Origin of the sequence: Paenibacillus sacheonensis (assembly GCF_009909195.1) — a bacterium.
GTDB lineage: Bacteria > Bacillota > Bacilli > Paenibacillales > Paenibacillaceae > Paenibacillus_Z > Paenibacillus_Z sacheonensis.
This window is the reverse complement of sequence record NZ_JAAAMU010000011.1, coordinates 2,501-215,665: the sequence shown is the minus strand read 5'-3', so window position 1 is coordinate 215,665 and position 213,165 is coordinate 2,501. Positions and strand designations below refer to the sequence as shown.

Here is a 213,165-nt window from a genome sequence, read left to right as displayed (position 1 = left end):
GCGGAGGGGAACCACGCGTACCCATCCCGAACACGACCGTTAAGCCCTCCAGCGCCGATGGTACTTGGACCGCAGGGTCCTGGGAGAGTAGGACGTTGCCAAGCACGATGAACCGACTGCAACTTGCAGTCGGTTTTTTGTTGTTTATTTTACCCTACGCATTTGTTTATTTCATCCAATGCTGGAGACAACTCCTTCACAACTCTAACCAATCGAGTGAACATACTACTGTTAATGTAGGTCGATGGGAGTTGATCACGAGGATGCTAAACTATGCAAAAAGTGTGCTGTTGTGCATGACGGCCATCTTAGGGATGACGAGCTGCAGCGGACAAACCCATAAGAACGATCCGGGCTTGCCGCCCTTACCGTCTCAACCGCTGACGAATTCATCGAAGTCGCTGCGGATTCACTCCATACAGACAAACCGCAAACCAACCGAAATCACCAAATTTCGTATCACAAACGGATATGAAGCCAATCAAAGTCGATATGAAAGTCGCTCCCGGCCTGCGATTCAGGCGGAGTCGCAACCTCAGCGTACAACACCGCTCCGATCGTTATCCAACCATAAACAGCCAGTAAGAGGGATTTATGTGTCCGGCTGGGTGGCAGGCAGCGAGAATAGACTTAACCATCTCATTCAACTCGTGGATAAGACGGACCTGAACGCGATGGTCATCGACGTCAAGAACGATTATGGACAATTAACGTATCGCTCTTCTCTAAAAGCAGTGAAAGCCATTGGAGCGGACAGGCATGTAGCGATTAGAGACATAGGGAGCTTAATACGTAAGCTGAAAGCGAAGCACATCTATGTGATCGGCAGAATCGTGACCTTCAAGGATCCGCTCTATGCGAAGCAGTATCCGTCCATGGCGCTTCAGCGGAAGAGCGGCGGCGTATGGCGCGATGCTCAGGGGAAGGCATGGCTGGACCCTTTCCAACAGCAAGTGAGAACGTATAATACGGCAATCGCGGCAGAGGCGGCTTCGAACGGATTCGATGAAATTCAATTTGATTATGTTCGATTCCCGGACAATGGCGGCAGAGTCGACCGGGAAGTGCGATATTCCGATACGCATGGAAAAAACAAGTCACAAGTTATCGCGGCTTTCCTGGGGGATGCGCGCCGTCAGATTCATGGCAGAGGCGCGCGAGTTTCCGCGGATGTATTTGGACTCGTGACTTCTTCGACAAACGATATGGGAATCGGGCAGTCCTGGCGTTCGATCTCGAGCGCTGTAGACGTGATTTCGCCCATGACCTACCCTTCTCATTATTCGACGGGGATGTATGGCGTTCGACAGCCCGATCTGAGTCCCTACGCCATTATCCATCACGCCATGACTGATGCGATGCATCGGAACGCCGTGATGAAGAGCAGCGGCACGACGACGGCCGCGGTCCGCCCATGGCTGCAAAGCTTTACCGCTAAATGGGTCCATCCTCATCAGACGTATGGAGCGGAACAGGTGAATAAACAAGTTCAGGCTGCGCGCGAGCTTGGCGTACGGGAATTTTTGCTGTGGAGCTCCAATTGCAAATACGATTATCGTTCGTCGTTTTGACATCATTCCCCGGCAGGTACATCCTTGACAGCCCACTACCCCTCTGCTACTATTTCAATAATATACGCGGCTCCTGTTCAAAACAGCGTTTTTTCAAGTTCGAACCAGGCACGCAAAGCGTTTGAGGAGGAACAAATCCGTGTGGGAAAATAAATTTGCCAAAGAAGGTTTAACCTTCGATGACGTACTGCTCGTTCCGCGAAAGTCGGAAGTACTGCCTAGGGAAGTTGATGTATCGGTCACGCTCAGCAAGTCGGTCAAGCTGAATATTCCGCTCATCAGCGCGGGCATGGATACGGTCACTGAAGCCAAGCTGGCCATTGCCATGGCACGCGAAGGCGGGATCGGCATTATTCATAAAAATATGTCCATCGCTCAACAGGCGGAAGAGGTAGACCGTGTTAAGCGTTCGGAAAGCGGCGTTATTACGAATCCGTTCTCGCTAACGGCTGAGCATCATGTCTACGACGCAGAAGAGTTGATGGGCAAATATCGCATCTCCGGCGTTCCTGTCGTTGACGGCAATCAGAAGCTGGTCGGTATAATTACGAACCGCGACCTTCGGTTCATACATGACTACTCCATGAAGATCAGCGAAGTCATGACGAAGGACAACCTTGTTACGGCACCTGTGGGCACTACGCTTCGGGAAGCGGAAGTCGTGCTGCAGAAGCATAAAATCGAGAAGCTGCCTTTGGTCGATGAGACGAACACGCTGAAGGGCCTCATTACCATTAAGGATATCGAGAAAGCAATTCAATTCCCGAACGCCGCCAAAGACCCGCAAGGCCGACTGCTCTGCGGCGCTGCCGTAGGCATCGCCAAAGATACGCCGGAGCGCGCGGAAGCGCTCGTTCAAGCAGGCGTAGACGTGCTTGTCATCGATACGGCGCACGGACATCAGAAGAACGTCATCGAGATGGTTCGCCTATTGCGCCGGAATTATCCGGATCTGACGCTGGTCGCAGGCAATGTCGCTACCGGCGAAGGCACGCGCGAGTTGATCGAGGCCGGGGCTTCCGTAATTAAAGTCGGCATGGGCCCGGGTTCGATTTGTACGACGCGTATCATTGCAGGGATTGGCGTTCCTCAGATCACGGCGATTTACGATTGCGCATCCGTTGCGCGGGAATACAATATTCCGATCATCGCAGACGGAGGCATCAAATACTCCGGCGATGTAACGAAAGCAATTGCATCCGGCGCGAGCGTAATTATGATCGGCAGCCTGTTTGCCGGTACGGAAGAGAGCCCGGGCGAGTCGGAGATTTACCAAGGCCGGCGCTTCAAAGTTTACCGCGGCATGGGCTCTCTTGGCGCCATGAAAGAAGGCAGCAAAGACCGTTACTTCCAAGAGAACGAGAACAAGCTCGTTCCGGAAGGGATCGAAGGCCGCGTTGCTTACAAAGGTCCTTTGGCGGATACGGTACATCAGTTGATCGGCGGACTGCGTTCCGGCATGGGCTATTGCGGCGCGCGGAACATTGACGAGCTGAAGAATGATACGCAGTTTGTGCGCATCACGAATGCGGGCCTGCGCGAAAGCCATCCGCATGATGTTCAAATTACGAAAGAAGCGCCGAACTACTCGCTCTAACAGCGTCATACCGTCCGTTAAGAGTCGGGAATGTCAGCTGTATATGGCAGTAAAAAGCAGACAGACAGGAAGATGGCGGATTTCGCCGTTTTCCTGTCTTTCTTTTATGTAGAAGGTTCTTTGTGTTACAATACTAGAGTATTTTATTGCTATGTTTTAATAGAAGAGGAGAGAAGACGTTGAAACGGAAGAAGGGACGGGTACGTTTTGTACCTACCATTTGCGCGACTGTCATTGCGATGATGCTTACGACGAATCTCGGTTCTCATGCTGCTCATGCAGACAAGGTAGAAGTGACGCCGAACCCGCTCGGAGTAGAGGCGCGTTCAGCGATTCTTATAGATGCCGATACGGGACAAATACTCTATGCCGTAAATGCGGATAAAGCTTATCCGCCGGCGAGCATGACCAAACTGATGACGGAATACTTGGTGCTTGAAGAGATCACGGCTAAACGTTTGAGCTTGACCGATATGGTCACGGCGTCGAAAGAAGCAGCGTCGATTCCGCCGGACGGTTCCCAAATTTATTTGGCCGAAGGCGATCAGCATTCGGTAAAAGACTTGTATATGGCGATGGCCGTTCAATCCGCGAATGACGCTACGATTGCGCTTGCCGACCGGATCGGCGGCACGGAGCAAGGGTTCGTCGAGAAGATGAACGAGACGGCGAAGGCGCTCGGCCTCAATTCGGCGCATTTTACGAGCGCTACGGGCCTTGCGGACGACACGGTCATCTCCGCCAGCGACTTGGCCAGATTCGCCAGCATTTTGATCAAAAAGCACCCCGAGTTCCTCGAGTTCTCCAGTACCCCGAGTTATAAGTTCCGCGAACGGGACAAAACGGCGATGGTCAACTTGAACTGGATGCTCGAAACGAACAAGAGCATTCCGAACTTTAAGCAATTTGCCTACCCAGGCGTTGACGGCATGAAAACCGGTTATATCGGCTCTGCAGGTTACTGCTTCACCGGTACGGCGAAGCAAGGCGACCTGCGTCTGATATCGGTCGTCATGGATACGGCCTCGAAATCGTCCCGTTTCGTGCAAACCGCCAAGCTGTTCGACTATGGTTTCGACAATTTTGAGAAAAAGACGATCGTCGCGCCGAAATCGGTTGTAGAATCGAACAAGACGGTCAAGATTAAGAAGGGCACGTCCAAGCAGGTGCCGATCGTGACGGCATCCGACGTTACCCTCCTCGTGAAAAAGAATACGACGCCTACCGTTACGGTAAACAACGTCAAGCTAAAATCGGACGGAGAACTTGTTGCTCCGATCGCGAGTGGAACGGTCGTCGGTACGGCAACCTATTCGTACAAGGATCCGGATACAGGCAAGACATTGGACAAAACCGTTAATCTGGTCACCTCCGAGGACGTTAAGAAGGCCAGCTGGTGGCGGTTGATGTTCCGTGGTTTGGGTGGTTTCATCTCCAGCCTGTTTAAAGGCATCGTGGATTTATTTTAGGCAGGACTGAGCGGGAAGACAGGCAGCCATTTTCCAATGAGAATGGATGTTGTCGAATGTTCGAGTATGCTGTAAAATAAATGGTTAGAGCTAGTCCGGATAACGGAGATCAGCATATAAACTCAGCATGCTTCCGAAGCGAGTATTCTGTTCGCAGAAGCGAAGGCAAGGAGGCATGCAGAGACTTTTAGGAGGATTCACGTCATGGAAACAGGAACTTCGCGCGTAAAACGCGGTATGGCTGAAATGCAAAAAGGCGGCGTCATCATGGACGTCATGAATGCCGAGCAAGCAAAAATCGCCGAAGCGGCAGGCGCAACGGCCGTTATGGCCCTTGAGCGTGTACCTTCCGATATTCGTGCGGCCGGCGGCGTAGCCCGTATGGCTGATCCGACGATTCTGGAAGAAGTCATGAAGGTCGTGTCGATTCCCGTTATGGCGAAAGCACGTATCGGTCATTATGTAGAAGCTCGCGTACTGGAAGCGCTGGGCGCGGACTATATCGACGAGAGCGAAGTGCTCACGCCTGCCGATGAAGTATTCCATATCTCGAAACGCGATTTCACGGTTCCGTTCGTGTGCGGTGCGAAAGACCTCGGCGAGGCGCTCCGTCGCATTCAAGAAGGCGCGGCAATGCTTCGTACGAAAGGCGAGCCGGGAACAGGCAACATCGTTGAGGCTGTTCGTCATATGCGTCTGATCACGGGCCAAATCCGTAAAGTACAAAACCTCTCCAAGGACGAGCTGTACCATGAAGCGAAAAACCTTGGCGTGCCGTACGACCTCCTTCTGGACGTGCATGAAACAGGCAAGCTGCCTGTCGTTAACTTCGCAGCCGGCGGCGTAGCGACGCCATCCGATGCGGCATTGATGATGCACTTGGGCGCCGACGGCGTTTTCGTGGGTTCGGGTATCTTCAAATCCGAATATCCAGAACGTTTCGCTCGCGCAATCGTTGAAGCGACGACGCACTACACGGATTACAAGCTGATTGCGGAAGTATCCAAGAACTTGGGTACGCCGATGAAAGGCATTGAGATTTCGAAGCTGGCGCCTTCCGAGCGCATGCAGGACCGCGGCTTCTAAGAACGGAAAGAAGGCGGGAAAGCGATGAAGATAGGCGTATTGGCGCTGCAGGGCGCCGTTGCGGAACATATACGCAGCATAGAAGCTGCCGGCGGACAGGGCGTTGCCGTGAAGCGTATCGAAGAGCTTCAAGGGTTAGACGGTCTGATCATCCCCGGCGGCGAAAGCACAACGATCGGCAAGCTGATGCGCAAGTATGGGTTTATCGATGCAATCCGCGAGTTCTCTCGGCAGGGCAAACCGATTTTCGGCACATGCGCCGGCTTGATCGTACTTGCTGATCGTATCGACGGCCAAGAAGACGCTCATCTGCAGCTAATGGATATGAAGGTTGCACGCAATGCGTTCGGACGTCAGCGCGAAAGCTTCGAGACGGACCTGGCCATTAAAGGCATCGAAGAGCCGGTTCGCGCGGTATTCATCCGCGCGCCGCTCATTATGGAAGTATCGCCGAACGTCGACGTACTCTCGACCTATAACGGCGAGATCGTGACCGCGCGGCAAGGGCATCTGCTGGCCTCGTCGTACCACCCGGAGCTGACGGACGATTATCGTCTGCACGCGTATTTCCTGGACATGGCGAAGGAAGCGGCTGCTGCAAAAGAACAATAACGGCCGGAGACTGCGGGAGCGCAGTCTTTTTGCCGTAATGGCGGTTTTGACAGCTGTCCGTTAGGGTTGAACTAGGGACAGTTTGGCGCATGCGCCACTTTGGATACACTACTAGAATAGCCATGAGAAGAAGATGAGAGGGGATACCCACCGTGCTTGACGTAAAACTGCTACGGAACGAGTTTGCCAAAGTAGAGCAAGCGCTCGCGAATCGCGGAAAGCCGCTTGACCTGATTGCCAATTTCCCGGCGCTGGACGGCAAATGGCGCGATATGCTGCAGGAGACCGAGCAGCTGAAGAACCGTCGCAACATCGTGTCGCAGGAAGTGGCAAAGCTGAAAAAAAGCGGCGGCGACGCTGAAGCGCTGATCGTAGAGATGCGCGAGGTCGGCGACCGGATCAAGGTACTGGACGAGGAGATTCGGGCGGTGGAAGCGGAGACCGCGGAACTGATGCTCTCCATTCCTAATGTACCGAACGAAAGCGTGCCTGTCGGCGCATCCGAAGAGGATAACGTTGAAATTCGCCGTCATGGCGAGGTGCCGTCGTTCGCTTTCGAAACGAAGGCCCACTACGAGCTTGCGCAGGAACTGAATATCCTGGATTTCGAACGGGCGGCTAAAGTAACGGGCTCGCGTTTTGTGTTCTATCGCGGCCTCGGCGCGCGTCTGGAGCGGGCACTCATCAATTTCATGATGGATCTACATAGCGACCAGCATGGATACGAGGAAATTCTTCCTCCGTATATCGTCAATCGCGACAGCTTGGTCGGCACGGGGCAGCTGCCTAAGTTCGAAGAGGATCTGTTCAAGCTGGCGGATACGGAGTATTACCTGATTCCGACGGCTGAAGTGCCGGTTACGAACATCCACCGGGAAGAAATTCTCTCGGCCGACGAGCTGCCGAAGAACTTCGTCGCCTACAGCGCATGCTTCCGTTCTGAAGCCGGCTCCGCGGGCCGAGACACGCGCGGGCTGATCCGCCAGCATCAGTTCAACAAGATCGAGCTGGTGAAGCTGGTGAAACCGGAGGACTCGTACGACGAGCTGGAGAAGCTTACGGCGAACGCTGAGAAGGTACTGCAGCTTCTAGGCCTTCCTTACCGCGTCCTGACGCTCTGTACGGGCGATATGGGCTTTACGTCGGCGAAGACGTACGATCTCGAGGTTTGGATTCCAAGCGGCAATTCGTACCGCGAAATCTCGTCCTGCTCGAACTTCGAGGATTTCCAAGCACGCCGCGCGAACATCAAATATCGTCCCGAAGCGAAGGGCAAACCGGAATTCGTGCATACGCTGAATGGGTCCGGACTTGCCGTCGGACGAACGGTTGCGGCAATTCTTGAGAATTACCAGCAAGCGGACGGCACGGTTATCGTACCGGAAGCACTTCGTCCGTATATGGGCGGCCTGGAAGTCATCGCTCCACGCTAGGGCTTTCGCTTAGAACCGAAGGCCGCAGATGCAAGTCGGGCGGGATGATTTCAGAGTTGCGTTAACAAATTGGCCTATGGTACAATACGTCCTGTGACCTTAAACAAGGTTCATCATGGATGGAGAGATACCGAAGCGGTCATAACGGGGCGGTCTTGAAAACCGTTAGGGTGCAAGCCCACGTGGGTTCGAATCCCACTCTCTCCGCCACCTATACCTAACAACTGACAGCGCTCAGGCGAATAACATTCGCTTGGGCGCTTTTTGCTATTCTGTATGTGTTCCTGCCTGCCGAGCCCGCATAAAACAAAGCCCGGAGCCGCATATTATCCGCATGGAGGTGGGAAATCAAATGAGCAAACGCGACGAGTTGACCATCAATCAGCAGGAGCTGGCCGAAGCATGGCAGCGTACGCTGCCCGAAACCATACAGAATGCGGATCGAGCCGAAGTGAAGGCCGACGAAGCCGATTCCAAGTCGCTGCGCGTGACCATTCAGACGGCAGGCCACCAAATGTATAGCTTTGATTTTAAAGTCACTTATGTAGACAGCCGCGAGATCCGAACGACACTGATCGACGTCGAGAAGGACGGCCGCTCGGTCGACGAACGTACCGATATCATCCAACAGCTGATCGAGGATTATACGCGGCATATCCATGAATGCGCGCAGGCGCTTCAAGAGCTGACGCATGCATAAAGCGCTCAATATTGCGCTGATCGCCTAGCATAGAGAGGAGCACGCGAACTGTGTCGAAAGCGAAGGGAACCGCCGACAAAAATTTAAGCAACGTCGTCGAAGATCTGGACCAAAATCCGGTCAACAGCCATCAGGCTCAGCAGCTGCAGCAGGATACGAACGATCGCCGCCATCAGGATGCGTTGAATCATGACGAGCCGACGGACCTGCATCACTCTCGCAGCTAAACAAGCCGGCCCACGATTGTATGAGTATGATAAAGGAGATGAACGCGATGGGTAAGCCGAAGAGCGTACCGGTTCAAAACCCTTACGAAGGAAACGGTCAGCCGTCCAGGTCCCGTAAGGATTCTTCTCAGCCCCAGGAGCCGCTGTCCGGTTCGAAGAAGACGAAGCAAGCGAATCACGTCGACCATCATAACCCGCAAGGGTAAAGCTCTCATCTCTCTTCAGAGCCCGTCTGCGCCTGTTATAATCGGCGTGGGCGGGCTTTTCCGTGCGCGATCGTCTGTTCATACCCGATTTGGATAGGGTAAAATAAAAGATGCGCACGAGGAGAGGGGCAATGATGCATGAAAGCATGTAGACGCGGCACGATAACGCTGCTCATCGCGGCGATGGCGGCGGCAACGGGCTGCAGCTCGTCCGACTCACCGAGGGAAGTCTGGCTAGATGCGATAGCAACAACGAGCAAGGCGGATTCCTATACATACTCCGGCTCTTTTACGATTCATGATATTCGGCTGCCACAGCCTGCCGGAGACTTGTCCAATCGGGATGCGGCCCTCATAATGGCGCTGCCGATTCTACTTAAAGGCGCCGTCATTCAAGTTCACGGAGCGGTTCAGAAGGACCCGCAGCGTGCCGAGTTGCTCTTGGATGCAACGCTTGGAACAGGCGACGTCAAATTGAGCATGAAGCTTCCGATCCTCGTGACGGAGGATAAGATCTATATGAAAGTCCCTCAAATACCCGGCGTGGCAGTACCCGCTGCCGTGGCTGACCGCTTCATCGTCATTGATGCCAAGAAGCTGGCGGAAGAGCAGGGCGGTGGAAATGTGCTGGACGGCGAAGCCCCGGAGCTGGTGAAGGGTGCTCTCACGTCTTTCTTCGGCGGCTTGGACGACACGTATTACAGCGAACCCGCGGCTGCCGATGTGAAGAATTTGCCGACAGGCTACGAAGCCGATCGGTATGTGCGGGTGAAGACCGATGAATCGCATTCGGACGCACTGCTGAAGGTCATTGCAGAGAACGCCATTCCGAAGGTAGTCGATTTGCTGCTTGGAAACGAAGCCTACATGAAGTCGTTTGGACTCACCAAGGAAAAACTGCAAGCATCCAAGAACGAGCTCAGCGCGGCGAAGCTGCAGGAGCAGTACACGATCAAGGCGCTCGAGCTGACCGGCGGCATAAAGGATGACTATGTAACGTTCGAGGCCGGGAAATTGCAGCTGGATACGGGCGATGCCAATGGGATGCAGGTAGATATTCAGTTCATGCTTTCCCAAGATGCGTTCAATAAGAAGGTTTCGTTTGAGGTGGAGCTTCCCAAGGATGCCGTTCCTGCTGAACAATGGCTGCCCTGAGCGAGGTTAAACAAAGATAAGACGCGGGAATTAAACCCTGATTGAGCCGCAATAAAGGCCAAGAACCACCTGCGAGGGTGGTTCTTTAGCTTATCTTGCGCCCAATTAGTCGGTGACCAGCATGCCGCTGAAGTTCTCCGGACCGACACGGACCGTGAGTAATACGTTCGAGCTGACAAAGGCCGTATACGTTAAGAGCGGTGTCAAAGGTGGATTGTAGTCGTCGGCGGTAAAGGCGATAACTTGCGGTGCGAGCAGGGATAAGTCAAATGTTGCCGTAGCCGTATAAACCAGGTGATCCGTCGGAAGCGTACCTCTTACAACGGTGATTGTTATGCCGGCAAGGGCCAAAGGCAGCTGAACGGACATCGTTCCTTGCAAGCTAACCCGAGGATTGGCTCCCGCGCCTTCCGTGTTCAGACCGATTTGTCCGAAAAGCACCGGCGCGTTAATAACAAGAATAGGAACCGCAATCGAGTTGGCATAGCTGGCATTTTGCGAGGTTCTTGCATCTATAAGTTTTCCCATTCTACTACACCTCCTTTCACAGTACTACTCTATACTATGTAGGAAACGGTAGATTGTGAGTTTCATAGAAAAGACAAGCTCCTGCGGATGCCGCAGCGCAGGGACTTCGGGGTCACATGTGATTGGCCCTTCTGAAACTGAGGAGGGGACGGGATATTATATCGAGAAGCGTAAGGGGGATCGGATCGCTGGGGGTCTTGTCTGACTGGTCTTAGAAAAAACAAAAAAACCTTGCCATGACAAGGTTTGTGTTTGCATAGATGGCGCGCCCGATACGATTCGAACGTACGACCTGCAGTTTAGGAAACTGTCGCTCTATCCTGCTGAGCTACGGGCGCGCGGCAAGGATAATAATAGCATGAAGAACAAGAGCGGCGCAACTTCCTTGGGGGAAGAATCAGATCGAATTTCCATAGCGACTCGTCCGCCGGAGAATATCGTTGGAGCAGTCCTGAATGGTAGAACATGTCCCGCCAGTTCGCATAACAGCGTAATAGATCTTAAGACCGATGAAATTAGTCCTGTTTTAGATGATCTTGTTGAATCGTGTCGATATATTCACTGAATTAACCAGCATATTGTCGACAAGATTTTACAAAAATAACAACCCTAAGCGTATATAATGAAGATGTTACTATTTGTAACCAACTGAAGATGTTGCGATAGGAGCTGTCCCGCGGGCGTCATGAACGACAAAACTACACTACTCCACGAATTACAGGTGCTTCGCACGAAGCTGTTTGAAATGGCCGAAGCACGAGGAAGTCTCACTGACCCTGAGGTACTGGCCCTTAGCGAAGAGGCCGATCAGCTGATCGTTATGCTTCAACATATGCAGAAGGAAGAACGTCTCGGAGGTGCCGCTAAGCACGCCCTCGCAAACGACGGAAAAACTGGGTAAGCAAATCCGCACATTCTTGCTGCAGCAGGCCCCCAACGAGCTCGGTCTCATGGTTGAAGCGTGGCTCCTGCAGTAAATTCATTAATGTACCGGCACAGCCGGCCTTCGGGTCGATCGTGCCGTACACCACTTTTCGAATACGGCTCTGGACAAGCGCTCCCGCGCACATCGGACAGGGTTCAAGCGTGACATATAACGTACAGTCCAGCAGGCGCCAAGCTTCCAAATGCCGGCTGGCCTCCCGAATCGCGATCATCTCCGCATGGGCGGTAGGATCCAAATTCGTTTCCCGCAAGTTATATCCCCTGCCAATAATCTCTCCGTTCTTCACAATGACTGCACCGATCGGTACCTCCCCGATGGCCTCCGCTTTCTTGGCTTCCTCGATGGCAGCCTGCATCCAAACGAAATCCTCTTCTCGGAAGTAGTCCGTTTCGCTCATGAATAATCCTCCTTTATGCCTGGCCAAGTATAGAGCCAATAGCCTATACATCTATCTCGCCTGTCGATAATTCTCGAATTGTGCTACGAACAAATATTCGTTGTTAACAGCTTGTGGATGAAAATGTGCATAAGTCGATGTTATACACAGATTTACTAACAAATTATTAAGTGGCCATGTGAATATTGGGATAAACCTGTGAATAACTTTTCTAATATTCCTCTGCTTATCTTAGAATGACAAGGATAGAAGTTTTTCCCACATTTATGTTATGATCCAACTAGGTGTCCACTAGCTCGATAAAAGGGTGTGTCGCATATTGTCAGTAAAGATTAAGCTGTCTCTTATGATTTCGCTGATCGTATTCGTCCTGCTCTTGCTCAATGTCATTTTGAACGAATATTCCACCGGGGTCAATCTGAGATCGGACGTCGAACGGAATATGACGACCATCACGCATCAGATCGCCGCGGACGTGAAGCAAAATACGAGCGAGAACGAATTCGTGCAGACCGTTTTAGCCGACAATCTGAAGATGGCCTCTTACTCCGCGTCCGAACAGCTTCCTCATCAAATCAGCGAGATCACGAGCAAGCAGCTGGCACTGGTTGCCTCCCGCATCGGCGTATCCCGTCTATCCGTCATGAAGAAAAGCGGCACCGGTTATATGATCGCGATGTCTACCGAGCCCAGCGAGACTGGGAAAATCAGTGCGACATGGCCGCTGCGGAATTTAGTCGTGCGCGACGAAACGGACAAGGATTATCAGTTCTGGACAAGTCCGAGCGAACGTTCGGTTACGGAGACGTCCGTCCTCTTGGGGCAGGAATCGTTCTATACCGACAATAAAATCAATTATATTATTCGCTGTTACATGGATAGCAGCGCGCTGATCGATTATCAGAAGATGGCGCATACGACGGCCTTTCTAGACGATATGAAAGCCAGCAACCCGACGATCCTGGAAATTACGGGCTTCAATCCGGGTTTATATCGAAGCAATTCCGTCGTGAATATCCCGTCCATTATCAGCAGCAAGGAGCTCGCGGACCTGCCGATTCCATTCGGTACCTACGACTACGGCAGCGTTGACGAAGACGTGAACAGCGTCCAGGAAGCCTGGAGAGGGAAACGGGTATTCCGCTATACGACGGTTCATCATCGGGAAGTGATCAAAAGCTTTATTCTTATACGCGACCCGAAGCCTTACGTCGTCGGACTTGTGCTCGATAAGAAACCGCTCATGCGGCTGATGGACGAACAGCGTACGAATCAGCTGTATATCTCCGCTGCGCTCCTATTCATCGTTATTATTTGCAGCTATTGGCTGTCTCATATCTTGCTCCGTCCCGTTCGCATGATTCTGTGGAAGGTCAACGAGTTGTCCTTCGGACGGTTCGACAGCTCGATCGTCGTCAGGCGCAAGGACGAGCTGGGGCAGTTGGCGCAGCGCGTGAATGCGATGTCCAAGAATCTCGGCATTTACATGACGAAGCTGAAGATGGCGTTCGAGGAAAATCGTTCGATGAAAGAGTATCTGGAATCCTTCATCAATCATACGACGGACGCGATTCATGTCGTGGGCCTGGATGGCCGCATCATGCAGGTCAACCGCGCCTTCGAGCAGTTGTTCGGCTATACGACGGAGGAAGCGGTGGGAAACGTGCTACCGCTGGTGCCGGAGCATCTGCGGGATGAAGAGCAGCAGACGATGGAGCTGTTGAAATCGGGGAAGCCGCTGCCGGCCCGAGAGACAACGCGGCTCACGAAGAACGGGGAATGGATAGCGGTCAGCGTGACGACTTCGCCGATCCGAGATAAGCTGGGCAGCATTCATGCCATTGCCAGCATTACGCGAGATATGACCAGCCGGAACAAAATGGACGAGCTGCTGCGCAGATCGGAGAAGCTGACGACCGTCGGCCAGCTGGCTGCCGGCGTCGCCCATGAGATTCGCAACCCGCTGACGACGCTGCGCGGCTTCCTCCAGCTGCAGCTGCAGACGTCGAAGCTGAATACGCGGCATGTCGATCTGATGCTGTCCGAACTGGACCGCATCAATCTGATCGTCGGCGAATTCTTGATCTTGGCCAAGCCGCAGGCTACAAGGTTCGAGGTGAAGGACATCCGGTTTACGCTGGGGGACGTTATCTCGCTCCTCGACAGTCAGGCGCATCTGTGCAATGTGGTGTTCGCGACTGATTTCGGCCAGGAAGAATGCCGAATCTCCTGCGAGGAGAACCAACTCAAGCAAGTGTTCATCAACGTGCTCAAGAATGCGATGGAAGCGATGCCGCAAGGGGGTCAGATTACGATTCAGGTTCATCGTCAGGAACGGCAGATCTGCATCTCGATCGCGGACGAAGGCATCGGCATATCGGAGGAGAAGATCGCCAAGCTGGGCGATCCGTTCTACACGGACAAGGATGCAGGGACAGGGCTGGGCATCATGGTCAGTCAGCGGATTATACAGAGCCACCAGGGAACCTTCGAAATCAAAAGCAAAGTGGGCGAGGGTACGACGGTCCTCATTACAATCCCGTTGTATAGAGCGGATAATTCCGAGAGCTAGCAAGCAGGGATTCGCGGTTTCATGTACAATACATACAGGAGAGGTGAGGAGATGCCGCGTACGGAAGGTTATCGCGCGCTTCTAGCAGGAGCGACCGGCCTGGTCGGGTTCCAACTGCTTCGGCAGCTGCTGCAGGACGAGCGCTGCAGGTCGCTGACGGTACTCGCGCGACGGCCGCTGCCTCTCTTGCCGGGAGACGAAGCTTCCAGCGGGAAGCTTCGCGTCATATCGGCGGATTTTGACCATATGGAAGAGGCGCTGGCGGATGTTCAGGCCGACGTGGTCTTCTGCGCGCTCGGAACGACGATCAGGAAAGCAGGTTCACAGGAGGCGTTCCGCCAAGTAGACTTGGGCTATCCCGTGGCGCTCGGGGAATGGGCGAAGGCGCACGGCGCCGGGAAGATGATCGCGATCTCCGCGATGGGCGCGAATGCACGATCGGCCGTGTTCTATAATCGGGTCAAGGGCGAGATGGAAGCGCAGTTAAGCGCAATCGGATTGCGCGCGCTGCAAATTGTCCGCCCCTCGCTGCTGCTCGGGAAGCGGGAGGAATTCCGCCTAGGCGAACGCGCGGCGATCATGCTCAGCCCGCTGCTCCGGCTGCTGATGCAGGGATCGCTGCGCAAATATCGGCCGGTACGTGCCGAGGATGTGGCTGCTTTCATGCGCGAAGCCGCGGCATTGCCGCCGGATCGACTTGCGCCGGTCGTCCAAATTTATGATAATCACGCAATAACGACAAGTCAGTCGATATGAGTTTAAGGCACCATATGCGGGGTGAATAAGTCAGTTGAGGATTAACAAGTTTATTAGCGAAACGGGCTACTGCTCCAGACGAGAGGCAGATAAGCTCGTGGAGAACGGGAAGGTCACGATCAACGGCGTCGTAGCCGAACTCGGCAGCCAGGCAGAGCTCGGCGATGACGTACGCGTGGATGGCAGACCGATCGGGGAGCAGAAGGGCCATGTGTATATCGCGCTGAACAAGCCCGTCGGCATCACGAGCACGACAGAGGCTCAGGTGGCAGGAAATATTGTCGATTACGTGGGGCATGAAGAACGGATTTTTCCGATCGGGAGATTGGACAAAGATTCGGAAGGGCTCATCCTGCTAACCAACGACGGCGATATCGTCAATCGCATCCTGCGCGCGGAAGGCAAGCACGAGAAGGAGTACATCGTGACGGTCGACCGTCCCGTCACGCCGCGGTTTCTGAAGGCGATGAGCGAGGGCGTCCGCATTCTCGGCTCGATGACGCTGCCCTGCAAGGTGCAGAAGGAATCGGACCGCGTCTTCCGGATTACGCTGACGGAAGGGAAGAACCGCCAAATCCGCCGGATGTGCCAAACGTTCGGATATAACGTCCGTAAGCTTCGCCGCGTGCGAATCATGAATATTCAGCTGGGTCAGCTCGCGAACGGCAAGTGGCGGGATCTGACGAAAGGCGAGCTCAGCGAGTTGTTCGACCTGCTCGACTACCGCTAAGTCCGAAGCCTCGCGGTTTCCCGGGAAATAACGACAAAACCAACTTCCGATCGACGTTCGCGCCGATAGAGTTGGTTTTTTTGTTGCGGGGAGGTAAGGTTGAAAAATCCGCTGAAGGCTTGCGGTTATGCGGTTGGCGGGCGGTTCGTCTTGCCATCCTAGAAAACATGAAGTAAAATTATAAAGGATTGTCTTCCTTTTGCATAGAGGGATTTTGAAAAATAATGCAAAGCAGCATGCGCGATCAGTTAGGACCAGCAAGGAAAAGCCGTCACACAAACATGCAATTCGTATATAAGGTAAAACACGATTCATAGTCTTGGAATCTATGGCATACATACGCAGCGGTCATGACAATAAAGGTGAGATTGTCGATGAACAGTGGGACGAGCCGAGAGAAAATCGGCTGATGCCGCAGTCTAATCAGAGGCTTCATAGGAAACTCATGATGTAAAGAAATCCAAAGCCGGCGTTTGCCATGTCCGGCGAGGGCGCAGGCAAGGCGATGGGCAGCTAAACAAGACGACAGGAAGGGCGCGCGGCGCGGCCTTCGGAGAAAGGACCATTGCGATGACGACGAAATTCCAGCTGCAGCAGCTGCTGCAGGAAACAACCGTAACGGAAGCTTATCAGGCCGGGGACATCGAAGTAACCGGTATATCCTATCATTCGCAGAAAGTGCTCCCTGGAGAGCTGTTCGTCTGCATCACGGGCTACAGCACGGACGGTCATCGATACCTGGGCGATGCGGTTGCACGCGGCGCGGTCGCGGCGGTTGTCGAGCGCATACAGCCTGCTATCAACGTGCCGCAGTACGTCGTGCCGAACAGCCGGATCGCGATGGCGCAGCTGGCGAGCGCGTTCTACGGGCATCCGGCGGACCGGATGAAGATGATCGGCATTACGGCGACGAACGGCAAGACAAGCACCACGTATATGACGAATGCGATTCTCGAGCAGCACGGCTTCAAGACGGGCATGATCGGAACGGTCGTGATCAAAATCGACGAGGAACGCATCCCGTCCGAGCTGACGACGCCGGAATCTCTCGATCTGCAGGCATATTTGAAACAAATGGCGGACCGGGGCGTCACCCATGTCAGCATGGAGGTTTCCTCGGCAGCGCAGGAAACGCATCGCGTCGAGTCGGTCGGCTACGACATCGTCTGCTTCAATAATCTCAGCCGCGAGCATATCGATTCGCACGGCACGTTCGAGAATTATTTTGCGGCCAAATCCCGGCTGATCCGGGAAGCGGGAGAGAACAGCTGCGCCGTCTTGAATCTGGACGACGGCTATGCGGCGTCTCTCGTGACGCAGACGCGGGCGAAGGTCGTCACCTTCAGCATGCAGAGCCGCGAAGGGACTTTGCACTGCAAGGACTTGGACCTGTCGACGGGACGGGCGAAATTCACCGTTGAGATCCTGAAGCCGATCCAAGCGGATGGCGGCGCCGTGATCGAGCCGGGCGAATTCCGCGTAGAGCTCCGTATCCCGGGTCTCCATTCCGTCTACAATTCGATGGCGGCGATCGCCATCGCGCTGCTGTGCGGCGTGTCCGTCGCGACGATCCAAGAGACGCTGCGCACGTTCGGCGGCGTGGAGCGCCGGTTCGAATTCATCCACGAGGATGCATTCACGATCATCGATGATCATTTTGCCAATCCCGGCAATATCGACGTCACGCTGGAGACGCTGCGCTACATGGACTACGAGAACTTTCACTTGGTCTATGCGATCCGCGGCGCCCGCGGCCCGATTATCAATCGCGAGAACGCGGAGTCGATCGTCAAGTGGCTGAACCGGCTCGAGAAGCGCGAGCTGATCGCGACGCGGAGTCAGTCGCATGTGAATAATCACAATACGGTATCGGACGAGGAAGTCGACGTGTTCCTGGACGTGATGAACGAAGCGGGCATTGAAGTGAAGCTGTACTCAGAGCTGCCGGAGGCGATCGCTACGGCGCTGTCGCAGGCGCAGCGAGGCGACCTCATCCTGCTCGCGGGCTGCCAAGGGATGGATCCCGGAGCAGAGATCGCGCTGGGGCTGCTGGCAAACGAAGGTTCAAACGAAGGCTGACCGGGTACTCGTCACATAGCACGATTATTTCATATAAAGTAGGTTGAGTCATGGAACGTAAACGGTTAGGTGTTCTGGGCGGAATGGGACCGAAAGCAACGTCCGTATTTATCGATCAAATTATCGACGGCACGGCGGCCGACAGCGATCAGGACCATATCGACATGGTCATTCTGAACCACGCCTCTATTCCCGATCGGACCCAAGTGATCTTGGAAAACACGGGCGAGCTGTTCCTGCGGGAGATCGAGAAGGATATCCGGCTGCTGGAATACGCGGAGGTCGCCAACATCGCGATGCCATGCAATACGGCGCATTATTATATCAACGAGATGCAGGCCATGACGACGATTCCGATTATCGACATGGTCGAGGAAACGATGCGAGCCATCGTGGATACGTTCGGGAGCGGCGGCAAGGTCGGTATCCTGGCGACCAACGGGACGCTGCGCAGCGGCATCTACAGCGAGTCGGCCCGCAGGTACGGCTTGATCCCGCATGAGCCGGACATGGACGTGCAGCAGCAGGTGATGAATATCATCTATCGGGATATTAAACGCGGCATTACGAGCGATCCCGCCGAGCTGGAAGGCATCATTCACGATATGGTGAACAAGGAAGGCTGCAGCTGCGCCATTATCGCGTGTACGGAGCTGTCGATCATCAAGCTGAGCGAAGAGGCGAGGCGGTTCAGCATCGATGCGATGGATGTGCTCGTGCAGAAGTCGATCGAGCTGTCGCTGCCGCAAGACGAAGGGCGCGCCGACTAAGCTGCCGATTGAAGTCCAATGTGGCGTTGATCGTCACGTTAGGCTGTTTGAACAGCGTAGGACGCGTGATCGCGCAAGGTATACCGAGAGGCTGGCTTTATACTATCGATCCATACAAATTGCAAATCTCCTATCGCAAGTCTCACATTAAATCGTAAATCGTAGATCGTAAATCGTAGATCGTAAATTGCATATCGAAAATCGCAAGTCGAAAATTGCACCGAAAAACCCCGTCAGGCGGATGTGAACTGTAATTCAGTTCCCTACCTGACGGGGTTTCTTATTGTCGTATAGACGGAGCATACGGTGCTATGGATTCGCCGTCGCAGCGGATACGCTGACGCTCTTGCCGTCATCGGCGAATTTCCGGATAATCGACACTTCGACGCGGCGGTTCTTGGAGCGCCCCGCAGCCGTATCGTTGCCGGCGATCGGATGATATTCTCCGTAGCCGATGTTGCTGAAATTCTTGGGATTGAGCTTCTTGTTATCGAGGACGATGTTCATGAAGCGAATCGCCCGCATGGAGCTAAGCTCCCAGTTGGACTCGAATTCGGCATTGTTGATCGGCACGTTGTCGGTATGGCCGGAGACGATGACCTCGTAGTCCGAGTACTTCGTCAGCATGTTGGAGATCGCAACGGCCAACTTGCGCGACTCGGGCTTGACCCTCGCGCTGCCTGGCGCGAAGAGCGAGCTGTCGCTGATCGTGATCGTCAGCTGGGATTGGTTCAGCTTCGTGTCCAGCTGCGTGGTCAGGCCGTTCGTGTTAATATACTGGTCGACTTGCTTCTTCAGCTTCTCGAGGTCTTCCTGCTCCTGCTTCTTCAGCGCCTCGCGCTGCTCCTTTGACATATCCTTCGTGTCCTCGTAGCGCTTCGGGGAATTCGCGTTCTGCATCATATTATCCCTTGCGATTACGGAGGATTCCGTCAGAACGCCCATGCCGCTGTTGAAGGCCACGTTGAACGCTTTGCTCATATCCTGGAACTTCTTCGAATCGGTGGAGCTCATGGCGTACAACACGATGAACAAGGCAAGCAGCAGCGTCAGAAGATCGGCATACGGAATCAGCCAGGTTTCGTCGGCATGCTCCTCGTGTTCTTCTTTCTTATGCCTTTTGCTCAACGGCTTCTGCCCCCTTCTGACTCATCATGTAACGCTCGGTCGGCGTTAGGAAGACGGAGAGCTTCTGGTTGATCGCGATCGTGGAGACGCCGGATTGAATGGACAGGAGGCCTTCGACCATCATCAGGCGAAGCTCGACTTCATTCTTCGATAGACGCTTCAGCTTATTGGCAATCGGGTGCCACAATACGTATCCGGTGAATATACCTAGGAGTGTGGCGACGAATGCCGCGGCGATGGCGTGCGCCAGCTTGCCCATGTCGCTCATGTCGGCAAGCGCCGCGATCAGGCCGATAACGGCCCCGAGTACCCCGAGCGTCGGCGCGTACATGCCGGCTTGCGAGAAGATCAGCGCGCCCGCGCGGTGGCGTTCTTCCGTTGCCGCGATATCTTCGAGCAGCACGTCGCGAACGAGATCCTGATCGTTGCCGTCGATGATCATCCGCATGCCGTTACGCAGGAACGGATCTTCGATCTCGTCGACCTTGGATTCCAGCGCCAGCAGCCCTTCGCGGCGCGTGATGGTTGCCCATTCCATGAATAGGGCGATAACTTGCTCGCGCGGGAGCAGTTTTTGCACGACGAAAATCATCTTGATGAGCTTCGGGAATTTTTTGAGCTCCTTCAGCGGGAAGCCGATGAATAACGAGGCAGCGGTTCCGACGATAATGATGGTAAAAGCTGCCGGGTTGAGCAAGTTCTCGATCGGTGCTCCCTTAAGGGTCATACCGAGCAGGACGGCAATGAGTCCGAGCACAATACCGATAAGTGTTGATTTTTCCATGACGCACCTCGTTAGTATAAGAGTAAAGACTATGATGAACCGGCAGTCGCCGTTCAAGCCCAGAGAACCGCAGTCGAACGTGCTTCATCCCAGCGTACGACGCAAAACGCAACGATTCGACCGTTTATCTTCTTATTTATTATCGTCAAAAGCGGCTCGTAGATTAGAGCAAATTGGATGTTTTAGGAGTTTTCGCCCCAATTCGTGTAGAATAGGGAGCAGAGGCTTACTTGAAAACCGGAAAGGAAGGCATCGGCAATGGGCGTAAAGCATGCGAGGGAATACGAGGATATCCTGGTGGAGTTGAAGGACGCCATGTTCGATATCGGAGATGGCTATCTATTCTTTGAGATGGATACGACGGAGTGGGATGAGCTGGAGCGCGGGCAGCAGCTGGAGCTGATGGAGGCGCTCGCGGACGATGTGTTTTATGCGCTCGGAGAGGATCCGGTCCTGCATGTCGGCAAAGGCGTGGTGACCTATCGGCCGAAGCATCATATTATCGAAGTGTCCGTGGACGAGAAGGAAAGCCGCATCATCCGTTTAATCTGAGGCAAGGAAGGTGAGGGGATGGGCAAACGCGAGAAGATGACGGCGGAGGCGGTCGATGCCGCCGTGGCGTCATTGGAAGGCTGGGAGCGCCAGGATGAGAAATGGATCGCAGGGAGCTACAGGTTTGTCACCTTTCCTGCCGCGATCGCCTTCGTGGGACGGATCGCCGACATCGCGGAGGAGCTGAACCACCATCCGTTCATCGGCATCGATTACAAGAAAGTGACGCTGCGGCTCACGACATGGCATGCGGGAGGCTTGACGGAGCTGGATATCCAGTCTGCCGAGCGATATAACGAAGTTTATAAGGCGTCGATTGCCGGAAACCGGTAATCGGCGTTTTTTTGCATCCGGCGGTTTGCTGAAGCCGGGGCTTTACAAGGCATGCACGCTAATTTACAATAGGAGAAATCAGCTCATGTGAGGAAATGTGACATTATTCGACGCAAGGAGACACGGCGATGAGGGAAGCAAACGATATTCGGGCTAGCTTGGCGGGCGAACTCGTCCCGTATTATCAGCCGATCCTTGCGCTGGATACGAGGCGAATCATGGGCTTCGAGGCGCTCGGGCGCATCCGCAGCGGAGAAGGCGTACGCAGCGTCGGACCGTTCTTCGCGAACAAAAGGGTGCCGATGGAGGAACAGATCCGCGTCGACCGGCAGCTGAGGGAGATGGCGTTCGCGAAATTCGCCGAGACCGGGTCGGAAGCGGGAAAGCTGTTCATTAACCTGAAGCCGTCGTGGATATTTCAAACTTATGCGATGACCGGCGAGCTCCCGACGCTTCGCCTGCTTGATAAATATGCGATTGACCCGCGCAGGGTCGTGATCGAGATTACGGAGGAGTCGTTCCTGGAGCCGATGGAGCAGCTGCGGTCGGTGGTCGATCTCTACCGGAACGAAGGCTGCCTGGTTGCGATCGACGATGTGGGCAGCGGGTTCAGCAATATGGATCGGATCGCGCAAATTCAGCCGCAAATTCTGAAGATCGACATACATATGCTGAAGCGAAGCGAGAGTCACAGCGGCTATTACGGCGTGCTGCGCTCCTTCTCGATGCTGGCGGATCAGATCGGCGCATCGCTGCTCGTCGAAGGCGTCGAGACGGACCAGGATCTGCAGCGAGCGATCGAGATCGGCGCTCGGTTCGTGCAGGGCTATCTCTTCGCGCCGGCGGAGGCGGAATTCCGGCCGGCGGCGAGCTTCGCGGCATTGGTCGAGGAGGGCCTGGACCGGCGGCGTGCGCGCATCCTGCAGCGCGAGCGTCATTGGAGCGGCGAGGCGGACAGGCTGCGGCAAGCGGTGGATGCCGCATGGGCGGATGCGCGCGAGGAGGGCGGCGAAGACGGAGTCATCGCGCGGCTGCTTCCGGCCTTGTCGGAATCGCCCTGCATCCGGGTCTATTTGTGCCGCGGCGACGGCATTCAGATTAGTTCCAACTACAAGCGCGAGAGCGGGAGCGAATGGCTTCGGCAGCCGGAGTACAAAGGCTTGAATTGGAGCTGGCGGCCGTATTTTATTCCCATCGCGGTCGAGCTCGTCGAACGTCCCCGCGCGATGGTGTCGCAGGCCTACACGGACCTGGATTCGTTCGATCGGATCCGCACGATATCGGTGCCGGTGGGGGCGAGCGAGATTTTGTTCCTTGATGTGGCTGAAGGTGATGGCGAGCGTTAGCCGTTCTCCAATCGTGGAATCATCCAACTGAACGGGTCCGAAGCAGATCCAGCGATTATAGCGACGGCTCACTCGGGTCGAAGACGCCGCTACTGCGCTCCCTCCGGCAAATAACACATGCAATAGACGTCTACCAACCCGGTATGCGTCTGTTTGGCATATGTATCGGTAATGATGAACCCTGCCCGCTGATAGGTGAGGATGGCGCGGTCGTTCCACGTGTGTACCTCCAGATCGATCTCATAATCCGGGGCTCGTCGCAGTGCCTCCGCCACGATAGCTTGAACGAAGGACAGGCCGAGGCCTTGATCGCATAGATCGGGACGGAGGCCCAATCCGAGGCGCGTCAGCCCGAGCAGCGGGAAAAATTGCGCGAAGCCGATGAAGTCGCCGTCCGAATCCAGGACCGCGGCATATTGGCGCGTACGGATGTCGGGGTCGCCGAATTCCATGCCGAGCTCCAGCATGACCTGCCAGGTCGTCCAATTGTAGAAGTCAAAGGGCGGCTCGTACCGCCAGGAGGATAGCTGCTCGGCATGGGCCTCGGACAGCGGAATGACGTTGAAACGCTGAAGCTCAGCGCGGGGGGGATTGGACATGTTCGCGTTCTCCTCGGTGGTTGACTATCGCTTCATTCGACAGGCGGGGTGCGTTACGAATGGCTCTCGAACACATTGTCGGCGAAATGGCGTCAATTATCAAGGGCGGCTCGGTATTCCGGCAAAGAACGGTTCAAAAAGCGGTTCGGCAGTGCTATAATGGGGCGGCTGAAAGGGTGGATGCACGCGTGCGTAAATTAATTATATTGGGATGTCTGTCTTATCTGGTCATCGGCTTGGGACATGTCGCGGTAGGTGCCGTGATGGAACAGCTGGTTCTGCATTATGTGATCGATTATGAAACGGGCGGCCAGCTGATCATGAATCAGTTTCTTGGCTTCTTGGCGGGGGTGCTGCTGGCGCCAACGCTAATTCGGGGTCTGGGACGGCGCGGTGCCGTTATGCTGGCTTTCGTCGGGTTTGCGGTCGCGGAAGCAGGCTATGCGTTCGAGCTAGGCTGGACCGTCATGCTGATATTGGCCCTGTTCGCCGGGTTCGGCTTCGGTCTTGGCGAGACGTGCATCGGCGCGCTCATTATCGAAACGCTGGGCGCGCAGAAAGCCTCGGCGATGTCGCTGCTGGAAGTGTTCTTCGGCGTCGGCGCGCTTGCGCTTCCCGCGGCTGCGGCGTGGCTGATTCTGCAGGGGTATTGGCTGTGGACCTTCGGTACTGTAGGCGTGCTCGCTGCCGTCACGCTGCTTCTGTGGCTGTTTCTCCCGCTGGGCGAGGCGGAGGCGTTCATGGGCAAAACGCTTGTGCAGGATGGATCGGAGCAGGCGAGCGCTGCTGCGAGAACATCGGATGATTCGAGAACCGCGAAAGGCAGCGCAGCCGCGAGCGGTCCGAAAGCCTGGTATTCCCGCGGCGATCTGCTGCTCCTGGTGCTTGGCGCGCTCTTCTTCGCCGTGTATGTCGGCTTGGAAATGAGCTTCGCCAACTATTTGCCGGCCATTATGGGACGCAAATCGGGTCTCAGCGAGTCGAGCGCGACGATCAGCCTCAGCATCTTCTGGGCGGCGATGTCCTTCGGCCGGCTGTTCGTGGGGCGGATAACGGGCCGCGTCGGTTATCGGAACTTCCTCCTCGTCTGCTGCGCGGGCACGACAGTCGGTTTTGCGGCGCTGCTGCTGCTGGACCAAGCGGCTGCGGCAACGGGGATGATCGTGGTGACGGGCTTGGCGATGGCGGGGATTTTCGCGATGGGCCTCGTCTATCTCAACGAAGCGTTCCCGGACCGAATCGACCGGACGACGAGCATTCTCATCGCTTGCGGCGGGCTTGGCGGCGCTTTTCTGCCGAAGCTGACGGGGTGGCTGCTCGATACTTTCGACGTGGATCATGCCATGTGGCAGTTCGTCGGCTGCGCGGCCGTGCTGCTGCTGCTCATGCTGCTGATTGTCAGGGAGCATGACAGACTGGGACGGAGAAAGCGCGAGCTGGCGAGCGCTTGAGTGTCTGCGAGTGTACAAGTTTACATCATAAGCTCCAATCAAAAATGCCCGCCAGAAGCGGGCATTTTGTTCGTTATAGGGTTCTTGCTTTGGCATGCGTTCGCGGCTTAGTATCGATCCATGATCAGCTGCGTTTTCAGCGAATCCTGCGCCAGGAACCAGCCTTTGCTCTGCAGGTACGTGATCAGCTGGTCATGCTTGGTCGAAGCCGTCGAGGCGCTGGTTGTTTTGAACGACGCTTCGACAATGTATTCGGTGCCTGTCCCTGCGGCATTCTTGATCGGCCAGACTTCGATGTACAGTTGCAAGCCGCTCCATGTGCCGACGGAACGTTTGGCCAGCACGGGGCCGAAATACCGGGAGCCCGACAGCTTGCTCGTGCCCCAGCCGCTGGATACCCAGTTATTGAATTTGTCCGGCGCGTTGTTGATCATCAGGCTGCGAGCGTCGGCGATCGACGGGAGATCCATGCCGCTGTAGCCGGATTTGCTGCCGCTCTTCGTGCGGGTGATGCTGAGCGTTTGCTTCTGGTAGCCCCACTCGACTTGGGCTTCGTAGCCGGTGTCGCCGGAATTAAAGCCTTCGTTGTTCGCCTGCGTCAGCGCGGCGGTAATGTCGCCGCTTGTGATGGCGTAGCGTTTCTTGTAGCTCAGCTCGAAATCTGATTCGCCTTCGGTCTTGCGAATGCGCGGGCTCCAGCCGTTGTTGTAGATGTCCTTGGCGTTCGTGTCCAGGAACGCGACGTTCATCTTCGTCACCGTCGTCGGCATGGAGAAGGCGCTCAGGACGGCGCTGGTCAGTTTGAAATCGGATCCCAGCACGACGCTTGGATTCATGAGCAGCTTGACTTCATAATCGGGTACCATATTGCTTGCCGCATGCGCCGGCGTTGGCGCGATACTGGCTTCCGTGACCAGGGTGGCACCTAGCGCGATCATGACTGCGGCCGTGCCTAAAATACGTTTGAACATCAATTCATCTCCTCAGATCGACTGTTGGACAGGGTAGGTCCGTGTCCGTCATTGATCGTAGTCGAGGATTGTTCGCGCATGATTAGCAGGAGTTACAGGATTTGTAAAGGAAATTGTAGGAAGGGAATTCCGTCTGCGAATGAGGTATAATGCACCTATCATGCGTGTTTTGGAAAGGCGGAGAAAGCTTGAATAGTATCGTATCGTTAAAATGGCTGCTGGCCCGGTTATATGAATCCGACATCGTCATCGTCGACTGCCGCTTCCAGCTCGGCAAACCTGAATCGGGCCGCGAGGCTTACGAGGCTTCCCATATTCCGGGCGCGGTGTACCTGGATCTGGAGAAAGACTTGTCCGCGCCGATCGAGGAGCATGGCGGACGTCACCCGCTGCCGGACATCGCGCAGCTGACGGGCACGTTGAGCCGCGTCGGCATCAGCAACGAGACGCGCGTCGTCGCGTACGACGACCAAGGCGGGGCGATGGCTTCGCGCCTGTGGTGGCTGCTGAAGTATCTCGGCCATGAAGAGGTCTACGTGTTGGACGAGGGCTTCACGGCCTGGCAGCAGGCAAGCTTTCCCGTGAATGCCGATCAGAAGGTGCTGATTCCGGCCAAGTTCCTCGCCACCGTGCAGCACAACATGCTCGTGGAGATGGATGAAGTGCGCGAGAACATCGGCACCGGCCGCGTGACGCTGATCGATTCCCGCGACGGCGCGCGTTATCGCGGGGAAGTCGAGCCGCTGGACAAGGCGGCCGGTCATATTCCAGGCGCGATCAACCATCTCTGGTCCGAAGGCCGCGGCGATGACGGCAAGTGGAAGAACGCGGACGAGCAGGCTGCGCGGTTCGAAGGATTGGACAAGGATCGCGAGACGATCGTGTACTGCGGATCGGGCGTGACGGCTACTCCGAACGTGCGGGCGCTGCAGGAAGCGGGATTCAGTAATGTGCGGTTGTATGCAGGGAGCTGGAGTGATTGGATTTCGTATGAGGGTAATCCGATAGCCGTTGGCGCTGAGGAAGCACCAGAAGGCAAATAACAGACATAGGTAAAAAGTACAGAGCGTGGTCTAACGAAACCGTTGCTCTGTATTTTTTATGTGAAGAAGCCAGCACGGAATCAACAAGACTGTCTACTGTTGAGATACGGGATCAAATAGATAGACATTATCTATATCTCACACATGCAACAAGTAAGTAATCGGATAAAGCAGCCGATGGCCGATGTAGGATTGTTCGTTCTCACTTGCGGAAAGTCATACGATTGAACGTTAACGTGAAACGCTCTTTTCGCCGTTATGGGGGGAGTTCCGCCGTTGTCGAAAACGCACTGCATCACAACGAACGAATAGTAGTCTGCCAATTAGGTTAAGGATAATGAGAATGTCCGATGAAGACTGCGCAATCAGAGGCGATGACAACGGTGAGGAGGAGTTTGTTTGAAATTAACGTCGGAACAGCGAATCACGCTGCATGGATTCAACAATTTGACCAAGTCGCTCAGCTTTAACATGTACGACATCTGCTTTACGAAGACGAAGGAAGAGCGCGAGGCATATATTGCGTACATCGACCAGCAATACAGCGCGGAACGGTTAACGACGATATTGAAGAACGTGGCCGACATTATCGGCGCTTATGTGCTGAACATCGCCAAGCAGGATTATGAGCCGCAAGGCGCGAGCGTGACGATGCTCGTGTCGGAGGGGCCCATCGAGCAGGCGCCGAACGAGTCGTTCGAGGAGTCGCCCGGGCCGCTTCCGAATGCGGTGGTGATGCATCTGAACACGAGCCATATCACGGTGCATACTTACCCGGAATACCATCCGGATGAAGGCATCAGCACGTTCCGTGCCGACATCGATGTCTCCACTTGCGGGGAGATATCGCCGCTGAAAGCGTTGAACTACCTGATCCACTCCTTCGAAACGGATATCATGACGATGGATTACCGGGTGCGCGGGTTTACGCGCGACATCAACGGGCATAAGTTGTTTATCGACCATGAGATCAGCTCGATTCAGAATTACATTCCGGCCGAGGTCAGGGATCTCTACCACATGATCGATGTTAACGTGTATCAGGAGAATATTTTTCATACCAAGTGCAAGCTTCGCGAGTTTGACCTGAACAACTACCTGTTCGGGTACACCAAAGAAACGTTGAGCGTGGAAGAGCAATCGGAGATCGAGAAGAGCATCAAATGGGAGATGGACGAAATCTTTTACGGGAAGAACATGGTGTTCAATTGATCCTTCAAACATCGCTGCGGCGCACGGGCTGCATGGCGATGTTTTTTTTATTGTCCGAATGACGGAAGAGGGTTAAGAAGGAATAAATGCGTTGTAGTAAACTGATCAATACCGTGCCTGACCTGTTAAATGCCGTAGCCCGTCAAGAGCCGCGGCGATTTGTTTTTCTGGAAACAAATATGCGGTATCCTAGTACAGCGCGGCGAGAAACAAACAAAAGGAAGTGATCCTGCTGATCTACCTCATTAAATTCGCATACGGTTTCCTGCTGCTGCCGGGCATATTCGTCGTCTTGCTTGGGGCGGCCGGGATCTGGCTGTGGATCAAGCGCAGCAAATCGCAGGCGATCGGGGCGTTTGCGTTCGCGCTGCTCCTCTACCTATGCAGCATCGGCGCGATAAGCGACGGCATCATGCGCAATCTGGAGCACGGCTATGCGCCTCCGAGCGACGTGGCGGGCGATGTCATCGTCGTGCTGGGCGGCGGGGCGACCGACGATACGCCGGATATCGACGGCGAGGGCAACCTGTACGGATCGGCCGGGAATCGACTGCTGGCAGCCGCAAGGCTGTATCGGAAGACGGGACTGCCCATACTGTTTTCCGGGGGCAAGGTGTTCGCCGATACCGGTAACGAAGCGGAGATCGCCAAACGGCAGTTGATCGGATTACAGGTACCGGCGGATCGGATTCTGGTCGAGAACCGCTCCTTGAATACCGCGCAGAATGCCGAGTTTACGGGGGAGCTGCTGAAGAATCATCATTTGACGAAGCCGATTCTCGTGACGTCCGCCTTTCATATGAAGAGGTCCGTGTTGGACTTTCGGAAGGAGGGGATAGCCGTCGTGCCTTATCCGGTCGACTATAAAGTCAGTCTTCGCGCGAGTTATTCGTTAAATAAGTGGAGTCCCTCCTCCTCTGCCATGGATAGCATCAGCACGTGCTTGAAAGAGTACATAGGGATCATGGCAGCAAAGCTGCTTCACAATAAGTAAAGGTATAATCCGGCATTCGCATCATACAATGGGGATGAATACGTAAGCTTTCATCCTAACAAGCCGTCTGGAGGTGATAGACATGCCGAAAGTGGTGGACATTAACTTGGATGCCGGGGAAATGGTGCTGAGGCTTGAAAAGGAAAATATGCCGAGGACGATAGCGTACAGCAGGCTCGATCGCATGGTGAAGGAACAGGCTACCGTAAGGAAGCTGCTGTGGACCGTCCAGGTGAAACGGATCGAGATGCACGTCAAGGGAATGGATGTCCCGATCGTCGTCGCGAGCAACAACGTCGGAGACTACGAGAACGTCGAGAATCGCTTGATGAAAGTCGCGGAGGAGTACGGTATTTCGATCGAGGAGCAGCAATAGTTCTTCGTTCGGGCAGCCGGAGCGACCCGATGGGGCGCAGCGAGATACAGATTGGCGACGGGGGAAGCAAGAGCCGCTGGCCGGTGCAGATATGAGGGGCAGCAGCAGGTTGGTTACAACGACCTGTTGCTGCCCTCTTTGTGCATGGAACGGACTTATGTTTTCGGTCTTCGCGGCCAGAACGTATAGCTGAAGCTGATGATAAAATCGATGACGAGGACCAATGACCATATGCGGATGACCTGCGAAAGGCTAGCCGTACGGGTTCCATCGCCGATCCACAAAATAATGCCATACAGCAACGAGCAGCCGATGAACCAGGCAAGAAGATGGAGGAGCCACGCCTCCCGTTCATTGCGGGCATGTTCGGTTCCGACTTTGATTTTCTTGGCCGGTGGGGGGCTGCCGGCAAAACGATGCGCGAACCGAATATCCGCCCATCGGATCATGCGGCTGCCGAATGCAATCGAAACGCCGACATAGATGGCGGACAAGCCGTGGACGAAGCCGGCTTCGCCGCCCCTGTGCAGGTCGATGACGGTTGCCGCAAGCAAGACGAGATCCACCGCCGGCGTACAGGCAAGAAGAACCATGCCTGATTTCTTGCGCCGAAGCAGGTAGCGGCATAGCAAACCGGCCAGAACGAACACCCAAAACGCGACCTCGCAGCCAATGATCAGAGCGAATAACATAACAGTGCAGAACTCCTTTTGCGTACGGTTGTTTGAATACGATTATACCATTTACCCATGAATTACCAGCTCATTATTTAGAGTGAGACAGCTTCCCGTGCAATTGAAAGACGACGGGATGGTTTGTATGCCGAGCCCAAACGCCAACAAAGAAGGCATCGCATTCGCGACGATCCTAACCTATACAAGAGACTGAACTTATGGGAAAATCGGATGCACATACCCTATTATTGGAAGCGTAAAGCGCTCGAACGCAAATCGATCGCAATCAAATGCGATCAAATGCGATCAAATCGCAAGCCACCCGAATAAATTTTTACCAGCCATGTAGAAATCCGTCTTCCGAGAACGACATAAGTAGGTAAGCCCACTAAAGAGTCAACCGACGAGAGGAGATTGGAGCATGCATTTCACGCTGATGTTCTTTGAAAGCACGGAGGGTTTCGCCGCTCGGCAGAATCCGGAGAAACAACGGGAATACCTGGCCGGTTGGTCGCATTATGTTCATGCCCTGCGCGATTCCGGGGTTGCCGTCACCGGGTTCGGCCTTCATGCGCCGGAGACGGCCGCGACCATGAAGCGAAGCGACGGAACGGTGTTCGTCCAGGACGGACCGTTTACCGAAACGAAAGAGCAGCTCGGCGGCGTATTCGTCATCGACGTTCCGGATTTGGATGCCGCGCTCGAATGGGCGGCCCGCGCCCCTGTCGACGCCGTCGAAGTGAGACAAAATCTCCCGGCCTTGTAGCAGGAACGAGATGAATATCCACCAGGTTGTCGAACGTACCGTCCGCGATTCGTATGGCCGAATTATCTCGTACCTTGCCGCCGACTGGCGCAATTTGGAGGCCGTTGAAGACGCGCTTGCGGACGCGCTCGTCGCCGCATTGGAATCGTGGCCGAAGACGGGCATTCCGGACAAGCCGGAAGCATGGCTCCTGATGGCGGCGAGGCGGCGGCTGATGGATCGCGTTCGCCGCGACCGCGTATCGGAGAGAGCATTGCCGGCGCTGCTCGCGATGTCGGAGGAGGCGCAGCGTACGGACTTCTCCTCCTTTCCCGATGAGCGGCTGAAAATGCTGTTCCTATGCTCGCATCCGGAAATCGATCCGTCGATTCGCACGCCATTGATGCTGCAGGTCGTACTCGGCATCGACGCCGAGCGCATCGCGTCCGCGTTCATGGTGAAGCCTGCCACGATGGGTCAGCGGCTTACGCGCGCGAAGGCGAAGATGCGAAGCGACCGGCTGACGTTCGCCATGCCCGACGTCGAAGAATTGCCCGCTCGCTTGGACGCGGTATTGGAGTCGATCTACGCGGCTTACGGCAGCGGTTGGGAGGATCTGGCCGGCGTGGACCGGCGGCGCCGCGGACTGGCGGACGAGGCGATATATCTGGGAAGGCTGCTCGCCGCCTATATGCCGGGAGAGCCCGAAGCGCAGGGGCTTCTGGCGCTCATGCTGCATTGCGAGGCGCGGCAGCAGGCTCGCCGCGATGATGCGGGGAACTACGTTCCGCTCAGCGAGCAGGACACGTCGCGCTGGTCCTCCCTGCTGACGACGGAAGCGGAGAATTGCCTGCATGCAGCGGCGCGGTCAGGCCGGGTCGGGCGATTTCAGCTGATGGCGGCGATTCAATCGGTTCACGCCCAGCGGGCGTTGACTGGACGTACCGAATGGCGGGAGATCGCCCTGTTATACGAAGGGCTAAGCCGCCTGAGTCCTACGCTCGGCATTCTGGTCGGACGCGCTGCTGCCGTCGCGGAGGCATACGGTCCAAGGGAAGGCTGGGTCCTCCTAGAAGCGATTCCGCAAGCGAAGATCGCCGGCTATCAGCCTTATTGGGCGCTTGCGGCTCATTTGCATCGGGCAATGGAGCGGTTCGAAGAGGCTCGGGCGGCATACAGCCGCGCGATCGGACTTAGCGAAGACGGCTCCGTTCGGCAATTCCTGCGCCGACGCGCCATGGAAATAGGGCTCGTAGACTCCATTTGAGCGTGGGCGCGAGGAGTCATCGCAGCGTACAGCCGTCTGCGGCACGGTACTTGAAAGCATCGCCGTGATCAGCCCTAAGGCGCCGGCGGTGCTTTTTAATGCTCGGCATGCCCGGCCTATCGTTCGGGGGAGCGTTTTCATAAAAATAAAAGCCGCCGGCGGCCGTCCGGGCGATTGCAATTTGCCCATAATCATAGTACCGTTTATTGGTAAAAGATTACGTGAAATGAGGGGAAAACTTGTCTAACATTTCGAATGCAGCCGTTGCCGTAGAGGAAGCGCCGTTCTCGATGAAAGCGATCATGGGACCGCTGATGGCGATCGTCGTCGGCATGATCATGGTCATCCTGGACAGCACGGTCATGAACATTGCTTTGCCGACGTTGATGGACGATTTCGGTTCCACCGTCAATACGATGCAATGGTCGATTACGGCGTATACGCTGGCGCTGTCCGCGGTCATTCCGCTCGCAGGCTGGCTGACCGATCGATTCGGCGCCAAACAAATTTTTCTGATTACGATCTTCTTGTTCGCGGCGGGTTCCCTGCTTTGTTCCTTTGCGGCCACGCCGGAACAGCTGATTATCTATCGCATCATTCAGGGAGTCGGCGGAGGCATGGTGCAGCCGATCGGAATGGCGATTATTTTCAAGCTCGCTCCGCCTAACAAGCAGGGCGCGGTCATGGGCATGCTCGGCATCCCGATGATGCTCGGCCCCGCGCTCGGACCGGTATTGGGCGGTTATTTGCTCGAATACGCGACTTGGCACTGGATCTTCCTTATCAATCTGCCGATCGGCATTATCGCAATCTTGGTCGGCCTGAAGTACTTGCCGAGAGTAGAGCGCAAAACCGTGCCGGCATTGGACATCTGGGGCATGCTCCTTGCGCCGATCGCATTCGCTACGTTGTCGTACGCGGTGAGCGAGGGCGGCAAGGACTGGGGTTCCACGAGAACGCTCGTCAGCTTGATCGTGGGCGTCGTCGCCTTGGTGTTATTCATCATCGTCGAGTTCCGCCACAAGCAGCCGCTGCTGGAGCTTCGCGTGTTTAAGTCCTCGGACTTCACGATCGGCATCGTCACCTCCTGGTTAATGTTCATGGCCTTGTTCGGTTCGTTCTTGTTCGTGCCGATGTACATGCAGCAGGTGTTCCATTATGCGCCGCTCAAAACCGGGTTCATGATCCTGCCGCAAGTCGCGATGACGGGTTTGTTCATGCCGATCGGCGGTAAACTGTTCGATAAATTCGGCGCGCGCGCCGTGTGCGTGGTCGGCATTGCCTTCGTAACCGCGGGCATGTTCTACATGTCGCAAATTCAAGCGGATTCGGGAGCGAGCTATGTCATCATCGCGACGATGATCATGGGCGTAGGCATGGGGCTGTCAATGATGCCCGTAAACACGCACATCTTGAAAGCCGCGCCGCGCCGGCTCGTCGGCCGGGTAACGCCGCTGACGTCGGCCGCCCAGCAGGTCGTGGTATCGTTCGCCGTTGCGGGATTGGCCAGCTACCTGAGCACGCGGATCGCGGATCATATGGCCGCAAGCAAAGGCGATCAGGCTGCCTCGCTCGTCTCCTCTTTCGGCGATACGTTCTTCATCGCCGGATGTATCGGCGCGGCCGGCGCCTTGCTGGCTTTGCTGCTTCGGAAGCCGAAAGTGTCCGAAGACGACGCGGCGTCGGCGGATCAAGTCAATGCTCCCGTCATGATGCATTAGGAATATCGGAGGAAAAGAGGCTGCATCGTCCATTGGGACGGTGCAGCCTCTTTGCGATTGTTCGGCGGGCCGGGCATGAAAGGTTCCTTGGTAAAGATCAGAATCTATATCGCCCGGGGTAGCCGGGCTCGATAATGCTTTAAGCATCTGCCAGCTCCAACGGCAAGAAGGCATACTCGCCAGTCCTGACGATGCTGCCTTGGCGAACGGGAATAGGATGATTGAAGAGGGGACCATCGGTGACGGTGGTATGGAATTCGCCGCCTTCCCCGCACGGATCGATACCGCGCGCTTGCAGTTCCTTGACGTAGTCGCGGGTTAACGTTCGTCCTAAATCTTCTTCCCACATCCCCAGCGATAGATTCACGGTTACCAAGGTGGCTATAAAGCCAAGGTCGATAAACTCGCTTACCGCTTCGAGATGGTCCATCTCCCATAGGGGCATCCCAAGGTGCAGGCCGGCGTTGCGGGTAACCTTGTCATGCCAGCAGTTATCGACAGGCATGTCCAGGTCTCCGGTGACTAACGCTTCCGCACCTTGGCGTCCAGCGCGTTCCAATAACGCCATGAATTCGCGTTCATAGTCATCCCAACTTGCAGCCGCCGCATATACGGGCAGGCCGATCGATTCCGCTTGGGCGCGGATAAGCTCGGGAGGCATGCCATGGGATCGGGAGCGTTTCCCTTCTTCCTCCATCATGACGATGAGTCCGATCGCATCGCCAACCTTCATGGATTTATACAGGGCGAGGACGCTATCTTTTCCCCCGCTGAAAGACGCTATGAATTTGCGGCCGTTGGCGCCTGTTCTCCAGCTCGCAGTTTCCATTATGCACGTGCCCTCCTTGTCATGCTCTTCTCTGTGAATTGTAACATGTCCGTTCGGCGGCGGACACTACACGATAACCTCGGCAATCGCGGGCGCAGTCGACCGGGAACGCGAATTCCCCGCCAGCGGAGCTTCGCGAACAATCGCTCAAGGGCAAGCTCGAGCGAACGGTCGATGCTGATCTTCAAGGTCGCGCCGTCTTGGAAACGGAGTTTCTTCGGATCCGCGCATTTGCATTTTTTGCAGCCGCAGCCGCAGCCGCCTCCGCCTCCGCCGAAATGTAAGCGGTACGATGGCTTTCTTGTTTATGAATCCTCTAACGGACAGCTTGCGCCGCTGCCTGATTCGTGACCGCGCCGACATTCGCGCTTAAGAGGCCTTCGTGCTTGGATCGTATGCTTAGGCTAACCTGCCGAGATACGGAAAACGGGCTTTCGATCGGCATGTGCGATGATAATTGGATCGACAGGAATAGGATTTGATTGCGCGAAAGGCAAAATAATCGGAAACTATAGGAGAGGAACAAGCAGCGAAAGGGGCGGTATCCGATCATGAATCGTTTAGACGGAAAAGTAGCGTTGGTAGCAGGCGCGACGCGCGGCGCCGGCAGAGGCATCGCGATCGAGCTGGGGGCGGGGGGAGCGACCGTGTACGTAACCGGACGTACGACAAGAACGCAGCGCTCCGAGTACAATCGGCCGGAAACGATCGAAGAGACCGCCGAGCTGGTTACTCGGGCAGGGGGCAAAGGGATCGCGGTTGCCGTGGACCATCTCGAACGCGAGCAGGTTCAAGCCTTGATTGCGCGGATCGAGAGCGAACAGGGGCGGCTGGACGTGCTGGTCAACGATATTTGGGGTGCGGAGCATCTGATCGAATGGAACGTGCCGATCTGGGAGCATTCGCTGGACGGCGGGCTTCGCATGCTGCGGCTTGCGGTCGACACGCATCTCATTACGAGCCATTACGCACTGCCGCTGCTCATCCGAAGCGGGAACGGGCTCGTCGTGGAGATGACGGACGGCACGGCATCGTACAACGATCAGAACTACCGGTTGTCGATGTTCTATGATTTGGCCAAAATGTCCGTGATCCGCATGGCGCAATCGCTGTCCCGCGAGCTTCGGCCGCATGGATGCACGGCAGTAGCGCTTACGCCGGGCTGGATGCGCTCCGAGATCATGCTCGAGCACTTCGGCGTAAGGGAGGACAACTGGCGGGATGCGCTCGAGAAGGAGCCGCATTTCGTCATTTCGGAGTCGCCGCGGTTCGTAGGCCGCGCCGTGGCCGCGCTGGCCGGCGACCCGGAGGTGGCGCGCCGGAACGGCGAATCCGTATCGAGCGGCCAGCTCGCGCAGGAATACGGATTCCGCGATCTGGACGGATCGCAGCCGGATGCCTGGCGCTATATCGTGGAAGTGCAGGAAGCGGGCAAACCGGCGAACGCCGACGGGTACCGGTAACCGCGCAAGCAGGAACGCCGACGGGTAGCGGTACCGCGCAAGCAGGAACGCCGGCTGATGCCTGTTCAGAACCGCCAGTTATCCGAATCAAGGGACCGGGACGCCTGCAGCGACAGGCGGCTCCGGTCCTTTGATTTGCCCTTCAGGATGCAGAGGCGCTTAGCGGCACAGCACATGGATGGAGCAGTTGAATCCGTCCGCGGTGACCAACCCCGCGGTAGAGACCTCCCGAGCCCCGCGAGCTTCCGGTTGGAGATTAATAAGCAGGGCGTGCCGACAGGCGTCTCTTAGCAGTGGAGAATTCGTTGCGAATAAAGAAAAACAAACTTTTTGAAAGGGTTTTCGAAAAATTCAGAGAACTTCTTTAACGACCGGACATAATCTTCATTCAAGCGCTTTGCCTTATTCAAGAGTGGAGGAAGAGAAGATGGCCGTTAAGGAGCAGTCGATCCTGAATTCGAGCGGAAACAAAATCAAGACGACGGATAAAGAGATTCGCATCGTCGGCAAAATCGATCAGCCGCTGATCTTGATCTTGGAGAACGTGCTGAGCCATGCGGAATGCGATGCGCTCATTGCCTTGGCCCAAAGCAGGCTGCAGCGGGCGAAAATCGGCAAAGCTCACCAGGAGAGCGACATCCGGACGAGCAGCAGCATGTTCTTCGAGGAAAGCGAGAACGAGTCGATTCATACCGTCGAATCCAGAGTATCCGAGCTGATGAATATACCGGTCTCGCATGCGGAACCGCTGCAAATCCTGCATTATAAAGCCGGCGAGCAATATCGGCCGCATTACGACTACTTCACGTCCGATCATGTGGCGAACAATCGGATCAGCACCTTGGTGATGTATTTAAACGACGTGGAAGAGGGCGGAGAGACGTATTTCCCTTCGCTTCATTTTGCGGTAACGCCTAAGAAGGGCAGTGCCGTCTACTTCGAATATTTCTATAACGATCATGATCTTAATGAGCGGACGCTGCATGCGGGCAATCCCGTCTCGGTCGGGGAGAAATGGGTTGCGACCCAGTGGATGCGCAGACAAAGTCATCGCTAACGAATAAACCGGGCTCGCGCCATGTTACTGGCGCGGGCCCGGTTTATTGTATGACATGACCGCCAAATCGTAGACCGATGGGCTGTTAGGCTGCAGCGGCGGTTATGGAAGCGGCGCTGCCGGGATTCCTTTTATCGTATCCCAAGCCGATTTGGCTGCCGTATTCAACGAACCGTCCGGCTTCTGCGACGCATAGGCGAACGAGATGATGCCGTAGGCTATGGAAATCGATTCGACCGTATCGTTGAAATCGTACGACGCGACGAAAACGTTGCTCAAGCTGATCGTCAGGAACTTGACCGGAGTAGGGCCCGGCTTGACGAAAACAAGGGATGCGCTCTTGATAGGTTTGCCCTGCATCGCGCTCAGGAAGATAGGCGCCGAGGCAGTATCGTACAGCTTGGAGAACGAGAGGTTGGAGATTGCGGGCTTGCCTGGGGAGGCCGCGCCTGACAGCCTCGTGACGGGAGCTTCGAAGCCGAATTCGACGTCGGATACCGGGATCCATTGCTCGAAGCCTTTGGCGGTCGACTCGCCCGGAATCCCGTCGAGCTTCAAGTAAACCTGCAGATTGGCAGGCGCATCGATGCCCGCGGCAGCCGAGCTTCCGATCGCCGCGGTAGCAAACAGGACGATGAAGGCAAGCAGGATGAAGGCGGCTTTCTTAACGGGGCTGGTCAATGAAAGTGAAATAAGAATCCCTCCGATATAAGTAGGATTATTCCTATTCGTTCGGCTGATAATGGAATGGGAACCATCGGCCAAACAATACGAATTGTATCATGGAATCGGAGAGTTAGATACACTTCTTCTGGAATAATCATGAAGAAATAGAGGTGCACGCGGTGCACTCCATGGCCGCCAAACCTTCTGCAGTTCTGCCCGTTTGCGACGCCCGTTTTTCTTGTATAATGGAAGTGGTTTCATGAGTACAACCGATATCGTTATTTCAAACCATATATAAAGGGAGCTGACATCGTGCTGGAATACAGAAAGGCAAGACCGGACGAACGCGAGGCCTATATCGATTTGGCCAATTACGCTTTCAAGATCGACTTTGAGTCCATCATTCCCAAGGCGTACGGCAAGGATATCGATTCTTCGTCGATCCATATGGTCGCCGCGGACGAGCAGGGCCGGCTGCGCGCGCTGGTAGCCGTATACCCGGAGCCGATGAACGTTGGCGGCATCCCGCTGCGCGCGGGATACTTGGGGATCGTGTCGGTGCATCCACGGGCTCGCGGCGAAGGACATATGAAGGTGCTGATGAACAAATGGCTCGAAGAAGCGCCCCAGTCGTATGACATGCTCGTCTTATATGGTCAGCGGCAGCGGTACGAGTATTTCGATTTCACCCTCGGCGGGGTGAGAATGAAATATTCGGTAGGGAAAGACAATGCCCGCCATGCGCTGAAACACGAGAACGAGCAGGGGCTGTCCATCCGTCCGCTCTTCGAGATCGATGGCGCGGCAGCCTTCGCGCGCAAGCTGAATGAAGCCCGGCCCGCGCACGTGCAGCGCGAGGAGGGGCAGATGGCGCTTATCTTAAGCGGTCTGGAGCAGAGGCCGCTCGGCGTGCTGGACGGGGACCGGCTGATCGGTTACGTCGTCGCCAGCAAGACAGGCAAAGAGATAAACGAGCTCGCCATGGCGAACACGGAAGATATTCCACGGGCGATCAAGGCGTATCTGGCGCATTCCGGCGAGGATTGGATATCGATTCTCGCGCCGGAGTATGAGACGGAGCTGAATGCGTGCCTGAGTCGCTTCGCGGAAAATTATACGATCGAGACATCCGATATGTACCACATCATAGATTTTGCCCGCGTGCTGGAGGCGTATTTGACGCTGAAGCATCGGACGCAGGGACTTGCGCCGGGCGAATTCTCCGCCGTGCTGGACGGCCAGCCCGTTACTGCCCGCGTGGACGAGACCGGCGTAACGGTCGAACGCTCTGCCAAGCCCGGTGCGCCCGAGCTGGACAAGCAGCAGGCCCAGACGCTTCTGCTCACGCCGCACGGTCGATATGCCGCAGCCCGCGTACCGGCGGGATGGTTTCCGCTTCCGATCTTCTGGTACACGGCGGATAAGTTTTGACATCAAAAGTCGAGTCGCCTGCGGTATCGGAGCGGCCCGCAGGATGAACTAGGAGAAACGATAAGCTAGGAGAAACGATGAACGAGCAGTAAGGGGAGGCGCGAGCTGTCATCGCGAAACAGGAGAAGCGGAAAGGAGGCGCAGGCCTCCTTTTTTGCTTTTCTCCGATTGTCGTTTTGCCTCCTGCAGAGCGTGGCGATCCGATCGCCGCCGCTCTGTTTTTTTGCATATAATTCCAGCTCCGTGCAGGAGAAACCGCGCTTGTCGGCGAACTCATTATTTTGTCGTATAAAAAGGAAAAATAGGGAAATTTGTCGCAAAGGGAGTATAGATTACATGTTTAGACGCAAAGGCCGCCTCGTATTCAAGCTATCGATTATGATTCTGACGATCCTCCTTATCCTCTCTTCCATCCTGATCTATCTGCAAGTCCGCAGCACGAAAAAGGCAAGCGAAGAAGCGATCGGCAGCTTCAGCATGCACGTCGCGGAGGCCTATGCGGGGCAGTTCGATGTAAAGTCCTACGAAGCCTTTCTCGGCGACGCCAAGGAGAACGATCTCTATTGGCATCTACGGGACGTATTGAATACGTACCGGCTGGAGATCGGCGCCTTGTACGTATATACGGTCAAAATCGACGATAAAGGAAAACCGGTCCTTCTGATCGACGGGCAGCCGAAGGAAGCGGACGACGCGTCGCCGATCGGCGAGATTACCGATATGCCGAAGGATGCGATCGCATCGGTATTGAAGGGGCAGACCGCCAAGAGCAGCATCATTCACAACGAGGAGTACGGGACGTATCTCTCTTCGTTCGCCCCGCTGCGCAATGCGTCCGGAACGATTATCGGCGCGATCGGGATCGATACGGATGTATCCGTTTCGCATGCGATTTATCGGGAAGTGATGGATTCAAGCACGCCGCTATTCATCTTGATGGGGATTCTGACACTCCTTGTGTTTGCGCTGATGGCGTTGTTCCTGGCCCGCGCCTTGCGGCCGCTCGGCATTATCGTCAAAAGCGCGGAGGCCATTGCCAAGGGAGATCTCGCCGAAGCCAAGCAGCACCTTGCCGCCAAGCGCATCAGCTCCAACGACGAGATCGGGCAAGCCTATTCCGCTATGCTGCAGATGAGCGAGAGATTGGGCGTCACGCTCGGAGACGTGGTTCGCGACGTGAAGGCGACCACGCAGGAACTCGTGCATTCGACCGATCAGTTCAGTTCGGAGGCGGACCGGATGCTGACCTTGAACGTGCAGCTCGAGCAATCGATCACGCATTTGGCCGACAGCGCGCAGCAGCAGCGTTCAGGGGCGGCGGACAGCGCGGAATCGATGGAGGAGATTACGCTCGCCATTCAACGCACGTCCGAAGCTTCGTCGAGCGTGTCGATCGCTTCGATGGCGGCGCTCGAAACCGCGGAGCAAGGAAGGAATTCGATCCTCCGGCTGAAAGGCCAAGTCGCGTCGATCTCCGACGTCGCCGAGCAGACGACGAATTCGGTGCAGGTTCTGAACGCCTATGTGCAGGAGATCGAACCGGCGCTTCAATCGATTACGAGCATCGCCGACCAGACCAAGCTGCTCGCCCTGAACGCTTCCATCGAGGCGGCGAGAGCGGGAGAGCATGGATCGGGATTCGCCATCGTGGCCAGCGAAGTGCGTAAGCTCGCGGAGGCTTCTTCCGTCTCCGTGGCGCAGATCACCTCGCTCCTGCAGCAGATCCAACAGGAATCCGCGCTGATCGGCGAGCGGATGGTGGAGGAAGCCAAGGAGATGTTCCGAGGCAGGGAGCTCTCGGGTCAAGTCGAATCGCTGTTTAACGACACGGTCGATCGGTTCGTGTTCGTCAATAGTCATATCCAGGAGATCTCGGCGGCCGCGGAGGAGGTTACGGCAAGCTCCGAAGAGGTTAGCGCATCGGTCGAGCAAATCTCGCAGATTTCGGCGGTCACGGCGGAAAGCACGTCGTTCATCCAGCGGATGTCCGCGAATCAGCTGGAAGCGGCGAAGCGGATCGCCGATACGACGGAGCTGCTCAAGAAGCGGATCTCCGTGCTGGAAGCGGCAGTAGACAAATTCAACCTGTGAGCAAACCGCAAGCCGCAAGCCGCAAGCCGCAAGCCGCAAGCCGCAAACCGCAAACCGCAAACCGCAAGCCGCAAGCCGCAAGCCGCAAAACCATTGCATAGCGAAGAGCCTGGCGAGGATGACCGCCATGGCTCTTTTTGCTGCGAACGTTTAATTGAGCAGCCGCTTAGGATTATTGGGCGCCCGCGATGAGCAGCCGCAGCTACTTGACCATTCCCTTGCGCAGCGCCGTCACGACGACCTCGGTCCGGTCGCCGCAGCCGAACTTCTGCAAGATGCGATGGACGTGGGACTTGACGGTTCCTTCGCTGATGAACAGCTTCTGCGCGATGCGGTCGTTGCGCAGGCCGTACGCCATCTCCTGCAGAATCTCCTGTTCGCGCTCGGTCAGCGGCTCGAGCAGCGAAGCATCCGCGCTCGAATCCGGGACGAGGCAGGCGGACGAGACGGCGCGGGAAAGCGCGTTCGCCGCCAGGTCCGTCCGGTACACGGCTTCGCCCCGATAGGCGGAACGAATGGCGCCTAGCATATCCTCCACGTCCGCGTCCTTCAGCAAATAACCGACGGCGCCCGAGCGGATTACCTCGTAGATGTAGTCGGGGTCGTTGAACGTCGTCAGCATGACGATTTTGACGCGCGGCAGCTGTTTCAATATCGCTTTGGAAGCTTCGATGCCCGTCATGCCCGGCATCTGAATGTCCATCAGGATAATATGGGGCTGCAGCGCGATTGCCTGAGCGACCGCTTCTATGCCGTCCGCCGCCTCGCCGACGACGTTCATGTCGCTCTGCAGGCCGATGACGTAACCGAAGCCTTGCCGGATCATTTTCTGATCGTCCACGAGCACGGGTCGATATCCTCCTCTACCAGCTCGGTTCGCAGGTCATACCGGATGGAGGCCGTCGTCTCCATCCTGGCGAGCAGCGCCTGCAGCGGCGCCAAGCCGGACACCGACCGGTCATCGGCCAGCGAATGAACGGAAGCCCGGATGTCCTGCAGTCCTTGGCGGGCCACCTCCAGCATGCCGGGCAGCGTCTGCTCCGCTTGGGCGGGATCCTGGGCGATCATGTAGCGCAGCGCTTGCAGCTGAACGATCAGCGAGGTCAGGCTGTGCCCGACCGAATCGTGGATATCGCGCGCGATACGGGTGCGCTCGCCTTGCACCGCGCCCCGCATCGAAGCGACGGATGCCTCTTGCAGATGCGCGTAAGCGACCTGCAGCTCGGCCAAATGGCGCTTGTTCTCTTCGAAGATGCTATCGCGCTGCCGTCTGCTGCGAACGTTCAAATAGAAGAAAAGCGAAATAAAAGTAAATGTAAGGAAGCTGAACAGGCTTACGTTGCCGAAGGCCGTGTACAGCCCCGTGATGAGAATCAGGACCGCGAGAAGCGGGACGCGCTTCGGCCCCATGGTGAGGCGGACGGCCGTCGTAATGACCGTAATCGCGAGAAAATAAATCAGTTCGGTTTCGCCGAACCAGATCATGCCCGCCGCGGTTTCCAATGCGACCAGCGCCACGAACGCGATCGCGCTGCTCTTGGGCTGCCAGAAGTTCCGCAGCAGGAAGCGGCTGACAAACGTCGCCCAGATGAGGATGTTCAGCGCGATTTTCAAGGGAGGTCCCGCAAAGAAATCGGCCGCATACATCAGAATGGCGGTAGACGCCGCTGCGGCTATAGAGCGAATGAAGAAACGCCGGTCGATCAAGTTCATCCTATCCTGCCTCCGTTCTCCTGCGCCTGCGCGGCATCGCTTCGTTCCTATTGGTTATTGTAGCCAAGTGAGGCGCGGGAACGCAATCCGGTTGAGGCTCGGAACGAACATATCTATCTATGGATAGAGGGCGGGATCGGGAAGGTTATATCCAGCGGCAGTCGAGCAAACCTGCCTCCGCGGGATATGATTGTACCTGTCGAATAACATAATATGGGGAGGCAACATACATGCAGCAGATTATTATTCTTGTCCTTGTTTGTTTAGTGGGGTACCGAGTCGTTAAGCGGGTGCGCAGCAATTTCTCGTGGAGCCAGCTTCAGACGCGCAGATTGATGTTCCGTATCGGTTTGTTCTCGGCGATCGGAATTTTGTTCATGTCGCAGAGCGGGTTCAGCACGATCAGCGTCGTTTCGGATGTGCTGGGGATCCTCGTCGGAGCGGCGCTGGGCGTCGCCGGTGCCGCGCTGACCGCCTTCGAACGACGCGGCACCGGGCTGTATTTCAAAGCGAACGCGTGGATCGGCAGCGTCGTAACGGCATTATTCGTCGGGCGCTTGGCTTACCGAGGGTATGAGATGGCCACGATGTCCCATGAAGGCGGCTGGAGCTATTCCTTCAACGCGGGGGGCAGCGAGTGGGCGTCGGGGCTTCTGCTTATTATGTTCGCTTATTACGTCGTGTATTACACGCTGCTCCTGAAGCAGGGGAAGCAAGCTGCGGTGCGGTTGAATTAACGGACGCTGCAATCGTGCAACGACATGTGAGCAATCCGCTATTCATGGCAGCATCACGCGGACGATAGGCTGGTCTACAAAAATAGCCGTGATGGCCGCTTATTACAGCGGCCGTCACGGCTATTTCTACTTGGGTACAACAGTGCTTTGACAAAGCTTACTCATACGAGATGGCATGCGACGCCATGATCGCCGCCGACGTTCCGGAACTGCGGCACCTCTTCTCGGCAGCGGGCAACGGCGAACGGGCAGCGCGTATGAAATTTGCAGCCGGAGGGCGGATCGGCGGGGTTCGGCAGTTCCCCGCTCAGCACGATCCGTTCGCGCTTCAGCTTCGGGATCGGGATCGGCACGGCCGAGAGCAGCGCCTTGGTATACGGATGCAGCGGATTGCGAAACAACTCGTCGCGCGACGCGGTCTCCATCATCGAGCCGAGATACATCACCCCGATATGCGAGCATAGATGCTCGACGACGCTGAGGTCATGGGAGATGAACAGATACGTCAGTCCCTGCGTGTCCTGCATCTTGCGGAACAAATTGATGATCTGCGCTTGAATCGATACGTCCAGCGCGGAGACCGGCTCGTCCGCGATGATCAGATCGGGATTCAGGACGAGCGCCCTTGCAATGCCGACGCGCTGGCGCTGGCCGCCGGAGAACTCATGCGGGAAGCGGTCGATATGGTACGACGACAGTCCGCACGCGGCGAGCACCTCCATGACCCGATCGCGGATTTCTTCCCGCGGCGCGAGGCCATGGTCGAGCAGCGCCTCGCCGATCGCGTCGCCTATGCGGACGCGGGGGTTCAGCGAGCTGTACGGATCCTGGAAGATCAGCTGCATCTTCGGTCGCAGCCGGCGAAGCTCCTGCGGCGGCAGGTTGTAGAGGTCGACGCCCTTGAATTTGACTTCGCCATCCGTCTTGTCCGTCAGCCGCAGAATGGTTCGTCCTACGGTGCTCTTCCCGCTGCCCGATTCCCCGACCAGGCCGAAGGTCTCGCCCTGTTTGATGGAGAAGCTGATATCGTCGACGGCCTTCACGCTGCCGACCGTGCGGCTAAGCAGGCCGGATTTGATCGGAAAATACTTCTTGAGCCCGTTCACCTCGAGCAGCGGCTGCCGTTGCTCAGACATGCGCAATCGCCTCCTCGTACAGCCAGCAGGCAACTTTCTGCTGGCTGCCGGTTTCCTTCAATGCGGGCTCCGTCGTCCTGCAGATGTCCATGCAATGGGCGCAGCGGTCGTGGAAATAGCAGGACGGCACGAGCTCGAGCGGGTTCGGAACCTGGCCCGGAATGGAATACAGCTCTTCCTGGCGCTGATTGATAATCGGCTTGGATCTCAGCAAGCCCTGCGTATACGGATGCTGCGGATTCTCGAACAAGGCGACGACTTCGCCTTCCTCGACCACTTTGCCCGCATACATAACGACCACGTAATCCGCCATCTCCGCCACGACGCCGAGGTCATGCGTAATGAGCAGGATCGACATGCCCGATTCTTCCTTGAAGCGGCGCAGCATATCGAGAATCTGCGCTTGAATCGTCACGTCGAGCGCGGTCGTCGGTTCGTCGGCGATCAGCAGCTTCGGGCCGCACGAGATCGCGATGGCGATCATGATTCGCTGCAGCATGCCGCCGCTCAGCTCATGCGGATACGAATCCGCGATCTGCTCCGCGCGGGAGATGCCCACTTCGCCAATGAGTTCGATCGCCCGTTTCCGGGCGGCTTTCTTGCTCATTTTCAGATGCTCCATGAGGGGCTCCATCAGCTGTTCGCCGATCCGCAGCACGGGATTGAGCGAGGTCATCGGTTCTTGGAAGATCATCGCGATCTCGTTGCCCCGAATGGTACGAAGCTCGTTGCGGCTAAGCTGGAGCAAGTCCTCGCCCTGAAAGCCAATGCTTCCCCCGACGACCTGTCCCGCCGGCGCTTCGATCAGTCCCATGACAGACATGGCCGTGATGCTCTTACCGCTGCCGGACTCGCCGACGATGCAGACGATCTCGCCTTGGCGGACCTGCAGGCTCACGTCGTCGACGGCGCGAACGATGCCGTCTTCCGTCTTGAAATGCGTGCTTAAATGCTCTATGTCAAGTACGTTATCCATGTTCATGTCACGTACACCTACCTTTTCTGCTTGGGATCCAAGACATCCCGCAGCCCGTCCCCGAAGATATTAATGGCGATGACGGTCGCGAAGATCGAGAAGCCGGGCGGAATCCAGAGCCACGGATGGTCTTGGAAATCGATCATGTTGTTGGCCGCGTCGATCATATTGCCCCATGTCGGCGTCGGCGCCATGACGCCAAGTCCGAAGTAGCTCAAGACGGACTCGTACAGAATGGCTCCGCCGATGTTAAGCGTGGCAATGACGATGAGCAGCGGCACTAAGTTCGGAAGCAAGTGATTAAACAGCTTTCTGCGGTCGCGAAGACCGAGCACGACGGTCGCCTGCATATACTCGCGTTCCCTCAGGCTAAGCATCTGGCCTCGAACCATCCGGGCAAGACCCGGCCATCCGACGATGCTGAGCATCAGCATGACGATGTACATGCGGTAATCCGTGGGCACTTTCCACTCCGACAGCAGCGCGCCCAGAATGAAGAGGAGCGGAAGACTCGGAATGGTCAGCAGCAGGTCTGCGAGACGCATGATGACTTGGTCGACGATGCCCCGATAGTAGCCGGCGATGACGCCGAGCAGCGAGCCGACGAAGACAGACAGCACCATGGAAGCCAAGCCGACAGTCAACGAAATCCTCCCTGCCTGCAGCACGCGGGTCAGCACGTCGCGGCCAAGCGCGTCCGTGCCGAGCCAATGCTTCAGACCGGGTGCCTTGTTCATGAAGGCCATATTGATCTTGTTGTCCGTATACGGCGAGAACAGCGGTCCGAGGAAGCACGCCGCGAACATGAACGCCACGACGACGAAGCCGAACACGGCGAGCTTATTCTTGAGCAGTCGTCTCAGGGATTGTCTCCACAGCGACGTATAGACAGGTTTGACAGGTTGAGGTGTAGGGGACGACAAAGCCGCAGTCGTCTCTCCGTGAATCGTCGACATCCGTTAGAACCTCCTACAGCCTGACCCGTGGGTCGGCGACATGATACAAAATGTCCGAAACCAGCGTGCCGATAACGGTCAGTATTGCGATAAACAAGGTGAATCCCATGAGCAGCGGATAATCCCGCAAGCTGAAGGACTGCATGTAAAGCTGGCCGATGCCCGGCCAGTTGAATATTTTCTCGATAATGAGCGAGCCGCCGAACAGAGCGGGAAGCTCGAAGCCGACTAGCGTAATCGCAGGCAGCAGGGCGTTGCGCAGCGCATGGGTGAACAATACTTTGCGTTCCTTCAAGCCTTTGGCGCGTGCCGTGCGGATATAATCCTGCTTGATGACGTCGATCATGTTGCTTCGGAAGTAGCGCGTCAGAGAGCCCACCCCGAGCAAAGTCATGACCATTACCGGAAGCATCATATGGTGAATGACTTCTCGCACGTAAGCGAGCCCCGTCGAATTGCTTCCCGTCGTCAGCATCCCGCCCGGAGGAAGCCATTTCCAGTCCACGGCCAGCATCTTGATCAAGAAGAGGCCGATGAAGAACGACGGGATCGACATTGCCGCGAAGAGCGCGACCATGACGATCGTATCGAACCACGAATACTGCTTGTACGCGGCGACGACGCCGACGACGACGGCGATCAGCCAGGTCAGGAATGTGGAGACGACCGCGAGCAGGAATGAATTCCAGATGTATTGATTAAACAAACTGAGTACCGGCTTCTGCTGCGACAGCGAATAGCCGAAGTCTCCGTGGAAGGCGTTCTTCATCCAGATCGCGTACCGTTCGATTACGGGTTTGTTCAGTCCGTAAATCTCCCGAAGCTCCGCTTTGCGTTCCGGCGTCAGCTTAATGTTGCCCGTGATGAAGTCGCCGGGCGTCAAGGCATACAAGCAGAAGATCAAGAAGGAGGCCGCGAATAAAATGACGATCATATACAGGATCCGCTTCGTAATGTACGTGCTCATAATCGACTCCTTAACCTGCGATTCCCTGACCGGAGATCGGACAGGGAATCGCGTTTGTTTGGTTCGTTATTGTTGGCTCAGCGTCCATTTCGGCAAGCTCGGCGCAAGGCCGTTGAACGGGCTGACGCTTAGATTCTGAATGCGGCCGTTATAGGCGTACACGCTTTTCTTGTAGCTCGTGAAGATGACCGGCAGCTGGTCGTTCAGCAGCTTGTAGATATCTTTGTACACGGCTTTGCGCTCGTCGATATTCGAGGTTGCAAGGCCTTTGTCGTACAATGCCTTGAATGCCGGATCTTCGTAGCCCGGAATCTCGCCGTCGACGAATTGGAGCAGGCCGTCCGACGGATCGGTCAAGAGCGAGGTGGAGAAGGAAGCCATATCGTAATCGCCGCCTTCGACCTTGGATACGAGCGCGTTGAAATCCGCGAAGACTTCAGGCTCGAATTTGATGCCCAAAGCTTCGTAATCTTCCTTCGCCACGGCGATGAAGATATCGGTCTCCGGCTTCTTGGAACCCAGGTAATGGATCGTCAGCTTCTGCCCGTCCTTCTCGCGGATGCCGTCCGCTCCCGCTTTCCAGCCCGCTTGGTCCAACAGTTCCTTGGCTTTCTCCGCATCGTATTTGTACGGATTGATGCCGTCCTCCGTATACGACCACGAGATCGGCGAAGAAGGAATGTTCGCGACTTGGCCCGCGCCCTGCGCCGCGTCCACGTAGATGCTCTGGCGGTCCAGGCCGTAGGTAAGCGCTTGGCGGACCAGCTTGTCCTGCAGGGCAGGATGTTTCAGGTTCAATTGCAGATAGCCGTAATTGCTCGGCGTGTAGGGCAGGATATTCACGAAGCCCATCGCCTTGAGCTTGTCGATGTTTTCCTTCGTCGCCGAGAACGACGCATAGTCGACCTCGCCGGTCTCCAGGTACTGCCAGGTATCGCCTTGAGCCGTTTTATAAATAAAATGCTCCGTCTTCGGTTTGCCGTCATAGTAATTCTCGTTTGCGATCATCCGGACTTCTTGGCCTGGAATGAATTTCTCCAGCTTGTAAGGTCCGGTACCCAGCGGGCTGCCGCTCAGCTTCTTCATATAGTCCAATTGCCCTTGCTTGTAGTCCTTGCCGTAATAAGCTTTGGACAGCACGTCGGATCCAAGCAATGTCAGCGCGCTGGCATTCGGCTTGTCGAGCGTGACGGAAATCGTCTGCGGATCGATCACCTTGATGCCAGAGACGCTGGTCGCCGTGCCCGCCTTATACGCATCGCCGCCTTTGATGTTCAGCGTGTTCACCAGGGAGTCGCCGTCGTAGGACTTGTCATGCAAGATGGTCCATGTGAAAGCGACGTCGTCGGCCGTAAGCGGCGTGCCGTCGCTGAATTTCAAATCCTTGCGCAGGTGGTACGTATACGTCAAGTTGTCCGCGGAAACGTCCCATTTCTCGGCCAAGCCCGGAATCGGGAGCCCTTTATCGTCGACCTTGACGAGCGGCGTGTACAGCAGGGAGGAGACATTGCCGTCGTAGCCGCTTTGTTGGAAATACGGCGTGAACGCGCCGCTCGGATCCGTCAAGCCGACGATGATCGTGTCCGTGCGCTTCTTGGCGATGTCCGGCAGCTTGGACAGGTCAGAGGCGGTCACGACTCCGGAAGCCCCGGCTGCGGGATCGGCCGCGGTTCCGTTGTTCGCGGTATCGCCGGCAGCGTTGTTCGCTGCGGGCTGGCCCGCGTTCGCCGGGTTGCCGGCGCCATTGTCGTTCGTGTTGTTGCCGCAAGCGGACAGTAATAATGCGCTCGCCAGTATGGCTGTCGATAAGGTCACGATTCTTTGCTTCTTCATGATACCCTCCTGAAATAGGTTTGAATGACACCATATTTTTAATCCCGATAGATTTACTCTGTATTCAATGTCCTTATTATAGGTATCAAATATGGTTCTGTAAATAGAGAACCAACAATTATTTCTTTGTATAAAGAATATTATAGAAGTTCAGCATATTCAATGTATTTTTGGAATTGGCGCAAACAACGAAAAAACCGCTTGCGCATCGTCGATTACGATGCGCGAGCGGCCGATTTCCATGCTGGCGTCCGGGTTGTCTCCCTACACGCCCTGCCCGATATAATCCATGATCTTGCTGTGTACCTGCTCCAATGCGCTCTTTCGAACGCTGTAAGCGGTGAGCGTCTCGCCTTCGAAATGCGCCGTCACCATGCCGGCATAGCGCAGCTTGGAGATATGATCGTGCGTGATTCCCTTGGATAACTCCAAATGGCGCACGATCTCGATGAACGAGCGCGGTCCCTGGCTCAGGTAGCGCAGGATTTTCAAGCGGCTTTTCTCCGACACGCTCCGGATCATGCGGTACTCGTGCGGCGTTAGGAAATCCTCTTCATCGCCAACGTACAGTCTGGCGGCGTAATGGCAGATGGTGACCTTGCCGAAGTGGCTGACGACATTGATCGGCTGAAAATGGTATTGCGGCATGAGGATCACGCGCTCCAGCCCATCCATCGGAACGAACAACAGTCCGTTGGTCGTCTCGTCCACGAATGCGATCGGCTCGGCCGACGATAGTTTTGCCTTCCGATGAAGCGCTTCCTCGCCAAGCCGCTCGAGAATCGCCGGATCGATATGCCGAAAGTATTGCTCGTTCCATTGTTCGAACAGCGTTATGGCATGATCGCGAAATTCCCCCATTTGGTTCGGGAACTGGTTGCCGTACGGCGACATCAATTCGTAGAGCTCGCCGGGCGTCATCCCGCGCAGCCAATCGACGAAATCGCCGACGTCTTCTCCGGGACAGAGATGCACGAGCAGATACGTCAGCTTCCAGTCGCCGTCGATCTGGACCCGATCGAGCAGCTCCGCCAATTGGGGCGTGATCCGTTGACGGACTTCTTTCGCCCAGGCGGGAGACAAGTCGAGCTTTTTATGCGATTTACGGCATACATAGGCATGCAAGCTGCCCATGATTTCGAATAAAGGTTTGAATCTTACGTCCAAGCTGTACATCATGACCGCCCGCCCTTCTTTGTCTAGTATTATAGCAACTAGTCTCCGCTGCGCACCACTTTGAATTTTCTCCGCCCTCCGACAGGCTGGCGGCGACCCGCGGATATTCGATTCGGCGAGGCATAGGCCGGCCGTCCGCGGGAAATTGTACTAGCGGGTTATACCCATGGATAGCACGCTTTTGTGGTACAATGATTCGGGTAATCGAGAGAGTCGCAGGACGAATTCAGGTACATCCATGAATGGAGATCGATATAGATGAGTTTATTGACGGTTGAGCAATTATCGCATACGTTCGGCGACCGGGTGCTGTTTCGCAATGTAAACTTCCGTTTGCTGGAGGGAGAGCGCGTCGGACTCGTTGGCGCGAACGGTACGGGGAAATCCACGCTGATGAATATTTTGACCGGAAAGCTGTTGAAGGACGAAGGCAAGGTGGAGTGGACGCCCCGCGTTCGTTACGGCTACTTGGATCAGCATACGAAGCTTGAAGCGGGCAAGACCATCCGGGACGTGCTGAAGGATGCGTTCCTGCCCTTGCTCGTCTTGGAAGAAGAGCTTAACGAGATCGCCGCGCAAATGGGCGATGCCGATCCGGATACGCTGGAGCGGCTGCTGGAGCGCATGGGCGAGATTCAAGAGGAGCTTGAGATCGGCGATTTCTATCTGATCGACGTGAAGGTCGACGAGATGGCCAACGGTTTGGGCCTCAATGCCATCGGGCTTGACCGCGAAGTCACGGCGCTTAGCGGCGGACAGCGGACGAAGGTGCTGCTCGCCAAGCTGCTGCTCGAGAAGCCCGGCGTTCTATTGCTGGATGAGCCGACGAACTATTTGGACGAAGAGCATATTAATTGGCTGACGAATTATTTGCGGAATTATCCGCATGCGCTCATGCTTATTTCTCATGAAACGGGCTTCATGAATCAGGTCGTCGACGTGATCTACCATCTCGAATTCACGAAGATGACGCGTTACTCGGCCAATTACGAGAAGTTCCTCGAGATGTCCGAGCTGAACAAGCTGCAGCATATCGACGCCTACGAGAAGCAGAAGGACTACATTAAGAAACAAGAGGAATTCATTAATAAAAATAAAGCCCGCGCTTCGACCTCCGGGCGCGCGAAGAGCCGCGAGAAGCAGCTCGACCGGATCGATCGCATCGACAAGCCGGAGGAAGCGGCCAAGCCGACCTTCAACTTCAAGGAATCCCGGGCCAGCGGCAAGCTCGTATTCGAAGCGGAGGGCATGGTCATCGGCTACGGCAAGCCGCTTCTGCCCAAGATGGACATGGTCATCGAGCGGGGCGAAAAGATTGCCATCGTCGGCTGCAACGGCGTCGGCAAATCCACGCTCCTGAAGTCGATTCTCGGCGTTATTCCTCCGCTGGAAGGCAAGCGGTATACGGGCGATTATTTATCTCCCGCCTACTTCGAACAGGAGTCCAAGGCGCCGACGATGACTCCGCTGGAGGACGTATGGGATGAGTTCTCTTCCATGAACCAACATGAAGTCCGGGCGGCGCTTGCCCGCTGCGGCCTGAAGAACGAGCATATCACGCGTCCCCTTAACCAGCTCAGCGGCGGCGAGCAGGCGAAGGTTCGCCTGTGCAAGCTGATGATGCGGGAGAGCAACTGGATTCTGTTCGATGAGCCGACCAACCATCTGGACGTCGTTGCCAAAGCCGAATTGAAGCGGGCGCTGCAAGCTTACAAGGGCACCGTCGTGCTCGTCTCCCACGAGCCTGAATTCTACGAGGACTGGGTGACCAAGACATGGGATGTGGAAGCTTGGGCCATGCAAACGCAAAGGTAAGGGATCGCATGCCGCCATACGAACGACCGTGGGCCGTCATTCCTTGAATAGATAACGAAAAAAGCTCCTTCGCTGCAGCCTATCCGCGGCGAAGGGGCTTTTTGCATTCCCTATTTCTTCTTCGCCCTGCACGTGGTGCAGGCCGGCTGGATGCTTTGCGGATTGTTGAAGACGTTGCCCGGGTCGTACTTGGCCTTTACCTTGCGCAATCGAGGATAGTTGGCCCCGTAGTAGACCGGCCCGGAGTTCTTGATTCCTTGGTCCGGTACATTGATATACGATCCCACGATATAAGGCTTCAGCTTCTTGCGCAGTCCGCGGGCGAGCGCAATGTTCTTGGCGGCATCGGACTTCTTCACCCAGGAGCTGTTCCACTCGACGTAATAGCTCGCTTTGCGCCAGTAGAACGCCGTGGCCCTAGGCGCTACGCGGCTTACGGCCCCGCCCCAGTTGAGGAAGAAGAAGCCGGCGAATTCGCCCTCTACCTGTTCCAAGAACCGGCGCATGTCGTGAATGGCTTTGTCCGGGAACGGATGCCGGCCGAAGCCGCTGGAGAACTGATTGCTTTCGCGCTGCGTGAGGATCGGATCCGGAGGCAGCAGGAAGTCCACGACTTTCGGGTAAGGCAATGCGCGAATGATCCGGCTCGTCGGCGTTCCGACGCGCAGCATGGGCTGCAGCAGGCGAAGCGCCTCCGTCTTCGACCCGAGGAAGAGCCCGTTCATGGTGACGTTGCCGCCTTTCTTCGGACCGATCGAAAATTCGCTGCCCAGCCTCGTATCCACGCATGGCGCCCAGCGCTGCCAGGCCTTGAGCAATTCGGGGAACTGATTCCATGGCCAGGTGATCCGGTACACCGTGGCCTTCGCCGGAGCGGCGTGCACTTTGAATTTGTACCTGGTATAGACGCCGAAATTTCCTCCTCCGCCGCCTTTGGACGCCCACAGGAGATCGGAGTTGCGTTTCTTGCTCGCGCGAATGACCCGCCCCTTCGCGTCGACCATTTCGAGCGCAAGCAAATTGTCGCTGACGAGGCCGACCGTCCGCTGCAGCGGCCCGATTCCGCCGCCGAGCGTGATGCCGCCGATTCCTACGGTAGGGCTGTCGCCAAAAGGAGCGATATAGCCGAGCGGCGCAAGCGTCTTGGCTATTCTCCCTACGGTGTTGCCCGATCCGACGATGGCGGTGCTTTTCTTTTTATTCAAGTTGATTTGCTTCATTTTGCTGACGTCGATAACGATGCCGCCGGTGACCTGCGACAGATTGACTTCCAGCGAATGCCTGCCGCTTCTCGGCCGAATCGGGACGTTATTCTCGTTGGCCCATTTGATGGCATTGGCGACATCCTGCGTGCGCTTCGCGAACACGAACACTTTGGGGAATTTGTCCGTGTGGGGATCCCAATTCTTGCGTGCGACATCGTAGCCCGGATCGCCTTTAAAGATCACAAGCCCGGTCAGCTGCGTTTTGGATTTCAATGCTCCCAACTCCCATGAGGATAGTAAGTGCGCTGTCATTGCATTGCAGGAACCTTATATCCTATGAAGCACAGCAGTCTAGCGAGTGGGCAAATGCAGAATAGGACGGGGTAAACGCATCGTCATGCTGCGTTCAATTTTTTAGCACGATCGTACGAGAAAATAATTGCGATTTTAGCTCGATCGTACTAAAATAGTCATAGCAAGAAAAAAGCGCCCCTATGGACGGGACGCAAAGGCGGGCTGTGCATGAAGGACACAAGAAACAACATTCTGCTGGCTTCGCAGGAGCTGCTGGCCAAATTCGGATACGCGGGCTATTCGCTTGGGGCGGTAGCGGAGCTGCTGAACGTCAGCAAGGGGGTGGTCACGTATCATTTCCCGCAGAAGGAACACCTTATCCAAACGCTGATAACGGCTTATTTTAGCGATGCGGCGGAATATATGGCCAAACATATGGTCATCGATAGAACGGCGCCTGAAGCGCTGGCATCCTACATCGAAGCCAATTTGCGCTATGCAGCCGATAATCGGAAACGGACGTTGGCCATCATGCGCATTATCGCCAACCATCGAAGCAAGGACGGCGCATTGGCTTTTACCGATCAAGACAATCAGATCCACCAACCGCTCATCGAGATTTTTCAATACGGGCAATCGGAGGAGGGGAGCTTCAGGACGTTCGCTCCCGAGCTGATGGCGATGCTCGTTCGAAGCGCCATCGACATAGTAAGCGGCCGGATCGCAACGCATGGGATCGAGGATACTGAAGAGGCCATCCAAGAGACCGTTCGTACATTCATGCTCGCGACAAGGAGGGAAGGCCATGAGGAAGATTCAAAATGACGGCTTGCAGGTCGTGGGTATCATCCTGAGTCTTATCGGGATCGCAACCGTGGTGCAGCCGTTGATTAGAGCGATGTTCGGCAAGACGATCGTTTACAAGTTCCTTGGTTTACTGCCGGAGGGGTGGCCATCGTTGACGGCATGGGCCGTCATCCTAGTGATCGGGCTTGTACTCGTCTCGATTACGAAGCCGCTGTCGACCGGTCGATCCGAATAGGAGGCGCGCCAGTCCGCAGCTTAGAGCTTCGCGGCAAGGCCGTCGAGCAGGACGCCCAAACCGAAATCGAATTCCTGCTGCCAGTCCGTGCTCGTCGTAAAGGGGGCTAGCCGGATCAGGTTAGGGAACTTCTCCGCCGGCAGGCCGTCATAGATCCGGGCATACTCTTGGCTTAATTCTTCGGACGTGACGGCGCTGTCCCCGGCAAACGAGGCGAACCGTGCTTCCTCCGCCGCGAATCCGAGCACGTAGCTCTTGAGGATGGAGGCGATCCACGGGATCAGCTTGTCCTCGAAGCCCGCGTCGGCGAGCATGCCGTACAAGTTCTCGATCTGCGTCAGGCGATTGTATCCTAATCCGATCGTGGCGTTGAACAGCTCCGAGGCATCGCGGCAGGTGCCGAGCACGGCTCGAAATTGCTCCGCCCACTGCAGAAGCTGCGTTCTCCATGGCAGCGAGGGATCGGGGCGCGCCATCTCGGAGCTGATCTTATCGGTAAGCAGCTGCAGGAGCTGCTCTTTTCCTTTGACGTGATAGTACAGGGAAGCGGGTTGGACGCCCAAGTCATCGGCGACCTTCCGCATGCTGAGGTCCTTCAGGCCGTGTTCGTTCAGTTGACGAATCGCCGATTGAATGATTCTCGCTCGGCTTAACGGCGTATGCAGGTCTTCGTTTTCTTCGAAACCGATGAGCGCAAGCGGCGGAACGGTCCGTTTTCTAGCCATGCTAAACACCTCTCTCGGTTGACAGTATAACATGGTTAGATTAATCTAATGGTGTTAGAATTATTCCGAGGAATTGCTTCTTTATTCATGTTAAGGGGGAAATAGCGATGAAGCTTAACCATTTGAATCTTTGCGTCGAGCATCCGAACGAGGCGCGGGATTTCTTTCGCGAGCTATTCGGCTTTCGGCTGGTCGATCAGAAGGGCGATGCGATCGTGGTGATGAACGACGGCCATGGGTTCACGCTCGTACTGAGCAAGTTGGCCGCGGCCGGGGACGCAGGCTCTTCGTATCCGAAGGACTTTCATGTCGGCTTCTATCTCGATACGACCGCCGAGGTCGATCAATTATGCGCGCGTCTTGCAGCCGCCGCGATTATTGCCGCCGAGCAGCGACCCGCGAGAATCCGGGACGGCTATACGCTGTATTTCACGGCTCTCGGCGGCCTATTGTTCGAAATCACGAGCTTTGCCCGTTAATTGCGGATGGCGTGATCGTCGGACGTTGACCGGACATGCCGGACGTTATTCGATGACGCGAGGCTCCTGCCACTTCACGGGCTGCTCCAGGATGATGCCGTCCGTCTCCACCCACTGCGTCAGGCTGTTCGCTTTGGCTTGAACGACGATAAAATGCAGGTCATCCGAGGCGGACGTATTCCGCAGCACGCGGACGCCGTCGGGCGCGATTCGAACGGAAGTGCCCTCGAACACGTCCAATTCGGTGCCGTCCACTTGCAGTCGGCCTTGCCCGTGCAGGAAGACGTAGAGCTCCTCGTTCTCCTCATGCTTGTGATAGAAGGGGACTTCCGCCAGCGGAGGCAGATTATTGAGGGACACCTCCATGCTGTTCAGCTTCAGGACGTCCTTGAGAAAGATTTTTCCTTTGAGTTTTCCCTCCGTAACGCTGCCGAATTCCGAAAATGCGCCTGCGCGGTTAACCGTGTAATTCGTTTGCCTCGTCTCCAATTTAAGCACCTCGCCTTAGAGTAGTGGTGTCAACAACCAACGTGACAACTGTCCTCGTTTTCGCCCCGCGATCAGAAAGCCGGCAAGGTCTTGCCCGTCTCGAGCAGGCTCTTCAAATTGCTGAGGATGACAGGCCAGCCGTTGTTAAAGCCTTCGATTTTCCCTTCGTCCTTGCGAATATCCTTCTCCAGCAAGTCCTCGTGCAGCAGCGTTAATTTGACCGTCCCGTTCAGCGGCGTTAATTCGTACGTCACCTTCGAGAAACGATCCCCTTCGGCGTCCTTGACGCTCCAGCTGACGGAGAGCAGACGATACGGGTCGCTGACCAGCACTTCGCCATAATGCTCTACCTTGTCTTTGATGGTGAGTTTGAAAGGGGAACCCACCTGCCAATCCGATTCGATCTCGCGGCCGAAGAAGTACTGCCTGGTGAATTCGCTGTTCGTTAACGCTGCCCACAGCTTCTCCGGAGTCGTCGAGATGTACGTGGTATAGACGAACGAGGTGTTACTCATGGCTTGAATCCTCCTCTAATGCTTGTTTTAGGGTTTGGAGCGCATCGATTCGGCGACGCTCGAACTTGCCGATCCAACGATGATAAATTTCGCCGATAGGGACGGGGTTCAGGTAATGCAGCTTTTCCCGGCCTTGCCATACGACAGTGACAAGATCGGCTTCTTCCAAAATAACCAGATGCTTGGTGACGGCTTGCCGGCTCATCGTCATGTGTTTGCAGAGCTCGCCCAAGGTTTGTCCGTTATGGACGAACAGGAGATCGAGCAGTTCTCTGCGTGTGCCATCGGCAAGCGCTTTGAAGAGTTTATCCATGCGCCTATTATATGCAACAATTTAGTTGCATGTCAAATGATGGTATTTAAAGCCTTCCTGTGCCCGTGCCGTACCGGCGGAGGCCTCCGTCCGATCGCTAGACAAAGGTCTAGTCCTTTTCCAAACTCGGGCCCGGTTTCGGGCGGACCGTTTGTCTCTACAATTGAGTTAACTGAAGTGGCGGATTGCATACCGGCGCGGCATAGGGTCGGATCATTCCGAAGGAGGAGAGAGGATAATGGAGAACTTGGTTGGCTTAACGGGGATGACGGCTTGCGCCGTTATTCTCTGGGGACTGGCAGCCGGGGGAGCGGTCGCGCCATGAGCCGTATGCCGCGTCGGCTGCGCGGCCGAGCAGGCAGATTGGTGATGGTGCTGCTCGTCGTCGGCGGACTGCTGGTCGCGGTCACAACCGCGTTCTTCGCCATGGACTGGCCGTCCGCCTCGCAGGCGTTCGAACGTAAGCTCTGGCTGCTGCTTTCGATGCTCCTGGTGACGGGAGCGATCGTACTCGGTTCGACGGTGCAGCGGTTGCGGAAGCTTCGCGTCCCTATCGAAGACCGAGGCGCTTCGTGCTCGTCCCCAGCCACAGCCCATGATCATACCAACATCCGGGATGGCTCGCCGCCGCAGCTCTGCGGTACGCTGGACATGGCCGGAGACAAAAAACGGCTGGCGTTTCCTTTCCGCCGTGATACCTGCCGTTCCCGTTCCCGCAGGGGATAATAATCTATCCCGAGAGACGCGAAAGAGAGGGACGGTATGCGTAGAAGAGGCAGCATGTCGGTCAAGAGCAAATGGACGAAGACCAAGTGGTTGCGGGCGGACCGCGCATTGCGACGGTTCATTCCGGAGACGAAGCGGTTTACGAGGTCGTCGCTGAAGAAGATGACCGTGCGCTATAAAACGGTCTATTTCAAACCGACGGACGGAACGGGCGGAAGCGGGATCGCGCGGATTCTACGGGTATCTTCCCGGAAATACAGCGTGAAGAAAGATACGCGGACGTTCCGGGTTTCCTCCTTCGGCTCCTTATACGGCCGGCTGACGCGCATCGCGCGCGGCAGGGGCTACCTGCTGCAGAAGGGGATCAAGCTGCAAACGTCCGGCGGCCGGCCGTTCGACGTGCGCATGACGATGCAGCGGGCGGGGAGCGGGAAGTGGGCGCATTCCGCCTTGTTCGTCAAGCTCGGGCTGCGCAACAAAGTCGTGACCAATTTTCATCAAGGCGGCAAGCTGGCGTTTATCGAGCCGACGCTGCGCCGGTCGGGCTACGGCGCGGCACGGGTGAGCGGGTATAAGCGGCAGATCAGGAAGCTGGGCAGGCAGACGGCCCGCTGCTTCGATCGGCACAGCGTCCGGTTCAACGAGCTCGGGCTGGACGTGGCGCTCGATCGCCAAGGGCGGCTGTGGATCTTGGAAGTAAACACGCGACCGAATCTGAGCGCGCTGAAACATCTTCCCGACAAAAGCATGTACCGGACGGCCATGCGGTACAGCAAACGGTATGGAAGAACCAAATAAGAGTGCCGCTTCCGGGCGCACCAAGCGAGTTGGGCGAATCGTATTGAAACGTTTCGTTCAACCTTGATTCAAGCCTTGCGGAATTCACGTTATTCGGTGCAATGAGCAAGAGCCTGCAAGCCCTTACTCAAGGGTGTGCAGGCTCTTGCCCATTCGCGGAATTCAATTCGGTCTTTTAATTAAGCGGTTCGGTCTGACGGTTCAGCCTTGCCAACGATCAGCTTTTGAGGGAAATCGGGGGCTCCGGGTTCACGATGATTTGCTCTGTCAGCGGCTCCAACTGCGTATCGTCGGCTCTCACCTGAATCGCGTATAAGCCTCTGGATACCAGTATGCACAGGGTGAGGAAGATGACGTAGGCCACGAACGAAACCAAGCTCGAGGCGAACAGCAGCGAACCGGACACCTCATCGGCCTTGCCGACGAATCGGTTCACGATATTCGAGGCGAACACGAAGATGACCAGCGGCACGGATAGTCCTTGAATCCATTGTCCGTCTTTCCGGAGCGCTGGCGTCCGCTGATAATAGCTTCCGATGAATTGATAGGTCGAGGGCAGGCCGTATAGGCTGTAGAACGGGATAATCATGCAGGCCAGCGCGCCTCCGGGCGTGCGCGGATATTGCAAGAACAGCCGATTCAAGTCCTTGTGCACCCGGAAAATCCAAATCAAATAAACGACAACGATGATGTAGTACAACACAACGGTAACGATGTCGACGAAGCCGTAGATGTAATAGAAATGCTGACTGAATAAATCCAGGTCCGTCATGTAGACGGCAGAGCAGGCGAGATCTACGGCGGATGCTGCTAGGAGCGCTCCCAGGAGGATTTTGAGTACGAATGTCCAAAGCTCGGATTTTAATGGCAAGCGGATTCACGCTCCGATTCAGGATTAGGGCAGCTGCTTCAAGTAGTTGATGGCTTCTTCCAAGGAACTTACCGGCTCGACACGCAGATGCAGATGCAGTTCCTCTGCGGTTTGTCGTGCTTCTTCTTCGTTGCTGATACCTACGTACATAAATGTTTCTTTATCCCTGGGGACGAAGAAAATATCCGCTCCCGCCGCCTCCGCCGTCCGCAGTTTGTCCCGAATGGCACCGACGGAGCCGACCGAATCGTCCTCCTCGAGCGTCCCGGTACCGGCAATCGTAAGCTTGCCGCCTCTAGAGAAGTCCTCGCTCCGTTCCTCCTCGTACAAGCCGATGCCAAGCATAAGACCGATCGAATTGCCATAATAGTTCGCCGTTTCTTCGATTAATGCGTTCAGCTTGGTTTCCTCTTCGGCTTCGGTGCCGTTCTCGTTCGAAAGCTCCGAAGCCGAGTCGATCGCATGCTGGATCGTATCGTTCTTCATGACTTGTTCGACGTCCAGCATATCGTCAAAATCGTCCTTCGCGGAGGCGTCCACCCGCGTGAAATGCGCTTCGGGGTACGACCGGCCGACCGAGAATTTCTCATAACGATTGCGGGTAACGCCTTCCCGTACATAGACGAAGTGGACGCTGCCATTCACGCCGATCTCTCGTACAGGTACGATTTCGCCCATTGCCGAGAAATTGTTGTACTGGGGGAGATAACAGTAGAGCCCAATGGAGAGGGGAAGCAGGAGTAGCAGGGAGGCAATGATCCATTTGCGGCCTGTCTGGTTTCTCGGTTTGGCAGGACTTAACGGCAGGTTGTCCAGAAGCAATCATCCATTCTATGCGTATTGCGTTCAACGATTCGTCATTCAATTCGATGAACTAGATCAATAGTCCTGCAAATGAAGGACGTAACCATAGGTAATATCGGCGGATATCCTCGTTTATTGCACTGCCGGCATTTTCCAACAAATAATACGTTCCCGAGAGGAGAAAGCGATTATGCGGAGAACTTCATAACTACAGACGGCAACCTGGCAAGAAAGCGCATATCTGCGCAATCGCAGGTCTGCTATACTTAGATCCATCATGACATTCGGAGGGATTCATCCATGTTCGGTACGAAAAGCTCACCGCCATCCGAGCCGACGGCTTCGCCCGAGCGAGTCGTGCCAGTCTATACCGTGCATACGCTGCCTCAGGCCTATGAAGTCCTATGCGTCGTCTACTCGGGCAAAGTGAACAATAATTCGCCCCTTACCGTCCTGCAGCAGCTCGGGCGCGCGGGCGGCGCGGTTCCGGAATGCGATGCCGTGATCGGCATGATGATCACGCACGGTTTCTCCGCCGGAGCGGTGAACGTCTATGGGACGGCCATCCGCTATTTATAACAATCGACGCATGCGAAGACGTTAGCTGAAAAAGAACCGGGCAGCTGCTCGGTTCTTTTTTGATACTGTGCATGACGAATCCGATCAGAAATAAAATCGACACGAGGACGGTGAAGCCGGGCATGCCGGATTGGTCTTATCAAACGCTATTCCGCCCGGGCCTGTTCCGTCTGCCTGCCAGAAGGGCCCGCGAATGGACGCTTCGCGCGATGCGGAGCGTAAGCTTGGTGCCCGGAGGCACCTTCGTAATCAAGACATTAGGCCATATGGAGCCTGCCCCGATTCTGCAAAGCCGGATTGCGGGCACGACGCTGCCGACGCCCGTCGGCCTGTCGGGCGCAGTAGATCCGGAAGGCATCGCCACTCGCGCGATCGCCCAGTTCGGCTTCGGCTTCGTCGAGGTGGGCCCGATAACGGCGGACAGGATCGCGGACGTCTCGCCGATCGGGATGAATCAACGCGAGGAAGCGATCGTCTATCCCTGCCCGTACGAGAACGTCGGCGCGGAAGCGGCGCTAAGGCGCATTCGGAATCCCGGTCATCGGCTGCCTCAGTTCGTGCGCATCGCCCCGACGCCGGGAGCGGGTCCGGCTCAGGCGAGCCTTGAGCTGCGGTCCTTAACGGATCGATTCATGAGCGAAAGCCGAGTATCGGCCCTCACGATAGAAGTGATTGCGCAAGATCGAAGTCCGGAAGAGAATGCAGGCCTGCTTAACCAATTGACCGCTTATATCCAGGAGAAGACCGTCAGCACGACAACGATTCTGCTGTACATCCCTTTGGATCTGGCGGAACCTCAGTTAGCGGCGCTGCTGCGGGAAGCGGACGAGGAGATCTGGAAGGGCTTCGTGATCGGCGAGGTGATCCAAAGTCCGGAAGGCGCGGTGGCAAGCCGCCGGGGCAAAGCTGCATGCATATCCAAACTGCGCGCTATCCGCAAGCAAACCGAAGGCAAGCGGAAGGCCCTTCTGTTCGCCGGCGCGGGCATACATGAGCCGGCAGATGCGCTGGAGCTGATCGAGGCGGGCGCCGATTACGTGCTGCTGCACAGCGGGCTCGTCTATTCCGGACCGGGTCTGCCCAAACGCGTGAACGAAGCGATCATTCACCGCAAGCTCGCCGATGCGGATACGGAGCCTCCGGCCGGCCAATCCTTCTGGAAGAACTGGGGATGGATGTGCCTGCTCGGGATTGGCATGATCATCGGAGGAATCATCGCGTGGTTCATTGCGTCGACCTCGGTGCTGCTTCCCTATGACGAAGCGTTCCTCGGGATGGCGGGGGATGAGCTGAACGCGATCGACCCTCATTTGCTGCATTTCATGTCGCATGACCGAATCACGCTGGCCGGCACGATGTTATCGATCGGCATTCTGTACTACCAGTTGGCGAAGCATGGCCTCCGATTCGGCATCCATTGGGCGAAGATGGCGCTGCTGACGTCGGGCGTGGTCGGCTTCCCAAGCTTCTTCCTCTATCTGGGCTACGGCTTCTTCGATCCCGTGCATGCCGCGGCCGCCATCGTGCTGTTTCCGCTGTTCCTGCTGTCCATGAGGCGCAATCCGGACCGTCTCTACCGAGATCCGGTTAACCTGCATAACAGCACGGCATGGCGCCGGGCGCTTTGGGGCCAGCTGTGCTTCGTCGTTGTCGGCGCTGCGTTATGTATCGGCGGTCTCGTCATCGCGTTCGTCGGAATTACGAATGTCTTCGTGCCTCAAGATATCGGCTACTTGGGCATGTCGCGCGAGAGCCTGGGGCTCGTTAACGAGCGGCTTATCCCGCTGATCGCTCATGACCGCGCGGGGTTCGGCGGGGCGCTTTTCTCGGACGCGGTCGTTATTCTCGTTTTTGCGCTCTGGGGGCTGCAGCAGGGAGCCAAGTGGATGTGGTGGACGCTTCTATGGGGCGGCGCGCCAGGTTTCGTCGCCGGGTTAAGCGTGCATTTCAGCATCGGCTACACCGATTTCTTCCATCTGCTGCCCGCTTACTTCGTCTTCGTGCTGTACGTCGCGGGCCTTGTGCTGCTCTATCCTTACCTCATGAAGCCCGCTGCTAACGAGGCCGTTTCCTCAACGAGCGGCGGATGAGCAGCGGACCGATCATGCTTCCGGTCATGGCCGCGATGACCGAATGAAGCGGGACGAGCAGCATGTAATACAGCGCCGTTCCGCCGACGATATCGATGACGACGAATTTCCGGATTTCGGACATCGGTATGACCACGACCACGAATTCCTGCTTGGTTCTCATTCTTGCATCCCTGCTTTCATAACGTATCCACTTGAAAAGTGTATTTGCGTCATTCTTGTCCGATGTCGGAAGGGACGAGAAAAAACCCGGCCTATGCGAGCAGAGGCCGGGTTTGTGCTATTCGAGAACAGGATAAAGCCAAAGCGTTGCTTCTTCAGCTTCGTAGTTGTCATTTCGTCCAGAGGCCAATCGAGGGTCACGGGTCCGTCAGGAGACCCCGGCCTTATTTGTTTACGCGGTCTGTCAGCCGCATGAAGCTGTGCACGGATATCCGAGGGCGCACGGTACATTCAGCCCCCCGCATCCTTCGGCGACCGCGAGCCGATCAAATAGCCGATAATCGTGGATTCGACGGGGAGAACGACGAGCGTCCACATTTCTTTCAATCCGAAGTCGGGCGAGCGGAATTGGTCGGGAAGCAGCGTATAGACCAGCGCGATGAGCAGCACGCCGAGCGCGACCGTGCCGACGATATACAGCCGCACGTTCTCGCCGGAGCCGAAGAACTTGCCCAGGAAGCCAAGCTCCGCCTTGCGTTTGTCGCTCTCCGCGTTGGCGGCGATGATCTTGCTGGCTACCTTCGGGTCCTGGATCTCGATCTTATTCATGCTCGGCAACCCCCTCGCCGGCGAAGAACGTAAACGTCAGCGCCCAGGACGTCGCATCGAAGTTGATGGTCACCTCGTAGCGCAGCGAGAGCTTGCGGTTGTTCAGCACGCCGAGATGGATCATGTCCTGGTTGCCGGTCGGCTTGCCTCTCGGAAAGTTGATGCAGGCAATCCGGACCTCGTTATAGCGAACGAGCCGAATATCCGTCATGTAATCGTCTCTCGCCGGCTCCTGTTCCACGCAGAACACGAACGTTAACGGATCGTTCTCCTCCGACAGCACGATTTCGATGGGACGCATTTCATAGGCGAAGACGCGGCCGTGATACACCGCTTCGAATCCGCCGGACGTGATTTTCATCTCGATCCCTCCGAGGTTATCAGTCATCGAACAAGCTTCTTGGTCTAGTGTACGGGCGAGCGCGGGGATTCATGTCAATTGCGGCTAAGCGGAGGAGGTCCATAGATCGAGTCGGCTTGCATGCGCATGGCCGTTCATCAAATCGTCAATTTTTCGTTGACAGCTTTTGGGGGCCGATGGTAAAGTGACACATATACTTTGATGAACGGAAAGGAGGGTTACGTACATGCGCAACGGAACATTGGTATTTATCGCTCTGCATGCTGGCGGAGCTTACGCTCGTATTGGACGTAACCCTCGCGCGAACTGACGACGGCGAAGCGGAGAATGGCAGATTCCCGCTTGCATTGTCATGAGGCGCATGGTTACGGTGACGTAATCGTGCGCCTTTTTATCGCACCCGGCTGGCCGCGGCAGGTTTGAACCTGCTGCCGCCCGCATGACGGGTCAAGGCGTACCGCTTACGGCGGCACGCCTTTTTTTGTTCCTTAAAAGTAAGAAAGGTTGAGGATATAAATGTTCGTCGTACTTAAGAAATTAAGCTGGTTTTTCAAAATGCACTGGAAGCGGTACACGATCGCCGTTATTCTGCTCACGATCGTCGGGATCATGGACGTGATTCCGCCCAAGCTCATCGGGACGGCGGTCGACGGTATCCAGCAGGGCACGATGTCCACGCGCCGGCTGACGGAGCTGCTGCTCTTCTGGGGAGGGCTTACGGTAGGCGGGTATTTAATCACCTGCGTGTGGTGGTCGCTGCTCTTCGGGTCGTCCTTCGTGCTGGAACGCACGCTTCGCTCGCGGCTGATGCAGCATTTCATGCGCATGACGCCGACCTTCTACGAGCGTAATCGCACCGGCGACTTGATGGCCCGCGCCACGAACGATCTAGGGGCGGTGTCGCAGACGGCCGGGTTCGGCATTCTGACGCTGATCGATTCGACGTTGTTCATGTGTACCATACTCGTCATGATGGCCGGAGTGATCAGCTGGAAGTTGACGCTCGCCGCGATGCTGCCGCTGCCGATCATGGCTTTGATCATGCAGCATTTCGGCAAGAAGATCCACGAGCGCTTCATGGCGCAGCAGGACGCCTTCGGCAACCTGAACGATCAGGTGCTCGAATCCGTATCGGGCGTGCGGGTCATCCGCGCGTTCGTGCAGGAGGACGCGGACCGGAAGCGATTCAGCGCGATGACCGACGAAGTGTTCAGCAAGAACATTGCCGTGGCTAAAATCGATGCGATCTTCGAGCCGACGGTCAAAATATTAGTCGGGATCAGTTACCTGATCGGCCTCTGCTATGGGGGCGTGCTCGTCTTCCGGAGCGAAATTTCGCTTGGCGAGATGGTGTCGTTCAACATGTTCCTCGGGATGCTCATCTGGCCGATGTTCGCCATCGGAGAGCTGATCAATATCATGCAGCGGGGGAATGCCTCGCTCGACCGCATCAACGAGACGCTCGGCATGAAGCCGGACGTGAAGGATGCGGAAACCACGGTCCCGATGCCCGTGCCGGAGTCGATCGAATTCAACCGGCTCACGTTCCGTTACCCGTCATCGGCCATCGATAACTTGGTCGATATCTCGTTCAAGCTCGTCAGGGGCCAGACGCTGGGCATCGTCGGCAGAACGGGGAGCGGCAAGACGACGCTGCTCAAGCAGCTCCTTCGTGAATACCCGATGGGTCAGGGAAGCTTGACGGCGGGCGGCGTCGCGCTGACGGACATCGAGCTGAATGAGATCCGCAGCTGGATGGGTTACGTACCGCAGCAGCCGATCTTGTTCAGCAAGACCATTCGCGAGAATATCGGCTACGGCGTCGCGGGCCGTGAAGTGGATGAAGAGCTGCTCGGCACCGCGCTGGAGCTGGCCGCGTTCCGCAAGGACGTGACCTTCCTGCCGGAAGGCCTCGAGACGCTGGTCGGCGAGAAGGGCGTGGCCCTCTCCGGCGGCCAGAAGCAGCGGGTCAGCATCGCCAGGGCGGTTATCGCCAATCCGGAGATTCTCATGCTGGATGACGCGCTGTCCGCGGTAGATGCCAAGACGGAGACGGAAATTCTCCAAGGCATCCGCAGAGAGCGCGCGGGCAAGACGACGCTTATCGCGACGCACCGGCTGTCGGCGGTGCAGCATGCCGATTGGATTATCGTGCTGGATGAAGGACGGATCGTGGAAGAGGGCGTGCACGAGCAGCTGCTCGCGAACAACGGCTGGTACAAGGAGCAGTATGATCGTCAGCAGCTCGCTTCCGTCGTGGAAGCGTAAGCCCCGTCGACCGTTACGGAGCACGATCGCAACGAACGGCTAAACAAGGGCAAGTATGGATAAAGAGAAGGTGACCACGCAAATGGGCAACAACGGAAAACGATTATTTCAATATGCATGGCATTACAAACGGCCGATCCTGCTGGCGCTGCTGCTGCTGGCGCTGGCGATCGCCGCGGAGCTGGTAGGCCCGTTCCTCGCCAAGCGGATGATAGACACGAACATCATGGGCATCGAGAAGCCCTGGTACCAGACCCAGTCCGAGGAGCGTTATGCGGTCTCGTATGAAGGAAGCTGGTATAAGAGGGCCGATCATTGGCTGGATAGCGAAACGAAGGGCCGCGAGGTGCGCGTCCTGCAGTCCGGCCGCAAGTATTATTTCGTCGATGCGGCGGGTGTTCCGGATAAAGGCGTCCGGGAGTTCGACAATGACAACGGAAGGCTGACGGTTACCGCGGAGGACGGCCGATCGCAGCAGTTTCCCGCGGATCAATTAAGCCGCGGCGAGACCTACGGCTTCTTCAAGCCCGAATTCCGCAGCATCTTCACGCTGGCGGGAATCTACGTCGGCTTGCTGCTCGTAGGCGCGGCGCTGGCCTATGGACAGCGCTATCTGCTCCAGGTATCCGCGAACCGGATCGTACGCAAGATGCGCAACGACGTGTTCCGCCATATTCAGGAGCTGCCGGTCCAATATTTCGATAACCTGCCGGCGGGCAAGGTGGTCGCGCGGGTGACGAACGATACGGAAGCCATTCGCGAGCTGTACGTATCCGTGCTGGCGAATTTCTTCTCCGGAATCATTTATATGACGGCCATCATCGGCGCGTTGTTCATCCTGGACGAGACGCTGGCCCTCATCGCGCTGCCGCTGCTGCCGATCTTATATCTCTGGATCGTCGTCTACCGCAAGTTCGCGTCGCGCTTCAACCACGTCATCCGCTCGCGACTGAGCGACATTAACGGGATGATCAACGAATCGATTCAGGGCATGCCGATCATTCAGGTCTTCCGCCGGGAGAAAGAAACGATGTCGGAGTTCCACGTGATGAACGACGAATATTTCAAATACCAGAACAAGCTGCTGACGCTGAACTCCGTGACGAGCCACAACCTGGTGAACGTGTTCCGCAACGTGATTTTTCTCCTCGTCATCTGGATGTTCGCCGGCGGCTCGCTGAGCGCGGCGGTATCGGTCGGCGTCCTGTACGCGTTCATCGATTATATGAACCGGATGATGCAGCCGATCGTCGGCATCGTGAACCAGCTGTCCAACCTGGAGGTCGCGCGGGTGTCGGCGGAGCGGGTATTCGCGCTGCTAGACGAGCCGGGCGTCCAGGTGTCGGAGGAGCGGATGAAGCGGTATACGGGCAACGTTGCGTTCGAGGACGTTTCCTTCGGGTATAAGGCGGGCGAGGACGTGCTGAAGAACATCAGCTTCCAAGCGAAGCAGGGCGAGACGGTCGCACTAGTGGGCCATACCGGCTCGGGCAAAAGCTCGATTCTGAACCTGCTCTTCCGGTTCTACGACGTCGACCGCGGCTCGATCACGATCGACGGCATCGATGCGCGCGAGCTGACGAAGCAGCAGCTTCGCGAGCATATGGGCATCGTGCTGCAGGATCCGTTCCTGTTTACCGGCACGATCGCTTCGAACGTCAGTTTGGACGATCCGTCGATTACGCGGGATAAGGTCGAGCAGGCGCTTCGCGACGTCGGGGCGTATGACATGTTCATGCAGCTGCCGGGCGGCTTGGATGAGCCGGTCATCGAGAAGGGGAGCACGTTGTCGGCAGGACAGCGCCAGCTGATCTCGTTCGCGCGCGCGCTGGCGTTCGATCCGGCGATTCTGATCCTGGACGAAGCGACGGCCAGCATCGATACCGAGACCGAAGCCATTATCCAGCAAGCGCTGGACGTGCTCAAGCGGGGGCGTACGACGTTCGTTATCGCCCACCGGCTGTCGACCATCCGGGCGGCGGACCAAATTCTCGTGCTCGACCGCGGCCGCATCGTGGAACGAGGCAATCACGACGCGTTGATGGAGACGGGCGGCAAATATTACGCGATGTACCAGCTGCAGCAAGGCGGAGTCGTAGCGATAGGCGCATAACTAGACAGCGAAGGAGACTTTCAGTTGAGCAAAGCATTATCCAGGGCGCTACCGGTAAGCGCGACCGTATTTCCGATCTTATTCGCGATCAGCATCGTCCATCTATTGAACGATACGATGCAATCCACCGTCACGGCGCTGTTTCCGATCCTGCGCGATTCGATGGACCTCAGCTATAAACAAATCGGGTTTATCGCATTTGCCATGAACATGACGGCTGCCCTGATCCAGCCGATGGTGGGCACGATGGCGGACCGGCGTCCCCGTCCTTACATTTTGCCGGTCGGAGTATGCTTCACGCTGGTGGGCGTGGTCGCGCTTGCGGTTGCGCCGCAATATGCGTACCTGGTCATCGCGGTGATGATGATCGGCATCGGTTCGGCGATCTTTCATCCGGAATCGTCGCGCGTTGCCTATATGGCTGCCGGAGCGAGGAGGGGCTTGGCGCAGTCGATCTTCCAAGTAGGCGGCAATATCGGCGGTGCGCTCGGACCGATCATGAGCGCGGCCATCTTCGTCCCGCTTGGGCAAATCAGCGTGCTGTGGTTCTCGATTGCGGCGATCGCCGCGATCGTCATTCAGAGCTTCGTCGCGCGCTGGTATAGTCAGAACATCCTGCAGCCGCGTCCGGCCGCATCCAAATCCAAGGCCGCCGGCGGCGTGAAGAAGGATCGGGCCGCGGGATCGGGCCTCTCGCAGCGGCAGGTGGTCTGGGCGATTATCGTGCTCGTGTCCCTGGTGATGACGAAGCATGTGTACATGTCCAGCATTTCCAGCTATTACAGCTTTTATCTCATCGATAATTACGGCGTCTCGGTATCGCATGCGCAGTTGATCTTATTCGCGTTCCTCGCGGCATCGGCGGCGGGGACGTTCTTCGGCGGACCGCTTGCCGACCGTTACGGACGGCGCAATATCATTTGGTTCTCGATTCTCGGCACGGCGCCGTTCTCCATCCTGCTGCCGTACTGCAACTTGTTCTGGACGGGCGTGATGTGCGTGTGCGCGGGATTCGTGCTGTCGTCGGCGTTCTCCATTATCGTCGTGTTCGCGCAGGAGCTGATGCCGGGCAAAGTGGGGCTCGTATCGGGGTTGTTCTTCGGGCTCGCGTTCGGTATCGGCGGCCTGGGGTCGGCCGTGCTGGGCTGGATCGCCGATTCCACCAGCATCGAATATATCATGAAGCTGTGCGCCTATCTGCCGCTGCTCGGCATTCTGGCGGTATTCCTGCCGAAGGATGAGCGTTTGCGGGCTTAGTGCCGCGTCGAGTCAAATCATGCAGAGCGAAGCGAGTTCGGTGCTTCCGCTCTGTTTTTTTTATTGGAGGAAGAGATGTCGAGAGTACGAGTCGAGGGGAACGATTAGCTTAGAGGGTCATGCATCATCGCGCAGCCTGTACGCGGCTACACGGGCTGCAGCGACCGAGACGGCAGCCGGCCGCGGAACGTGCCGCTTCGCCCGTTGCGCTTCGCGGCGTACAAAGCTTTATCGCAGCAGGTATACAGCGTCTCCAGCTCTGTATACGGGTCGGGGACGAGCGTAAGCACGCCCATGCTGATGGTGTAGGTGATGGGGAGGCCGGCAATCATCGTTCCCTTGAGCGCGTGGTTAACTCGCTCGGCGAGCGCATTGGAAGCCGCTTCGTCCTTGCCCGGCAGCAGTAAGCCGAATTCATCGCCCCCGTAACGGACGAACAAGTCGTCATGTCCCAAATTCTGCCGGATGCGCGAGGTCAGGTCCTGGAGCACTTGGTCCCCGACGTGGTGGCCGTACGTATCGTTGATGTTCTTGAACCAGTCGATATCGAACAGCAGGTAAGACAGCGGGGCTCCCTTCTTGGCGTGATCCGCGAGGCATCGTCCCGCGCGTTCGGCGAAGGTTCTGCGATTCAAGGCGCCCGTGAGATCGTCGTAGCTGGCCAGGCGGACCAGCTCTTGATTGGACCGCTCCTTCAAGAGCAGCACGAAGGCCATGTTCTCCATGATCGTAATGAGATAGAGCGCCAAGGTCGCGATCATCTGATACTGGCCCGAGGTGTAAAAGCTTGTCGGGATCGACGCATCGAAGAACAGTGCGGCGGCGCCTCTGGCCAGCGTACCCGCGAGCGTAAGCAGATACAGACAGCCCATCAATCGCAGGAGCAAGGAGTGATTTTTCCCGAACGCCAAGCGGTAGGCCGGCAGCAGCAGCAGGGCGAACACGAAGGAACAGTAGGCAATCCGGATGTTTTCTTCGTTGTGTACGAGCAGAATCAGATGAAAGCCGGCGATGCTTACCGCGGTAAATCCGAGATAGATCATCTTGGTCATCGGGCGAAGCTCGCCCCGCAGACGCAATAGCGCGATGATTTCCAAGGCGGCTCCGGCAAGCAGAATGGAGTTCGCGAACGAGATGGACAAGAAGTCGGCGATCTCCCCGCGCAGGATCATCAAGTACCAAGAAAGCATTTGAGCGGATTTGGCAATGAAGAACATCTTGACCGTCGCAGCCTTCATATGTTCATGCCAGTACGCGCTGACGAGAACGAACGTGAAGATATATCCGATCCCAAGCGAGAGCAATACGGTTTGGGAGTCCAACAGCAACATCATGGTGAGCCACCAGCTTTTAATAGAATAGACATAGTTTAAGTATACAAAAGTCAGGGGGACTTTTGAACTACGGATTTGGGCCTAGTGTGGACAAGCTGCGAACGGGGCGCATAAAAAAAGGCCGTGACGGCCGCCGGATAGGCAGCCTGCACGGCCATATAGCGATAGGAATCAGAGGCTTGCGAGGTAGGCGTCAAGCTGATCGAACGTGCCGCCGAAGCCTTGCTGCATGGAATCGAACATGCCTTTGAAGAACGCGTGCTCCGCCGGGGTCGCGCGGTGAGGGCCGCCGTCGATCGTAATGGTGGTTCGGCCGTCCTGCTCGGCGAACGTGACGGTATTCATCACTTCGAGCGGGAATTCAGGCGCGAACGGAGGACGCAGCGTGCCGCCCTCTTCGTCCGAGAACGAGTTCGTGAAGACGATTTTCTCGGGCGCGACGATTTCATGATAGACGAATTTGCCCCACATTTTATGGCCGTCCGGGGTGCTCATGCTGTAGTGGAACATGCCGCCCGGACGCAGATCCAGCTTGGCGACGTCGATGGTCACGCCTTTGGGGCCCCACCAATGCTGCAGGTGCTTGGCCTCCGTCCATACTTGGAACACTAGCTCGCGCGGTGCGTTGAAGGTACGGGAAATGACTAATCTTGCTTCCTCCGTAAGGTTGGCTTCGGTATTCGCTGCTTGGTTATCGGTCATTTCAATTCCTCCAATGTAGGATTAGATTAGGTAGAGGTGCTGCCGTCTTTTCGTTGGTTCGCAGGTCAATCGTGCCGCTCCGTATTCATAGCCTTCCCTTGCAGTTCGTGCAAATAAACGTTCGGAAGACGAGGTACGGCGAAGCAGGGATATATCGCTCACGAATCGAATATACTTTAAACGGAATATTCCTGTCAAGGAATATATAATGACGTATTCTCCCGGACATTATTTTTCCAATTCGCCAACACTCCGCTCCTTCGCGCGTTATCCTATACGTAAGCCATTTGATGGACTGGGGGAATGCGGAGTGGAAGAGGTTGCTCAAGGCATTACGATCGAAAACGTGGGGATGCTGGATCTGACCGGGAAGCAGGAGGATGATCTGTCGGGCGTTACGCTGATTCAAAACGTAGGCCTTATTCTCGTGCCGCAAGCGTTAACGGCCGCGCTGATGAAGATCGCGCAGAAGAACGTCGGCTTGACCGTGACGCTGCCCGAACCTTCGGCGAACGGCAAGCTGAAGGTAATCAGCGGCCAGGTAACGATAGGCGGGGAGGCCTTCGCCAACGAGAACGGTTCCGCCGACGACGTGCTCGTCATCGTAGGTCAGGTCATCGTGACCTCGCCCGTCGCCAAGATCGGGTTCGGCGAAGTGCACGCCGCCGGACAGTTTATTTTTCCCAAGGCATCGGAAGCCATCCTTGCCGGAGGCATAACGCGGTTGGCGGGACAAATCGTGTACTACCACAAAGAAGCGCCGCGTCTGTTCGTCGGCAACGACACGTTCTCCAAGGGTTTCTTCGAGCTATTCGATACCCCGATGTCGATGGTGCTGGTCGGAGATTTCGAATTCGAGTCCGACGTGGATATCGCGCTGCTCAAGCAGAAGGTCACGGAGATCGTCCTGGTCGGCAGCCTGAAGGCGCCGAAGCCGCTCGTGCCGCTGCTGCAGCTGCTGGCGGTTACGAAGCTCGGCGACATTATCGGCATCGAGCCTGCGGATATGTTGGATGCTGCGGGTGCAGAGTGAACCACCGCGAATTATTTCACGGCTTGTACGCCGCGCACTCGAAGCAGCTCTTCTCCTTCCTGCTAGGCCGCACGAACGATCGCGAGCTTGCGGCAGACTTGCTGCAGGACGTCTATCTGCGGGCATGGAATCGCAGGGAGTCGGTCGATCGGATTGCGCCCGCCGAGCGGATCTACTGGCTCTTCAGCGTAGCGGCCAACCGCTTGAAGGACGAGTACCGGCGCACCGCGAACCAGAAGAAAGCGGAGGAGCGGCTGCGTGCCGCTCCAGCGGACGGCGAAGGCGACCTGTCGGGCGTCGTAGCCGGACGCGAGCGGGTTCGGGAGCTGGAAGCGAGGATGAACGATCTGCCGGACGAGCTGCGCTGCATCTTGACGATGAAGGTGCTGGGCGAGCTGAACAGCGTGCAGATCGGCGCGATCCTGCAGCAGCCTCCGGGAACGATTCGATATAAAATTTTGCAGGCGCGCAGGCTCCTGGCCGAGCAGCTGAAGCTGCTGGAGACGGTTCCGACCGGCGAGAAGGGGGATCTGCATGCGCGAAGGCGATAGGAATGAAGCTAACATGAATGCAGACGGTATGGATAAATTTAGCATAAATGCAGACGACATGAACGAATCTAGCATGAACAAGCATAGTGAAAACGAATATAGCGCGAACGAACTGCCTGCCGGCGTTGACCGCGAGCTGGATTGGCTGCTGGGCGAGTGGGCCGAGCAGGCGTGGCTGGGCGTCCAGCCGCAGGAACCCGGAGAGCTCCGCGATATGATCGTCATTCGCAAGGAATGGGGCTATGAATGGTGGCAGCAATTGTTCAACCGCGTGCCGCTTCAATCCGCTTATCCGCCGTTCAAGGATTGGGCGCAGGCGGTTTGAACGGGCAAGGACTGTAAGACAGCTTTAGCGTGCCCGAGGCGTTCCAAGAGGAGAAGTCACAAAGAAGGCTCGCGCCATACATGGCGGAGCCTTCTTAGTCGTTGTTATTGCTGTATGCGGGATTCTCGGCTCAGCGGATCAAACGCAAGTGAACGCATCGATGCGCTGCAGATCGAAGCCGGAGAACATCCAGAAGAAGCCGTTCCAGCGAAATCCCGAGATGGATGTCCGTCCGACGAAGACGGGGTAGAACCAGAAGCCTTGACCGCTGCGCGGCCAGATATAAGTGTTGCGGAATAGGCAGCGTGAAATGGCGCCCGGATCGATGGCGAGCGTCGATGCCGAGAGCGGCTTTATGGGAACGCTCTGCGGCGGCGGCGAGGACGGGGGCTGCTGCGCGCCCTGCGGCCCGATGGGAGGCATAAAGGCCATATGGATCACTCCTTGTTAGTCGACTGCCTCTGATGGCTCAGTGCAGCAGCGTAATGGCAAGCAGATTGAACAATACCAGAGGCAGCACGGGGTTGTTGTAATAGGGATTGAATCCGCCCCCTGGGAAAAATCCGCGGGCATAACCTTCGTTCGACAGGCAGATGTAGAGGATGCTCTTGTCGCAATGGACGATATGTCCTTCAAAAACATCGCCGTCCACCGTTTCCACTTTCACCAGGCGGTTCGCGTGCTGGCCGCAAAGCTGATGGAGATGGTCGTTGATCGAGCGCAGCATTTGATGCGCCTCGGCATTGCACTGATAGATCGGCGTATGGCCTTGCTGTAGCGTTTTAGACGAGCTCATGGTTGGATGACCTCCGTTATAAACATGGTTCATCCTATGCGAATGCCCAGTTCGGGGTGACAAAATGCCGGAACGATTGTGACTTCCGAACGGAAGACGTATACTCCGAATGGAAGCCTATACCAGACGAGGAGGCGCTGCACGGGTGAACGCTTATTTTATTTTGACCGACCTGGAAGGTGCGGCCGGCATAGACAGTTTTACGCAGACGCGGCCCGGGGACGGATACCCCGAACGCGTGGAGGAAGCGAAGCGGCTGCTGGCGCAGGAGGTGAATGCCTGCATGGCCGGCATTCGCTCGGCGGATCCGGATTGCCGCATCGACGTATGGGACGGCCATGGGCCGGGCGGACTGAACGAGGCCGACCTGGAAGACGGACGCTATCTGCGCACGGGCGAGCCGTATAAGAGCCTGGCCGGTTACGATGCGCTGCTTTTCGTGGGACAGCATGCCATGGCCGGCACTTATAATGCGCCCTTATGCCATACCTACAGTTCCAAAACGATTGCGTATATGAAGCTGAACGAGACGTTCATCGGCGAATTCGGGGCCAGGGCGCTGATTGCGGGCCTTCAAGGCGTGCCGACGGTCTTTATCTCCGGCGATGACAAGGCCATCCTGGAGGCGCAGCTATTCGTGCCGGGCATTGAGGCCGTCGTCGTAAAGCGCGGGCAAGGAAGGGAAGCGGCCGTTCACATGGATCGGAAGGAGGCTTGCAGGCTGATCCGGGAAGGTGCGGCAAGCGCGGTGAGGCGGCGGCCGGACATCGAACCGCTGACGGCCTTCGCATCGCCGTACTGTCTGGAGATCGGGTATCTGCAGCCGTTAGAGGCGGATGCAATCGGGAGCGATCCGGACGTCGAATATGTTAACGACCGCACGGTGCGCATGCACCGAACCGATCTGCTCCAGCTGCCGCTATGAATCGAACATACTAGGCTTCGGAAAATAGGATCCGAACAGGGCAGGAGTTCCTCGGGGGCTCCTGCCCGGGCGCTGTGGCATCCCGAAACTTGTCACGTATCTTGTCATTGACAACCCGGGAGCAACCGTTTATAGTTTTATTGATATTGATAATCGTTATCATTTAGTGCGGGGCATTAAACAACTAAAGGAGAGAGAATTAGAAATGAAGAAGCTCGTCATTATTCCGATGCTCGTGGCGCTTATGGTCGTCCTTAGCGCATGCGGCAGCAAATCGAATAACAACGGTAACGAGGGAGCGCCCGCGAACAGCGGGAATGCGGCCGCGACGGAGCAGAACGGCAATGCCGAGACGACAGGGAATGGCAATGCGACGGCCGAGAACGAACCGGCCGCGGGCACGATCGCATACCAATCGGAGACGGGCGAAGTCGAGGTTCCGGCTAATCCCCGGCGCATCGTAGCGCTGACGAACGGACCGAACGTCATCTCGGCCGGCGGCACGCTGGTCGGCGTGGACGAATGGACGGAGAAGAACCCGCTGTTCAAGGATAAGCTGGCGGGCGTAGAGGTCGTATCGCCGGACGACCTGGAGAAGATCATCGAGCTGAAGCCGGACCTGATCATCGGCAGCCCGGACATGAAGACGCTCGATAAGCTCAAGGAAATCGCGCCTACGGTCGTCTACACGTGGGGCAAGCTGGATTACCTGGCACAGCAATTGGAGATCGGCAAGCTGCTGAACAAAGAGAAGGAAGCTCAGGCGTGGATCGACGATTTCAAGAAGCGTTCTTCGGAGCTTGGCAGCGAAGTCAAAGCGAAGATCGGCGACAAAGCAACCGTATCGGTCATCGAGACGGATTCGAAGAGCTTCTACGTGTTCGGCAACGCTTGGGCGCGCGGAACGGAGATTCTGTATCAGGCGATGGGCTTGAACATGCCGGATAAGGTGAAGCAGGATGCGCTCGGGCCGGGCTACTACACGTTGTCCTCGGAAGTGCTGTCGCAGTATGCGGGCGATTATGTCGTCCTTAGCCGGAGCACGGCTGTCGACAACGCGTTCATGAAGACGAGCGTGTGGACCAGCATCCCGGCCGTCAAGAACAAGCATGTCATCGAGATCGACACGGAAGCGTCCACGTACAGCGACCCGACGACGCTCGACTATTTGTTGGATATTTTCAAAAAAGGCTTCCTCGGCGAGTAAGTTAGTTACCGCCGAGAACTCGGCATCCGCAGCAAAAAAAGCTGAGCGGGCACCTTCAGGGTTCAATCCTTGAAGGTGTCTTTGCGTTTATTGCGCCGGGCAGCAGGAACGAAGCTGCGCACGTTGAACTCCTACATTATGGAAATACATGTGAGCGGCCGGGAATCCTACTGAAGGGCTCCCGGCTTTCTTTCGTACGGCGTTAGATTCCGCAGCGAGGAGGAGGAGCCAGCCCGACGACATGACCATCCATTAGAACAGCCTCAAAGCAAGTCGAACACATGATATAATCGATCCAGGCTTTAGATTGACGGAACTGGAAGGGTGATGGACATGAGCGTCATTCGCTTGGAGAACGTGACGAAGAAATACGAAGAGTCCTTGATCTTCCGCGATATTTATTTTCGCGTGAGCCAAGGCGAGCGCATCGGTCTGATCGGCCGGAACGGCGCGGGCAAGTCGACGGTGTTCAAGCTGATTCTAGGCCAGGAGGAACCGACATCCGGCAAAGTGGAGCTTGATCCCAAGGCGAAGATCGGCTATTTCTCGCAATTTTCGGAGCTGCGCGGCAGCTTGTCCGTCCAGCAGGAGCTGGAGCTGTGCTTCGAGCAGGTGGCTTTGATCGAGCGGGAGCTGCAGGAGGTCGGAGAGAAGCTGGGCACGGTTGAGGGCGACGGCGAGATGGAAACGCTGCTCGCCAGACAGGCCGAGCTGTTCGAGCAGATGGAGCATCTGGACGGCTGGAACGTATCGGTCGAAATCAACACGGAGCTGACCAAGCTCGGCTTCAATGACCGATCGCGCCATCAGCCCGTCGACGAGCTGTCCGGCGGCTGGCGGAACCGGGCCGCGCTCGCCAAGATGCTGATTCAGCTGCCCGACGTCGTGCTGTTGGACGAGCCGACGAACTACTTGGATATCGAGGGCATCGCGTGGCTCGAGCAATGGTTGTTCCGATTTAACGGCGCCATGATCCTGGTGTCGCATGACCGGCAGTTTCTCGATAAGGTGGTCACGCGGACGATCGAGATCGAGAACTATCATTTTCAGGAATACGAAGGCAATTACACCGACTATATTCGCAAGAAGAAGATGCGCAAGAAGGAGCTGGACCGCCAGTTCGAGTGGGAGGAAGAGCTGCTGCTCATGGAGTCGGAAGCGATCGACACCCGCGCGAGCCGCAAGTCTGCCAAGGACCGCTTGTCCCGCAAGCTGGCGGACAACAAGAAACGCATCGAGCCGCATCCCGTCAACGTGCTGATCACGGATATTTACGAACGGCTTCGGTTTCCCGACAAGCTGGCCGAGGTGAAGGGCATCGGGCAGAGCTACGACGGGCGGGAGATTTTCCGGAACGTCAGCTTCGATATTCAGAAGGAAGACCGCCTGGTCATTACAGGTCCTAACGGAAGCGGGAAGTCCACGCTGATCAAGGTGCTCACGGGGCAGGAGAAGCCGGAAACGGGCGAAGTAACGTGGGAGAAGGGCGTGGACTACGCGTACTTCAACCGGACGTGGGACGAGCTGGATCCCAAGGATACCGTCAGCCACGCGGTCAATACGTACGGATTGGGATTGGATGCGCCGCGCAAGAAGGTGAACAAGTTCCTATCCATGCTGCAATTCTCGGAAATGGATCTCAGCAAGACCATCGGCCATCTGTCCGGCGGCCAGAAGGCGCGTGTCGCACTTGCCAAATGCCTGCTCTCCGGCGCCGCGGTCATCATCCTGGACGAGCCCACCAACCATCTGGACCTCACGAGCATTCAGGTCATGGAGCAGGCGTTGATTCATTTTCCCGGCGCGGTCGTTACGGTCAGCCATGATCGCTTCTTCATCGATAAGATCGGCACGAAGATGCTGGTCTTCGATCCGGAAACGGGTATAAGCGAGCAGGCGCTGTAGCTTGAGAAGCTTCTGATCGCGATGGGCGCGAACAATAAGCATGAAGGAAAGGGGAGATGTCGAGTGGTGACGGAAGAATGCCTGCGCGAGGACATCCAGGAGCTGCTGCATGCGTACCTGGAGGAGCTGTCCTCGCCGATCGACTCCTTCTTGGAGGAGCACATCCTGGCTTCGGCTTTCTACGGCATGCGGGACGAAGCGGAACCCATTGGTTATTACGCGATTCATGACGGGCAGCTGGTCACGCAATTTTACGTTCGTCCATCCCATCGCAAGCATGCGCAGCATTTGTTCGGCGGCATGCTGGAACGTCACGCCGTGAAGGCGCTCTTCGTTCCCACCTGCGACGAGCCGTTCCTCAGCTTGGCGATCGACAAGGACTTGAGCATTCAGAAGCAGGCGTATTTCTTTCAGGAAAGCGACGCGGCGGCCCAGATTGAAGACGACCCGGCGTTTCGAATGGCCGGCGTAGACGACCTTGGCGCAATCGAGCTCGTCTGCGGCGGCTTCCTGGATCGCTACGAGCAGCGCATCGCGAACGGCGAGCTCTTCGTCTACCGTCGCGGGAGCGACTTATTAGGCATTGGCATCGTCGAGCGCTCCAAGCTGTCCGACGGACAAGCGAGCATCGGGATGTTCACGAACGAGGACTTCAGGAGGCAGGGAGTCGGAAGAACGATCATTCGTCAGCTTCGGAAATGGTGCAGCGGCCAAGGATTAACCCCCGTCTGCGGGTGCTGGTACTATAACGATGCCTCGAAGCAGACGCTCGAGAGCGCAGGCATGGTGACGAAGACGAGACTGCTGCGCGTTCAGCTTTAGTTGGTGCAGCTTTAATTATTTCGGCTCTAGTGAGTTCGGTTTTAAATGAGTTCCGTTTGAATTGTCCAGCCGCAAAGGTTCAGCGCCAACCGCATTGACCATCTTCGCAACCGACAAGGAGGATATCCAGTTATGAGAACGATCCTTTGCCTGCGCGCGTTTACGCCCGAGCAGCAAGCAGCCGTGCGCAGCGCGGCGCCGAATGAAACGATCGTGTTCGGACAAGCGTCCGAGCTGGAAGACCGCGATTATCTAGAAGCCGAAGTCATCTTGGGCTGGGATGCCAAGGTGAAAGACATTGCGCTGCGGGAAGATTCCAAGCTTCGCTGGGTGCAGAGCTGGTCCTCCGGCATCGATAGCCTGCCGCTCGACCTGCTGGAGCGGCGCGGCATCCTGCTGACGGATGCCAGCGGCGTTCATGCCCGCTCGGTATCCGAGACGGCCGCAGCCATGATGCTGGGCCTGTCGCGGGGCATTGTCTCCGCCGTTCGCAATCAACGGGAGCAGCGCTGGGAAAGCCCGGAGACGCTGGCCGAGATGAACGGCGGCACGGTCGCGATCATCGGCGCCGGCGAGATCGGCCGCGAGGTCGCCCGGCTTGCGCGCGCGTTCGACATGCGCATCGCAGCCGTCAGCCGGTCGGGACGCTCGGTGCCGGAGGCGGATGTCGTCTACGATACGGCCGGGCTCGACGATGCGCTGCGGGAGGCGGATTATGTCGTCAACATCCTGCCGCTCACGGACGAGACGCGGCATCTGTTCCATGCCGAGCGATTCGCCGTCATGAAGCGCAGCGCGTATTTCATTAATGTCGGCCGCGGGGCCACGGTACGGACGGATGACTTGGTCGCGGCGCTGAACCAAGGCGTGATCGCGGGTGCCGGGCTCGACGTGTTCGAGCAGGAGCCGCTGCCTGCCGGGCATCCGCTGTGGGCGATGGAGAACGTGATCGTAACGCCGCATAATGCCGGCGGGATGACCGTCCGCAACAATGAGCGGCTGATTCGCCTGTTCGCTTCCAATCTGGGAATCTATTTGTCCAGCGGACCGGGGAAGCTGCGCAATCTGGTTGACTACGGCAAGAAGTATTAACAGCTAACGGCGCCCGGTCGCCCGCCCTGCTCCCGGCTCCTGCTCTCGGCGCGACCCTGTGCCCGGAGTCCGGGCTTTCAGGAGCGGGTGCTGCCGGGAAGGGAACAAGCAAGGGCAACCCCGTATAATCGGGCACGAAAAGTCGGATGCGCGCGTGCGATCCTTGTTATCCTTTATGCAGAGGAGGTCAGACGAATGGATGCGCTGAAGCATATGAACGAGGCGATGGCCTATATCGAGGATCACCTTGCGGGCGAGATCGACGTGAAGGAAGCGGCGAAGCGGGCCTGCTGCTCCGACTACCATTTTCAACGGATGTTCTCCTTCCTGGCGGGCATCCCGCTGTCGGAGTACATTCGCCGCAGGCGCCTGACGCTTGCCGCCTTCGAGCTCGGAGGGAGCGACGTCAAGGTGATCGACGTGGCGTTGAAATACGGGTACGGCTCTCCCGATTCCTTCGCGCGCGCGTTTCAGCTGCTGCACGGCATGACGCCTTCGCAGGCTCGGATCGCCGGCGAGTCGCTGACCGCCTATTCGGCCATGACCTTCCAACTGGCTATCAAAGGAGGAAGCGCAATGAATTATCGCATCGTAGAGAAAGACGCATTCCGTATCGCGGGCATCATGAAGAGAGTCCCGATCGTGTTCAATGGGGTCAATCCCGACATTGCCGCCATGTGGCAAAGCTTGGACCCGGACAAGATCCAAGCGCTTAAGGACCTGTCCAATGTAGAGCCGGAGGGGCTGATCAGCGCATCCGTCAACTTCTCGGAGGACAGAATGGAGGAGAAGGGCGGGCTGGACCACTTTATCGGCGCGGCGACGACGAAGGCGTGCCCGGATCATCTTGCGCAGCTGGACGTCGAAGCCTCGACATGGGCCGTGTTCGAAGCCGTCGGCCCCTTCCCGGAGACGCTGCAGAACGTGTGGGGACGCATCTACTCCGAATGGTTCGTGTCCGCGAGCTACGAGCAGAGCCCGGGCCCGGAGATGCTGTGGAACGCGGATAAGGACGTGACCTCGCCCGTCTTCCGGAGCGAGATTTGGATTCCGGTCAAGAAGAAGCAGATTTAAGCCTGCCTAGGCTCACGAGAGCCCCGATTTCCATTCGTGGAGATTGAGGCTCTTTTTTGCATTTTTGGTAGAAAAGAAAGACGGCGTCGGAAAAAATAAATTGAAATAATTGGGTTTTATTGCATGAGTATGCATGCTGCAATCCTGCGAATCCTGCGACTTTACTGGCAATGGAGCGGCTGCGGTATGGCAAAAAATTAGCTCATTTGAATTTTTAATCACCTATACAAAAAATATTAATTGGCGTTATTGTTCGGCTTTCGCTATCATTTTTTGATAAATAGTACAAATAAACCGTCACTTAATGCAAACGAAATCCGAACAATAGGAGGATTCCATGACAACCGCTGTTACGCAAGCATTCAAAGCTGCTCAGTACGTCCAATCGGTATACGAAACGGTGATCTCCCGTAATCCGAACGAGAGCGAGTTTCACCAGGCTGTAAAAGAAATCCTTGACTCCCTTATTCCGGTATTCGAGAAACACCCTCACTACGCGGAGCAAGGAATCCTGGAACGTCTCGTAGAGCCTGAGCGCATGGTTTCCTTCCGCATTCCTTGGGTTGACGATCAAGGCAAGGTTCGCGTAAACCGCGGCTTCCGCGTGCAGTTCAACAGCGCGATCGGGCCGTACAAGGGCGGCCTTCGTTTTCACCCATCCGTTAATGCCAGCATCATCAAGTTCCTCGGGTTCGAGCAAATTTTCAAAAACGCATTGACCGGCCAAGCGATCGGCGGCGGCAAAGGCGGCTCCGATTTCGATCCGAAGGGCAAGTCCGACGGCGAAATCATGCGCTTTACCCAAAGCTTCATGACGGAATTGTCCAAGTACATCGGTCAAGACACCGACGTGCCGGCAGGCGACATCGGCGTTGGCGGACGCGAGATCGGCTATATGTTCGGACAATACAAACGCCTTCGCGGCGCTTACGAGGCAGGCGTGCTGACGGGTAAAGGCATCGGCTACGGCGGCAGCTTGGCGCGTACCGAAGCGACCGGCTACGGCTGCGTGTACTTCGCGAACGAAATGCTGCAGTCCAAAGGTCTGAGCTTTCAAGGCAAGAGAGTCGTCGTATCCGGATCCGGCAACGTGTCCATCTACGCGATGGAGAAGGCGATCCAATTCGGCGCGAAAGTCGTGGCATGCAGCGATTCGAACGGTTACGTGTACGACCCGCACGGCATTGACGTGAACACGGTGAAGCGCCTGAAAGAAGTCGAGCGCAAACGGATCAGCGAGTATGTCGACGAGCATCCGCATGCGCAATACACGGAAGGCTGCTCCGACATCTGGTCGATCAAATGCGATATCGCGCTGCCTTGCGCGACGCAGAACGAGATCGACGAGGAATCGGCAAAACTGCTGGTTTCCCACGGCGTACTCGCTGTCAGCGAGGGCGCGAACATGCCTTCGACGTTGGCTGCGATCGACGTGTTCCATGAGCACGGCGTCCTGTTCGGACCGGCTAAAGCAGCGAATGCGGGCGGCGTAGCCGTATCCGCGCTGGAGATGGCCCAGAACGGCATGAGACTGTCCTGGAGCTTCGAGGAAGTGGACGCGAAGCTGCATGATATCATGCGCAACATCTACAACAGCAGCGTGCGCGCGGCGGAAGTCTACGGACGCCCGGGCAACCTGGTCGTGGGCGCGAACATCGCCGGCTTCCAACGCGTGGCTAACGCCATGCTTGCTCAAGGCATCGTGTAATCGGAATCATCCCGGCATAAATAAAGAACCTTGCCATCCTCGGGACAGCAAGGTTCTTCTATTATAGCTATTGCTTTTAGCGCTCTAATCCAGCTATCCATTCAAGCTATCGCTTACTGGAGATGCGGCTTGAGTGCTGCTTGAATGCGGCGTAAAATGCGTTTCTTACAGCAGTTCTTTGCGAAGCTGCTCCGCCGATTTCGGCGAGAGGTGGCCGAGCGGAATATCGAATACCGTCTTGGCGCCGGTGATGCCGTCTTTGCGCAGACGAACGGCCGCTCTTGCGTAAGCGACCAGCACGCTGGCGGTAAACTCCGGATTGCTCTCCAGCTTCAGGCCGAATTCGACGATTTGTTTCGTGTTGTCGCCGGTAATTCCGCTGCGGATGACGAAGCCGCCGTGCGGCATGCCTTCGTGCTCGAATTTCAGCTGCTCTTCGGAGATGAACGTCACCGTCGTGTCGTAGTCGGAGAAGTAGTTCGGCATATTCACGATCGTCTCGCGAATCGCTTCTTGGTCCGCGCCTTCCTCGGCAACGACGAAGCATTCGCGAAGATGCTTCTCGCGCGTGGACAATTCAGGCGTTTCGCCCGAGCGGATCCGATCGATGACCTCTTGAACGGGAACCGTATATTGAACGCCGCCCTTGACGCCCGGCACGCGGCGAATGGCATCGGAGTGGCCTTGGCTGACGCCTTTGCCCCAGAACGTATAATCCGTGCCTTGCGGCAGAATCGCTTCCGCTAGCAGGCGGTTCAGGGAGAACAAGCCCGGATCCCAGCCCGTGGAGATGACGCTCAGCGTTTCGGCTTTCTTCGCGACGGCGTTAACCGCTTCGAAGAACTCGGGGATTTTCGCATGGGTGTCGAAGCTGTCGACCGTATTGAACATCCGCGCCAGGTCCGGCGTCTGTTCCGGCAGATCCGTCGCGGAGCCGCCGCAGAGAATCATGACGTCGATGATGCCTTTGTACTGTTCGGCTGCGGAGATATGCTCGAACTTTACGCCTTCGCTGCCGCTTGCAAGCTCGGATGGCGTTCTTCTCGTAAACACGGCAACGAGCTCCATGTCCGGGTTTTGGCCGATGGCCTTGCGAACGCCTTTGCCGAGATTTCCGTACCCGACGATACCTAATTTAATCGATTGCTGCATGATGATCCTCCTCGAATCGTAAAAGCAAAATGGGGTAAATAACTGATAGGACTGCTATATAACAGTATAAAGATATTACATGGTATGTAAACTATTTTCGAGAACTTTCTGCAAAAATCGCTGCCCCCAAGCGGTTGGCGCTCGTCGAATCCGTTCCGGATGCCGTATTTTTTGTCTGATCAAGGAATCTTATTCATCTCATGCGGGCGGCGCGGATGAGTGGTTCGCTGCCGTTCGATCGGCTACAATCAAAGAAACCCGCCAAACGGCATAGGAAGGACGCGATATAGAAATGAGAATGAATCGACTTGGAAATTCCGGGCTGCTCGTCGGCGAGATCGGTCTCGGCTGCATGTCCCTGGGGACGGACGAAGGGAAGGCGGTCGGCCTTATTCACGAAGCGCTCGACCGCGGCGTGAATCTGCTCGATACCGCCGATCTCTACGACGGCGGCCGTAACGAGGAGCTCGTGGGCACAGCCATCCGAGGGCGGCGAGACCGCGTCGTGCTGGCCACGAAGGCGGGCAACCGGCGGATAGCCGGACAGGCGGGCTGGACGTGGGACGCTTCCAAGGCGTATCTATTAGGAGCCGTCAAAGATAGCCTGCGCAGGCTCGGCACCGATTATATCGATCTCTACCAGCTTCATGGAGGCACGCTGGACGATCCGATCGACGAGACGATCGATGCGTTCGAGACGCTGAAGCGCGAAGGAGTCATCCGCGCCTACGGCATCTCTTCGATCCGTCCGAACGTGATCCGCGAATACGTCGCGCGCGCTGATATCGTCAGCGTGATGAACCCGTATAGCATCGTTGACCGCCGCGCAGAAGAGGACGTGCTTCCCCTGCTTCAGGAGAAGAGCATCAGCGTTATCGCAAGAGGTCCGCTTGCCGGCGGAGCGCTTGCCGCGAACCGCACGCCCGTCAAGGGCGTGCCGGATTACGAGCTGGAGGAGCTGTCGGCGCTCCGCGGTCAGCTGGAGGAGCTGGCGGCCCGCGATCCGGAGCTTCGGAGCCTGACGCAGCTGGCGCTCCGCTACTCGCTCAGCCATCCGGCGGTTGCCGTCGCCGTGCCCGGCGCCAGCTCGCGCGAGCAGCTGCTGCAGAATCTCGCGGCTGCGGAGGTGCGGGAGCTGTCCGAGGACGAAGTGCAGCTCATCCGCCGCTGGAGCAAAGCGAACCGGTATGCACTGCATCGCTAGAAAGCGGAACAAGGCTTGTAGGGCATGAGAGAATTTTCATCCCTGTTCGCGGTTTTTCGATATAATAGGGAGCATATTCGACATTCGACACGCTGGGAGGGGAATCCCTATGAACATAGACGTCCTCGCGCGCAATAACGTCAACGTATTCGGTTCCGGCAGCCAAACGATCGTGTTCGCGCACGGCTTCGGATGCGATCAGGAGATGTGGCGGCTGATGGTGCCGGGCTTCGTCGACCATTACCGGATCGTCCTGTTCGATTACGTCGGCTCCGGCCAATCCCGAATCGGCGACTACGACGCCGCCAAATACAACAGCCTCCATGGCTACGCCCAGGACGTCCTGGATGTCATGGAGACGCTGGAGCTGCGGGACGCCATCTTTGTCGGGCATTCCGTCAGCAGCATGATCGGCATGCTGGCCTCCATCCGCGATCCGAAGTTTTTCGACCGTATCGTCATGCTGGGGCCGTCCCCGCGCTATATGAACGATCCTCCGGCGTATTACGGCGGCTTCGACAAACAGGATATCGACGAGCTGCTGACGATGATGCAGTTGAACTTCGTCGGCTGGGCCAGCTATTTGGCGCCGATCGTCATGCAGAACGCCGACCGGAAGGAGCTGACCGAGGAGCTGGAGCGAAGCTTCTGCTCCCGGGACCCGCATATCGCGCGGCAGTTCGCGGAGGTCACGTTCCGGTCGGATTGCCGGGCGAGCCTCCCGCAGGCAACGGTGCCGTCGCTCATCCTGCAGTGCGCGGACGACAGCATATCTCCCTTCGAGGTAGGGGATTACCTGCATGCCCGCTTGCAGAACAGCTGGCTGGAACGGATGACGGCAAGGGGGCATTACCCGCATCTCAGCCATCCGGAAGAAACGACCCGTTTGATCAAAAGCTATCTGGCCCGCGCGTAGCATTGGAGGAGAGACATTCCCGACATGGATATTCAATTAGACCAAGCGCCTTGCGGCTACGTCTCGATCTCGGACACGGGCATCGTCCGCTCGGTCAATCAAACCTTCCTGGACATGCTGCGCTATGAACGGGACGGGCTGCTCGGCCAGCATATCGAATCCGCGATGTCCGTGACGAACAAGCTGTTCTTCCATACGTATTTCTATCCGTACATCCAGCTGTACGGGCACGTGAACGAGATGTATTTCTCGCTTCGGACAAGCGCGCGGGAGGACGTGCCCGTGCTGCTCAACGGCGTTCGCCAGGAACGCGGCGGGGAGACGGTGATCGATTGCGTCGTGCTCGAGATGCGCAAACGGATCGAATACGAGAAGGACATGCTCCAGACGAAGACCAAGCTCGAAGAGCTGTATCAGGCGACGAAAGAAGCGAACGAGCAGCTGGAGCGATTGCATGGGGAATACGAGAGCAAGCAGCAGGAGCTGATGCGCGTCAACGACCGGCTCGAAATGCTGGCGTCGACCGACCCGCTGACGGGGCTCCGGAACCGCCGCTTCTTCCAGGACGGACTGCTGGCAAGCCTCGCCGCCTACCGCGAATCGGGCGAGCCGTTCTCGCTGCTGCTCTTCGACATCGATCATTTCAAGCGAATCAACGATACGTACGGCCATCCCGTGGGCGATTTGATCCTCATCAAGCTGGCCGAGCTGCTCCGCTCCTTGTCGCGCGCATCCGATATCGTCGCCCGGTACGGCGGCGAGGAGTTCGTCGTGCTTCTTCCGGAGACCGATCGGGCGAAGGCGCTGCTGGCCGCGGAACGCTACTGCGAGGCAGCCTCGTCGACGGAAATGGACGGGTACCGGATCACCGTCAGCATCGGCGCCGCGACCGTATCGCCGGAGGCCACGGAGGTTACGCTCGTCGATCAAGCGGATTTGGCCTTGTATGCCTCCAAGAGCGGCGGGCGGAACCGGGTCACCCATTTCGAACAAGTGCCGGAGCGTTAGCCGTTTCGGTTCAGGCTGCAGGGCTGGATTATGCGTTGCCGGCTGCAGCTTGCTCTGCTAATATGGAAAAAAACGGAGTGTGGGGGTACTGCCATGATCGATATTCACTGCCACATCTTGCACGGCGTGGACGACGGCGCGAAGGATTTGGAAGAATCGGTTGCCATGGCGCGGATCGCTTACGGGGACGGCATTCGGGATATTATCGCGACGCCTCACTTTAACGAGTCGTTTCTGACGACGGCCGACATCGTACATCGCAAGCTGGATGAGCTGCAGACGGAGCTGGAGCGGCAGCGCATTGACGTTCGGCTGCATCCCGGCAATGAGGTTCGGCTGGAGAACAAGGCATTCTTGGGCGAGCATGCGAGGAACCGCACGTTTTCGTACTTGGGAAGGCGTGCCGCCCACCTGCTCCTGGAGCAGCGCTGGAAGGAATATGACGCGGACACGCCGGAGATCGCGGAGCGGCTGCTGGACGCCGGAATCCGGCCGGTGCTGGCGCATCCGGAACGGCATTATTTCTTTCGGGATACGCCGGAGCTGCTGCTGCGGCTGATCGAGCTCGGCGTGTGGACGCAGGTATCGGCGGACAGCCTGATCGGCAGCTTCGGACCTGACGCGCAGCAGTTCGGCAAGTGGCTGATCGAAGCCGGATTCGTGCACGCGATCGCGACCGATGCCCATAATGTGAACCGCAAACCGAATCTATCGGCGGGCATGTCGGTGTTCGAGGAACTGGCCGGCGCCAAGGCGAGGGCAGATCTGGAAGACCGGATGAGCAGCATCGTCCGTGAGTAGCGAGGAACCTGCACTTATCACTTATACGCTTATCGTCGAGAAGAAGGCCAGGAACCGTTCCGTTACGGTGTCCTGGCCTTCTTCATTATGCGCGCCCCGCAGCTGCCGGGTTGGCGACCTGCGCAGTCCTGCGATGAGGTATCATCATGCGGCCGCCCTTGATCCGAAGCGAAACGAGCGGTTCAGGCACGGCTTCGCCTTGGCCCGGCACGGAGGTGAAGGTGAACCGTTCCGCGAGCGTGCCAAGAATCAGCGCCGCCTCCATCATCGCGAATTGCGAACCGATGCACCCCCGCGAGCCGCCCCCGAACGGGAAATAGGCAAATCGGGGCCAGCCGGCTGCTCCGTTCTGAAACCGGTCGGGCCTGAACGCTTCCGCGTCCCCGAATACGCCGTCGTTGCGATGAATCGCATAGGGACTGATCAAGAAGCTGCTCTTGGCGGGAAACGGAGCGCCCAGCATATCCAAGCCCTGTTCCGCCTCGCGCAGTATCGCCCAAGCCGGGGGATACAGCCGCAGCGTCTCCTGAATCACCTGCCTTGTATACGGTTGATCCCGATAGCGGCCGGCTGCCGAGGCCGGTTCGCCCGCCGCCTGCTCCCGGAGCCGAACCTCGTCCAGCTCCCGGTGCAGCTTGACGGCCGCGCCCGGCGAGCGTTCGAGACTGTACCACGCCCATACGAGCGCATTGGCCGTCGTTTCGTGGCCGGCGAGAAGCATCGTCATCATCTGGTCGCGGATTTCGGTATCGGGTAGCGGCAGGCCTTCTTCATCCCGCGTATCGAGCAGCAGGCCGAGCAGGCTGTCCGCATAGAGATCCGGCGCTCGGCGGGCTGTCGCGATGGCACCGTAGACCATCGCATCCAACGTGCGAATAGCGCGGCGATGCGCGCTGTTGCCCGGCGTCGGCCAGCCGAAGGGAAGGATGATCGGCGAGAAAATCGTGCTGGCCGTATGGCGGATCGTAACGTCCACCGCTTCGGCGAGCGCCGCCTTGTCCTGCTCCAGCTCCGTCTTGAACATGGTTCTCGCGATAATGCCGAGCGTGAGCTGCATCATCGCGTCATGCATGGCAATCGGAACGCCGTCCTGCAGCGAGTCGCAGAGGCGCTTTGTTTCCTGCGCTACGATCTCCGCGTAAGCATGGATGCGTTCTTTATAAAACACCGGCGTCAAATATCGTTTCTGCTGCCGATGCGCCGAGCGATCCGCGGTCAGCAGCCCGTCGCCGATCGTGCGGCGCAGGACGCCGGCGCTTCTTCCTTTGCGAAGCTTGTCCTCTTGATGAACGAGGAGCTCCTGCACGAAGTCGGGGGAATTGATGATGAACGTCGGGCGAAAGGAGCTCGTGCGGAGCGACACGACGTCTCCAAGCGGCCGCGCATCGACAAGAAAGCCAAGCGGATCGCGTTGGAACCGAAAGAAATTGGACATGCGGGAAGACGGAATATCGACGATGCGCGACATGGCGGAACGCCTCCTTCTGAGCGGCAGCCGCCGCTTCTGTCCCTTGAGTCTAGCATGTTTGACGAGGCGCATTCAAACGAAGCGCATTCGAATGAAGCGCATTCGAATGAAGCGCAAACCAAAGAGGACAGCCGCATTGCCGGCTGCCCTCCCGTTTGGATAAGTTCGTGTTGGCTGCTTCTTAGTTCTGCGGACGCGGTCCCGCATCCAAGCCTGTCGAAGCGGTCGTCTTGATCAGCTTGATCGTCAGATCATCGTGCACATGCAGCTGGCAGGACAGGCGGATCGAAGGATCCTCGACGCCTTTGCTGCTGCGCGCCGTCGCTTCGGCCTCGCTCATCTCGCCGGCATTCCCCGATACGACCTCCACTGCGCAAGTCGTACACCTGGCATTTCCGCCACAGCGGTGAAGAATATCGACCCCGCCGTCCTCCAGCGCAAGGACTAGCTTCGTTCCTTCTTCGGCCTGAACGGCTTCTCTGCCTTCAATCTGAATCGTTGGCATGCTTGTTCCCTCCTCAAAATGGTTCTTCTTCATAGTTACCGCATAGCTTGTTTATTAAACCACTTCGACGGCAAGATAGGAAGCGAAAGTTGAACTGGCGGCATTGCCTTCCGGCGTTGGTTGCGATAAACTCCACTCGAGGATTATTGGGATGAGCGCGCAGCACGGTTAGGGAGGGATTGGACATGCAGGTGTTTCGCATGAGGGTCGATGCGGAAGGCAAGAACGGCTTGCCTTATTATCTGGACAACCATTATGTCAGCTTCGGTTTGCCGGGCGTGGGCGATATGACCGGTCTCGGCAAGGCGGAGCTGCTTGGAAGGCTGGCCTCCGAGCATCGTTCCGAAGACGTGCAGGAGCTGGCGCGGCGAGCGGATGAGCATCATCTATTCGCGCATGTCATGCAGGACGGCGATTATATCATCGTGGACGATGGCGAGCGCCTGTATTTGGGCGATCTCGGCGATTATTATTACCTCGGCGATTGCGGCAATGACGAGGATCGCAGCGCCCATCGGCGAGGGGTGACGTGGCTGCGCAGCTTGCAGCGGGAAGAGCTGCAGCCGGAGCTGCTGGCTTTTCTCGGCGAGCAGGGGAAGCTGGGCGCGTACGAGCATTCCGTTACCCGGGAGCAGCTGGAGCATTTGCTGACGAAGCCGGCAGCGGCGGGCTCGGGCTGGGTGGACGAGGCGACGATCCGGGAAGCGGTCGGGGTGCTGAAGGCCGCCTTGAGAAGCGACGATGCGGAGCGCAGGGAACGGGCGGCGGTTGCGATTTTGCAAGCCGCGCGGATGTCGTGAATGGCGGTTTTGCAAGGCGGCGGGCGCGGCCGTGAAATCGTAAAGATGCCAATAACGGTCGCCGTGATGGGCGGCCGCTTCATGATTCCGCTCAGCGCGGAGAACCGCGCGGGAGCCGGCGTTGCTGCGGGCGACGAGGTGGAGGCCGAACTCGAGCTGGACACTGCGTCCGGGAGCTTGACGTGCCTGCGGATTTCGCCACGACGCTGGAGGGAGACACGGCTGCGAAGTCGTTCTTCGATGGGCTGTCCTACAGCAACAAGCGCAGAATCGTCTTGTCTATCGACGGAGCCAAGACGGCCGAAACCCGTCAGCGGCGCATCGAGAAGGCCGTGCTGGCGCTGAGCGAGGGCCGGACTCCTTAAGGAACGAATGGTTTGTTGTTGACCGCACGGCGGGCATCGGGCAGGACACGGCGCGGTCGAGGCGCTTGCCGGACGCAAGATCATGAACGGCGATGCCCGGGGCGACTTGAATCCGATAGCGGCCGCAACCCGCGCCGAGACCGCGGCATTGATCTATAATTTGCGCATCTGGCGGAGCTGCTCGCTTAACGAATAGAACGAATAACTGGATGACTTCCGACTCGTCGGGGTCATCTTTTTTACGTCTTGTTATGCCTACTTGCGGTCGGCTGTTCGCCTGAACGCGCCTGGGTGGCACTTGTTTCCTTGTAGAAGCTTTGGCTCATACTAAAGCCATCGGCTAGAAGTTCATCCCGCCGGAAGAAAGGAGCCGCGTTCATGCTGAACCGGATCTGGAATATCGGCCTGCTGCTGCTCGCGGCTGCGTTCGCGGGACTGCTGGCCGCCTTTGCGCTGACGGCGCTGCATACGCGCGAGCTTGCCGGAAAGCTGGAGCCCGCGAACGAATCGGGCCAAATCGGACGGGTTCGGGTAGCGCTGATCTCGCAGGAGCTCGACAATCCGTTCTGGCGGTCCGTCGAGCAGGGCGCCCGCGCTTCGGCGGAACGAAGCGGAATGGAGCTCGCCTACATGGGGCCGCTGCGCATCAATCCCGAGGAGCAGGCACGGCTGTTCAAGAAGGCGCTGCTCGAGGGCTTCGACGCGCTGCTCGTCCAAGGGCTGAACGATCCCACGTATGCGCAGCTCATCGCGCAGGCGTCCGCCGACGGCATACCGGTGGTCACGATCGATGCGGACGAACCGAACAGCGCGCGAATCGCTTACGTCGGCACGGACAATCGGCGGGCGGGAGAGGACATGGGGCGGCTCGTGGGCCGGCGGGCCGGCGGACACGGCAAAGTCGGCATTCTGCTCGGAAGCGAGGCCGACAACCAGCGGCTGCGGCTGGAAGGATTTCGCGGCATCGCGAAGACGTTCCCCGATCTCACGGTCGCGGACGTGCGATTCTCGAATATTTCCCGCTTGCAGGCGACGGAGCAGGCGGAGGACATGCTTCGCAAGCATCCCGGCATGTTCGCGGTGATCGGCTTCAGCGCGCTGGACGGCGTCGGCATCGCGGAGGCGGCCAAACGGGCGGGAACGCCGGGACTGCAAATCTTTGCGTTCGACGATCTGGCAAGCACGCGTCAGGCGATCGCGAACCGCCGCATTACGGCAGCGCTCGTGCAGCAGCCCGTTCGCATGGGCGAAGAGGCGATCGCTCTCCTGCATGCTTATTTGCAGGGGCGAACCGTGGAGAAGCTTCATTACACGGCGACGACCGTGCTGGACGGGCCGGGGTCGGCTGCCGACGGGGCCCGCGGCGCGGGGAACGGCCGATGACGATTCGGGCGAAGCTGCTGCTCGTCATCCCGCTGCTCGTCCTGCTGGCCAATACGATGTCGCTGTTCTTGTTCCAAAGTTCAACCGTCGTGCAGAGAGGCTATGACCATATGATGGAACGCGTGCTGGCTTACAAGCTGTCCGTGCAACGCGCCGAGCAGTCGATGCAGGCGTTGTATGCCTATTTGCTCGATCCGGGCGCCCGGACGCAGGCCGAGGCGGGGCTGCAGCGCGGCGCGCTCCGGGAAAGCCGGGCTGCCGTTGCCGGCCAGTCCCCGAACGAGGCGCTGTCATCGGACATGGATAGTTACGTGCATTTGCTGGATACCTTGGACCGCCAGGAGGCCGAAGCAGGATCGGCCGCCCAATCCCCCGCCCGGGCGCTGTCACTTTACAAGGCCGCGGAGACGACGGAGGGCTTCGTTCGAGAGGAGGGCCAGCGGCTGGTCGACCTCGAGCTGGGCAGCGACCAGCCGATTCTCCTCCGAATCCGGCAGGCGAACCTCCGATTGAACCGGCTGGGGGCAGCCGTCATTGCCGTTCAGACGCTGCTTGGCGTCGGTCTGGCATTATGGGTGTCCCGCAGCGTAACCGAGCCGGTCGGCCGGCTGGTACGGATGGCCCGGCAAGTATCGGAGGGCAGGCCGTACTTGGCGCTTGAGCCGCTCCCGCCGGTGACGAAGGACGAGCTCGGCGTCATGACGGGCACTTTCCTTCAGATGGTCGCGTCGCTTCGTGAAGCGGCGGAGCGGGACAAGGACCGGATCGAGCAGGAGCGCCTGGTCAAGGAGCTTGAACTGCAGGCGCTGCAGAGCCAAATCCAGCCGCATTTTCTGTTCAACTCGCTGAACGTGCTGTCCAAGCTTGCGCTTCTCGAGGGCGCCGAGCGGACATCGGACCTCATCGTCTCGATGTCGAGCCTGGTCCGCTACCGGCTGCGCAAGCTGGACGAGCCGGTCTTGCTGCGCGAGGAGCTGGGCCATGTCATGGAATACGTGACGATTCAAGAAGCAAGGTTCCGAAGCCGCGTGCGGTTCGGGACCTCGACCGACGAATCGGCGCTCGCGGCCCGGATTCCGGCGCTGACGATCCAGCCGCTCGTGGAGAACGCCTTCGTGCACGGGATAGAACGGATGGAATCGGGCGCCGAGATTCGGTTGTCCATTCGGCGGGAAGGGCGAAGCGCCGTTGTCGAGATCATGGATAACGGTGCCGGCATGGAGGAAGCGACACGGCAGGCGCTGCTCCGCATGTACGATGAACGCGATGAACCGCAATCGTCAGAACGGCAGCGATTGCAGGTGCCGTCTCCGCCGGCTGGCCGGCAAGCGGAGTCCACGGGAATCGGCATGCGCAATGTGTTTCGCAGGCTGCGGCTGTTTTGCGGAGGCGGAGACGCCGTGGCGATCGGAAGCAAGCCCGGCCAAGGGACGACGGTCACGATTCGCATTCCGATAACCGTAGAGGAGGAGATCGCTCATGTACCGCCTATTGATCGCGGATGACGAGGCATTGGAGAGAGAGGGACTGGAATGGATCGTGAATCGGATGCTGCCGGATACGTTCGAGATCCTTCATGCCGAGAACGGGAGAAGGGCGATCGAGCAGGCGGAGGAGCGCAGGCCGCATATCGTGCTGATGGACGTCCAGATGCCCGGCATTCAAGGGCTGGAGGCATTGCGGGAGATCCGCGCTTTGCTGCCGGGCGTCAAGCTCGTGCTGGTGACGGCCTTCGATTCGTTCGCCTACGCCCAGGAGGCCATCTCGCTCGGCGTCTCGGAATATATCGTGAAGCCGGCGAGCCGCGACCAGGTTGCCGCCTTGCTGGCCAGGCTGGCCGCGGAGCTGGATCGGGAGAAGGCCAAGCGCTCGGAGCAGCTGGAGCTGATGAACCGGCTGTCGACCGTCCAGCCGCTCATCGAGAACGAGCTTGCGCTCATCCTGATGGTCGACCAGGTGCTGGACGCAAGTCCGGAGCAGCTGGCGGAGTGGATGGACTTTCCGCTGATCGACTGCCGCTGCATCGTGATCGCGTTCTCGGGTCACGACCTCTCGCAGACTCGCAAGCCGCTGTACGAGACGATTCGCAGACAGGCTAAAGCCCAGGGCAGCTGCATCGTCAGCTCCATCCTGGAGCATCATGCGGCTTTATTCCTGCGCAAGCCGGTTCAAGCCGCGGACGACTGGCATGAAGAGCCGATCCGGTTTGCCGAGAAGCTCGCGGAAGCCGCGCGGGCGCTGCTAGGCTCGGCGCCGTCGATCGGCATCGGCACGCTGCGCAGCGGGGCGGAGGGTCTCCGGCGATCCTATTTCAAAGCGGTATTCGCTTCGACGTATGCCCGCCAAGAGGGGAACGTGTGCGTGTTCGACGACTTGCGGGAAGGCGGCGGGATGGAGCTGCCCGATCCCGAGTTGACGGAAGCCCGCCAGCAAGGCTACGTGCTGTCCGCGCTCCGCCGCATCCGGGAGCTGCGGGAAGAGCAGACCGTAACGGTCATGGACCGGGCCGTCAGTTACATATCGCAGCGGTATACCGAGGACATTTCGCTTGAAGACGCAGCGGATCACGTGCATCTGAACCCGTTTTATTTCAGCAAAGTGTTCAAGCAGCATATAGGCGCCAACTTCATCGACTACGTAACGGGGCTTCGCATCGACAAGGCCAAGCGGTTGCTGGAGGAAGGGCAGCTGATTCTGAAGGAAGTGTGCTACGAGGTCGGCTACAACGATCCGAATTATTTCAGCCGCGTATTCAAGAAGGTAACCGGCGTTACGCCTTCGGAGTACCGCTCGCAGCTGCGATAACCGAATCGGTCCCTGGGCTCCGCCCGCGAGCCGCGCGGGAAGAACAAGCACTTTATTGCGTTTATCGTGCGGGCAGGACAGAATAATGCGAGTCCCTGCCGACTTGTGCCAAGCTTGCCCATAACCAGAATAATTGTGCGGAAACATCGCAAATTAGTGAAGATCATACCCGAGCGCCCGCTCTAGATCCGGTGGTATACTGATACTCGCCTTCCCCCTGGAATCCATTCCTCCCAGCGAGGAGCAGGGGCCTAGGGGGCGCATGGCAGCTGCGTATTCCACCTATTCGGAGCGGAGAGGACACGATAAATATGACAACTTTAAGAGCAACCGCCTCCGGCCCGAGCATGCGATTCGTGACGCTGGTCTCGATGATCGCCGCGCTCGGCGGGCTGTTATTCGGTTTCGATACGGCCGTCGTATCCGGCGCGATCGGCTTCATGCAGGATCGGTTCGACCTGAGCGAATTCGAGAAAGGCTGGGCCGTCTCCAGCCTGATCATCGGCTGCATCGTCGGCGCCGCCGCATCGGGGTGGCTCAGCGACGGGCTGGGCCGCAAGAAAGTGCTGATCGGCGCCGCGCTGCTGTTCATCATCGGCTCGATCTTCTCGGCGACTCCCGATACGTTCACGGGCTACGTCATGGCCCGCATGGTCGGGGGGCTGGGCATCGGCATCACGTCCACCTTGTGTCCGCTGTACAACGCGGAGATCGCGCCGGCGCGCTACCGCGGCCGATTGGTTGCCTTCAACCAGTTCGCGGTGGTGACGGGGATCTTCATCACCTACTTCATCAACTCGGGGATCGCCGGCTCGGGCGGAGACGCCTGGGATGTCTCTACGGCTTGGCGCTGGATGTTCGGCATTGGCGCCATTCCGGGCGTCGTCTTCATGGTGCTGATGTTTCTCGTGCCGGAGAGCCCGCGGTGGCTGATCAAGCAAGGCCGGGCCGAGGAAGCGCTGGCGATTCTGCTTCGCATTCACGGCGAAGAAGCGGCCAAGCAGGAGGTGCTGGAGATCAAAGCCTCCTTCGCGCAGAAGCAGGCGAGATTCGGCGAACTGTTCAAGCCGGGCGTGCGCTTCGCGCTCTTCGTGGGCGTCGTCATTGCCGTGCTGCAGCAGGTGACCGGCATTAACGCCATCATGTACTACGCGCCGGAAATCCTGAAGTCGACGGGCGCGGGAACGAACGCCGCGCTGATCCAAACCATTCTCGTCGGCTTCATCAACTTTATCTTTACGATTCTCTCCATCTGGCTGATCGATAAAGCCGGCCGAAAGGCGCTGCTGCTCGTCGGGTCGTCGCTCATGACCGCCAGCCTGCTGGCGATCGGCATCGTCTTCCATACCGGACACGCCACGGGCTCGCTCGTGCTTGTCCTGATGCTGGTGTACGTCGCGGCGTTCGCCATCTCGCTCGGACCCGTCGTGTGGGTGCTCTTGTCCGAGATCTTCCCGAACCGGATCCGCGGGCGGGCGACCGCCATTGCATCGATGGCGCTGTGGGCGGCCGACTACGCCGTGTCGCAGTCGTTCCCGCCGCTGCTCGATTCCGCCGGTCCGGCCGCGACCTATTGGATCTTCGGGGCGCTGTCGCTCGTGACCGTCCTGTTCACCTGGCGCTTCGTGCCCGAGACGAAGGGCAAGTCGCTCGAGGAAATCGAGCATCTCTGGGACGAGCAGGGCGCTGCGGCGCAGGCGCGCGCCCGGGCGGCCGAATAGTCGCTCGGTTTGTTCCGGCCGATGCTGGACAATTGGCTGTGCCTCGGCCTAATCCTATAAACCGAAGTTAACCGCCCAAAGGCGCGTTGCTTCGGTTTTTTTGTCATGCAGGCGCATGGACGCACCGGCTTGAATCGACGGGCTCACGGTTTTTTCAACCGATTCAATTGGAGGGTCAACTCGTCGATTTGCTTCTGCATGCTTGCGAATCTCTCCTCTTGAAGCTTGCTGTCGAGTTGATTCTGACGCTCCTCCTCCGCGATCTCCTCCAGGGCGATCGTGGATGAAAGGGTGCCCAGGAAGTCGCCGAGAATATTGAATGCCCCGGCAATCACGGCGAGTTTGGCGGAAAAATGATCCGATTTGAGAAGAGGTTGCCCGTTGTCGCGAGGATGGGAGCGACGGTTGTTCAATCTACAAGCCTCCTTCGTGAGAAGCGGACGGCAGACGATGGTTCTTCAAACCTGATAGGCTTTTATACGTTATGCGCTTGCGAGGGTTCGCGTGTATGGATTCGTCGTCACGGCTTGGAAATCTTGAAGCGGCGATGGCTGTGACTCAATCCGCGTTATCGGCGTACAAGCCCGCCCGGCTCGTCGGCAGTCCGGCTTGGTAGAGATGCGACGTGTCGCCGACGCCGTAGCAGCGGGGCGCTGCCCAGCCGTGCGCGCGCTCTTCCATGACGACGGTCGTGACCGAGCTCGGCGCGATCCAGAAGCCGGACCATACCATCGACAGCGGCAGCTCGAGCAGATGGGACAGCCAGGCGAGGCCGAAGCCGAGATGGCAGAAGACGGCGACCGCTTCGCGGTTCGGCTCGACGATCCGATAGCGGCCGCCTTCCCGCCGATAGCCGTGCTGAAGGAAGAAATCGTCGGAGTCGTCCCGGATCTTGCGGAAATTAGCGAGAAAAGCCGGCTCGTTAAAGGGCGCTCGCTCATGCCAGTCGTCGCTGGAAGGAAACGGCCGCTGCTCGCGTACCCACGTATGGTCGCTGTTCCAAGCGACCAGGCGCTCGCCCGTCGGTTGGGTGATCTGCCAGCCGTCCAGCTCCGCGGTCCACGGGAGCACGGTCGGCGTCACGCCGACGGCATCGGCGGTATACTGCATCGTATGCAGCGCCCGTCCGAGCGGCGAGCTGTAGATCCGGTCGATGGGCGTGCCCGCCAGCCGTTCGGCTAATGCTTGTGCCTCCAAATGCCCGGGCGCCGTGATGGTATTGTTGGGGTAATCCGGCTCTGCGTGACGAATGATATACAATTTCATGACGGGACCTCCAAGTTACGGATGGGTTAGATATCTACCCTAGTATAAGGGGAAGCTTCGGGCATGGACAATTGCCGAATGGAAGCACGGCCATAATAGCCGATTGCAGGCCCATGAAGCCTGCGATACGAGAAGCGCGAAGAGGCCTCTCTTATGCCTGCGGCGCAAGGGGGCCTCTCCATGGTGCGTTGGGAAGACGTATCGTTACAAGTGACTGCCTTGTTCTATATTCGACGGTAATTATCCGGGAGCTGTCCGCTGTTGCGGATGGCGCGTATTTGGTCAAGCGTCAGATAAGCGTTCGACGAGAGGAGCGATTCCGCGCCGCCGTATACGACGATATCCTCGATCTCGCGGAGGTTCGTGACCCCGCGGAACACCCGGAAATACCCTTTGAACCCCGTGCGGCTGAACAGAACGAGCGTCGCGCTGCTGCTCGTGGAGTAGAAACGCAGGCTTTCGATGCCGCCTAGTTTGGCGTCCAGGCTGACGATGCCGAGGTTGCCGCGATAGATCGCGCTGCGGCCTTGATAGTTCTCTTCCGAATACAGCGTCAAGCGCGGGTAAGTGACGTTGGTGTTCACTGACATGGTTCTAACCTCCTTCCCATGTACAGTGTATGGGGGCGGGCAGTTGGAAGCTTGGACAGATGAACGGAGGACTGCGCGGATTTGGGGAGGGAGTGAGGATCGGGACATGTGAAGCCGTGGACAGGCGGGTAAGGTCTGGCAGGTTAGGTATCCGATCGTGCTCGTGAAAGCACGGGATGTGTCTTTGCACGAGAAAGGGCGCCCTGCAGGGGCGCCCTCATCGTGCTTGAATAGGCTTGCTTAGTCTGGCTGTTTCACTCAGGGCAGACGGTACCATCCTTCAGATGCCCTAGCCCTGGTAGAAATTCCGATCCCAGCGATGCGCCTTGAGCTTGCTCAGCTTCTCTGGGGACAAGCCTTTGCCGTCGCCGACTTTCATGTTGCGCTCGACGTTGCCCACGGTACGCATGCCGGGGATGACCGTCGATACGGCGGGGCTGCTGAGCACGTAGCGCAGCGCGGTCTCTGCCATCTCATCGGTGGATATGGCGAGATCGGCGGCGATGCGTTGCACGCGATCATAGACCTCCTGCTTCCGGTCTCCCTGGAAGTACCGGCTGCGGAAATCCCCCGCATCGAACGCGGTCTCCGGCGTGATGCGTCCCGTTAATCCGCCCTCGTCGAGCGCCACCCGCACGATCACGCCCACATTATGCTTCTCGCAAGCTTGCAGGAGCCCGTCCTCGGGGCTTTGGTCGAAGATATTATAAATCACCTGCACCGTATCGACCACGCCGGTTTCGATCAACCGGATGGCGTTATTCGGCTGGTGATCGTTGATCGATACGCCGAAATAGCGGATCTTCCCCTGATCCTTCAACTTCTGCACGGCATCCAGCCAATCGCCTTGGCCGACCCATTCGTCCGACCACACATGGAACTGCTGCACGTCGATCGTCTCCAAACCGAGGTTGCGCAGGCTTTGCTCCGTGCTGGATATGACATAGTCGGCCGGGAATGCCTCGTTCGAAGAAATGCCCGAAGGAGCGGGCCATTTGCCGTTCTTCGGCGGAATCTTCGTCGCGACATAGATCGGCTGCTTATGCGCTCTCACGGCCTGGCCGACCAACCGCTCGCTGTGGCCCTCGCCGTAAGCCAGCGCGGTATCGATGACATTCAACCCTAATTCGATCGCCCGGTTCAACGCTTGCAGCGATTCGTCGTCGGAAGCGCCGATCCATCCGGATTTGCCGATTCCCCACGCGCCGTAACCGATCTCCGATACGCGAAGTCCCGTTCTTCCCAGCGTACGATAATTCATCCTGCATTCCTCCTTGCGCGTAATGGATGGTTCAGGGTCAAGCATTAAGATTCCGGCACGTAATTCCGCCAAGCATGTTTCGGCTGCCAGCCGAGCAGCTCCTTAGCCCGCGCGTTGCTGAGCAGCGATTCGAAGCCGTTCATCGGCTCGCGGAAATCGCTCACTTCGGGAAACTGCTCGGCGAGCAGCTGGCGGCTCGGTATGGCCATGCTCGTATCGTCTGCCGCGAGATTGACGGCGACGGAGCCGAGTCCGTCCTTCTCGATGGACAGCCGGCAGGCTTCCGCGATGTCCCGCGTGTCGACATAGCTCCACAGGATGCGGTCCCGTTCGGCGGAATCGTGGATGAAGGAAGGGAACTGCTCATACCGTTCCGGCGGGATGACGTTGCCGATTCGTAGGGATACGATCTGCATGCCGGTCCGGCGATGGAACATGTCCGCCGTCTGCTCGTTCACGACCTTGGAGAGGCCGTAGCTGTCCTGCGGCAGCTGCGGGTGGTCCTCGTCGACCGGCACGTAAGACGGCCCGAACCGGTTGACGGCGAACACGATGCCGTAGGACGATTCGCTGGAAGCGATGACCGCTTTGCGGATGCCGAGGCCCGCGGCAGCCTCCAAAATGTTATAGGTGGACATGACGTTATTGTGGAAGGTCGCTTCGCTCGTTCGGATGTGCGCGGCGGGAATCGCTGCCAGATGCACGACGGCATCCGCCCCGGCAAGCGCGCCGTAGACCTCGCCCAGGTTGGTGAGATCGGCAATAAGCGTAGGGCAGAGCCACTCCTTCGGCCGTACGGTATCCACGTTGACGACTTCGTATTGCTGTTCGACGAAATGCTTGACGACCCATTGGCCGAGCATGCCGCTTCCGCCTGTGATGACGACTTTTGCCACTTGGTTATCCTCCTCTGAATCTTCTGACGATCGGTATTATATTCTCCCTGCAGTCACGGCTCCCCATTCCTCGGGCGCAACGTCGCGCGCATGTCTCGCGAATATCCACGTATGCCCCTCGAGATCTAGGGCGACGTACTGCTGCTCTCCGTATTCCGTGACGTGAAGCTCTTCCGCGATATGTACTCCCGCGGCGAGCGCGGCGCGATAATGTTCCTCGAGCTCCTCGACGAAGATCATCAGCTGCTGCGAGCTCCCGCCGAGCTTGGAGGGACTCGTGGCCGACGAGCCGGGGCTCTTGAGCATGACCCAGGCTTCTCCGCGGCGGATCATGGCTCCGTGCAGCCCTTCTCCGTCCGGGAGGCCGAAGCGATGATACTCGGCGAAGCCGAAGGCATTCGACAGCCAGTGCAGCGCGGCAGCGACATCTTCATAAAACACATGGGGGAGCAGGATATTCGCCGGTACGGAACGATTAAGGGTCACGGCCAGCCACCTCCGATCGCATAATACTTCCAGTATACCACGTAGGGCCAGCCGCGGCCTCCTTCGAGAGGCGCACGCAGACAGGGCCGGAAGCGGCCTCTCCCCGAGGTGCTTCCGGCCCTGAACGTTGGCGTTTTTGCGCTGCCGCGCTGTCCGTCCTGCCCGGATTAGTGGGCGGATTGGGCTAATTTGACCAACATGTGTGCGAGCTTATGCTGTTCCGCTTCCGTGCCGACTTTCCATAATTCCCGAAGCAGATATTCCTCGCTGTTCCGGGGCTCCTCGTGCTCGGCCAGATAGCCGGCCACCTTCTGGGCGATCACCGCCAGCTGTTCGTCGCCGAAGCCGAGACCTTGAGCCATCTCGATCCGTTTGGCCAGATAGCTTCTGAAGGCCTCGAAATCCTGCAGAATCTGGTCCCCTTTGCCGTTACTCATCGCCTGAACAGCCTGTTCGATTTGATCCGTCTGCGCTTGCTGATCCTGGTTTGACACTTGGCTTCTCTCGTTCATCGCGCATTCCTCCTTGGAATCGAGTGATGGAGCAGTAGCTTCTCTCCTTGTTACCCGAGCTGTCCGCGGACGAATCGCGGCAGGTTGAAGCGGCTGAAAGAACTGCAAGAGCTGCAGGAACTGCAGGAACAAAGAAGGCCGCGATCCCCCGGGGAAATAGCGGCCTTCTTCATATGGATGTCGAGCAGGCGCGAATCGAGCGCCAGTCGCTTATTACGATGCGGGCTTGGCAGGAATCGTCAGCGAGACGCCGGCCTTCAAGCCTGCGTTCTCGTCGAGCTTGTTCTTCTTGGCAATGAGGCTCACGTATTCGCCCGATTTATAGAACAGGACGGATATCCGGTAGAGAGTATCGCCCGGACGAACGAGATAGACCGCCGGCAGCTTGACCTTGGCGTAATCCGCCTGCTCGTCCTTGCTGATCGACGAAGAGCCGGCACCGGCGGTCAGAGCGGGAATCCTGATCTTGTCTCCCGGCTTCATGTCGTTCACGAATGCGATGCCGTTGCGTTCCGCCAAGAAGGAGACGTACTGCTTGGAGCCGTAAAATTTGAGCGAAATCGTCGACAGCGTGTCGCCTTTCCGTACGACATACGTCGTCGCGGGCTTCGATGCCGGCTTCCCGGAAGTCGAGGCATCCTTGCCGCCGGTATCCTCGCCCGTCTCCTTCGGAGGGGTAGTGCTGCCCTTGTCCGTATCGGGCTTGTCCGGCGTCTTGACGGGCTCGAATACGGTCGACCCTTCGGTACCGCTGCCGCTGCCGCTGCTGCCCGCATGACCGGCACTGCCCGTACTGCCGCCGCCGGCATTCGCATCGGGAGCGGCGGCATCGCCGGATGCGACCGGCGTATCGCCGCCGTTCGCGCCGCTGCCCGTCGATCCGCCGCTGCTGCTATCCGTGCCTGCGCCATCGTTGGACGATACGGGCGTACCCGGGTCTTTGCCGCCGCCCGAATCATTCGACGCCGCGCCTGACGACGCATCTTCGCCCTTCGCTCCGCTGTTCCCGTTATCGGCTGACTGCGTGTCCGCAGGCGGCTTAGCTCCTTCGAGCGCCTTGTTCCCCGAGTCTTTATGCGACGCAAACACGCCGTAAAGGATGACGCATACCACGATCAGAAAAGCCCCGGTCGTCAGCAGCATGCCGTGCGAGCCGGCTTTCTTCTCTCGTGCGCGTTCGGCTCTGGAACCGCGCCCGGATTCTGTCGAATTTGGGCTCTGCATAGGATTCTCCCCTTTGGTTAACGTTTTGTTCTATTAACCATTTTACTATAATTTGCTAGGTGAATAGAGGGGCGCCCGAAAAATCGGGCCGTTAGCCCTAAGACCCGGCTTGCAGATGGCCTGCTTTCTGCCCGCGTTGCGACAATTCATTGCCGCTATGCCTTTCCCTTCCGCCTGAGACAAGCATAAGCTAGGACAACCCGATCTAGGAGGTGATTGCGTATGGGAATATTAATCGATGCCAGAACGTCCATGAATATCAGCGCTCCGCTGGATGCTCCGGATCCGTTTCCGGTAAACGAGCCGGTCCTCGTCGGCGTAGTCGGACTGAACGTTCCTCCTTCGACGATGGGCATGATCCGCGTCCAGTTCGATGCCGTCGTCGGCATTCTGCTGCCGTCCCAGGCGAAGACGACGACCAAAGTGATCTTGGCGATCGTGAGCGGCGATTCCATGGCTGCGCCGATCGTGTATCTGTCGGTTCAATCCTTCTCGTTGTCCGATATCGATAGTCAGCTGATTACGCTGTCCGCTTCGAACTACAACACGCCCGTTCCCGTCAGCGGAATGCTCGTCTACTCGCTGTTTGCCATCGTCAACACGAGCAGCGCGGTGCTTCGCTCGGGTCCGGAGAGCTTCAATGCTTCGGTGTATGGCGATTAGCGGGATCAAGGCGGCCGCGGATCGCGAAGTGGAGGCCGACCCTAAGCATTTTGCCGTGCCGGGGGGCGGCCTTTCTACCTAAACGCGCTAACCAAAAGTTTCAAATTTCGGCATTTCATGCTTCTGCCTATCGCCGGGCGTGGTATAGTAGAGGCATATCTTGTCGAATGGATGTGCATCATCATGATCGGGACACAGAAGAAGGATCGGATGCTGGAAATGCTGTTTTCCTTTGTCCGCTGGTTTTTTCTGCTGGCTTCCGTGTGGATGTACTACGGATACTATGATTCGCCTGCGACGCATGCGTTCTTCCTGGCGGCGTTCTGTCTGAGTACGCTCTATATGGGAGCTACGCAGTACGTGCTTTACAAGAACCAAACCGAGCGCAAACAATATATCTACATAACGCGGGCGGGGATCCTGTTCGATCTCTGCGCGCTGACGGTTCTGCTGATCTTGACCGGCTACGCGGGCAGCCCGGTGTTTCCGATCGGCTACCTGATCATTCTGCACGCTTCCGTCTACTGGGGGATGAAGGGGGCAGTCGTCACTTCTGCCGCGCTGATCGCCGACTATGCGTTCCTGGTCGGGGCGAAAGGCCATGTACTGCCGGAACAAGAGCTGCCGTACATCGTGATGAACTTTACTTTCCTGGCGTTTATCGGCACCTTGGGCGGCATGATCGTCGCGCGGGAGCGGAAGCATCTCGGAGAGAAGAACGAGTACGAGAGCATGGCCAAGCGGGATTATTTGACCGGTCTCTGGAATCATCGGACCTTCCAGGAGCATCTGAAGCAGTATGGCGAGCAGTCGCGGCCCATTGCCGTCATCATGGCGGATATCGATAAATTCAAGCGGATTAACGACAGCTACGGACATCTGACCGGCGATCTCGTGCTCCGGGAGCTGGCCGTAGAGCTGGGAAGGATCTTCTGCGGGGATAACGGGTCCGTCTACCGTTACGGCGGCGAGGAATTCGCCATCCTCATTCCGCCGACGGAGATCGGGGCGGCGGAGAGCAGGCTGAACCTGCTGCGCGACGCCTTGTCCGCCAAGACGTTCGAAGCGGGGGAGGGCGTCCGGTTCACCGTAACGATGAGCTTCGGCGCCGCCATTCGTACCGGACAAGCCGTCCCGGACCTGCTCCGGGAAGCGGACGACGCCTTGTACGAAGCAAAGCGCGGCGGCCGCGATCGCATCGTATGGGCAAGAGCAGCAGCCGTTAATTAACCTCTTGATTTTACTGTTCATGCCCTGCCTGAGGCGGCATGGCAGCGGATCGATCGAATACGACAAAACGGCAGTACCGGACAAGCGAATACGTCCGGGACTGCCGTTTTTTGGGCTGGGACTAGAGCTAGAGCTGCTAAGGGCTGCCCGGCCGCGCGAGTGAAATAACGTTAAGCCTGTTTCGTTCATTCTCCGTTCATAAAGCGACGGTATCGTTGTCATCAAGCTAATAGAACCATTGTTTTGGCAGTTTATTTAAATTGACAGTCACTGTCATTATATATAGACTGTCATTATCGAACAAACAAGAGGAGGCTGCTGTCTTGGCACGAACGAATAACAAAGCATTGATTGTCATCGGCCTGATTATCGGCATTATTTTCTCGGAACTCGACGAGACGGTCGTTAGTACCGCGATGCCTACGATCATCCGCGATTTGGACGGTTTGTCGCTCTACGGCTGGGTAGTCGGCATTTACATGCTGACGATGACGTCCTTCATGCCGATTCTCGGCAAGCTGGCGGACTTGTATGGCCGCAAGAAGATTTATATCCTCAGCATGGGCCTGTTTATTGCCGGCTCCATCGTGAGCGGGTTCGCGGAGAACATGCCGATGCTGCTGCTGGGACGCGGCATTCAAGGGATTGGCGCAGGCGGCCTGATGCCGCTGGCCATGGTTATTTTCGGAGATATCTTCACCGTGGAGCAGCGGGCGAAGACGCAGGGGATATTCGGCGCGATCATGTTCGTGCCGCAGCTGCTCGGACCGCTGCTCGGCGGCTATCTGACGGAGCATATTTCGTGGCACTGGATTTTCTGGGTCAACATTCCCGTCGGCGTCATCGCGGCGATCGTGTTGTCCGCGGGCCTTCGGGAATCTACGGGCAACAAGAACGCAAGCATTGACTGGGCAGGCGCGTTCCTGCTCGTCGGCTCGATCGTCTCCCTGCTGCTGACCCCCGTGCTGCACGAGACGGAAGGTTACGCATGGAGTTCGCCGGCCTTGATCGGCTTGTGGGTACTGGGCGCGGTCATGCTGGCGATCTTCGTATTCGTCGAGCGGCGGGCCAAAGAACCGATCCTGCCGATGCATCTCTTCAAGAACCGGACGTTCGTCGTCCTGTCGCTGATCGTCTTCACGCTCGTGCTCGGGGTTATGGGCTCGTTCGCGTCGTTCCCGTTCTTTGCCCAGAACGTGCTCGGCCTGTCGCCGATCGCATCCGGCTACCTGACGGTGCCGCTGATGGTCGGAGCGGTCATCGCCAGCATCATCTCGGGACGTCTCATGACGAAGATTCCCTATCGCACGATCTTCGCCGTCTCGATGGCACTGCCGGCAGTGGCTTTCCTGCTGATGACGAGCTTTAACATGCATACGCCGATTATCGCCATTGTCGCTTACTTCGTTATTCTGGGCCTCGGGTTCGGGGTTCTATTCAACAATAATCTAATCGTGCAGGAGTCGGTCGCCAAAGAAAACAGCGGCGTCGCCCTGACCTCGGTGACGCTCTTCCAATCCTTCGGCATGACGATCGGCGTCAGCATCTTCGGCAGCCTGCTCGCGGCCAAGATTACGTCGGGCATCGGCGGTTTGGCGGGCAATCTGCCTGCGGATACCGCGAAGGAGCTGGGCAGCGCCGCGCAAGGCGGCATTCCCGAAGGGCTCGATCCAAGCTTGGTCGATCAGATCAAGGATGTCTTCTCCGGCGCGTTCCAGCATCTGTACTGGATATCGTTCGTCTTCGCGCTCGTCGTCGTGGTGATCTGCCTGTTCTTGAAACGGGAAGTGCTGACGGTCACCCCCGACAAGGACAAGGAAGCGAAGCAAGCGGGAGAAGCGGGCTCTCACGGACCAAGCATGGAAGTCCAGCACTAAGATCGGTTATGATGAAGGGCAAGAGGTGATGGGGCATGTCTCCGGAAAACCCGGAACCCGCGAAGCTCGGTCTTCGCGAGAAGAAGAAAATGAAAACCCGCCGGACGCTGCAGCAGCAAGGGATGCGCCTGTTCCGCGAGTATGGCTATGCCGCCACGACGATCGAGCAGATCGCCGAAGCAAGCGAAATCTCGCCGAGCACGTTCTTCCGCTACTTTCCTACGAAAGAAGCGTTGGTGCTGGAGGATAACGACGATGAGCTGCTGATCGAGTCGTTTCGGAAGCAGCCGGCAGGCATCAGTCTGATACAGGCGTTCCGGGCGGCCGCCAAGGAAGGCTTCGCGGGGATGACGCGGGAGGAGCAGACATCGCTTGCCGAGCGGATGGCGCTCACGATGTCCGTGCCGGAGCTGCGCGCCGCTTCGCTCATCCATATGAACGATACGCTGCTCCTGATCGCCGAACTGGCGGCGGACCGGCTGGATCGTCCCCGGGACGACTTTGAAGTCATGATGTTCGCCGGTACCATCATGGGTGCCATGATGGCGGTGCAGCTGCATTGCTTCGAGCATCCGGACGAGGACTTCACCGCCGTTACCGACCGGGCGCTGGCGCTGTACGAGAAGGGCGTGCCGCTCGGGACGGCGGGATTGTAATTGCGAGGTTAGACAGGCACGGGATTAATGCGATAGCTTAAGGATGCAGCTGCCGAAGGCAGCGGCATCCTTTTTTGTCTATCCGACGGTATCAGCGAAGATTAGCGCTGCCGTACCGGTCGCGATACTGGGAAGGCGTCAAGCCGGTCAGCTTCTTGAAGATCTGGCAAAAATATTTCTCGTTCGCGTAACCGACCTTGGCCGCGATTTCGTACGTCTTGTACGGGTAGGCGGCGAGCCCTTCGCATGCCTGCCCGATTCGAATCTGGTGCACGTAGTCGATGAAGTTGACGCCCATGGACTGCTTGAACAGCAGGCAGAAGTAGTTCGGGTTTACGTATACTTGATTGGCGACCGTCTCCAGCGTCAGCTCTCCGGCAAAGTTGGCTTGGATATAGGCAACGGCCTGCTCTACCGTCTTATGGCCGGATTTGCGGCTGTTGATCTTACGGCAGACTTCGTTCGTTGTCTCCAGCACGTTGTCTTTCAACTGGCGCAAGGTGGGCACGCCAAGCAGCGCATCGATCGAAGCCAGCCCTCGCCCGAAGACGTCGTCCGGATTGGAGCGGGTCTCTAGGCACAAATGATAAAGAGATAGCAGAAGCGCCATGCAGCATCGGACGACATGTTCCCGCGATGGAGAGTCAGGCGGGGGAGCAAGCGCCTCGAGGAAAGCATCCACCTGACGCTCAAGAGCAGCCTGATTGCCATTCTTCACGCTGTGCAGTATTTGCTTCTCCTCGGTAAACGGATAGCTCGGCACGGTCTGCCCGGGGTCCTCGGCCGACAATTCTTCGTACTTGACCAGACAGCCGTCCCCGCGCGCGAACCGTGCCTCCATGGCCTGGCGCGCTTCCGAGTAGGAGAGGTGGAGCTGGCCGATGCCCGGGTAGGACCGGCCGATGCCGACCGAAGCCGTAAAGCCGAACTGCCCGCGAAGCGCCTCCTGCATGCGGGATAGGCCTTCCGCGAGAGCGGCCTCGTCTTCGCCGGAAGCGAGATGCGCGATGAGAGCAAAATCATCCTGATCGTCGACGAACTCCATCGCCAAGCGGGTACCCAAGAACCGCTCCGCCGTACTCCGGACGGAGAAGCGCCAATACGCGATGTCCCTTTCCTTGGCATCCCCGCACAGCGCGCCGTATTCGTCAATGCGGACCAGCGCAGCCGCCGTCTCCGCTGCCGGCAGCGTAATCCCGTACAGGGCGAATCCCTCTCGCGGATTTTCCGCCGGCGGAAGCTCGCCGCGCAGGCATTTCAGCAGGAAGCGCTCCTTCAAGAACGGCATCTGCGATTCAAGCATGGCCTGCAGGTCCGCGTATTTCTCCCGTTGTTCCGATTCCTCCCGGATCAGGGCGGCTGTCTTCAGCACCGCGGCTAGAATTTCGTCCGGCATGCAGGGCTTTAGCAAATATTCCGAAACGCCGAATTTCAGCGCCTGCTGCGCAAACGCGAAATCGTCGTAGCCGCTGAGCAGAATCGCTTTGGACGCATGGCCCTCCCGCTGCATCGCTTCCGCGACCTGCAGCCCGTTCAGTTCGGGCATGCGGATGTCCATCAGCAGAATCTCCGGCTTCGCCTCGCGAATGATTGCCAGCGCCTGCACGCCGTCCTCCGCTTCGCCGCATACCTCGATGCCGTTGCCTTCCCAGTCGATCATGCCACGAATCCCGCTGCGAACCTCCTCTTCGTCGTCCACGATCAGCAGTCTCATGCTCATGCTGTAATGCCTCCCTTTGCCGCCGGCATATCGGCCGGCAGGACGATTTCCACTCTCGTGCCCACCCCGGGCGTACTGGAGAAAGCCATCTTATAACGGTCGCCGTAAATCAGTTTCAAGCGCTCCACGACATTATGCACGGCGTAACCGCCCGGCAGCTCCGGCATCGCGGCGGCCGCGGGGCGTTCGGCCGGCGGGGAGAAGAGCGCCTGCAGCTGCTCGTCGTCCATGCCGACCCCATCGTCTTCGACGGCGAAGCGAAGCTCTTCGCCATCCCGTGCGGCCGTCACGATGATATGGCCGCCGTTCTTCTGTTTCTCCAAGCCGTGCAGCATGGCATTCTCGACGAGCGGCTGCAGGATCAGCTTCGGAATCATGCACGGCAGCACGTCGTCCTCGAACCGGATATCGTAGGACAGCTTATGCTTGTGCCGTTTCTGATGGAGCAGCAGGTAATGCTCGACGAGCTCCTTCTCCCGCGCCGCGACGGTCATGCCTTCCCCGCGGTTTAGGCTGATCCGGAAGAAGCGGGACAGCGAATAGATCATCAGCGCGATTTCCTTGTCCCCGGAGGCCTGTGCTTTCCAGAAGATGAGATCGAGCGTGTTGTAGAGAAAATGGGGATTGATCTGGGCTTGCAACGCGTTCAGCTCGGCTTCCCGTTCGCGGATTTGCAGCACGTACATCTTATTGACCAAATCTTTAATGCTGGCAACCATCGTGTTATAGCCCTCGGAGAGCTGCCCGATCTCGTCGTTGTTCATGATCTTCACGCGCTCGTCGAAGCGTCCGGCCTGAAATCGGCGCATCGAGCGCAATAGGCGCTTGATCGGCAGCGTGAGCAGGGAGGAGAGCAGCAGCATGACGGGCAGCAGGGCCAAGAGGCATCCGGCGACGATGTAGAAGGTAAACTTCTTAATGGCGTTTAACTCCTTGGTCAGGGACACCATCGGCACCGCGTAGTAGATTTTCCAGCCGACCTCGTTGAGGCTGCTGTAGGCGATCAGCATCGGCTGTCCGCCGACGTTCTCCACCAGCGTGCCTTCTTGATGCCTGCCTGCGTCGGCAACGAACCGGGAACTCTGCCCGGCGGCCGGGTAGAAGTCCGGGCCTCCGTGCGAGATCACGCTGCCGCTGCCGTCGACGATCGCGATGCTGCCGCCGTTCGTCTGCAGGTTGTCGGCGTACAGGTTCCGGATGTATTTCTCGTTCACGCACATGATGAGCAGGCCGATATTGTGATAATCGTTAAGGTCGCGAACCATTCGCCCCATTACGATCTTGGGATATTTATTGTTTTGGATCAGCAGCTCGTCGTCCGAGCGGAACCAATAGGGCTTTCCTTGCTGCGCGTCGATCTTCCGGTACGTGCCGCTGCCCGAGAAGACGGAGAACGGATAGATGCCGTTGCTGCCGTCGTTGCTCATATGGAACGGGATTTGATCATCTGACAGGTTGTATAGGATCGTGAGGTTGATGTAGCTTTTCGCGGCAATGAGGCTCATGGTGAACAGCAGCGATTTGTCGGTGTAGAGCGGGCTGGCGCTCCCTTTCAGAAAGGACTGCACGAGGTCGTGCAGCTCGAGCTGCATGGAGATATCGTCGATTTCATGCTGCAGGAAGTTCAGGTTGGCGTCGATCTGCTTGACGGTGGCCTGGTTGGCGATGCTTACTTTGTTCACGACGTTGTCCGCGGAGTATTGGTAGGAGAAGTAGCCCAGCACGGACGAGATGAAGATGATGGTGCCGTAGATCGACAGAATCAGCTTGACGCGGATACTGAGCCCGCGAGAGAAGATCTTCATCGGCATTCGCTCCGTTTGTTCGGATTTAGAAGCGGGAGTCCGCCTCGCGCGCAGGAGTATGTCTGATTTATGGAATTAAATATAACATGAAATGGACTTGCTGTTAGGTACATGTTGTAATTATCTGAAAATATTAAACTCTATGTGAATTTTGTTGCCTTATATGGCGGAAATGCCTGTGCTATATTTTCACTAAGCCAATCAAAAGGGGATGGATCCATGGTTTCAGTGAAAAAAGCATGCTCGGCCGCACTGGCGCTCTCGCTGCTGGCAGTTCCGCTTTATGGCTGCGGGAACGACAACGGCGGCGGCACGGCAGCCTCGAACACGAAGAACGATGCCGGCAAGGGCACCTCCGGGAACGCGGGCACGAACGCACCGGCGAACGCGCCCGCGGATACCTCCGCGGACGAGAAGGTTACGCTCACGGTGTCGATGATGAGCTCCGACTGGGTGGACGCCGCGCAGGAGATCGTGGATCAGTTCATGGCGAAGTACCCGAACATCAAGGTCGACTTCTCCCAGGTGCCGAACGACACGAACGCGGAGTACCTGCAGCCCAAAGCGGCAGCCAACTCGCTGCCGGATTTCATGACGATCGACGGCGGCACGTTCGGCGCGCAGCTGGCCGACACCGGGCTGATCGCCGACCTGAAGGACAGCGAAGCGGGCAAGAACACGATCGACGGGCTGAAGCCGGTGTTCACGTCTTCGTCCGGCAAGCTGTTCGGCATCGCCGGCGGATTGTCCACGACCTTGATCTACTACAATAAGAAACTATTCGACCAAGCCGGCATAAAAGAACTGCCGAAGAACTGGGACGAATTCCTCGCGGCCTGCGAGCAGCTCAAGAGCCGCGACATCACGCCGCTCATCGTGGCAGGCGCGGACGGCACGGTCAACAATACCGTCTGGAGCAATGGCTTCTCGAACAATATCGTGGGCAAAGACCCGGATGCGCTCAAGAAGCTCGCGGACGGCACATTCGACTTCAATACGCCGGCGTATGCCGACATCTACGCAAAATTCAAGACGCTCTACGACAAGGGCTACCTGATCAAAGGCGTCACCAGCCTGCAGTACAGCCAAGCGAACGACGAGTTCCTGCAGGGCAAAGCGGCCATGTCCTTCAGCGGCATCTGGCTGGCGGGCACGATGATGGCGGCCGGCTTCGGCACGGGCGTCATGCTGCCGCCTTGGAACGACAAGGGGCAGGACCTGGTGCCCGTCGTGGCGACGGAGACGGGCTTCGCGGTCGCGGAGGGCAAGCACAAGGACGCGGCTATGAAATTCCTCGACTTCATCGTCGAAGGCGACGGCTACTACATCTATCAGAACAAGCGCGGCAACATCCCGATGATCAAGTCGCCCGACGCCGGCAAGCTCAAGATCGACCCGGCCATCTCCTCCTACGTCGACGACCTCAAGACGTACGCGAAGAGCGGTCCGCTCTGGTTCGAGGTGCTGCCGTCCGAAGTGCAGGCTTCGCTCGTACAGACGTTCCAACGGGTGCTGACGGGCGAGCTGACCCCGGAAGGCGCGGCTAAGTTCACGCAGGACACGTACCTGCAGGCAGTCAAAAAATAATCCGATTCCGGAAACGGCGGCGGAGCGGCGGGCCGAATAGGTCCGGAGCGCTCCGCCCGCCGGCTTCCTTCCGCGAGAGGTGGCGCAGCATGAGGGTCTGGTACCGCAACAACCGTTCCGCAGTCGCGGGCGCGGCATTCGTCCTGCCGGCGCTCGCCGTCATCGGCGTCTTCTTCCTCTATCCGGCCTTGATGTCCTTCCGCTACAGCTTCACGAACTGGAACGGCATCAGCCCGGACTTCGACTACGTCGGCTGGGATAACTTCCGTTACGTTCTGCAGTCGCCGCAGTTCAAGCAGCTCATCTGGAATACGCTCTTCCTGATCGGCTTGTATGTGCCCGTCCTGAATATAATCTCGATGCTGCTTGCCGTTCTGATCTACGACGTCCGGCGGTTCGCGGGCATGTACAAGGTGATCATCTATCTGCCGAATATCTTCTCCATGGTCGTCGTCGGCATCATCTGGAAAGTGATTTACAATCCGGTGTTCGGCCCCGTCGCCCTTGTGCTCGAGAAGCTTGGCAAGGAAAGCTGGGCGCAGGATTGGCTCGGCCAGACGGCGACCGTGATGCCCGCGATGAGCCTCAGCATCGTCTGGTATTCCGTCGGATTCTACCTGATGATTTACTTGGGCGGGCTGAGCACGATTCCGCCGGATATCTACGAATCGGCGAGCATCGAAGGCATTACGTGGTTCCAGCGGCTGCGCTATCTGACGTTCCCGCTGCTCTCGCACGCCATTACGATCAATATCGTCGTCTCCGCGATCGGCATATTGACGATCTTCGATCTACCGTTCGTCCTAACGGGCGGGGGACCCGGCTTCGCGTCCCAGACGATGGCGATCTCGATCTACATCTATGCGTTCAAAAGCATGCAGCAAGGCAGCGCCATGGCGCTCGCCGTCATCCTGACGCTCGTCACGACGGCGATCACGCTCGGTCTGCTGCGGCTGTTGAACCGAAGGGAAGCCGCTCATGAATAAGGTTCGCGGCGAAGGCCGCCTGCAGAAGCCTCAAGTCGCGACTAACGTCATACTCGCGCTCGTGGCGCTGTTTTACCTGCTGCCGCTGTGGTATGCGCTCAACAATGCGTTTAAGTATGCGGAATCGATTTCGGTGCAGCCCTTCTGGTTGACGAAGCATTCCTTTACGTTCGAGAATATCGCCAGGGCTTACGAGCAGCTGCATTTCAAGACCGCGTTCTTCAATAGCGCGCTGATCCTGGCGCTGTCCTTGCTGCTGCTCGTAACGCTTGGCTCGCTCGCGGCCTATGGCGTCATCCTGCCGAACAACCGCGCGATCAGAAGGCTGTACACGTTCTTCGTCGCGCTCATTTCGGTGCCTCCCCAAATTACGATCGTGCCCCTGCTGCTCCTGCTGAAGCGGCTCGATCTGGTCAACAGCTTCCTCGGCGTCGCGTTCGTCTACGCGGGAATGTACCTGCCCTTCGTTATTTTCCTGTACGCCGGCTTCATGCGTTCGATTCCGAAGGAGATCGTCGAGTCGGCCTCGATCGACGGCTGCGGCCCGCTCAAGACGTACATCCACATCTACATGCCCCTGCTGAAGACGATTACCGGCATCGTGCTGGTCATCCGGGGGGTGAGCATTTGGAACGACCTGCTGGTGCCGCTGATCGTGCTGAACAAGAATGCCATGTTCACGCTGCCCCTTCAGCTCTATATTTTCAGTTCTTCCAAGGTCGGGCAGTGGGATCTCGTATTCGGAGGAACGGTGCTCGTCTGCCTTCCGATCACGGTGTTTTTCCTTGCCTTCCAGAAGTCGTTCGTGAAGGGCGTCATGGCGGGCAGTTTGAAGGGATAACGCAAGCGCAAGCGATAGAACGAAGAGGAGGGAAATCAAGATGGACGTAACGCGAAGAACGCAGTTGTCCGTACTGTCGCTGATCGTCGCGCTCATGTCGTTCGCCTGGTTGTTCGCCCTGCCGGGCAGGGCCAGCGCGATGGACGTCAGCGTCCTCGGCTACGGCGCCGTCGGCAACGGCACGACGAACGACAGGGCGGCGATCCAGGCTGCGATCGACGCCGTGAATGCGGCGGGCGGCGGGACGGTCAATCTCCCCGGCGGGTACACGTTCCTGACGGGCGATCTGACGCTGAAGAGCAACGTGACGCTTAACCTTAACGCGAATGCGGTGCTCAAGGAAAGTCAAAACACGGCACATTATGCGCATGCCCAAACGTACGGGCGTCTGAAATCCGGCTCCATACCATGGAACGCATGGGCCGACAACAACTACCCGCTGATCTTCGCCGGTCCGGGTACGACGAACGTCGCGATCACGGGCGCGGGCAAGATTCAGATGACTTACACCGGCAACGACGCGACCAGCATCGTCATTCACGCCATCGGCTTCTATCAGGTCGACAATTTTACGATATCGAACATTACGATCGATGGGGCGACGATGTACAATATCGCGCTCCGGCAGTCCACGAACGGCGTCGTGACCGGGGTGAAGACGACCAATCCGGCAACGCTGAACAGCGACGGCGTCAGCCTCGCGAACTGCCAGAACATCCGCGTATACAACAATACGTTGACGACCGGCGACGACGGCATCTACGTCTGGGCGTCGTACAACGACCCGCGGGGAGGCACGTGGTGGTCCACGGCGAACCCGATTCCGACGAAGAACATCGAGGTGGACCATAATAATGTCGACGTGCAATGCGCCGGAGGCTGCCACGGTTTCTTGTTCATCAATTGGACCGGAGGCAACCCGGACCAATCGACGTCGGAGGTCTCCAGGGTCAACGTGCACGACAATACGCTGAAGGCGACGTATCCGATCGGAGCGCTGATCGACGATCCTTATACGCCGGGACCGCGGACGCCGACGGAGTCCGTTACGTTCAAGAACAATACGCTCATCCCGGTCAACGGCGGGACGAAGCTCGACGGCAACGTCGCTTCCATGCCGAAGACGGATTTCTCCGGAGACGCCGATTTCGCGGGGATCACGAGCTCGACGACGCTGCTGAACACGAACTTCGACGGCGCGGGCGCTTCAAGCACGACCTATAAGCAGACGTCCTTCTGGACGAACGAAGGCGGAGGCGGCGCGAGCAATGCGGCGGTCGGGCAGCCGGGCGGCTACTATGGGTATATTCAAAATTTCAACTTGGGCTATGCCGGCATCTATCAAGGCGTTCATCTAACGCCGGGCACGTATACGTTCTCCGCCAGCGTGCAGAGCAGCGGCGCGTCTCTCCGGATGTTCGCGGTCAAGGCGTCGGACGGCACGGTGCTGCAAAGCACCGCGTTCAGCGGCACGGGCTGGACGGCGAAGTCGATCACGTTCACGGTCGCGACAGCCGGCACGTACCGGCTCGGCATCGACAATAACGGCGGCGCGAGCGCCACGGCATGGGGCAGGATCGACTCGGCGGCGCTGACGACGGGCGGCAGCGGCACGAGCGGAACGATTTTCACGACGCAGACGCCGGTCGGCTACGATAACGACACGCAATACGAGCTAGGCACGAAATTCTACTCCACGGTGGCCGGCTCGATCACGAAGGCTCGCATCTACACGAACGCAACCGAAGGAGGGGCGCATACCGTTCGGATTTGGAAAGCCTCTACGGGTACGGTAGTGGCAGGGCCTTACACGTGGTCAATTACGGCGGGGACGGCGGGCTGGAAGGAATTCACGCTGCCGGCGGCCTTGACCATCGCGGCCAACACCGACTATATCGTGTCGGTCTCGACAAGCTCCGACCACTGGTATCCGGCATCGAGCCATGGCTTCGACAGTCCGGTCAACAACGGCAATCTCATTACGTATGCGGGCAGCGGCGTCTTCACTACGACGTCCGGCGCTATGCCGACCTCGACGTACAACAACGCCAATTACTTCAGGGACGTCTACTTCGTTCCGTGACCGTGACCAACCAAGGAGGCAGGACAGATGGAAGCACGAGATGACAAGACGTTGTTCGACTGGATGCAGCGGGAGCTGTATTCGGCCGTGATTTGCGACAGCCTGGATGAGTTGGGCTACCGCAGCCAAGCGATGAACGAACGCATCCGGCCGCTTGAAGAAGGGAACGCAAGCCTGGCAGGCCGGGCCAAAACGATTCTATCGGTGGACGTGTACCATATTCAAGACAATCCTTACGTCAAGGAAATCGCGTCGATCGACAGCATCCTGCCGGACGAAGTCGTCGTCGCGGCGACGAACCAGTCGGTTCGCAACGGCATGTGGGGGGAGCTGCTCTCCACGGCTTCCAAGATGCGAGGCGCGAGAGGCGCGATCATCGACGGCCTCGTGCGGGACACGGCGAAGATCGTCGAGCTCGGATTTCCGCTCCACTGCGCCGGTTACAAGCCGGTGGATTCCCGGGGCCGAGGCCTCGTGATTGACTACGATTGCCCGGTCGAGGCGGGCGGCGTGCTCGTACATCCGGGCGACGTCGTCTTCGCCGACAGGGACGGCGTGGTCGTTATCCCGCAGGCGGTGCTCGTGGAGACGATCGCCCTTGCTTCGAAAAAGGCGAACAGCGAGCACCATACGCGCCGCGAGCTGCTCGAAGGCAAGCTGCTGCGGGACGTGTACGAGAAGTACGGGGTACTGTAGATGCGGGCGATCGTCTGGCAGCCGGACGGAAGGCTGGAAGAAGTAGCGGATTGGCCGGCTCCCGCTCCCGCGGAGGATGAAGCGCTCGTTCGCGTACGCGCGGCGGGCATCTGCTCGACGGATCTGCACATGGTGTCCGGCCGGCTGGATTTTGCGAAGCCGCCTTGGGTGCTCGGCCATGAAATAGCGGGTTCCATCGAGCGGGTCGGCTCGCGGGTCGTCGGTTGGCAAGCGGGCGACAGGGTCGTCGTCGATCCGGTCATCGGCTGCGGGAGCTGCCGCAGCTGCTTGTCCGGCCGCAAATACTTGTGCCCGGACGGCGGGGAGATCGGCACGACGACCGGAAGCGGCGGTTACGGCGCATACGTCGCCGTAAAGCCCGGCAATCTGTACCGGCTGCCGGATGCGCTGTCGTACGAGGAGGGCGCGATGATGGAGCCGCTCAATTGCACGCTCGGCGCTATTGACCGGGCGAGAAACATCGCCGGCGCCCGCGTCGCCGTATTCGGGGGAGGACCCGCCGGGCAATTGTTCGCGCAGCTTGCCCATGTATATGGCGCGGCATCCGTAACGCTGTTCGATAAGCGGGAGGAGACGCTGGCGCTCGGGCTTCGGCTCGGCGCCGACGAGGCCGTGCATCTGAGCTTGGGGGGCGAGTCGCAATACGGCGCAGGTGCCGTATTCGATGTCGTCGTGGAGGCTTCGGGCAGCGTCGATGCCGTCCGCTCCTGCCTGGAGCGCGTCGCGCCGGGCGGCACGATCGTGCTGTACGGGCTGAACGGTTCCGACGCGCCGTCCATTCCTTCGGATCGGATCGTCGCCAAGGATCTCGGCGTCGTGACCTGCATCTCTGCCCCTCTGCTCTGGGACCGGGGCATCCGGCTCGTGGAGAGCGGCCGGGTCGACGTGGGCGCAATCGTGTCCGACAGGGTGCCGTTCGGTGCCGGGGCCGCGTTCTTGAATGAATTGACGGGGCGTAAGCGGCAGGTCGTCAAGGCGATGCTGATCGAAGAGGGGGCGGACGGAACATGAGGATCCTGGCGATCGGCGCGCATCCCGACGATATCGAACTGCAATGCGCGGGAACGCTGGCGCTGTATAAGAAGCAAGGTCACGATGTCTTCATGGCCGTCGCGACGAACGGCGACATGGGCAACTTCGACGTGCCGCCGGCGGAGCTGGCCTTGGTGCGGGAGGCGGAGTTCAAGGAAGCGTGCTTCGTGATCGGGGCTGCTCCCATCTGGATGGGCTACCCGGACGAGAAGCTGGAAAACACGCTTGCGAACCGTATGGCGTTCGTCGATATGATCCGGTCCGTCGATCCGGACCTTGTTATGACGCATGGGCCGAACGATTATCATCCGGATCACCGCTATACGCATCAGCTCGTCTGGGATGCGCTGCCGCTGGCGGGGGTCGGGAGCTTGAAGACGGCGCATCCGGCGACTTCCCGGCAGGTGACGCTCTACTTCATGGACAATGTCGGGGGCATCGGTTTCCAGCCGACGGAGTTCGTGGATATTACGGAGACGATCGACGCGAAGAAGGCCGCGCTCGCCAAGCATGCCAGCCAGCTTCGGATCTTCCGCCAGCTCATGGACGTCGACCTGCTCGACGTCGTGGAGACGATGGGCAAATTCCGCGGCTATCAGGCCGGCAGCCGATACGCGGAGGGATTCACGAAAGTAGAAGCCTGGTACAGGGGCTTATCCCGAAGGCTGCTGCCGGAGAGTGCCGGGACTTCGACCTTCGACTACAAGATGGAGAGGGGAGGAGCGCAATGAAAATCACCGCCATCGAGCTCGACATCCTGGAAAGTCCATACGAGTACGGCATGGCAGACGACGCTTCCGACTCGCGCGGGCCGAAGTATGCTCTGCTCGTGCGGGTGCGCACGGATGAAGGCATCGTCGGCATCGCGGACTGCGATTCGCATCCGCATGTCATGAAGGCGCTTATCGATGCGCCCCGTTATTTGAAGGCGTTCTCCGAGGGACTGAAGTACGCGGTTATCGGGGAGAACCCGTTCGAATACGACAAGATCTGGGCGAACATGTACCAGTCCGCATTCTATCAAGGCCGGCGGGGAGCGGCGATTCATGCGATGAGCGCAATCGACATCGCGATCTGGGACATCATCGGCAAGGCCGCCGGCCAGCCGGTGAGCGTCATGCTGGGCGCGCGCAACCACGAGCGGATCAAGGCTTACGCCAGCACGCTGTTCCGGCGCACGCCGGAAGCGATGAAGGAGGCCGTCCGGAAGTACCGCTCGCTCGGCTACCGTGCGATGAAATTCGGCTGGGGCGTGGTGACCGAAGATCCTCGCCGGGTCGTGCCGCTCGTCGCCGCGGCGCGGAAGGAAGCGGGTAACGATATGGATATCATGGTCGACGGCATGTGGACGCCGGACGTGAAGCTGGCCATCCAGCTCGTGAAGGAGCTCGAGCAGTACGGCGTCTTCTTCGTCGAGGAGCCGCTGCATTCGGACAATCTGGAAGGCTACCGGAAGCTGTCGAACGCCGTGAACGCGCGCATCGCTTGCGGGGAGCAGCTGGGCGGTTTGTACGAATACAAGCAGCTGATCGCGGAGGCCGATATCGACATTATTCAACCGGACGTCTCCCGAGCAGGCGGGCTGACGGAGACGCGCAAGCTGGTGACGATGGCGGAGCAGGCGGGCAAATTGATCATCCCGCACGCATGGACGTCCGATGTGCTCACCGCCGCTTCGCTGCACTTGAACGCCTATCAGAAGCATCCGCTGTTCCAGGAATTCTGCACGAACGATACGCCGCTTAGCCGGGACCTCGTGCTCGAGCCGCTGCGACTGGACGCCGACGGCTATGTCGCGGTGCCTTCGGGGCCGGGGCTCGGCGTCGCTTTGGACGAAGCGGCCGTGCGCAAATATTCGGTCGACGCATTGGCGGTGACGGTATGATTTTCGACGGGCATACGCATCTGTTCGGACCGGGGCATGTCGGGGGCAGCTTCCTGTCCGATGCGAAGAAAGCATGGGGAGACGGGTACGAGCTGCAAACGACGCCGGAGGATCATTGGAATGTCTACCGGCACGCTGCCGGAGCGATCGTGCTGGCTTTCAACTGTCCGGCGACCGGCGTCGTCGTGCCGAACGAATACGTCGCGACTTACGTGCAGGGCCATCGCGGCAACTTGTTCGGATTCGCCAGCGTCGATCCGCATGCGCCGGATGCGCCGGAGCAGCTGGAATTCGCCGTCAAGGAATACGGACTTGTCGGGCTGAAGCTCGCGCCGATCTACCAGAATTTCTATCCGAATGACAACGCGTACTTCCGCCTGTATGCCAAAGCCGATGAGCTCGGCGTCCCGATCCTATGGCATCAGGGCACGTCTTTCGTATCGCAGGGATTTCTGGATGCGTCACGTCCGGAGCTGTTGGATCCGATTGCCCGCACGTTTCCGTCCTTAAAGATGATCGTCGCGCATCTCGGTCACCCCTGGCATGCGGAGTGCGTGTCGCTCATTCGCAAGAATCCGAACGTTTACGCCGATCTCTCCGCGCTCGTTCCGCGGCCGTGGCAGTTCTACAACGCCATGATGAACGTAACCGAGTACCGGGTGTCGCATAAAGTGCTGTTCGGCTCCGACTTCCCGTTCTTCACGCCGCAGCAGACGATCGACGGGGCGCGAGCGATCAATGGTATTCTGGCAGGGACGAAGCTGCCGCGCGTGCCGGAAGAAGAGATCGAAGCCATTCTCCATCGGGATACGCCCGGTTTGCTGGGATTGCCCGATCTTGCCGATAGACGCTGGCAGGTCTGAATAAAACCGGAAACGGGCCCTGAGGAGGGCTCGCTTCCGGTTTTTCGCGCGTTTCCGCCTGTTTTCGGCATTATGCGGCATAAGGTTCGTCTTCTTGCCCCGACTGCCCTTCAATTTGCTGGAAGTTTTATTCAAATCCTCATTCCCGGGTAACACTAAGTAAACAGTTCCAATTTATAATGGAGCGATAGCCGCGCCGAACCGGGAGGGGATACGATGAGGATAGCGATGCTTCGAAGATGGATGCCGACGGCGATTAAGGTCGCGCTGGTGGGACTGATCGTCTACTTCATTGCGGCCAATGTTCCGCTCAAGCTGGCGGATATCGAGACCTTCCTCGTAGAAGCCAACGTGCAATTTTATACGTCCATGGTCGTATTCGCTTTCTTCCTCATGCTGCAGGCGGCGATCTGGGTGATGATCGTCAATGCCTCCAACGAAGGCGTCGGGGGGCTGCGTTCAGGCGCGCGTCTGGGTTTGCTCGCCGGCCTGCGGATCTTCAGCGACTCGCAGTTCGCCAAGTACATACCCGGCGGCTTCTGGAATTTTGCCGGACGCGTCATGCTGACGACGCGGGCCGGGATCGCGCTGGACGCGCAGCTTGCCGCCATCGTCTATGAGAATATTTTGCTCGTCTCCGCGGCGCTCTGCTATGCGGTCGTGCTGCTGGTCAGCCTGGATATTGCGCCGGCGGTTTATATTATCGCCGTTCTCGCGGTGTTCGCCGCCGCATACGTCTTTTATGACCGGACTACAGCCTGGATACGCTGGCTGTTCGTTCGCGCTTCGCGCTGGAAGACGCTGCGGCGCGTGCTCGGCCGGCTGACGGCGGCATTGGGGCAGGAGATCGGCGCCGAGGCTGCCGTGGCCGGATCGGAGGCAGGATTGACCCGCAATCGTTTTTTTGGCAGCTTGGCCTGCTTTATCGGCAGCCATATGTTCATGGGCATCGCCTTCTGGATGCTGACGAACAGCTTCGGCCGGGGCCATGTCGGGTTGTTTTATGCCGCGGGAACCTTTGCGACGTCTTGGCTGGTCGGACTGTTCAGTCCGCTGCCGGGCGGGCTCGGCGTCCGCGAAGGGCTGCTCGTTTATTTTCTGTCGCTGCGGCTCGGCGCGGAAACGGCGCTGTACATATCCGTCATCGCCAGGTTGTGGAACATGATGGCGGAAGTGATGTTCTGGGCTGCGGTCCGAGCGGCCGCCTATTTGACGAGAAGGGGTAGAACCTATGACGAAGCGTAGAAAAATCGTTCTCGTGACAGGCGTGTTTCCGCCGGGAGTCGGCGGCATGCAGAACTACTACTATAACTTGTCGGTGCACAGCAAGCATGACATGACCGTGATTGCGCCTGAATATCCCGGCAGCGGCGAGTTCGACAGAAGACTGCCGTTTCGGATCACCAGAGGCGCTTTCATGCGGGAGGAACGGGCGGATCCCTCCAGCTGGGGGCGATTGCTGGGACAGGTGCGCAGAACGATGCGCGGCGAGGAGCCGGACGTGACGATATACGGCTACGTGCTGATCGGATTTATCGGGCTGTTATTTCGGCTGTTCGGCGGACGGCGCTACGTCATCTCGACGCACGGGATGGATATGCTGATGTTTCGCCGGTACATCGGGCTGAACGCGGTCGTGAAGCTGATCCTTCGCAAAGCCGACGGCGTGCTGACCAACAGCCAGTTCACGAAGAAGCTGGTGGAAGACTACGGCGTGGATTCGCGGCGGATCGGCATCGTCAATCCGGGCGTTGAGCGCATCTACGACAGGCGTCCGGCTAATAAGGACCTGATCCGGCAGCATGGGCTGGAGGGCAAATACATGATTTTGTCGGTCGGCCGGCTGGTGACCCGCAAAGGCCATGACCGTGTCATTCAAGCGATGCCGGCGATACTGAAGCAAATCCCGCATGCCGTCTACGTGATCGTCGGCGACGGTCCGGACCGGGAACGGCTGGAGCTGCTTGCCCGGAAGACAGGCGTCATGGACGTGGTATTGTTCGTCGGCAGCGTGAGCGGAAGCGAGCAGGTGAACGATTACTACAATCTCGCGGACCAATTCATCATGGTGAGCCGGGAGTTGGAGAGCGGGGACGCGGAAGGGTTCGGGATCGTCTACTTGGAAGCCGCGTCCGCGGGCTTGCCGGTCATTGCCGGACGCTCGGGAGGCGCTTCGGAGGCCGTGCAGGACGGCGTGACTGGACTGCTGGTGGACCCGGAATCGCTGGAGGAAATCGCGGGCAGCGTCGTTCGGCTCGCGAGCGATGCCGCCCTTCGGAATCGACTCGTCCGCGACGGATACAAGCGGGCCAAGACGGAATTTCAGCATGAGGTGCTTGCGGCGGGGTTCGATCAATATATCGGACGGATATGCGCGCTCCCGGCAACCCGTACGGCTCGCCGCCGGCTCGCGAGAGAGTCGGCCCGGGAGAACGTCCGGTCGTAGTCGGGCGGACCCGCGCGCATTGCTTTGAATACATGCATGAATGAATAAATGAATGAACATAAATGATACATGCATGAATGATAAAATGCATGAATGAGAAGATGAATGATAAATGAATGAATAAATGCATGCATGAATGATAAAATGAATGATAAACGCATGAATGAATAAATGAATGTAAGTATAAATGAAATAAAAAATGAAATGAGGCCGGGGGTCCCCTCATGTGGGGGGCTCCGTGCCTCATTTCTTTATTGTAAATGCCGTTGTAGTCCAACCGTCAGAATGTCGAGAAAATCAAAATTGCGAAACGCTATTGGGCCGCTGTTTGCCGGTGCCGCCCATTTTCGTCATGCTTGCGGAAATCAAACGAGTGACATTTTTCTAACGGTTGTACGGAGGGCTATTCCGTTCAAAATGGCCATTTTAAATCGCTAACGGTTGTCAGGAGGCTTATGGAGAGACTTTTCCGTGCTAAGCAGCTCCTATGCGCCAAATAACGTTACCCATAACCGTTAGCGTTTATACAGCTGTATTTTTTGAGGAATAGCACCGCTGGCAACCGTTAGGCGTCAGCCCGAATTTACGTTGAACGTTCGGTAACTTCCGGTGGGTGCTGAACGCCTTCACATGCAGCGGTTTCATTACTGGCGCGGATTAATCGTCCTTCCCGGCCATGCGGCTGAGTTCTGCCGCCAACTGATCCAGCTGCAGGAAGCTGTTCATGACGTCGCCGATGCGTGCGTCCTGCGTGCTCATGCTGGCGGCGATTTCCTGAATGGCGGCCATGTTTTGCTCGGTCAGACCGGCGATGGTCACGACCTGATCGGTCATGCCGGCATAGCGGAGATGAAGGTCGCCCGCAGAGCTTGCCACTTCTTCCGACTGGCGCTCGACCTCTCCGGAGTTGCCGGCGATCGCGTGCATGGCTTCCGCGACTCCTTTGGCGGCTAAGCTGCTCTCGACGATTGCCGTCCGGCCCTGATCGACCTTCTCCGCGGCTTCGCTTGTCTTCAGGCGGATCATTTCGAGGATCGACTCGATCTCCTCGGTCGATTGGCGGGACGATTCCGCGAGATTGCGGATTTCGCGCGACACGACGCCGAAGCCTTTGCCGTGCTCGCCGGCGCGCGCCGCCTCGATGGCCGCATTCAGGGCAAGCAGGTTGGTCTGCGTCGAGATATGCTTGATCGCCGCCACGATATCGCCGATGGCCGCCGTCTGCTCGCGCAGCTCGTCCATCAAGGCCGCTGAGGCGCGAATCGTCTCGTCGGCCTGAAGCATCCGGCGCTCCAGCGCTTCGGCTTTGCCGCTGCCTTCGAGCGACAGCTCCGCCGAGCTGACGGATAGCGAGCGCATCTCCGTCGACAGCTCGGCTAGCGATGCGACGGCTTGACGGGACAGCTGCATCGAAGAGCTGATGTCCGTGACGTTGGACGTTTGCGTCTCGATGCTGCCCGTGATTTCGCCGAACGAAGAGGAGACTTCGCTTGAAATCGCGCTCGTCGAGGCGATGTTCGTCTTGAGATTGGTGCTGAACGCGTGCAGCGTGTCGAGTGAACCGGTTATGCGGCCGACGATGGCTTGCGAGCGGTTTTTCTCCTCGATGGCGCTGTCGCTCTGCGCGAACACCTCCGATTGCAGCCGCTCGCTGAACTTCGCGGACGCGAAGAGCGGCACGGCAATCAGGACGAAATACATCATAACGGAGAAGACGTCTTGATCGGGGAACAGATCGGCAGCGTAATCGGTCTGGAACAAGCAGACCGTTAAGACGGCGCCCGAGATTCCGGAGAATGCGATGGAGCGCGAGTTGCTGTACAAGGTCATGATTACGAGATTGACGAATACGAGCAGGTACGTGGACCAGATCGGACCCGTCATGATTAGGAGCAAGGTCAGCACCGTCACGATGCCGGAGATGAAGTACATGATGTAGTTCGGCAGCCAGCGCTTGAAGGTCAGCAGCGTCGCGGTCGCGCAGGAGAGGCCGCCGACGATAAGCAGCGTGATGATCGAAGACATCGGGGCCGTTGTCAGGGAATCGACGACCAAGCCGAGCCCGAGCATCGCCCAAATAATATAAACGAGCAGTTTATTGCGGTTATGCAGCGTTTCCGTAAGCTTCACGGGTTGCCCACTCTCTCTTTCCATCCAATATTTAGGAAAATCTTACCATAGACGTTTTCGTTCGACAACGAAATTTCATTCGTTTTGTCGATAGAGCAAGACTATTGGCGGATGTCGTCGATCTGTTGAGGGGGCTGTGGTTGGATGGTTAGGTGCATATATTGGGTTGAATCACCCTTCGTTATATCGCTAATCAGTCCCATTCTCAGTTTGTTTGCCCGCAGCGTTGATGTCTCGCCATGCCTGTTCTAACTCGGCCTTAAGTTCCGAGGATACGGGACGCAGCGGCGCTCGAAGGGTATCGGATGCGATAAGACCTCGGTCTGTGAGCAGGTGCTTGAGCGGAGCGGGGTTGGAATCCTCGAACAGCAGCCTGATCAGGGGAGCGAGAGAGTCGAACGCCCTCTTGGATCGCTCCGTTTCGCCGCTCCGGTGCCGACTGAACACCTCGATAAACTTGTTCGTCAATACGTTGGCCGAAGCCAGGAATCCTCCGGCCGCACCTTGGCTCAGCATGGTGTGAAATAACGCATCTTCCCCGCATAGGACAGGCTTTGAAGTTAGATGCGCCAGCGCCGAGATGAGCTCTGTGCCCCCGGAACTGTCCTTCATGCCAATGACTCCGTCCATCTCCAGAATTTCTGCAGCGCTCGACAGTGTCAGATTCACGCCCGTTCGGGCCGGAATTTCGTATGCGATGACCGGCAGCCCAGTCCGGGATGTTCTTCGAAAATGTTCAACGATCCCGGCCTGCGATGGTCTGCTGTAATACGGAACGACGACCAGCGCTGCATCGGCACCCCATTGTCCGGCAATCTCGGTCCGCCGAACCGTCGTACGCGTATCGTTCGTGCCGGTTCCGACGATGAGAGGTATCCTTTTCTTGCGGGCCGCCATGATAGCTTGTGCCCGGCGTACCAGCCTGCCCACCTCTTCCCAAGCAACAGTAGGCGACTCGCCCGTCGTCCCGTTAATGACGACTCCCTGTATGTCGTACGACAGCAAGTGAGCCAAATAACGCTCGAAGGAGGCTTCGTCAAGCTCCTCGTCGGACGAGAACGGCGTGACGACCGGGACGAAAATACCCCGTAGATCCGCTTCTTTCAACACGCCAGCACCTCCTAATAATTTTGTACGTTAAATGTAGCATGTAATTACTATCGAAGTTATCTATAATAAATGATAAGTGAAATCAAAATTATTGATGAGTGGATGTGCGGCAGATGGATTTGATTTATTTGCAAACCTTTCGCGAGGTCGCCCTGCGACAGAGCTTCACGCGTGCGGCAGAGGAATTGGGCTATGCGCAGTCCAGCGTGACAACGCAAGTTCAAAAGCTGGAGAAGGCGTATGGCGTAGAGCTGTTCGAGCGGTTCGGCCGAGGTCTGCGCCTCACGGCGGCCGGCGAAGAACTGCTCAGGCTGACGATCAAAATGCTCGACTTATTCCAAGAGTCGAAGGAGAGAATGGCCAAGCAAGGCGGGGGGACGTTATCGATCGGAACCATCGACTCCATCGCGTCCTATTATCTCCCGCCTCATATTCAACGGCTGCGCCGGGAATATCCCGAGCTGGCCATTCGGCTCCGGCCGGACAGCGAGATTGCCATTGCCCATCGCGTGAGGGAGGGGGAGCTGGATTTAGGACTTATTTTGGGAAGCGGGCAGCTTGATCCTTCGTTGGAATGGCGCGCGATCAGGGAAGAGTCTCTGGTGCTCGTCGCGAATCCGCGACACCCCCTTACGCGGCTGAATACGGTGCAGCTGGCGCATCTCTCGGGAATGGAGTGGTATATGAGCGAGGACAGTTGTAATTATCGCATTATGCTGGAGAAGGTGCTGAGAGCGAATAGCATCGCTTTTCGGATCGGACTTGAACTTGGCAATCCGGAGGCTATCAAACGCTGCGTGATGGTCGGAGAAGGAATAGCGCTGCTTCCGCGCATGGCTGTGGAAGAACAGATCCAGCGGGGAGAGCTGGCTGCGCTTCCTTTTACCCATCCCGATATTCGATTGGACCTCCAGCTTGTGACGCACCCGAAGAAATGGTTTTCCCATGCCCAGCGGGAATTCATAAGCCAGTTGTCGATCGGCAGGGCCGTCTAGCAGAATCGGCCGCAAGGACGTATCGAGACAGGCGTTTAGCCTCATAATAGCTCCAAATGCATGCGAAGGAAGGTTTGGCATGAAACGCCTGTTCGCGATTCTGATTGTGCTCCTGTTGCTGTCCGTCAGCGTCCCCGTGTTAACCTCGGCGGCGCCGGCGAAGTACGATCCGGCAGACGGTTATCACCAATACATCAAATGGATCGGCGCAGCGAGGAAAGCCGCGCAGGAGCGTTATCCGAAGGCTGCCCTCGTGGACCTGCTGTATGTCGGCTGCAAGGCGGAATGGCCGGCGCCGAAGCGGTTCGTCTATAAGTTCTGGATGCAAGAAAACGACCGCGAATTCGGCGTTTACGTCACTGTCGACGAGGCGGCGAGTCCGGACCGAGCCCGGGCTTCGCGAATCGAGAAGACGGATGCGATCCTCCTGTCGTACGGGCATTGGAGCCGGTATGCGAACGAAGCCGTGCAAGCGGAATATCCGGGGGCGGAGATCGTCGGCTGGCGGCCGTTCGGCTGCGCATGCCTAGGCAAGGAAGCATCGAGCCAAGTCTTCCGGTTCTGGTTCCGTCAAGGAGGACGAAGCCAAGTCATGAGAGTCACCGTAAGCTATAATCCCGCGACGAACAAGGCGCTGGGCGTCAAATTCGAGCCGATTCGGAGTTTCTCGGAGTAACGGCCGTCCGTCCGCTGCATTCGCTGCAAAATAAAGAGCCCCTGCGCCGCTAATGCGAGGGGCTCCTTCTGGTGTCATGCGCTCGTTAAACATAGGTCCGCCTATTCCTGCTCCAACAGCAAGTTCATGAAATGCTGCCCGATCACGGGCAGCGACATGCCTCGCCGAATGGCTGCGCCTATGCGCCGCTCCGGGATCGGCTCCGCGGTGCGCAGCTCGAACAGCTCCCCGTCCTGCAGCTCCTGCCGGACGAACGCGCGCGTCACGAAGGCGGCGCCGTAGCCGCGCTTGGCGAACTCGACCAGCATCTCGGTGCTGTTCAGCTCGATGGCCGCATCAACGGCCAGTCCTTGCTCGGCGAACCAGCGCTCGGCGAACTGCCGCGTGCTGCTGCCGCCGGAGAGGAGCAGCAGCGGGAGCGCGGCCAGCTCCTCCGCAGCAAGCGGGTGCTCGGCGGACTCGCGATACTGCGGCCCGGCGACGAAGCAGTCTTGGATGGCGGCCAGTGGACGCGTATCCAGCTCGGGGTCGTCCGAAGGCAGATGAACGATGCCGATGTCGATGCGGTTTTCTTTCAGCCAGGTCCCGATCTGCGCGGTATTGCCTTGGTAGAGGCGAAGCTCGATGCCCGGGAACTCGCTGCGGAGCCGGTCGAGCGGGGCAAGGAGCTTGTGCTTAATGAGCGGTCCGCTGGATCCGATGCGCAGCTCGCCCGACGCGCGGCTTTGGAGCGCGGCCATTTTACGTTCCCCGGCTTCCAGCAGCGACAGCGACTGCTCGACGAAGGCCAGCAAAGCCGCCCCCTCCGGCGTCAGCGAGACTCCTTTGGACTGCCGGTCGAACAGCTTCACTCCCAGTCCTTCTTCCAACTGCTTGATGGCATAGCTGACGGAAGGCTGCGTCAGATGCAGCTCTTGCGCGGCTTTCGTCAAATTGCCGCTCCTCGCCGTATGCAGGAACATTCGATACCATTCCAAATGCAGCTTTACGCTGATATCAATCACCTCTATGACAAACTGTGAAAATACCGATTTCATTTATCGCTTTGCATTCATTATAATCATAACCAACGTAAGCGAACAATCCTAAGGGATCAATTCATCATCATGGAGGTCTTCATATGGCAGGGAGCTCATTCGGAGAGGCATTCAAAATTACGACGTTCGGAGAATCGCACGGCGAAGCGGTCGGCGTTATCGTGGACGGGGTAACCCCGGGACTAGAAATTGACGAGCGATATATCCAGGTCCAGATGGACCGCCGCAAGCCGGGACAGTCGTCGGTGACCACGCCAAGGAAAGAATACGATCTTGTCCGCATCCTGTCCGGGATGTTCGAAGGGCGCACGACCGGAACGCCGCTGTGCTTGATGCTGCAGAACACGGATATGCGGCCGAGCGCCTACGACGGGATGGATCAGACGTTTCGTCCGGGGCATGCCGATTACGCCTATTTGAAAAAGTACGGCCTTCGGGATCACCGGGGGAGCGGAAGGGCTTCCGGCAGGGAAACGGCGGCAAGGGTGGCCGCGGGCGCGGTCGCGTGCAAGCTGCTGGAGGCCAGAGGCGTCGGCATCGTCGCGTATACGCGGGAGATCGGCGGCATTGCCTGTCGGACGTATCAGCCGGACGAGATCGAGAAGAATAACGTTCGCGCCTGCGACCCCGAGGCGGCAGTCCGCATGGAGGCGCGCATCACGGAGCTGGCTGCCCGGGGAGACAGCGTCGGCGGTATCGTCGAATGCCGCATCAGCGGGGCGATGGCCGGTTTGGGAGAACCGGTATTCGATAAGCTGGACGCGGATTTGGCGAAGGCGATGCTGTCGATCGGCGCGGTCAAGGGCATCGAATTCGGCACAGGCTTCTCCGCAGCCGGGATGCTGGGCAGCGAGCATAACGACGGCATGGATGCGGATGGGTTCCTAAGCAATCATGCGGGCGGCATTCTGGGCGGCATCAGCACGGGAGCGGATATCGTGTTCCGGGTCGTCGTTAAGCCGACCTCCTCGATTTCCGTGCCGCAGCGCACGGTGAACGTGGAGGGGGAAGAGCGGACCATTGGGACGGAGGGGCGGCATGATCCCTGTATTTGCCCTCGAATCGTGCCGGTTATCGAAGCGATGGCCTGTCTCGTGCTGGAAGATCACTACAAACGGCAAGCGGCGTTGCGAGATTGAGCAGCTAGCTGCGCGTAAGAAGTAATACGTAACGCGGAGAACCCTTGAGATCGCCTTGTATAGGAGGCGTCCAGGGTTCTTGTTGTTTAAGCGGTGGGAAGATGACCCAAATACCCAGCAAACTATATTGACAGTCGATATAACAGATGTTAATATATCAATATACGATATATCGAGAGTCAGAGTAAATGGAGGTGGACAGCCGCGATGGCCGACGTGAAAGGCATGCTTCCGCTGACCGAGGCCTTTTATTACATTTTGATCGCGCTATATGCGCAGCCTTCGCATGGGTACGGCATCATGCAGGATGTCGAGGGCATGAGCGACGGCAGGGTGAAGATCGGTGCAGGCACGCTGTATACGGCGCTAAACACGCTGCTCGGCAAGGGGCTTATCGACCACTACCCCGTCCCGGAAGGAACGGACGCCAGGCGCAAGATGTACAGCATTACGCAGGACGGCAGAGACACGGTCGCTGCCGAGATGAAGCGGTTGGAGGAGCTGCTCGCTTCCGGGCGGCGCATCATTCACCCAGAGGAGGCGTGAGGCATGGGGAAGCAGGTCGAGACGAAATACCGCCTGTGGTTCAGCTGGCAATACGAGCAGGAGGAGAAGTGGATCAACGAGCTGTCCCGGCAGGGGCTGCAGTGGAAACGCGGCGGAATCATACGCAACGAATTCGAACGGGATGCATCCGTCCGGTATACGTATCGGTTGGATTACCAGCTCGGACTGAATAAGGAAAAGCGCGAGGAGTACTTGGAGCTTTATCGCGATGCCGGCTGGGAGTTTAGGGGGAATTGCACGCCTGCATGGTTTTATTTTCGCAGGGCATGGCGGCCGGAGGAGGACCCGCAGCTCTATACGGACCGGGAATCGCTCGTCACGCACTATAAACGGCTGCGCAGCATGATGGCCGTGATGCTGTTGATTAATCTGTTCATCATGTGTTTGAACGGCATTAATTTGCTGCCGAGAGCGAACGGCCATTTATGGGGAATCGTCATCCCCGTGCTTGCGATCTATGCGCTGCTCTTCCTGCTGCTCGGAACCGGGGTCGTGAAGATGAACCGCAAGATCAAGAGAATTACCTCGTGACAGTTTCAGCTTGCGCAGAGCAGATAGCCGATAATTAAAAAAGAGCGCGGCCCTTATCGGTCCGCGCTCTCGCTATGATCGGTTACATGCTCTCCCGAGTTTGCTTGCCCGCCGCATACACGGTGGCCGCATTGGCCACGCGCGCGCCCAAGGCTTCTCCCAATGCGAGGCCTTTCGCAAACAGCGATTGACTCAGCACGTCATGGGTATCTTCGACGGGAGACGTCACCCCTACGCCGTAATAACTGCCGTACAGCGCGTTCTCCGGTATATTGGCCGGCAAGCCGACGATTATCATCCCTTGATGAAGCATCGGCGTAATCAGGTTCAGCAGCGTGGCTTCGCTGCCGCCGTGAATGGTTGCCGTCGTGCAGAATACGGCGCCGATCTTATCGACCAGCTTCCCGTTCGCCCATAGATAGCCGAGTTTATCGATCCATTCCTTCAAGCCGGAGCTGATGGTGCCGAAGTGTCCGGGGCATCCCCAGATAATCGCATCCATCTGCTCGAGATCGTTGACGTTCGCCTTTTTGACGTGATTGATGAAAACCTCCGCGCCTTCTACGCTTTGGGCCCCTTTGGCAATGGACCTTGCAAGCTGTTCCGTGTGCCCTGCTTCGCTATCGTAAACAATATACATTTTCATCGTGAAAGCTCCTCTCTAGGTTGGGAAATCAAGAGCGATTCCTCACTCGTTTTCTTTTAGGGACCCGGTCAATTTCTTCAGCGTCTCCCGGTATGCTTTATCGCTCATTTCTTCCAGGCGTTCCTCAGCCTTGGCATTGCCCTGCAGCTGAAGAAGCGCCTTCCGATATTCTTTATCGTTAAAATTCCCGTTGTCCGCCGCCGGCTCGGGGGTTTTCAGAAATCCTCGGATGGCATCGCGGAACTCGTCGTCGGCGCCCTGCCGTTCCGGGCGAGCGGCGTTCTCGGCTGCTTCCGGCGCAAGGGCTGCTTCCCGCGCTGCCGGCACGGGAATCGCCTGCATCTCCGTCGCAACCTGGACCGGTTCTTGCACCGCGTCCTCGCGCGGCGACACCTTGCGGATGAAGAATGCGAGCACGAGCGCGGCAACGGTCAGCCAAGTGGCGACGACGAAGGAATGGTTGATCCCGTAGATCGTGGCTTGCTGCGCGATTTCGCCCATTTTTGCTTTGTCCGACGGATCGACATGGCCCGAGATCGTCAGCTCCTTCGCATGCGAGGCCGCGCTGTTCGTCATGAGCGTCACGAGAATGGCGGTACCGAGCGCGCCGGAGACGTTCCGGAGCGTCTGGGACATGGCCGAGCCGTGCGCGTTCAAGCGGCGAGGCAGCTGATTGAGGCCGGCAGTTTGGATCGGCATCATCAACATGGACATCCCGAACATCCGAAGCGTATAGAACAGCATCATATGATTATAAGTCGTATCGGCCTCGAGCTGGCTGAACTCGTACGTCGTGACGGCCGTGATGATCAGACCGATCACGGCGAGCCAGCGCGCGCCGATCTTATCGAAGACCATGCCGGTAATCGGCGACATGATGCCCATCAGGACAGCGCCCGGAAGCAGGAGCAATCCGGATTCGAGCGGCGTGAAGTGACGGATGTTTTGCAAGAAGATCGGCAGCAGAATCATGCCGGAGTACATGGCCATCGTGATAATGGCATTGATTAGAGCCGTAAGCGAGAACATCGGGTACTTGAACACGCGCATCTCGAGCAGCGGCAGCTTCGCGAGAATCGAGCGGACGATGAATAACACGAGCGAGACGGCACCGACGGCTAGGCAAGCGATGACTTCGGTGGAATCCCAACCGGCTGTCCCCGCTTCGCTGAAGCCGTACAGCAGCCCGCCGAAACCGAGCGTGGACAGAATGACGCTGAGCACGTCAAGCTTCGGACGCGAAGTCTTGATGACGTCCTTCATCGAGAAGGCGCCGAATACGACGGCTAGAATCGCCAGCGGCAGTATGATGTAGAACAGAACATGCCAATCGTAATTTTCGACGATCCAGCCGGACAGCGTCGGCCCGACGGCCGGCGCGAAGATCATCGCGACGCCCATCATGCCCATGGCCTTGCCGCGTTCTTCGACGGGGAAGATCGTCAGGATGACGATGGTCATCAGCGGCATGAGAATGCCGGCGCCGCAAGCTTGGACGAGACGGCCGGCCAGCAGAACGTCGAAGCCGCTCGACAGGGCGCAGATGACCGTGCCGATGGCGAATAAGATCGATGCGACCATGAATAACCTGCGGGTCGTGAAGCGGTTAATCAGATAAGCGCTGATCGGGACGAGCACGCCGTTCACCAGCATGTAGCCGTTGGACAGCCATTGAATCGTGCTTTCCCCGACGTCGAGATCCTCCATCATTTTCGGCAGCGCGACGTTAAGCACGGTTTGCGCCAGCAGTGCAACGAATGCCGCGATGAGCAAGGAGGCCATGATCGGTCCTTTGCGCAATTGATTGGATACCATAGTAGTCATTACGTTAAGCTTCCTCCCTTGATTGTCTTAAGATGCGCAATACGTCTTGCTGAATGCGCTCGAGCTCCCGTTGGTCGTCTTCCGGAAGATCAAGCAGCGGACGCAGCAAATTCAGCCGGGTCGCATCTGTTTCGCGCCATAGTTCCATGCCTTTATCCGTCAGCGTCAGCGTCATCGCGCGGCGGTCCTGCTTGGTGCGCTCCCGTTCCACGAGGCTTGCTTTGACCATGCGGTCCACGATGCCGCTTGTCGTGCTGTTGCCCAGGTTCAGCTTCTCGGCAAGCTCCGTCAAGCGGATCTCCGGATGCTCGCGAAGCACCCGAAGCACGATGAGCTGAAGGGCCGTAAGCTTATGCTTGCTCGCCGCTTTGGACAGCAGCTGGAAGAAGGCTTGATTCACTTCGCGATAAGTCTGGAAAATACCCAAAATCCATTGTTCTCCCACTGGATACTCCCTTCGCAAGATATTTCGCATGCGAACTATTATCTACCCAATCTATACATATGTCAATCGACACATATAAATACTTTGTACCATTTTTGCCAACAAACCGAGAGAGACACAGTTGTAGTACCTAGTATCCGCATCCCTTCATCAGGCCATCCTGAGAATATTGAACAGAGGGGAATACTTACAAAAATTGAGAATCGGTGCTATGATGGCGACACGATACTACGATCATGGAAGGTGAGTGCCATGTGCAGAAATATCAAAACGTTATTCAATTTCGATCCGCCCGCAACGGAGGACGAGATCCAGGCGGCGGCCCTGCAGTTCGTGCGGAAACTGTCGGGCTTCAATCAGCCGTCGAAAGCCAATGAAGCCGCGTTTCAGCTGGCCGTGCAGGAGGTTACGGCGGCTGCGGAGAAGCTGCTCTCCGGCTTGGTGACGAACAGCCAGCCGCGTGACCGGCAAATCGAAATTCAGCGGGCTCGCATTCGTTCCGTCAAGCGTTTCGGCCCGCGCGAAAGCTGATCGCCGCAGCGGTCCGATCCGATCATAAGCGTAAGCCTGTTTTCTGTTTCCTTGCTTGGAATCTTAAATGCAGCCGAAGCCTCGGCCATTCATAGGCCTCGTGACCTTAGAAGGCCGAGGCTTTTTGGCATGTCCGGCGAACGCTGCTCTCGGCCTTGTTCGGAGGACACAGTTTCGTGCCTTTCGTTCTTCCTGCGGGGGCGGTATACTGTGGACCGAGGCGCAATCCGCGCCCGGGAGCTCTTTTATTCTATCGTGCGAGGTTTCTGAATCCGATGCCCAAAACCAACCGGCCTTATGTACTCTTGTTGATGGTCATCGCCGCGCTCATCGCAGGCTATGCGCTGTACCGGAATATTCTGCAAGATCCTGAAGCAGCAGGCTTCCTGAGTCATAAAACAAACCCGCTCAAGCAGGTTGATTTGCCTGTCTGGCTGAGCGTCATGCGCGTGCATCTCGGGTTTGCCTGCCTGGCGATGCTGGCCGGAGCGGTCAATTTCTCGCCTTGGGTGCTGCGGCATTTCCGCCGGTTTCATAAGAGGAACGGGTATGCCTATCTGATCTCGGTGCTTGCGGTTTCCCTCACATCCGGCTATATGGCGCCTTATGCGACGGGAGGCAAGGCAGTCAGCATTCCATTCAATATGCTGAATATTCTTTGGCCGGCATTTACGGTGCTTGCCATCATCAGCATCCGGAAGCGTCGGATTCTGCAGCATCGGCAATGGATGGTGCGAAGCTACGCGTTCTGCTTTACGAACATGGCTGTTCATCTGCTTGCTTACGTGTTCAGGGAGTGGGCGGACTTGTCCTATGAAGCGGCATACACTGCCGCCGTGTACGGGGCCATCGTGCTTCTGCAGCTGCTGGCCGAGCTGTTCATCCGGCTCTTCATGAACCGAACAACCGCGGGGTTCGAGCTGTCTTAGTCGTAACGGAGAGTTGTTCGTCCAGCGAAGAGAAGTTCGCGTATGTTCGCTGCGCGGGCGATATGGAAAAAGGGCTGCAAGCCTGCTGCGATCATGCAGCGGCTTGCAGCCCTTCGTGTTTCAGCCCGGCCGTGCAGCCCCGGGGCTCCGCCCGAGATCACGGCTGTATTCTTCCGGCGATTTGCCGACGATGGCCTTGAAGCTCTTGATGAAATGCGCTTGGTCATAGAAGCCGAGGCTTTGGGACAACGACACCCAGTCCGGGATGCCGTTCTTCTCGATCAGCTCCGCGGCCTCCTGCAGACGGAAGCGCTGAATGACCCACTTGGGGCTGACGCCTACATAGCGGTTGAACAATCGCTGCATGGAGCGGACATTCAGGTGGAACATGTCGGCCAAGTCCTCCACCTTCGTGATGTCCCGATTATCGATGACCTGCTGCACGACGCTGTCGACGAGCGGGATGTTGTCGTCCGGCTCGGGGAGGCGCGAGCGGAGGAAGGCTTCCGCGATACGAACCTTCCCTTCGTCCGTCTCCTCGGCAAACAGCCGCGACTCGGCCTCGCGCGCTTCTTCGCCGAAGATGTCCCGGAGGGCGAGCACGCCGCCGGTCAGCAGCGCCGCCGGCTGCTTCCAGAACGGATAGAAGCCGCCGGGCTTGAATTTGATGCCGAGCACCTCGCCTTCATCCTGCAGATGGCGGGTGTACGTCCGCTTCGGAATGCCGTGAACCCCTGCGAAAGCGCCGTTGTGATCGCGTTCGAACGACATATTGATGTTGGGGTAGGATAATATCGTCTGCGAATAGGGAGCCTGTCCGCGCAAATCCCAACGGACGGTCCAATAGTTTCCGATGTACGGGGCCAGGTCGGGAGACGGTTCGAATCGATTCAGCGCGAATTTCCCCCGGGCCGCCTCCGCCTTCAAAATGCCGCGGTCCGATTGTCGTTCGTTCATGGCAAACTTCCTTCCGCATGCCCTGTCGCGTTTTTACAATACTTTGCTCGCGGGCTGATTTATAGTCGTAACAGACAGCTCGTCAGATACAAGTCAGAGACAGTGGTAAAATCGAAGGGAGATAACAGGAATGGAAGAGCTCAGCTACGAAATCTATATCGACGCGCCGCCGGAAACGGTGTGGAACGCGCTCGTCACGCCGGAAGGAACGCGGGCGATTTTCTTCGGCAGCGTTCTTGAATCCACGTTCGAGATCGGTTCCGATTATGCGTACGTGGGTCCCGGCAACGACGGGGAGCGTACCGTGCATGTTTATGGAAAAGTGCTGGAATACGATGTCAATCGACGCATGAGCTACATGGAACATCCCGGCCCGTCTTACCGCGAGAACCATGAGGAGCTCGAGACGCGCGTCACGCTCACGCTGGAAGTCGTCGGGGCCGTTACGAAGCTGAAGCTCGTCAACGACCGCTGGCCGGAGGGACATCCGTCCTACGCAAGCACGAAGCAGAGCTGGCCGATGATTCTGAGCAGCATCAAGACGTATGCGGAAACCGGAAAAACGCTGAATTTCGGCTGGTAAACGATCGCCGTCCGCGGCAAGCAGCGAACATGGAAGCGGGGAGTGCCGCGTTAGCGGCTTCCCTCGCTTTTTTTTGCCGTTTAGATACGCTTGGACGCTCGCGCCAAGGGCCGGCCGGTTTATGTTTTTATGGAAAATTACATTTACGCCGGAGATGCCTGGCCGTATACTGATTGAACATTCGGCAGCCGCAGGCGGCAGCCCGACAAAGGAGAGGTTGCAATGGAACATTATCTGTATGGTCAGCTGGCTTTCGTTCGCGCGCAAACGCTGAAGCTGGCGGAAGGCGTCTCGGAACGGGATGCGGACCGGATTCCGGAAGGTTTCCGCAACAACATTCGCTGGCATCTGGGTCATATTTACGTCGTCATGGAGCGGTATGCATACAAGTACACGGGTCTGCCGCTCAACGCGCCGGACGGCTGGGCGGCATGGTTCGAATTCGGCACGTCGCCGTTGACCGCGCCGGAAGGCGCCGTGCTGCCGACGCTGGACGAGCTGCGCGAGCGGCTCGGCGGTCAGATCGAGCGGATTCAGGCAACGTATGAATCGCGCATCCAAGAGCCGGTCGCCACGCCGTACACCACGACGTCCGGCCTGCTTTTGGAGACGCTGGAACAATTCTTTAGCATCAACCTGTACCATGAAGGCATGCATCTCAGCACGATCCGCGCATACAAGAGACTGTTGTCAATCGAATAGGATCGGCACGTATGACGCCCCGCCCCTTAGGGCGGGTTTTTTTATGCTTGCTCGTACACGGGGGCCGGTTGGATCCGGCAGATCCGCTGCGAGAAAACCGATCCCCACAGCGAGACGGCAACCAGCACGACGAGCGCGATGGCCGACAGCATCAGCGCCGGCATGGAGCCGGCAAACGGGCAGAGCGCCGCCAGCACGACCAGGCCCGTGATAAACGGAGCGGGGAAGACGTTCGCGACGATGCGCAGGAACAGCATGTTGCCGAGCAGGAACAAGGCCGGCCCGGCAAGCAGGACCGCGGCCGCCTTGGCTTCCAGATGGCCCGTCGGATGGGCAAGCAGCAATTCGTCTCCGACGGCCGTCACGATAATGCCGGCAACCATGAACAGATGCGTGTAGGTATAGGCCGAGCGCGCTACGCGGCCCGGGTCCGCCGAGTGGGAGATGAAGTGATGGCCGGTTTTGGCGGTCATGTCGAAATAAATCCACCACATCGCGACCGTGCCGGCGAAGGCGGCGGCAAAGGCGGCGACCGCCGCGGAGCCCCACTCCAGCTTGGCGAACGTCGCTCCGGTCACCAGAATCGATTCCCCCAGCGCGATAATAATGAACAGTCCGCAGCGCTCTGCCATATGGGAGCCTTCGACGTCCCAGACGGCCGTCGGCGTCTTCCCGAGACGGGGCGTCCAGAAGCCGACGGAGGGCGAGAGATACTCGATCGCGAGCGCCGCCGCCCACAGCCCAAGCCGCCAGCCGTCATGGGCGAAGCCCCCGATGACCCAGCAGATTCCCGATACCGACAGCCAGCATAAGATGCGGAAAAAGTTGATGCGAAGCTCGTCGTGCCCTCCGCGCATCAACCATACGGTAGCCGCCGTGCGCCCCGTTTGAAAGAGGGCGTACGCGACCCCGAAGTACAGGCCGGCTTTTTCGAACGCCTCCGGAATCGACGTCGACATGATGAGGCCGAGCAGCATCAACGCGATTAGCAGCAGCCGGACCTGCACCGATTCGGGATTCAACCAGTTGATGACCCATGCCGTGAAGATCCACGCCCACCACACCGCCATCGTCAGCAGTCCGAGATGGACCGCCCCTGCCAGCGTGAAATGCTCCAGAAACGAATGCGACAACTGCGTCACCGCAAACACGAAGATTAAATCGAAAAACAATTCAATGAATGACACTTTCCCCGAGTCGCTGCTTCCCCTGGTGCGAAATATCGCCGTGTCTGCAATCAATCTTTTCATCTTTCCGCTCCCATCGCTCGTTTGTCGACCTGATTGTATCATGCGCCCGGCTGGCGGGCCATGGTGAATTGAGCCACTATAAGGATGTTTAAAGCGATTTCGAAGAAGGGTAATAGGAAAGGAGTCGAACCGATCGAAGGAGGCGTTTACGATGAGCTATTCCAACATACTTGTCGCGTACGACGGGGGATTGCCATCCGCGAAGGCGCTGGACAGAGCAATCGACATGGTGCAGCATTACCCGGAAGCGAAGCTGACGGTGCTGTACGTATACAGCGTGGCGGCGGTTGCGGTCGCGGATTCCATGGTGGTGGTGCCGACGTCCGTTCAGCGGGAACAGTTCGTTCAGGCGCAGGAGCTGCTGGCGGAGGCGGAAGCGCGGGTAGCGGCGGTTCCGTTTGCGACCGCGGTGCTGCTTGAGGGCAGTCCTGGAGAAACCATCGTCGACTATGCCAACCAGCATCAGTGCGACTTGATCGTCATCGGAAGCCGCGGGCTGGGCGCGATTCGCGAGTTCGTCTTGGGAAGCGTCAGCCATTACGTGCTGCAGCACACGCAGCTGCCGCTGCTCGTCGTGAAGTAATCTGCGGGGTGCGCTGCATCATTGATGCAAATTACAAGCGTTGGAAGATCACATAAGTTGCGGGAGGAGTAAGTATTGCCTCCCGATTGCGAGAAGCCTCCGATTGCCGCGGAATACGCGGAGCTGGAGGCTTCTACTAGTCTTCGCCGCCAATCAACGCCAATCGCTAGTTAGCGCCTCTACACAAGTGGCGGTTTAAGCCTTCGAACTTCCGGGCCGGGGCTGGAGTCGGAGAATGATGCCGTGAGATCTGCAAATTAACAGGAAGATTATGGACAAAATATAGCGGGTTTGCTATTGTAATTTTGTAACTGAAATTACAAAAGTTCACTTCGCAGGAGCGACGAATATGGCAGGGAAGAAGAAAAGCATGGTGCTCTCCGTCCGGCTGGGCGGAGATGCGCTCGAAGCGGTCGATTTGCTCGTCGAGGCCGGACTGGAATCGAACCGTTCCAGGGCGGTCGCGCACTTGCTCGCCGTGGGCATCGGCGCCTCGGAGGACCTCCTCGGCAAGGCGCGGTCCTTGGCCGACCAAGTGAAACGGCTGCGCAGCGAGATGGTCGAGGCGGTCAAGGAGGGGCGGGCGGATACGGTATCCGCCTTGCTGCAGCAGGATGCCTCGCTTGCGAACGCCCGCAACGACAGCGGAGAGACGGCGGTGCTGATGGCCGCGTATTACCGGTCGTCGGCGATCAAGGAGCTGCTGCTCGACCACGGCGCGGAGCTCGGCGCGTTCGAGGCCGCCGCCGTCGGGAGCACGCAGCGGGTCGCGGAGTGGCTGGCGAAGTCGCCGGAGCTGATCGGGGCTTACAGCAATGACGGGTATACGATGCTCGGGCTGGCGGCGCATTTCGGCAGCGAAGAGGCGGCGCGGTTCCTGCTGGAGCGGGGAGCGGACGTCGACGCGCGAAGCCGCGACGGCAATTTGAACAACATGGCGATTCATGCGGCGATCGCGGGTAATTACGAGCATATCGTCAGACTGCTGCTCGACCATGGCGCGGACGTTCATGCGGTATGCGAGGGGAAGTGGCGGCTTGGGTATACGCCGCTCCATGTTGCGGCGTATTTCGGCCGCAGCCCGATGATCCCGCTGCTGCTGGAAGCAGGCGCCGATCGAGCCGCGCTGACGGACGACGGGCGGACCGCCGCCGAGCTGGCCGTCATGCGGGAGCATCCGGCCGCGGCAGCCTTATTGCAAGCCTAATCCATCATTGAGGGAGAAGATCGCACATGGAGCCAAGACAAGGAATCGCACCGGAACTGGTCAAGGAGTTCGTCGGCAATGCGCATGGAGATTTGAATCGTGTCCAGGAACTTTTGGCGCAGGAGCCGGGCTTGCTGAATGCCGCGTGGGACTGGGGCGGAGGAGACTGGGAGACGGCGCTTGGCGCGGCAGCCCATACGGGCAGCCGGGATATTGCGCTGTTCCTGCTGGAGCGCGGGGCGAGGCTCGATGTCTTCGCGGCCGCGATGCTGGGCAAGCTCGAGATCGTCAAGGCCATGATCGCCGACCGTCCGGCGCTCAAGGATGCCCTCGGCCCGCACGGCATTCCGCTGCGCGCGCATGCGCAGGCAGGCGGCGAGGACGCATCCGGGGTCATCGCTTTTCTCCAATAACGTGTTGGCGAGCACTGTCTTGCGAGATAGATAGCGCTGATGGGGGTGCAGAAGGAATTCCTGCAAGCGTCGCTGGACGAGATGAAAGCCAAATACGGCTCCATCGACGGCTTCATCGAGAAAGGCCTTGGCGTGACGAAAGAAGAGCGCGCGAAGCTGAAAGCGATGTACCTGGAGTAGGCTTGGCCAATTTCGGCTGCACCAGCCGAAACGGCACGAAACGAAGAGCCGCGGGATTGATGGCGCATCACGATGAACGCGATGAATCACGAGAAACGGGAGGTCCTCCTTATGAGGATCTCCCGTTTGGTCGTTGAGCCGATATTCGCGATGCCGGGCAGAGAAGCCGAGTCGACGGATTAGCCGCGAAAGCTGTACGAAAAGCACATATTAAGAGCGCTGGCGGTCAGCTGGGCTTGAAAAGCTGGTCGAAAGGCTCATCGCACCGTAGGCAGGTTCAGCTCGCCTCGTCATCCGGCTCTCCTGGCGCAAAGCCCGAGCCCGCTCTCTGCAGCGCGTCGTCCAGCACGCTCCGATACAAGGGAACATCCGGCTGCTGCTGAGCCAGCTGCTCGTAATAGTAGGCGACTTTGCTGAAATAGTACGGGTACGCGTCCGCGGCCGGCACGAGTCCGTTTACTTCCCAGCGGTAGGTCTCGATGCGGTACGACTGGTCCGATTCCTGCAGCCAGAGCGCCAGCTCGCATTTGCCGTCCGGTCCGTTCGCGTCCGGCATATCCTCGATCTCCAGCCAATCGTACGTGATCCCGTCAGGGACGATGCGCGACAGGCCGGCGCCCGTCCACTGCAGAATGTCCAGCTCCACCTCGCCGTCTTCGTGCTGCCAGCCGATCAGGAGGCTGTTCTGCCCGGCTCTGGCGACGGGGGCCGCGGCCATGTCCGCGACGTAGACGCCTTTGCCATCCGCATGGGCGAACATATGCCAGCCGGCGCCGGCGTGCTTCAGCACGATCAGATTCTGCTCGCCTTGGTAGCGGTACAACGCGACCAGCTCGACGTTGTAATCATAGTCGATATCGGCGAACAAGACGGCCGGCATGTCCGCGTGCCGCGACAGCGTGGCCAGCTCCGCGCCGTACGGAATGAACGGCTGAACGATCGATACCGCGTATTGGACATTGTTATTCATCCGGATGATTCCCTCCGTTTCAATGGCATTCAAGACAGCATATGCCGGAGGAAAGGGGTACATGTCAGCGGAGATCGTTAAGCTCGCCCAAGAATGGCGCTGCGGCTTCTTATAGCCGGGTGCCTAGACTTTAAGGTATTCGAACGCGGGCTTATCCTTCGTTACCGCGTCCCAATCCCAGAGATGCATGAACTGCTCCAGATGCTTCATCCGTTCGGGCGTGGCCGACTCGAGCATCGCATCGCCGTGATAGCGGCTTATGTTGGCGCCGACATGCGGCAAAATCATTTTGCGCAGGAATCCGATGTCCTCTTCTTTGTACCGCTCGCACATGTTCATGGTGAACATCCGGCGCTTGCTGCCGCCTCCCCATGCGGAATGAAACGTACGGTGGTTGAAAATCAGCAGGTCGCCTGGCGTGACGTCGAGCACCTGCGCGGGGATATCGGACCCCGCAATGCCGAAATGCTTCTCGGGATTGCGCAGCGTCCGCGCGAGATCGAGCGCGTAGCGGTCGGTCTCGCGGTGGCTGCCAGGCATGACGCGCAGCGCGCCGTTCGAGCCGTCCAGCTCGTCGAGGTAGAACGCCAGCTTGATATGCGTGTATTTCGGCTCCGTTCCGTCCGGATGCCAAGGCGTATCGCCCGTGTAATAATTGCCGTCGCTTCCCCAATAGTTGAAGTCGTCCCCGATCAGCGAAGAAGCGGCGCCCAGGACTCGCGGATCGTCCAGCAGGCTGGACAAGTAGTAGCTCGAATCGACGCAGGGAACCATCAATCGTTTCGTGCCGTCATGGATGCCCATGACCTTCTCGTAAGCCTGCAGCACCTGTTCGAAATGCGCCGTGATCGTCTCGATGTCGTCCTTGAAGAGCCCCGGCAGTTTAAGAAAACCGAATACGTTGAAGAAATCCACCTGCTGCTGCGTAAGCTTCATCGCCTCGCAATCCCCTTTCTCAACCTCGCGTTCATGAAATGGAATCGAAATTCAATGCTAGTATAGCGCCAATAGGCCGCTTGTCAATTGGCGGAATTGACATTGGCTGGAATTATATTTCTCGATCGAGTGAAACCCCGTGCCTGAGGTTGGACACGGGGTTTGTTCGAGTCGAGCGGTTGCCGCCGATGAACTATGGGCTGTGGGCTGTGTATTAAGGTGAGATTGCTTAACGATAAGCAGGCGTCAGCGCCGTTCCGCCGAGACCCGTCGGTGCCGTACTGGACTTCGAGAGACAGATTGTATCGGTCTTCGCGCCGTTTTCCCGCACTTTTACGCAGAGCGTATGCGTGCCTGCCGGGATGGACGGCTCCTGGCGCTTTTCGTTCGTGTCCGTCTCTTGAACCGGGCGTCACACCCCGTCCGCGTAGAGCCTGTATTTCAGCGGCGTCACGCCCGTCAGCTTCTTGAAGTCGCGGATGTAGACGTTGACGTTCTCGAAGCCAACCTCGTAGGCGACGTCGGAGACGGACTGCATCGTCTTCTTCAGCAGATGCTTCGAGCGGTCGATTCGCAGGCGCATGAGATATTCCTGCGTGGAGGTGCCCGTCATCCGTTTGAACAAGCGGGAGAAGTAGCTCTCGTTGAACCCCGCGTTCCGCGCGACCTCCGCGACGCTGAAATCCCCGCGTCCGAGCTGCGCCTCCATGAAGACGATCGCATCCTCGATCACCTGCTGGTGATAGTCCGACTTGCGCGCGTTCCCGTGCATGCCCCGGTTCAGCGAGAGTTCCGTCAGAATGCGCATGATGAGCGCCGGAATCGCCAGATCGCTGCGATGGTCGCCGTCCTCGACGCATTTCATCAGCTTGTCGAAGCAATAGTTGAATTCCGAGGAATGCTGCAGGATGACCGGCTGCAGGCCGCTCGGGTTAATCGTCTCGTAGAAGGCCGGACAGCCCGTGCCCTTGATATGCATAAACCGGTATTTCCACGTGCCCGTCGGTCCGGTGTGGTAACGATGGGAGCCGGTACAGTGGATAAGCACCGCTTGGTTCTTCTCCAGCGCATAGCGTTTGCCTTCGTAATGAAGCACCCCGCTGCCCGACTCCGTGTAGATGATCTGGTAGTTCTTCTGCTTCTCGCGTTCCGTATAGAACTTCGCGGCAAAATGGACGTGGCCGATCGTGCAAAGCTGGTACGGAAGCTTGCTGGAGACGGGAAGCGGCGTGAACGGAATGATGACCGGTTCCGCGATATTGTCGAAAAAAAACGTCGTTTTCATCTTCGACACCGTCCGTTCATAAAGTCATATTTCGTATAGAACAGGTAAAGGAAGGTCAATGACTCCGGGCATGAAAGCGCTACAATTTAAGTATATACGGAAGATGCCAAGCAGCGAAACACCGGTTTCAGCACAAAGGAGGAGGAGCTCGTTTGACACAGCAGGAGGGAGCGCGCAATCCGCTGCGCCGCAAATTTCAAGCCAAGCAGCAGACGCTCGGCGTATGGGTGACGCTGGAGAGCCCGTCGATTACGGAAGCGGCGATCATGATGGGCGCGGACTGGATCTGCGTCGACATGGAACACGGACATTTGGGACTCAAGGAAGTCATGGAGCATGTCAGAACGGTACGCGGCTCGAACACGGCGGCGCTCGTGCGGGTGCCGAGCATCGAGCAGGGCATCGTGAAGCGGGTACTCGACATCGGCGCGCATGGCGTGCTGCTGCCGCTTGTCCGGGGGTATGAGGACCTGGCGCTCGGCATGAGCTTCGCGCGCTATCCGATGGATGGCGTGCGCGGCATCGGCGGCGAGCGGTCGGTGAAGTGGGGCATGGGCATGCAGGATTACTTGAAGGACGCGAACGAGGAGACGCTGGTCATTCCGCTGATCGAGACGCGCCAAGCCGTCGAGGACATCGACCGCATCCTGCAGGTGCCGGGACTGGAGGTTATCTTCTTCGGACCTGCCGATCTGTCGGCGACGTACGGCTACTTGGGCGATTGGGAGGGTCCGGGCGTAGCGGAGAAAATCCTTCGCGTCCGCGAGACCGCCGAGCGCGCAGGGGTCGCCTCCGGCATCATGAGCATGAACGAGAGCGACGCGCAGCTGCGGTACGGTCAAGGCTTCAACATGGTCGGCCTCGGTTCGGACCTCGGCCTGATGATCCGCTCCGCAGAGAGCGCGATGCGGAGGCTGGGGCGGGAGACGACGCCGCATTTGTGGTTTTAAGGCGATTGGTTTGCGTAAGGTGATTGGTTTGCGTAAGGTGATTGGTTTGCGTTCGCCGACGGAGGTCGGAGAATGCAGCATTCACCCGCTTCGTGAGCGTGGTCTAGGTTCTGTCTTGCGTTCGCCGACGGAGGTCGGAGAATGGAGAAAAAGTGGACCGGAGGTCGGATTGGAGTCGGAGAAGCAGCTTATGCTTCCGAAGTGGATTTTCTCCGAAAATCCTTAAGCGGTTGCCTTTGTAGTCAGATTTCCACCTCTACTCACTTATATAATCGAGGAAATATGAACTACAACAGCAATCGGAGACCCAAACCGACCGCAGGTCCATGCCTTTGCCTTAAGGTTTCGACCGGTAGGTCCATGCCTTCCCATAAAAGTTTACCAAAACCAAAAAAGAGGTGTGCGCATGAGCAATGAGACAAGATTCGCGAATTTTATCGGCGGCGCGTTCGTGGATTCGACGGCTTCCGGCACGATTGACGTCATCAACCCTTCGACGGGCGAGATTATCTCCCGCATTCCGGACAGCACGGTCGAAGAGACGCGCCATGCCATCGACGCGGCCGAGAGCGCGCAGGCGGCATGGGCCAAGCGTCCGGCGATCGAACGCGCGGGCTACCTGCGCAAGATCGCGCAGAAGATCCGCGACAATGCCGACCGCTTGGCGCACACGATCGCCGAGGAGCAGGGCAAGATCATGGGCCTCGCCACGGTGGAAGCGAATTTCACGGCGGACTACATCGACTATATGGCGGAGTGGGCGAGACGGTACGAGGGCGAGATTATCCAGAGCGACCGCCCGAACGAGCATATCTTCATGTTCAAGATGCCGATCGGCGTCGTCGGCGGCATACTGCCGTGGAACTTCCCGTTCTTCCTGATCGCGCGCAAAATGGCGCCGGCCCTGCTGACCGGCAACACGATCGTCATCAAGCCAAGCGAAGAAACGCCGAACAACTGCTACGAGTTCGCCAAGCTGGTCGCGGAGACGGATCTGCCTCCGGGCGTGTTCAATGTCGTGTTCGGACGCGGCGCGACGGTCGGCCAAGAGATCTCGGCGAACGCGAAGATCGGCATGATCAGCTTCACCGGCAGCGTCGATACCGGATCGCGGATCATGGCCGCGGCCGCCCGGAACATTACGAAAGTATCGCTGGAGCTCGGAGGCAAAGCGCCGGCCATCGTCATGAACGACGCCAACCTCGACCTCGCGGCCAGAAGCATTCGCGACTCCCGCATCATCAACAGCGGCCAGGTGTGCAACTGCGCGGAGCGGGTATACGTGCAGCGCAAAGCGGCGGACGAATTCATCGGCAAGCTGGCGGCGGAGATGAGCAGCGTGCATTACGGCAATCCGCTCGCCGACCTGACGGTCGACATGGGTCCGCTGATCAACGAGCAGGGCTACCGGAAAGTCGAGTCGCTTGTCGCCGGCGCGCTTCAGGCGGGCGCACAAGTCGTGACGGGCGGCAAGCGAGCCGACCGCGGCAGCGGCTTTTACTTTGAACCGACGGTGTTGACGGGCGTGAAGCAGGATTTCGAGATCATGCACAAGGAGATATTCGGACCCGTGCTGCCGGTCGTCGTGTTCGACGATCTGGACGAAGCCGTCGCGATGGCCAACGACTCGGAGTACGGCCTCACGTCGTCCATCTACACGCAGAACCTCGACATCGCGATGCGGGCCTGCCGGGAGATCAAGTTCGGCGAGACGTATGTGAACCGCGAGAACTTCGAAGCGATGCAAGGGTTCCACGCCGGCTGGCGCAAATCCGGCATCGGCGGCGCCGACGGCAAGCATGGCCTGGAAGAGTATTTGCAGACCCGGATGGTGTACATCCAATACGATCTCGGCAAGCAGTAAAGGGCTGCCGTTAGCCTGGGCATGGAGAGTTCGGAAGCCGGCACGGCGCGATCCGCCGGCTCCCGGACCAACGCAAGAGAGAGGGAAGGAGACCGACCGGTGATGAAAACATGGAACGTATGTCTGGTAGGGATGGGCTACTGGTCGGATGTGCATTTTCGCGCATGGCTGTCGGTACCGAACGTGAGGATCGCGGCGATCGTCGACCGCAATCCGCCGAAGCTGGCCAAGAAGGCCGCCCTGTACGGATTGTCGGAGGATCAGCTGTTCACGACGCTGCCGGCGGCGCTGGAAGCGGCAGAGATCGATATCGTCGACGTCATCACGCGCCCGGATTCGCATCTGCAGATGACGGAGACCGCGGCGAGGGCCGGCAAGCACGTGCTGTGCCAGAAGCCGTTCGCGCCGACGATCGCGGAATGCGAGCGCATGGTGGCGATCTGCGAGGAAGAAGGCGTGCGGCTGATGGTTGCGGAGGGCTGGCGCTGGCAGGGGCATTATTTGGCGATGAAGCGGGTGTTGGACAGCGGCGTGCTCGGCGGGGTTTCCTACGCGAAGGTGAGCGCGAAATGGTTCTTCTCGCCGCGGTGGGACGATCCGGCCAAGATGACGCAGCCGTATTTTCGGGAGATGGACCGTCTGCTGCTGTACGAGATGGGGCCGCATTATATCGACAGCTATCGATCGTTATTCGGCGATCCGGAGGGCGTGACGGCGGTCGTGAAACGGGTCAGCCCGCATATCAAGGGCGACGATCTGGCGATTCTGATCCTGCATCATCCCGGAATGACGGGCATGATCGAGGCCAGCTGGGCGGCCCGCGAATTCCGCGACGGCGGCTACAACCAGCCGGACGGCGAGAATCTCATGGAGTACGTCGTCATCGAAGGCAGCGAAGCGACGCTGCGCCTGACGGCCGACGGCGAGCTGTTCCTGCTGCGCACGGACGGAAGCGTCGAACGGGTGCCCCGCGAACCGGAGGAATTCCAGCAGAGCCATAACCGGCTGCATCGGCATTTCGTCGCGGGGCTGGAGAGCGGCGCGCCGTTTGCGACGTCGGGCGAGGAATACATGAAGACGATGCGGATTATCGAGAAAGCATACCAAGTGGGAGAGAAGGTCGAACGTATTGGCTAAAGCAAAATATATGTTTTTCTACGAGTGCAAGCCGGGGTCCGAGGAGGAATACGCCCGCAGGCACGAGAATGTATGGCCGGAGGTCATCGCCGCGCTTAAGAACGCCGGCTTCAGCAACTTCGTGACGTTCATGAAAGGCAACAAGCTGTATGCCACAATCGAGAACGAGCGGGATTTTCACGAGGCGTGGGCGGAGTTCCAAGCCGATCCCGGCACGCAGCGCTGGGAGGCGTACATGTCGGAGGTGCTCGTGACGGACGTGACCACCGGCGGCATGGAAGTGCTGGATAACGTCGTTTTCTTCATGGAATAGAGGGCCTGGCTGCCTGAGAAATAGATACGCAAGCAAATTATAGACAATGGAGGTGCACCCGTGGCGCAATTTCAGCTGGGACTGACGCGGGATTTTCTGAACGAACGGGGCGAGCCCGCGTTCGGATCGACGGGGACGGAGCTGCTCTCCGGCGAAGCGGGAATCGATGCCGGGTATTTCAAGGAACACCTCAATCCGGTGGCGGCGGAGCAGCTGCTGGCCTACGACGGCATTATAAGCCTGACGCCGCGATACACCGCGGAAGCGCTGCAGGCGGCGGCCGACCGGCTGCTCGTCATTGCCCGCTATGGCGTCGGCTACGACATGGTCGACGTGCAGGCATGCACGGAGGCCGATATCGCGGTTACGATTACGCCGCAGGGCGTACGCAAGCCGGTCGCGTACGCGATCATTACGCATTTGCTGGCGCTGGCGCACCGGCTGCCGGTCAAGGGCCGCCTCGTCCAAGAAGGACGCTGGAACGACCGGACCGATTACCCCGGTTATCGGATCACGGGGCAGACGCTCGGCTCGATCGGACTCGGCAACATCGCGCGGGAAATGTTCCGCATGGCGGCGGGCTTCGATATGAAGCACATCGCGTACGACCCGTTCGTCGACCCGGCCGTCGCGGCAGCTGCCGGCGTCGAGCTCGTCGATTTGCAGACGCTTTGCGAGCGTTCCGACTTCATGGCGGTGAACTGCTTCCTCTCCAAGGAAACGTTCCACCTCATCGCCGAACCGCAGCTGCGCGCCATGAAACCGAGCGCGTTCCTGATCAATACGGCACGCGGCGGCATCGTGGACGAGCAAGCGCTCATTCGGGCGCTTGAAGAGGGCTGGATCTGCGGCGCCGGCCTCGACGTGTTCGAGGAAGAGCCGCTCGTCAGCGACTCGCCGCTGAAGCGGATGGATAACGTCGTGCTGACGCCGCACAGCGTGTGCTGGACGTCGGAGATGTACGAAGGCTTGTGGCAGGAGACGACCCAAGCGGTCAAAGACGCGTCGCGCGGCCTGCTGCCGTCGAACGTCGTGAACCGCGACGTGTTGACGCGGCCGGGCTTCCTGAAGAAGCTGGCGCGTTTCAAAGAATAGGAGGATCTGCGCATATGAGCTTGCAAGCCCGAATGACCACGAAAAAACCCGTTACGCCGGAGCAGGTCGAATTCTACCAAACGAACGGCTTCGTGCAAGTGGATAATATCCTGACGTCCGAGGAGTTGGCGGAGCTCCGGGAGATCACCGACGAGCTGATGAGCATGGACAACGATACGCTGCACCATAAGCCGGACCGGCAAAGCCTGTATTTCAAAGTGCTGAACCAGCGCGTGAACGTATGGCGCGACCATGCCCGTTACGGGAAATATTCGTTCCACCCGCGGCTTGCGGAAGCGGCGCGCCTGCTCCTGAAGACGGACGCGGTCCGTTTCTTCCACCACCACGCGCTGATCAAGAATCCGCAGGATTCCAAACCGACGGCATGGCATCAGGATTTCCCGTCGTGGCCGATCAAGGAATCGGGCGCGATGTCCATCTGGATCGCGCTCGACGACGTCGACGAGCATAACGGCTGCATGATGTTCGTGCCGGGCTCGCACAAGGTCGGCAAGCTGAAGCCGCATGATCTGACGGAGCATATCGATCTCGAGGATTTCGCGAAGGGCACGGACGCGGAGAAACGCAATCCCGTCATCTGCCGGATGAAGGCGGGCAGCTGCACGTTCCACGACGGCCTGACGTTCCATTACGCCCACGCCAACAACACGGATCGCCCGCGCCGCGCCTTGGCCATCATTTATTATCAAGACGGCGCTGCCTACGACGGCAAGGCGCATTTGGTGACCGACGGTTATAACCACCCGATCGGCGAGCCGCTTGCCGGCGTGCTTCACCCGATCCTGGCTCGTCAGCCGCTGGCCCGCTAAGGAACAGGCGGTATTGAATGGGAAAGGTGTTTTTGCATGCATGAGAGAGAGGTGAAGAAGCGCATGAAGAACGAGGAGGCGCTATTCGGAGGCACGGGGCTGGTGCGCCCTTTGCGCCGGCTGCGCGCCGGCCGGGTGACCGCAGACTTCATGGAGGACGGATCCTTGAAATATATCCGGTACGGCTCGGTCGAGCTGCTCCGCCACTTGCATCCCACCTTGCGCGATCAAGACTGGGGCAGCGCGGCCGGCGAAGTATCGGAGCTGCGGTTTCATGAAGACGAGGATGCGGTACAAGTTACGTATCGGCTGGATTACCGCGGCGGCGAAGTGGATTTCGGCTGCGCGATCGTCATCCGGCTGTCTTCCGCAGGCCGCGTGTCGATGAGCATGGACGGCGAGGCGAGGAGCGGGTTCCGCAAGAACAGGCTCGGCTTCTGCCTCTTGCATCCGATGGACAGCGCGGGCGCCTGCGTCGAGGCTACGACGCCGGACGGCATCGTGCTCGGCCGTTTTCCCGAGCTCGTATCGCCGGGGGATCCGTTCGCGGAGCTGAAAGCCATGCGGATTTATGCCGGCGGCTTGACGACCCACATCATGTTTCTCGGCGATCTGTTCCAGACGGAGGACCAGCGGAATTGGACGGACGGTTCGTTCAAAACGTTCTGCACGCCGCTTCGGCTGCCGTACCCCGTCGTCATGCAGCAGGGAGAGAAAGTCATGCAGGCCGTGACGATCGACGTGACGGACGATGCGGGTTCGCTCGAAGGCGGCCAAGAGATTGAAGCCGGCAGCGGCACGGCTCGGATGCAAGCGGTCGTCCGAAGGGAGCAGGCCTTCGCGCTTCCCGCGCTCGGCACGCTGCTGCCCCCGATGGACGGCATGCCGCCGGCGCGCGTGGTCGGCCTTCTGCGCGAGCTCGGTCTCTCGCAGCTCCGCTGCGAGGCCGAGCTGTCGCTGCCGGATTGGAAGACGCGCATCGAAGCGGCTGCCGAGCTTGCGCTGGAACTGGGCCTTGCCTATGAACTGCAGCTGATCGCCGAGCCGGACGAGACCGCGCTGCGGGAAGCCGCCGCGGCGATCGCCGCACTTGCGCCCGCTCCGTTGCGAATCGCCGTATTCCCGGCGGCGGCGCTTGACGTGCCGACGACCTCCGCGGAGCTGTACGGCGCTTCGTTGAACGCGTGCAGGTACGTCACGGACGACGGCATGGCGGCGCTGCTCAAACGGCTGCTGAACGAAGCCGCTGCCGCAGCACGAGCAGGTGCCGGCGTCGATGCCGGGGCGGCTGCCGACACGGGTTCCGAAACCGGCGCGGATACAGGATCCGATGCAGGTGGAGGTGCAGTTAGCGAAATCCAAGTCGGAGCTGCTGCGGAAGATGGCGGCAATGCAGGAGGAGCGGTTGTCGAAACCGAAACCGAAGCCGCAGTTGGTGAGGAAACGGGCTCCGGAGGCGGAGCCGAGTCCGGCATCGAAGTCGGCGGCGGCTCCCGCGGGAATTTCGCGGAGCTGAACCGGGTCGCGCTGCCCATGGGGCTCTCCTGGGATTTCGCGGAATTCGCGGTGAATCCGCAGGTGCATGCCTCGGATCTGGCGTCCATCGCCGAGACGCTGCCCGCCCAAGGCATCGTCTGCCGCACGGCCATCGCTTCAAGGCGAGACATGCCGGTACGCATCGGCGCGGTAACGCTGAAGCAGCGAATGAACCCTTACTCTGCCGGCGAAGAGGGCGTCCAACGCTCGCGGGAACGCGGGAATCGGCTGGATCCGCGTCAGTCCTCCTCGTTCGCGGCGGCGTGGCTGATCGGCTCCGTCGCGCAGCTGGCGCGCGAGGGTATCGCCTCCGCCAATTATTTCGAAGCCTTCGGGCCGCTTGGATTTATGGACGAGGACGGCGGGAACGCGTATCCCGTCCACGCGGCGATGAAGCTGATCGGCGAGTTCCGGGAAGGCGAGGCACTGCAGGTCGACGGGCTGGATCCATCCCGCGTGGCTGCATTGGGCTTGCGCGGGAAGGAACGCGTCGTCGTCCTGCTCGCGAATTTGACGGCGGACGAATTGTCCGTCCTGGTGGATTTAAGCGAATGGAAGCAGCCGAACGCGGCAATCTCTCGGCTGCGCGGCGCTTCGTCAGAGGCGGCAGCAGCCGCAGGTGCAGCGGAACGCGCCGAGGAGAGCGAAGAGTCGGCCTCGCTGCAGCCGGACGCGTCCGTAACGCTGCAGCCGTTCGAAACGTACGTGATCGAATTTCGGGCCTAGCGGGCATCCGATGCCGCGTGCCTTAAACTTATCGCTTGGAGGTTATTATGGGAAACGTTCCGATTCGAGTTCACCCTGAGAATAACCGGATTTTCGAGTTCCGCGGCCAACCGCTGATGTTGGTTTGCGCGACGGAGCATTACGGGGCCGTCATGAACCGCCCGTTTAATTTCGAGAATTATCTCGCCGACGCCACGGAGAAGAAACAGACGCTGACAAGGCTGTTCGTCCTGTTCCGCGAGTTTCAAATGACGATCAATCCGTATTCGACCTGCAAGCCGGAGTCGCCGGACTTCGTTACCCCGTTCAAGCGCACGGGGCCCGGCAAAGCGATCGACGGCCAGCCGAAGTTCGACCTGGACGCGTGGAATCCCGAGTTTTTCGATCGGCTGCACCGCTTCCTGTCGCTCGCTTCGGATTACGGCATCATCGTCGAGGTCACCCTGCTCAGCAACACGTACCAGCCTGCCGTGTGGGACCTCAATCCGCTGAACGCGTCGAACAACGTAAACGATGTCGAGACGATCGAATGGATGACCTACAATACGCAGCGCAACCCGAAAATTCTCGCATACCAGCTGGCGCATGTCCGCAAGATCGTCGAAGAGACGAACAAGTACGACAACATCATCTATGAAATTTGCAACGAGCCCGGCGGTCAGTTCGGCGGCGCGGAGAGCGGCCATCCTTCGCCGGCGGAAGTGGATCTCTGGCAAATGGCGATCCGCGACGAGATCCGCCTCACGGAAGCGAATCTGCCCAACCGGCATCTCATCGCAGGGCAAGAGGCGTTCACCTACGAGCCATGGGAGCAATCCTCGGACTATTCGTTCGGCGACTTCGGCATCGAAGTCGTCAATATGCACCCGCTTCCGAATACGACGTACGGCGGCAAGAGCTACCATATGGGCGAATTCATGTCCAAGCAGCTGAATCTGCGCGCGGTCAGGGATTACTGCCTGGCGACCGCAGGCGAGTCGAAGCCGCTCAATTACGACGAAGACAACGTGGCGAGCCAATACAAGGATACCGAGGGCTGGACCATCCATCGCAAACGAGCATGGACCACCTTGCTGAGCGGCTGCCACTACGATTACATCGACTTCTCGATCAACATTTACGTGGAAACGGGCACGCCCGAATCGCAGCGTCATATTCGCACGTGGCTGAAGCACCTGTCCGAATACTTGCACGGTCTCGACCTCGTTCGCGCGCGTCCGCTCACGGACGTGGTCGCGGAAGAACCGGCCCATACGCTGGCGGTCGTCTTCGGCATTCCGGGCGAAGACTACAGCATCTACCTCGCGGACGAGCGCGAGCTCGCCGACGCTGGCGCGGGTGAACCGCTGGAGACGGAACTGCGCGTGCGGCTGCCCGAAGGCGCGTACCGCGTCAGCTGCTACAGCCCGGTTACGGGCATGGGATCGCCATGGATCCGAATCGAAGGCGACGCGAACACGCGGCTCTCGTTGCCGGAGTTCCAGCACGATCTGGTCGTGCGCGTCCGTAAGGTGAAGTGACGCAACGCCAGAACGTTCCGCCGCAATGCGGCTGCATGGAAGAAAGCCCGCTTCGCCTTCGGCGAGGCGGGCTTCTTGCCGTTCGAGTCGGATGCAGGCGAACGACTGGTGATGGAGAGTGCCCTGTAAATTGGCCCGGGGTTGAGTAGATGAGGTGCCAGTCTGCGCGTATCGCAGTGGCTGCGCACCAAAAGGTGCCTGCTTAGCACGTTGCGCAGTGGCTGTGCATCAAGAGGTAGAGGTGCCTTTCTGCGCGTTGCGCAGTAGCTGCACACAGAGACGGTACCAGTCTGCGAATTTTGCGCAGCTTCTGCGCACCAAGGGGTGCTTGCTAGCGCGTTACGCAGTAACTGCATATTAAGTGGCACGTGGTTGAACATGGGCAACGGCTACGTGGTTCGGCTTGCTTCAGCTGTTCAAAATAAGTGCAAAATGCACTTATTTTCGCGAATTAATGGACTCCGAGCGAAATAGATGCAAATATGCACTTATTCAGCCAATATTGCACCGAAAACACGCTAATCCATTAGATTAAGTGCAGATATGCACTTATTTCCAATTTACGGCGAAGATGGAGAAAAATAAGTGCAGAATTACACTTAATTCTGTGGGGCAAGTCGGTCTTCGCAGGATGGGGCAGAACGAGTCGGTTCCTACCGGGGCAAGTCGGTGCCCGCCGAGCCGGTGCCTGTCAAAAGCTCGCAGGTGTCGATCGGCGCCTGCCGATGCCAGCCTGTGCCTGTCAGGAGCCCATCGGAGTCGGTCGGCCTCGCCGATGCCAGCCTGTGCCTTTCGGGAGCCCATCCAAGGCTCTCGCTTCCCCCGCGCTTTTGGCACCGCGCCTCCCGGTGGTATACTGGAGGCAGATTATTTTGGCAGAGGAGCTGCGCATAATGGCATTGGAGATCGAACGTAAATTTTTGCTGGCGGACGAGCCGGAGAACCTCATTCGGGCAGGCGTGATTGCGCTGCTGTCGAAGCGGCGCATTGATCAGACGTACCTCGCGATCGACGCTCAGCAGGAGGTGCGGGTGCGGCGGCTTGTGGACGCCTCGACAGGAGAGGTGCATCACACGCATACATTTAAGGCGGGGAACGGATTGTCCCGGGAAGAGGTCGAGTACGGGATTACGGAAGGCATTTACGAGCAGCTGACGGCCGTTCGGGGACTCGTCCCGCTGACGAAGGACCGCATTACGGCGCAGTGGGGCGACCGCGTGGTGGAGATCGACATCTATGACCAGCTGCAGCTGACCGTGCTGGAAGTGGAATTCGAATCGATCGAGGCGGCGACGGCTTTCGAGCCTCCGGCGTGGTTCGGGCGGGATATCAGTTCCGAGCGGCAGTACAGCAACAAGACGGTATGGCGGGATCTCCAAAGCGGCAGTTTGCAAAGGAAAGGATGATCCGGCCGTGACGACAACGACGAACGATTCCGTTCTCGCGGCCGCGGAGCAGTATGCCCGGGACGAGCTGGGCGGGGACGTGACCGGCCATGATTGGTGGCATATTCACCGCGTCGTCCGCATGGCGAGGCATTTGGCCGAACGGGAGGGCGCGGATATTTTCATCTGCGTTCTTGCGGCGCTGCTGCACGACGTGGCGGACGAGAAGCTGAACGATTCCAAGGAAAGCGGCCTTCGCAAAGTTAGGGACTGGCTCGCCGCCCAGCCGATGGAAGAATCCGATCGCGCGCATGTCATGGACATCATCGCGAACATGTCTTATAACGGCGGCGCCAACCCGCCCATGCGGACGCTGGAAGGCCAAGTCGTGCAGGACGCCGACCGTCTTGACGCCATCGGCGCGATCGCGGTCGCCAGGGCGTTTCTCTATGCCGGCTGGAAGGGCGATCCGATCTACGACCCGGAGCTGAAGCCGCGCGATGCGATGACGCCGGGGGAATACCGGACGGGGAAAAGCACGGCGATCAACCATTTTCACGAGAAGCTGCTGAAGCTGAAGGACCGCATCAACACCGCTTCGGGCCGCGAAATCGCCGAGGAGCGGCATGCCTATATGGCGGAATACGTGGCGCGCTTCATGCAGGAGTGGGACGGAATCGGAAGCTGAGGCGAATCGAGCATTCGGCCGTCGATCGCGAGCGCAGACAGCAGCGTTAAGCGACCCCATTTGCTGCTGCAAAAAAGGCCTGCCGTACTGCGGAATATTCCGTCAGTCATCGGCAGGCCTTTATAGGTTATCGAGAGCTCGTTATGCCTTTTCTAAATCCAGCTCCAGCACGACCGGGCAATGATCGCTGCCCATCACTTCGCAATGGATCTCCGCGTCGATCAGCGCGGGCGCGAGCCTCGCGGACACGACGAAGTAGTCGATCCGCCATCCCACGTTCCGTTCCCGTACCTTCGGCATGTACGACCACCACGAGTAAACATCGCTGCGATCAGGATAGAAATGACGGAAGGAATCGACGAAACCGGCTTCCAGCAGCGAGGTCATCTTGCCGCGTTCCTCCAGCGTGAATCCGGAGTTGCCCAGGTTCGGCTTCGGATGCTTGAGATCGATTTCTTCATGGGCGACGTTCAAGTCCCCGCAGAGAATGACGGGTTTCTTCGCATCCAGCTCCAGCAGATAGTTACGGAAGCGGTCTTCCCATTCCATCCGGTAATCGAGTCGGGCCAGATCGCGTTTGGCGTTCGGCGTGTAGACGTTGACCAGATAGAACGCTTCGAATTCAAGCGTGAGCGTACGGCCCTCGGGCTCGTAATCTTCCTCGATACCGTAGCGGACGGAGATCGGCTCGACTTTGGTGAAGACCGCCGTGCCCGAGTAGCCTTTCTTTTCCGCATAGTTCCAATACGACTTATACGCTTCCCCATGCTCCAGCTGAATCTGGCCTTCCTGCAGCTTCGTCTCCTGCACGCAGAAAATATCCGCGTCCACGGATAAGAAATAGTCCATAAATCCTTTGTTCACGCAGGCGCGCAGCCCGTTGACGTTCCATGAAACCAGCTTCATCGCGGTACAGCTCCTCTATGCCATGTTGGATTTACTGTACCCGCGATGCAGGCGAAGTGTCAACTTGTCCGGAAGACCAAGCGCGGCGCGACCGGAGGTGTTCCGTCCGGCAGCTTGCCCGGCAGACCGCCTGATTTGACGGGCCCTATCCGCTCCTCTATACTATCTTCCAACAAGCATTAACAAGCAGATGGGGGATGGACGGGCATGTCAGCCAGAGCAGGCAAGAAGTTCGAAAATCTAGTGCCGACGCCGATGGACATGAGTCTGGGGACGATCGTCGGCATGCTGCGGGAACAGTTCAAGCGGGATCCGCATCGACAGCCGGCTAAGCCGATTCAGGTCGTACCCTTGACGTTGTCCGAGACGCCTGCGCCGCACGGCATTCAGGTCACCTGGTTCGGGCATTCCGCCTTTCTGCTGGAGCTGGAAGGCAGACGGCTGTTGTTCGACCCGATGTTCTCGGACTCGCCTTCGCCCGTGCCGAGTTTGTTCGGAAGCAAGCGCTACAGCGGGATTTTGCCGCTCGCTCCGGAGGCTTTCCCGAGACTGGACGCCATTATCCTCTCGCATGATCATTTCGATCACTTGGACAAGGCGTCGATTCGCAAGCTGATGGGCAAAACCGAACGGTTCGTCGTGCCGCTCGGCGTACGCGACCGGTTGATTCGCTGGGGCGTGGAGCCGGGACGGGTGACCGAGCATGGCTGGTGGGACGAGCTGGAGCTCGCGGGCTTGCGGCTGGCGTGCGCGCCCGCGCGGCATTTCTCCGGACGGGGGCTGTTCGACCGCAACGGCTCGCTATGGTGTTCGTGGATCCTGATCGGAGCGGAGAACCGGGTGTTCTTCAGCGGGGACAGCGGCTATGCGCCGCATTTCAAGGAAATCGGGGAGCGGTTCGGCCCGTTCGATCTGACGATGATGGAATGCGGACAGTACGACGCCCGGTGGGCGAACATCCACATGATGCCGGAAGAAACGGTCCAAGCCCATCTCGACGTGCGGGGCGGGCTGCTGATTCCCGTGCACTGGGCGGCGTTTACGCTCGGCTACCATGCGTGGGACGATCCCGTCGAGCGCGCCGTTCTGGCCGCCCGCGCGCAAGGCGTGCGGATCGCCACGCCCCGGATCGGGGAGACGGTCGACGCGCGGGCGGACGACTACCCGCAGTCGGCGTGGTGGCGGGAAGCCCGGAACTAACGAAAAACCTCTATATCCTCCGAAAGCTGGGCGTTTGCCGGCTTCGTGGTATAGAGGTTTTTAGTTTGCTAGGAAAGGCTGGCGATTGCGGCGGGTGGGCAGATGCAGATGCGGAATCTATCGGCCTGCTAGGCGCTTGGCCAGTTCAGGGGTGGTCGCTCCGCCCCGCTAGGCGCTCGGCTAGTTCAGGGGGATGATTGCTCCGCCCGCTAGGCGCTGGGCTGATTCAGCGAGATTATCGCCCCGCTAGGCGCTCGGCAGGCTCAGCGAGATCAACGCCCCGCCGGCCGGGCGGTTGCGGGCGGCGATTCGCCCGCCGCAGCGCTCGACGATCGCGCGGGAGATGGCGAGACCGAGCCCCGTCTCCCCGTCCTTGCCCTTCACGAAGCGGTGGAAGAGATGCGGCAGCAGGCTGTCCGGGAATCCTTTGCCGTCGTCGGCGACCGTCAGGGTTACCCGTCCGCCTTCGGCGACGCCGATCTCGATGACGATGGTCCCGTTTGCGTAACGCGTGGCGTTCGAGACGATATTCAGCAGCGCCTGCAGCAATTTGTCGCGGTCGGCCTTCACGTACAGTTCGGCCTGGCTTTCGTCCTTATAGACGGTTTGCAGCTCCAGCCCCTTCGCGGCGAGAATCGGATTGATGCGTTCGATCGTCTCCGTCACGACTTCCCGCACGTGGACGGCCGACGGATGGAAGATATCCTCCTCGCTGTCGAGCTTGGCCAGCAGCGTCATCTCCGTGACGATCTTCTTCAGCCTCCCGCTCTCGCTCAGGATGATGTCCAGTCCTTTGCGGGAGCCTTCGCCCTCGAACACGCCGTCGCGAATGCCTTCCGCGTAACCGGCGATCGACATCAGCGGCGTCTTCAGCTCATGGGACGCATTTTGGAAAAACTGCTTCTGCGCGCGGTTGTGCCGCTCCAGCTCCTCGGCGAGCTCGTAGACGGTTTGCGCCACGGCTCCGATTTCTCCGCCGGCCTTCACGAGGCCGACCTCGCCGAACTTCCGCTCCCGCACCTTCTTCAGCTCTTCCCGCAGCCGCATGAGCGGACGGATCAGCTTGCGCGTAATCAGCAGGCTGAACAGCAGGGCGAGCGCGCCGCCTGCGCCGAGCACGATGAGCAGCCTGCCGAACAAAGCCTGTTCGATCGCCTTGATCTTGCTCACCGGCGTCAACAGCGTAAGCGTCCCCTGCGGCACCTTGTTCACGTCCACGATATAGCCTCCGGCTTCACCGGATTTCGTCACGGTCGAAGCGGCCAATGTCGCGTTCTTGACCACGATCGCGCCGTCCGGGGCGTTCGAGTCGTTCCGCTGCAGCACGTTGCCCTGCGAATCCGACAGGATGACGTGGACGCCGGCGGGCGCCGCGGATGTCATCGTCCACGAGTACGCGGCGTCGACAGGCTTGCCAGCGACCAAGGTCGTTGGCGGCATCGGCGCGTTGAAGGTCCGTACGCTCATCGACGAGGCCATCGAGGTTCCCAGCGTGCGAAGCTGGTCCTTCTGCGAAGAGATGAAGTGATCCATCAGCACGTAATGAATCATAACGGCCGTAAACCCAAGCACGGCGACAAGCAGCAAGCCGAACGCCAAATTGATTTGATGAACCAGTTTCATTGTTGTTCCCCTCCGTCCGCCCGCAGCCGATAGCCGTGTCCCCAGACCGCCTCGATCGGCAGCTGGCCCGCCTTCTTGCGCAGCCGTTTAATGAGATGATCCACCGCCCGGTCGCTGCCGAAATAATCGTCGCCCCAGACGAGGACGAGCAGCTCTTCCCTCGTAAAGGCGCGGTTCGGATGCTCGGCGAACGCGCGCAGCAGATCGAATTCCTTGAACGTCAGATCGAGCTCGTCCTTCCCCAAGAACGCGCGCCGTTCGTCCGGCAGCATCCGAAGCGTCCCCGCGTCCACGGTCGACTGCGCGGATGGAGCTGCGGCCGCCGATTCATCGGCACGGTGCTTGTACCAGCGCTGAAGCTGGCGCTTGACGCGGGCGACGAGCTCGCGCGGGCTGAACGGCTTGACGAGGTAGTCGTCGCCGCCCAGCTCGAGCCCGAGGATCTTGTCCACCTCGTTGTCCTTGGCCGAGATCATGATGATCGGCACTTCCGCTTCATGCCGGATGCGCCGGCACAGCTCGTACCCGTCCATGCCGGGCAGCATGATGTCCAGCACCCACAGATCCGGCGGCTGCTCCAGCCAGAGCGCCCAGGCTTCTTCCGCCGAGCCGAGCCCGACCGTGCGGTAATTCTCTTTATGCAAATACGCCTCCACAAGCGCGCGAATATTGGAATCGTCGTCCACGACGGCAATCGTAAAATCGTTCAAGGCGCGAGCCTCCCTTTTCAGGAATCTGCGTTCATTATACCAACTCGGCCATGCTGAATGGGCGCGTGCCATCGTTTTTCCACAATTCCACCAATGGCCTGCCACACTTCTTCGGTAGGATGGAACCTGTAAGACAAACCAACCCGCTTAGGAGTGATCGTTATGAAGAACAAACGTACCGCAGCCAAAATCGCAGCCGCCGCTTTGATGTTATCCGCTATCGCCAGCCCGATGGCCGCCAATGCCGCTACTGTCGCGACGGCCCCGCTGTCGAAAGCTTACACGGCCGCATTGACTGCCGCAGGCGAAGGAGGTCCGGCGCTCGCTGTCAGCGCATCCGCCGCCAAGGAAGCCGTTCGCATTTCTTTATCCGATCCGCTTGCTCTCGCCAAGCAATATGCGCCTGATACCGTTCCAGCCTGGGAGCAAACGCTCGCGGCCTATGACAAGCTGAGAAAAGACACGTTGACGTTCACGGCGATAAGCCCGGCGAAGGGAGCAGGCGACGCGATATTTAAAGTAGACGGCGTCGATGCCGGCAAGGCCGTGACCGTGACGGCTCCCGAGGGCGGCATCGTGAACGGGCAGTTCAAAGTCGAGGGCAAACCGGTGACCGGTACGGCCGCGCTAAGCAGCATCGCCTTAAAAAGGGTTATCTCCGATGACGGCAAGTTCGTGACCGTTACGGACGACGAAGGCAACGTCGTGTTCAAGGCGCCGAATGCCGGCGACGGCAAGCCCGTGTTCACGACGAGCGCGGCAGGCAGCGCGTTGGGCGTATCGGTATCGTTTTCGGCGGCCGCTAAAGCGGAGCCCGCCGTACAGTCCGGAGATCTTCTCAAAGCCGTCGGTCCAATCAGCCTGACCAAAGGCGCCGACGCTGCAGGCACGATTGCGATCACGAAGGAAGACGGCGACGGCAAGGCCGCGTTCACGCTCCGTGCGGCAGGCCCGATCGACGATCCGTTCTTCAACGGTCAGATCGCGCTGTCGAAAGCGGCTGACGCCAAAGATGCCGAGGCCATCAAAGCCGCGTTGTCCAAGCTGCTGGACCTGTACAAAGCGGAAATCGTCAAGCTGCAGCAAGCCGAGTAGTTTTGGCTGGCTTCGCTTCAAGCAAGGCTGCCGCGCGGCGTCCATGCGAGCCGAACCGGGCGAGAACGCATCATCAAACTAACGCCACAGGGAACTAACCGGACGCCGGGGCACAACGCGAAGAACCTCTATCCTCTGCAAGCAAGAGGGAGATAGAGGTTCTTTTCGCTTGCGGCGGAGGCGGGCGGACATGCTAGCATCTCATCCTCCCATGCACAAAAAGAGACCCGCCGCGCGCCAAGCCGCGCACGAGAGTCTCTTTCCCTGATCATTCGCTTAAGCCGGGAGGACCGGCTTCGCCGCTTCTTTCACCCAATCGTGGACATGCGCCCACCTGTCCCATTCGGACCGGACCCAGGCCTGAATCTTGGCGTCGCGGGCCGCGCCGGGTTCAGCCTGCAGCACATCCTGCACGGTGACGCCGCCGGACGATGGGGGCAGAGCCAATTCCGGCCAGTCCGCCTTCAGTCTGCCCAGTTCCATATGGGCCTGCTGCACCTGCCTGCCCGTGAAGCCGCGCTCCACGACAAGGTAGAGACCGATCAGCGAGAAGGCTGCCGTAATCGGGCGCATCCCGCCGCCGCAATGCTGCGCGCCATAGGCGTCCAGCGCCAACTGATGGATGAAGGCCTCGTATCCGTGCGCGGAGGTATAGACGGAGAGCTGATGATACAGCTCCATGCATTCGCCGGACGCATGAAAGCGCAGCGGCTCCTCGTAAGACCGGTTCGGGAGCAGCAGTCCGCAGCCGGGACATTTAACGATGGAATGTTTCATGGGCAGGGCACCTCCTGGAAGTTGAGCCGTCCGGCGAGGGGAGACAAAGCATGCCGGAAGCATGAGCGTACGCTTGCTTACAAGGGGGCATCGGACAACGGCGGCGGGTCGGCGAAACGGATGCGTTGTTCCTGCGCGGCGTCGGCCGCGAAGGCAAGGAGCCTCCTGCCCTCGTCGGCCAAGGCGGCGCGGTCGTTCTCCGCGAGCGGCGCGAAAGGCGAAACGACAAGCTCGGCGGCATCTTTCTCCCGTTCGATCGTCCACAGCCCGCCCACGAAGCCGTCCACGAGAAAAGCGGACCGGATGATGCCGTTCTCGGTAAAGACCAGCGGGCGGTAGGCCTCCGGCATAATGCGCGAGCGATCGGCGTGCGAGAGCAGGATGCCGTCGAACTCCGCGAGGAAGCGCACGGGCGCGGGCTCGGATTCATCCGGCAAGGGAGCGTCCGGGACGTCGAACAGCTCGGTGCCCTCCTCGCCTTGGAAGACGCGCAGCTGCGGCCGCAGCGCCTCGACGATGCCGCGCAATCCCGTCAGACCCGACCAGGCGGCCATGTCTTTGACGGAAGCGGGGCCGAACGCCGCAAGGTAACGCAGCAGCAAGGAGCCGGCATCCGCTTCTTCCTCGGAGGGCGGGCTCTGCATCCGCAGCCATGCTTCCGCGGACGTGTGCGCGGCCGGAGCGCTTGCGCCCCAGATGCCGCGGGGCGTTACCTGCACGAGCGGCACATAGGACCGCACCGCGGCGGCAAGCGCCGGCGCTTCGCGCTCCGGCCAATGCCCCTTGCGCAGCCGGGCGCCGATTTCCGCGAGCGTGAGCGGCCGCTCCTCTACGAGCGCGCGGCCCGCCGCGGCGAGCGCCGCCGGATCCAGCCCCGCGAGCTTGCGTCCGAAATTGCCTTTCAGCATGCGTTCGTGCACGGATTGCAGGATATAGCGCAGCGGCAGGCAATCGCGGGCGGACACGAGATGAATGGTCGAGCGCATGAGCGACAGTCGGACCGCCTTCCGGTCTGCTAACAGTTGAGACAGGTCATTCGTTTGGAATGTTTCAAGCCTGGACCATAATCCGGCGTACGGAGCTGTCGGCACCTGCGACTGCATGCCGACAAGGTGCTCAAGGGCGGCGATCGGCGATAGAGGCGACCGTTCGAGCAGCAGCTGCCGGGCTAGAAGCGCCCGATTGAGCGCTCGCCGGCTGAGCACGGGAACGGGATCCGATGCTTCGCGCAAGCGGCGTTTCGGAAGTGCGGCAGGCAGGTTTTCCATAGGAGTCACTCCTTTCCGGATAGTGGATATACGCCGCCGAATTGGCCGCGGGTTCATTATTTAGGAAACCGGGGTATGCTACTTACTAACGAGCGACAGCCGCGGGCGACGCGGCGGGAAAGCGGGAACCACGATGAATTCAAAGCGAGCGTACAGCCTCCATCATACCGCATCCGCGGACGGCACGAGGATCGGTTACCGCAGGAGCGGAAGCGGACCGGGTCTTGTCCTCGTGCACGGCGCCTTCGTCTCGGGCCATGAATACGAGAAGCTGGCCGCGGAGCTGGCGAACGACTTTACCGTCTATAACATGGATCGTCGGGGCCGCCTGTACAGCGGAGCGCAGGGCGAGCGATACGGCATCGGGAACGAGTGCGAGGATGTCTTGGCGGTGGTGCTGGAGACCGGAGCCGCCTACGTGTTCGGTCACAGCTACGGCGGTCTGATTGCGCTCGAGACGGCACGGGCGTATTCGGATGCGGTTTCGAAGATTGCGGTGTACGAACCGACGGTCTCGGTCGGCGGCAGTTTTCCCTCGGGCTGGATGCCGGATTACAAGCGCGCCATGGAACAGGGAAGGGATTTGAGCGCATTCGTCCACTTCATCAAAGGCGTCGGCGTCTCCGAGCCTTTTGCGCGGCTGCCCGCATGGCTGATCAAGCTCGCCCTGCTGCCGTCCCTCATCTTCTGGGAAGGGCGGAAGCTCAGGGAGAAGCTGCCGACGCTGATCCGGGAAATGAACGAAACGTTCCGGCTCGATTCGACCGCCGGCCGTTATGAAACGATCAAGGCCCCGGCGCTCGTCATGGCAGGCAGCAAGAGCCCAGCCTTCATGCAGATAGGCGCGCGTGCGGCAGCCGATGCCATCCGGGGAGGCAGCTTCATGCAGTTGGAGGGTCTCGGACATAACGCGCCGGATTTGTTCAACCAACGGAGAATCGCAGCGCAATTGAAAGCCTTCTTTTACAAGGCGTGAACCGTTCCTGCCCTCGAAGAAGCGACAAAGAACCTCGGAATTCCGCTGCGCACGGCGGAGATCGGAGGTTCTTCCTGGTGTCCTTCCTTAAGGAGGCCGTCCCCTGCAAGCAGGCTTGGGCGATTTACTTCCATTATAGCGGAACGGGAACCCCCGTCTACCGCTAGTTTTGGGGGATATTAGCGAAATTGCTCGCGGAGGAATAGAATCCGCTCGCGGTTCTGGGCTTCGCTCACCTCGTGACCGCTGAACGGGTAATCCTTGATCGTCTTGTCCGCCGCGATGCGGTTGTAGACGGCATAGATCGTTTCGGGCATGCAGACGGGATCCTTCCAGCCCACGGATATCAGGACGGGCACTTTGATCCGGGGCGCCAGGTTCAGCATGTCATAACGGGCGATCGTCCGCAGCACGTCGTCCAAGCGTTCGGGATAGCGCTTCGCGTAGTGCGCGAGCTCCGTCAACGAGCTGTTGGAATTCAGGATTCCGAAGTCCATATGGCATAGGTTCGGAATATCGGCGACGATCGCCGTCGCCTTGGGATTAAGCGCCGCGGAGATAAGCGCGAGCCCGCCGCCCTGGCTGCCGCCCACGACGGCCAGCTTCGACGCATCGGTCTCGGGCTGCGCGGCTGCCGCATCGATGGCGCGGACGGCGTCGATCGTCACCGCATGGTAGTACGAGCTCAGCGGCTCCGTGACGTTGCCGGACACCCAGCCTTTCACGGCGCCTCCGCGGAGCGGAAGGTGATTGCCGGTCTCGCCGCCTTGGCCGCGAACGTCCACGGCGAGCACGGCATAGCCTTGCAGCAGCCAGCTGGCGTGCCGCTCGGGATAGCCGCGGTCGTCCGTGTAACCGGGGAAGACGACGACGCAGGGAAGCGGGGCCGCCGAGACTGACGCGTTCGCCTCGTTCCTGCCGGCAGCCGGCACCATGAACCAGCAGTGAATCGGCGTGTCGTCATAGCCTTTGTACGTCAGATGGTTGACCGCAACGCCGGGGAACGGCGATTCCGCCGGCTCGCGGCGAATGTCAAGCGGCTTGTCGGCGTAGTCCTCGAGGGCGGCATTCCAAAAGGCATCGAGTTCGGCGGGATCGATGGTGAGCGGGGCCGCGAAGCTCTCCAGTTCCGTTTTGCGTCTGGCAATGGCATGATTCATTCGAATGGTTCCTCCTAGAGCCGTTTTCTCCACCTTATCACACTCGGCGTTAACCATCCGCTAAAATGTTCATTCCGTCGCCGGAGGACCTTTCCGTCCGTCCCCCATGACCGGCGCGCAATCCGAAAAAGCCCCATGAAACCGACCGCGGACGCGGGGTTCTTGGGGCTGCGTATGTCGGTTGGGGGTCGGATGCCGCGATAGGTGCCGTTACTTTGCGGCGGCGGCAGCTTGGCTGTCGATCAGCGCGTTAGCCGCGTCGGAGAACGATTGCGGCTTGAATTCTTCTTTGTTGATATAAGCGACCATAGCAGCGCCGCTCCATAACATCCGCAGCTGTTCCGTCAGCTCCCGGGGCTTGGGCAGTCCGGCTTCCCTGGCCATATCCTCGATATGGTTCCAGACCTCGTTCCGGCTGTCCAGCGCCTTGACGTGGTCGGGATGATCGGTCTCGGGAAACTCCACGGCCGTATTCATGAACGCGCAGCCCCGGTACGTCGGGAGCTTCATGCGATCCGCCGTATATTCCATCAGGTAGCGCAATTGCGCCAGGACGGAATCCGGACGCTGCTGCCTGGCATGCGCGATGTTTCCCATGACCCGTTCGCGATGAAGCTCCAGGTATGCCACCACCAAATCGTCCTTGGTCGCGAAGTTCCGGTAGAAGCTGGCCTTGGCTACGCCCGATTCCTGAATGATGCGGTCGATGCCGACCGCCCGGACGCCTTCGCGATAAAATAATTGTTCCGCCACCCGCAGAATGCGTTCCTTCGCGGTCAATTTCTTTTCCATTAGCGAGTCACCTGCCCGTTGCAAAAAAATGATGGTGAAAAGAGGATCGAACCGATTGACATGAGACAGATCTGTCTGTATCATCACAGTAAGAAATGAGACAGATCTGTCTCTCTCATTTTAAACAAGGTCCGGATCGCTGTCAATCGGCGGGAAACGACCCGAAAGAGGTGCGAAAGAATGAAGCAAGCAAGTCATGCCGATCCTGCGATCGATCCAAGAAGATGGCTGTCGCTCTCCATCGTGATCTTGGCTACTTTCATGGTGGTGCTGGATACGTTTATCGTCAATGTCGCGCTGCCTTCCATCGAAGAGGGACTGCACGCGGACTTTGCCAAGCTGCAGCTCGTCGTCGCGGCTTACGTGCTCGGGTACGCCGTACTGCTGGTCACGGGGGGAAGACTGGGCGATCTATTCGGACGCAAAACGATGTTTCTGATCGGCGTCGCGGGCTTCGTCGCCGCTTCCGCCTGGTGCGGCATTGCAGGCTCGGCGGAAATGCTCATCGCCGCGCGGATCGCGCAGGGCGTCTCGGCCGCGGCGATGGTACCGCAGGTGCTTTCCATCATTCAAGTGATGTTCCCCGCGGAAGAGAAGGGAAGGGCGCTTGGCATTTATGGCGGCGTGCTGGGTCTTGGCGCGATCGCGGGTCAAATCGCCGGCGGCTTGCTGCTGCGAGCCGATTGGTGGGGGCTCGGCTGGCGGCTGGTGTTTCTCGTGAACATTCCGGTCGGCATCGCCGCCTTCGTCGCCGCGCTGCTGCTGCTTCGCGAATCGCGCGCCCCGGAACGGAAGCGCCTGGATTTCGTCGGCGTCGGGCTGTTAACGATCGGCCTCGGGCTGTTTATCTATCCGCTCGTCGTCGGACGCGAGGAAGGCTGGCCGCTGTGGACGTTCATCAGTCTCGTCGCCGCCCTGCCCGTCATCGCCGGCTTCGTCCGCTACGAGAACGGCCTGCTTCGCAGAGGCGCTTCGCCGCTGCTTCCCATGGCGTTGTTCCGGGATCGTTCCTTCCGGATCGGGATGATCATCGCGCTGGCCTTCTACAGCGGCAATGCCGCGCTCTATCTGATTCTGTCGATCTTCATGCAAATCGGGCGCGGGGCCGAGCCGCTGCAGTCCGCCTATGCGTTCATTCCCATGGGCATCGGGTTCTTCTCGGCCTCCCTGCTCGGACCACGGCTGAAGAAACGCTGGGGCAACCGCGTGCTGCTTGCCGGCGCGACGATCATGGCGGTTGGCTACCTGCTCATTATCGCGGTCAGCGGCGGACTTTCCGGGCTTGGCCTCGGCGAGCTATTCGTTCCGCTCCTGCTCGCGGGGATCGGCCAAGGCGCCGTTGCTTCCCCGCTCATTCACACCGTGCTTGCCGGCGTGCAAGGCCCGCATGCCGGAGCGGCATCCGGCGTGCTCAGCACGTTCACGCAGGTCGCGCAGGCGCTCGGCATCGCGGCGATCGGCACGCTGTACCAGTCGCTTCAGGATCATTTCGCGAGCGGCGGGGAGACGCTGGGCGAGGCCAGCATCGATACGATGCGTTGGTCGCTTGCCGTCATTATCGCGTTGGCCGCGTTGACCTTCCTGCTGCTCGCCTCGCTCGGCCGCAAACGACGGGCGGGGAGCAGTCATGCGGCGGGCACCGAGCCGGCGGCGTGACGGGCGCCGGCTTCTCCATGCCGTATCCAAGAGCTGCGTCCTCAGACGTCGCTTCGGCGCCTCGGGCCGGGAATCGACCGTCCGCGGCCCGTTTACCGCAGGCCGCTCGGCCAGATCACGAGCGAGCGGTTGTCGCGTTCGGCTCCGAGCGCCCGCAGAAGTTCTTCCGCGTGCGACTCCAGAACGGGCACGCCGTTCCAGCGGTCGATTCGGATCTTGTTCAGCTTCTGCTGGCGCAGCAGCGTGCGGAAGATCTCTCGCAGCGCATCGGAGAGGCCTTCCCGATGCCGCTCGCGCTCAAGCTGGCCCGCTTTATGGCCTTCGTCCTCCGGCGGATCCGCTGCCGGGCTGCCGGCCTGAGCCCGCATTTTGGCCAGGTCGACGATGTGGCGGCCGTTGTTTTCGATCCAGAAGCGCCACTCGGCATGCTGAAGCACGAGGAAGCTGCCGCTCTTGCGCGCGAAGCCGGCTCCGCTCGCGGCCGGCCAGTCGGCCGCGAGCCCGAACGGGTTGGCCGGGTCCGTCGCGGCCAGCACCGTGACCGCTCCGCCGTCCGGGCCGGGCGGAAGCGGACGCAGGGCCTCGATTCCCTCGCGCCTGGCGAACTGCAGCGTGCCGACGCCCTCTACGAGCAGGCCGCGCGTCACGGCGCCCCATTGCTCAAGCTGCTTCAGCACGGGGAGCAGCTCGTCCCAGCCGAAGGGCGAAAGCTGCTGCACGAGCTCTTTGGAGACGATGCCGCAGCTGTCCAGCATATGCTGCGTCCAGTGCAGCGCCGACTCCGTGAGGTCGGAGCTTACGGAGCGTAGCGCTTCGACGCCCAAACCGTCCGGCTGTCCGGTCCCGAACCCGCTGCCCTGGCGGCTGCCGGATTCGCCTCCGCCTGAGCGCCCGCCCGCGGGAGCGGTCGAAGCCGCGCCGCCGGCCATTTCGGCGCCCGCGAGGCCGCCCGGCCCGTAGCCAGCCTCGCGGTTGTCCTCGTCCGCGAGCGAGCCCGTCCAATACCAGCGCCCGAGGCCGGAGCCGGTGCGGGCGAGCTGCTTGCCCTTCGTGGCAAGCTGCAGCCTTAGGGGCGCGAATTGGTCATTGGAGACCTCGCCCTCCCAGACGAGATCGAGCAGATCGACGAGCAGCTCCGACGGCACCTTGCCGTATTCGCGACTCAGCTTCGTCAGAAAGCTGGCGCCGCCCGTCCGAAGCAGCTCCAGCAGCCGCGGATGCTTGGAAGACTCGGCCGTCCGGGCGGCGGACTGCTTCAAGATCGGCGCGAGCAGGGGCTTGGCTTCCGCAAGGAAGAAGGCGATCCGTCCTTCTTTCTCGCTCTCGCCTTTTCGGCCGAGCCAAACGATCTCGCCGGAGGCGCAGAGCAGGTCCAGGTCCTCCTTGCGATAACCCGTTACGCGCGCGGGGAAGACGAGCGTTTCCCAGTGCGAGGCGGGGAGGAAGTAGCCTTGCAGCCGTTCGATGACGAGTCGCAGGCCTTCGATGCCGCTCAGCTGCGTGCCCGACAGGACATGCTGCAGCCGCGACATATGCGTCATCCAGTCCACCGGGTCGATGGCTTCGGCCTGCTTCCGCGCCTGCTCCAGCGTAAGCCGAATCAGGCGCTTCGCTACGCCGCGGCTCGTCCAGATCCGTTCCGCTTCATCGGCGAAAGGCGCGTGTTCCGTCCGATCCAGCGCCAGCAGCACGTCCGCGATCCGTTCGGCATCGGCCGCGGTTAGCTGCGGATAGCGCTCCCGCAGGTCCTGCTCGGTGAAGGAGAGCCGATTGTCCGCGAAGCGGCCGGCCACGAACGCGATCGATGCCTCGCTCCGCGGGAACGCCGCGTACAGCTCGCGTTCTTCGGCGCAGATCCAGCGCCGCAGGCCGCCGCCGAACGCCAGCTCGCTCACGCGTCCGGCGGCCTCGAGCGCTTCCAGCCATGCGTCCGCGTCGCGGCCCGCCGCTGCGGCAAGCTCTTCGCGCGACTGGTCGCCGCGGCGCTTCAGCAGCGTGAACAGCTCTTCCGCGCTTGCCGGAACAAGCTGCCCCGCCTCGAGCCGCGCCTCCTCCGCCCGAGCGATGGCGGGATCGACCGACCGCCGCACGGCGTCCTCGCCGAACAGCGAAGCGGCCAGCGACTTGCTGACGCTTAGCAGCTGCAGCTGCGTCGCCTCGCTCAGTCCGTCGCCCTCGTACAGCATCGCATTCGCGTAATCCGCGAGGAACTGTACCGCGAAGGGAGACGGCGCGTTCACTTCCTTCACGGTCACTTCGATATCGCCCGCGGCGATCGCGCCGAGCAGCGCTTTGAGCCCGTCCGTATCGAGCTGCGCGTGCAGGCATTCCCGCATCGCTTCCTGCAAATACGGAAAATGCTCCGCGTACGGCAGCGCCTGCTTGAGCAGCTCCTCGCTCCGCAGCCGCTTCTGCCACATCGGCGTGCGCGTGAAGCTGCGGGAGAGCAGCAGCGACGTCTCCGCGATCCGGCGGAACGAGACGGCGAGCAGCGGAGAGCCGGCGATCGCCTCCGTCAGCAGCGGTTCCGCGCTGTCCGCCGTGATCTGCCATAGCGTCTGCAGCCAAGACGCGTCCCAATCCGGAACGACAAGCTCGATTCCGTTGTCCTTGGCGTTGCCGTACATGGAATACGGCAGCAGACGTTGAAAATGCCGCTGGATAGCCAGCAGCCACGTCCGATTAACGCGCCGACCGAGCGGGTTGTGAATAATAATCCGTGTCTGGTTCATCAGATCCCGGTAATGCTCGATGATGATCCGCCGCGCGGTCGGCAGCCCGAGCGCCCGCTGCTGCGCCCGCACGAGATCGATCAGCTCGGCGGCGGAGTAAGAGTCGAGCCCGTATTCCTCGTCCAGCCAGGCGACGGCAGCGTCCTCCAGCATGCGGTCTCTCTCGCTATCCGCCTCCGAGCGGCGATCCAGCTCGAGCCGATCGGACAGCTGCCCCAGGAAATCCCCGAGCCGCACGCCGACCTCCACGCTCCGGCTGCCCGACTCCGCGCGCCAAAACGGAATTTCGCTGAAGCGGTTCGGCGCTTCCTGCACGTAGACGCGGTCGTTCTCGATCCGGCTGATCATCCACGAGCTCGTTCCCAGCTGGAAGACATCGCCCACCCGGCTCTCCGCGATATATTCTTCGTCGAGCTCCCCCAGATGGGCTCGGCTGTCGGTATGGTGGACGGGATAGGCCGAGCTCGACGGAATCGTGCCGGCGCCGGTCACCGCGGCCATCGCCGTATTGGCGCGCTTGCGAAGCGTATCCGTATCCCGATCCCAATCGATGAGCGGGCGGGCAAACGGGTAGAAGCCGGACAGCACCATCAGCGCGGCTTCCAGTCTGGCGCGGGGGAAAGCGCGGTAACATTCGCTTTGCAAAATCATGCCGTACAAGGCGCCGACCTTCATATCCGAGGCGGCGGTCATGGCAACCAAATGCTGCGACAGCACGTCGAGCGGCTCATGCGGCAGCACGATGGCTTCGATGTCCCGCCGCGAGATGCTGCGGCACAGGACGGCTGCCTCCGGCAGCTCGCCGCGCTGGCGCGCCACGATATAGCCGCGGCTGACGTCGCCTACGGCGTGACCGGCGCGGCCGATGCGCTGGATGCCTGCCGCGGCGGCCTTGGGCGAGTCGACCTGGATGACGAGGTCGACATGGCCGACGTCGATGCCGAGCTCCAGCGACGAGGTCGCGACGAGGCAGCGCAGCTCGCCGGCTTTCAGCATGCGTTCCACCTCGAGCCGCCGCTCGCGCGCCAGGCTGCCATGGTGGGCGCGCGCGAACTCATGGCCGGCATGCTCGTTCAGGCGCAGGACGAGCCGCTCGCACAGCCTGCGGCTGTTGACGAAGATCAGCACGGAGCGCGCGCCTTCCATGAGCGCCATGATCCGCTCGACGATCGGCTGCCAGACGCCGTCGCGCGAGCGCGCGGGCCGGCTCAGGTCCGGCATCGTGACGCGAACCTGGATCGCCTTCGTCATCGCGCTTTCGACGATGAAGACCGGCCGCGGCAGATAGCCCAGCGGGTGGGCGTCAGCTGCCAAGTCGGACCGCATGCCGCGCTCCGCTTCCGCATCCCGTTCGGCCAGCGCGCTTGCGGCACTTCCGAGGCACGCATCTATTCCCGCTGTATGTCGGTTCTCGCTGCCCTCATCTGCATCCGTGCCGCTGTTGCCGGCATGCGGATCCATATCCGCCTTCGGCGCCCAGCCGCCCAGAAACCGGGCGACCCGCGTAAGCGGCTTCTGCGTCGCCGATACGCCGATGCGCTGCACGGCATGCGGCGACAAGTCGGCCAGCCGCTCCAGCGAGATCGACAGATGGGCGCCGCGCTTGTCGCCGGCGAGGCTGTGGATCTCGTCGACAATGGCCGTCTCGACGGTCCGCAGCATGTGACGGCCCTTCTCCGACGTCAGCAGCAGGTAGAGCGATTCCGGCGTCGTGACGAGCACGTCGGGCGGCCGATTGGCCATGCGTGCCCGCTCGCGGGGCGGCGTGTCCCCCGTTCGGACGGCCGTCCGTATGCCCGGCCAGGCGCCGCCGCTTTCCTCGGCGCCGTAGGCTTCGATCGCTTCAAAAAATTCCACTAAATGATGCTGAATATCGTTATTAAGTGCTTTGAGCGGGGTAATGTATAGTACGCGCACGCCATAGGACCAGCTCTCTCCCTGCGCCGCGGCCCTTTCCTTGGCCAATGCAAGCCGGCTGAGACAGGGGAGGAGCGCCGCGAGCGTCTTGCCCGAGCCGGTCGGCGCGGCGATCAGCGTGTGGCGGCCGGCGGCGATGGATGCCCAGGCGTCATGCTGGACGGGCGTAGGCTCGCCGAACCTTCGGCTGAACCAGCCGGCAAGCGTCCTATGAAACCGTGCAAGAATGTCGGAAGAAGGGTTCATGCGAGAAGCAGCTCCTTTAGAATCATCGGAAACGAACTGATTTTGCGTCTATTGCGTCCACTCTTAATTGCTTTTGTTTAACTCACGTCTACGCTGAATCCTCTTGCTCCAGTCACGTCTATATAACCAGTCTATCCTTGTATTATTCATCATAACGCCATCCAATCCTTTTCAGACGTCGGACAAGCCGAATCGAAGCCAAATGACAGGTCAGTAAGCAAACTTGCGCGCATACATATAGTTCTACAACAGCGTTGGCGCATAGGCAGCGGGAGGTATCGGGAAGATGGCGAAATGGCGGGACAGTCTCGAGAGAAGATTCAAGGAATGGAGGCGGCTCGAATATGCGGTGGAGGACACCTTGGCGGGCAGGCGCGTGCTGCGCGTCTCGGGGCCGAGAACGCCGAGGCTGACGACGCCCGTCTCCGTAGCGGTCAAACAAGCCGAGCTGGGCGCGGTGGAGGAGAAGTTCGGCGCGGGACTGGCCTGCTTCTGCCTGGGCGAGCTCACGGGAGAGGAACGGACGGCTTTCCTGAAAGCCTGGCATGACCGGCTTGAATCGGGGGCGACGGTGGTGCTGGCCGACCGCCGCGGCGAAGGCTGCGAGACTCCCGACCAGCTGCGAGACTTATTGACCCCGCATGCCCGAATCTTGAACGTCGAGGTTGGCCCGACTTTCTGGTGGGCCCGTTACGAGCGGGCTTAAAACGCGGCCAAAACGAAACAAAGCCGCGGCTGCTTGTCCCGAAAGAGAAGCGGCGGCGGCTTTGTTCCCATGACCGTCGGAGATGGGTGCGACCATGTCCGAGCGGCGTTCTTGCAATAACCGAAGGTGATTAATCTGAATCTCCATCGCCTGGTTCGTCGGATGGATCATTGGCATATTTCTCGAACGTTTGTTGGCTCATGACGCGGCGCGCCGTGACATAGCGCTTCGCGTAATAAGATTCCTCCAGTCCGTTGATTACGACGCCTCTGCTAGAAGATGCGTGCGCAAACTTGCCGTCGCCGACGTAAATGCCGACGTGCGAGATGCCATTTCCCGTCGTATTGAAGAAGACGAGATCCCCAGGGATCAAATCGCCTTTGGCGATTTTCTTGCCCAGCCCAGCCTGCGAGCGGGATGCATGCGGAATGTCGACGCCGAGTTTCTTGAACACGTACATCGTGAATCCGGAGCAGTCAAAACCTTTCGCGGTCGTGCCGGTGTAAACGTAAGGCGTGCCGATCAGATCATCGATGACGCCATCCATCTTCGAGTCGGCGAATACGCTGCCAGCTTGGAAAACGAATAGCATCGCGAGACCGATCACGAGTGCAGAAAGCTTCTTCAAAACGGGAAACTCCTTCCAGTGCCTACGAGGTTAGCTGTGGGGTTCGGTTGAAGGCTCCCTATGATCGCCTCTGGCAGTCGTCAAAGCGCATGACGGCTGTCGGGATCAATTCACCCAGAATGGTTCCCCCGTTTCCCGTATAGGGAATTCGGCAAAATTTTCATTTCTTACGGCTAAGGATTCGATCATTTTGTCGCTTCTCCTTCCAAGTTCACGTTTTGTTCACAAATTAAAATTATTAGAGTGAAACCTTTTTATCCCGAGATTCGTATAACGGCGCCGTTTTCCGGGGGAAACGGTCTATTCGGCATGCTGTCGGAACGACGGATGTCAATGGCAAAGCGTGTCTGTTCAGCATGCTTTGAGACGCCAAAAAACCCCTCCGAAGTCGAAGGGGAGAGGGCGTCCGGCGGCATTCTCGGGACGCCGGGCGGTTCTTTCGTAGGCCAATAGGCCGACCGTCATATGAATATGGGCCGCTCGACATGAGGCGGGCGGCCCAGCGGGGCGGCGTCCTCAGGAGGACTGCTTCGATTGCCAGACATCGTATTGGGCGGCGGCCGTCCATACCTTCATGATCGTTCGCAGCAGCTGATAGCCTTGATGCAGGACCAGCGCCAGCAGGCCGGCCCACAGCAGCGAGACGGAGGCCACCGTCGCGCTCAGCAGGGCGCCGATGCCCCACATCATCAGCGAAACGCCGGCGAACGGGAGGAAGTTGGCCATGCTGCTCCACAGCGCGCGCATCGAACCGCTGCCGGTGACGGCGCCGAACTGCATCGACAGGAAGAACAGGTGCAGGAGGACCGCCCATAGGAGCCAGCCGCCCGCCCACGGCCCGGCCGCCTTCGCGAATTCTACGAGCGTGTCGCTCGCGAGCAGCAGATGGAGCGCCCGGGGCAGCAGCCAGAGGGCGGGGGCGAGCGTGAGCGCCGTTTCCAGCAGGTAGAGCAGCGTGACCGGCTTCCAAGCTTTGCGAATGCCTTTCAGGAACGTCGTTCCTTTGTCGTCGGTCGCATGGTGCAGCGAATGGAACAGGCCGGCGTTCAGGAACGGCGTGATGATCATCCGGCCCGCCAGCAGTCCGCAGAACAGCACCGCATAAGGCTGGAGCAGGTCGGTTTTCATCAGTTGAAACTGCGATTCCGTCACGAAGAGCGAGATGGCGCTGCTGCTGGCCGCGTACGAGTCGGGGAACCGCTTCAGCAGCGGAACCGCGATGCCCTCGATGGTGCGGTAGAGGAAGAAGCCCCAAATGAGCTCATATAGAAACAGCAGGATGATGATATAGAAATGCTTGATCGTCAGCCGCCAGCCTTGCTTGATATGCATCCTCATCCGTGAAGTCACCTCCTTCATTCATAGTGGCACTACCAGGCAAGCGAAGAGAACAGGGTCTCGACCAGCTTCGAGAGTCCGACGCTCCAGCGCGTGCGCGTTTTCTCGTCCAGATCGGCTTTCATGAAGTTGTTGATGTGCTTGTTGTCGAGCACGTTGTCGTTCTGCGGGTCCACCGCGGCCCAGAGCAGCTTCGAGCCGTGGACGATTTTATATTGAATGTGGGCATCCTGGCCGTCCCACACTTTGGGCATCACCGTGCCGTCGGCAAAATGGAGCATGACCGACACGGGGCCGGCGCTGCCGCCGGTTCGCTTGATAAGCACCACGCTCTCGTACTGCGTCTTGCCGTCCTGCTTGACCGGCGTCACGTGGATGGCGGCCACGGAGTAATCCGACATCGCGTCCCCGTAGACGAAGTGGCTGAAGTAATCGTTCCACTTGGTCTTCGTCACCGTTTCCACGACCTTCTGGAAGTCGGCGGTGGAGGGATGCTTGAACTTGTATTTCTGAAAGTAGGTCCGCATGATCTTGCGCATCGTCGCGTCGCCGACCTGTTTCTCGATGCCGACCAGCACCAGCTTCGCCCGGATATAGACGTTCTCGGCATAATGGTTATTGCTGTGGTAGGACCACGACAGCTGCTTGAGCGGCGCGGGATCCGTCATGTAGCTCGATTCGACCGGCAGATTCGGCGTGACGCCGTATTCGCTCTCCATCACTTTGTCCTCGGCGTAGGAGGTGAAGCCCTCGTCCAGCCACGCTTCCTCGAATTCGTTGGAGGCCACCATGCCGTACCAATATTGATGACCGACCTCGTGCACGACGGTTCGCTCCAGGTCATAGCCGGGATTGTCGCTCTCCGCCGCGAACGCCGTAATGAGCGTCGGGTATTCCATGCCGCCCGCACCGTTTCCGCCTTTGGGCGGGACGACGACGGAGAGGGTCGTATAGGGATACTCGCCGTACCACTGCGCGTATTTGGCCAGCGCCGACTTGGCCGCGTGCAGGTAGCGGTCCTTGTATTTGGCATGCAGCGGATCGAGGTAAAGCTTGATACGTACGCCGGGCACGCCGGTAGTAGAGAACGGCTCCTCGGAATAGACGAAATCAGGCGAAGCCGACCAGCCGAAATCATGCACGTCGTCGGCGTAGAATTGGTACGTCTTGCGTTTATCCGACACGACCGACGCCCTCGCCTGGAAGCCGGTGGCCGCCACTTTATAGGAGGAGGGCACGTTGATCTTCACGCTGTAGATGCCGAAATCGCTGTAGAATTCGGAGTTGCCGTGGTACTGATGCACGTTCCAGCCTTCCGTCGCGCGTCCCCGCGTCCCCGCCGTTTCATAGACGGCCAGCTTCGGAAACCATTGGCCCGCCATGACGAAATCCCCGGCGTAGCCCATGCGGGCGAATACTTGAGGCAGTTTCACCTCGAACTTCATGCGCAGGGTGACGCTCTTGCCGGGAGCGACGGGCGTCGGCAGCTTAAGCTTGGCCAGCGTAAGATCGTTCGGATTGCCGTCGTCGGGCTGGACGAAATGCAGGCGCGGGAGGAGGCTGTAGCCCTCCGTCGTCTCGAGCGAAAGCAGGTTCATATAGCCCGTGCTGTCCGCGGAAGCCTTGTCCTCCCGCAGCTGTCCGCCGGATTCGCGCATGAAGGTGGTGTTCTTGGAGCGGAAGGCGTTCGGGTAGAGGTGAAAATAGAGCTCGGACACCTGCTGCTTGCCGGGGTTTGTCCACGTGACGGACTGCTCGCCCTGCAGCATGTGCGCATTCTCCTGCAGCGTCACGTCGATGTGGTATTCCGAGACCCGCTTGCTGAGCGAGACCGGCTTCGGCTGCATGACGTTGTCCGGTTCATGGGCCGGCGCCGGCGCGGCCGGTCTCGGTTTGGGAGCAGCGTCTTTCTTCGCCGGGGCGGAAGCGAACGTATATTGCGAAACCCAGGCATTCCCGAACCCCTCCTTCGCCGTTACGCCGATGATCGCGGCGGCGAGGAGAAAGAGCAGTATACGTTTGGCGTGACGTGGATTCATTTAAAGATTCCCTCCCGTTGACAAGCTTCTAAGGCATGTATATGTTTGCTTTTCCGAGATTATTAGCTAAAATGGAATTAAAGTGTGGACAGGTATGAAGAGGCGTCCGATGCCGTTCTTGCGGGCGGAACGGCACGTTTCTTCCTCAAAAATATAAGCGTTGTTCTTATATTTCGGGAAACCGCGCAGGACGCGGGATTCAGGGCTTTACAGGAACGATTGGGACGGGAGTTGAACGCGAGAATGAGTGAACAGGATAACGGCCAACAGCCGCTGGAGAAGAAAGAGAAGCGGTCGCTTTCTCTCAACGTGGTGAGCAATAAAGAACATCGGGGTTTCGGGGCGGGCACGATCGATTTAAGCGACGTCGCCTGCGTCATGATCGACAACGGCACGGCGTATATCGATGTCGGCGCCATGCACGCGAAGAGCAAGATCGAGAAAGGCATCAAGTTCAGCACGAACAAGGAAGACGTGCCGAACGGCCGCCTGTGCTGGATCGTATGGGTCGCGGTGGACCGGAACGAAGAGGGCGCGTACTATGCGGGCGCGACCGCTTGTCCGATGCTGGTGGATACGGAAGCGCGCCGGGGATGGAAGATTCTCGCGCAGCACGTGAACAATCTCGATTACGCGATTAAGCGCCGCTTCGTGCTCGACGAGCTGTCCGCGGACGAGAAGCAGGCGCTCAAGAGCTTGCTCGTGTCCAATAATCCGGAGTGGTGGGAACGCTCGCCGGATAAGCTGAAGGAAGCTTTGAACGCGTAGGAAGTCCGGCAATGTCGGCAGGCGGACGGAGCAGCGGGAATTTACTGCGGAAAGACGCTGCTTAAGTGAATAGATCAAGCGCTGGCCTGAGGGTCTGCGCTGGGGTTATTGAGAAAGCTGCCGGTTGGCAGCTTTTTCGCTGTGCTCGGTTATGATGAGGACCGACACCGGTTGAGGGGGAGCTCTCAACCTGGACTCCGTGCAGCTAACGATTGTACGGAGCGCTAATCGGCTGAAATTGCCCCTTCTATATCGCTAACGGCTGCCAGGAGGCTTATTGCGCGATTCTTTCGATGAAATCAGCCTTTGCACGCCAAATAACGTTTGTCAGAGTCGTTAGAGTTTATGCAGCCGTGTTTTTGGAGGATTAGCAGCGCTGGCAAGCGTTAGGCGTATTGGGGTACCTCGAAGCGTCGTTGAACGATCGCCAGCTCCGCCTCGCGCCGTTGTATGTGTCACCGCCGTATACGTTGTCCTACATGGAAGCTGGAAAGAAACGGACTAAATACCGTTTTAAAAGCGCGAGTTTCTCTACAAGCTAAAGCTGCAGTACGGCAGCTTTTCGCTATCTCAGGCGAAGTTGAAGGCCAAAAGCTGCACCACAGCAGCTTTGTGAGCTTGAAGTGGGCGAAGTGCCTTGGAAAGCTGCAGGACAGCAGCTTTTTCGCAATCCTGGACGAAGGGGAAGGCCAAAAACTGCGCCACAGCAGCTTTTTGAGCTTGAAGTGGGCGAAGTGCCTTGGAAAGCTGCAATACAGCAGCTTTTCGCTAGCTCGGACGAAGGTGAAGGCAAAAAGCTGCTTCACAGCAGCTTTTAGAGCTTGAAGTGGGCGAAGTGCCTTGAAAAGCTGCAGGGCAGCAGCTTTTTCGCAATCCCAGGCGAAGGCGAGGTCAAAAAACTGCGTCACAGCAGCTTTTAGAGCTTGAAGTGGGCGAAGTGCATTGGAAAGCTGCAGGACAGCAGCTTTTCCGCAATCCTGGACGAGGGTGAAGGCCAAAAGCTGCGCCACAGCAGCTTTTTGAGCTTGGAGTGAGCGAAGTGCTTCTAATAGCTGCACCAAGGCAGCTTTGGGCTATCTCAGGGGTTTGGAATCTGGTGAGTTTCGCATGTTGACGTCAGTTCAGGGGTCGACGATTTCCATGGTCAAGCTGCTTCAACGGCAATAGTTGACAATTATTCTCATTAAATTGATAATGATTATCAGTATCACTAAAAGATGATCGACTACCGGCAACATAACCGACAGCAAGAAAGAGACAACCGATAGCATGAGCAAGCAGCAGCACAGTTACGGCCGGCGCGCCGATAGGAGTGAGCGAATTGGAGCATAAAGCTTTATTGATCTATGCCAGCATGACGGGCAATACGCAGGAAATGGCCGATAGCGTGGTGGAGGGGTTGGTCGAGAACTTCGTTGCCGTAGAAGTGAAGGAAGTCATGGATGCGTCCGTGTCCGACCTGGAGTCGTACGAAAATATTTTGTTTGGCGTGTACACGTGGGGAGACGGCGATCTGCCGGATGAGTTCCTTGATTTCTACGACGAGCTGGGCGGCGTGGATTTGTCGGGCAAACGGGCGGCGGTATTCGGCTGCGGCGACAGCGCTTACCGATATTTTGCCGTTGCGGGAGACATCCTGCACGAGTGCTTGGAGAATCAAGGCGCCGTGGTGCTGGATCAGACCGTCAAGGCAGACCGCTGTCCGGGCAAAGAGGAGCTGGCGGCATGCTGGAGGCTGGGAGCCGACTTCGCTGCCTTCATTAAGCAGGGGGAAGGCGTGAAGGCATAAGAAAAAGAAGCTGCTTCCGTTCCTCCTTGCCGGAGAGGCGGAGCAGCTTCTTGATTGCAAGCAGCCGGACGATTAGCGCAGCCGGTCAGAGTCAGAGACTGATCTCGGCGCTCAGCACCGCGGTGCCTCTCGGCAGCTGGCCGAACGCATCCGGTTCCTGCGTAATCGCGATTTGGTTATATCCCGACAGATTCCGGTCGAGCGTCAAGTACAGGCCACCCTTCCCGTCGCGGGAGACGAACGTGCCGGCGTTCACGACGCCGCTGCCGTCCTTCATGAGCCATACCTGGAACGCTTCATTGCCCTTGAGCTGCGGCAGCTTCTCTGCCTGAACGAGCAGATGCGTTCCCTTGCTGTCGATCACGATCGTCGCCAGTCCGTTCGCCACGATGTCCTTCGCCGCGGCACTCAGGTTGACCGCTTCGTTCGGCCGCAGGCCCTGCGGCGGTTCGGTCGTCGCCGTCAATTGGCCGCGAAGATCGGAGAGCTGATCCCGGAGAGAGAAGACATAGATGCCGAGCACGATGACGGCTGCCGCAAGAGCGGCGCTCACCCATACGCTCCATCTGCGCGGCTTGGCTTTCGGCCATTCGGCAGGAAGGGGCTGTCTTGGCTGCGGTTCGCGCCCCAACTCCGGTTCCGATTGCGATTTCCGCGTCTGCCCGACATCCGCTTGCAACCGTGGTCCCGGTTCGTTCATCGGCGGAAGATCGGAAGCGCGGGTCGATTCTCTGAACGCATCCGCAGCCGAATCGGCAGGCGTCAACTTGGCAGTAACATCGGAAGCGGCGTCGGCGTCTTGATTGGACGTGTTGCTTACGGCCGAATCGCCAAGGATATGACCTAATATCCGATCCTGCATGCCCGCCGGCGTCTGTACCGGTTCGACGGACAACGGCAGCAGATCGACGATGGCTTTCAGTTCCGCCACTTGCAGGGCGCACGCTTCGCAGCCCGCCAGATGGCGTTCGAACGCCTTGCTTTCTTCTTCGCTCAGACCTCCAAGCGCGTACATTTCCGCGTTATCGCATTCCGGCGCATTATGGACCATAGCTAAGCCCCTCCTTTCCGATATCCTCAAGCTGCGTTTTCAGGGCCTTCATCGCGAGCCTTACCCTGCTCTTGACCGTCCCTAAGGGAATGTCGCATTTCGCGGACACCTCCTGCTGGGTGTAGCCGGCGAAATAAATCAATTCCATCACTTCCTGCTGATCCTCATTCAAGCTCCGGATCGCGCTTCTGACCTGTTCTCCCACGACATTGGCCGTCGCGAGCCCCGCGGTATCCGATTCCGGATCGGGTTCCCGGTTCAGCTGCTCCGCTTCCGTTACCTGCTGAGAGGTTCTTGTCTGCCTGAGGCGCAGGGCATCGATGGCGATGTTGCGCGTGATCGTGAACAGCCAGCTCGACAGCATGCCCTGCCCGGAATCGTACCGTTCGGCCGAATTCCATAACCGCAGGAACAGCTCCTGCACGACTTCCTCCGCCAGCATCGCATCCTTGACGATTCGGTAGGCAAAGGCATAAATCGGCCGTTCATATCGCTCGTACATGAGCTTCAGCGCTTCCGGGTCCTTGCCCAGAATCCGCGCCAGCAGCGCTGCATCCGTTCCATTATCCGACATTAGCGGGTCGTCCCCCTTCGGTACACCTCCCCATTATACAAAAATTCCCGACCCGGCATAAGGAGAAGCCGAATCGGGAGGCAGTTACGCGCAGCGGGGATCGAAATCGGCCGCGAGCTGCAAGATCTGTGATCGGGAATAAGCGTCATAGGCATTCAGCTTTACAAATTTATATCTGCACCGTTGCACAGGGGATTCAAGAATTCAGGAGTTCAGGTTTTCAGAAATTCAGGTTTTTAGCAATTCGGAAGTGCGGAAGCACGGCTTACATCGCTTTCGTCAACGTGATGGACCAGTCGGCCGTGTTCCAATCCAGCTTCCAGCCCAGTAGCTCGGCGATGAAGCGGAGCGGCACCTGCGTGCGTCCTTCTTTAATAAACAGCTTGGAGCCGGCGTCCATCGTCTTGCCGTTGACTTTGGCCATGTCGCTGCCGATCCAGAAGACCATCGTATCCGAGCCGGCCATGACCGTGACTTCGTTCTTGGCGGGGTTCCAGGAAATATTCGCGCCAAGCGCCATCGTTAACGTACGGAGGGAGACATACGTCGTGCCGTTCCATACGCCCGGCGCTACGTCCATCGCAACGGATTGCGCATCGACCTTTGCCGTCTTGCTGCCTACTTTCAGCCAAATGGACTTCACGGAAGGCATGACGGGCCCCGTCGGCTTCATTCCAAACATCTCCGGCTTCTGCGTGACGATCGCGCCGCCCAGCGCTTTGCCTACGCCGAACATGAAGCTGTAACCTTTGTCATAGCTGGCGTACAGGCCGGACGCGTCCTTCGCCATGTAGAGGTCGAAGGCTTCGAGGACAAGACGCTCATGCTCCGCGACCGCGGCGGTCGCGGCGGCTGCAGGCAGGTTGCCTTCCGTTGCCGCGCCGAGGAAATTGCCGAAGTCGACGGAGAACTTGCTCAGCTTCGCTCTAGCCGCCGCGATATCGCTCGCGTTGCCCTTCAGCGTCGCTTGCACGATCTGATCTTGGGCGTTAATGTGGTCGCCGACCCATACTTGCTTGAAAGCGTCGCCGCCCGCTTTGCCGTAGACGGAAGCGACGGCTGCCGTCCAGCTGTCGGTATTGCCTTCCTCGGCTTTCAGAATCGCCGGGTAGGCAGGGGATTTCCCGAAGCCCTTCTGCATGCTGAACGCGGCCAGCGCGTAATGCTCGGCGGCGAGGTTGTTCAGCGCGGAGCGCAGGTCGCCGGCCGGCGTATCCGAACGCGTGCCCATGAATTTATCCGGCATTTGGGACACGATGGCGCCGGAGAGGGCGCCGCTGATTTTGAACATGAAGCCGAGGCCTTCTCGGTATGTCGTTAGGGCATCGCCGTAGTCGCCCGCCACATAGTCGTCGAATACTTCCTTGACCTGCGCCTCGTGGGTGCGAAGCACGCTTTGCGCCGTCGCCGCGGGCAGCTTGCCGCCCGTTGCCTTACCTAGGAAGCTGCCAAGGTTGACCGCGAATTCTTCGATCTCGGCGGCTACGTCGGCTTTCTCGGCAGCATTGTTCGTTTCCACCGCCGCGACGTAGTCCTTCGTATAGTTCAGATGGCCGCTGAAGATTTTGTCAAATGCTTGCGCGCCCGCATCGCCATAGATGGAAGCGATCGCCGGCACCATGTCCTTCGCGTTCTTCTCCAGCGCGGTTTGGGCCGCGGCCGCGTCGAAGCTATGGTCGTACTTCTTGATCATGGCGTCTACCGCGAGGGCGAAATGCTCGGACAGCAGGTAGTCGAACGTCGCTCTCAGCTCTACGGCCGGCGTACTGGCCGACGGCTTTGCCGGTTCGGCGGCGCTGGCGGTCGATGCCGCGGCAATCGTCGGTACGAGTAAGGATAAACTAAGTACGGGGGTCAGCCATCTTTTCGTGGTCATCTTCATCTTCGTTCACGCTCCTCGTTAATGGGCTTTTTTGCTTGCTCATCTAGGCTAACGGGGCGAACGAAGCGTTGGATCACCGATTTCCAAAATCATTTCGGGACTTTCGCAAAATGTACCGAAGCCGATGCGGTTTGCGAATGGACGGGCCGCATGGCGGTTCCAGCTGGTTCACGATCCGCCGATAGGGCAGGAAGGTCGGCGACAGGCCGCCGGCAGGCAATTCGCGCTCCATTAGGCCGCTGGCGAGCAGCTCCAGCATTTGGCCGAGCAGCAGCAAGCAGCGGTAGCGGTAATAGCCGCGCGGCTCCACCAGCTGCGCGTTCATGAGCTCGAATAGGCGCAGCAGTTCGTACCGATTGCGAGGCTTGAAGCGGCGGGGCAGCAGCAGGGCATCGTCCGCCGCGCCGGTATCCTTGGCCGTCCGAAGTTCCTGCGCGGTCAGCTGCGGACGGTTCGGCTTGAGGGCGGTCCCTGGGGAGCTCTCCTGCGGCCGCAGCGGCGGATCGGCCGTGAATTGTACCCAATAGAATCCGGCGCTTGCGGGAATCGGCCGATAACCGGCATACGGCTCCCACGGCAGCAGCAAGTAGCACTCCCCGCTCTGCAGCTCGATCTCGCGTCCGCCCGCTTGCAGATAGACAGGGCCTTCCGTTACCATGATCAGCTCGAAGTGAGGATTTGATTTCAGCTGGGCGAAATGTTCGTTTCCCTGCAGCTCCGAGCTCCATTTTACGTCCAATTTCGTCAGTCGGGGCATCAGGAGAACTTCGTTCATTGTATCCATCGGGTCACCCTTACTCCGGGGTGCGGGCATGTCACGGCCTGTGTCCGCTTTCTGTTCCAGACATCATAGCATGAGGCTCCGGCGCGACGTGCAAATTAAGCGTAAGAACCCTCTGTTCGGCGAACGGGCTTCTATGGTATAGTCATTGGAATCTCAAGAAATCGGGAGGATCTACAATGAACCGGCAATCGAAAGGCCGCTCCCCCTACGCCGACATGCTCAGGCGTTATTTGCTGCCTCAAAAAAACACGCTGTGGCTGCTTGCGGCACTGCTCGTCCTGACGATCGGGCTGCAGCTCGTTAATCCGCAGATCATCCGGTATTTTATCGACTCGGCCCAATCGGGCAGCGATTTGAAGCCGCTTCTTCTTGCCGCGGCCCTGTTTATCGGGTTCTCCGTCGTACAGGGTGGAATATCGGTACTGGCTACATACTTCAGCGAGAATCTCGGCTGGAAGACGACGAACGCGCTGCGCAGCGATCTTGCGGCGCACTGCCTGTCGCTCGATATGCCTTTCCATAAGTCGCAGACGTCGGGCGCCCTGATCGAGCGCGTGGACGGGGACGTGAATGCGCTGGCGAATTTCTTCTCCAGCATGATTATCCATCTGATCGGCAACTTCCTGCTCATGGTCGGCATTATCGTGCTGCTGTTCCGGGAGAGCTGGCTGATCGGCGCGGGCATGACGCTCTTCGTCATCGCCGCGGTGTTCGTTATCCAGCAGATCCGCAAGTTCAACGGGCCGTTCTGGAAGGATTGGCGGCAGGCGAGCGCGGAGCTGTACGGCTTCATCGGCGAGCAGCTGGAAGGCACGGAGGATATTCGGGCCAACGGCGCGTCGGGCTTCGTAATGGGCCGCTTCTATAATATGCTGCCGAATATGCTGCGCGTGAGACTGCGGGCCTTTCTAGGCTTCGCCTCCATGTGGAACACGACCATCGTCGTCTTCACGCTCGGCAATGCGATGGCGTTCGCGATCAGCGCGTATTTATGGAAGACGGATGCGATCACGCTCGGGACGGTGTTTTTGATCTTCTTCTATACGGAGCTGCTGGCGAAGCCGATCGAGAAGATCCGGACGCAGATGGAAGATTTGCAAAAGGCGGACGCCAGCATCTCGCGCATACGGACGCTGTTCGAGACGCGCTCCTCCATCGAGGACGGTCCCGGCGCGCCGCTGCCTGAAGGACCGCTGGCGGTAGCGTTCGACGATGTGACGTTCTCGTACGAGGATCATAGCGGCGATCCGACGCTTAGCGGCCTTCGGCTGCAGCTGGCGCCGGGAGAGGTGCTCGGGCTGCTTGGCCGGACCGGCAGCGGCAAATCGACGATCGCGAGGCTGCTGCTTCGTTTCTACGATCCGCAGGAAGGCGCGATCCGCCTCGGAGGCACCGACATTCGGCAGTGCAAGCTGAGCGGTCTGCGCAAACGGGTCGCCATGGTCACGCAAAACATCGAGATCATGGAAGGCACGATCCGCGATAATTTGACGCTGTACGATGATTCCGTGCCCGATGCGAAGATCGTCGAGGTGCTGGAGCAGCTCGGATTGGGAAGCTGGTACGCTTCCATGCCGCAAGGGCTGGACACGATGCTCGCCTCCGGAGGCGGCAGCCTGTCCGCGGGCGAGGCGCAGCTGCTGGCCTTCGCCCGCGTGTTCTTGACGGACCCGGGGCTCATCATCATGGACGAAGCGTCGTCCCGGCTCGATCCCCTGACCGAACAGCGGATCGAAGAAGCGATCGGCAGGCTGCTCGCCAACCGTTCCTGCATCATCATCGCGCATCGCTTGGCGACGGTGCAGCGGGCCGACCGGATCGCGATCCTGGAGGACGGCGTCGTTATCGAATCGGGCCGCCGCGAGGCGCTTGCGGCCGATCCGGAATCCCGGTTCAGCGCGATGCTGGCGACGGGACTCGAGGAGGTGCTGGCATGACGACGTTTCAATTCCTGCGCAGGCTCATTATGCTCCGCCCGCTGCTGTATGTGGGAAATGCGCTGGCGTGGACGGTTATTTACCTGATCCCGATCGCGCCCGGCCTCATTACGCAGCAATTCTTCGACTCGCTGACCGGCAGCGATAGCCTCAAGATCGGCACATGGGGCATTATCGCGCTGCTGCTCGCGGCCGCGCTGGCGCGCGTCGCCATGATTTACGTCGGCTGCATCACCGACGTGCAGTATCGCTTCCGCATGTCGATGATCCTGCGGCGGAATCTGCTCGGCCATGTGCTGAAGCAGCCCGGCGCGCGGGCCATTCCCGTATCGCCGGGCGAAGCGATCAGCTACTTCCGCGACGACGTGGATCAGACCGAAGAGGCCGTCAGCTGGTCGGTGGACGTGTTCGGCCTGACCTGCTTCGCGATCGTATCGAGCTACATTCTGCTGAAGATCGACGTGCAGATGACGCTGCTCGTCTTCCTGCCGCTCGTGCTCGTCGTGACTGTGGCGCAGCTCGCGACCACGCGGCTGCAGAAATACCGGGCAGCCAGCCGGGAGTCGACGGCCCGCGTGACCGGCGCGATCAGCGAAATGTTCGGCAACGTGCAGGCGATCCAGGTGGCAGGCGCGGAGGACCGCGTCATCGAACGGTTCAGACGATTTAATGAAGACCGTCGCAAAACGATGCTCAAAGACAAGCTGCTCGGCGAAACGCTGGATACCGTCTTCACGAATTCCGTGAATCTGGGAATCGGGTTGATTCTTCTGCTGGCGGGGGCCAAAATGCGCGGCGGAAGCTTCACGGTAGGGGACTTCTCGCTGTTCGTCTACTACTTGACGTTCGTCACGCAGGTCATATCCAACGTAGGCAAGTTCATGACGTATTTCAAACAGATGACCGTCGCATTGGCGCGGATGACGGAGCTGCTGCAAGGCGCGGCCGCCGGCGTGCTGACGAGGCGAGGAAAGCTGGTGCTCGCCAAGGGCAGCCGGCCCGCGGCGGAAGCTTCGGACCCTGCCGTCGCCCGTGAGCCGCTTCGGGCATTGGAAGTTACGGGCCTCAGCTATCGGTTCCCCGATACAGGCCGGGGCATCGAGAACGTGGGGCTGAGACTGGAGGGCGGATCGTTCACCGTCGTGACGGGCGCCATCGGCTCGGGCAAGACGACGCTCGTCCGCACGCTGCTCGGCCTATTGCCGAAGGACGAAGGGACGATTACCTGGAACGGGAAGCCGGTCGAGGAACCCGGTACGTTCTTCACGCCGGCGCAAAGCGCGTACTCCGCGCAAATTCCGAGATTGTACAGCGATACGCTGCGCAACAATATCTTGCTGGGCCACCGGGACAATGACGGCGAACTGGCGAGGGCGGTCCATGATTCCGTCATGGAGTACGACGTTGCCCACCTGCAGCAGGGGCTGGAGACGGTGGTCGGTCCCCGTGGCGTCAAGCTGTCCGGGGGTCAGATGCAGCGGGCGGCGGCGGCGCGGATGCTCGTGCGGGAAGCGGAGCTGTACGTGTTCGACGACGTCTCCAGCGCGCTCGACGTGGAGACGGAGCAGAAGCTGTGGGAACGGATCTTTGCGAGCCGCGGGAACGCCGCTTGCCTCGTCGTCTCCCATCGCCGCGCCGCGCTTGCGCATGCCGACCATATCATCGTCATGAAAGACGGCCGCATCGAATCCGAAGGCACGGTCGACGAGCTGCTGGCCGCGAGCGAGACGTTCCGAGAGCTGTGGTACGGGGACGAGCGGGGCAAGGACGGCCGCGTGCAGCAGGATTAATGGAGCGATCGAGTTCATAGGTTCGCGAATGAGAAGAAGACTGCAGGCGTGATCCCGCCTGCAGTCTTTTGTGATACTCAGGATCGCAGAGCCGGCGGGGAACGACGAGTTCGCTAGGTTCGTCAAGCTTGCCGGGCTCGTCACATCCGCCGGCTACCCAGCATGGCCGTACCGAATTGTCGGACTGCCCCGCGTCAGACGACGATCGCGATACTCCGAGGTGTTTCACGCCATTTACGGCATTGATCCCAACATGCTGACGGCTGCGCTGCAGCCTATTACGGGAACGGTCGTCATCGGTTCGCCTCCCGTTAGGGAAAAGCAGAAGAAGGCTGCAAGCGGTTCGCCGCTTGCAGCCTTCTTCTGCTATAGATATGTCCACGCCAGGCCCGTTTCGTGCCCACGTCGTGTCCGTGTTGTGGCCAAGTCGTATCCGCACGAGCGTTTAATCCGCCCACCAGCGCTTCAACTGCTTCCACCAGCTCTTCGTCTGTTCCGCTTTCGCGTCGCCGTCGCCGCCTGCGGATGCCGCCGAGTCGCCGTGCGCGCCGCAGACCAAGGTCGGCTGCGTGCCGCTGACGAACGATTCCAGCCGCCGGTTCGGGCAGGTTTTCCCGGCCAGCTTGCCGGTCTCGGGATCGACGTAGACGGAGACGACGCCCTCCGGAAGCGGGAAAATCTTCGGCGGCACCGCGGACAGCGCGTTCTCCGTGTACGAGGCGAAGATCGGCGCCGCGCGGTGCGCCTCGAGAGGCGTCAGCTTGCGTCCCTTGTCATAGCCGACCCAGACTGCCGTAGCCAGCTCCGGCGTATAGCCGACGAGCCAGGCGTCGGTCGAGGTCGTGCCCGTCTTGCCGGCAACGGGACGTTTGATCGTCGCGGAGACGCGGTTGCCCGTGCCGCCAGTATCGAACACGCTCTCCATCATGCTCGTCAGCACGTACGCATGCGCCGCGTCGACGACGGAGACCGCTGCCGGCTTCGCTTCGTAGAGCACCTCGCCCTTGCTGTCCTCGATCCGGAGGATCGCCGTCGGCTCGAACCGCACGCCGCCGTTCGCGAACGTGCCGAACGCGGAGGCCATCTCGAACGGGCTGACGGGGAACGTGCCGAGCGCGAGCGACGGCAGCGGCTGCATGGGGCTGTCGATGCCGAGCTTCCGCGCCATGTCGATGACGTTCTCGGGACCGACCTTCATGATGGAATTGACCGCATAGATATTGTCGGAGGACGCGATGGCCTGCCGCATGTCGATGAGGCCGTTTACGTACTTGTTGTTGTAATTGCTCGGCGCGTACGTCTTGCGCCCTTCGTCGTAGGTGAAGACGGTCGGCGCGCTTTTGAACTGGGACACCGGCGTCAGGGATCCCTGCTGCAGCGCCGTCAGGTACAGGATCGGTTTGAACGACGAGCCGGGCTGGCGCGTCGTCGCGAACACGCGGTTATACTGGTTCGTCTTATAGTCGCGTCCGCCGACCATCGCTTTGATGTACCCGCTGCGCGGATCGATGGAGATGAGCGCGGCCTGCTGCTCCGACGTGCTCGGAATACCGGCGGCGACGGCGTTCTCCGCGGCGCGCTGCGCCTCGGGATCCAGCGTCGTGTAGATGCGGATGCCGCCTTCGCTCAGCAGCCGCTCGTCGATGCCGAGCTTATCGACGGCCACGTACCGCACGTAGTCGCGGAAGTAGGGCGCGATGCCGGCCTGCTTGCTCGTGCCGAGCGGGACGAAGCTCAGCATTTCCGCGCCGGCCGCCTTGGCGTCGGTACCCTGGATCATGCCTTGGTCCGCCATCGTCTGCAGAATCGTCCGCTGCCGGTCTTTGGCGTTTTTCATATCCATATAAGGCGAATAATATTTGGGCCCCTTCGGGATGCCCGCGAGCATCGCGCTCTCCGCGAGCGTCAGCTCCGAGGCATGCTTGCCGTAATATAGCTCGGAGGCCGCTTCGGCGCCGTAAGCACCGTGGCCGTAATAGATTTGGTTCAAGTACATGGACAGAATCTCATCCTTGGAGTAGTGCATCTCCAGTTGGATCGTGTACATGGCTTCCTTCAGCTTCCGCGACCAGGTCCGCTCATGCGTGAGATACAGGTTGCGCGCGAGCTGCTGGGTCAGCGTGCTGGCGCCCTGCCGGCGCGAGAGATGCTCCAGGTTGACGAGCGCCGCGCGGGCCATGCCTTTCATATCGAAGCCGAGATGGTCGAAGAAGCGCTGGTCCTCGATGGCGAGCGTCGCTTCCACGAGATACGGCGAGATGTTCGCGAGCGGCACGGACTGCCGGTTCTCTCCGGCGTGAAACGTATCCATGATATGTCCCTGCGCGTCCAGCATTTGGGACGTTTGGCTGATCGATGAAGCAGGCAGCGCCTGCACGCGCAAATAATAGAGAAAGCCGAATGCTGCCATGAACAGCACGAGCAGCGTACCGCCCGCGTAGATCAGCCCCTTGCGCAAACGGCGGAGCAGCGGCATCCAACGCTCGGCTGCAATGGCGAACGGCGGCCGGCGTTTCCCGCGGCCGCTCTGCTTGATACGATACCAGCTCATACCTGATGCCTCCTCGTGATTACCTAAGCTATCCAACTAGTATGGAAAACATTGGACTGCGCTATTCAAGCGAGTGGCGGCGGGATATGAAATTTTTGTGCAGGAATGGCAGAAGGTTGCTTTTTCCCCCCGTTAACTTATAATACAGATTGAAACATTTGACCTTATGAATCAATGGCAACCATACATACACGAAAGCAGGGATTAACCGATGGAACTGTGGTACACGGAGAAGCAAACCCCGAGTTACGGCATTACGGCCAAAGTCAAAGAAACGTACGTGAGCGAGCAGACGGAATTTCAAAAGCTCGATATGATCGAAACCGAAGAGTTCGGCACGATGCTCGTGCTGGACGGCATGGTCATGACGACCGACAAGGACGAGTTCGTCTATCATGAAATGGTGGCGCACCCCGTGCTCTACACGCACCCGAACCCGCGCAAAGTGCTTGTCGTGGGCGGCGGCGACGGCGGCGTTATCCGTGAAATCCTGAAGCACCCGAGCGTGGAGAAAGCCGTTCTTGTCGACATCGACGGCAAAGTAATCGAGTATTCCAAGAAGTACCTGCCGAACATCGCGTGCGGCCTGGACGATCCACGCGTCGAAGTGATCGTGAACGACGGCTTCATGCATATTCACGACCACAAGAACGAGTACGACGTCGTCATGGTCGATTCCACGGAGCCGGTAGGCCCTGCGGTCAACCTGTTCACGCGCGGCTTCTACCAAGGCATCTACGACTCGCTGAAGGAAGACGGCATCTTCGTCGCGCAGACGGACAACCCATGGTTCACGCCGGACCTGATCTCGAGCGTTAACCGCGACGTGAAGGAAGTATTCCCGATCGTGCGCGTCTTCTGGGCGAACGTGCCGACGTACCCGAGCGGCCTGTGGACGTTTACGATGGGCAGCAAAAAATACGATCCGCTCGAGGTCGACGAGTCCGCCATTCCGGAGATCGACACCAAGTACTACTCCCCGCGCCTGCACAAAGCGGCGTTCGTACTGCCGAAATTCGTCGAAGATCTCGTGAAGTAAGATAAGACTAGGACTCGACCAGATTAGACTTGAAAATAAGTCCGGTTGAACAGATAAGACTTGGCAACAAGTCTGCTTGACCAGATAAGACTTGGCAGCAAGTCTGCTCGAATAGGAAAGGAACATTAGCGACTATGAAACTCGATCAAAAATATTCCGGCAATGTGTTCATTCTGAGCTCGGAAGACTATAACGCGTCCAAAGCGGTCATTTACGGCATGCCGATGGACTTCACCGTATCGTTCCGCCCGGGCTCGCGCTTCGGCCCGCCTCGTATCCGCGAGGTGTCGATCGGCCTGGAAGAGTACAGCCCGTACTTGGATCGCAGTCTTGAAGATATCGACTATTTCGATGCCGGCGATCTGCTGCTGCCGTTCGGCAACGCGGCGCGCTCGCTCGACATTATCGGCGAGTTCGTGGCCGGCGTGCTGGAGGACGGCAAAATGCCGGTCGGTCTCGGCGGCGAGCATCTGTGCTCGTGGCCGATTTTCCAAGAGGTGTACAAGAAATACCCGGACATGGCGATCATTCATTTCGACGCCCATGCCGACCTGCGCGAGTCTTACGAAGGCGAGCCGTTGTCGCACTCGACGCCGCTTCGCAAGGCGGCAGGCCTGATCGGCGGCAAGAACGTCTACCAATTCGGGATCCGTTCCGGTTCGCGCGAGGAATGGCAGTTTGCCCGCGAGAACATTAACTTCCATCCGTTCGAAGTGCTGGAGCCGCTCAAGAAAGTGCTGCCCGAGCTCGCCGGCCGTCCCGTCTACCTGACGATCGACATCGACGTGCTGGATCCTTCGGCGGCACCGGGCACGGGCACGGCGGAAGCCGGCGGCATCACGTCCAAGGAACTGATCGACGCGGTACACGCGATCGCCCGTTCCGGCGTCAATGTCATCGGCTGCGACCTCGTAGAGGTGGCGCCTGCCTACGATCCGACCGAACAAACGCAGATCGTCGCGGCGAAAATCATCCGCGAGATGCTGCTTGGTTTCATCAAATAAAGCAAAAAACGCCGCAGTCCGTGCGAAATGCACGGCCGCGGCGTTTTTTTGTTGTGCGAAAGCGAGTCCTGCCACAATTCACCCATAGTTCAACCCACGGCCCCTACAGCTCCAACGTCATAAACAGGCTGTTGGGATCCGGCGCGTAGCTCGAGAACGGGCCGCATTCTTGGAAGCCGAAGCCGACGTAGAGGCGCTTTGCCGGATCGAAAGCAGCCATGGAACCCGTCTCCAGGCTGAGCCGCGAATAGCCGCGCCGCTTGGCTTCCTCGATGATATGCGCCAGGAGACGGCGCGCGACGCCTTTCCGGAGATGGCCGGCGGCCGTGCGCATGGACTTGATCTCGCCGTGCGATGCGTCCAGTTCCTTCAATGCTCCGCAGCCCATCAGCTCTCCTTGGTCCCAAGCGCTCCAGAACGTAATCTCCGGCTGCTTCAATCCCGTCAGATCGAGGGCATGTACGCTCTCCGGCGGGGAACTCTCGAACATCCCCTTCAGATGCTCCCGGATCAGGGCTGTAATTTCGGGGCCAGTCAACTCATCCACGATTATTTCCAAGACGATCTCCTCCAATGCCGCGGTGCAAGCAGCGCGTTCGTTAACCTATAGAATGAGTATAAAGGTCATGCCCGCGCGGGCACAACGTGACGCGGCTGCGGGAGGTGGGGCGCTTAGCCGGGAGGTGGGGCGAAGCGCGGCATGCCATCTGCGGAATTCGCGTTTACGGCCCGTTCCAATTTTCAAGGTCAAGGTACCGAGCGCGCATGACCGCTGTAAAATAGAAGCAGAGCGGGTATTCCTCCCTGAATGACCGCGGTTGTCTCGGAAAGTCGCTCGGACGGCGCTTGGAAGCTTTCTTTTTTGGTCATACTGGTTAGTAGTGTGAGACGATAGAGGGAGGCGCGGAGCATGACCATATTGCCGATACATGAACGGCTCGCGGAGCTGTGGACGATTCGCGGGGGGCGGCACCTGACCGGGGAAGAGCAGGCGGACTTCGAGCACTGCCTCGCGGTGAATGCCATGCATATTAGACAACTCGCCAATCTGCACAACCTTTCGCTGGCTGCATCGATGGTTGGAGACGTAGAGTGGCAGCATGAAATTTGCCGCCGGCTGGAGAAGCTGAGCGGTCTTCCGCCGGGCTCGCCCCAGTTGTAGCGCGGTGCAGGCGCGAGTCCCGCTGCTGGACAGGCCGTAGGCATGGCCACGTCTGTGCTGCTGCGCGGCTTGCAATGGGTGCCCTCCCCGGGTAAGCTCGGAGGATAGAGGAGGCGATTCCCCATGCGCGTTCAATCATTCCCGCCGATGATCCGGGAGGGGGCGACGGTGCTGGTGCTGGGCAGCATGCCTGGCGAGGCGTCCATCGCCGCGAACCAATATTATGGCAATCCCCGCAACCATATGTGGCGGGTGCTTTACGGATTGTTCGGCCTGGAACCGGACGAGTCCTACGAGGATCGGCTCGCGTTCGCGGCCGCGCACGGCATCGCGATGTGGGACGTCATCGCGTCCTGCGAGCGCGTGGGCAGCCTGGATGCCAATATCCGCGCGGAAGTGCCTAACGACCTGCCGGGCTTGCTGGCGGATCATCCGAGCGTGCGGGCCTTGATTTTCAACGGCGCCAAGTCGCATGACACGTTCATGAAATATTTCAAGAACCATCCCGCCGCGGCGGGGCTGGACAAGCTGAAGCTGCCGTCCACGAGCCCGATCCCGACGAGAACGATGCGGACGACCGCCGACCGGATCGAAGCCTGGCGCGTGCTGCTTCCGTTTTTGAAATGACGATTGCCGCTTGCAATTTTTGCGAGGTCGCATATAATAGGGAAAATAACAGCCACATACGATGAACGGGATAGTAGCTTGCAAGGCGCTGACAGCAGCGAGCCGGGATGGTGGAAGCCGGCGCAGCGGGGCAAGGGAAACGCACCCGGGAGTTGATCGACTGAATACGGCTACGGCGATTGCTTCTGTTGCAAGACAGGCAGACTGAACTCGCCCGACGAACCGCCGCGCTAGGCCGATCCGGTCACCCCGTTATCGTGTTCGAGAGGTTACGCGCATATCGCTTTTTCTGCGGGAGCGCGCTGGCCAGAAGAGTGGTACCGCGGATATTCACCTCCGTCTCTTTATTGAGACGGGGGTTTTCTTGTTGTTCGGGTTATTCAGGCCGGCTTGGCCCGCCATTTGAAATTGCAGGTCCGCCTGATATAGTGGGGACAGGAGAATGAAGAGGACGGGAGACCAGGGCGATGAACGATAAGGCAAAAGTAAGGATCACGCTGGAGAGCGACATCGATGGCGAAGCGCAGCTCAATCATATCGACGGCGAATGGTACCGCAAGGGGAACGCGTTCTTCCTGAAGTACGCGGAGACCGAGGACGGCAGCGAAGTGCGGACGATCGTCCGCTGGCGCGACGGCGAACTTAGCGTAACCCGCCGAGGTGCCGTGGAGTCCGAGCAGACGTTCATGGCCGGCGTCCGCAGGGGCGGGAAATACGAGTCCAAGCATGCGTCGTTTGGGCTGGAGACGGAAACGAGCCTGCTCTGGGTGCAGTTCGGCGACTTGTCCAAAGCCGGACCGAGCGAGGATAAGCTGCTGCCGACCTTGCCGCTACTGCTGGAATGGCATTATAAGCTGCTTGTCGGCGACGACGAGATCGGCAGCTTCGTCATCCGGCTGCGCGCGGAGGAACGATGAGAGACGTTTGATCGGCCGCAAGGCTTACTATGAATAGGGGGATATGATTCGATATGAAACCAAGTGTCATTGAACAGCTTCATCTGCAAGTGAAAGAAGCGATCGCCGATGCGGTCGTCGCGGCCGGATTGGCTGCGCGCGAAGAGCTTCCGGTCTTCGTGCTGGAAGTGCCGAAGGAGAAGGCGCACGGCGACCTGGCCTCGAATGCCGCCATGCAGCTGACGAAGCTGGCCAAGAAGAACCCGCGCCAGATTGCGGAGGCGATCATTGCGCATCTGGATACGGCCAAGGCGTCCATCCAAAGCGCGGAAATCGCAGGACCCGGCTTTATTAACTTCCGTCTGGACCGCAGCTTCCTGTATCCGGTCATCGCCCAGACGGCGGAGCAGGGCGCCGATTACGGCCGCATTGGCGCCGGCGGCGGACAACGCGTCCAAGTGGAGTACGTCAGCGCGAATCCGACCGGCAGTTTGCATCTCGGCCATGCCCGCGGCGCCGCCGTCGGCGACGCACTCTGCAACCTGCTCGATTTCGCGGGCTACGACGTCACGCGGGAATATTACATCAACGACGCGGGCAAGCAGGTCGCGAACCTGGCGCTCTCCATCGAAGCGCGGTATAAACAAGCGCTTGGCCTGGAGGCTTCCATGCCGGAGGACGGTTACCATGGCGAGGATATCGTCGGGTTTGCGAAGGAGCTGGCCGCATCCGAAGGCGATCGGCTGCTGTCGCTGTCCGACGAGGAACGCTTCAATTTCTTCCGCGACTACGGACTCACGCGCGAGCTTGCCAAGATCAAACGCGACCTAAGCGAATTCCGCGTCGGGTTCGACGTCTGGTTCAGCGAGACGTCTCTCTATGAGACGGGCCAAGTCGTGCAGGCGCTCGAGGCGCTTCGCGAGCGCGGCCAAGTTTACGAGGAAGAGGGCGCGACCTGGCTGAACACGATGGCCTACGGCGACGACAAGAACCGCGTGCTTGTGAAGAATGACGGTTCGTACACGTATTTGACGCCGGACATCGCGTATCACCGCGACAAATTCGGCCGCGGCTTCGACAAGATGATCAACATTTGGGGCGCCGATCACCACGGCTACATTCCGCGCGTGAAAGCGGCGATGGAGGCGCTCGGCAACGATTCCCAGAAGCTCGTCGTGCTGATCGCGCAGATGGTCAGCCTGTTCCAGAACGGCGAGAAGGTCAAGATGTCCAAGCGGACCGGCAAGGCCGTCACGATGGAAGATCTGACGGAAGAGGTCGGCACGGACGCCATCCGATATTTCTTCACGATGCGCAGCATGGATTCGCATCTGGATTTCGATATGGACCTGGCGATCTCGACGTCCAACGAGAATCCGGTCTTCTACGTCCAGTACGCCCACGCGCGGATCTGCAGCATCTTCCGCCAAGCGGAGGAGCAGGGCATTGCCGTGCTGCCGCTGAACGAGGTGGATCTGAGCAAGCTGGCGACGGAGCACGAGTTCGACCTGCTTCGCAAGATCGGCGAGCTGCCGCTCGAAATCGCGGAAGCCGCGGGGCAGTATGCGCCGCATCGCCTGATCCGCTATGTATACGAGCTGGCGTCGCTGTTCCACAGCTATTACCGCGCGGACCGCGTGATTACCGAGGACGCGGCGCAGACCCAAGCGCGCTTCGCGCTGCTCGGCGCAGCCCGCATCGCCATCGCGAACGTGCTCAAGCTCGTCGGCGTATCCGCGCCGGAGCGCATGTAGTTCCATGGCCCGCGCAGCCGCGGCAGGGAGCTTCGCCGCCCCGCGCTGCACAGCCCCGTCACGCGAACCAGGCCGCGGAACTTATCGTTCCACGGCCTGGAGCATGCGCAAGACATCCAGCTCCCCGGTCAAACGGGGCGTTTTCGTGCCTCGCAAAGGCAGCATCGATCGCTTGACGACCGCCTTGATGTCCGTCGGCGTCAACCCGGGGCGATGGGCGAGAAGCAGCGCGATGGCGCCGCTGACATGGGAGGTGGCCATCGAAGTGCCGCTCATTTCGTTGTACTTGCCGCGCAGCCATGACGAAAGAATCTTGTCGCCGGGCGCGTAGACGTCGATGTGCATGCCGCGGTTGCTGAACGGCGCGATCCGGCGCAGGCGATTGGTTGCGCCGACCGCGATCGTTTGCGGATACCGGGCAGGATAATCGATGGACTTGCGCTTGCCGTCGTTGCCGGAGGACGCGACGATGATGACGCCGGCGTTGTAGGCGTTGTTGACGGCGGTCAGGAGCGATTTGCTGCGCGTTTTCATGCCGAAGCTCATGTTGACGATATCCATGCCGCTGCGCACGCACCAGTCGATGCCGAGCACGATGTCGGAGACGAAGGCGCTGCCGTTGTGGTCGAACGCCTTGACCGGATGCACGGTGGCCCGCGGCGCGACGCCGATCATGCCGTGCAGCTGATTGGCGGCGGCGATGGTGCCGGCGATATGCGTGCCATGGCCGTTATCGTCATGCGGCAGGGAGCCCCGGTTCAATAAATTGATTCCCCGTCCGAGCGACTGCTTCAGATCGGGGTGACTGAAATCGACGCCGGTATCGATGACGCCGACCTTGACGCGGTGTCCCGTCGTGGTGCTCCAAGCCAGCGGCGCTTTGATTTCCTGCACGCCCCACGGAATGCCTTTCTCGCGGGCGACCGGCTTGTGCACGGTAGCGTGGACCGACACGCAGGGGTCATTCTCCATCCAAATGCCGTTCGCGGGCGCGATGGCCAGCAATTCGCTCGTGACGGGGAGAGAGAAGGCTTCTATGGAGGGCAAATGCCGAACGGCTTCCGAGGCGTCCTCGCTGGGCATGTCGAAGTTCGACCATTCGAGCAGGAAACGTTCGTAGTCGCTGTGATGCCAGAAGCGGACGATTCGGCGCTTGGCCGCGGATGCTGAGGGTGACGTCGCGCTGTGCAACAGGCGGAGAATTGCGGATCTGTCCAAATTTGGCTTCCCCTCCATGGCGAATCATGCTGCAGTATTGTATGAAGAAGGGCAACAAGCTGTATAAGCAACTTGCCTTTTTTCGCATAATTAGGCTGCAAACCGTGTCATTCGCCGCACGGGGACATAGTATAGACCAAGAGTCCTTACCGGACTCTTGTACCGGATACCGGCGAACGCCGCGGTCCGGAAGGATACAGTCAAAGCGGAGGGATCCCTTCCGCTTTTTCTTTTTTGTAATCGTTCTTGCAAGCCGATACCGAGGCTCCCGTACGCCGCTGCTTTTCGGTGGGACGGCCCTTCTCGGTCCTCTGCGAGAGGAGCGTTTCATTCCATCTTTGTTCGAGCGGCGGGGACGGCTTGCTTTTTGAGATAAAATAGGTTTTACTATAGTTTGATAATGTATTGCTTGCAATCGGCAGGCAATTTGACATGAGAGGAAGTGTCCGAAATGAGCAGCGAGATCGTCTTGAAAATCGATCCGGAACGCGTCAAGGAAATGCCCATGGTTGACCTGGCATTCGAATTGCTTAAAGCGGCGAACACGCCGTTTTACTATCGCGACATCATGATGGAAATCGCCAAGATCCGGGGCCTGTCCCAAGAGCAAATCAACCAAGTGATTGCGCAAGTATATACAGAGATCAACATCGACGGCCGATTCGCATGCGTCGGCAGCAACATGTGGGGGCTTAAACGCTGGTACCCTGTCGAACGCAACGAAGATCCGGTCGGCAACGCGAAGCGTTCCCGTATCATTAACGACGAAGACGACGACGACGATGCTTACGTGGACGAGGAAGAAGATACGTACGCGGCGGAAGACGACGATTTCGATTCGTACGACGAAGATCAGGAGATTTTCGACGAAGCCGAAGAAGAGGCAGAAGTCGACGAAGAAGTGCTGATCGACGACGAGGAATCCGAAGAAGAGAGCGTTGACGAAGACGCAGAGGGCGCGGAATCCGGCGAGGAAGACGAAGACGAAGACGGTTTGGACGAAGACGAAGAGGACGACGACGACAAGTAAAACGAAGGCCTCGGCCGCCTGCTCAAGTTTCCTTGACAGGCGGTTTCTCAGTTGTTAAGATATTGTTTGGGCTTCAAGTTCGGACATAAGGTATAAGCCAAAATTAGAAAGTGCCCCGTTTATACGGGTGTCACTTTTTTCTTTTTTATGGACCATTTTTCTGATGGAATTGGGAGAACCTATATCATAACCATACAGGCGTTGGAGGGTATTATCAGTGACTAAGTACATTTTCGTAACAGGCGGTGTCGTTTCATCGCTTGGCAAGGGCATAACGGCAGCTTCGCTCGGGCGCTTGCTCAAGAACCGCGGTCTTAAAGTGACGATTCAGAAGTTCGATCCGTACATCAACGTCGACCCGGGAACCATGAGTCCGTATCAACATGGCGAGGTATTCGTGACGGATGACGGCGCGGAGACGGATCTGGACTTGGGCCACTACGAGCGTTTCATCGACATCAACCTGTCCAAGAACAGCAACGTAACGACGGGCAAAATCTATTCGTCGGTCATCACGAAGGAACGCCGCGGCGAATACCTGGGTGGTACCGTGCAAGTCATTCCTCATATCACGAACGAAATCAAGGAACGCGTATTCCGCGCGGGCAAAGAGACCGGCTCGGACGTCGTGATTACCGAGATCGGCGGTACGGTCGGCGATATCGAGAGCCTTCCGTTCCTTGAAGCTATCCGTCAAATCAAAAGCGACATCGGCCGTGAGAATGTCATGTACATCCATGTCACGCTGATTCCTTATATCAAAGCGGCCGGCGAAGTGAAGACGAAGCCGACGCAGCACAGCGTAAAAGAACTGAGAAGTATCGGGATCCAGCCGAACGTTATCGTTTGCCGGACGGAGTATCCGCTTGCCGAAGATATGAAACGCAAGATTGCCTTGTTCTGCGATATCGACGAGAATGCCGTCGTGGAATGCCGCGATGCTTCTACGCTCTATGAGGTTCCTCTTAATCTGCGCGACGAAGGTTTGGACGAGATCGTCGTGAATCATCTGAAGCTGAACACGCCCGCACCGGACATGACGGAGTGGGAAGACCTCGTTCGCCGCGTCAAGCAGCTTTCCCGAACGACGGAAATCGCTATTGTCGGGAAGTACGTGGCGCTGCACGATGCATACCTCAGTATCGTAGAATCGCTCAGCCACGCCGGCTTCGATGCCGACGCGGACGTGAAATTGCGCTGGGTGAACGCGGAAGAGCTGACGGATCAGAACGTGGCCGATAAGCTGCAGGGCATCCACGGCATTCTGGTTCCGGGCGGCTTCGGAGACCGCGGCATCGAAGGCAAAATCGTCGCGATCCGCCATGCGCGCGAGAACAACGTGCCGTTCTTCGGCATTTGCCTCGGCATGCAGGTGGCCGTAATCGAATACGCGCGCAACGTAACCGCGCTTACGGACGCGAACAGCTCGGAGATCAATCCGCTTACGCCTTATCCGGTCATCGACCTGCTGCCCGAGCAGAAGGATATCGAAGACATGGGCGGCACGATGCGCCTGGGCCTCTATCCGTGCAAGCTGACGCCGGGATCGCTGGCAGAGCGCGAATATAACGACGAGCTTGTTTACGAGCGTCACCGTCACCGGTACGAGTTCAACAACGAATACCGGGAGACGATCGAATCCGCCGGACTCAAAATCACGGGTACCTCGCCGGATGGGCGCCTCGTGGAGATGGTGGAACTTCCAACGCATCCGTGGTTCCTTGCGGTGCAGTTCCATCCTGAATTCACGTCGCGTCCTAACCGGCCGCAGCCGCTCTTCCGCGGATTCGTGCGCGCCGCGCTAGAATTGGCAGAGAGCTAACACACGCTGTAAGACTTAAAGTTTTTTTCCAGCTAAGCAGGAATATGGATGCGCGGAAGCGAAATTATGCCATTATTGGATTTTAAACCAATCGTGGCGATTGATCGTCGTGCATTCCTAGGAGGGTTTCAAGTTGGAAAACAAGAAAGTCTTGATAGTCGATGATCAGAACGGCATTCGTATTTTGCTCATGGAAGTGTTCAGCAGCGAAGGGTACACCACGTTTCAGGCGCCGAACGGCAAGATGGCGCTCGAGATCGTCCGGAACGAGTCTCCGGATCTGGTCTTGCTCGATATGAAGATTCCCGGTATGGACGGGCTTGAGATTTTGAAGCATGTCAAAGCGATCAACAAAGACATCAAGGTCATCATGATGACGGCGTACGGCGAGCTCGACATGATTAAAGAAGCGACTGACCATGGTGCGCTGATGCACTTTACGAAACCGTTCGACATTGACGAGATGCGGATGGCGGTCAATTTGCAGCTGCGCGGAGGAGAGTCCGGCGGCTGGTATGCAGTGGGATCCTGATTACGGGGTCCCTCTTTTTTTTGCGCTGCGCGTATCCGGGGATTGCCAGGACTTGTACCAAACGAAAGTTGGATGTGGTATAATGACCGGGTGCGCGATTCGCTTGTCTATCGCCGCTGCGTAAGGCAGGATCGACATGAACACCCAAGCGTAACTTCCGATAGTCAAAGGAATTATACAGCTGCGCAATGCGCGAGAGAAGCAGGCGCCCCGTCCTTCAAGATCGCTTTGAGAGATGGAGCGCTTGCTTTATGGCATTATCGGCTGTTTGTTCCCTTGCTCTCACCGGATGGGAGGATAACGAATACCGATGGAAAAATTGATGATTCGCGGCGGTCGCCCGCTGCGCGGCACCGTGCAAATCAGCGGTGCGAAGAACAGCGCCGTTGCGCTTTTGCCCGCCTCTATCTTGGCGGAATCGACGGTGACGCTCGATAATCTGCCTCATCTCAGCGATGTGGCGGTTTACAGCGAGATTTTGGAGGAACTTGGCGGTGTCGTGGAATGGAGCGGAGATTCCATTGTCATCGATCCTTCGGCCATGGTATCCAAACCGATGCCGAACGGCAAAGTAAAGCTGCTCCGCGCCTCCTATTATCTGATGGGCGCCATGCTCGGACGTTTCGGCGAAGCAACGATCGGCTTGCCGGGGGGCTGCAATTTCGAGCCTCGTCCTATCGATCAGCATATTAAAGGCTTTGAAGCGCTTGGCGCGACGGTAACGAACGATCACGGTTCTATCCGTATCGTTGCGAAGGAATTACGCGGTGCCAAAATTTATTTGGATGTTGTCAGTGTCGGAGCGACGATCAATATCATGCTGGCGGCCTCGCGGGCCAAAGGCTTCACAATCATCGAAAACGCGGCGAAAGAGCCTGAAATCATAGATGTAGCTACGCTTCTTAACGCCATGGGCGCGAAAATCAAAGGGGCCGGCACCGAGACGATTCGCATCGAAGGCGTCGAACGGATGCACGGCTGCCGCCACTCTATCATTCCCGACCGGATCCAAGCAGGTACGTACATGATTATGGCCGCTGCAACGCGCGGCGATATGTTGATCGACAATGTTATCCCGAAGCATATGGAAGCCATGACGGCCAAGCTGCAAGAAATGGGCGTCCACGTCTACGAAATGGATGAATCCATTCGCATCGTCGGGCAGCCGTCCTACGAAGCGATCGACGTGAAAGCCCTGGTATACCCCGGTTTTGCGACGGATTTGCAATCTCCGATGACAAGCCTGCTCACCCAAGCGGCAGGCGTCAGCATATTGAGCGATTACGTGTACAGCAGCCGATTCAAGCATGTGCCTGAATTGTCGCGCATGGGCGCCAACATTCGGGTGGAAGGCCGTTCGGCCATCATTGAAGGCGGCAAGCTTAACGCTGCCAAGGTCCGCGCTGCCGATTTGCGCGCCGGAGCCGCGCTCGTCGTTGCCGCGCTTACGGTAGACGACGGCGTGACGGAGATTACGGGCGTTGAATACATTGACCGCGGCTATGATAACTTAGTCGAGAATTTGCGCATGCTTGGCGCCGATGTTTGGCGCGAATAACGCCGGGACTCTATTTTTCTATCAGATGCGTCGTCGGCCCGAATAGAGAGGGCCGATTCCGGCAATGATGGAATAGGCTTGGCCTTCTTTGTAATCCCTGACCCTGTCCAAGTCGATCCTTTAGTTTGCGTTTCTATGGGAAGAAAGCTTCGCCGTCATGAGACCGGCGACTGCCGAGTCTTCTTGAACCTTGATAAGAAGTGGTGATATTATGTCTGAACTTCAGATCACCGATCTCGAAGTGATGAAGCTCACGGAGCTTTACAAGCTGGCCAAGCAGCATCAGATTCAAGGCTATGGCCAGTTGAAGAAGAGAGAATTGATATTTGCGATCCTGCGCGCGCAAGCGGAACAAAGCGGACTCATGTTTATGCAAGGCGTACTCGAAATTTTACCGGAGGGCTTCGGCTTCCTAAGACCCATCAACTACTTGCCTAGCACCGAGGATATCTACATTTCGGCCTCGCAAATCCGCAAGTTCGATCTCCGCATCGGGGATGTCGTATCCGGCAAGTGCCGGGCTCCCAAAGAAAACGAACGTTATTTCGGTCTCTTGCAGGTCAATGCCGTTAACGGCGAAAGCCCCGAACATGCTGCAGAACGTCTTCATTTTCCGGCCCTGACTCCTCTCTATCCCGAGAAGAAACTCGTTCTCGAAACCGCCCAGCCCAAACTTTCGACGCGTATCATGGATTTGCTTGCCCCTGTCGGGCTTGGACAACGCGGACTGATCGTCGCGCCGCCCAAAGCCGGCAAGACGCAGCTGATCAAGGAAATCGCGAACAGCATCGCCACCAACAACCCTGAGATCGAGTTGATCGTACTGCTGATCGATGAACGTCCGGAGGAAGTGACGGATATGTCGCGTTCGGTGAAGGGCGAAGTCGTAGCTTCGACGTTCGACGAGCTGCCCGAAAATCACGTCAAAGTGGCAGAGCTGGTGCTGGAACGCGCATTGCGGCTCGTCGAGCATAAGAAAGACGTTGTGATTTTGCTGGACAGCATTACGCGGCTTGCGCGTGCGTACAACCTGGTCGTACCTGCGTCCGGCCGGACGCTCAGCGGCGGTATCGATCCTGCCGCATTCCATCGTCCGAAGCGTTTCTTCGGCTCCGCGCGCAACGTGGAGGAAGGCGGAAGCCTGACGATCCTGGCAACCGCGCTCATCGAGACGGGATCCCGTATGGATGACATCATTTATGAAGAGTTTAAAGGTACGGGTAATATGGAACTGCATCTTGACCGGAAGCTGGCTGATCGCCGAATCTTCCCCGCGCTCGATATCCGCCGTTCGGGTACGCGCCGCGAAGAGATGCTGTTAACCAAGGAGCAATTGGATAAAGTGTGGAGTATTCGCAAGAATATGAACGATTCCATTGAATTCATCGACGGTTTCCTCAAGAAGCTGGCGGACACGAAGACCAACGAGGAATTCCTCATGTCCCTCGACACGTCAGGCGTTACGCCTCCGGCGACGAGAACCCGGCAGGGCACGGGAACGTCCGGCAGCGGCAGAAGCAGCGCCGGCAGCAGCAGTAACAGAAGCAGCTCCGGAAGCAGCGAGAGCAGCGTTCAGCGGCGTCCCGCATCGCGTTCGACTACGGTAACTTAGATTATATAAAAGCAAGTTTGTTTTAGGAGGTGCATCATGAATCTCGTATATGCTGACGAACAAGGCAACTTGTTCGATCATCCCGATTGGATTGCGCTTGGCCGCAGCGGCGACATGGTCGTGGAGCTGATGGAAGACGAGCTGATTCCGCTGCCGGACGGCGCGACGATGGTTGGCTTGCCGCATACGCGTCCCATCGGCATCCATGCGGCTTCCGGCGACATGCGACCCCTGCCCGGCCAGTATCAGGCTGTCGGCGCGCTGCTGCCGCAGGGCTACACCCGGTTGTGCATTCCCGGCTATATGAAGACGGACAAGACGCAGAAGCTTCCGCTGTTCGGCTACTCGGCCGTCGTATGGAAGGATGGCGGATTTTACGTCGCCGCGCAGAAATGCGATGACCCGGAGCGTTGGAATCCGCTTAACTGCGATCCGAAGGAGCTGAATGTAGGCGTCGAGCGCCTGCTGGCGAAGTATCCGGAGAACCGTCTTTATCAACATCTTTCGAATTGCGCGCTCGGCTATGAGTGCTTGACCGCGTCCAACACGTTCCTGCAGCGCTGGGAAGGCGCCGTGCCGGTCTCGTTCTCGTGCAACGCCGGCTGCTATGGCTGTATTTCCGAACAACCGGACGACAGCGGGTTCCCTGCTCCGCAGACACGGATGAACTTCAAACCGACGGTGCAGGAACTCGTGGACGTCATGCTGGAACATTTGAATGCGCCGGATTCCATAATCAGTTTCGGCCAAGGCTGCGAAGGCGAGCCTTCCACGCAGGCCAAGATTATCATCGATGCCATGCGCGAGGTGCGCAGCCGGACATCGATGGGTTATATCAACATCAACACGAATGCCGGATTAACGGATCATATCCGCGGCATCGTGGATGCCGGACTCAATCTGATGCGCGTCAGCACCATCAGCGCGCTCGACGATCACTACAATGCGTATTACAAGCCGCGCGGCTACAACCTGGCCAACGTCGAGAAATCGCTTCGCTATGCGACGGACAAAGGCGTCTACACGTCGATCAACTATTTGATCTTCCCGGGCGTCACCGACCGCGAAGAGGAGATCGAGGCGATGCTGGGTTTCGTGAAACGGACAGGCCTCAAGCTGATCCAGATGCGCAACCTCAATATTGATCCGGAGAGCTATTTGGAGCTCATTCCGAAGGCGCAGGGGGAAATCTACGGCATGAAGCAAATGCTGGAAATCTTCGCCGACGAGCTGCCGGACGTCGTTATCGGATCCTACACCCACGTGCCTCCGGCGCCGATCAAGCAGCCTTTTTGACCAACTTTTCGTTACGTTGGCCGAGTGATGGAAGGCATTGCGCCAAAGGAATAGCCATGCTATAATCGAAGTTGTCTTTATAGAACTCTGGGTCCGCCTGTGATCCAGGGCAGAAAGAGGTGAACGAGATGAAGCAAGGTATTCATCCGACATACCACGTCACTTCAGTAACTTGCGCTTGCGGCAACACTTTCGAGTCTGGTTCGATCAAACAGAACCTTCGCGTAGAGATTTGCTCCAACTGCCACCCATTCTTCACGGGTAAGCAAAAGTTCCTGGATGCCGGCGGTCGCGTCGACAAATTCAAGAAGAAATACGGTATCTAATCCGTTCCTGCCGGAAATTAGCAGAATACAAGAACCTCCCTCAGCCATCCTATTGGTTAAAGGGAGGTTTTTTTATGTTAAGCTCACGGGTTCTGCTGGGCACGCTCGCATTGGCGGCAGCCATCTCGCTAACCGCCTGCGGGAACAAGGACGCGACCAACAATTACAACTCCAAGTCATACGGACATGACGGCTATATGGGTTTATCCAACAGCAATCCGCATCTTCCGAACCGCAATGGGGAGTTTCTGAATCAAGATACGGACGGCGACTTCGCCCAAAGCAAGCTGAAGCAAATACCGGGCGTTGACAAGGCGTCGATTGTATTTCGAGCTCCGGACATGTTTGTGACCGTTACGCCGAGGAAAGGCTTCGACAGCGCGCGAGTCAAAGCGGAAGCCCTCACCGTGCTGCAGTTTAACATGCCGCGATACAACGTTCATGTCAATATGGCGCGTTGACCGTGTCGTCTTCCAGGGAATAGGCAGTTGCACTTTTGGATTGAACAAGCTATACTTATCTCTGCCGTGCTAGACGGGGAGGTAGCGGTGCCCTGTAACTCGCAATCCGCTGTAGCGAGGTTGAATTCCTTTCGTAGGTTTTTGCTGTGTGGGGCTGGTGTTCATGAACAGTGTTGACGGTTGGGTCCTCCGCAATGGGCGCTTGTGAACGGGTCAGGTCCGGAAGGAAGCAGCCATAAGCAAGTTTGCCCATGTGCCGGAGGAGTGCTTGACCAGAGCTGGGAGTGAGCTTTCCGCTCATGTCGCTTAAATCGAGGATAGGTGCACGGTCCTGATTTATCAATGATAACATCCGAATTGACTCTTTGAAGTCATGCAGGGTGTTTTTTGATTTTAGGGGAAATTCGGCAGGAAGTTTGGCAGGCTAACGCGAAAAAGTAGAATCGAACATTCGAACGCGGTCGAATTCCGGTGCATGCAACGGTTTTTTTGGTTGACGGCATCGTGTATAATAGAAGAGCGGTCAGCTGTACAGGCCGTGGATGACAACAGCCGAAAGGAACGGACTCGATGTCGCATATTGCTTTATACCGTGCCTGGCGTCCGCAGACGTTCCAGGATATGGTCGGCCAACAGCATATTATTCAGACGCTGCAGAACGCGATCCGAGAGGATCGGGTCTCGCATGCTTACTTATTCAACGGGCCGCGGGGAACGGGCAAGACGACGACGGCCAAAGTATTAGCGAAGGCGATTAACTGCGAGAGCGGTCCATCGCCAGAACCTTGCAATATCTGCGATGCATGCCGTGGAATAACGGCAGGCACCGTCATGGACGTCGTAGAGATCGACGCTGCTTCCAATCGCGGGATTGACGAGATCCGGGATATCCGAGATAAAGTCCGGTACGCCCCGTCGGAAGTTCGGACGAAAGTGTATATTATTGATGAAGTCCACATGCTTACTTCGGAGGCATTCAACGCGCTTCTCAAGACGCTCGAAGAACCGCCGGCCCACGTGATCTTTATATTAGCCACGACGGAGCCGCATAAACTGCCTGCGACGATCATATCGCGCTGTCAGCGTTTTGATTTTCGGCAGGTATCGCTCCCGGAACAGACAACGCGCCTGCGCCGCATATGCGACGACGAGGGCATTTCGGCCGATGAGGATGCGCTTGCTTACATAGCGAGGCTCTCGGACGGCGGCATGCGTGACGCGATCAGCTTGCTTGAGCAAGTATCCGCTTACGGCGGCGAGCATATCTCGCTCAACGACGCGGTGGATGTGACCGGCGGCTTGGCGGCCGAGCAGTTTGAGCAGCTGGCGGAAGCAGTCCGAGACCGGAATGCCGGTGCGATTCTGCCGCTGGTAGAAGGGCTCATGCAGGCTGGCAAGAGCGCGGATAAGTGCCTCGAGAATCTGGTTTACTACTTCCGGGATTTGCTGGTGCTGAAGCTGGCCCCGCAGGGCAAGGCAGCGACGGAGCGCATCGTGGATCAGGATAAATACAGGCAGATGGCATCGTCCTTCAGCTCGGAGCTTCTGTTCCGCATGATTGACGTGCTTAATCAATACCAGCTTGAAATTCGCCATGCCGCGCTGCCGCAGACGATCTTCGAAGTTGCGCTAATGAAAATTTGCACGCTGCAAGAATCCGGCGGCCAGCGGCTTGTCGATGGATCTGTTTCATCAGAAGCTGCTGCATCGTCATCGGGGGGCGAGATTCAGCGGCTCCAACAACGCATAGACACGCTGGAACGCCGGATTGAGCAATTGATCCAAACAGGCTTGAAGGCGGATGCCGGCGCCGCACAAGACCAAGGATCGGCTCGCGGCGGAGGCAGCCGCGGCTCGAACAACTTCGGCAAGAGCGGATCAGGAGGCGGATTGGGGAATTCTATCGCCCGCGTGAAGCTAGATCCGTTTCTCGCGGCGGCGGAGAGTCAGGCGACCGGCCAGGTGCGGATGAAGTGGGCGGACATTTTGCAGCGCGTGAAGGGACACAATATTTCCACGCATGCTTGGTTCGTGAACGGAGACCCCGTCTCGGCCGCGGAGAATACGATCCTGGTCGCGTTCAAAAACTCGATTCACCGCGAGACGACCGAGAAACCTGCCAACCGCGACGTAATCGAACAGGTGCTGCAGGAAGTTTATAACCGCCCGGTTCGCCTGGCTACCGTGATGCTGAAAGAGTGGCAGACGGCGGCCGAGAAAGGGCCGGCACCGGCGGATGAGTTAACGTTGCTGCAAGAAGATGAGCGGGCTGGCCCGCCTCCAGAACCCGAATGGGTGGAGGAAGCCGTGAAGCTCTTTGGCGAGGATCTCGTCGTCATTGAAGATAAGTGAGCCTAATGTTACACGACATCAACTAACTCAAGGAGTGGTCAAACGATGAACAACATGAACAATATGATGAAGCAAGTGAAGAAAATGCAGGAGCAAATGCTGAAAGCCCAAGAAGAATTGGGAACCAAGATCATTGAAGGAACTGCCGGAGGCGGCGTCGTAACCGTAATCGTTAACGGCCACAAGAACGTTCAAAGCATTACGATCAAACCGGAAGCGGTGGATCCCGAAGATGTCGAGATGCTGCAGGATCTCGTCATGACGGCCATCAACGATGCGCTTAACAAAGCGGATGAGCTCGCGAACAAAGATATGGGCAAATTTACGGGCGGCATGAAAATTCCGGGCCTTTTCTAAATTAGTTTCACGAATAGAGGAGAAGCGCTTTGTATTATCCCGAACCGATAGCCAAACTTATAGATGCCTTCAGCCGATTGCCCGGCATCGGTCCCAAGACGGCGGGCAGACTGGCCTTCCATACGCTGAAGATGAAAGAAGACGACGTCATCGATTTTGCGAAAGCGCTGGTGAGCGTCAAGCGTAACCTTCATTATTGCTCGGTCTGCTGTAATATTACGGACACGGATCCATGCCGAATCTGTCAGGATAAGAGCAGGGATCAATCGATCATTTGCGTCGTTCAGGAATCCAAGGACTTGGTTGCGATGGAGCGGACGAAGGAGTTTGAAGGGCAGTATCATGTGCTTCAAGGGGCGATATCGCCTATGGAGGGCATTGGCCCGGACGAGATCCGTATAGCCGAGCTGCTGCGTCGTCTTAGCGATGAGACCGTCCAGGAGCTGATTCTAGCGACGAATCCGAATATCGAGGGAGAGGCGACGGCGATGTACTTATCGCGACTCGTTAAGCCTTTCGGTATTAAAGTGACGCGCATAGCCCACGGATTGCCGGTTGGCGGCGATCTCGAATACGCGGATGAGGTCACGTTGTCCAAAGCATTGGAAGGCCGCAGAGAATTAGGTTAAGTTAATGGAATCAAATGTTTTTGAGTCCCGTGGGAGAGTTCTCCTGCGGGGCTTTTTAATTTGTATGGCAATCTTCAATCGCATTAAGGCTTGTTCTAATTCCCGAGCATACCCTCATACA

Annotated in this window: 201 protein-coding genes, 2 tRNA genes, 1 rRNA gene, 1 other RNA gene, 1 pseudogene and 1 riboswitch; of the genes and pseudogenes, 131 read left to right on the top strand and 75 right to left on the bottom strand. The window is 58.5% G+C overall.

The window, feature by feature from the left end; translation table 11 throughout:
- The 12 genes from rrf to GT003_RS20690 all read left to right on the top strand — a co-directional run.
- Positions 1-104 (top strand): 5S ribosomal RNA (gene rrf, locus GT003_RS20740); the annotation flags it as partial.
- A gap of 492 nt (positions 105-596) precedes the next feature.
- The gene (locus GT003_RS20735) at positions 597-1,571 is read left to right on the top strand and encodes a putative glycoside hydrolase (RefSeq protein ID WP_338045989.1); all 975 of its coding nucleotides are present in this window, start codon (positions 597-599) and stop codon (positions 1,569-1,571) included.
- Positions 1,572-1,710: 139 nt separating this feature from the next.
- Positions 1,711-3,168, top strand: coding sequence for an IMP dehydrogenase (guaB, locus tag GT003_RS20730; protein WP_161701375.1), 1,458 nt, complete (start codon positions 1,711-1,713; stop codon positions 3,166-3,168).
- Positions 3,169-3,347: 179 nt separating this feature from the next.
- Positions 3,348-4,637: a D-alanyl-D-alanine carboxypeptidase family protein gene (locus GT003_RS20725; RefSeq protein WP_239565990.1), complete on the top strand. Its 1,290-nt coding sequence runs from the start codon at positions 3,348-3,350 to the stop codon at positions 4,635-4,637.
- Between the two features lie 204 nt (positions 4,638-4,841).
- A complete protein-coding gene (pdxS, locus tag GT003_RS20720) occupies positions 4,842-5,723 on the top strand; it encodes a pyridoxal 5'-phosphate synthase lyase subunit PdxS (protein WP_161701373.1) in 882 nt (293 codons plus the stop codon).
- A 24-nt stretch (positions 5,724-5,747) separates the two neighbouring features.
- Positions 5,748-6,335, top strand: a complete 588-nt coding sequence (gene pdxT / locus GT003_RS20715; protein ID WP_161701371.1) for a pyridoxal 5'-phosphate synthase glutaminase subunit PdxT — start codon at positions 5,748-5,750, stop codon at positions 6,333-6,335.
- A 152-nt stretch (positions 6,336-6,487) separates the two neighbouring features.
- The gene (serS, locus tag GT003_RS20710; RefSeq protein WP_161701369.1) at positions 6,488-7,768 is read left to right on the top strand and encodes a serine--tRNA ligase; all 1,281 of its coding nucleotides are present in this window, start codon (positions 6,488-6,490) and stop codon (positions 7,766-7,768) included.
- A 121-nt stretch (positions 7,769-7,889) separates the two neighbouring features.
- Positions 7,890-7,978, top strand: a tRNA-Ser gene (locus GT003_RS20705).
- A gap of 142 nt (positions 7,979-8,120) precedes the next feature.
- On the top strand, positions 8,121-8,468 hold the full coding sequence (locus tag GT003_RS20700) for a hypothetical protein (protein WP_161701367.1): 348 nt from the start codon (positions 8,121-8,123) through the stop codon (positions 8,466-8,468).
- 50 nt (positions 8,469-8,518) lie between these two features.
- A complete protein-coding gene (locus GT003_RS32150) occupies positions 8,519-8,695 on the top strand; it encodes a hypothetical protein (protein ID WP_170312281.1) in 177 nt (58 codons plus the stop codon).
- 47 nt (positions 8,696-8,742) lie between these two features.
- Positions 8,743-8,901: a small acid-soluble spore protein P gene (locus tag GT003_RS20695; RefSeq protein WP_161701365.1), complete on the top strand. Its 159-nt coding sequence runs from the start codon at positions 8,743-8,745 to the stop codon at positions 8,899-8,901.
- 138 nt (positions 8,902-9,039) lie between these two features.
- The gene (locus GT003_RS20690; RefSeq protein WP_161701363.1) at positions 9,040-10,056 is read left to right on the top strand and encodes a hypothetical protein; all 1,017 of its coding nucleotides are present in this window, start codon (positions 9,040-9,042) and stop codon (positions 10,054-10,056) included.
- A gap of 105 nt (positions 10,057-10,161) precedes the next feature.
- On the opposite strand, the gene GT003_RS20685 is transcribed toward GT003_RS20690, so the two are convergent.
- On the bottom strand, positions 10,162-10,584 hold the full coding sequence (locus GT003_RS20685; RefSeq protein ID WP_161701361.1) for a hypothetical protein: 423 nt from the start codon (positions 10,582-10,584) through the stop codon (positions 10,162-10,164).
- A gap of 261 nt (positions 10,585-10,845) precedes the next feature.
- Positions 10,846-10,922, bottom strand: a tRNA-Arg gene (locus GT003_RS20680).
- Positions 10,923-11,269: 347 nt separating this feature from the next.
- Between GT003_RS20680 and GT003_RS20675 the strand changes: the two genes are divergently transcribed.
- On the top strand, positions 11,270-11,485 hold the full coding sequence (locus GT003_RS20675; RefSeq protein WP_161701359.1) for an aspartyl-phosphate phosphatase Spo0E family protein: 216 nt from the start codon (positions 11,270-11,272) through the stop codon (positions 11,483-11,485).
- Here GT003_RS20675 and tadA read toward each other — a convergent pair.
- Positions 11,448-11,927 carry a tRNA adenosine(34) deaminase TadA gene (gene tadA, locus GT003_RS20670; RefSeq protein ID WP_161701357.1) on the bottom strand — a complete coding sequence of 160 codons (480 nt, stop codon included), beginning with the start codon at positions 11,925-11,927 and terminating at the stop codon, positions 11,448-11,450. The genes GT003_RS20675 and tadA overlap by 38 nt on opposite strands.
- Before the next feature lie 319 nt (positions 11,928-12,246).
- On the opposite strand from tadA, the gene GT003_RS20665 reads away from it, so the two are divergent.
- The 5 genes from GT003_RS20665 to cuyB all read left to right on the top strand — a co-directional run bounded on the left by GT003_RS20665 (position 12,247) and on the right by cuyB (position 18,834).
- Entirely contained in the window at positions 12,247-14,499 is a 2,253-nt protein-coding gene (locus GT003_RS20665) for an ATP-binding protein (RefSeq protein ID WP_239565991.1), read from the top strand.
- A 51-nt stretch (positions 14,500-14,550) separates the two neighbouring features.
- Entirely contained in the window at positions 14,551-15,255 is a 705-nt protein-coding gene (locus GT003_RS20660; RefSeq protein ID WP_161701355.1) for an NAD(P)H-binding protein, read from the top strand.
- Between the two features lie 34 nt (positions 15,256-15,289).
- Positions 15,290-15,985 (top strand): 23S rRNA pseudouridine(2604) synthase RluF, encoded by a 696-nt coding sequence (gene rluF / locus GT003_RS20655; RefSeq protein WP_161701353.1) that lies wholly within the window; start codon positions 15,290-15,292, stop codon positions 15,983-15,985.
- 570 nt (positions 15,986-16,555) lie between these two features.
- A complete protein-coding gene (locus GT003_RS20650; protein ID WP_161701351.1) occupies positions 16,556-18,064 on the top strand; it encodes a Mur ligase family protein in 1,509 nt (502 codons plus the stop codon).
- A gap of 50 nt (positions 18,065-18,114) precedes the next feature.
- Complete coding sequence (gene cuyB, locus GT003_RS20645; protein WP_161701349.1) at positions 18,115-18,834, top strand: cysteate racemase; 720 nt, start codon at positions 18,115-18,117, stop codon at positions 18,832-18,834.
- Between the two features lie 309 nt (positions 18,835-19,143).
- On the opposite strand, the gene motB is transcribed toward cuyB, so the two are convergent.
- Complete coding sequence (gene motB, locus GT003_RS20640; protein WP_161701347.1) at positions 19,144-19,962, bottom strand: flagellar motor protein MotB; 819 nt, start codon at positions 19,960-19,962, stop codon at positions 19,144-19,146.
- On the bottom strand, positions 19,946-20,746 hold the full coding sequence (motA, locus tag GT003_RS20635; RefSeq protein ID WP_161701345.1) for a flagellar motor stator protein MotA: 801 nt from the start codon (positions 20,744-20,746) through the stop codon (positions 19,946-19,948). The genes motB and motA overlap by 17 nt, the downstream gene beginning before the upstream one ends.
- 258 nt (positions 20,747-21,004) lie before the next feature.
- On the opposite strand from motA, the gene GT003_RS20630 reads away from it, so the two are divergent.
- The 3 genes from GT003_RS20630 (at position 21,005) to GT003_RS20620 (ending at position 22,977) form a co-directional block, all read left to right on the top strand.
- On the top strand, positions 21,005-21,298 hold the full coding sequence (locus tag GT003_RS20630) for a hypothetical protein (RefSeq protein ID WP_161701343.1): 294 nt from the start codon (positions 21,005-21,007) through the stop codon (positions 21,296-21,298).
- 18 nt (positions 21,299-21,316) lie between these two features.
- Positions 21,317-21,631, top strand: a complete 315-nt coding sequence (locus GT003_RS20625) for a 4a-hydroxytetrahydrobiopterin dehydratase (RefSeq protein WP_161701340.1) — start codon at positions 21,317-21,319, stop codon at positions 21,629-21,631.
- 128 nt (positions 21,632-21,759) lie between these two features.
- Positions 21,760-22,977, top strand: a complete 1,218-nt coding sequence (locus tag GT003_RS20620) for an EAL domain-containing protein (protein ID WP_161701338.1) — start codon at positions 21,760-21,762, stop codon at positions 22,975-22,977.
- A gap of 89 nt (positions 22,978-23,066) precedes the next feature.
- On the opposite strand, the gene GT003_RS20615 is transcribed toward GT003_RS20620, so the two are convergent.
- Positions 23,067-23,576 carry a GNAT family N-acetyltransferase gene (locus tag GT003_RS20615; protein ID WP_161701336.1) on the bottom strand — a complete coding sequence of 170 codons (510 nt, stop codon included), beginning with the start codon at positions 23,574-23,576 and terminating at the stop codon, positions 23,067-23,069.
- 188 nt (positions 23,577-23,764) lie between these two features.
- On the opposite strand from GT003_RS20615, the gene GT003_RS20610 reads away from it, so the two are divergent.
- On the top strand, positions 23,765-25,027 hold the full coding sequence (locus tag GT003_RS20610) for an MFS transporter (RefSeq protein ID WP_161701334.1): 1,263 nt from the start codon (positions 23,765-23,767) through the stop codon (positions 25,025-25,027).
- A gap of 107 nt (positions 25,028-25,134) precedes the next feature.
- On the opposite strand, the gene GT003_RS20605 is transcribed toward GT003_RS20610, so the two are convergent.
- A complete protein-coding gene (locus GT003_RS20605; RefSeq protein WP_161701332.1) occupies positions 25,135-25,998 on the bottom strand; it encodes a hypothetical protein in 864 nt (287 codons plus the stop codon).
- A gap of 188 nt (positions 25,999-26,186) precedes the next feature.
- Here GT003_RS20605 and GT003_RS20600 point away from each other — a divergent pair, with 188 nt between their 5' ends.
- The 4 genes from GT003_RS20600 (at position 26,187) to GT003_RS20585 (ending at position 29,623) form a co-directional block, all read left to right on the top strand.
- Positions 26,187-27,041 carry a sulfurtransferase gene (locus tag GT003_RS20600; RefSeq protein ID WP_161701330.1) on the top strand — a complete coding sequence of 285 codons (855 nt, stop codon included), beginning with the start codon at positions 26,187-26,189 and terminating at the stop codon, positions 27,039-27,041.
- Positions 27,042-27,440: 399 nt separating this feature from the next.
- On the top strand, positions 27,441-28,253 hold the full coding sequence (speD, locus tag GT003_RS20595; RefSeq protein ID WP_161701328.1) for an adenosylmethionine decarboxylase: 813 nt from the start codon (positions 27,441-27,443) through the stop codon (positions 28,251-28,253).
- Between the two features lie 232 nt (positions 28,254-28,485).
- Positions 28,486-29,247: a YdcF family protein gene (locus GT003_RS20590; protein WP_161701403.1), complete on the top strand. Its 762-nt coding sequence runs from the start codon at positions 28,486-28,488 to the stop codon at positions 29,245-29,247.
- An 82-nt stretch (positions 29,248-29,329) separates the two neighbouring features.
- Positions 29,330-29,623 (top strand): hypothetical protein, encoded by a 294-nt coding sequence (locus GT003_RS20585; protein WP_161701326.1) that lies wholly within the window; start codon positions 29,330-29,332, stop codon positions 29,621-29,623.
- Between the two features lie 155 nt (positions 29,624-29,778).
- On the opposite strand, the gene GT003_RS20580 is transcribed toward GT003_RS20585, so the two are convergent.
- Positions 29,779-30,315 carry a hypothetical protein gene (locus GT003_RS20580; protein ID WP_161701324.1) on the bottom strand — a complete coding sequence of 179 codons (537 nt, stop codon included), beginning with the start codon at positions 30,313-30,315 and terminating at the stop codon, positions 29,779-29,781.
- 403 nt (positions 30,316-30,718) lie between these two features.
- On the opposite strand from GT003_RS20580, the gene GT003_RS20575 reads away from it, so the two are divergent.
- The 3 genes from GT003_RS20575 (at position 30,719) to GT003_RS20565 (ending at position 34,030) form a co-directional block, all read left to right on the top strand.
- Positions 30,719-31,063: a YciI family protein gene (locus GT003_RS20575; protein WP_161701322.1), complete on the top strand. Its 345-nt coding sequence runs from the start codon at positions 30,719-30,721 to the stop codon at positions 31,061-31,063.
- Between the two features lie 10 nt (positions 31,064-31,073).
- Positions 31,074-32,309, top strand: a complete 1,236-nt coding sequence (locus GT003_RS20570) for an RNA polymerase sigma factor (protein ID WP_161701320.1) — start codon at positions 31,074-31,076, stop codon at positions 32,307-32,309.
- A 239-nt stretch (positions 32,310-32,548) separates the two neighbouring features.
- The gene (locus GT003_RS20565; RefSeq protein WP_239565993.1) at positions 32,549-34,030 is read left to right on the top strand and encodes a DHA2 family efflux MFS transporter permease subunit; all 1,482 of its coding nucleotides are present in this window, start codon (positions 32,549-32,551) and stop codon (positions 34,028-34,030) included.
- 139 nt (positions 34,031-34,169) lie between these two features.
- On the opposite strand, the gene GT003_RS20560 is transcribed toward GT003_RS20565, so the two are convergent.
- Positions 34,170-34,859, bottom strand: a complete 690-nt coding sequence (locus GT003_RS20560; protein ID WP_170312285.1) for a Dph6-related ATP pyrophosphatase — start codon at positions 34,857-34,859, stop codon at positions 34,170-34,172.
- Positions 34,860-35,410: 551 nt separating this feature from the next.
- Between GT003_RS20560 and GT003_RS20555 the strand changes: the two genes are divergently transcribed.
- Both GT003_RS20555 and GT003_RS20550 read left to right on the top strand, forming a co-directional pair.
- Positions 35,411-36,322 carry an SDR family oxidoreductase gene (locus GT003_RS20555; RefSeq protein WP_161701318.1) on the top strand — a complete coding sequence of 304 codons (912 nt, stop codon included), beginning with the start codon at positions 35,411-35,413 and terminating at the stop codon, positions 36,320-36,322.
- Positions 36,323-36,749: 427 nt separating this feature from the next.
- Complete coding sequence (locus tag GT003_RS20550; RefSeq protein WP_161701316.1) at positions 36,750-37,379, top strand: prolyl hydroxylase family protein; 630 nt, start codon at positions 36,750-36,752, stop codon at positions 37,377-37,379.
- A gap of 102 nt (positions 37,380-37,481) precedes the next feature.
- Here GT003_RS20550 and GT003_RS20545 read toward each other — a convergent pair whose 3' ends face one another.
- Positions 37,482-38,060, bottom strand: a complete 579-nt coding sequence (locus GT003_RS20545; protein ID WP_161701314.1) for an Hcp family type VI secretion system effector — start codon at positions 38,058-38,060, stop codon at positions 37,482-37,484.
- Positions 38,061-38,357: 297 nt separating this feature from the next.
- Here GT003_RS20545 and GT003_RS20540 point away from each other — a divergent pair, with 297 nt between their 5' ends.
- Positions 38,358-39,476 carry a GNAT family N-acetyltransferase gene (locus GT003_RS20540; protein WP_161701312.1) on the top strand — a complete coding sequence of 373 codons (1,119 nt, stop codon included), beginning with the start codon at positions 38,358-38,360 and terminating at the stop codon, positions 39,474-39,476.
- 336 nt (positions 39,477-39,812) lie between these two features.
- Positions 39,813-41,567, top strand: a complete 1,755-nt coding sequence (locus GT003_RS20535) for a methyl-accepting chemotaxis protein (RefSeq protein ID WP_161701310.1) — start codon at positions 39,813-39,815, stop codon at positions 41,565-41,567.
- A 202-nt stretch (positions 41,568-41,769) separates the two neighbouring features.
- Here the strand turns inward: GT003_RS20535 and GT003_RS20530 are convergent, their stop codons facing one another.
- Positions 41,770-42,393: a response regulator gene (locus GT003_RS20530; protein WP_170312291.1), complete on the bottom strand. Its 624-nt coding sequence runs from the start codon at positions 42,391-42,393 to the stop codon at positions 41,770-41,772.
- A complete protein-coding gene (locus tag GT003_RS20525; protein ID WP_161701306.1) occupies positions 42,390-43,280 on the bottom strand; it encodes a sensor histidine kinase in 891 nt (296 codons plus the stop codon). Before GT003_RS20525 ends, GT003_RS20530 begins: the two co-directional genes overlap by 4 nt.
- Before the next feature lie 230 nt (positions 43,281-43,510).
- On the opposite strand from GT003_RS20525, the gene GT003_RS20520 reads away from it, so the two are divergent.
- Complete coding sequence (locus GT003_RS20520; protein ID WP_161701304.1) at positions 43,511-44,017, top strand: CcdC protein domain-containing protein; 507 nt, start codon at positions 43,511-43,513, stop codon at positions 44,015-44,017.
- Positions 44,018-44,178: 161 nt separating this feature from the next.
- On the opposite strand, the gene GT003_RS20515 is transcribed toward GT003_RS20520, so the two are convergent.
- The 6 genes from GT003_RS20515 to GT003_RS20490 all read right to left on the bottom strand — a co-directional run bounded on the left by GT003_RS20515 (position 44,179) and on the right by GT003_RS20490 (position 51,064).
- Positions 44,179-45,153: an ABC transporter ATP-binding protein gene (locus tag GT003_RS20515; RefSeq protein ID WP_161701302.1), complete on the bottom strand. Its 975-nt coding sequence runs from the start codon at positions 45,151-45,153 to the stop codon at positions 44,179-44,181.
- Positions 45,146-46,129 (bottom strand): ABC transporter ATP-binding protein, encoded by a 984-nt coding sequence (locus GT003_RS20510; protein ID WP_161701397.1) that lies wholly within the window; start codon positions 46,127-46,129, stop codon positions 45,146-45,148. Before GT003_RS20510 ends, GT003_RS20515 begins: the two co-directional genes overlap by 8 nt.
- A gap of 17 nt (positions 46,130-46,146) precedes the next feature.
- Positions 46,147-47,085 (bottom strand): oligopeptide ABC transporter permease, encoded by a 939-nt coding sequence (gene opp4C, locus GT003_RS20505; RefSeq protein WP_161701300.1) that lies wholly within the window; start codon positions 47,083-47,085, stop codon positions 46,147-46,149.
- A gap of 13 nt (positions 47,086-47,098) precedes the next feature.
- A complete protein-coding gene (locus GT003_RS20500) occupies positions 47,099-48,052 on the bottom strand; it encodes an ABC transporter permease (protein WP_161701298.1) in 954 nt (317 codons plus the stop codon).
- Between the two features lie 66 nt (positions 48,053-48,118).
- Positions 48,119-49,885: an ABC transporter substrate-binding protein gene (locus GT003_RS20495; RefSeq protein WP_161701296.1), complete on the bottom strand. Its 1,767-nt coding sequence runs from the start codon at positions 49,883-49,885 to the stop codon at positions 48,119-48,121.
- Positions 49,886-50,149: 264 nt separating this feature from the next.
- Positions 50,150-51,064, bottom strand: coding sequence for an ArsR/SmtB family transcription factor (locus GT003_RS20490; RefSeq protein ID WP_161701294.1), 915 nt, complete (start codon positions 51,062-51,064; stop codon positions 50,150-50,152).
- A 255-nt stretch (positions 51,065-51,319) separates the two neighbouring features.
- Between GT003_RS20490 and GT003_RS20485 the strand changes: the two genes are divergently transcribed.
- The gene (locus GT003_RS20485; RefSeq protein WP_161701292.1) at positions 51,320-52,876 is read left to right on the top strand and encodes an ABC-F family ATP-binding cassette domain-containing protein; all 1,557 of its coding nucleotides are present in this window, start codon (positions 51,320-51,322) and stop codon (positions 52,874-52,876) included.
- 110 nt (positions 52,877-52,986) lie between these two features.
- Here GT003_RS20485 and GT003_RS20480 read toward each other — a convergent pair whose 3' ends face one another.
- Positions 52,987-54,354: an FAD-binding oxidoreductase gene (locus GT003_RS20480; RefSeq protein WP_161701290.1), complete on the bottom strand. Its 1,368-nt coding sequence runs from the start codon at positions 54,352-54,354 to the stop codon at positions 52,987-52,989.
- A gap of 249 nt (positions 54,355-54,603) precedes the next feature.
- Between GT003_RS20480 and GT003_RS20475 the strand changes: the two genes are divergently transcribed.
- Positions 54,604-55,200 (top strand): TetR/AcrR family transcriptional regulator, encoded by a 597-nt coding sequence (locus GT003_RS20475; protein WP_161701288.1) that lies wholly within the window; start codon positions 54,604-54,606, stop codon positions 55,198-55,200.
- A complete protein-coding gene (locus GT003_RS20470; protein ID WP_161701286.1) occupies positions 55,181-55,417 on the top strand; it encodes a hypothetical protein in 237 nt (78 codons plus the stop codon). Before GT003_RS20475 ends, GT003_RS20470 begins: the two co-directional genes overlap by 20 nt.
- Before the next feature lie 20 nt (positions 55,418-55,437).
- Here GT003_RS20470 and GT003_RS20465 read toward each other — a convergent pair whose 3' ends face one another.
- Positions 55,438-56,142 carry a TetR/AcrR family transcriptional regulator C-terminal domain-containing protein gene (locus GT003_RS20465; RefSeq protein WP_161701284.1) on the bottom strand — a complete coding sequence of 235 codons (705 nt, stop codon included), beginning with the start codon at positions 56,140-56,142 and terminating at the stop codon, positions 55,438-55,440.
- Positions 56,143-56,249: 107 nt separating this feature from the next.
- On the opposite strand from GT003_RS20465, the gene GT003_RS20460 reads away from it, so the two are divergent.
- Positions 56,250-56,621, top strand: coding sequence for a VOC family protein (locus GT003_RS20460; protein ID WP_161701282.1), 372 nt, complete (start codon positions 56,250-56,252; stop codon positions 56,619-56,621).
- A 45-nt stretch (positions 56,622-56,666) separates the two neighbouring features.
- Here GT003_RS20460 and GT003_RS20455 read toward each other — a convergent pair whose 3' ends face one another.
- The 3 genes from GT003_RS20455 to GT003_RS20445 form a co-directional block, all read right to left on the bottom strand.
- Positions 56,667-57,110, bottom strand: a complete 444-nt coding sequence (locus GT003_RS20455; protein WP_161701280.1) for a cupin domain-containing protein — start codon at positions 57,108-57,110, stop codon at positions 56,667-56,669.
- Between the two features lie 71 nt (positions 57,111-57,181).
- Complete coding sequence (locus GT003_RS20450; protein ID WP_161701278.1) at positions 57,182-57,625, bottom strand: SRPBCC family protein; 444 nt, start codon at positions 57,623-57,625, stop codon at positions 57,182-57,184.
- Positions 57,618-57,938: an ArsR/SmtB family transcription factor gene (locus GT003_RS20445; protein ID WP_161701276.1), complete on the bottom strand. Its 321-nt coding sequence runs from the start codon at positions 57,936-57,938 to the stop codon at positions 57,618-57,620. Before GT003_RS20445 ends, GT003_RS20450 begins: the two co-directional genes overlap by 8 nt.
- A gap of 321 nt (positions 57,939-58,259) precedes the next feature.
- Between GT003_RS20445 and GT003_RS20440 the strand changes: the two genes are divergently transcribed.
- Positions 58,260-58,664: a hypothetical protein gene (locus tag GT003_RS20440; protein ID WP_161701274.1), complete on the top strand. Its 405-nt coding sequence runs from the start codon at positions 58,260-58,262 to the stop codon at positions 58,662-58,664.
- Positions 58,665-58,700: 36 nt separating this feature from the next.
- Complete coding sequence (locus GT003_RS20435) at positions 58,701-59,462, top strand: YheC/YheD family protein (RefSeq protein ID WP_161701272.1); 762 nt, start codon at positions 58,701-58,703, stop codon at positions 59,460-59,462.
- Between the two features lie 217 nt (positions 59,463-59,679).
- Here GT003_RS20435 and GT003_RS20430 read toward each other — a convergent pair whose 3' ends face one another.
- Together GT003_RS20430 and GT003_RS20425 are read right to left on the bottom strand one after the other, a co-directional pair.
- Entirely contained in the window at positions 59,680-60,333 is a 654-nt protein-coding gene (locus tag GT003_RS20430; RefSeq protein WP_161701270.1) for a hypothetical protein, read from the bottom strand.
- A gap of 24 nt (positions 60,334-60,357) precedes the next feature.
- Positions 60,358-60,978 (bottom strand): hypothetical protein, encoded by a 621-nt coding sequence (locus GT003_RS20425; protein WP_161701267.1) that lies wholly within the window; start codon positions 60,976-60,978, stop codon positions 60,358-60,360.
- A gap of 459 nt (positions 60,979-61,437) precedes the next feature.
- On the opposite strand from GT003_RS20425, the gene GT003_RS20420 reads away from it, so the two are divergent.
- Complete coding sequence (locus GT003_RS20420) at positions 61,438-61,716, top strand: hypothetical protein (RefSeq protein ID WP_161701265.1); 279 nt, start codon at positions 61,438-61,440, stop codon at positions 61,714-61,716.
- 71 nt (positions 61,717-61,787) lie between these two features.
- On the top strand, positions 61,788-63,806 hold the full coding sequence (locus GT003_RS20415) for a dihydroorotate dehydrogenase (protein ID WP_239565994.1): 2,019 nt from the start codon (positions 61,788-61,790) through the stop codon (positions 63,804-63,806).
- Here the strand turns inward: GT003_RS20415 and GT003_RS20410 are convergent.
- From GT003_RS20410 to GT003_RS20400, 3 genes are all read right to left on the bottom strand, one after another.
- On the bottom strand, positions 63,772-63,969 hold the full coding sequence (locus tag GT003_RS20410; RefSeq protein WP_161701263.1) for a hypothetical protein: 198 nt from the start codon (positions 63,967-63,969) through the stop codon (positions 63,772-63,774). The two genes, GT003_RS20415 and GT003_RS20410, sit on opposite strands and share 35 nt — an antisense overlap.
- Before the next feature lie 290 nt (positions 63,970-64,259).
- The gene (locus GT003_RS20405) at positions 64,260-64,577 is read right to left on the bottom strand and encodes a hypothetical protein (protein ID WP_161701261.1); all 318 of its coding nucleotides are present in this window, start codon (positions 64,575-64,577) and stop codon (positions 64,260-64,262) included.
- Positions 64,570-64,938, bottom strand: a complete 369-nt coding sequence (locus GT003_RS20400) for a DUF6864 domain-containing function (protein ID WP_161701259.1) — start codon at positions 64,936-64,938, stop codon at positions 64,570-64,572. The genes GT003_RS20405 and GT003_RS20400 overlap by 8 nt, the downstream gene beginning before the upstream one ends.
- Positions 64,939-65,454: 516 nt before the next feature.
- On the opposite strand from GT003_RS20400, the gene GT003_RS20395 reads away from it, so the two are divergent.
- The 3 genes from GT003_RS20395 to GT003_RS20385 all read left to right on the top strand — a co-directional run bounded on the left by GT003_RS20395 (position 65,455) and on the right by GT003_RS20385 (position 70,576).
- Positions 65,455-67,206: an ABC transporter ATP-binding protein gene (locus GT003_RS20395; protein ID WP_161701257.1), complete on the top strand. Its 1,752-nt coding sequence runs from the start codon at positions 65,455-65,457 to the stop codon at positions 67,204-67,206.
- Between the two features lie 82 nt (positions 67,207-67,288).
- On the top strand, positions 67,289-69,319 hold the full coding sequence (locus tag GT003_RS20390) for an ABC transporter ATP-binding protein (protein ID WP_161701255.1): 2,031 nt from the start codon (positions 67,289-67,291) through the stop codon (positions 69,317-69,319).
- Between the two features lie 24 nt (positions 69,320-69,343).
- Positions 69,344-70,576, top strand: coding sequence for an MFS transporter (locus GT003_RS20385; RefSeq protein WP_161701253.1), 1,233 nt, complete (start codon positions 69,344-69,346; stop codon positions 70,574-70,576).
- Between the two features lie 146 nt (positions 70,577-70,722).
- Here GT003_RS20385 and GT003_RS20380 read toward each other — a convergent pair whose 3' ends face one another.
- Entirely contained in the window at positions 70,723-71,910 is a 1,188-nt protein-coding gene (locus GT003_RS20380; RefSeq protein ID WP_161701251.1) for a GGDEF domain-containing protein, read from the bottom strand.
- 171 nt (positions 71,911-72,081) lie between these two features.
- Positions 72,082-72,612 carry an SRPBCC domain-containing protein gene (locus tag GT003_RS20375; RefSeq protein ID WP_161701248.1) on the bottom strand — a complete coding sequence of 177 codons (531 nt, stop codon included), beginning with the start codon at positions 72,610-72,612 and terminating at the stop codon, positions 72,082-72,084.
- Between the two features lie 310 nt (positions 72,613-72,922).
- On the opposite strand from GT003_RS20375, the gene GT003_RS20370 reads away from it, so the two are divergent.
- The 3 genes from GT003_RS20370 to GT003_RS20360 all read left to right on the top strand — a co-directional run bounded on the left by GT003_RS20370 (position 72,923) and on the right by GT003_RS20360 (position 74,521).
- Positions 72,923-73,645: a hypothetical protein gene (locus tag GT003_RS20370; protein WP_161701246.1), complete on the top strand. Its 723-nt coding sequence runs from the start codon at positions 72,923-72,925 to the stop codon at positions 73,643-73,645.
- Positions 73,642-74,196, top strand: coding sequence for a sigma-70 family RNA polymerase sigma factor (locus tag GT003_RS20365; protein WP_161701244.1), 555 nt, complete (start codon positions 73,642-73,644; stop codon positions 74,194-74,196). Before GT003_RS20370 ends, GT003_RS20365 begins: the two co-directional genes overlap by 4 nt.
- A 73-nt stretch (positions 74,197-74,269) precedes the next feature.
- Positions 74,270-74,521, top strand: coding sequence for a hypothetical protein (locus tag GT003_RS20360; protein ID WP_161701242.1), 252 nt, complete (start codon positions 74,270-74,272; stop codon positions 74,519-74,521).
- A 138-nt stretch (positions 74,522-74,659) separates the two neighbouring features.
- Here GT003_RS20360 and GT003_RS20355 read toward each other — a convergent pair whose 3' ends face one another.
- Both GT003_RS20355 and GT003_RS20350 read right to left on the bottom strand, forming a co-directional pair.
- Positions 74,660-74,953 (bottom strand): transporter, encoded by a 294-nt coding sequence (locus GT003_RS20355; protein WP_161701240.1) that lies wholly within the window; start codon positions 74,951-74,953, stop codon positions 74,660-74,662.
- A 37-nt stretch (positions 74,954-74,990) separates the two neighbouring features.
- A complete protein-coding gene (locus GT003_RS20350) occupies positions 74,991-75,317 on the bottom strand; it encodes a hypothetical protein (protein ID WP_161701238.1) in 327 nt (108 codons plus the stop codon).
- Between the two features lie 145 nt (positions 75,318-75,462).
- Between GT003_RS20350 and GT003_RS20345 the strand changes: the two genes are divergently transcribed.
- The 7 genes from GT003_RS20345 to gdhA all read left to right on the top strand — a co-directional run bounded on the left by GT003_RS20345 (position 75,463) and on the right by gdhA (position 84,050).
- Entirely contained in the window at positions 75,463-76,242 is a 780-nt protein-coding gene (locus GT003_RS20345) for a M55 family metallopeptidase (RefSeq protein WP_338045990.1), read from the top strand.
- A gap of 205 nt (positions 76,243-76,447) precedes the next feature.
- A complete protein-coding gene (locus GT003_RS20340) occupies positions 76,448-77,449 on the top strand; it encodes an iron-hydroxamate ABC transporter substrate-binding protein (protein WP_161701234.1) in 1,002 nt (333 codons plus the stop codon).
- Between the two features lie 333 nt (positions 77,450-77,782).
- Positions 77,783-79,354, top strand: coding sequence for an ABC-F family ATP-binding cassette domain-containing protein (locus GT003_RS20335; RefSeq protein ID WP_161701232.1), 1,572 nt, complete (start codon positions 77,783-77,785; stop codon positions 79,352-79,354).
- 63 nt (positions 79,355-79,417) lie between these two features.
- A complete protein-coding gene (locus GT003_RS20330; RefSeq protein WP_338045991.1) occupies positions 79,418-80,176 on the top strand; it encodes a GNAT family N-acetyltransferase in 759 nt (252 codons plus the stop codon).
- Between the two features lie 132 nt (positions 80,177-80,308).
- The gene (locus GT003_RS20325) at positions 80,309-81,268 is read left to right on the top strand and encodes a D-2-hydroxyacid dehydrogenase (RefSeq protein ID WP_161701228.1); all 960 of its coding nucleotides are present in this window, start codon (positions 80,309-80,311) and stop codon (positions 81,266-81,268) included.
- Between the two features lie 195 nt (positions 81,269-81,463).
- Positions 81,464-82,342 carry an AraC family transcriptional regulator gene (locus GT003_RS20320; protein WP_161701226.1) on the top strand — a complete coding sequence of 293 codons (879 nt, stop codon included), beginning with the start codon at positions 81,464-81,466 and terminating at the stop codon, positions 82,340-82,342.
- A gap of 337 nt (positions 82,343-82,679) precedes the next feature.
- The gene (gene gdhA / locus GT003_RS20315; protein ID WP_161701224.1) at positions 82,680-84,050 is read left to right on the top strand and encodes an NADP-specific glutamate dehydrogenase; all 1,371 of its coding nucleotides are present in this window, start codon (positions 82,680-82,682) and stop codon (positions 84,048-84,050) included.
- A 165-nt stretch (positions 84,051-84,215) separates the two neighbouring features.
- On the opposite strand, the gene GT003_RS20310 is transcribed toward gdhA, so the two are convergent.
- A complete protein-coding gene (locus tag GT003_RS20310) occupies positions 84,216-85,202 on the bottom strand; it encodes a diaminopimelate dehydrogenase (protein ID WP_161701222.1) in 987 nt (328 codons plus the stop codon).
- A gap of 292 nt (positions 85,203-85,494) precedes the next feature.
- Here GT003_RS20310 and GT003_RS20305 point away from each other — a divergent pair, with 292 nt between their 5' ends.
- The 4 genes from GT003_RS20305 to GT003_RS20290 all read left to right on the top strand — a co-directional run bounded on the left by GT003_RS20305 (position 85,495) and on the right by GT003_RS20290 (position 89,131).
- On the top strand, positions 85,495-86,406 hold the full coding sequence (locus GT003_RS20305) for an aldo/keto reductase (RefSeq protein WP_161701220.1): 912 nt from the start codon (positions 85,495-85,497) through the stop codon (positions 86,404-86,406).
- A gap of 109 nt (positions 86,407-86,515) precedes the next feature.
- The gene (locus tag GT003_RS20300) at positions 86,516-87,322 is read left to right on the top strand and encodes an alpha/beta fold hydrolase (RefSeq protein WP_161701218.1); all 807 of its coding nucleotides are present in this window, start codon (positions 86,516-86,518) and stop codon (positions 87,320-87,322) included.
- A gap of 24 nt (positions 87,323-87,346) precedes the next feature.
- Positions 87,347-88,330, top strand: coding sequence for a sensor domain-containing diguanylate cyclase (locus GT003_RS20295; RefSeq protein ID WP_161701216.1), 984 nt, complete (start codon positions 87,347-87,349; stop codon positions 88,328-88,330).
- Positions 88,331-88,423: 93 nt separating this feature from the next.
- Complete coding sequence (locus GT003_RS20290) at positions 88,424-89,131, top strand: tyrosine-protein phosphatase (RefSeq protein WP_161701214.1); 708 nt, start codon at positions 88,424-88,426, stop codon at positions 89,129-89,131.
- Between the two features lie 85 nt (positions 89,132-89,216).
- Here GT003_RS20290 and GT003_RS20285 read toward each other — a convergent pair whose 3' ends face one another.
- Together GT003_RS20285 and GT003_RS20280 are read right to left on the bottom strand one after the other, a co-directional pair.
- Positions 89,217-90,599 (bottom strand): cytochrome P450, encoded by a 1,383-nt coding sequence (locus GT003_RS20285; protein ID WP_161701212.1) that lies wholly within the window; start codon positions 90,597-90,599, stop codon positions 89,217-89,219.
- A 181-nt stretch (positions 90,600-90,780) separates the two neighbouring features.
- Positions 90,781-91,104 carry a 2Fe-2S iron-sulfur cluster-binding protein gene (locus GT003_RS20280; RefSeq protein ID WP_161701210.1) on the bottom strand — a complete coding sequence of 108 codons (324 nt, stop codon included), beginning with the start codon at positions 91,102-91,104 and terminating at the stop codon, positions 90,781-90,783.
- A 185-nt stretch (positions 91,105-91,289) separates the two neighbouring features.
- On the opposite strand from GT003_RS20280, the gene GT003_RS20275 reads away from it, so the two are divergent.
- The 7 genes and pseudogenes from GT003_RS20275 (at position 91,290) to GT003_RS20245 (ending at position 98,178) form a co-directional block, all read left to right on the top strand.
- Positions 91,290-91,904 (top strand): hypothetical protein, encoded by a 615-nt coding sequence (locus tag GT003_RS20275; RefSeq protein ID WP_161701208.1) that lies wholly within the window; start codon positions 91,290-91,292, stop codon positions 91,902-91,904.
- A gap of 182 nt (positions 91,905-92,086) precedes the next feature.
- Positions 92,087-92,269: a YdeI/OmpD-associated family protein gene (locus tag GT003_RS32565; protein WP_338045992.1), complete on the top strand. Its 183-nt coding sequence runs from the start codon at positions 92,087-92,089 to the stop codon at positions 92,267-92,269.
- A 61-nt stretch (positions 92,270-92,330) separates the two neighbouring features.
- Positions 92,331-92,465: pseudogene (locus tag GT003_RS20265) on the top strand (hypothetical protein); the annotation flags it as partial.
- Positions 92,466-92,647: 182 nt separating this feature from the next.
- Positions 92,648-93,652: a substrate-binding domain-containing protein gene (locus GT003_RS20260; RefSeq protein ID WP_161701206.1), complete on the top strand. Its 1,005-nt coding sequence runs from the start codon at positions 92,648-92,650 to the stop codon at positions 93,650-93,652.
- Positions 93,649-95,157, top strand: a complete 1,509-nt coding sequence (locus GT003_RS20255) for a sensor histidine kinase (protein WP_161701204.1) — start codon at positions 93,649-93,651, stop codon at positions 95,155-95,157. Before GT003_RS20260 ends, GT003_RS20255 begins: the two co-directional genes overlap by 4 nt.
- Complete coding sequence (locus tag GT003_RS20250; RefSeq protein WP_161701202.1) at positions 95,132-96,457, top strand: response regulator; 1,326 nt, start codon at positions 95,132-95,134, stop codon at positions 96,455-96,457. Before GT003_RS20255 ends, GT003_RS20250 begins: the two co-directional genes overlap by 26 nt.
- A 311-nt stretch (positions 96,458-96,768) precedes the next feature.
- Positions 96,769-98,178 carry a sugar porter family MFS transporter gene (locus tag GT003_RS20245; protein ID WP_161701200.1) on the top strand — a complete coding sequence of 470 codons (1,410 nt, stop codon included), beginning with the start codon at positions 96,769-96,771 and terminating at the stop codon, positions 98,176-98,178.
- A gap of 143 nt (positions 98,179-98,321) precedes the next feature.
- On the opposite strand, the gene GT003_RS20240 is transcribed toward GT003_RS20245, so the two are convergent.
- The 8 genes from GT003_RS20240 to GT003_RS20205 all read right to left on the bottom strand — a co-directional run bounded on the left by GT003_RS20240 (position 98,322) and on the right by GT003_RS20205 (position 104,413).
- Entirely contained in the window at positions 98,322-98,591 is a 270-nt protein-coding gene (locus GT003_RS20240) for a hypothetical protein (RefSeq protein ID WP_161701198.1), read from the bottom strand.
- A gap of 145 nt (positions 98,592-98,736) precedes the next feature.
- On the bottom strand, positions 98,737-99,444 hold the full coding sequence (locus GT003_RS20235; RefSeq protein WP_161701196.1) for a histidine phosphatase family protein: 708 nt from the start codon (positions 99,442-99,444) through the stop codon (positions 98,737-98,739).
- A gap of 224 nt (positions 99,445-99,668) precedes the next feature.
- Positions 99,669-100,034 (bottom strand): hypothetical protein, encoded by a 366-nt coding sequence (locus tag GT003_RS20230; RefSeq protein WP_161701194.1) that lies wholly within the window; start codon positions 100,032-100,034, stop codon positions 99,669-99,671.
- A 289-nt stretch (positions 100,035-100,323) separates the two neighbouring features.
- Positions 100,324-101,295, bottom strand: a complete 972-nt coding sequence (locus GT003_RS20225; RefSeq protein WP_161701192.1) for an aldo/keto reductase — start codon at positions 101,293-101,295, stop codon at positions 100,324-100,326.
- A 44-nt stretch (positions 101,296-101,339) separates the two neighbouring features.
- On the bottom strand, positions 101,340-102,191 hold the full coding sequence (locus GT003_RS20220; RefSeq protein WP_161701190.1) for an NAD-dependent epimerase/dehydratase family protein: 852 nt from the start codon (positions 102,189-102,191) through the stop codon (positions 101,340-101,342).
- A 36-nt stretch (positions 102,192-102,227) separates the two neighbouring features.
- The gene (locus GT003_RS20215; RefSeq protein WP_161701189.1) at positions 102,228-102,677 is read right to left on the bottom strand and encodes a VOC family protein; all 450 of its coding nucleotides are present in this window, start codon (positions 102,675-102,677) and stop codon (positions 102,228-102,230) included.
- A gap of 167 nt (positions 102,678-102,844) precedes the next feature.
- On the bottom strand, positions 102,845-103,189 hold the full coding sequence (locus GT003_RS20210; protein WP_161701187.1) for a DUF3243 domain-containing protein: 345 nt from the start codon (positions 103,187-103,189) through the stop codon (positions 102,845-102,847).
- A 213-nt stretch (positions 103,190-103,402) separates the two neighbouring features.
- The gene (locus GT003_RS20205; RefSeq protein WP_161701185.1) at positions 103,403-104,413 is read right to left on the bottom strand and encodes a LysM peptidoglycan-binding domain-containing protein; all 1,011 of its coding nucleotides are present in this window, start codon (positions 104,411-104,413) and stop codon (positions 103,403-103,405) included.
- Between the two features lie 222 nt (positions 104,414-104,635).
- Here GT003_RS20205 and GT003_RS20200 point away from each other — a divergent pair, with 222 nt between their 5' ends.
- The 4 genes from GT003_RS20200 to GT003_RS20185 all read left to right on the top strand — a co-directional run bounded on the left by GT003_RS20200 (position 104,636) and on the right by GT003_RS20185 (position 108,839).
- Positions 104,636-105,076: a hypothetical protein gene (locus tag GT003_RS20200; RefSeq protein WP_161701183.1), complete on the top strand. Its 441-nt coding sequence runs from the start codon at positions 104,636-104,638 to the stop codon at positions 105,074-105,076.
- A 183-nt stretch (positions 105,077-105,259) separates the two neighbouring features.
- The gene (locus tag GT003_RS20195) at positions 105,260-106,306 is read left to right on the top strand and encodes a GGDEF domain-containing protein (RefSeq protein WP_161701181.1); all 1,047 of its coding nucleotides are present in this window, start codon (positions 105,260-105,262) and stop codon (positions 106,304-106,306) included.
- Between the two features lie 323 nt (positions 106,307-106,629).
- On the top strand, positions 106,630-108,183 hold the full coding sequence (locus GT003_RS20190) for an MDR family MFS transporter (RefSeq protein WP_239565996.1): 1,554 nt from the start codon (positions 106,630-106,632) through the stop codon (positions 108,181-108,183).
- A 35-nt stretch (positions 108,184-108,218) separates the two neighbouring features.
- The gene (locus GT003_RS20185) at positions 108,219-108,839 is read left to right on the top strand and encodes an acyl-CoA-like ligand-binding transcription factor (protein WP_161701179.1); all 621 of its coding nucleotides are present in this window, start codon (positions 108,219-108,221) and stop codon (positions 108,837-108,839) included.
- Positions 108,840-108,930: 91 nt separating this feature from the next.
- On the opposite strand, the gene GT003_RS20180 is transcribed toward GT003_RS20185, so the two are convergent.
- Entirely contained in the window at positions 108,931-110,559 is a 1,629-nt protein-coding gene (locus GT003_RS20180; RefSeq protein ID WP_161701177.1) for a response regulator, read from the bottom strand.
- A complete protein-coding gene (locus tag GT003_RS20175; protein ID WP_161701175.1) occupies positions 110,556-112,364 on the bottom strand; it encodes a sensor histidine kinase in 1,809 nt (602 codons plus the stop codon). The genes GT003_RS20180 and GT003_RS20175 overlap by 4 nt, the downstream gene beginning before the upstream one ends.
- 219 nt (positions 112,365-112,583) lie before the next feature.
- On the opposite strand from GT003_RS20175, the gene GT003_RS20170 reads away from it, so the two are divergent.
- From GT003_RS20170 to GT003_RS20120, 11 genes are all read left to right on the top strand, one after another.
- Positions 112,584-113,951, top strand: a complete 1,368-nt coding sequence (locus GT003_RS20170) for an ABC transporter substrate-binding protein (RefSeq protein ID WP_161701173.1) — start codon at positions 112,584-112,586, stop codon at positions 113,949-113,951.
- Between the two features lie 89 nt (positions 113,952-114,040).
- Positions 114,041-114,937 carry a carbohydrate ABC transporter permease gene (locus GT003_RS20165; RefSeq protein WP_161701171.1) on the top strand — a complete coding sequence of 299 codons (897 nt, stop codon included), beginning with the start codon at positions 114,041-114,043 and terminating at the stop codon, positions 114,935-114,937.
- Positions 114,930-115,778, top strand: a complete 849-nt coding sequence (locus GT003_RS20160; protein ID WP_161701169.1) for a carbohydrate ABC transporter permease — start codon at positions 114,930-114,932, stop codon at positions 115,776-115,778. Before GT003_RS20165 ends, GT003_RS20160 begins: the two co-directional genes overlap by 8 nt.
- A gap of 40 nt (positions 115,779-115,818) precedes the next feature.
- The gene (locus tag GT003_RS20155) at positions 115,819-117,861 is read left to right on the top strand and encodes a DUF4082 domain-containing protein (protein WP_161701167.1); all 2,043 of its coding nucleotides are present in this window, start codon (positions 115,819-115,821) and stop codon (positions 117,859-117,861) included.
- A 27-nt stretch (positions 117,862-117,888) separates the two neighbouring features.
- Positions 117,889-118,557, top strand: a complete 669-nt coding sequence (locus GT003_RS20150) for an RraA family protein (protein WP_161701165.1) — start codon at positions 117,889-117,891, stop codon at positions 118,555-118,557.
- Positions 118,558-119,589 (top strand): zinc-dependent alcohol dehydrogenase, encoded by a 1,032-nt coding sequence (locus GT003_RS20145; protein ID WP_161701163.1) that lies wholly within the window; start codon positions 118,558-118,560, stop codon positions 119,587-119,589.
- Positions 119,586-120,341, top strand: coding sequence for a PIG-L deacetylase family protein (locus tag GT003_RS20140; protein ID WP_161701162.1), 756 nt, complete (start codon positions 119,586-119,588; stop codon positions 120,339-120,341). The genes GT003_RS20145 and GT003_RS20140 overlap by 4 nt, the downstream gene beginning before the upstream one ends.
- Positions 120,338-121,495 carry a mandelate racemase/muconate lactonizing enzyme family protein gene (locus GT003_RS20135; protein WP_161701160.1) on the top strand — a complete coding sequence of 386 codons (1,158 nt, stop codon included), beginning with the start codon at positions 120,338-120,340 and terminating at the stop codon, positions 121,493-121,495. Before GT003_RS20140 ends, GT003_RS20135 begins: the two co-directional genes overlap by 4 nt.
- Positions 121,492-122,358, top strand: coding sequence for an amidohydrolase family protein (locus GT003_RS20130; RefSeq protein WP_161701158.1), 867 nt, complete (start codon positions 121,492-121,494; stop codon positions 122,356-122,358). The genes GT003_RS20135 and GT003_RS20130 overlap by 4 nt, the downstream gene beginning before the upstream one ends.
- Before the next feature lie 216 nt (positions 122,359-122,574).
- A complete protein-coding gene (locus GT003_RS20125) occupies positions 122,575-123,603 on the top strand; it encodes a lysylphosphatidylglycerol synthase domain-containing protein (RefSeq protein WP_170312284.1) in 1,029 nt (342 codons plus the stop codon).
- Positions 123,590-124,804, top strand: a complete 1,215-nt coding sequence (locus GT003_RS20120) for a glycosyltransferase family 4 protein (RefSeq protein ID WP_161701156.1) — start codon at positions 123,590-123,592, stop codon at positions 124,802-124,804. Before GT003_RS20125 ends, GT003_RS20120 begins: the two co-directional genes overlap by 14 nt.
- 657 nt (positions 124,805-125,461) lie before the next feature.
- On the opposite strand, the gene GT003_RS20115 is transcribed toward GT003_RS20120, so the two are convergent.
- The gene (locus GT003_RS20115; protein ID WP_161701154.1) at positions 125,462-126,934 is read right to left on the bottom strand and encodes a methyl-accepting chemotaxis protein; all 1,473 of its coding nucleotides are present in this window, start codon (positions 126,932-126,934) and stop codon (positions 125,462-125,464) included.
- A gap of 189 nt (positions 126,935-127,123) precedes the next feature.
- Positions 127,124-128,044, bottom strand: a complete 921-nt coding sequence (dapA, locus tag GT003_RS20110; protein ID WP_161701152.1) for a 4-hydroxy-tetrahydrodipicolinate synthase — start codon at positions 128,042-128,044, stop codon at positions 127,124-127,126.
- A 113-nt stretch (positions 128,045-128,157) separates the two neighbouring features.
- Here dapA and GT003_RS20105 point away from each other — a divergent pair, with 113 nt between their 5' ends.
- Positions 128,158-129,039, top strand: coding sequence for a LysR family transcriptional regulator (locus GT003_RS20105; protein ID WP_161701150.1), 882 nt, complete (start codon positions 128,158-128,160; stop codon positions 129,037-129,039).
- Positions 129,040-129,118: 79 nt separating this feature from the next.
- The gene (locus tag GT003_RS20100) at positions 129,119-129,715 is read left to right on the top strand and encodes a DUF3889 domain-containing protein (RefSeq protein ID WP_161701148.1); all 597 of its coding nucleotides are present in this window, start codon (positions 129,119-129,121) and stop codon (positions 129,713-129,715) included.
- Positions 129,716-129,816: 101 nt separating this feature from the next.
- On the opposite strand, the gene GT003_RS20095 is transcribed toward GT003_RS20100, so the two are convergent.
- Positions 129,817-130,752, bottom strand: coding sequence for a LysR family transcriptional regulator (locus GT003_RS20095; protein WP_161701146.1), 936 nt, complete (start codon positions 130,750-130,752; stop codon positions 129,817-129,819).
- 83 nt (positions 130,753-130,835) lie between these two features.
- On the opposite strand from GT003_RS20095, the gene aroC reads away from it, so the two are divergent.
- From aroC to GT003_RS20080, 3 genes are all read left to right on the top strand, one after another.
- Entirely contained in the window at positions 130,836-131,891 is a 1,056-nt protein-coding gene (gene aroC / locus GT003_RS20090) for a chorismate synthase (RefSeq protein ID WP_161701144.1), read from the top strand.
- A gap of 207 nt (positions 131,892-132,098) precedes the next feature.
- Positions 132,099-132,437 carry a PadR family transcriptional regulator gene (locus GT003_RS20085; RefSeq protein ID WP_204798943.1) on the top strand — a complete coding sequence of 113 codons (339 nt, stop codon included), beginning with the start codon at positions 132,099-132,101 and terminating at the stop codon, positions 132,435-132,437.
- Positions 132,438-132,440: 3 nt separating this feature from the next.
- Entirely contained in the window at positions 132,441-132,989 is a 549-nt protein-coding gene (locus GT003_RS20080; RefSeq protein WP_161701142.1) for a DUF2812 domain-containing protein, read from the top strand.
- An 82-nt stretch (positions 132,990-133,071) separates the two neighbouring features.
- On the opposite strand, the gene GT003_RS20075 is transcribed toward GT003_RS20080, so the two are convergent.
- From GT003_RS20075 to GT003_RS20065, 3 genes are read right to left on the bottom strand one after another with little or no spacing between them, the layout of a single operon-like run.
- Positions 133,072-133,635, bottom strand: coding sequence for an NAD(P)H-dependent oxidoreductase (locus tag GT003_RS20075; protein ID WP_161701140.1), 564 nt, complete (start codon positions 133,633-133,635; stop codon positions 133,072-133,074).
- A gap of 42 nt (positions 133,636-133,677) precedes the next feature.
- Positions 133,678-135,459, bottom strand: coding sequence for a DHA2 family efflux MFS transporter permease subunit (locus tag GT003_RS20070; RefSeq protein WP_161701138.1), 1,782 nt, complete (start codon positions 135,457-135,459; stop codon positions 133,678-133,680).
- A gap of 4 nt (positions 135,460-135,463) precedes the next feature.
- Positions 135,464-135,904 (bottom strand): MarR family winged helix-turn-helix transcriptional regulator, encoded by a 441-nt coding sequence (locus tag GT003_RS20065; protein ID WP_338045993.1) that lies wholly within the window; start codon positions 135,902-135,904, stop codon positions 135,464-135,466.
- A gap of 252 nt (positions 135,905-136,156) precedes the next feature.
- Here GT003_RS20065 and GT003_RS20060 point away from each other — a divergent pair, with 252 nt between their 5' ends.
- Together GT003_RS20060 and GT003_RS20055 are read left to right on the top strand one after the other, a co-directional pair.
- Positions 136,157-136,435, top strand: a complete 279-nt coding sequence (locus GT003_RS20060) for a DUF2277 domain-containing protein (protein WP_161701133.1) — start codon at positions 136,157-136,159, stop codon at positions 136,433-136,435.
- 275 nt (positions 136,436-136,710) lie between these two features.
- Positions 136,711-137,364: a DUF2306 domain-containing protein gene (locus tag GT003_RS20055; RefSeq protein WP_161701131.1), complete on the top strand. Its 654-nt coding sequence runs from the start codon at positions 136,711-136,713 to the stop codon at positions 137,362-137,364.
- 120 nt (positions 137,365-137,484) lie between these two features.
- On the opposite strand, the gene GT003_RS20050 is transcribed toward GT003_RS20055, so the two are convergent.
- Positions 137,485-138,321: a helix-turn-helix domain-containing protein gene (locus GT003_RS20050; RefSeq protein WP_161701129.1), complete on the bottom strand. Its 837-nt coding sequence runs from the start codon at positions 138,319-138,321 to the stop codon at positions 137,485-137,487.
- A 130-nt stretch (positions 138,322-138,451) separates the two neighbouring features.
- Between GT003_RS20050 and GT003_RS20045 the strand changes: the two genes are divergently transcribed.
- Together GT003_RS20045 and GT003_RS20040 are read left to right on the top strand one after the other, a co-directional pair.
- A complete protein-coding gene (locus GT003_RS20045) occupies positions 138,452-138,904 on the top strand; it encodes an SRPBCC domain-containing protein (RefSeq protein ID WP_161701127.1) in 453 nt (150 codons plus the stop codon).
- Positions 138,905-139,126: 222 nt separating this feature from the next.
- Positions 139,127-139,606, top strand: coding sequence for a DinB family protein (locus GT003_RS20040; RefSeq protein WP_161701125.1), 480 nt, complete (start codon positions 139,127-139,129; stop codon positions 139,604-139,606).
- Between the two features lie 41 nt (positions 139,607-139,647).
- Here the strand turns inward: GT003_RS20040 and GT003_RS20035 are convergent, their stop codons facing one another.
- Positions 139,648-140,856, bottom strand: coding sequence for a low temperature requirement protein A (locus GT003_RS20035; RefSeq protein ID WP_161701123.1), 1,209 nt, complete (start codon positions 140,854-140,856; stop codon positions 139,648-139,650).
- 151 nt (positions 140,857-141,007) lie between these two features.
- Between GT003_RS20035 and GT003_RS20030 the strand changes: the two genes are divergently transcribed.
- The 4 genes from GT003_RS20030 to GT003_RS20015 all read left to right on the top strand — a co-directional run bounded on the left by GT003_RS20030 (position 141,008) and on the right by GT003_RS20015 (position 143,239).
- Positions 141,008-141,439: a universal stress protein gene (locus GT003_RS20030; RefSeq protein ID WP_161701121.1), complete on the top strand. Its 432-nt coding sequence runs from the start codon at positions 141,008-141,010 to the stop codon at positions 141,437-141,439.
- 349 nt (positions 141,440-141,788) lie between these two features.
- Positions 141,789-142,646, top strand: a complete 858-nt coding sequence (locus GT003_RS20025; protein WP_161701119.1) for an ankyrin repeat domain-containing protein — start codon at positions 141,789-141,791, stop codon at positions 142,644-142,646.
- Positions 142,647-142,672: 26 nt separating this feature from the next.
- Positions 142,673-143,059: an ankyrin repeat domain-containing protein gene (locus GT003_RS20020; RefSeq protein WP_161701117.1), complete on the top strand. Its 387-nt coding sequence runs from the start codon at positions 142,673-142,675 to the stop codon at positions 143,057-143,059.
- 39 nt (positions 143,060-143,098) lie between these two features.
- On the top strand, positions 143,099-143,239 hold the full coding sequence (locus tag GT003_RS20015; protein WP_161701115.1) for a tyrosine-protein phosphatase: 141 nt from the start codon (positions 143,099-143,101) through the stop codon (positions 143,237-143,239).
- A 277-nt stretch (positions 143,240-143,516) separates the two neighbouring features.
- Here GT003_RS20015 and GT003_RS20010 read toward each other — a convergent pair whose 3' ends face one another.
- The 3 genes from GT003_RS20010 to GT003_RS20000 form a co-directional block, all read right to left on the bottom strand.
- On the bottom strand, positions 143,517-144,209 hold the full coding sequence (locus GT003_RS20010; RefSeq protein WP_161701113.1) for a hypothetical protein: 693 nt from the start codon (positions 144,207-144,209) through the stop codon (positions 143,517-143,519).
- A 123-nt stretch (positions 144,210-144,332) separates the two neighbouring features.
- On the bottom strand, positions 144,333-145,145 hold the full coding sequence (locus GT003_RS20005; RefSeq protein ID WP_161701111.1) for a phytanoyl-CoA dioxygenase family protein: 813 nt from the start codon (positions 145,143-145,145) through the stop codon (positions 144,333-144,335).
- A gap of 412 nt (positions 145,146-145,557) precedes the next feature.
- Complete coding sequence (locus tag GT003_RS20000; RefSeq protein WP_161701109.1) at positions 145,558-146,430, bottom strand: AraC family transcriptional regulator; 873 nt, start codon at positions 146,428-146,430, stop codon at positions 145,558-145,560.
- A gap of 152 nt (positions 146,431-146,582) precedes the next feature.
- Between GT003_RS20000 and GT003_RS19995 the strand changes: the two genes are divergently transcribed.
- From GT003_RS19995 to GT003_RS19950, 10 genes are all read left to right on the top strand, one after another.
- Positions 146,583-147,380 (top strand): HpcH/HpaI aldolase family protein, encoded by a 798-nt coding sequence (locus GT003_RS19995; protein ID WP_161701107.1) that lies wholly within the window; start codon positions 146,583-146,585, stop codon positions 147,378-147,380.
- A gap of 406 nt (positions 147,381-147,786) precedes the next feature.
- The gene (gene aldA / locus GT003_RS19990; protein ID WP_161701105.1) at positions 147,787-149,244 is read left to right on the top strand and encodes an aldehyde dehydrogenase; all 1,458 of its coding nucleotides are present in this window, start codon (positions 147,787-147,789) and stop codon (positions 149,242-149,244) included.
- A gap of 102 nt (positions 149,245-149,346) precedes the next feature.
- The gene (locus tag GT003_RS19985; protein WP_161701103.1) at positions 149,347-150,381 is read left to right on the top strand and encodes a Gfo/Idh/MocA family protein; all 1,035 of its coding nucleotides are present in this window, start codon (positions 149,347-149,349) and stop codon (positions 150,379-150,381) included.
- Positions 150,374-150,694, top strand: a complete 321-nt coding sequence (locus GT003_RS19980; RefSeq protein WP_161701101.1) for an L-rhamnose mutarotase — start codon at positions 150,374-150,376, stop codon at positions 150,692-150,694. Before GT003_RS19985 ends, GT003_RS19980 begins: the two co-directional genes overlap by 8 nt.
- Before the next feature lie 60 nt (positions 150,695-150,754).
- On the top strand, positions 150,755-151,789 hold the full coding sequence (locus GT003_RS19975) for an NAD(P)-dependent oxidoreductase (RefSeq protein WP_161701099.1): 1,035 nt from the start codon (positions 150,755-150,757) through the stop codon (positions 151,787-151,789).
- A 14-nt stretch (positions 151,790-151,803) separates the two neighbouring features.
- Positions 151,804-152,619 (top strand): phytanoyl-CoA dioxygenase family protein, encoded by an 816-nt coding sequence (locus GT003_RS19970; RefSeq protein WP_161701097.1) that lies wholly within the window; start codon positions 151,804-151,806, stop codon positions 152,617-152,619.
- A gap of 36 nt (positions 152,620-152,655) precedes the next feature.
- A complete protein-coding gene (locus GT003_RS19965) occupies positions 152,656-154,881 on the top strand; it encodes a D-apionate lactonase family protein (protein WP_161701095.1) in 2,226 nt (741 codons plus the stop codon).
- Positions 154,882-154,928: 47 nt separating this feature from the next.
- Positions 154,929-156,401, top strand: coding sequence for a DUF6298 domain-containing protein (locus GT003_RS19960; RefSeq protein WP_161701093.1), 1,473 nt, complete (start codon positions 154,929-154,931; stop codon positions 156,399-156,401).
- Between the two features lie 893 nt (positions 156,402-157,294).
- Entirely contained in the window at positions 157,295-157,807 is a 513-nt protein-coding gene (locus GT003_RS19955) for a CYTH domain-containing protein (protein WP_161701091.1), read from the top strand.
- Positions 157,808-157,814: 7 nt separating this feature from the next.
- The gene (locus GT003_RS19950; protein WP_161701089.1) at positions 157,815-158,474 is read left to right on the top strand and encodes an HD domain-containing protein; all 660 of its coding nucleotides are present in this window, start codon (positions 157,815-157,817) and stop codon (positions 158,472-158,474) included.
- Positions 158,475-158,615: 141 nt separating this feature from the next.
- Here GT003_RS19950 and GT003_RS19945 read toward each other — a convergent pair whose 3' ends face one another.
- Positions 158,616-159,380: an exodeoxyribonuclease III gene (locus tag GT003_RS19945; protein ID WP_161701087.1), complete on the bottom strand. Its 765-nt coding sequence runs from the start codon at positions 159,378-159,380 to the stop codon at positions 158,616-158,618.
- A gap of 207 nt (positions 159,381-159,587) precedes the next feature.
- Here GT003_RS19945 and GT003_RS19940 point away from each other — a divergent pair, with 207 nt between their 5' ends.
- Positions 159,588-160,580 (top strand): MBL fold metallo-hydrolase, encoded by a 993-nt coding sequence (locus GT003_RS19940; RefSeq protein ID WP_161701085.1) that lies wholly within the window; start codon positions 159,588-159,590, stop codon positions 160,578-160,580.
- Between the two features lie 246 nt (positions 160,581-160,826).
- Here the strand turns inward: GT003_RS19940 and GT003_RS19935 are convergent, their stop codons facing one another.
- Positions 160,827-162,203 carry a sensor histidine kinase gene (locus GT003_RS19935; RefSeq protein ID WP_161701083.1) on the bottom strand — a complete coding sequence of 459 codons (1,377 nt, stop codon included), beginning with the start codon at positions 162,201-162,203 and terminating at the stop codon, positions 160,827-160,829.
- Positions 162,200-162,913 (bottom strand): response regulator transcription factor, encoded by a 714-nt coding sequence (locus tag GT003_RS19930; RefSeq protein ID WP_161701081.1) that lies wholly within the window; start codon positions 162,911-162,913, stop codon positions 162,200-162,202. Before GT003_RS19930 ends, GT003_RS19935 begins: the two co-directional genes overlap by 4 nt.
- Before the next feature lie 162 nt (positions 162,914-163,075).
- On the opposite strand from GT003_RS19930, the gene GT003_RS19925 reads away from it, so the two are divergent.
- Complete coding sequence (locus GT003_RS19925) at positions 163,076-164,008, top strand: hypothetical protein (protein WP_161701079.1); 933 nt, start codon at positions 163,076-163,078, stop codon at positions 164,006-164,008.
- Positions 164,009-164,284: 276 nt separating this feature from the next.
- Here the strand turns inward: GT003_RS19925 and GT003_RS19920 are convergent, their stop codons facing one another.
- Together GT003_RS19920 and GT003_RS19915 are read right to left on the bottom strand one after the other, a co-directional pair.
- Positions 164,285-164,785: a DUF5946 family protein gene (locus tag GT003_RS19920; protein ID WP_161701077.1), complete on the bottom strand. Its 501-nt coding sequence runs from the start codon at positions 164,783-164,785 to the stop codon at positions 164,285-164,287.
- 77 nt (positions 164,786-164,862) lie between these two features.
- Complete coding sequence (locus GT003_RS19915; protein ID WP_161701075.1) at positions 164,863-166,053, bottom strand: winged helix DNA-binding domain-containing protein; 1,191 nt, start codon at positions 166,051-166,053, stop codon at positions 164,863-164,865.
- Between the two features lie 133 nt (positions 166,054-166,186).
- On the opposite strand from GT003_RS19915, the gene GT003_RS19910 reads away from it, so the two are divergent.
- Positions 166,187-167,029 carry an alpha/beta fold hydrolase gene (locus GT003_RS19910; protein WP_161701073.1) on the top strand — a complete coding sequence of 281 codons (843 nt, stop codon included), beginning with the start codon at positions 166,187-166,189 and terminating at the stop codon, positions 167,027-167,029.
- Positions 167,030-167,208: 179 nt separating this feature from the next.
- Here GT003_RS19910 and GT003_RS19905 read toward each other — a convergent pair whose 3' ends face one another.
- Together GT003_RS19905 and GT003_RS19900 are read right to left on the bottom strand one after the other, a co-directional pair.
- Entirely contained in the window at positions 167,209-168,189 is a 981-nt protein-coding gene (locus GT003_RS19905; protein ID WP_161701071.1) for an acetylxylan esterase, read from the bottom strand.
- Positions 168,190-168,399: 210 nt separating this feature from the next.
- Positions 168,400-168,981 (bottom strand): TetR/AcrR family transcriptional regulator, encoded by a 582-nt coding sequence (locus tag GT003_RS19900; RefSeq protein WP_161701069.1) that lies wholly within the window; start codon positions 168,979-168,981, stop codon positions 168,400-168,402.
- Positions 168,982-169,161: 180 nt separating this feature from the next.
- On the opposite strand from GT003_RS19900, the gene GT003_RS19895 reads away from it, so the two are divergent.
- Entirely contained in the window at positions 169,162-170,637 is a 1,476-nt protein-coding gene (locus GT003_RS19895; RefSeq protein WP_161701067.1) for an MFS transporter, read from the top strand.
- 92 nt (positions 170,638-170,729) lie between these two features.
- On the opposite strand, the gene GT003_RS19890 is transcribed toward GT003_RS19895, so the two are convergent.
- Entirely contained in the window at positions 170,730-175,532 is a 4,803-nt protein-coding gene (locus GT003_RS19890) for a DEAD/DEAH box helicase (RefSeq protein WP_161701065.1), read from the bottom strand.
- A 286-nt stretch (positions 175,533-175,818) separates the two neighbouring features.
- Between GT003_RS19890 and GT003_RS19885 the strand changes: the two genes are divergently transcribed.
- Positions 175,819-176,238, top strand: a complete 420-nt coding sequence (locus tag GT003_RS19885; RefSeq protein ID WP_161701063.1) for a hypothetical protein — start codon at positions 175,819-175,821, stop codon at positions 176,236-176,238.
- 130 nt (positions 176,239-176,368) lie between these two features.
- On the opposite strand, the gene GT003_RS19880 is transcribed toward GT003_RS19885, so the two are convergent.
- From GT003_RS19880 to GT003_RS19870, 3 genes are all read right to left on the bottom strand, one after another.
- Positions 176,369-176,866, bottom strand: coding sequence for a C40 family peptidase (locus tag GT003_RS19880; RefSeq protein WP_239565998.1), 498 nt, complete (start codon positions 176,864-176,866; stop codon positions 176,369-176,371).
- A gap of 4 nt (positions 176,867-176,870) precedes the next feature.
- Positions 176,871-177,030: riboswitch (cyclic di-AMP (ydaO/yuaA leader) on the bottom strand.
- Between the two features lie 352 nt (positions 177,031-177,382).
- Positions 177,383-178,204: a hypothetical protein gene (locus GT003_RS19875; RefSeq protein WP_161701061.1), complete on the bottom strand. Its 822-nt coding sequence runs from the start codon at positions 178,202-178,204 to the stop codon at positions 177,383-177,385.
- Between the two features lie 32 nt (positions 178,205-178,236).
- Positions 178,237-180,243, bottom strand: coding sequence for a M1 family metallopeptidase (locus GT003_RS19870; RefSeq protein ID WP_161701059.1), 2,007 nt, complete (start codon positions 180,241-180,243; stop codon positions 178,237-178,239).
- Positions 180,244-180,486: 243 nt separating this feature from the next.
- Here GT003_RS19870 and GT003_RS19865 point away from each other — a divergent pair, with 243 nt between their 5' ends.
- On the top strand, positions 180,487-181,011 hold the full coding sequence (locus GT003_RS19865; RefSeq protein WP_161701057.1) for a YwhD family protein: 525 nt from the start codon (positions 180,487-180,489) through the stop codon (positions 181,009-181,011).
- Between the two features lie 455 nt (positions 181,012-181,466).
- On the opposite strand, the gene GT003_RS19860 is transcribed toward GT003_RS19865, so the two are convergent.
- Complete coding sequence (locus GT003_RS19860; RefSeq protein ID WP_161701055.1) at positions 181,467-182,072, bottom strand: hypothetical protein; 606 nt, start codon at positions 182,070-182,072, stop codon at positions 181,467-181,469.
- Between the two features lie 278 nt (positions 182,073-182,350).
- Here GT003_RS19860 and GT003_RS19855 point away from each other — a divergent pair, with 278 nt between their 5' ends.
- Complete coding sequence (locus tag GT003_RS19855; RefSeq protein ID WP_161701385.1) at positions 182,351-182,800, top strand: flavodoxin; 450 nt, start codon at positions 182,351-182,353, stop codon at positions 182,798-182,800.
- A gap of 91 nt (positions 182,801-182,891) precedes the next feature.
- Here the strand turns inward: GT003_RS19855 and GT003_RS19850 are convergent, their stop codons facing one another.
- The 4 genes from GT003_RS19850 to GT003_RS19835 all read right to left on the bottom strand — a co-directional run bounded on the left by GT003_RS19850 (position 182,892) and on the right by GT003_RS19835 (position 187,091).
- The gene (locus GT003_RS19850; RefSeq protein ID WP_161701383.1) at positions 182,892-183,851 is read right to left on the bottom strand and encodes an anti-sigma factor; all 960 of its coding nucleotides are present in this window, start codon (positions 183,849-183,851) and stop codon (positions 182,892-182,894) included.
- Positions 183,841-184,425 (bottom strand): RNA polymerase sigma factor, encoded by a 585-nt coding sequence (locus GT003_RS19845; protein ID WP_161701053.1) that lies wholly within the window; start codon positions 184,423-184,425, stop codon positions 183,841-183,843. Before GT003_RS19845 ends, GT003_RS19850 begins: the two co-directional genes overlap by 11 nt.
- Positions 184,426-184,690: 265 nt before the next feature.
- On the bottom strand, positions 184,691-186,307 hold the full coding sequence (locus tag GT003_RS19840; protein ID WP_239566000.1) for a copper amine oxidase N-terminal domain-containing protein: 1,617 nt from the start codon (positions 186,305-186,307) through the stop codon (positions 184,691-184,693).
- Positions 186,308-186,380: 73 nt separating this feature from the next.
- Positions 186,381-187,091, bottom strand: coding sequence for an AraC family ligand binding domain-containing protein (locus GT003_RS19835; RefSeq protein WP_161701051.1), 711 nt, complete (start codon positions 187,089-187,091; stop codon positions 186,381-186,383).
- A gap of 176 nt (positions 187,092-187,267) precedes the next feature.
- Here GT003_RS19835 and GT003_RS19830 point away from each other — a divergent pair, with 176 nt between their 5' ends.
- Together GT003_RS19830 and GT003_RS19825 are read left to right on the top strand one after the other, a co-directional pair.
- Positions 187,268-189,028 carry an ABC transporter ATP-binding protein gene (locus GT003_RS19830; RefSeq protein ID WP_239566001.1) on the top strand — a complete coding sequence of 587 codons (1,761 nt, stop codon included), beginning with the start codon at positions 187,268-187,270 and terminating at the stop codon, positions 189,026-189,028.
- Positions 189,025-190,818 carry an ABC transporter transmembrane domain-containing protein gene (locus GT003_RS19825; RefSeq protein ID WP_161701049.1) on the top strand — a complete coding sequence of 598 codons (1,794 nt, stop codon included), beginning with the start codon at positions 189,025-189,027 and terminating at the stop codon, positions 190,816-190,818. The genes GT003_RS19830 and GT003_RS19825 overlap by 4 nt, the downstream gene beginning before the upstream one ends.
- Before the next feature lie 445 nt (positions 190,819-191,263).
- On the opposite strand, the gene GT003_RS19820 is transcribed toward GT003_RS19825, so the two are convergent.
- The gene (locus tag GT003_RS19820) at positions 191,264-193,369 is read right to left on the bottom strand and encodes a transglycosylase domain-containing protein (RefSeq protein ID WP_161701047.1); all 2,106 of its coding nucleotides are present in this window, start codon (positions 193,367-193,369) and stop codon (positions 191,264-191,266) included.
- A gap of 211 nt (positions 193,370-193,580) precedes the next feature.
- Between GT003_RS19820 and speE the strand changes: the two genes are divergently transcribed.
- Both speE and speB read left to right on the top strand, forming a co-directional pair.
- On the top strand, positions 193,581-194,408 hold the full coding sequence (speE, locus tag GT003_RS19815) for a polyamine aminopropyltransferase (protein WP_161701045.1): 828 nt from the start codon (positions 193,581-193,583) through the stop codon (positions 194,406-194,408).
- 134 nt (positions 194,409-194,542) lie between these two features.
- Positions 194,543-195,412, top strand: coding sequence for an agmatinase (gene speB, locus GT003_RS19810; RefSeq protein ID WP_161701044.1), 870 nt, complete (start codon positions 194,543-194,545; stop codon positions 195,410-195,412).
- A gap of 103 nt (positions 195,413-195,515) precedes the next feature.
- Here the strand turns inward: speB and GT003_RS19805 are convergent, their stop codons facing one another.
- Positions 195,516-195,971, bottom strand: a complete 456-nt coding sequence (locus GT003_RS19805) for a GNAT family N-acetyltransferase (protein WP_161701042.1) — start codon at positions 195,969-195,971, stop codon at positions 195,516-195,518.
- Positions 195,972-196,322: 351 nt separating this feature from the next.
- Here GT003_RS19805 and GT003_RS19800 point away from each other — a divergent pair, with 351 nt between their 5' ends.
- The 4 genes from GT003_RS19800 to argS all read left to right on the top strand — a co-directional run bounded on the left by GT003_RS19800 (position 196,323) and on the right by argS (position 199,851).
- Complete coding sequence (locus GT003_RS19800; protein ID WP_170312282.1) at positions 196,323-196,574, top strand: DUF7667 family protein; 252 nt, start codon at positions 196,323-196,325, stop codon at positions 196,572-196,574.
- 123 nt (positions 196,575-196,697) lie between these two features.
- Complete coding sequence (locus GT003_RS19795; RefSeq protein WP_161701040.1) at positions 196,698-197,201, top strand: DNA-deoxyinosine glycosylase; 504 nt, start codon at positions 196,698-196,700, stop codon at positions 197,199-197,201.
- Positions 197,202-197,668: 467 nt separating this feature from the next.
- A complete protein-coding gene (locus tag GT003_RS19790) occupies positions 197,669-198,118 on the top strand; it encodes a YwiB family protein (RefSeq protein ID WP_161701038.1) in 450 nt (149 codons plus the stop codon).
- A gap of 53 nt (positions 198,119-198,171) precedes the next feature.
- Positions 198,172-199,851, top strand: coding sequence for an arginine--tRNA ligase (gene argS, locus GT003_RS19785; RefSeq protein WP_161701036.1), 1,680 nt, complete (start codon positions 198,172-198,174; stop codon positions 199,849-199,851).
- 81 nt (positions 199,852-199,932) lie between these two features.
- On the opposite strand, the gene GT003_RS19780 is transcribed toward argS, so the two are convergent.
- The gene (locus GT003_RS19780) at positions 199,933-201,069 is read right to left on the bottom strand and encodes a S8 family peptidase (protein WP_161701034.1); all 1,137 of its coding nucleotides are present in this window, start codon (positions 201,067-201,069) and stop codon (positions 199,933-199,935) included.
- Between the two features lie 451 nt (positions 201,070-201,520).
- Here GT003_RS19780 and rpoE point away from each other — a divergent pair, with 451 nt between their 5' ends.
- From rpoE to recR, 12 genes are all read left to right on the top strand, one after another.
- Positions 201,521-202,099 carry a DNA-directed RNA polymerase subunit delta gene (rpoE, locus tag GT003_RS19775; RefSeq protein WP_161701032.1) on the top strand — a complete coding sequence of 193 codons (579 nt, stop codon included), beginning with the start codon at positions 201,521-201,523 and terminating at the stop codon, positions 202,097-202,099.
- A 217-nt stretch (positions 202,100-202,316) separates the two neighbouring features.
- Positions 202,317-203,921 (top strand): CTP synthase, encoded by a 1,605-nt coding sequence (gene pyrG / locus GT003_RS19770; RefSeq protein ID WP_161701030.1) that lies wholly within the window; start codon positions 202,317-202,319, stop codon positions 203,919-203,921.
- A gap of 133 nt (positions 203,922-204,054) precedes the next feature.
- Positions 204,055-204,453 (top strand): response regulator, encoded by a 399-nt coding sequence (locus tag GT003_RS19765; RefSeq protein ID WP_161701028.1) that lies wholly within the window; start codon positions 204,055-204,057, stop codon positions 204,451-204,453.
- A 310-nt stretch (positions 204,454-204,763) separates the two neighbouring features.
- Complete coding sequence (gene murA, locus GT003_RS19760; protein ID WP_161701026.1) at positions 204,764-206,011, top strand: UDP-N-acetylglucosamine 1-carboxyvinyltransferase; 1,248 nt, start codon at positions 204,764-204,766, stop codon at positions 206,009-206,011.
- Positions 206,012-206,222: 211 nt separating this feature from the next.
- Positions 206,223-207,623 (top strand): transcription termination factor Rho, encoded by a 1,401-nt coding sequence (rho, locus tag GT003_RS19755; RefSeq protein WP_161701024.1) that lies wholly within the window; start codon positions 206,223-206,225, stop codon positions 207,621-207,623.
- Between the two features lie 36 nt (positions 207,624-207,659).
- Positions 207,660-208,919: a radical SAM family protein gene (locus GT003_RS19750; protein WP_161701022.1), complete on the top strand. Its 1,260-nt coding sequence runs from the start codon at positions 207,660-207,662 to the stop codon at positions 208,917-208,919.
- 128 nt (positions 208,920-209,047) lie between these two features.
- Entirely contained in the window at positions 209,048-209,245 is a 198-nt protein-coding gene (rpmE, locus tag GT003_RS19745) for a 50S ribosomal protein L31 (protein ID WP_161701020.1), read from the top strand.
- Positions 209,246-209,319: 74 nt separating this feature from the next.
- Entirely contained in the window at positions 209,320-209,706 is a 387-nt protein-coding gene (locus tag GT003_RS19740; protein WP_161701018.1) for a hypothetical protein, read from the top strand.
- Between the two features lie 64 nt (positions 209,707-209,770).
- Positions 209,771-210,035: signal recognition particle sRNA large type (gene ffs, locus GT003_RS19735), an RNA gene on the top strand.
- A gap of 241 nt (positions 210,036-210,276) precedes the next feature.
- Entirely contained in the window at positions 210,277-212,058 is a 1,782-nt protein-coding gene (gene dnaX, locus GT003_RS19730) for a DNA polymerase III subunit gamma/tau (protein WP_161701016.1), read from the top strand.
- A 45-nt stretch (positions 212,059-212,103) separates the two neighbouring features.
- On the top strand, positions 212,104-212,415 hold the full coding sequence (locus tag GT003_RS19725; RefSeq protein WP_161701013.1) for a YbaB/EbfC family nucleoid-associated protein: 312 nt from the start codon (positions 212,104-212,106) through the stop codon (positions 212,413-212,415).
- 29 nt (positions 212,416-212,444) lie between these two features.
- Positions 212,445-213,044: a recombination mediator RecR gene (recR, locus tag GT003_RS19720; RefSeq protein WP_161701011.1), complete on the top strand. Its 600-nt coding sequence runs from the start codon at positions 212,445-212,447 to the stop codon at positions 213,042-213,044.
- Positions 213,045-213,165 lie beyond the last annotated feature (121 nt).

Bases quoted from the DNA above. Each gene is read 5' to 3' on its own strand.
- GT003_RS20570 (WP_161701320.1), top strand. From the start codon at position 31,074: ATGAATATCCACCAGGTTGTCGAACGTACCGTCCGCGATTCGTATGGC.
- GT003_RS20435 (WP_161701272.1), top strand. From the start codon at position 58,701: ATGCGTAGAAGAGGCAGCATGTCGGTCAAGAGCAAATGGACGAAGACC.
- GT003_RS19970 (WP_161701097.1), top strand. From the start codon at position 151,804: ATGAGCTTGCAAGCCCGAATGACCACGAAAAAACCCGTTACGCCGGAG.
- GT003_RS20515 (WP_161701302.1), bottom strand. From the start codon at position 45,153: ATGTCTGAGCAACGGCAGCCGCTGCTCGAGGTGAACGGGCTCAAGAAG.
- speB (WP_161701044.1), top strand. From the start codon at position 194,543: ATGAAACTCGATCAAAAATATTCCGGCAATGTGTTCATTCTGAGCTCG.
- GT003_RS20305 (WP_161701220.1), top strand. From the start codon at position 85,495: ATGAGAATGAATCGACTTGGAAATTCCGGGCTGCTCGTCGGCGAGATC.
- GT003_RS20490 (WP_161701294.1), bottom strand. From the start codon at position 51,064: ATGATGTACAGCTTGGACGTAAGATTCAAACCTTTATTCGAAATCATG.
- GT003_RS20495 (WP_161701296.1), bottom strand. From the start codon at position 49,885: ATGAAGAAGCAAAGAATCGTGACCTTATCGACAGCCATACTGGCGAGC.
- cuyB (WP_161701349.1), top strand. From the start codon at position 18,115: ATGGAACGTAAACGGTTAGGTGTTCTGGGCGGAATGGGACCGAAAGCA.
- GT003_RS20145 (WP_161701163.1), top strand. From the start codon at position 118,558: ATGCGGGCGATCGTCTGGCAGCCGGACGGAAGGCTGGAAGAAGTAGCG.
- GT003_RS20140 (WP_161701162.1), top strand. From the start codon at position 119,586: ATGAGGATCCTGGCGATCGGCGCGCATCCCGACGATATCGAACTGCAA.
- GT003_RS19825 (WP_161701049.1), top strand. From the start codon at position 189,025: ATGACGACGTTTCAATTCCTGCGCAGGCTCATTATGCTCCGCCCGCTG.
- GT003_RS19885 (WP_161701063.1), top strand. From the start codon at position 175,819: ATGGCGAAATGGCGGGACAGTCTCGAGAGAAGATTCAAGGAATGGAGG.
- GT003_RS20675 (WP_161701359.1), top strand. From the start codon at position 11,270: ATGAACGACAAAACTACACTACTCCACGAATTACAGGTGCTTCGCACG.
- GT003_RS20295 (WP_161701216.1), top strand. From the start codon at position 87,347: ATGGATATTCAATTAGACCAAGCGCCTTGCGGCTACGTCTCGATCTCG.
- GT003_RS20440 (WP_161701274.1), top strand. From the start codon at position 58,260: ATGAGCCGTATGCCGCGTCGGCTGCGCGGCCGAGCAGGCAGATTGGTG.
- GT003_RS20630 (WP_161701343.1), top strand. From the start codon at position 21,005: ATGGGCGTAAAGCATGCGAGGGAATACGAGGATATCCTGGTGGAGTTG.
- GT003_RS19830 (WP_239566001.1), top strand. From the start codon at position 187,268: ATGAACCGGCAATCGAAAGGCCGCTCCCCCTACGCCGACATGCTCAGG.
- GT003_RS20120 (WP_161701156.1), top strand. From the start codon at position 123,590: ATGACGAAGCGTAGAAAAATCGTTCTCGTGACAGGCGTGTTTCCGCCG.
- GT003_RS19795 (WP_161701040.1), top strand. From the start codon at position 196,698: ATGCGCGTTCAATCATTCCCGCCGATGATCCGGGAGGGGGCGACGGTG.
- GT003_RS20465 (WP_161701284.1), bottom strand. From the start codon at position 56,142: ATGGCTAGAAAACGGACCGTTCCGCCGCTTGCGCTCATCGGTTTCGAA.
- GT003_RS20165 (WP_161701171.1), top strand. From the start codon at position 114,041: ATGAGGGTCTGGTACCGCAACAACCGTTCCGCAGTCGCGGGCGCGGCA.
- GT003_RS20395 (WP_161701257.1), top strand. From the start codon at position 65,455: ATGTTCGTCGTACTTAAGAAATTAAGCTGGTTTTTCAAAATGCACTGG.
- GT003_RS20400 (WP_161701259.1), bottom strand. From the start codon at position 64,938: ATGAAAATCACGTCCGGCGGATTCGAAGCGGTGTATCACGGCCGCGTC.
- tadA (WP_161701357.1), bottom strand. From the start codon at position 11,927: ATGAGCGAAACGGACTACTTCCGAGAAGAGGATTTCGTTTGGATGCAG.
- GT003_RS20340 (WP_161701234.1), top strand. From the start codon at position 76,448: ATGAAGAAGCTCGTCATTATTCCGATGCTCGTGGCGCTTATGGTCGTC.
- GT003_RS20615 (WP_161701336.1), bottom strand. From the start codon at position 23,576: ATGTCCAATCCCCCCCGCGCTGAGCTTCAGCGTTTCAACGTCATTCCG.
- GT003_RS20185 (WP_161701179.1), top strand. From the start codon at position 108,219: ATGTCTCCGGAAAACCCGGAACCCGCGAAGCTCGGTCTTCGCGAGAAG.
- GT003_RS20100 (WP_161701148.1), top strand. From the start codon at position 129,119: ATGAAACGCCTGTTCGCGATTCTGATTGTGCTCCTGTTGCTGTCCGTC.
- GT003_RS19905 (WP_161701071.1), bottom strand. From the start codon at position 168,189: ATGAATCATGCCATTGCCAGACGCAAAACGGAACTGGAGAGCTTCGCG.
- opp4C (WP_161701300.1), bottom strand. From the start codon at position 47,085: ATGTCGACGATTCACGGAGAGACGACTGCGGCTTTGTCGTCCCCTACA.
- GT003_RS19800 (WP_170312282.1), top strand. From the start codon at position 196,323: ATGACCATATTGCCGATACATGAACGGCTCGCGGAGCTGTGGACGATT.
- GT003_RS19985 (WP_161701103.1), top strand. From the start codon at position 149,347: ATGAAAACATGGAACGTATGTCTGGTAGGGATGGGCTACTGGTCGGAT.
- GT003_RS20015 (WP_161701115.1), top strand. From the start codon at position 143,099: ATGGGGGTGCAGAAGGAATTCCTGCAAGCGTCGCTGGACGAGATGAAA.
- GT003_RS19915 (WP_161701075.1), bottom strand. From the start codon at position 166,053: ATGGAAAACCTGCCTGCCGCACTTCCGAAACGCCGCTTGCGCGAAGCA.
- GT003_RS20020 (WP_161701117.1), top strand. From the start codon at position 142,673: ATGGAGCCAAGACAAGGAATCGCACCGGAACTGGTCAAGGAGTTCGTC.
- GT003_RS20070 (WP_161701138.1), bottom strand. From the start codon at position 135,459: ATGACTACTATGGTATCCAATCAATTGCGCAAAGGACCGATCATGGCC.
- rho (WP_161701024.1), top strand. From the start codon at position 206,223: ATGTCTGAACTTCAGATCACCGATCTCGAAGTGATGAAGCTCACGGAG.
- GT003_RS20280 (WP_161701210.1), bottom strand. From the start codon at position 91,104: ATGCCAACGATTCAGATTGAAGGCAGAGAAGCCGTTCAGGCCGAAGAA.
- GT003_RS20475 (WP_161701288.1), top strand. From the start codon at position 54,604: ATGAAGGACACAAGAAACAACATTCTGCTGGCTTCGCAGGAGCTGCTG.
- GT003_RS20040 (WP_161701125.1), top strand. From the start codon at position 139,127: ATGGAACATTATCTGTATGGTCAGCTGGCTTTCGTTCGCGCGCAAACG.
- GT003_RS19955 (WP_161701091.1), top strand. From the start codon at position 157,295: ATGGCATTGGAGATCGAACGTAAATTTTTGCTGGCGGACGAGCCGGAG.
- argS (WP_161701036.1), top strand. From the start codon at position 198,172: ATGAAACCAAGTGTCATTGAACAGCTTCATCTGCAAGTGAAAGAAGCG.
- GT003_RS20000 (WP_161701109.1), bottom strand. From the start codon at position 146,430: ATGAAAACGACGTTTTTTTTCGACAATATCGCGGAACCGGTCATCATT.
- aldA (WP_161701105.1), top strand. From the start codon at position 147,787: ATGAGCAATGAGACAAGATTCGCGAATTTTATCGGCGGCGCGTTCGTG.
- GT003_RS20235 (WP_161701196.1), bottom strand. From the start codon at position 99,444: ATGAAATTGTATATCATTCGTCACGCAGAGCCGGATTACCCCAACAAT.
- GT003_RS20230 (WP_161701194.1), bottom strand. From the start codon at position 100,034: ATGTCAGTGAACACCAACGTCACTTACCCGCGCTTGACGCTGTATTCG.
- rpoE (WP_161701032.1), top strand. From the start codon at position 201,521: ATGAGCAGCGAGATCGTCTTGAAAATCGATCCGGAACGCGTCAAGGAA.
- GT003_RS20005 (WP_161701111.1), bottom strand. From the start codon at position 145,145: ATGAAGCTTACGCAGCAGCAGGTGGATTTCTTCAACGTATTCGGTTTT.
- GT003_RS20250 (WP_161701202.1), top strand. From the start codon at position 95,132: ATGTACCGCCTATTGATCGCGGATGACGAGGCATTGGAGAGAGAGGGA.
- GT003_RS20055 (WP_161701131.1), top strand. From the start codon at position 136,711: ATGCCCAAAACCAACCGGCCTTATGTACTCTTGTTGATGGTCATCGCC.
- GT003_RS20685 (WP_161701361.1), bottom strand. From the start codon at position 10,584: ATGGGAAAACTTATAGATGCAAGAACCTCGCAAAATGCCAGCTATGCC.
- GT003_RS20175 (WP_161701175.1), bottom strand. From the start codon at position 112,364: ATGAAGATCTTCTCTCGCGGGCTCAGTATCCGCGTCAAGCTGATTCTG.
- GT003_RS19960 (WP_161701093.1), top strand. From the start codon at position 154,929: ATGGGAAACGTTCCGATTCGAGTTCACCCTGAGAATAACCGGATTTTC.
- GT003_RS20695 (WP_161701365.1), top strand. From the start codon at position 8,743: ATGGGTAAGCCGAAGAGCGTACCGGTTCAAAACCCTTACGAAGGAAAC.
- GT003_RS20450 (WP_161701278.1), bottom strand. From the start codon at position 57,625: ATGAGTAACACCTCGTTCGTCTATACCACGTACATCTCGACGACTCCG.
- GT003_RS20150 (WP_161701165.1), top strand. From the start codon at position 117,889: ATGGAAGCACGAGATGACAAGACGTTGTTCGACTGGATGCAGCGGGAG.
- GT003_RS20290 (WP_161701214.1), top strand. From the start codon at position 88,424: ATGATCGATATTCACTGCCACATCTTGCACGGCGTGGACGACGGCGCG.
- GT003_RS20650 (WP_161701351.1), top strand. From the start codon at position 16,556: ATGACGACGAAATTCCAGCTGCAGCAGCTGCTGCAGGAAACAACCGTA.
- GT003_RS20380 (WP_161701251.1), bottom strand. From the start codon at position 71,910: ATGATGTTGCTGTTGGACTCCCAAACCGTATTGCTCTCGCTTGGGATC.
- GT003_RS20180 (WP_161701177.1), bottom strand. From the start codon at position 110,559: ATGAGCATGAGACTGCTGATCGTGGACGACGAAGAGGAGGTTCGCAGC.
- GT003_RS19740 (WP_161701018.1), top strand. From the start codon at position 209,320: ATGTTAAGCTCACGGGTTCTGCTGGGCACGCTCGCATTGGCGGCAGCC.
- GT003_RS20520 (WP_161701304.1), top strand. From the start codon at position 43,511: ATGCAGCAGATTATTATTCTTGTCCTTGTTTGTTTAGTGGGGTACCGA.
- GT003_RS20105 (WP_161701150.1), top strand. From the start codon at position 128,158: ATGGATTTGATTTATTTGCAAACCTTTCGCGAGGTCGCCCTGCGACAG.
- GT003_RS20275 (WP_161701208.1), top strand. From the start codon at position 91,290: ATGCAGGTGTTTCGCATGAGGGTCGATGCGGAAGGCAAGAACGGCTTG.
- GT003_RS19925 (WP_161701079.1), top strand. From the start codon at position 163,076: ATGAAGAACAAACGTACCGCAGCCAAAATCGCAGCCGCCGCTTTGATG.
- GT003_RS20060 (WP_161701133.1), top strand. From the start codon at position 136,157: ATGTGCAGAAATATCAAAACGTTATTCAATTTCGATCCGCCCGCAACG.
- GT003_RS20585 (WP_161701326.1), top strand. From the start codon at position 29,330: ATGCCGAAAGTGGTGGACATTAACTTGGATGCCGGGGAAATGGTGCTG.
- murA (WP_161701026.1), top strand. From the start codon at position 204,764: ATGGAAAAATTGATGATTCGCGGCGGTCGCCCGCTGCGCGGCACCGTG.
- GT003_RS20195 (WP_161701181.1), top strand. From the start codon at position 105,260: ATGATCGGGACACAGAAGAAGGATCGGATGCTGGAAATGCTGTTTTCC.
- GT003_RS19835 (WP_161701051.1), bottom strand. From the start codon at position 187,091: ATGGATACAATGAACGAAGTTCTCCTGATGCCCCGACTGACGAAATTG.
- motA (WP_161701345.1), bottom strand. From the start codon at position 20,746: ATGGAAAAATCAACACTTATCGGTATTGTGCTCGGACTCATTGCCGTC.
- GT003_RS19840 (WP_239566000.1), bottom strand. From the start codon at position 186,307: ATGAAGATGACCACGAAAAGATGGCTGACCCCCGTACTTAGTTTATCC.
- GT003_RS20510 (WP_161701397.1), bottom strand. From the start codon at position 46,129: ATGGATAACGTACTTGACATAGAGCATTTAAGCACGCATTTCAAGACG.
- GT003_RS19725 (WP_161701013.1), top strand. From the start codon at position 212,104: ATGAACAACATGAACAATATGATGAAGCAAGTGAAGAAAATGCAGGAG.
- GT003_RS19965 (WP_161701095.1), top strand. From the start codon at position 152,656: ATGCATGAGAGAGAGGTGAAGAAGCGCATGAAGAACGAGGAGGCGCTA.
- GT003_RS19940 (WP_161701085.1), top strand. From the start codon at position 159,588: ATGTCAGCCAGAGCAGGCAAGAAGTTCGAAAATCTAGTGCCGACGCCG.
- GT003_RS19820 (WP_161701047.1), bottom strand. From the start codon at position 193,369: ATGAGCTGGTATCGTATCAAGCAGAGCGGCCGCGGGAAACGCCGGCCG.
- GT003_RS19875 (WP_161701061.1), bottom strand. From the start codon at position 178,204: ATGAGGATGCATATCAAGCAAGGCTGGCGGCTGACGATCAAGCATTTC.
- GT003_RS20390 (WP_161701255.1), top strand. From the start codon at position 67,289: ATGGGCAACAACGGAAAACGATTATTTCAATATGCATGGCATTACAAA.
- GT003_RS19865 (WP_161701057.1), top strand. From the start codon at position 180,487: ATGAGTGAACAGGATAACGGCCAACAGCCGCTGGAGAAGAAAGAGAAG.
- GT003_RS20580 (WP_161701324.1), bottom strand. From the start codon at position 30,315: ATGTTATTCGCTCTGATCATTGGCTGCGAGGTCGCGTTTTGGGTGTTC.
- GT003_RS20310 (WP_161701222.1), bottom strand. From the start codon at position 85,202: ATGCAGCAATCGATTAAATTAGGTATCGTCGGGTACGGAAATCTCGGC.
- GT003_RS20035 (WP_161701123.1), bottom strand. From the start codon at position 140,856: ATGAAAAGATTGATTGCAGACACGGCGATATTTCGCACCAGGGGAAGC.
- speE (WP_161701045.1), top strand. From the start codon at position 193,581: ATGGAACTGTGGTACACGGAGAAGCAAACCCCGAGTTACGGCATTACG.
- GT003_RS20625 (WP_161701340.1), top strand. From the start codon at position 21,317: ATGGGCAAACGCGAGAAGATGACGGCGGAGGCGGTCGATGCCGCCGTG.
- GT003_RS20530 (WP_170312291.1), bottom strand. From the start codon at position 42,393: ATGATCCGGCAAGGCTTCGGTTACGTCATCGGCCTGCAGAGCGACATG.
- GT003_RS20245 (WP_161701200.1), top strand. From the start codon at position 96,769: ATGACAACTTTAAGAGCAACCGCCTCCGGCCCGAGCATGCGATTCGTG.
- GT003_RS20560 (WP_170312285.1), bottom strand. From the start codon at position 34,859: ATGGAAACTGCGAGCTGGAGAACAGGCGCCAACGGCCGCAAATTCATA.
- GT003_RS19750 (WP_161701022.1), top strand. From the start codon at position 207,660: ATGAATCTCGTATATGCTGACGAACAAGGCAACTTGTTCGATCATCCC.
- GT003_RS20155 (WP_161701167.1), top strand. From the start codon at position 115,819: ATGGACGTAACGCGAAGAACGCAGTTGTCCGTACTGTCGCTGATCGTC.
- GT003_RS20350 (WP_161701238.1), bottom strand. From the start codon at position 75,317: ATGAGCTCGTCTAAAACGCTACAGCAAGGCCATACGCCGATCTATCAG.
- dnaX (WP_161701016.1), top strand. From the start codon at position 210,277: ATGTCGCATATTGCTTTATACCGTGCCTGGCGTCCGCAGACGTTCCAG.
- GT003_RS20095 (WP_161701146.1), bottom strand. From the start codon at position 130,752: ATGAAATCGGTATTTTCACAGTTTGTCATAGAGGTGATTGATATCAGC.
- GT003_RS20620 (WP_161701338.1), top strand. From the start codon at position 21,760: ATGAGGGAAGCAAACGATATTCGGGCTAGCTTGGCGGGCGAACTCGTC.
- GT003_RS20660 (WP_161701355.1), top strand. From the start codon at position 14,551: ATGCCGCGTACGGAAGGTTATCGCGCGCTTCTAGCAGGAGCGACCGGC.
- GT003_RS20690 (WP_161701363.1), top strand. From the start codon at position 9,040: ATGAAAGCATGTAGACGCGGCACGATAACGCTGCTCATCGCGGCGATG.
- GT003_RS19910 (WP_161701073.1), top strand. From the start codon at position 166,187: ATGAATTCAAAGCGAGCGTACAGCCTCCATCATACCGCATCCGCGGAC.
- GT003_RS20125 (WP_170312284.1), top strand. From the start codon at position 122,575: ATGAGGATAGCGATGCTTCGAAGATGGATGCCGACGGCGATTAAGGTC.
- GT003_RS20575 (WP_161701322.1), top strand. From the start codon at position 30,719: ATGCATTTCACGCTGATGTTCTTTGAAAGCACGGAGGGTTTCGCCGCT.
- GT003_RS20010 (WP_161701113.1), bottom strand. From the start codon at position 144,209: ATGAATAACAATGTCCAATACGCGGTATCGATCGTTCAGCCGTTCATT.
- GT003_RS20285 (WP_161701212.1), bottom strand. From the start codon at position 90,599: ATGTCGCGCATCGTCGATATTCCGTCTTCCCGCATGTCCAATTTCTTT.
- pdxT (WP_161701371.1), top strand. From the start codon at position 5,748: ATGAAGATAGGCGTATTGGCGCTGCAGGGCGCCGTTGCGGAACATATA.
- GT003_RS20360 (WP_161701242.1), top strand. From the start codon at position 74,270: ATGAACAAGCATAGTGAAAACGAATATAGCGCGAACGAACTGCCTGCC.
- GT003_RS19850 (WP_161701383.1), bottom strand. From the start codon at position 183,851: ATGGTCCATAATGCGCCGGAATGCGATAACGCGGAAATGTACGCGCTT.
- GT003_RS20605 (WP_161701332.1), bottom strand. From the start codon at position 25,998: ATGTTCAAACGTATTTTAGGCACGGCCGCAGTCATGATCGCGCTAGGT.
- GT003_RS20130 (WP_161701158.1), top strand. From the start codon at position 121,492: ATGATTTTCGACGGGCATACGCATCTGTTCGGACCGGGGCATGTCGGG.
- GT003_RS19870 (WP_161701059.1), bottom strand. From the start codon at position 180,243: ATGAATCCACGTCACGCCAAACGTATACTGCTCTTTCTCCTCGCCGCC.
- GT003_RS20335 (WP_161701232.1), top strand. From the start codon at position 77,783: ATGAGCGTCATTCGCTTGGAGAACGTGACGAAGAAATACGAAGAGTCC.
- GT003_RS20375 (WP_161701248.1), bottom strand. From the start codon at position 72,612: ATGACCGATAACCAAGCAGCGAATACCGAAGCCAACCTTACGGAGGAA.
- GT003_RS19935 (WP_161701083.1), bottom strand. From the start codon at position 162,203: ATGAAACTGGTTCATCAAATCAATTTGGCGTTCGGCTTGCTGCTTGTC.
- pdxS (WP_161701373.1), top strand. From the start codon at position 4,842: ATGGAAACAGGAACTTCGCGCGTAAAACGCGGTATGGCTGAAATGCAA.
- GT003_RS20470 (WP_161701286.1), top strand. From the start codon at position 55,181: ATGAGGAAGATTCAAAATGACGGCTTGCAGGTCGTGGGTATCATCCTG.
- GT003_RS20555 (WP_161701318.1), top strand. From the start codon at position 35,411: ATGAATCGTTTAGACGGAAAAGTAGCGTTGGTAGCAGGCGCGACGCGC.
- GT003_RS20355 (WP_161701240.1), bottom strand. From the start codon at position 74,953: ATGGCCTTTATGCCTCCCATCGGGCCGCAGGGCGCGCAGCAGCCCCCG.
- GT003_RS20410 (WP_161701263.1), bottom strand. From the start codon at position 63,969: ATGAGAACCAAGCAGGAATTCGTGGTCGTGGTCATACCGATGTCCGAA.
- GT003_RS20205 (WP_161701185.1), bottom strand. From the start codon at position 104,413: ATGCAGAGCCCAAATTCGACAGAATCCGGGCGCGGTTCCAGAGCCGAA.
- gdhA (WP_161701224.1), top strand. From the start codon at position 82,680: ATGACAACCGCTGTTACGCAAGCATTCAAAGCTGCTCAGTACGTCCAA.
- GT003_RS20405 (WP_161701261.1), bottom strand. From the start codon at position 64,577: ATGAATAAGATCGAGATCCAGGACCCGAAGGTAGCCAGCAAGATCATC.
- GT003_RS19895 (WP_161701067.1), top strand. From the start codon at position 169,162: ATGAAGCAAGCAAGTCATGCCGATCCTGCGATCGATCCAAGAAGATGG.
- GT003_RS20525 (WP_161701306.1), bottom strand. From the start codon at position 43,280: ATGAACTTGATCGACCGGCGTTTCTTCATTCGCTCTATAGCCGCAGCG.
- GT003_RS20320 (WP_161701226.1), top strand. From the start codon at position 81,464: ATGGATGCGCTGAAGCATATGAACGAGGCGATGGCCTATATCGAGGAT.
- GT003_RS20415 (WP_239565994.1), top strand. From the start codon at position 61,788: ATGACGAATCCGATCAGAAATAAAATCGACACGAGGACGGTGAAGCCG.
- GT003_RS20700 (WP_161701367.1), top strand. From the start codon at position 8,121: ATGAGCAAACGCGACGAGTTGACCATCAATCAGCAGGAGCTGGCCGAA.
- GT003_RS20535 (WP_161701310.1), top strand. From the start codon at position 39,813: ATGTTTAGACGCAAAGGCCGCCTCGTATTCAAGCTATCGATTATGATT.
- GT003_RS19945 (WP_161701087.1), bottom strand. From the start codon at position 159,380: ATGAAGCTGGTTTCATGGAACGTCAACGGGCTGCGCGCCTGCGTGAAC.
- GT003_RS20300 (WP_161701218.1), top strand. From the start codon at position 86,516: ATGAACATAGACGTCCTCGCGCGCAATAACGTCAACGTATTCGGTTCC.
- GT003_RS20160 (WP_161701169.1), top strand. From the start codon at position 114,930: ATGAATAAGGTTCGCGGCGAAGGCCGCCTGCAGAAGCCTCAAGTCGCG.
- GT003_RS20260 (WP_161701206.1), top strand. From the start codon at position 92,648: ATGCTGAACCGGATCTGGAATATCGGCCTGCTGCTGCTCGCGGCTGCG.
- GT003_RS20460 (WP_161701282.1), top strand. From the start codon at position 56,250: ATGAAGCTTAACCATTTGAATCTTTGCGTCGAGCATCCGAACGAGGCG.
- GT003_RS20210 (WP_161701187.1), bottom strand. From the start codon at position 103,189: ATGAACGAGAGAAGCCAAGTGTCAAACCAGGATCAGCAAGCGCAGACG.
- GT003_RS20085 (WP_204798943.1), top strand. From the start codon at position 132,099: ATGGCCGACGTGAAAGGCATGCTTCCGCTGACCGAGGCCTTTTATTAC.
- GT003_RS20080 (WP_161701142.1), top strand. From the start codon at position 132,441: ATGGGGAAGCAGGTCGAGACGAAATACCGCCTGTGGTTCAGCTGGCAA.
- GT003_RS19900 (WP_161701069.1), bottom strand. From the start codon at position 168,981: ATGGAAAAGAAATTGACCGCGAAGGAACGCATTCTGCGGGTGGCGGAA.
- GT003_RS19845 (WP_161701053.1), bottom strand. From the start codon at position 184,425: ATGTCGGATAATGGAACGGATGCAGCGCTGCTGGCGCGGATTCTGGGC.
- GT003_RS20025 (WP_161701119.1), top strand. From the start codon at position 141,789: ATGGCAGGGAAGAAGAAAAGCATGGTGCTCTCCGTCCGGCTGGGCGGA.
- GT003_RS20500 (WP_161701298.1), bottom strand. From the start codon at position 48,052: ATGAGCACGTACATTACGAAGCGGATCCTGTATATGATCGTCATTTTA.
- GT003_RS19920 (WP_161701077.1), bottom strand. From the start codon at position 164,785: ATGAAACATTCCATCGTTAAATGTCCCGGCTGCGGACTGCTGCTCCCG.
- GT003_RS20200 (WP_161701183.1), top strand. From the start codon at position 104,636: ATGGGAATATTAATCGATGCCAGAACGTCCATGAATATCAGCGCTCCG.
- GT003_RS20420 (WP_161701265.1), top strand. From the start codon at position 61,438: ATGTTCGGTACGAAAAGCTCACCGCCATCCGAGCCGACGGCTTCGCCC.
- GT003_RS20050 (WP_161701129.1), bottom strand. From the start codon at position 138,321: ATGAACGAACGACAATCGGACCGCGGCATTTTGAAGGCGGAGGCGGCC.
- GT003_RS20030 (WP_161701121.1), top strand. From the start codon at position 141,008: ATGAGCTATTCCAACATACTTGTCGCGTACGACGGGGGATTGCCATCC.
- GT003_RS20255 (WP_161701204.1), top strand. From the start codon at position 93,649: ATGACGATTCGGGCGAAGCTGCTGCTCGTCATCCCGCTGCTCGTCCTG.
- rpmE (WP_161701020.1), top strand. From the start codon at position 209,048: ATGAAGCAAGGTATTCATCCGACATACCACGTCACTTCAGTAACTTGC.
- GT003_RS20225 (WP_161701192.1), bottom strand. From the start codon at position 101,295: ATGAATTATCGTACGCTGGGAAGAACGGGACTTCGCGTATCGGAGATC.
- GT003_RS19790 (WP_161701038.1), top strand. From the start codon at position 197,669: ATGAACGATAAGGCAAAAGTAAGGATCACGCTGGAGAGCGACATCGAT.
- GT003_RS20075 (WP_161701140.1), bottom strand. From the start codon at position 133,635: ATGAAAATGTATATTGTTTACGATAGCGAAGCAGGGCACACGGAACAG.
- aroC (WP_161701144.1), top strand. From the start codon at position 130,836: ATGGCAGGGAGCTCATTCGGAGAGGCATTCAAAATTACGACGTTCGGA.
- GT003_RS20325 (WP_161701228.1), top strand. From the start codon at position 80,309: ATGAGAACGATCCTTTGCCTGCGCGCGTTTACGCCCGAGCAGCAAGCA.
- GT003_RS20170 (WP_161701173.1), top strand. From the start codon at position 112,584: ATGGTTTCAGTGAAAAAAGCATGCTCGGCCGCACTGGCGCTCTCGCTG.
- GT003_RS20550 (WP_161701316.1), top strand. From the start codon at position 36,750: ATGGCCGTTAAGGAGCAGTCGATCCTGAATTCGAGCGGAAACAAAATC.
- GT003_RS20485 (WP_161701292.1), top strand. From the start codon at position 51,320: ATGAGTTTATTGACGGTTGAGCAATTATCGCATACGTTCGGCGACCGG.
- GT003_RS20045 (WP_161701127.1), top strand. From the start codon at position 138,452: ATGGAAGAGCTCAGCTACGAAATCTATATCGACGCGCCGCCGGAAACG.
- GT003_RS20445 (WP_161701276.1), bottom strand. From the start codon at position 57,938: ATGGATAAACTCTTCAAAGCGCTTGCCGATGGCACACGCAGAGAACTG.
- GT003_RS20135 (WP_161701160.1), top strand. From the start codon at position 120,338: ATGAAAATCACCGCCATCGAGCTCGACATCCTGGAAAGTCCATACGAG.
- GT003_RS19890 (WP_161701065.1), bottom strand. From the start codon at position 175,532: ATGAACCCTTCTTCCGACATTCTTGCACGGTTTCATAGGACGCTTGCC.